This window comes from Haladaptatus sp. AB618, from assembly GCF_024136965.1.
Taxonomy (GTDB): Archaea; Halobacteriota; Halobacteria; order Halobacteriales; family Haladaptataceae; genus Haladaptatus.
This window is the reverse complement of sequence record NZ_JAMYJX010000002.1, coordinates 1-221632: the sequence shown is the minus strand read 5'-3', so window position 1 is coordinate 221632 and position 221632 is coordinate 1. Positions and strand designations below refer to the sequence as shown.

The 221632-nt window shown below is 61.6% G+C and carries 236 protein-coding genes, 9 tRNA genes, 1 other RNA gene and 1 pseudogene (1 of these 247 cut by a window edge); 127 read left to right on the top strand and 120 right to left on the bottom strand.

All coding sequences use genetic code 11. The features are described 5' to 3' along the window. The 5 genes from NKF26_RS07970 to pth2 all read right to left on the bottom strand — a co-directional run. A protein-coding gene (locus NKF26_RS07970) for a sodium:calcium antiporter (protein ID WP_369682133.1) crosses the window boundary here: on the bottom strand, positions 1-204 show its beginning. Its footprint begins 855 nt before the window's first position; the window shows 204 of its 1059 coding nt (coding positions 1-204); the start codon lies at positions 202-204; its stop codon lies off the left edge, out of view. Positions 205-354: 150 nt separating this feature from the next. Beyond that, positions 355-1680, bottom strand: coding sequence for a tRNA pseudouridine(13) synthase TruD (gene truD, locus NKF26_RS07965; protein WP_253226764.1), 1326 nt, complete (start codon positions 1678-1680; stop codon positions 355-357). 37 nt (positions 1681-1717) lie between these two features. After that, entirely contained in the window at positions 1718-2077 is a 360-nt protein-coding gene (locus NKF26_RS07960) for a hypothetical protein (RefSeq protein ID WP_253226765.1), read from the bottom strand. Positions 2078-2180: 103 nt separating this feature from the next. Beyond that, a complete protein-coding gene (locus tag NKF26_RS07955) occupies positions 2181-3776 on the bottom strand; it encodes a bacterio-opsin activator domain-containing protein (protein WP_253226766.1) in 1596 nt (531 codons plus the stop codon). Between the two features lie 141 nt (positions 3777-3917). Further along, positions 3918-4256 carry a peptidyl-tRNA hydrolase Pth2 gene (gene pth2, locus NKF26_RS07950; protein WP_066144589.1) on the bottom strand — a complete coding sequence of 113 codons (339 nt, stop codon included), beginning with the start codon at positions 4254-4256 and terminating at the stop codon, positions 3918-3920. An 82-nt stretch (positions 4257-4338) separates the two neighbouring features. Between pth2 and NKF26_RS07945 the strand changes: the two genes are divergently transcribed. The 3 genes from NKF26_RS07945 to NKF26_RS07935 all read left to right on the top strand — a co-directional run bounded on the left by NKF26_RS07945 (position 4339) and on the right by NKF26_RS07935 (position 6631). Next, a complete protein-coding gene (locus NKF26_RS07945) occupies positions 4339-5061 on the top strand; it encodes a Yip1 family protein (protein WP_253234158.1) in 723 nt (240 codons plus the stop codon). Positions 5062-5144: 83 nt separating this feature from the next. Continuing rightward, entirely contained in the window at positions 5145-5735 is a 591-nt protein-coding gene (gene dcd, locus NKF26_RS07940; protein ID WP_066144595.1) for a dCTP deaminase, read from the top strand. Continuing rightward, the gene (locus tag NKF26_RS07935; RefSeq protein WP_253226769.1) at positions 5732-6631 is read left to right on the top strand and encodes a thiamine-phosphate synthase family protein; all 900 of its coding nucleotides are present in this window, start codon (positions 5732-5734) and stop codon (positions 6629-6631) included. The genes dcd and NKF26_RS07935 overlap by 4 nt, the downstream gene beginning before the upstream one ends. Here the strand turns inward: NKF26_RS07935 and NKF26_RS07930 are convergent. After that, the gene (locus NKF26_RS07930) at positions 6628-6963 is read right to left on the bottom strand and encodes a hypothetical protein (RefSeq protein ID WP_253226770.1); all 336 of its coding nucleotides are present in this window, start codon (positions 6961-6963) and stop codon (positions 6628-6630) included. The genes NKF26_RS07935 and NKF26_RS07930 overlap by 4 nt on opposite strands. Before the next feature lie 609 nt (positions 6964-7572). Between NKF26_RS07930 and NKF26_RS07925 the strand changes: the two genes are divergently transcribed. Further along, positions 7573-8259: a class I SAM-dependent methyltransferase gene (locus NKF26_RS07925; RefSeq protein WP_253226771.1), complete on the top strand. Its 687-nt coding sequence runs from the start codon at positions 7573-7575 to the stop codon at positions 8257-8259. A 129-nt stretch (positions 8260-8388) separates the two neighbouring features. On the opposite strand, the gene NKF26_RS07920 is transcribed toward NKF26_RS07925, so the two are convergent. The 6 genes from NKF26_RS07920 to NKF26_RS07895 all read right to left on the bottom strand — a co-directional run bounded on the left by NKF26_RS07920 (position 8389) and on the right by NKF26_RS07895 (position 14636). After that, positions 8389-9315: a sulfide-dependent adenosine diphosphate thiazole synthase gene (locus tag NKF26_RS07920; protein WP_253226772.1), complete on the bottom strand. Its 927-nt coding sequence runs from the start codon at positions 9313-9315 to the stop codon at positions 8389-8391. Between the two features lie 198 nt (positions 9316-9513). Continuing rightward, positions 9514-10632 (bottom strand): aminomethyltransferase family protein, encoded by a 1119-nt coding sequence (locus NKF26_RS07915; protein WP_253226773.1) that lies wholly within the window; start codon positions 10630-10632, stop codon positions 9514-9516. A gap of 154 nt (positions 10633-10786) precedes the next feature. Beyond that, positions 10787-11083, bottom strand: coding sequence for a DUF6432 family protein (locus NKF26_RS07910; RefSeq protein WP_066144610.1), 297 nt, complete (start codon positions 11081-11083; stop codon positions 10787-10789). A gap of 131 nt (positions 11084-11214) precedes the next feature. Beyond that, entirely contained in the window at positions 11215-12621 is a 1407-nt protein-coding gene (locus NKF26_RS07905) for an NAD(P)/FAD-dependent oxidoreductase (protein WP_253226774.1), read from the bottom strand. 157 nt (positions 12622-12778) lie between these two features. Further along, positions 12779-13732 (bottom strand): bifunctional 2-dehydro-3-deoxygluconokinase/2-dehydro-3-deoxygalactonokinase, encoded by a 954-nt coding sequence (gene kdgK1, locus NKF26_RS07900; protein WP_253234157.1) that lies wholly within the window; start codon positions 13730-13732, stop codon positions 12779-12781. A gap of 88 nt (positions 13733-13820) precedes the next feature. Continuing rightward, positions 13821-14636, bottom strand: a complete 816-nt coding sequence (locus NKF26_RS07895; RefSeq protein ID WP_253226776.1) for an aldo/keto reductase — start codon at positions 14634-14636, stop codon at positions 13821-13823. Between the two features lie 202 nt (positions 14637-14838). Here NKF26_RS07895 and npdG point away from each other — a divergent pair, with 202 nt between their 5' ends. Then, positions 14839-15507: an NADPH-dependent F420 reductase gene (gene npdG, locus NKF26_RS07890; RefSeq protein WP_253226777.1), complete on the top strand. Its 669-nt coding sequence runs from the start codon at positions 14839-14841 to the stop codon at positions 15505-15507. Positions 15508-15555: 48 nt separating this feature from the next. Here npdG and trxA read toward each other — a convergent pair whose 3' ends face one another. Together trxA and NKF26_RS07880 are read right to left on the bottom strand one after the other, a co-directional pair. Continuing rightward, positions 15556-15825 (bottom strand): thioredoxin, encoded by a 270-nt coding sequence (trxA, locus tag NKF26_RS07885; protein ID WP_066144638.1) that lies wholly within the window; start codon positions 15823-15825, stop codon positions 15556-15558. Positions 15826-15952: 127 nt separating this feature from the next. Continuing rightward, a complete protein-coding gene (locus tag NKF26_RS07880) occupies positions 15953-16912 on the bottom strand; it encodes a phosphotransferase family protein (RefSeq protein ID WP_253226778.1) in 960 nt (319 codons plus the stop codon). A 154-nt stretch (positions 16913-17066) separates the two neighbouring features. Between NKF26_RS07880 and NKF26_RS07875 the strand changes: the two genes are divergently transcribed. From NKF26_RS07875 to hisE, 4 genes are read left to right on the top strand one after another with little or no spacing between them, the layout of a single operon-like run. Next, positions 17067-17231 carry a preprotein translocase subunit Sec61beta gene (locus NKF26_RS07875; protein WP_066144645.1) on the top strand — a complete coding sequence of 55 codons (165 nt, stop codon included), beginning with the start codon at positions 17067-17069 and terminating at the stop codon, positions 17229-17231. A gap of 37 nt (positions 17232-17268) precedes the next feature. Then, entirely contained in the window at positions 17269-17853 is a 585-nt protein-coding gene (pdxT, locus tag NKF26_RS07870; protein ID WP_253226779.1) for a pyridoxal 5'-phosphate synthase glutaminase subunit PdxT, read from the top strand. 53 nt (positions 17854-17906) lie between these two features. Beyond that, positions 17907-18359, top strand: coding sequence for a bifunctional nuclease family protein (locus NKF26_RS07865; RefSeq protein WP_253226780.1), 453 nt, complete (start codon positions 17907-17909; stop codon positions 18357-18359). Next, on the top strand, positions 18356-18640 hold the full coding sequence (gene hisE / locus NKF26_RS07860) for a phosphoribosyl-ATP diphosphatase (protein WP_066144653.1): 285 nt from the start codon (positions 18356-18358) through the stop codon (positions 18638-18640). The genes NKF26_RS07865 and hisE overlap by 4 nt, the downstream gene beginning before the upstream one ends. 67 nt (positions 18641-18707) lie before the next feature. On the opposite strand, the gene NKF26_RS07855 is transcribed toward hisE, so the two are convergent. After that, the gene (locus NKF26_RS07855; protein WP_253226781.1) at positions 18708-19238 is read right to left on the bottom strand and encodes a 50S ribosomal protein L16; all 531 of its coding nucleotides are present in this window, start codon (positions 19236-19238) and stop codon (positions 18708-18710) included. Positions 19239-19301: 63 nt separating this feature from the next. After that, positions 19302-19913, bottom strand: a complete 612-nt coding sequence (locus tag NKF26_RS07850; RefSeq protein WP_253226782.1) for a metal-dependent hydrolase — start codon at positions 19911-19913, stop codon at positions 19302-19304. 125 nt (positions 19914-20038) lie between these two features. Between NKF26_RS07850 and NKF26_RS07845 the strand changes: the two genes are divergently transcribed. Beyond that, positions 20039-20656, top strand: a complete 618-nt coding sequence (locus tag NKF26_RS07845; protein WP_253226783.1) for a hypothetical protein — start codon at positions 20039-20041, stop codon at positions 20654-20656. 147 nt (positions 20657-20803) lie between these two features. Here NKF26_RS07845 and NKF26_RS07840 read toward each other — a convergent pair whose 3' ends face one another. From NKF26_RS07840 to NKF26_RS07820, 6 genes are all read right to left on the bottom strand, one after another. Beyond that, positions 20804-21517, bottom strand: a complete 714-nt coding sequence (locus NKF26_RS07840) for a DUF2270 domain-containing protein (protein ID WP_253226784.1) — start codon at positions 21515-21517, stop codon at positions 20804-20806. A gap of 216 nt (positions 21518-21733) precedes the next feature. Next, positions 21734-21928 carry a cold-shock protein gene (locus tag NKF26_RS07835; RefSeq protein ID WP_007979825.1) on the bottom strand — a complete coding sequence of 65 codons (195 nt, stop codon included), beginning with the start codon at positions 21926-21928 and terminating at the stop codon, positions 21734-21736. Positions 21929-21995: 67 nt separating this feature from the next. Next, on the bottom strand, positions 21996-22121 hold the full coding sequence (locus NKF26_RS24085) for a hypothetical protein (protein ID WP_256486825.1): 126 nt from the start codon (positions 22119-22121) through the stop codon (positions 21996-21998). 61 nt (positions 22122-22182) lie between these two features. Beyond that, complete coding sequence (locus NKF26_RS07830; RefSeq protein ID WP_253234156.1) at positions 22183-22971, bottom strand: DUF2182 domain-containing protein; 789 nt, start codon at positions 22969-22971, stop codon at positions 22183-22185. A gap of 73 nt (positions 22972-23044) precedes the next feature. Further along, positions 23045-24496 (bottom strand): MATE family efflux transporter, encoded by a 1452-nt coding sequence (locus NKF26_RS07825; RefSeq protein ID WP_253234155.1) that lies wholly within the window; start codon positions 24494-24496, stop codon positions 23045-23047. A gap of 94 nt (positions 24497-24590) precedes the next feature. Then, complete coding sequence (locus NKF26_RS07820; protein ID WP_253234154.1) at positions 24591-24890, bottom strand: HalOD1 output domain-containing protein; 300 nt, start codon at positions 24888-24890, stop codon at positions 24591-24593. Between the two features lie 211 nt (positions 24891-25101). Between NKF26_RS07820 and NKF26_RS07815 the strand changes: the two genes are divergently transcribed. Then, positions 25102-25467: a helix-turn-helix domain-containing protein gene (locus tag NKF26_RS07815; RefSeq protein WP_253226788.1), complete on the top strand. Its 366-nt coding sequence runs from the start codon at positions 25102-25104 to the stop codon at positions 25465-25467. Positions 25468-25500: 33 nt separating this feature from the next. Then, the gene (locus NKF26_RS07810) at positions 25501-25806 is read left to right on the top strand and encodes a hypothetical protein (protein ID WP_253226789.1); all 306 of its coding nucleotides are present in this window, start codon (positions 25501-25503) and stop codon (positions 25804-25806) included. Positions 25807-25839: 33 nt separating this feature from the next. Here the strand turns inward: NKF26_RS07810 and NKF26_RS07805 are convergent, their stop codons facing one another. Further along, positions 25840-26364: a GNAT family N-acetyltransferase gene (locus NKF26_RS07805; protein ID WP_253226790.1), complete on the bottom strand. Its 525-nt coding sequence runs from the start codon at positions 26362-26364 to the stop codon at positions 25840-25842. A 568-nt stretch (positions 26365-26932) separates the two neighbouring features. Continuing rightward, positions 26933-27006: transfer RNA gene (locus NKF26_RS07800), tRNA-Phe, on the bottom strand. Between the two features lie 378 nt (positions 27007-27384). On the opposite strand from NKF26_RS07800, the gene NKF26_RS07795 reads away from it, so the two are divergent. Then, on the top strand, positions 27385-27522 hold the full coding sequence (locus NKF26_RS07795; RefSeq protein WP_253228810.1) for a hypothetical protein: 138 nt from the start codon (positions 27385-27387) through the stop codon (positions 27520-27522). A 291-nt stretch (positions 27523-27813) separates the two neighbouring features. Then, on the top strand, positions 27814-28932 hold the full coding sequence (locus tag NKF26_RS07790) for a hypothetical protein (protein WP_253228811.1): 1119 nt from the start codon (positions 27814-27816) through the stop codon (positions 28930-28932). 32 nt (positions 28933-28964) lie between these two features. Here the strand turns inward: NKF26_RS07790 and NKF26_RS07785 are convergent, their stop codons facing one another. The 5 genes from NKF26_RS07785 to NKF26_RS07765 all read right to left on the bottom strand — a co-directional run bounded on the left by NKF26_RS07785 (position 28965) and on the right by NKF26_RS07765 (position 32937). Next, positions 28965-29366: a cupin domain-containing protein gene (locus NKF26_RS07785; RefSeq protein ID WP_253228812.1), complete on the bottom strand. Its 402-nt coding sequence runs from the start codon at positions 29364-29366 to the stop codon at positions 28965-28967. A 98-nt stretch (positions 29367-29464) separates the two neighbouring features. Next, on the bottom strand, positions 29465-30667 hold the full coding sequence (locus NKF26_RS07780) for a nitrate/nitrite transporter (protein ID WP_253234153.1): 1203 nt from the start codon (positions 30665-30667) through the stop codon (positions 29465-29467). 256 nt (positions 30668-30923) lie between these two features. After that, complete coding sequence (locus NKF26_RS07775; RefSeq protein ID WP_253228814.1) at positions 30924-31688, bottom strand: SDR family oxidoreductase; 765 nt, start codon at positions 31686-31688, stop codon at positions 30924-30926. Between the two features lie 132 nt (positions 31689-31820). Further along, positions 31821-32498 (bottom strand): helix-turn-helix domain-containing protein, encoded by a 678-nt coding sequence (locus NKF26_RS07770; RefSeq protein ID WP_253228815.1) that lies wholly within the window; start codon positions 32496-32498, stop codon positions 31821-31823. Between the two features lie 365 nt (positions 32499-32863). Next, a tRNA-Val gene (locus NKF26_RS07765) sits at positions 32864-32937 on the bottom strand. Between the two features lie 85 nt (positions 32938-33022). On the opposite strand from NKF26_RS07765, the gene NKF26_RS07760 reads away from it, so the two are divergent. Both NKF26_RS07760 and NKF26_RS07755 read left to right on the top strand, forming a co-directional pair. Then, a complete protein-coding gene (locus tag NKF26_RS07760; RefSeq protein ID WP_066144713.1) occupies positions 33023-33292 on the top strand; it encodes a hypothetical protein in 270 nt (89 codons plus the stop codon). A 170-nt stretch (positions 33293-33462) separates the two neighbouring features. Then, entirely contained in the window at positions 33463-35415 is a 1953-nt protein-coding gene (locus NKF26_RS07755; protein ID WP_253228816.1) for an ABC transporter ATP-binding protein, read from the top strand. Between the two features lie 62 nt (positions 35416-35477). Here NKF26_RS07755 and NKF26_RS07750 read toward each other — a convergent pair whose 3' ends face one another. From NKF26_RS07750 to NKF26_RS07735, 4 genes are all read right to left on the bottom strand, one after another. Beyond that, positions 35478-36113 carry a hypothetical protein gene (locus tag NKF26_RS07750; protein WP_253228817.1) on the bottom strand — a complete coding sequence of 212 codons (636 nt, stop codon included), beginning with the start codon at positions 36111-36113 and terminating at the stop codon, positions 35478-35480. Positions 36114-36213: 100 nt separating this feature from the next. Continuing rightward, a complete protein-coding gene (gene otsB / locus NKF26_RS07745; protein WP_253228818.1) occupies positions 36214-37059 on the bottom strand; it encodes a trehalose-phosphatase in 846 nt (281 codons plus the stop codon). Then, a complete protein-coding gene (locus NKF26_RS07740) occupies positions 37056-38558 on the bottom strand; it encodes a trehalose-6-phosphate synthase (RefSeq protein ID WP_253228819.1) in 1503 nt (500 codons plus the stop codon). Before NKF26_RS07740 ends, otsB begins: the two co-directional genes overlap by 4 nt. 211 nt (positions 38559-38769) lie before the next feature. After that, complete coding sequence (locus NKF26_RS07735) at positions 38770-39084, bottom strand: hypothetical protein (protein ID WP_253228820.1); 315 nt, start codon at positions 39082-39084, stop codon at positions 38770-38772. 90 nt (positions 39085-39174) lie between these two features. Here NKF26_RS07735 and NKF26_RS07730 point away from each other — a divergent pair, with 90 nt between their 5' ends. Continuing rightward, positions 39175-39912 carry a creatininase family protein gene (locus NKF26_RS07730; protein WP_253228821.1) on the top strand — a complete coding sequence of 246 codons (738 nt, stop codon included), beginning with the start codon at positions 39175-39177 and terminating at the stop codon, positions 39910-39912. Positions 39913-39920: 8 nt separating this feature from the next. On the opposite strand, the gene NKF26_RS07725 is transcribed toward NKF26_RS07730, so the two are convergent. Together NKF26_RS07725 and NKF26_RS07720 are read right to left on the bottom strand one after the other, a co-directional pair. Continuing rightward, positions 39921-40415 carry a DUF5790 family protein gene (locus NKF26_RS07725; protein ID WP_253234152.1) on the bottom strand — a complete coding sequence of 165 codons (495 nt, stop codon included), beginning with the start codon at positions 40413-40415 and terminating at the stop codon, positions 39921-39923. Positions 40416-40645: 230 nt separating this feature from the next. Next, positions 40646-40987 carry a dihydroneopterin aldolase family protein gene (locus tag NKF26_RS07720; RefSeq protein WP_253228822.1) on the bottom strand — a complete coding sequence of 114 codons (342 nt, stop codon included), beginning with the start codon at positions 40985-40987 and terminating at the stop codon, positions 40646-40648. Between the two features lie 84 nt (positions 40988-41071). On the opposite strand from NKF26_RS07720, the gene NKF26_RS07715 reads away from it, so the two are divergent. From NKF26_RS07715 to NKF26_RS07695, 5 genes are all read left to right on the top strand, one after another. Further along, positions 41072-41680, top strand: a complete 609-nt coding sequence (locus NKF26_RS07715; protein WP_066144744.1) for a translation initiation factor IF-2 subunit beta — start codon at positions 41072-41074, stop codon at positions 41678-41680. Positions 41681-41765: 85 nt separating this feature from the next. Next, on the top strand, positions 41766-42509 hold the full coding sequence (gene azf, locus NKF26_RS07710) for an NAD-dependent glucose-6-phosphate dehydrogenase Azf (RefSeq protein WP_253228823.1): 744 nt from the start codon (positions 41766-41768) through the stop codon (positions 42507-42509). Positions 42510-42561: 52 nt separating this feature from the next. Next, a complete protein-coding gene (locus tag NKF26_RS07705; RefSeq protein WP_253228824.1) occupies positions 42562-43113 on the top strand; it encodes an NUDIX hydrolase in 552 nt (183 codons plus the stop codon). Then, positions 43110-43628: an NUDIX hydrolase gene (locus NKF26_RS07700; protein WP_253228825.1), complete on the top strand. Its 519-nt coding sequence runs from the start codon at positions 43110-43112 to the stop codon at positions 43626-43628. The genes NKF26_RS07705 and NKF26_RS07700 overlap by 4 nt, the downstream gene beginning before the upstream one ends. 48 nt (positions 43629-43676) lie before the next feature. Then, positions 43677-44030, top strand: coding sequence for a rhodanese-like domain-containing protein (locus NKF26_RS07695; protein WP_253228826.1), 354 nt, complete (start codon positions 43677-43679; stop codon positions 44028-44030). Between the two features lie 85 nt (positions 44031-44115). Here NKF26_RS07695 and yciH read toward each other — a convergent pair whose 3' ends face one another. From yciH to NKF26_RS07670, 5 genes are all read right to left on the bottom strand, one after another. Next, on the bottom strand, positions 44116-44409 hold the full coding sequence (gene yciH, locus NKF26_RS07690) for a stress response translation initiation inhibitor YciH (protein WP_066144754.1): 294 nt from the start codon (positions 44407-44409) through the stop codon (positions 44116-44118). Between the two features lie 65 nt (positions 44410-44474). Further along, a complete protein-coding gene (locus NKF26_RS24360) occupies positions 44475-46721 on the bottom strand; it encodes a transglutaminase domain-containing protein (RefSeq protein ID WP_253234151.1) in 2247 nt (748 codons plus the stop codon). Then, positions 46718-47743: a DUF58 domain-containing protein gene (locus NKF26_RS07680; protein WP_253234150.1), complete on the bottom strand. Its 1026-nt coding sequence runs from the start codon at positions 47741-47743 to the stop codon at positions 46718-46720. The genes NKF26_RS24360 and NKF26_RS07680 overlap by 4 nt, the downstream gene beginning before the upstream one ends. A gap of 1 nt (position 47744) precedes the next feature. Further along, positions 47745-48743 carry a MoxR family ATPase gene (locus NKF26_RS07675; RefSeq protein ID WP_253228829.1) on the bottom strand — a complete coding sequence of 333 codons (999 nt, stop codon included), beginning with the start codon at positions 48741-48743 and terminating at the stop codon, positions 47745-47747. 280 nt (positions 48744-49023) lie between these two features. After that, positions 49024-49356: a hypothetical protein gene (locus NKF26_RS07670; RefSeq protein ID WP_253228830.1), complete on the bottom strand. Its 333-nt coding sequence runs from the start codon at positions 49354-49356 to the stop codon at positions 49024-49026. Between the two features lie 72 nt (positions 49357-49428). Here NKF26_RS07670 and NKF26_RS07665 point away from each other — a divergent pair, with 72 nt between their 5' ends. Beyond that, a complete protein-coding gene (locus tag NKF26_RS07665) occupies positions 49429-49635 on the top strand; it encodes a hypothetical protein (protein ID WP_066144768.1) in 207 nt (68 codons plus the stop codon). Here NKF26_RS07665 and NKF26_RS07660 read toward each other — a convergent pair. The 3 genes from NKF26_RS07660 to NKF26_RS07650 are packed head-to-tail and all read right to left on the bottom strand — an operon-like array spanning position 49598 to position 51889. Continuing rightward, positions 49598-50578: a 5,10-methylenetetrahydromethanopterin reductase gene (locus NKF26_RS07660; protein ID WP_253228831.1), complete on the bottom strand. Its 981-nt coding sequence runs from the start codon at positions 50576-50578 to the stop codon at positions 49598-49600. The genes NKF26_RS07665 and NKF26_RS07660 overlap by 38 nt on opposite strands. Beyond that, a complete protein-coding gene (locus NKF26_RS07655; RefSeq protein ID WP_253228832.1) occupies positions 50565-51326 on the bottom strand; it encodes a coenzyme F420-0:L-glutamate ligase in 762 nt (253 codons plus the stop codon). Before NKF26_RS07655 ends, NKF26_RS07660 begins: the two co-directional genes overlap by 14 nt. Positions 51327-51379: 53 nt before the next feature. After that, on the bottom strand, positions 51380-51889 hold the full coding sequence (locus NKF26_RS07650) for a metallophosphoesterase family protein (RefSeq protein WP_253228833.1): 510 nt from the start codon (positions 51887-51889) through the stop codon (positions 51380-51382). 80 nt (positions 51890-51969) lie between these two features. Between NKF26_RS07650 and NKF26_RS07645 the strand changes: the two genes are divergently transcribed. Both NKF26_RS07645 and NKF26_RS07640 read left to right on the top strand, forming a co-directional pair. After that, positions 51970-53097 (top strand): PQQ-binding-like beta-propeller repeat protein, encoded by a 1128-nt coding sequence (locus NKF26_RS07645; protein WP_253228834.1) that lies wholly within the window; start codon positions 51970-51972, stop codon positions 53095-53097. Positions 53098-53225: 128 nt separating this feature from the next. Next, complete coding sequence (locus NKF26_RS07640) at positions 53226-54734, top strand: carboxypeptidase M32 (protein ID WP_253228835.1); 1509 nt, start codon at positions 53226-53228, stop codon at positions 54732-54734. 27 nt (positions 54735-54761) lie between these two features. On the opposite strand, the gene NKF26_RS07635 is transcribed toward NKF26_RS07640, so the two are convergent. Beyond that, on the bottom strand, positions 54762-55397 hold the full coding sequence (locus tag NKF26_RS07635; RefSeq protein ID WP_253234149.1) for a helix-turn-helix domain-containing protein: 636 nt from the start codon (positions 55395-55397) through the stop codon (positions 54762-54764). A 141-nt stretch (positions 55398-55538) separates the two neighbouring features. Between NKF26_RS07635 and NKF26_RS07630 the strand changes: the two genes are divergently transcribed. Both NKF26_RS07630 and NKF26_RS07625 read left to right on the top strand, forming a co-directional pair. After that, the gene (locus NKF26_RS07630) at positions 55539-56393 is read left to right on the top strand and encodes an ABC transporter ATP-binding protein (protein WP_253234148.1); all 855 of its coding nucleotides are present in this window, start codon (positions 55539-55541) and stop codon (positions 56391-56393) included. Then, positions 56390-57892 carry an ABC transporter gene (locus tag NKF26_RS07625; RefSeq protein ID WP_253234147.1) on the top strand — a complete coding sequence of 501 codons (1503 nt, stop codon included), beginning with the start codon at positions 56390-56392 and terminating at the stop codon, positions 57890-57892. The genes NKF26_RS07630 and NKF26_RS07625 overlap by 4 nt, the downstream gene beginning before the upstream one ends. Before the next feature lie 26 nt (positions 57893-57918). Here NKF26_RS07625 and NKF26_RS07620 read toward each other — a convergent pair whose 3' ends face one another. From NKF26_RS07620 to uvrA, 4 genes are all read right to left on the bottom strand, one after another. Further along, positions 57919-58515 carry an N-acetylmuramoyl-L-alanine amidase gene (locus tag NKF26_RS07620; RefSeq protein ID WP_253228839.1) on the bottom strand — a complete coding sequence of 199 codons (597 nt, stop codon included), beginning with the start codon at positions 58513-58515 and terminating at the stop codon, positions 57919-57921. Positions 58516-58779: 264 nt separating this feature from the next. Beyond that, positions 58780-59868: a geranylgeranyl reductase family protein gene (locus tag NKF26_RS07615; RefSeq protein WP_253228840.1), complete on the bottom strand. Its 1089-nt coding sequence runs from the start codon at positions 59866-59868 to the stop codon at positions 58780-58782. A 52-nt stretch (positions 59869-59920) separates the two neighbouring features. Continuing rightward, entirely contained in the window at positions 59921-60466 is a 546-nt protein-coding gene (locus NKF26_RS07610; RefSeq protein ID WP_066144798.1) for a hypothetical protein, read from the bottom strand. Positions 60467-60675: 209 nt separating this feature from the next. Beyond that, entirely contained in the window at positions 60676-63618 is a 2943-nt protein-coding gene (uvrA, locus tag NKF26_RS07605) for an excinuclease ABC subunit UvrA (protein WP_253228841.1), read from the bottom strand. A gap of 229 nt (positions 63619-63847) precedes the next feature. On the opposite strand from uvrA, the gene NKF26_RS07600 reads away from it, so the two are divergent. Further along, positions 63848-65746, top strand: coding sequence for an ABC transporter ATP-binding protein (locus tag NKF26_RS07600; RefSeq protein ID WP_253234270.1), 1899 nt, complete (start codon positions 63848-63850; stop codon positions 65744-65746). A 69-nt stretch (positions 65747-65815) separates the two neighbouring features. Continuing rightward, positions 65816-66397, top strand: coding sequence for an LURP-one-related/scramblase family protein (locus NKF26_RS07595; protein WP_253228842.1), 582 nt, complete (start codon positions 65816-65818; stop codon positions 66395-66397). 14 nt (positions 66398-66411) lie between these two features. On the opposite strand, the gene NKF26_RS07590 is transcribed toward NKF26_RS07595, so the two are convergent. After that, positions 66412-67149 carry an SDR family NAD(P)-dependent oxidoreductase gene (locus NKF26_RS07590; protein ID WP_253234146.1) on the bottom strand — a complete coding sequence of 246 codons (738 nt, stop codon included), beginning with the start codon at positions 67147-67149 and terminating at the stop codon, positions 66412-66414. A gap of 129 nt (positions 67150-67278) precedes the next feature. Between NKF26_RS07590 and NKF26_RS07585 the strand changes: the two genes are divergently transcribed. Then, positions 67279-67728, top strand: coding sequence for a universal stress protein (locus NKF26_RS07585; protein WP_253228844.1), 450 nt, complete (start codon positions 67279-67281; stop codon positions 67726-67728). A gap of 99 nt (positions 67729-67827) precedes the next feature. On the opposite strand, the gene NKF26_RS07580 is transcribed toward NKF26_RS07585, so the two are convergent. Then, on the bottom strand, positions 67828-68244 hold the full coding sequence (locus NKF26_RS07580) for a hypothetical protein (RefSeq protein ID WP_253228845.1): 417 nt from the start codon (positions 68242-68244) through the stop codon (positions 67828-67830). 140 nt (positions 68245-68384) lie between these two features. Between NKF26_RS07580 and NKF26_RS07575 the strand changes: the two genes are divergently transcribed. Next, positions 68385-69362: an ROK family protein gene (locus NKF26_RS07575; protein WP_253228846.1), complete on the top strand. Its 978-nt coding sequence runs from the start codon at positions 68385-68387 to the stop codon at positions 69360-69362. Between the two features lie 148 nt (positions 69363-69510). Here the strand turns inward: NKF26_RS07575 and NKF26_RS07570 are convergent, their stop codons facing one another. From NKF26_RS07570 to NKF26_RS07560, 3 genes are all read right to left on the bottom strand, one after another. Then, complete coding sequence (locus NKF26_RS07570) at positions 69511-70683, bottom strand: alanine--glyoxylate aminotransferase family protein (protein ID WP_253228847.1); 1173 nt, start codon at positions 70681-70683, stop codon at positions 69511-69513. Positions 70684-70759: 76 nt separating this feature from the next. Further along, complete coding sequence (locus NKF26_RS07565) at positions 70760-71428, bottom strand: TIGR00266 family protein (RefSeq protein ID WP_253234145.1); 669 nt, start codon at positions 71426-71428, stop codon at positions 70760-70762. Between the two features lie 332 nt (positions 71429-71760). After that, positions 71761-71835, bottom strand: a tRNA-Arg gene (locus tag NKF26_RS07560). Between the two features lie 93 nt (positions 71836-71928). Here NKF26_RS07560 and NKF26_RS07555 point away from each other — a divergent pair. Further along, a complete protein-coding gene (locus NKF26_RS07555; RefSeq protein ID WP_253228849.1) occupies positions 71929-72510 on the top strand; it encodes an AAA family ATPase in 582 nt (193 codons plus the stop codon). Beyond that, positions 72507-72920: an RNA-binding domain-containing protein gene (locus NKF26_RS07550; RefSeq protein ID WP_253228850.1), complete on the top strand. Its 414-nt coding sequence runs from the start codon at positions 72507-72509 to the stop codon at positions 72918-72920. Before NKF26_RS07555 ends, NKF26_RS07550 begins: the two co-directional genes overlap by 4 nt. 28 nt (positions 72921-72948) lie before the next feature. On the opposite strand, the gene NKF26_RS07545 is transcribed toward NKF26_RS07550, so the two are convergent. The 3 genes from NKF26_RS07545 to NKF26_RS07535 form a co-directional block, all read right to left on the bottom strand. Beyond that, a complete protein-coding gene (locus NKF26_RS07545) occupies positions 72949-73506 on the bottom strand; it encodes a magnesium transporter (protein ID WP_253228851.1) in 558 nt (185 codons plus the stop codon). Beyond that, a complete protein-coding gene (locus NKF26_RS07540) occupies positions 73507-74085 on the bottom strand; it encodes a magnesium transporter (RefSeq protein WP_253228852.1) in 579 nt (192 codons plus the stop codon). A 147-nt stretch (positions 74086-74232) separates the two neighbouring features. After that, on the bottom strand, positions 74233-75624 hold the full coding sequence (locus tag NKF26_RS07535) for a signal recognition particle protein Srp54 (RefSeq protein WP_253228853.1): 1392 nt from the start codon (positions 75622-75624) through the stop codon (positions 74233-74235). 122 nt (positions 75625-75746) lie between these two features. On the opposite strand from NKF26_RS07535, the gene thpR reads away from it, so the two are divergent. From thpR to NKF26_RS07490, 9 genes are all read left to right on the top strand, one after another. Next, a complete protein-coding gene (gene thpR / locus NKF26_RS07530; protein WP_253228854.1) occupies positions 75747-76304 on the top strand; it encodes an RNA 2',3'-cyclic phosphodiesterase in 558 nt (185 codons plus the stop codon). Between the two features lie 53 nt (positions 76305-76357). Further along, entirely contained in the window at positions 76358-76510 is a 153-nt protein-coding gene (locus NKF26_RS07525; protein ID WP_066145272.1) for a 50S ribosomal protein L39e, read from the top strand. Continuing rightward, the gene (locus NKF26_RS07520; protein ID WP_066144824.1) at positions 76510-76788 is read left to right on the top strand and encodes a 50S ribosomal protein L31e; all 279 of its coding nucleotides are present in this window, start codon (positions 76510-76512) and stop codon (positions 76786-76788) included. The genes NKF26_RS07525 and NKF26_RS07520 overlap by 1 nt, the downstream gene beginning before the upstream one ends. 4 nt (positions 76789-76792) lie before the next feature. Further along, positions 76793-77458, top strand: a complete 666-nt coding sequence (locus NKF26_RS07515; RefSeq protein WP_253228855.1) for a translation initiation factor IF-6 — start codon at positions 76793-76795, stop codon at positions 77456-77458. A 109-nt stretch (positions 77459-77567) separates the two neighbouring features. Then, on the top strand, positions 77568-78026 hold the full coding sequence (gene pfdA, locus NKF26_RS07510) for a prefoldin subunit alpha (protein ID WP_369682132.1): 459 nt from the start codon (positions 77568-77570) through the stop codon (positions 78024-78026). Between the two features lie 6 nt (positions 78027-78032). Next, on the top strand, positions 78033-79244 hold the full coding sequence (gene ftsY, locus NKF26_RS07505; RefSeq protein ID WP_253228857.1) for a signal recognition particle-docking protein FtsY: 1212 nt from the start codon (positions 78033-78035) through the stop codon (positions 79242-79244). Between the two features lie 290 nt (positions 79245-79534). Continuing rightward, a complete protein-coding gene (locus NKF26_RS07500) occupies positions 79535-80503 on the top strand; it encodes a methyltransferase domain-containing protein (protein WP_253228858.1) in 969 nt (322 codons plus the stop codon). A 65-nt stretch (positions 80504-80568) separates the two neighbouring features. Continuing rightward, positions 80569-81564, top strand: a complete 996-nt coding sequence (gene thyA / locus NKF26_RS07495) for a thymidylate synthase (RefSeq protein ID WP_253228859.1) — start codon at positions 80569-80571, stop codon at positions 81562-81564. Beyond that, positions 81561-82040 (top strand): dihydrofolate reductase, encoded by a 480-nt coding sequence (locus NKF26_RS07490; protein ID WP_253228860.1) that lies wholly within the window; start codon positions 81561-81563, stop codon positions 82038-82040. The genes thyA and NKF26_RS07490 overlap by 4 nt, the downstream gene beginning before the upstream one ends. Here the strand turns inward: NKF26_RS07490 and NKF26_RS07485 are convergent. The 3 genes from NKF26_RS07485 to NKF26_RS07475 form a co-directional block, all read right to left on the bottom strand. Beyond that, the gene (locus tag NKF26_RS07485) at positions 82028-82411 is read right to left on the bottom strand and encodes a hypothetical protein (RefSeq protein WP_253228861.1); all 384 of its coding nucleotides are present in this window, start codon (positions 82409-82411) and stop codon (positions 82028-82030) included. The genes NKF26_RS07490 and NKF26_RS07485 overlap by 13 nt on opposite strands. Then, entirely contained in the window at positions 82412-82786 is a 375-nt protein-coding gene (locus NKF26_RS07480; RefSeq protein WP_253228862.1) for a hypothetical protein, read from the bottom strand. Between the two features lie 95 nt (positions 82787-82881). After that, the gene (locus tag NKF26_RS07475; protein ID WP_007976369.1) at positions 82882-83442 is read right to left on the bottom strand and encodes a TATA-box-binding protein; all 561 of its coding nucleotides are present in this window, start codon (positions 83440-83442) and stop codon (positions 82882-82884) included. A gap of 332 nt (positions 83443-83774) precedes the next feature. On the opposite strand from NKF26_RS07475, the gene NKF26_RS07470 reads away from it, so the two are divergent. The 3 genes from NKF26_RS07470 to NKF26_RS07460 are packed head-to-tail and all read left to right on the top strand — an operon-like array spanning position 83775 to position 84591. Continuing rightward, positions 83775-83972, top strand: a complete 198-nt coding sequence (locus tag NKF26_RS07470; protein WP_066144835.1) for a ubiquitin-like small modifier protein 2 — start codon at positions 83775-83777, stop codon at positions 83970-83972. Then, complete coding sequence (locus NKF26_RS07465; RefSeq protein WP_253228863.1) at positions 83969-84373, top strand: GNAT family N-acetyltransferase; 405 nt, start codon at positions 83969-83971, stop codon at positions 84371-84373. Before NKF26_RS07470 ends, NKF26_RS07465 begins: the two co-directional genes overlap by 4 nt. Positions 84374-84399: 26 nt before the next feature. Next, the gene (locus NKF26_RS07460; protein ID WP_253228864.1) at positions 84400-84591 is read left to right on the top strand and encodes a hypothetical protein; all 192 of its coding nucleotides are present in this window, start codon (positions 84400-84402) and stop codon (positions 84589-84591) included. 18 nt (positions 84592-84609) lie between these two features. Here the strand turns inward: NKF26_RS07460 and NKF26_RS07455 are convergent, their stop codons facing one another. Next, positions 84610-85992 carry a phosphoglucomutase/phosphomannomutase family protein gene (locus NKF26_RS07455; protein WP_253228865.1) on the bottom strand — a complete coding sequence of 461 codons (1383 nt, stop codon included), beginning with the start codon at positions 85990-85992 and terminating at the stop codon, positions 84610-84612. A gap of 201 nt (positions 85993-86193) precedes the next feature. On the opposite strand from NKF26_RS07455, the gene NKF26_RS07450 reads away from it, so the two are divergent. Continuing rightward, on the top strand, positions 86194-86787 hold the full coding sequence (locus NKF26_RS07450; protein ID WP_253228866.1) for an NADPH-dependent FMN reductase: 594 nt from the start codon (positions 86194-86196) through the stop codon (positions 86785-86787). A 33-nt stretch (positions 86788-86820) separates the two neighbouring features. Here NKF26_RS07450 and NKF26_RS07445 read toward each other — a convergent pair whose 3' ends face one another. Beyond that, positions 86821-87063 carry a GIY-YIG nuclease family protein gene (locus NKF26_RS07445; protein ID WP_253228867.1) on the bottom strand — a complete coding sequence of 81 codons (243 nt, stop codon included), beginning with the start codon at positions 87061-87063 and terminating at the stop codon, positions 86821-86823. A 425-nt stretch (positions 87064-87488) separates the two neighbouring features. Then, a pseudogene (locus NKF26_RS07440) lies at positions 87489-88050 on the bottom strand (DUF1684 domain-containing protein). Positions 88051-88391: 341 nt separating this feature from the next. Here NKF26_RS07440 and NKF26_RS07435 point away from each other — a divergent pair. The 7 genes from NKF26_RS07435 to NKF26_RS07405 all read left to right on the top strand — a co-directional run bounded on the left by NKF26_RS07435 (position 88392) and on the right by NKF26_RS07405 (position 93684). Beyond that, complete coding sequence (locus NKF26_RS07435; protein WP_253228868.1) at positions 88392-88841, top strand: hypothetical protein; 450 nt, start codon at positions 88392-88394, stop codon at positions 88839-88841. A gap of 48 nt (positions 88842-88889) precedes the next feature. After that, on the top strand, positions 88890-89684 hold the full coding sequence (locus NKF26_RS07430; protein WP_253234144.1) for a hypothetical protein: 795 nt from the start codon (positions 88890-88892) through the stop codon (positions 89682-89684). 94 nt (positions 89685-89778) lie between these two features. Next, a complete protein-coding gene (locus NKF26_RS07425; RefSeq protein WP_253228870.1) occupies positions 89779-90408 on the top strand; it encodes a VOC family protein in 630 nt (209 codons plus the stop codon). Between the two features lie 74 nt (positions 90409-90482). Then, complete coding sequence (locus tag NKF26_RS07420) at positions 90483-91445, top strand: oxidoreductase (protein ID WP_253228871.1); 963 nt, start codon at positions 90483-90485, stop codon at positions 91443-91445. Between the two features lie 62 nt (positions 91446-91507). Continuing rightward, entirely contained in the window at positions 91508-91939 is a 432-nt protein-coding gene (locus tag NKF26_RS07415; RefSeq protein ID WP_253228872.1) for a Rieske 2Fe-2S domain-containing protein, read from the top strand. A 104-nt stretch (positions 91940-92043) separates the two neighbouring features. After that, entirely contained in the window at positions 92044-92583 is a 540-nt protein-coding gene (locus NKF26_RS07410; RefSeq protein ID WP_253234143.1) for a hypothetical protein, read from the top strand. Positions 92584-92592: 9 nt separating this feature from the next. Continuing rightward, positions 92593-93684 carry a hypothetical protein gene (locus tag NKF26_RS07405; protein WP_253234142.1) on the top strand — a complete coding sequence of 364 codons (1092 nt, stop codon included), beginning with the start codon at positions 92593-92595 and terminating at the stop codon, positions 93682-93684. Positions 93685-93702: 18 nt separating this feature from the next. On the opposite strand, the gene NKF26_RS07400 is transcribed toward NKF26_RS07405, so the two are convergent. After that, a complete protein-coding gene (locus NKF26_RS07400; RefSeq protein WP_253228875.1) occupies positions 93703-94977 on the bottom strand; it encodes an MBL fold metallo-hydrolase in 1275 nt (424 codons plus the stop codon). A 116-nt stretch (positions 94978-95093) separates the two neighbouring features. Between NKF26_RS07400 and NKF26_RS07395 the strand changes: the two genes are divergently transcribed. Continuing rightward, positions 95094-96566, top strand: coding sequence for an aldehyde dehydrogenase family protein (locus NKF26_RS07395; RefSeq protein ID WP_253228876.1), 1473 nt, complete (start codon positions 95094-95096; stop codon positions 96564-96566). A 274-nt stretch (positions 96567-96840) separates the two neighbouring features. On the opposite strand, the gene NKF26_RS07390 is transcribed toward NKF26_RS07395, so the two are convergent. Beyond that, positions 96841-98166 (bottom strand): metallophosphoesterase, encoded by a 1326-nt coding sequence (locus NKF26_RS07390; protein WP_253228877.1) that lies wholly within the window; start codon positions 98164-98166, stop codon positions 96841-96843. 101 nt (positions 98167-98267) lie between these two features. On the opposite strand from NKF26_RS07390, the gene NKF26_RS07385 reads away from it, so the two are divergent. The 6 genes from NKF26_RS07385 (at position 98268) to NKF26_RS07360 (ending at position 102411) form a co-directional block, all read left to right on the top strand. Then, positions 98268-98672, top strand: coding sequence for a 30S ribosomal protein S6e (locus NKF26_RS07385; RefSeq protein ID WP_253228878.1), 405 nt, complete (start codon positions 98268-98270; stop codon positions 98670-98672). Positions 98673-98714: 42 nt separating this feature from the next. Beyond that, the gene (locus NKF26_RS07380) at positions 98715-99152 is read left to right on the top strand and encodes a hypothetical protein (protein ID WP_253228879.1); all 438 of its coding nucleotides are present in this window, start codon (positions 98715-98717) and stop codon (positions 99150-99152) included. Beyond that, positions 99149-99580, top strand: coding sequence for a DUF5807 family protein (locus tag NKF26_RS07375; protein ID WP_253228880.1), 432 nt, complete (start codon positions 99149-99151; stop codon positions 99578-99580). Before NKF26_RS07380 ends, NKF26_RS07375 begins: the two co-directional genes overlap by 4 nt. Positions 99581-99675: 95 nt before the next feature. Continuing rightward, entirely contained in the window at positions 99676-101103 is a 1428-nt protein-coding gene (locus tag NKF26_RS07370; RefSeq protein ID WP_253234141.1) for an ATP-binding protein, read from the top strand. An 85-nt stretch (positions 101104-101188) separates the two neighbouring features. Further along, positions 101189-101452, top strand: a complete 264-nt coding sequence (locus NKF26_RS07365) for a hypothetical protein (RefSeq protein WP_253228882.1) — start codon at positions 101189-101191, stop codon at positions 101450-101452. 38 nt (positions 101453-101490) lie between these two features. After that, entirely contained in the window at positions 101491-102411 is a 921-nt protein-coding gene (locus NKF26_RS07360) for a carbohydrate kinase family protein (RefSeq protein ID WP_253234140.1), read from the top strand. 4 nt (positions 102412-102415) lie between these two features. Here the strand turns inward: NKF26_RS07360 and NKF26_RS07355 are convergent, their stop codons facing one another. Further along, positions 102416-102925: a GNAT family N-acetyltransferase gene (locus NKF26_RS07355; protein WP_253228884.1), complete on the bottom strand. Its 510-nt coding sequence runs from the start codon at positions 102923-102925 to the stop codon at positions 102416-102418. Between the two features lie 432 nt (positions 102926-103357). Next, complete coding sequence (locus tag NKF26_RS07350; RefSeq protein ID WP_253228885.1) at positions 103358-104146, bottom strand: BtpA/SgcQ family protein; 789 nt, start codon at positions 104144-104146, stop codon at positions 103358-103360. Positions 104147-104307: 161 nt separating this feature from the next. Between NKF26_RS07350 and NKF26_RS07345 the strand changes: the two genes are divergently transcribed. Next, complete coding sequence (locus NKF26_RS07345) at positions 104308-105333, top strand: phosphotransferase family protein (RefSeq protein ID WP_253228886.1); 1026 nt, start codon at positions 104308-104310, stop codon at positions 105331-105333. A gap of 202 nt (positions 105334-105535) precedes the next feature. Here NKF26_RS07345 and NKF26_RS07340 read toward each other — a convergent pair whose 3' ends face one another. Then, positions 105536-105922 (bottom strand): hypothetical protein, encoded by a 387-nt coding sequence (locus NKF26_RS07340; RefSeq protein ID WP_253228887.1) that lies wholly within the window; start codon positions 105920-105922, stop codon positions 105536-105538. Positions 105923-106454: 532 nt separating this feature from the next. Here NKF26_RS07340 and NKF26_RS07335 point away from each other — a divergent pair. After that, on the top strand, positions 106455-106745 hold the full coding sequence (locus NKF26_RS07335) for a HalOD1 output domain-containing protein (RefSeq protein ID WP_253228888.1): 291 nt from the start codon (positions 106455-106457) through the stop codon (positions 106743-106745). Positions 106746-106757: 12 nt separating this feature from the next. Here the strand turns inward: NKF26_RS07335 and NKF26_RS07330 are convergent, their stop codons facing one another. The 6 genes from NKF26_RS07330 to NKF26_RS07305 all read right to left on the bottom strand — a co-directional run bounded on the left by NKF26_RS07330 (position 106758) and on the right by NKF26_RS07305 (position 111333). Beyond that, positions 106758-106925 carry a helix-turn-helix domain-containing protein gene (locus NKF26_RS07330; protein WP_253228915.1) on the bottom strand — a complete coding sequence of 56 codons (168 nt, stop codon included), beginning with the start codon at positions 106923-106925 and terminating at the stop codon, positions 106758-106760. Positions 106926-107060: 135 nt separating this feature from the next. Beyond that, entirely contained in the window at positions 107061-108152 is a 1092-nt protein-coding gene (locus tag NKF26_RS07325) for a DHH family phosphoesterase (protein ID WP_253228889.1), read from the bottom strand. 58 nt (positions 108153-108210) lie between these two features. Beyond that, positions 108211-109044, bottom strand: a complete 834-nt coding sequence (locus tag NKF26_RS07320; protein ID WP_253228890.1) for a succinylglutamate desuccinylase/aspartoacylase family protein — start codon at positions 109042-109044, stop codon at positions 108211-108213. Between the two features lie 115 nt (positions 109045-109159). After that, entirely contained in the window at positions 109160-109954 is a 795-nt protein-coding gene (locus tag NKF26_RS07315; protein ID WP_253228891.1) for an ABC transporter permease subunit, read from the bottom strand. Further along, positions 109951-110862: an ABC transporter ATP-binding protein gene (locus NKF26_RS07310; protein ID WP_253234139.1), complete on the bottom strand. Its 912-nt coding sequence runs from the start codon at positions 110860-110862 to the stop codon at positions 109951-109953. Before NKF26_RS07310 ends, NKF26_RS07315 begins: the two co-directional genes overlap by 4 nt. A 36-nt stretch (positions 110863-110898) precedes the next feature. After that, a complete protein-coding gene (locus NKF26_RS07305) occupies positions 110899-111333 on the bottom strand; it encodes a universal stress protein (protein WP_253228893.1) in 435 nt (144 codons plus the stop codon). A gap of 196 nt (positions 111334-111529) precedes the next feature. Between NKF26_RS07305 and NKF26_RS07300 the strand changes: the two genes are divergently transcribed. After that, positions 111530-111985 (top strand): universal stress protein, encoded by a 456-nt coding sequence (locus NKF26_RS07300; protein ID WP_253228894.1) that lies wholly within the window; start codon positions 111530-111532, stop codon positions 111983-111985. A 25-nt stretch (positions 111986-112010) separates the two neighbouring features. On the opposite strand, the gene NKF26_RS07295 is transcribed toward NKF26_RS07300, so the two are convergent. Beyond that, on the bottom strand, positions 112011-112577 hold the full coding sequence (locus NKF26_RS07295; RefSeq protein ID WP_253228895.1) for a hypothetical protein: 567 nt from the start codon (positions 112575-112577) through the stop codon (positions 112011-112013). A 169-nt stretch (positions 112578-112746) separates the two neighbouring features. Between NKF26_RS07295 and NKF26_RS07290 the strand changes: the two genes are divergently transcribed. Both NKF26_RS07290 and NKF26_RS07285 read left to right on the top strand, forming a co-directional pair. Beyond that, the gene (locus NKF26_RS07290; protein WP_253228916.1) at positions 112747-113496 is read left to right on the top strand and encodes a DNA polymerase sliding clamp; all 750 of its coding nucleotides are present in this window, start codon (positions 112747-112749) and stop codon (positions 113494-113496) included. A gap of 60 nt (positions 113497-113556) precedes the next feature. Continuing rightward, positions 113557-114090: a hypothetical protein gene (locus NKF26_RS07285; RefSeq protein WP_253228896.1), complete on the top strand. Its 534-nt coding sequence runs from the start codon at positions 113557-113559 to the stop codon at positions 114088-114090. A 6-nt stretch (positions 114091-114096) separates the two neighbouring features. Here the strand turns inward: NKF26_RS07285 and NKF26_RS07280 are convergent, their stop codons facing one another. Further along, positions 114097-114840 carry a DUF5806 family protein gene (locus NKF26_RS07280; RefSeq protein ID WP_253228897.1) on the bottom strand — a complete coding sequence of 248 codons (744 nt, stop codon included), beginning with the start codon at positions 114838-114840 and terminating at the stop codon, positions 114097-114099. Between the two features lie 76 nt (positions 114841-114916). Between NKF26_RS07280 and NKF26_RS07275 the strand changes: the two genes are divergently transcribed. From NKF26_RS07275 to NKF26_RS07240, 8 genes are all read left to right on the top strand, one after another. Beyond that, positions 114917-115285, top strand: coding sequence for a universal stress protein (locus NKF26_RS07275; protein WP_066144901.1), 369 nt, complete (start codon positions 114917-114919; stop codon positions 115283-115285). After that, positions 115282-115809 (top strand): GNAT family N-acetyltransferase, encoded by a 528-nt coding sequence (locus NKF26_RS07270; protein ID WP_253228898.1) that lies wholly within the window; start codon positions 115282-115284, stop codon positions 115807-115809. The genes NKF26_RS07275 and NKF26_RS07270 overlap by 4 nt, the downstream gene beginning before the upstream one ends. A gap of 91 nt (positions 115810-115900) precedes the next feature. After that, positions 115901-118420 (top strand): dipeptide ABC transporter ATP-binding protein, encoded by a 2520-nt coding sequence (locus tag NKF26_RS24285; RefSeq protein WP_253234138.1) that lies wholly within the window; start codon positions 115901-115903, stop codon positions 118418-118420. A 293-nt stretch (positions 118421-118713) separates the two neighbouring features. Next, positions 118714-120426 carry an ABC transporter substrate-binding protein gene (locus NKF26_RS07260; RefSeq protein WP_253228900.1) on the top strand — a complete coding sequence of 571 codons (1713 nt, stop codon included), beginning with the start codon at positions 118714-118716 and terminating at the stop codon, positions 120424-120426. Positions 120427-120478: 52 nt separating this feature from the next. Further along, positions 120479-121492: an ABC transporter permease gene (locus NKF26_RS07255; RefSeq protein ID WP_253228901.1), complete on the top strand. Its 1014-nt coding sequence runs from the start codon at positions 120479-120481 to the stop codon at positions 121490-121492. Beyond that, positions 121489-122415: an ABC transporter permease gene (locus NKF26_RS07250; protein WP_066144909.1), complete on the top strand. Its 927-nt coding sequence runs from the start codon at positions 121489-121491 to the stop codon at positions 122413-122415. Before NKF26_RS07255 ends, NKF26_RS07250 begins: the two co-directional genes overlap by 4 nt. After that, the gene (locus NKF26_RS07245; RefSeq protein WP_253228902.1) at positions 122415-122771 is read left to right on the top strand and encodes a hypothetical protein; all 357 of its coding nucleotides are present in this window, start codon (positions 122415-122417) and stop codon (positions 122769-122771) included. The genes NKF26_RS07250 and NKF26_RS07245 overlap by 1 nt, the downstream gene beginning before the upstream one ends. Before the next feature lie 38 nt (positions 122772-122809). Next, positions 122810-123028, top strand: a complete 219-nt coding sequence (locus NKF26_RS07240) for a hypothetical protein (protein WP_253234137.1) — start codon at positions 122810-122812, stop codon at positions 123026-123028. Here NKF26_RS07240 and NKF26_RS07235 read toward each other — a convergent pair. The 4 genes from NKF26_RS07235 to NKF26_RS07220 all read right to left on the bottom strand — a co-directional run bounded on the left by NKF26_RS07235 (position 123025) and on the right by NKF26_RS07220 (position 126504). After that, the gene (locus NKF26_RS07235; RefSeq protein ID WP_253228904.1) at positions 123025-123663 is read right to left on the bottom strand and encodes a dienelactone hydrolase family protein; all 639 of its coding nucleotides are present in this window, start codon (positions 123661-123663) and stop codon (positions 123025-123027) included. The genes NKF26_RS07240 and NKF26_RS07235 overlap by 4 nt on opposite strands. A gap of 96 nt (positions 123664-123759) precedes the next feature. Continuing rightward, positions 123760-124476, bottom strand: coding sequence for a sugar phosphate nucleotidyltransferase (locus NKF26_RS07230; RefSeq protein ID WP_253228905.1), 717 nt, complete (start codon positions 124474-124476; stop codon positions 123760-123762). Positions 124477-124520: 44 nt separating this feature from the next. After that, on the bottom strand, positions 124521-125792 hold the full coding sequence (locus tag NKF26_RS07225; RefSeq protein ID WP_253228906.1) for a dihydroorotase: 1272 nt from the start codon (positions 125790-125792) through the stop codon (positions 124521-124523). A gap of 25 nt (positions 125793-125817) precedes the next feature. Further along, a complete protein-coding gene (locus NKF26_RS07220; protein WP_253228907.1) occupies positions 125818-126504 on the bottom strand; it encodes a lipoate--protein ligase family protein in 687 nt (228 codons plus the stop codon). Positions 126505-126557: 53 nt separating this feature from the next. On the opposite strand from NKF26_RS07220, the gene NKF26_RS07215 reads away from it, so the two are divergent. Next, positions 126558-127475 (top strand): hypothetical protein, encoded by a 918-nt coding sequence (locus NKF26_RS07215; protein WP_253228908.1) that lies wholly within the window; start codon positions 126558-126560, stop codon positions 127473-127475. Positions 127476-127589: 114 nt separating this feature from the next. On the opposite strand, the gene NKF26_RS07210 is transcribed toward NKF26_RS07215, so the two are convergent. Then, on the bottom strand, positions 127590-128162 hold the full coding sequence (locus NKF26_RS07210; RefSeq protein WP_253228909.1) for a cysteine hydrolase family protein: 573 nt from the start codon (positions 128160-128162) through the stop codon (positions 127590-127592). 105 nt (positions 128163-128267) lie between these two features. Here NKF26_RS07210 and NKF26_RS07205 point away from each other — a divergent pair, with 105 nt between their 5' ends. Both NKF26_RS07205 and NKF26_RS07200 read left to right on the top strand, forming a co-directional pair. Continuing rightward, the gene (locus NKF26_RS07205) at positions 128268-129773 is read left to right on the top strand and encodes an Hvo_1808 family surface protein (protein WP_253228910.1); all 1506 of its coding nucleotides are present in this window, start codon (positions 128268-128270) and stop codon (positions 129771-129773) included. 126 nt (positions 129774-129899) lie between these two features. Beyond that, on the top strand, positions 129900-131039 hold the full coding sequence (locus tag NKF26_RS07200; RefSeq protein ID WP_253228911.1) for a nicotinate phosphoribosyltransferase: 1140 nt from the start codon (positions 129900-129902) through the stop codon (positions 131037-131039). Here the strand turns inward: NKF26_RS07200 and NKF26_RS07195 are convergent. Beyond that, positions 131036-131638, bottom strand: coding sequence for a TIGR00296 family protein (locus NKF26_RS07195; protein ID WP_253228912.1), 603 nt, complete (start codon positions 131636-131638; stop codon positions 131036-131038). The two genes, NKF26_RS07200 and NKF26_RS07195, sit on opposite strands and share 4 nt — an antisense overlap. A gap of 116 nt (positions 131639-131754) precedes the next feature. On the opposite strand from NKF26_RS07195, the gene rnpB reads away from it, so the two are divergent. After that, positions 131755-132228: RNase P RNA component (rnpB, locus tag NKF26_RS07190), an RNA gene on the top strand. A gap of 466 nt (positions 132229-132694) precedes the next feature. Next, positions 132695-133729, top strand: coding sequence for a matrixin family metalloprotease (locus tag NKF26_RS07185; RefSeq protein ID WP_253228913.1), 1035 nt, complete (start codon positions 132695-132697; stop codon positions 133727-133729). Between the two features lie 271 nt (positions 133730-134000). Here the strand turns inward: NKF26_RS07185 and NKF26_RS07180 are convergent, their stop codons facing one another. From NKF26_RS07180 to NKF26_RS07165, 4 genes are all read right to left on the bottom strand, one after another. Continuing rightward, positions 134001-135098 (bottom strand): aminopeptidase, encoded by a 1098-nt coding sequence (locus tag NKF26_RS07180; RefSeq protein ID WP_253228917.1) that lies wholly within the window; start codon positions 135096-135098, stop codon positions 134001-134003. Between the two features lie 39 nt (positions 135099-135137). Beyond that, positions 135138-135554, bottom strand: coding sequence for a cyclic nucleotide-binding/CBS domain-containing protein (locus NKF26_RS07175; RefSeq protein ID WP_253228918.1), 417 nt, complete (start codon positions 135552-135554; stop codon positions 135138-135140). Positions 135555-135621: 67 nt separating this feature from the next. Beyond that, entirely contained in the window at positions 135622-138240 is a 2619-nt protein-coding gene (locus tag NKF26_RS07170) for a valine--tRNA ligase (protein ID WP_253228919.1), read from the bottom strand. Positions 138241-138393: 153 nt separating this feature from the next. After that, positions 138394-138588 carry a hypothetical protein gene (locus NKF26_RS07165; protein WP_253228920.1) on the bottom strand — a complete coding sequence of 65 codons (195 nt, stop codon included), beginning with the start codon at positions 138586-138588 and terminating at the stop codon, positions 138394-138396. 299 nt (positions 138589-138887) lie between these two features. Here NKF26_RS07165 and NKF26_RS07160 point away from each other — a divergent pair, with 299 nt between their 5' ends. Together NKF26_RS07160 and gnd are read left to right on the top strand one after the other, a co-directional pair. Next, positions 138888-139148 carry a hypothetical protein gene (locus tag NKF26_RS07160; RefSeq protein ID WP_253228921.1) on the top strand — a complete coding sequence of 87 codons (261 nt, stop codon included), beginning with the start codon at positions 138888-138890 and terminating at the stop codon, positions 139146-139148. Further along, positions 139103-140005, top strand: coding sequence for a phosphogluconate dehydrogenase (NAD(+)-dependent, decarboxylating) (gnd, locus tag NKF26_RS07155; RefSeq protein WP_253228922.1), 903 nt, complete (start codon positions 139103-139105; stop codon positions 140003-140005). The genes NKF26_RS07160 and gnd overlap by 46 nt, the downstream gene beginning before the upstream one ends. A 58-nt stretch (positions 140006-140063) precedes the next feature. On the opposite strand, the gene NKF26_RS07150 is transcribed toward gnd, so the two are convergent. Further along, positions 140064-140582, bottom strand: coding sequence for a CcdC protein domain-containing protein (locus NKF26_RS07150; protein WP_253228923.1), 519 nt, complete (start codon positions 140580-140582; stop codon positions 140064-140066). A gap of 150 nt (positions 140583-140732) precedes the next feature. On the opposite strand from NKF26_RS07150, the gene NKF26_RS07145 reads away from it, so the two are divergent. Beyond that, a tRNA-Arg gene (locus NKF26_RS07145) sits at positions 140733-140805 on the top strand. A 108-nt stretch (positions 140806-140913) separates the two neighbouring features. Here the strand turns inward: NKF26_RS07145 and melA are convergent. Beyond that, positions 140914-142221 (bottom strand): alpha-galactosidase, encoded by a 1308-nt coding sequence (gene melA / locus NKF26_RS07140; RefSeq protein WP_253228924.1) that lies wholly within the window; start codon positions 142219-142221, stop codon positions 140914-140916. Between the two features lie 404 nt (positions 142222-142625). Between melA and NKF26_RS07135 the strand changes: the two genes are divergently transcribed. From NKF26_RS07135 to trpB, 4 genes are all read left to right on the top strand, one after another. After that, a complete protein-coding gene (locus NKF26_RS07135; RefSeq protein WP_190303762.1) occupies positions 142626-142787 on the top strand; it encodes a hypothetical protein in 162 nt (53 codons plus the stop codon). A 492-nt stretch (positions 142788-143279) separates the two neighbouring features. Then, positions 143280-144704, top strand: coding sequence for an MATE family efflux transporter (locus tag NKF26_RS07130; protein ID WP_303647120.1), 1425 nt, complete (start codon positions 143280-143282; stop codon positions 144702-144704). 156 nt (positions 144705-144860) lie between these two features. Then, entirely contained in the window at positions 144861-146489 is a 1629-nt protein-coding gene (locus tag NKF26_RS07125; RefSeq protein ID WP_253228925.1) for an alkaline phosphatase family protein, read from the top strand. 106 nt (positions 146490-146595) lie between these two features. Then, complete coding sequence (gene trpB, locus NKF26_RS07120; protein ID WP_253228926.1) at positions 146596-147765, top strand: tryptophan synthase subunit beta; 1170 nt, start codon at positions 146596-146598, stop codon at positions 147763-147765. A 33-nt stretch (positions 147766-147798) separates the two neighbouring features. Here the strand turns inward: trpB and NKF26_RS07115 are convergent, their stop codons facing one another. The 5 genes from NKF26_RS07115 to NKF26_RS07095 form a co-directional block, all read right to left on the bottom strand. Further along, positions 147799-149778: a bifunctional UDP-sugar hydrolase/5'-nucleotidase gene (locus NKF26_RS07115; RefSeq protein WP_253234136.1), complete on the bottom strand. Its 1980-nt coding sequence runs from the start codon at positions 149776-149778 to the stop codon at positions 147799-147801. Positions 149779-149910: 132 nt separating this feature from the next. Beyond that, on the bottom strand, positions 149911-151158 hold the full coding sequence (locus NKF26_RS07110; RefSeq protein ID WP_253228928.1) for an MFS transporter: 1248 nt from the start codon (positions 151156-151158) through the stop codon (positions 149911-149913). A 258-nt stretch (positions 151159-151416) separates the two neighbouring features. Further along, the gene (locus NKF26_RS07105) at positions 151417-152754 is read right to left on the bottom strand and encodes a S8 family serine peptidase (RefSeq protein ID WP_253228929.1); all 1338 of its coding nucleotides are present in this window, start codon (positions 152752-152754) and stop codon (positions 151417-151419) included. A 214-nt stretch (positions 152755-152968) separates the two neighbouring features. After that, entirely contained in the window at positions 152969-153514 is a 546-nt protein-coding gene (locus tag NKF26_RS07100) for a deoxyuridine 5'-triphosphate nucleotidohydrolase (protein WP_369682128.1), read from the bottom strand. A gap of 72 nt (positions 153515-153586) precedes the next feature. Continuing rightward, entirely contained in the window at positions 153587-154264 is a 678-nt protein-coding gene (locus NKF26_RS07095; RefSeq protein WP_253234135.1) for a hypothetical protein, read from the bottom strand. Positions 154265-154389: 125 nt separating this feature from the next. Between NKF26_RS07095 and NKF26_RS07090 the strand changes: the two genes are divergently transcribed. From NKF26_RS07090 to NKF26_RS07065, 6 genes are all read left to right on the top strand, one after another. Further along, entirely contained in the window at positions 154390-155106 is a 717-nt protein-coding gene (locus NKF26_RS07090; RefSeq protein ID WP_253228932.1) for a hypothetical protein, read from the top strand. Positions 155107-155237: 131 nt separating this feature from the next. Beyond that, entirely contained in the window at positions 155238-157217 is a 1980-nt protein-coding gene (locus NKF26_RS07085; RefSeq protein WP_253228933.1) for an aconitate hydratase, read from the top strand. A gap of 529 nt (positions 157218-157746) precedes the next feature. Next, complete coding sequence (gene rimI / locus NKF26_RS07080; RefSeq protein ID WP_253228934.1) at positions 157747-158232, top strand: ribosomal protein S18-alanine N-acetyltransferase; 486 nt, start codon at positions 157747-157749, stop codon at positions 158230-158232. Positions 158233-158265: 33 nt separating this feature from the next. Beyond that, positions 158266-158715: a DUF5810 domain-containing protein gene (locus NKF26_RS07075; protein WP_253228935.1), complete on the top strand. Its 450-nt coding sequence runs from the start codon at positions 158266-158268 to the stop codon at positions 158713-158715. Positions 158716-158740: 25 nt separating this feature from the next. After that, positions 158741-159151, top strand: coding sequence for a DUF5809 family protein (locus NKF26_RS07070; RefSeq protein WP_253228936.1), 411 nt, complete (start codon positions 158741-158743; stop codon positions 159149-159151). A 53-nt stretch (positions 159152-159204) separates the two neighbouring features. After that, positions 159205-160938 (top strand): acyl-CoA dehydrogenase family protein, encoded by a 1734-nt coding sequence (locus NKF26_RS07065; RefSeq protein WP_253234134.1) that lies wholly within the window; start codon positions 159205-159207, stop codon positions 160936-160938. Between the two features lie 9 nt (positions 160939-160947). On the opposite strand, the gene NKF26_RS07060 is transcribed toward NKF26_RS07065, so the two are convergent. Together NKF26_RS07060 and NKF26_RS07055 are read right to left on the bottom strand one after the other, a co-directional pair. Then, a complete protein-coding gene (locus NKF26_RS07060) occupies positions 160948-161397 on the bottom strand; it encodes a metal-dependent transcriptional regulator (protein WP_253228938.1) in 450 nt (149 codons plus the stop codon). 78 nt (positions 161398-161475) lie between these two features. Continuing rightward, complete coding sequence (locus NKF26_RS07055; RefSeq protein WP_253234133.1) at positions 161476-162093, bottom strand: DUF309 domain-containing protein; 618 nt, start codon at positions 162091-162093, stop codon at positions 161476-161478. 361 nt (positions 162094-162454) lie between these two features. On the opposite strand from NKF26_RS07055, the gene NKF26_RS07050 reads away from it, so the two are divergent. Further along, positions 162455-163207 carry a class I SAM-dependent methyltransferase gene (locus NKF26_RS07050; protein WP_253228940.1) on the top strand — a complete coding sequence of 251 codons (753 nt, stop codon included), beginning with the start codon at positions 162455-162457 and terminating at the stop codon, positions 163205-163207. Positions 163208-163676: 469 nt separating this feature from the next. Here NKF26_RS07050 and NKF26_RS07045 read toward each other — a convergent pair. Further along, positions 163677-163749 (bottom strand) — tRNA-Arg (locus NKF26_RS07045). A 164-nt stretch (positions 163750-163913) separates the two neighbouring features. Here NKF26_RS07045 and NKF26_RS07040 point away from each other — a divergent pair. Together NKF26_RS07040 and NKF26_RS07035 are read left to right on the top strand one after the other, a co-directional pair. Beyond that, on the top strand, positions 163914-164507 hold the full coding sequence (locus tag NKF26_RS07040) for a hypothetical protein (RefSeq protein ID WP_253228941.1): 594 nt from the start codon (positions 163914-163916) through the stop codon (positions 164505-164507). 160 nt (positions 164508-164667) lie between these two features. After that, on the top strand, positions 164668-166107 hold the full coding sequence (locus NKF26_RS07035; protein ID WP_253228942.1) for a single-stranded DNA binding protein: 1440 nt from the start codon (positions 164668-164670) through the stop codon (positions 166105-166107). Positions 166108-166128: 21 nt separating this feature from the next. Here the strand turns inward: NKF26_RS07035 and NKF26_RS07030 are convergent, their stop codons facing one another. Next, positions 166129-166335, bottom strand: coding sequence for a hypothetical protein (locus NKF26_RS07030; protein WP_253228943.1), 207 nt, complete (start codon positions 166333-166335; stop codon positions 166129-166131). A 145-nt stretch (positions 166336-166480) separates the two neighbouring features. On the opposite strand from NKF26_RS07030, the gene NKF26_RS24280 reads away from it, so the two are divergent. From NKF26_RS24280 to NKF26_RS06980, 9 genes are all read left to right on the top strand, one after another. Further along, positions 166481-166912 carry a histone gene (locus NKF26_RS24280; RefSeq protein ID WP_066144987.1) on the top strand — a complete coding sequence of 144 codons (432 nt, stop codon included), beginning with the start codon at positions 166481-166483 and terminating at the stop codon, positions 166910-166912. Next, positions 166909-167919, top strand: a complete 1011-nt coding sequence (locus tag NKF26_RS07015) for a histone deacetylase (RefSeq protein ID WP_253234132.1) — start codon at positions 166909-166911, stop codon at positions 167917-167919. Before NKF26_RS24280 ends, NKF26_RS07015 begins: the two co-directional genes overlap by 4 nt. Before the next feature lie 108 nt (positions 167920-168027). After that, positions 168028-169203: a glycosyltransferase gene (locus NKF26_RS07010; protein WP_253234131.1), complete on the top strand. Its 1176-nt coding sequence runs from the start codon at positions 168028-168030 to the stop codon at positions 169201-169203. Continuing rightward, on the top strand, positions 169175-169846 hold the full coding sequence (locus tag NKF26_RS07005) for a glycosyltransferase family 2 protein (protein WP_253234130.1): 672 nt from the start codon (positions 169175-169177) through the stop codon (positions 169844-169846). The genes NKF26_RS07010 and NKF26_RS07005 overlap by 29 nt, the downstream gene beginning before the upstream one ends. Further along, the gene (locus tag NKF26_RS07000; protein ID WP_253234129.1) at positions 169843-170808 is read left to right on the top strand and encodes a hypothetical protein; all 966 of its coding nucleotides are present in this window, start codon (positions 169843-169845) and stop codon (positions 170806-170808) included. The genes NKF26_RS07005 and NKF26_RS07000 overlap by 4 nt, the downstream gene beginning before the upstream one ends. After that, a complete protein-coding gene (locus tag NKF26_RS06995; protein ID WP_253234128.1) occupies positions 170805-172142 on the top strand; it encodes a sulfatase-like hydrolase/transferase in 1338 nt (445 codons plus the stop codon). The genes NKF26_RS07000 and NKF26_RS06995 overlap by 4 nt, the downstream gene beginning before the upstream one ends. Beyond that, positions 172139-173602 (top strand): lipopolysaccharide biosynthesis protein, encoded by a 1464-nt coding sequence (locus NKF26_RS06990; protein ID WP_253234127.1) that lies wholly within the window; start codon positions 172139-172141, stop codon positions 173600-173602. The genes NKF26_RS06995 and NKF26_RS06990 overlap by 4 nt, the downstream gene beginning before the upstream one ends. Before the next feature lie 141 nt (positions 173603-173743). Next, on the top strand, positions 173744-174109 hold the full coding sequence (locus tag NKF26_RS06985; RefSeq protein ID WP_253234126.1) for a hypothetical protein: 366 nt from the start codon (positions 173744-173746) through the stop codon (positions 174107-174109). A gap of 90 nt (positions 174110-174199) precedes the next feature. Next, positions 174200-174667 carry a FlaD/FlaE family flagellar protein gene (locus NKF26_RS06980; RefSeq protein WP_253228951.1) on the top strand — a complete coding sequence of 156 codons (468 nt, stop codon included), beginning with the start codon at positions 174200-174202 and terminating at the stop codon, positions 174665-174667. 18 nt (positions 174668-174685) lie between these two features. Here the strand turns inward: NKF26_RS06980 and NKF26_RS06975 are convergent, their stop codons facing one another. The 8 genes from NKF26_RS06975 to NKF26_RS06940 all read right to left on the bottom strand — a co-directional run bounded on the left by NKF26_RS06975 (position 174686) and on the right by NKF26_RS06940 (position 183679). Beyond that, positions 174686-175645: a hypothetical protein gene (locus tag NKF26_RS06975; RefSeq protein WP_253228952.1), complete on the bottom strand. Its 960-nt coding sequence runs from the start codon at positions 175643-175645 to the stop codon at positions 174686-174688. A gap of 265 nt (positions 175646-175910) precedes the next feature. After that, positions 175911-177032 (bottom strand): XdhC family protein, encoded by a 1122-nt coding sequence (locus NKF26_RS06970; protein WP_253228953.1) that lies wholly within the window; start codon positions 177030-177032, stop codon positions 175911-175913. Then, on the bottom strand, positions 177029-178306 hold the full coding sequence (locus NKF26_RS06965; RefSeq protein WP_253228954.1) for a VWA domain-containing protein: 1278 nt from the start codon (positions 178304-178306) through the stop codon (positions 177029-177031). Before NKF26_RS06965 ends, NKF26_RS06970 begins: the two co-directional genes overlap by 4 nt. Next, positions 178303-179223, bottom strand: a complete 921-nt coding sequence (locus tag NKF26_RS06960) for a MoxR family ATPase (RefSeq protein WP_253228955.1) — start codon at positions 179221-179223, stop codon at positions 178303-178305. Before NKF26_RS06960 ends, NKF26_RS06965 begins: the two co-directional genes overlap by 4 nt. Positions 179224-179306: 83 nt before the next feature. Next, the gene (locus NKF26_RS06955; RefSeq protein ID WP_253228956.1) at positions 179307-180200 is read right to left on the bottom strand and encodes a xanthine dehydrogenase family protein subunit M; all 894 of its coding nucleotides are present in this window, start codon (positions 180198-180200) and stop codon (positions 179307-179309) included. Continuing rightward, positions 180200-182581: a xanthine dehydrogenase family protein molybdopterin-binding subunit gene (locus NKF26_RS06950; RefSeq protein ID WP_253228957.1), complete on the bottom strand. Its 2382-nt coding sequence runs from the start codon at positions 182579-182581 to the stop codon at positions 180200-180202. Before NKF26_RS06950 ends, NKF26_RS06955 begins: the two co-directional genes overlap by 1 nt. 1 nt (position 182582) lies before the next feature. Further along, positions 182583-183086, bottom strand: a complete 504-nt coding sequence (locus NKF26_RS06945; protein ID WP_253228958.1) for a (2Fe-2S)-binding protein — start codon at positions 183084-183086, stop codon at positions 182583-182585. Next, positions 183083-183679: an SRPBCC domain-containing protein gene (locus NKF26_RS06940; protein WP_253228959.1), complete on the bottom strand. Its 597-nt coding sequence runs from the start codon at positions 183677-183679 to the stop codon at positions 183083-183085. The genes NKF26_RS06945 and NKF26_RS06940 overlap by 4 nt, the downstream gene beginning before the upstream one ends. 153 nt (positions 183680-183832) lie before the next feature. Between NKF26_RS06940 and NKF26_RS24355 the strand changes: the two genes are divergently transcribed. Both NKF26_RS24355 and NKF26_RS06930 read left to right on the top strand, forming a co-directional pair. Continuing rightward, on the top strand, positions 183833-185044 hold the full coding sequence (locus NKF26_RS24355) for a molybdopterin-binding protein (RefSeq protein ID WP_253234125.1): 1212 nt from the start codon (positions 183833-183835) through the stop codon (positions 185042-185044). Beyond that, on the top strand, positions 185041-185694 hold the full coding sequence (locus tag NKF26_RS06930) for an NTP transferase domain-containing protein (RefSeq protein WP_253234124.1): 654 nt from the start codon (positions 185041-185043) through the stop codon (positions 185692-185694). The genes NKF26_RS24355 and NKF26_RS06930 overlap by 4 nt, the downstream gene beginning before the upstream one ends. A 121-nt stretch (positions 185695-185815) precedes the next feature. On the opposite strand, the gene NKF26_RS06925 is transcribed toward NKF26_RS06930, so the two are convergent. The 3 genes from NKF26_RS06925 to NKF26_RS06915 all read right to left on the bottom strand — a co-directional run bounded on the left by NKF26_RS06925 (position 185816) and on the right by NKF26_RS06915 (position 190039). Then, entirely contained in the window at positions 185816-186811 is a 996-nt protein-coding gene (locus NKF26_RS06925) for an oxidoreductase (RefSeq protein WP_253234123.1), read from the bottom strand. Between the two features lie 114 nt (positions 186812-186925). After that, positions 186926-187603, bottom strand: a complete 678-nt coding sequence (locus tag NKF26_RS06920) for a helix-turn-helix domain-containing protein (RefSeq protein ID WP_253234122.1) — start codon at positions 187601-187603, stop codon at positions 186926-186928. A 78-nt stretch (positions 187604-187681) separates the two neighbouring features. Continuing rightward, entirely contained in the window at positions 187682-190039 is a 2358-nt protein-coding gene (locus tag NKF26_RS06915) for a xanthine dehydrogenase family protein molybdopterin-binding subunit (protein WP_253234121.1), read from the bottom strand. A 191-nt stretch (positions 190040-190230) separates the two neighbouring features. Here NKF26_RS06915 and NKF26_RS06910 point away from each other — a divergent pair, with 191 nt between their 5' ends. From NKF26_RS06910 to NKF26_RS06900, 3 genes are all read left to right on the top strand, one after another. Next, complete coding sequence (locus NKF26_RS06910) at positions 190231-191376, top strand: acyl-CoA dehydrogenase family protein (protein WP_253228963.1); 1146 nt, start codon at positions 190231-190233, stop codon at positions 191374-191376. Between the two features lie 407 nt (positions 191377-191783). Further along, complete coding sequence (locus tag NKF26_RS06905; protein ID WP_253234120.1) at positions 191784-191975, top strand: hypothetical protein; 192 nt, start codon at positions 191784-191786, stop codon at positions 191973-191975. An 89-nt stretch (positions 191976-192064) separates the two neighbouring features. Then, a complete protein-coding gene (locus NKF26_RS06900; RefSeq protein WP_253228965.1) occupies positions 192065-192592 on the top strand; it encodes an Lrp/AsnC family transcriptional regulator in 528 nt (175 codons plus the stop codon). A 12-nt stretch (positions 192593-192604) separates the two neighbouring features. Here NKF26_RS06900 and NKF26_RS06895 read toward each other — a convergent pair whose 3' ends face one another. The 3 genes from NKF26_RS06895 to NKF26_RS06885 form a co-directional block, all read right to left on the bottom strand. Next, positions 192605-193042 carry a MaoC/PaaZ C-terminal domain-containing protein gene (locus tag NKF26_RS06895; RefSeq protein WP_253228966.1) on the bottom strand — a complete coding sequence of 146 codons (438 nt, stop codon included), beginning with the start codon at positions 193040-193042 and terminating at the stop codon, positions 192605-192607. A gap of 2 nt (positions 193043-193044) precedes the next feature. Continuing rightward, positions 193045-195006: a 3-hydroxyacyl-CoA dehydrogenase/enoyl-CoA hydratase family protein gene (locus tag NKF26_RS06890; protein WP_253228967.1), complete on the bottom strand. Its 1962-nt coding sequence runs from the start codon at positions 195004-195006 to the stop codon at positions 193045-193047. A 128-nt stretch (positions 195007-195134) separates the two neighbouring features. Next, positions 195135-196205, bottom strand: coding sequence for a phosphotransferase family protein (locus NKF26_RS06885; protein WP_253228968.1), 1071 nt, complete (start codon positions 196203-196205; stop codon positions 195135-195137). Between the two features lie 238 nt (positions 196206-196443). Here NKF26_RS06885 and NKF26_RS06880 point away from each other — a divergent pair, with 238 nt between their 5' ends. Then, positions 196444-197658, top strand: a complete 1215-nt coding sequence (locus NKF26_RS06880; RefSeq protein ID WP_253228969.1) for an acyl-CoA dehydrogenase family protein — start codon at positions 196444-196446, stop codon at positions 197656-197658. Between the two features lie 3 nt (positions 197659-197661). Here NKF26_RS06880 and NKF26_RS06875 read toward each other — a convergent pair whose 3' ends face one another. Beyond that, entirely contained in the window at positions 197662-198387 is a 726-nt protein-coding gene (locus tag NKF26_RS06875) for an HAD family hydrolase (RefSeq protein ID WP_253228970.1), read from the bottom strand. Positions 198388-198554: 167 nt separating this feature from the next. Here NKF26_RS06875 and NKF26_RS06870 point away from each other — a divergent pair, with 167 nt between their 5' ends. Then, positions 198555-199334: an SDR family NAD(P)-dependent oxidoreductase gene (locus NKF26_RS06870; RefSeq protein ID WP_253228971.1), complete on the top strand. Its 780-nt coding sequence runs from the start codon at positions 198555-198557 to the stop codon at positions 199332-199334. A gap of 85 nt (positions 199335-199419) precedes the next feature. Here the strand turns inward: NKF26_RS06870 and NKF26_RS06865 are convergent, their stop codons facing one another. Then, the gene (locus NKF26_RS06865; RefSeq protein ID WP_253228972.1) at positions 199420-199908 is read right to left on the bottom strand and encodes a histidine kinase; all 489 of its coding nucleotides are present in this window, start codon (positions 199906-199908) and stop codon (positions 199420-199422) included. Between the two features lie 374 nt (positions 199909-200282). Here NKF26_RS06865 and NKF26_RS06860 point away from each other — a divergent pair, with 374 nt between their 5' ends. The 4 genes from NKF26_RS06860 to NKF26_RS06845 are packed head-to-tail and all read left to right on the top strand — an operon-like array spanning position 200283 to position 201767. Continuing rightward, entirely contained in the window at positions 200283-200432 is a 150-nt protein-coding gene (locus NKF26_RS06860; protein ID WP_253228973.1) for a hypothetical protein, read from the top strand. 1 nt (position 200433) lies between these two features. Beyond that, positions 200434-201222 carry a hypothetical protein gene (locus NKF26_RS06855; RefSeq protein WP_253228974.1) on the top strand — a complete coding sequence of 263 codons (789 nt, stop codon included), beginning with the start codon at positions 200434-200436 and terminating at the stop codon, positions 201220-201222. Positions 201223-201225: 3 nt separating this feature from the next. After that, the gene (locus tag NKF26_RS06850) at positions 201226-201387 is read left to right on the top strand and encodes a hypothetical protein (protein WP_253228975.1); all 162 of its coding nucleotides are present in this window, start codon (positions 201226-201228) and stop codon (positions 201385-201387) included. Then, complete coding sequence (locus tag NKF26_RS06845; RefSeq protein WP_066145055.1) at positions 201384-201767, top strand: metal-dependent transcriptional regulator; 384 nt, start codon at positions 201384-201386, stop codon at positions 201765-201767. The genes NKF26_RS06850 and NKF26_RS06845 overlap by 4 nt, the downstream gene beginning before the upstream one ends. A 164-nt stretch (positions 201768-201931) precedes the next feature. Here NKF26_RS06845 and NKF26_RS06840 read toward each other — a convergent pair. Together NKF26_RS06840 and NKF26_RS06835 are read right to left on the bottom strand one after the other, a co-directional pair. After that, positions 201932-202006, bottom strand: a tRNA-Ile gene (locus NKF26_RS06840). A gap of 106 nt (positions 202007-202112) precedes the next feature. Continuing rightward, positions 202113-202185: transfer RNA gene (locus NKF26_RS06835), tRNA-Asn, on the bottom strand. Between the two features lie 102 nt (positions 202186-202287). Between NKF26_RS06835 and cca the strand changes: the two genes are divergently transcribed. The 4 genes from cca to NKF26_RS06815 all read left to right on the top strand — a co-directional run bounded on the left by cca (position 202288) and on the right by NKF26_RS06815 (position 207702). After that, positions 202288-203637, top strand: coding sequence for a CCA tRNA nucleotidyltransferase (gene cca, locus NKF26_RS06830; RefSeq protein ID WP_253228976.1), 1350 nt, complete (start codon positions 202288-202290; stop codon positions 203635-203637). A 90-nt stretch (positions 203638-203727) separates the two neighbouring features. Then, positions 203728-203907 (top strand): HVO_0416 family zinc finger protein, encoded by a 180-nt coding sequence (locus NKF26_RS06825; protein ID WP_253228977.1) that lies wholly within the window; start codon positions 203728-203730, stop codon positions 203905-203907. Between the two features lie 377 nt (positions 203908-204284). Next, positions 204285-206129: a UvrD-helicase domain-containing protein gene (locus NKF26_RS06820; protein WP_253228978.1), complete on the top strand. Its 1845-nt coding sequence runs from the start codon at positions 204285-204287 to the stop codon at positions 206127-206129. Positions 206130-206190: 61 nt separating this feature from the next. Next, the gene (locus tag NKF26_RS06815; protein ID WP_253228979.1) at positions 206191-207702 is read left to right on the top strand and encodes a carboxypeptidase M32; all 1512 of its coding nucleotides are present in this window, start codon (positions 206191-206193) and stop codon (positions 207700-207702) included. A gap of 278 nt (positions 207703-207980) precedes the next feature. Here NKF26_RS06815 and NKF26_RS06810 read toward each other — a convergent pair whose 3' ends face one another. Further along, positions 207981-208226, bottom strand: a complete 246-nt coding sequence (locus NKF26_RS06810) for a hypothetical protein (protein ID WP_253228980.1) — start codon at positions 208224-208226, stop codon at positions 207981-207983. A gap of 114 nt (positions 208227-208340) precedes the next feature. Between NKF26_RS06810 and NKF26_RS06805 the strand changes: the two genes are divergently transcribed. Next, positions 208341-208934, top strand: a complete 594-nt coding sequence (locus tag NKF26_RS06805) for a riboflavin synthase (protein WP_253228981.1) — start codon at positions 208341-208343, stop codon at positions 208932-208934. A 6-nt stretch (positions 208935-208940) separates the two neighbouring features. On the opposite strand, the gene NKF26_RS06800 is transcribed toward NKF26_RS06805, so the two are convergent. Then, positions 208941-210197, bottom strand: coding sequence for a PrsW family intramembrane metalloprotease (locus tag NKF26_RS06800; protein ID WP_253228982.1), 1257 nt, complete (start codon positions 210195-210197; stop codon positions 208941-208943). Between the two features lie 161 nt (positions 210198-210358). On the opposite strand from NKF26_RS06800, the gene NKF26_RS06795 reads away from it, so the two are divergent. Together NKF26_RS06795 and NKF26_RS06790 are read left to right on the top strand one after the other, a co-directional pair. Then, positions 210359-210520 carry a hypothetical protein gene (locus tag NKF26_RS06795; protein WP_253228983.1) on the top strand — a complete coding sequence of 54 codons (162 nt, stop codon included), beginning with the start codon at positions 210359-210361 and terminating at the stop codon, positions 210518-210520. Positions 210521-210633: 113 nt separating this feature from the next. Further along, the gene (locus NKF26_RS06790) at positions 210634-212055 is read left to right on the top strand and encodes a DUF402 domain-containing protein (protein ID WP_253228984.1); all 1422 of its coding nucleotides are present in this window, start codon (positions 210634-210636) and stop codon (positions 212053-212055) included. A gap of 273 nt (positions 212056-212328) precedes the next feature. On the opposite strand, the gene NKF26_RS06785 is transcribed toward NKF26_RS06790, so the two are convergent. After that, on the bottom strand, positions 212329-212715 hold the full coding sequence (locus NKF26_RS06785) for a NifU family protein (protein WP_253228985.1): 387 nt from the start codon (positions 212713-212715) through the stop codon (positions 212329-212331). Between the two features lie 124 nt (positions 212716-212839). After that, complete coding sequence (locus NKF26_RS06780) at positions 212840-214342, bottom strand: hypothetical protein (protein ID WP_253228986.1); 1503 nt, start codon at positions 214340-214342, stop codon at positions 212840-212842. Between the two features lie 79 nt (positions 214343-214421). Between NKF26_RS06780 and NKF26_RS06775 the strand changes: the two genes are divergently transcribed. From NKF26_RS06775 to NKF26_RS06765, 3 genes are all read left to right on the top strand, one after another. Then, entirely contained in the window at positions 214422-215339 is a 918-nt protein-coding gene (locus NKF26_RS06775; RefSeq protein WP_253228987.1) for an MBL fold metallo-hydrolase, read from the top strand. Between the two features lie 83 nt (positions 215340-215422). Next, a complete protein-coding gene (locus NKF26_RS06770; protein ID WP_253228988.1) occupies positions 215423-217357 on the top strand; it encodes a long-chain fatty acid--CoA ligase in 1935 nt (644 codons plus the stop codon). A gap of 86 nt (positions 217358-217443) precedes the next feature. Continuing rightward, on the top strand, positions 217444-218109 hold the full coding sequence (locus NKF26_RS06765) for a hypothetical protein (protein WP_253228989.1): 666 nt from the start codon (positions 217444-217446) through the stop codon (positions 218107-218109). 12 nt (positions 218110-218121) lie between these two features. On the opposite strand, the gene NKF26_RS06760 is transcribed toward NKF26_RS06765, so the two are convergent. Then, positions 218122-219402, bottom strand: coding sequence for a M20 family metallopeptidase (locus NKF26_RS06760; protein ID WP_253234119.1), 1281 nt, complete (start codon positions 219400-219402; stop codon positions 218122-218124). 110 nt (positions 219403-219512) lie between these two features. Between NKF26_RS06760 and NKF26_RS06755 the strand changes: the two genes are divergently transcribed. The 3 genes from NKF26_RS06755 to NKF26_RS06745 all read left to right on the top strand — a co-directional run bounded on the left by NKF26_RS06755 (position 219513) and on the right by NKF26_RS06745 (position 221242). Continuing rightward, positions 219513-219586 (top strand) — tRNA-Lys (locus NKF26_RS06755). Positions 219587-219995: 409 nt separating this feature from the next. After that, positions 219996-220196, top strand: coding sequence for a hypothetical protein (locus tag NKF26_RS06750; protein WP_253228991.1), 201 nt, complete (start codon positions 219996-219998; stop codon positions 220194-220196). A gap of 83 nt (positions 220197-220279) precedes the next feature. After that, positions 220280-221242, top strand: coding sequence for a Gfo/Idh/MocA family protein (locus tag NKF26_RS06745; protein ID WP_253228992.1), 963 nt, complete (start codon positions 220280-220282; stop codon positions 221240-221242). A 176-nt stretch (positions 221243-221418) separates the two neighbouring features. On the opposite strand, the gene NKF26_RS06740 is transcribed toward NKF26_RS06745, so the two are convergent. Next, a tRNA-Cys gene (locus NKF26_RS06740) sits at positions 221419-221494 on the bottom strand. Positions 221495-221632: the final 138 nt, after the last annotated feature.

The following is a 221632-nucleotide window of genomic DNA, read 5'->3' as shown; positions in this document are numbered from 1 at the left end:
GTCGTCGAACTCGATGCCGGTGAAGAGGATCGCGAGGACGAACAAGGAGAGGTCGAGACCGACGGCGGCCTTGGTGAGGAACCCGATGAGTTTCTCGACGCTGTACACCAACAGCGCCGCTCCGGCGATGAAGACGATTCCGGCGGGGAGTCCGGTCACCATCGGCGCGTCGTCGCCCTCCGCGAGGACGGGCGTGACCGTCATCGAGACGAAAACGACCGCGGCGAGCAGTATCGAAATCACCCTTCCCTTGCGACCGGCCATCGATGGAGTCACGCCGGGGTTCACCATATGCCCTCGGAGCCGTGGAGCGAAGTACGGTGAAGGATTATACACGCGGCCGGGGCCGCCCCGCTATCCCATCTCCAGCGGGTTCTCCTTCAGGAATTCGCGTAAGAAGACCGTCGCATACGAGCCCGAGGGAAGCGAGAATGCGAACGAAAGCGGGTCGTGGGAAAGCGAGAACTCGGATCCGAGCAGTATCGCGCGGCGGGTGCCGGTCGAGTGGAACTCGCCGGGCAGGTTGAAATCGTGCGGTTCGAGGTCGAGGTCGTCGAGGATTTCGCGTTCGATGTCGCCCTGCTCCCCCTCGGCGAGTTCCGTCTCGGTGCCGACCAGCGGCGCGGTGACGAACGCCCGCCCGCGCCGACAGTGGCGTTCGATGGTCCGAACGCGCTTTTCGCTCACGGTCTGCTGGCGGTCCATGTCGGGAACGGTGAAGCCGTCCACCTCCTCGGCGAAACAGACCACATCGCCCGCGACCGGTTTGTCGAACGGAAGCCCGCGCCGAAGCCGCTCGCTCAGGATGCGGTTGAACACGTACGACTGGGCGGCGTTGACGAGCAACCGCTGAAGGTTCGTCGGGAGCGATTCGAGCGCGTCCCGGAAATCCTCGGGGTCCGTTCCGCCGTTTTCCACGAGTCGGTGAGCCATCGAGCGCTCGAACCCAAGTCGGTTCGGCAGGGCGTCGAGGACGGCGTCCCAATCGGGTGCGCGGTCTTCGACGCGCTGACGGGCCTCGCGCGTGTCGTCGGGTTCCGTCTCGAACGGGTTGCCGACGTAGGCCATTACCGCGTCCTCCCACTCCTCGCGGACGACGTGGAGGCCGACCTCGTGCGTGATGGGTCGCAGGCTTCCGAATCGCTGCTGTCCGAAGAAGTTGGGAACGGCGAGGGAGTCCTCGCCTCCGGCGAACTCGCGCAGTTGGTCGGCGATGTCGTCCGCGTTTTCCGGGCGGTCTGGGTTCGAAACCGTTATCTCGAACTCGTTGCCCACGAGGTCGCCGAACAGGAGTTCACGGCCCGCTCGCCCGACGGGTTCCAGTTCGGCGGCTCGCATCTCCGGGAGGTCCCCCGGGTCGACTTTCCGGAGGCTGAACAGTTGGGTCGTCACCGCGCGCTTATCCTTTGTCCCGGCCCACGACACGCGCTCCCGGCTGATACCGAGCGCGCTGGACAGACTCCGGGCGAAATCGTTCGTGTCCCACCCGTGCAGGGTCGCACGGACGACGAGATACGGGTACGACCCCGTATCGGAGTCCATCGGCTCCGCGTCGAACCGCTCGATTTCCCGCACCCGGAAATCCTCGTTCGTCTCGCGTAGCGTTCCCCCCACGCCGTCCGCGTCGCTGACGTAATACTCCATGCCGACCACTCTCTCGATGGGATGTGCCTCGCGCATTCGTCCGGAGGTTGTGCCCGAACGGAATTAAAAAACTCTACTCGACGATGCTGATGCGTTCCGTCACCGAATCCATTGACTCACCGGGAAAAACGGTTCCCGATTCGGTGTCGTACGTGACGAGACCGGCGGCCGCGAGTTTCGGCAGATGGACGTGATACAGCAGAATCTCCGCCTCGTCGGCGTCGTCGTCCGGAATTTCGGTGATGCTGGAATCCGCATCCCACGCCGCGACGTGGTACGCGAGGTCACCGATCTCGGTCGGTGATGTCGCATCTGCGAGATACGAGAGGACGTATCGGCGGTAGGAACTGCTCAGCACGTCGAACAGCACCTCTGCCGATAGTTCGGTTCGTTCTCTCGGCGATGTCTCGGTTTTCGTGTGTCTCTCCATCATCAACCGTGTACTAGTACTTGGGGGACAAGTACGCGCTACCTACGTACGTTGGTTGGGTGTGAGTGGTTACCATACCGCAATATCGTGCATAGATGTCCGGAGTTCAGTCCGGAGATTCGTCGAAAAACGAAGATGCGAGTTTCCGTTCGGCCTTTCGGAGATGTTGGTGGAGCGTCGCGGGTGCGATGCCCATCGACTCTGCGATCTGTTCGGCCGTACTCTCGCGCGGCCAGTCGTAATAGCCAGCCAGATACGCGGCCCGAAACGCCGAGCGCTGTCTCGTCGTCAACTCGGTCGAGAGCGCGTCCCTGAAATCCTGCTCGGAGCGTTCGGTTCGTTCGAGATCGTGTTTCGCGAGGAGTTCGGTGTCGGGATGCGAGGAGCGAATCGACGACATCAACGCCCGAATATCGGTTCCCTTCGGGACTTCCACGACGATATCTTCCCTTCCGTCGTGTGCGCGTGCCGTCTGTACCTTCGCACTGGATTCGATGAAACTCTCGACCAACGACGAGGAAACGGTCAGCACGAGCAGTCCCTCGTGGTCGTGCACCCAGACGATGCGTGCCTCGTCGATTTTCGGGACCGTCGTGGCGGTGTCAGCCACCTGCTCCGGCGATGCGTCTTCGACGCGGACGTAGTAGAGGTAGCGACCGTCGGATGTCGGAACGGTACCATCGAGGACGAGCGTGCAGTCGATTCGGCGCGAGAGATCGACCAGCAGTGCTTCATCGTCCGTAACACGAAACGCCAGTTCCACGACCGGTCTGTCGGTCGCGAGGAGTTTCTTGCTCTCGGCGGCGTTGATGGCGAACCCGACGAGTTCGCCCAGTACATCGAACCCGGCGGCCTCGCGCTCGCTGAAAGCGTTCGCCCGCGTCGCGTAGACGACCAACACCCCGTAGGTCGTCCCTCCGTACGAAAGCGGAACGGCGATTCCGGACCGAAGTCCCTGTTCCCTCCCTTCCTTTCGAAGGCGTTCGGTGAGGGCAGGGGTCTCGGAAAAATCACGGACGACGACGTGTCGTTCCGTCCGAAACGCCGTCGTCGCGGGTCGTTCCCAAACTTTGTTCGTCGCTTCGACCTCGCCCACGAGTTCGTGGAACGCTCCATCGTCGCCAGCGTGTGCGCGGGAGATGATACTGTCCTCGACGATATCGTGTTCGCCGACCCACGCGAACCGATAGAGATCGGAATCGGCCAACCGGGAGCAGACCGCCTCCTCGATTTCCTCGCGCGTCGCCGCGTCGACGAGTTCGTGAATGACTTCGCGGACGAGTTCGTTGATGCGGTTCAGCGTCTCCAGTTCGTCACGCTGCTGTCGGAGTTCACGCTCGCGTTTCCGTCGCTTGGAGAGGTTTCTCCCCGTCCCTGCGAATCCGGCAACCGTTCCGTCCTCGGTCGTGATTCGCGTCGCGTTGAACTCGTACGGAACGTGGTCGCCGTCCTTGGTCACGAGTGCGGACTGGCGCGTCTCCGCGCTCGTCCCCGACAACACCATGTCGATCGCCTCGGCGATCATCTCCGCGTCCGCTTCCGGGATGAAATCCAGCGGAGCCATGCTCCGGAGTTCGTCGTCGTCGTAGCCAGTGACGGTCGTCAGCCGGTCGTTCCACTCGACGAGCCTGCCGTTTGCGTCGAAAACGTAGAAAACGTCGGGGAGCGTGTCGAGAACGGCACGGACGGTCGATTTATCCATCGGTCTCGAACGAAATGGCCGCGAAGTCTCTGCCAACGTTGCGTTTGACAATATGACACATGGCAACAGAGTACATGCCCTAGCAAAGAGAAGCGACCGGGTCGGCAAAAGATTTCGGATTTGATATATTTCGGAGGGTTCTCAGAACAGCGAAAGGTCGCCGGTGACCTTGTCCACGAGGTCGTCGTCGGCGGGACCGACGGCGAGGGCAGTGGCGGTACCGGGGTCAAGTTGCGTGTGTCCGGCGTCGCGGATGATGGCGTTCGGAAGTCCCTCCACCCGTGCTTTCTCCGCGAGACGGAACAGTTCCTCCTCGCTTCCCGCCTTCAGGACGACCTTCTTCTGACCCTCGCCCTTCCACCGTTTTCGTGCTCGGTCTCCGGTATCCTCGTACGCCGACAGCGACGCGTGAGCGACCTGCGCGGCGAGTTTTCCTTTCCCCATCCCGATGTCGGTGCGAGCGACGATGGCCTGTTTCATACCTCTGGATGGTGGTGTGGCGAACTAAAGCGCTCCTACTCGATTCGAGAAAGCTTATTATACGTGACAAATATGCGAATGTATGCTTTCGGATGCCCTCTTTCACCCCGACACGTTCTTTGAGGAACGAACGCCGCGACCGAGTCTGGGAAGCGCGTTGGCCGTCGTCCTCGTCGTCGCGCTTTTTTCGACGGCGATTTTCGGAGTTATTGGATGGTCGCTGAGCCAACGAATGACCGGGACGACGCAGATAGACAACCCGAATCGCCCCGCCGACGTGTTCTGCAACGATGAGTTCTACCAGGACAATCCGGTGTCCGATGGCTGTTCACAACCGAAGACGAAAACCGTCGTCGTCGGCGACCTCCTCTGGAAGGAGTTCCAGAAGAAGGTCCCGCTCGTCTTCGTCGGCATCCTCGTCGGATGGCCGTTGACCGCAGTCGGACTGCACGTCACCTCCGCCCTCTTCGACGGCGAGGGGTCGTTTTCCAGCACGCTGGCGGTCGCTGGTTGGGGAATGCTGCCGTCGCTGGTGCAGGCGCTCGTCGGTCTCGGACTGTTCTACATCGCGCTCCAGCACGTCGACCTTTCGGGAAGCAACGTCGAACTCCTGACGGACCAACTCCAGTCGCTCATCGCGAAAGCCCGTGGCGGGACGCTACTCGTCTCTGCCCTCGGAGCGCTCTGGCAGGGTGTCGTCTGGACGTACGGGTTGAAACACGCCCGACGGCTCAGGACCGGTGAAGCGGCGGCGGCCGCCGGAATCGTCGCGGTTTTGCTGTTCGTTATGGGAGCGCTCGGCTAGTTCCGATTCGTGTCCCGAGAATCCCCCCGACGAACGCCCACTGACCGGAGAGCCTTTAGGTACCCCTTCCCCTGTTTTCGACAATGATACTCTCGGACGCGGACATTCACGAACGGCTCGAATCGGGGGAACTGGTCGTCGAACCGATAGACGAACCCGATCTCCAAATTCAACCGGCGAGCATCGACCTCCGACTCGGCGAGGAGTTCCTCGAATTCCAGCGCACCAACATCCCCTGCATCCATCCCGACAGCGAGGACGAGGTGGACAGTTACGTCACCGAAACCATCGTGGACGAGGGCGACGAGTTCATCCTTCATCCGGGCGATTTCGTCCTCGGAACGACGAAGGAGCGCGTCGAAATCCCGTCGGACCTGCTGGCACACGTCGAGGGACGCTCGTCGCTCGGGCGACTCGCGGTCGTGGTCCACGCCACTGCTGGCGTCGTGGACCCCGGCTATCGCGGCCAGATCACGCTCGAACTGTCGAACCTCGGCACCGCGCCGGTCGCGCTCAAGCCGGGAACCCGAATCTCCCAGCTCATCTTCACGGAACTCAAGAACCCCTCTGATCGACCCTACGGGTCCGAACGCGGCTCGAAATATCAGGACCAAGCCGGACCGCAGGCGTCCCGAATCGGCAGCGACCACGAGTTCGGCGGTGACCAACTGTGAGGTTCGCGGAGGAAGTCGTCGTCGAGGAGTTCCTCCCGACGTTTCGGTCGATGCTCGCCGAGGACCTTCGGGAGCGCGGCCTGACCCAGAGCGAGGTCGCGGACGCCCTCGGCATCAGCCAGAGCGCGGTTTCGAAGTACGCGCACGGCGACGTGGCGGGAAACGAGCGGGTTCGGGAGGACGAGCGGGTCGCCCGCCTCGTGGACGAAATCGGCGAAGGGTTGGCAACCGAGAGCATGAGCCAGCTACAGGCGCTCGTGGAGGTCGAAGTGCTCATCCGTCGACTTGAGGACCGCGACCTCATCGCACAACTCCACGAGGAGGCGATGCCCGAACTGGCTGGATACGGCGGCGACTTCAACGTTCACGACCCGGACGACGAACTACGGGCGACCGAACGCGTCCTCTCGTCCATGCGCCGCGGCGTGCACATCGTGGAGGGAACGAGCGGCTTCACGTCGCTCATTCCGGCGGTCGGGTCGAACCTCTGTGAGTGTCTCCCCAACGCCGAGAGCATCGACGACGTGGCCGGGATTCCCGGTCGCATCTTCGACGTGAAGGGACGGGCGACGATTCCGGCCGACCCCGAGTTCGGCGTCAGCGGGCACGTCGCCTCCATCCTCCTCGCGGCCCGGAACGAGGGCGCGGACGTCCACGCCGCGCTCAACATCAGGTACGCGCCCGAAATCGTGGAGCGACTCGAATCGACCGGCCGTGCGACCGCCGAGTTCGACGCCGAGTACGACGACCTCGGCACGGCAATCGAGACGGCGCTCGACGGGACGCCCGACGCGACGGTGCTCTATCAGACCGGCGGCTACGGTATCGAGCCCATCGTCTACGTTCTGGGGAACTCCGCGGAAGAAGTGGCTGAAATCGCGCGGGAAATCGTTTAAACCGGAACCCGCTCGCTGCGCTGTACCTCGCGGACGATGTCGTCCGGTCGAACGTCCTCCCGCTCACGACGGATGTCGTTGACGGTCTCCGCGAGCGAGAGAAGTGCCGAGACGGCACGGTCGCGCGTTGCGACGCGGCCGACCGGTCGGATCGTGGTGTATCTGTTTCCGATGCTGTCCTCCAGTTCGAGTTCCCATTCGTCCGCAATCGACGCTCTGACTGCCTTCACGGCGATATCTCCGTCCCGATGCTGGAGTTGGATCTCGTCCCCTCTGATGGGTGATCGCTCCCATTCAGCGGGAATCTCTCCGGTGTCAGACGATGATTGCATGGTTTCGTTTTGTATTGTCCCGTTCATTCTGTGTTTGTCCTGGTTGCCTGTGCGGGTCGTTTATGTCCGCGCGCCGAAGTGGCACACACAAAGTATATACCAATCCGGCATCACTCTCTATTCACCTCGGGTAGGGGTACACGAGGTGACATTTTTCTTCGAACTACGCCTGTAGCTTCGGGTCTGGGCCGACGTATCACCCGTTCGTGTTTTCGAAGTTTCGTTTCATCGTGTCCGTCGTTCCGAGTGGACCCGTTATGTTTCGATGACGGATGGGGGCACCTCGTAGCGTGTTCAATACTGTCTCCGAAACCGTCCCATCCTCCGAACAGTTGGCTTTGATGACAGTCCTCAATCACCGGAGTCTGTCATCTCGACTGTCACGTAGTATAAGTACGAACCTCGAATTACTTCAGCCCTGTGGGCGTTTTCTGATCGGTCCGTATACGGACTTGTCCATCCGATTGAATAGATTTGATACTTCGAATTTCCCAAACGAGATTAGTACGAATCACGCCTCGTCGGCCCTCGTGTCGAGTCACGTTCACACTTCCGACGTTCGTGGTGACAGCCCGATTTCTTTTATCGGACTCCGTCGTACGACCATGCATGTCACGGCGTGGAACGACTGCCGCACAACAGTTCTACGGACGGTGGGCGCAGTTATACGACCTCCTTGCAGTGGCGACACCCGGCCTCTCCGAACTCCGAAGCCGAGTCGCCGACGAACTGCACCTCTCGCCCGGGGACACTGTGATCGAGATGGGTTGTGGGACCGGCGCGAACTTCCCTCACCTGCGGGAACGCGTCGGTCCGGCGGGTCGCGTCGTCGGCGTCGATTTTACGCGCGGAATGCTCGACCAAGCGCGGGACAGAATCGACCGCGAAGGCTGGGAGAACGTCCACGTCGTGCAGGCCGATGCAGCGACGTTCTCGCCCCGCGAGGACGTCGACGCCGTCCTCGCCACGTTCGTCATCGGGATGCTCGGCGACCCGCACGGCACCGTCACCCGCTGGCTGGACGAAATCCGTCCCGACGGCCATCTCGCGCTCCTCGACGCCGGGCGGAGTTCACGAACCTACTCGTGGCCCGTGAATCTGGCTTTCAAGGGACTCGTTCTCGCCTCCACACCCGGCGATATCAGCGCGTTCGAAAAACCGCCCTGGTACGTGCTGGACGAACGAATCGCGGAGTCGCGGCGGGCGCTGTCGGCGGGAGCAGTCGATGTTCAGGATAGCGAGCACGCGCTGGGCGTGGTGCGAATCACGGGTGGACGAGTGGCGGAAAGTCGATAGGGGTCGTCCACGACGGGGGTCGACCGTACGAATTCGCCCGCCTCGCAAAATAGTTGAATAGATGAACAATTGGTTGAGTATACTTTCGACCGAAGAACGGTTCGTCCGTGACGAACCTGCCTCGCCCGTTCAGTCGTCAGCGGGTGACGGACTGCCCGTCATCTCCACCGTGCCGCCGACTTCCAACTCGTCCAGCGCGACTTGCGCGGAGCGCTTACCCGACAACAACATCGCGCCGAAGGTCGGTCCCATGCGGGTGAGTCCGTGAGTCGTCGCGGTGGCGAGACCCGTGGAAATCAACCCGTCGTGGACCTTTCCGGCGTGTTCGACGACTTCGTCCTCGCTCTTTGCGACCCACATCGAGTCGTGACCCGGCGAGTCGTGGCCGGGCGCGCCGTACTCGCCCTCTCCGGATTTGTCCATGCCGGTGTTGTGCTCCTGTGCGTGCTCCAGACCGGGCGCGTCGAGGACGCCGCGCTCTTGGAGTTTCGAGACGACCACCGCCTCGTGGCCCGTCGCATCGATGACGAGGTCGGACTCCACCGCGATGGGGTCCACGCAGGTGAGTTCGCGCGGGAGCGCGTGGACCGGCGTCCAGTTCATGACGATGCCGCCGACGCGGTGGCCCTCGCGGACGACCACGTCGGTGAACTCGGTCATGTTCTGCATTTTGACTCCGGCGGCGCACGCCGACTCGATGAGCGCGGAACAGGCGTGCGGGCCGTTCGCGACGTAGAGACCCTCGGCCTCGTCCGACTCCTCGTATGGGACGCCGAGTTCGTCCAACACGTCCTGTGACGGGTCGCGAACCGTCACCTTGTTCATCAGGAACCCGCCGAGCCAAAAGCCGCCGCCGAGGTAGTTGTTCTTCTCCACGACCATCGTGTCCACGCCGCGCTCGGCGAGTTCCTTCGCCGCGACCAACCCGGACGGGCCGCCGCCGACGATGATGACCTCGGTGTCGGTGAACTCGGTGAACTCCTCGCTCCACGCGGTGCCGATTGCTCGTGTGACCTCCGCCTCGCTGACGTCCGCAAAGCCGTCGAATCCGTGCATACCACCTAGTGATATTACTAAGTGGTTGAAAACCGTTTCCCTCTGCCAGTGACAGAAGCAGAGCTGAGGAAGATGGCTGTGAACGATCACAACGGGTATGCGGTGATGTTACTGGGAATTCGAACACCCACGAGCAAGGGTTCAGTTGTCGCGTTCGATTCGAGAAAAATCGTCGGTCAATCGTCGTTTAAACGTCGCTCAGTCGTACTGCGGCGCACGGCCTGACGGGTCGCTCCCGTCCACGAGCGGTAGGGAGGCGATTTCCGCGGCCACTTCGTCGCCATCGACGCGGACGGTCAGTTCCGAATCCATCCCCACGTCGTACTCCACCAGCGCCATCGCGGCGGGTCGGTCGAGGGACGGACTGTCGACGGCGCGGGTGACTTCGCCGACGGATTCGTCGCCGTCGAAGACCGCCGCGCCGCTTTCGGGCACGGAATCGGGGAACAGGCCCGCCAGCCTGCGACTCGGCTGGCCGCGGTTCTCGACGCGCGAAACGACTTCCTGTCCGACGTAACAGCCCTTCTCGAAGTCGAGCGCGTTCCGCAGGCCGAGCACGTTCGGTATTTCACCCTCCAGTTCGTATTCGAACAGCGGCGTTCCCGCTTCGAGCGTCAGGGACTCCCACGTCGTCCGGCCGAAGGGAGCGGCGTTCATCCCGCGCGTGATCAGGGTGTCGAAGACGAGTTCGACGTTCGACCGTTCCCTGTCCATCTCGTCGGTCGTCGTTCCGGTCGTACAGACGACTTCGTAGCCCTCCTCGCCCGTCGGCGCGTCGGTGCGGATGACCGTCACGCCCACGTCGGCCATCTTTCCCCTGTTGAACGAGAGGCGCTCGTCCGGCGTACTCACGTCGTTCAGCACGCTGGCGACCTTTTCGGTCGCGTAGGGACCGTGGACGCCAAAGATGGCGAATCGGTCGGTGGCGACGGATATCTCCACATCCTCGATGAATATCTTCTCGCGCCACTGCTCGGCGAGCGGGGTCGCTTCGCCGGGCGGGAGAAAGAGCAGGAGTTGCTCGCCCGCACAGTAGACGTACATGTCGAGTTCGATTCGCCCCTGTGGGTCGAGCAGGAGGGCGTAGGTTCCCTGTCCGTCCTCGCGCGGAATCCGGTTCGAGACGACGTTGTCGACGTACTCTATCCGATCGTCGCCGGAGACCACGAGGACGCCGTAGGGCATCTCCGTGAGTCCGACGCCGTTCCTGACTGCACGGTGTGCCCGCTCGGGTCTGCCGTAGTCGCGCGGCACCCGGCGGTTGCCGACCGAACAGAACGTCGCCCCGTGGTCTTCGTGTACGGTTTCGAGGCTCATACTCGTAGTCGGGTGCGCGGGGGAGTAAAAACGTCGGATGCGGAACGCTGGGTAGTGACTACGACATGTGAAATCGAAAGCGGAGCACGGAACCGATTACGGAGCACGAAGTTGAATCACAGCACGAAGCCGAATCCGGAACGATGGTCCGAAACTACAGCGGCAGGCGTTCGATGATCTTGTCCACGAACGACGGTTCGTCGGGTTCCTCCTCGGGGTCTGGAACGACCTTCGTGTCCGGTTTGATGAGCGTCCGCCCGTTCCGCATCGTCGCTTCGATGAGACCGTCCCGTTTCAGGTTCGCGAGCGCGTCCTCCAACTCGTCGATGCCCGCCTCGACGTGTGACCGCAGTTCGAAGACCGTCATTCCGTCCTCGCTCCGGTCCACGAGGGCATCGAGTACTTGGACCTCGGTGTCCGGACGGCGCCGATACTCCCGCTTGGCCTTCATATCTATTTCTATGTCACCCCGGTTTTTAGCCTTACCTCCCAGTTAGGTTCAGCGGGCGGTCCAGTTCGGAGAAACGGGACCTCGACCTGATCCGCATACGAGGGGTTCGTCGAACCGATCGACGCCGTGAACTACCGATCCGTCCCGACCTTCTCGCTCGCGTCCCGAATCAATCCGTCCAGAATCTCGGGGGTCGTCGGGTGGTACGCCCGGTCCGGGATGTCGCGCACGTCCATCCCACGCTCCACGACGACCTGCATCGTCTTCGCCATCACGTCGGCGTGGTAGTGCAGGCCCTGATAGCCGATGACGGTCCCGTCCTCGGCGTCCACGACGAGCTTTGCCAACCCTCTCGACGCTTGCTTGGTCTTGAATACGCCGTCGTCCGACGCCTGCCGGGAGACGGCGACGTACTCCCTGCCCTCGGCCTCCGCCGCGTCCTCCGAGAGGCCCACTCTGGCGAAGGGATACACGCCGACGCCGGAGAAGATGACGTGATGATGGACGTTCTCGTACGGTTCGAGGTCGTCGCCGCGAACGTGCGCGAGGATGTTCTCGGCCGCTTTGAAGCCCTGTTCCTTGGCGACGTGGAGAATCGGCTCTTTGCCGTTCGCGTCCCCGACGACGAACGTCCGCGGGTCGTCGCGGGCCTGCATGGTCTCCTCGACCCATCCCTCGTCCGGTGACAGCGGGGTGTCCTCCAACCCGAGTCCATCGAGGTTCGGTCTTCGTCCCGTGAAGAGGATCAGTTCGTCCGCGTCGATGGATTTCGTTTCGCCGTTTTGCTCGACGTGTAATCGAACCCCGTCGCCCGTGGACTCGACGCGCCGTTCCTCCGTCTCGGTCAGGATGTCGACGTCGAACTCCTCGCGGTACATGTCCAGGATTTCGTCGCCGAACGGCGCGTCGCCCTCGTCCAGCGGCCGCGGGTCGTGTTCGATCACGGTGAGGTCCATTCCGGCCGCCTCGCTGAGGTACGGCACGAGTTCGAGGCCGGTGTAGCCGAATCCCATCACGATTCCCGAGTCGGGGAACGCCGTCGCGTCCAGCACGTCCGCGCTGGTCATGTACTCCACTTCGTCCATCCCCGGGAGGTCGGGAACGTTTACTTTCGACCCCGTGGCGATGACGACGTAGTCCGCCTCGATTGCTCGATCACCGACTTCGACCGTGTGGTCGTCGACGAACCGCGCGGTGTCGTGGATGAACTCCACGTTCTCCCCCTCCGCGAGGTCGTGCACCGCCGCGCGGCGATGCTCCGCGAAGCCCAAGACGTGGTCGTCCTTCAGGTCCACCACCGACTCCAAATCCACCTCGGGCGTCTCCGAAAGCCGCGGGTCGTGGCGCGCCTGATACCGATGGGCCGCCGCCGACAGCACCTCCTTCGACGGCATGCAGCCGCGCAAAATACACAGCCCACCGCCGGGGTCGCCGTCGTCGATGAGCGTCAACCGGACGCTCGGGTCCTCGGCCAGGCTCTGTGCGACGGCGACCCCCGCGCTTCCATACGCCCCGACGATGACGACGTGCGTTGCCATACGGGTCGATTGGTCGTCGGGGAGGTTAGTGGTTTAGGCGACGGTCAAGATGGCTGGTTTCACGGTACGATGTCATCGATCACGCTCGCACAACACGCGTGACAGTGTGCTGGACGATACTGATCAAAAAACCAAATGGGTCCGTTCGTCTCGCTCGTTATCTCGAAATATCTCGTCCTTCGGTGTCCATCACGTTCTCCACTTCCTCCCGCGTCACGACGGCCACGTCGCCCGGGATGGTCCGTTTGAGCGCGGCGGTCGCAGCGCCGTATTCGAGCGCGGTCGGGACCGATTCACCCGTCAGTCTGCGGGCGAGGAACGCGCCGACGAAGGAGTCGCCGGTGCCGATGGGGTCCACGGTGTCGGTCTCGAACGAGGGTTGTTCGTGGATTTCGCCGTCGTGGAGCGCCAGCGCGCCGTTCGCGCCGAGGGTGACGATGACGGTTTCGAAGTCCCACTCGTCGGCGAGGTCGCGGGCGATGTCCGCGGCGTCACCCGACTGATCGAGGACGGTTCGGGCGTCGCGCTCGGCGGTGACGAGCACGTCGATTCGGGGGAACAGTTCGGTGAGCGACGCGCGCGCCTCGGCGGGCGACCAGAGTTTCGAGCGGTAGTTCACGTCGAACGCGGTGGTCGTCCCGGCGTCCTGTGCTTCCGCGAGCACCTCGTCCACAGTGGATTCGAGCGTGTCGGACAGCGCGGGCGTGATGCCGCTGGTGTAGAACATGCTGGCGTCCCGAATCCGGTCGAGCGGCACGTCGTCGAGCGTCGCCGTCGTGACGGCGGCGTCGGCGCGGTCGTAGATGGCGCTGGTCCCCCGCGGGTCGGTTCCGAATTCCAGATAGTACGTTCCCTGTCGGCCCTCGTCGCTCCACTCGATTTCGGTCTCGATGCCGTACTGGCGGAGTCCGGCGGCGACGCGGCGTCCGAGCGGCGAATCGGGGAGTTTCGACGTCCACATCGTCTCCGCTCCAATGCGATGGGCGGCGATGGCGACGTTGCTCTCCGCGCCTGCGGCACGGAGTTCGAGGGTGGACGTGCTCTCGATTCGTTCGCGGTCGGGTGGCGAGAGACGCAACATGGTCTCGCCGAATGTCACGAGGTCGGTCATATTCCGGAGATGAACCTCGGAGCTCATAGTTTCCCCGATGCGGGGTCGAAAAACGAGTTCGTTTCAGCTACGTGCCGATTTCAGCGAGTCAGTTCCACGGCCCGAAGTCGGGGTCGACCTGCCGCTCCGTCTTGCCGATGTCGTCGATTTTCTCGATGTCCTCGTCGTCCAGTTCGAGGTCGAGGGCGGCGTAGTTGTCCTCGATGTGATCCTCGCCGGTCGCCTTCGGGATGGCGACGACGTTGTCCTTCGACGTGATCCACGCGAGGCTGACCTGTGCTTCGCTGACGCCGTGTTTCTCCGCAATTTCGGTCAGTTCCGGCACGTCGAACACCTTGCCACGGGCGAGCGGCGAGTACGCGACGAGCGTGATGTCGTTATCCTGTGCGTACTCGACGAGTTCGTCCTGCGGCAGGAGCGGGTGCATCTCGACCTGATTCGCGTAGATTGGCGCGTCGAGGATTTCGGCTGCCTCGTCCAACTGCTCCGGTTGGAAGTTGCTCACGCCGACGTGCTCGATCTTGCCCTCGTCGTACAGTTCGTCGAACGCCGCGAGCGTCTCCTCGGGGTCGTACTCGCGGGCGGGCCAGTGGATGTAGAGCAGGTCCACGTAGTCCGTCCCGAGCTTGTTAAGGCTCTCCTCGGTCGTTTCGAGCACGTCGTCGTGTTCGAGGTTGTCGGCCCAGACCTTCGTGGCGAGGAAGAAGTCCTCGCGGTCCACCGACGAGTCGGTGATTCCTTGCCCGACGTGTTCCTCGTTGCCGTAGGCCTGGGCGGTGTCGACGTGTTCGTAGCCCAAATCGAGGGCGTACTCGACGCTGTGTGCACACTCGTTGCCGTCCGTGTTCTCCCACGTCCCGATACCCAGTTTCGGAATTCCGTCGCTGTCGGCGTCGTATGTCATCGTGTATTTTCCAAGGGGCAGGAGGGAAAAAGCGGTTGTGGCGTCGGAAATTCTGTGGGGGATTCGTAACCCGGTGACGGAAAGGAGTTTCGGCCACTCTATCGTCCACAAATCGAGGGCAAAATCGTGCGGGAGTTCGTCGGTCGCCCCCGATAAGTGCGGGTTTCGGAGAACTTAACCGCCCGCCGGAAGACACCCCTGTATGCGAATCTCACTCTTGGGAGGAACCGGCGACATCGGACAGGCGCTCGCGCTTCGCTGGGCGTTCGACACCGACCACGAAATCGTGATCGGTTCGCGCGACCCCGCAAAAGCCCGCGCGAAGGCCGAGGAGTACGAAACCGAACTCGATAGCCTCGGCGTCTCCCGCTCCATCAACGGCTTCAAGAACGGCATGGCCGCCGAGCGCGGGGACATCGTCGTCCTCGCCGTCCCGCCGTTCCACATCCGCGACACGGTCGAATCCGTCGCCGACCGACTCGACGACGTGGACGTGCTCGTCACGCCCGCCGTCGGGATGAACCGAGACGACTCCGGCTTCCACTACAAGCCGCCGAAAGCAGGGAGCGTCACGGAACTCGTCGCGGACACCGCACCCGACGGGATTCCGGTCGTCGGCGCGTTCCACGGCCTCTCGGCCGACAGGCTCGCCGACCTCGAACTCGACATCGAACAGGACACGCTGATCGTCGGGGACGACGAGGACGCAAAGGAGATGATTCGGCGACTCGCCGAGGAAATCGAGGGACTACGAGCGCTCGATGCCGGGGGCATCGCGAACAGCGCGGAAGTCGAGAGCGTGACGCCGCTGCTCATCAACCTCGCGCTCGAAAACAAGGGGATGCACGACGTCGGCATCCGGTTCGAATAGCGTCCGCTGGTCGTGTTCGCACGCAACAAAAACTGATTTTCGATGGACTTACGCGCCCGCTTCTTCGAGAACGCGCTCCAAGTCGTCACGCTGGGTGACGCCGACGAAGCGTTCGACGACGCCCTCGTCGTCCTCGATGACGATGGTGGGAATCGAACGAACCTGATACTCGTTGGCGATATCCTGATGCTCGTCCACGTCAACTTTCTCGAATTCGACGCTTTCGTCCCAGTCCTCCTCCAAGTCCTCAAGAATCGGATCTTGCGTTTTGCACGGACCACACCAATCTGCGTAGAAGTCGAGTAATTTCACGGTCATGCGTTTCTGTTGTGAATTTCACTCGCCGCGTGCATAAGGGTTTCTTCCGCAACCACCTCTGCCGCCAGTTGTCATCACGCAACCGTCAGCGAACCGCCGCCAGCAAACCGCAGTCGGCGGACCACGGTCAGTGAATTTTCGCCAGCCGTCGCTCCATTTCGCCCTTCGTCCAGTCGGCGAGTTCCTCGGTGTCCTCGTCGAGGAACGCGGCCCACTTGTCGAACACGCCGGTGTGGTCGAGGAATCGAACGACGTCGTATATCGGCCGTCGGTCCTCGATCCCGTCCGGAAGACCACCGGCCCGCTCCCGATAGCCGTCGTAGAACGCGGCAACGACTTCCTCCGGACCGTCGGAGCGGAGCGACTCGATTTGCAGGTTTCGGGTCCGCTCCACGTCGCGAACCGGGTCGCCGACGTGTGCTATCTCCCAGTCGAGAAAGCCGATTCCGTCCTCGCACAAAAAGCAGTTCGGACGGGCGGGGTCGCCGTGGAGGAGCACGGCAGGTGTGTCGTCCAACAGTTCCCGATTCGATTCGACGGCTTCGACGACCTCGTCGAAATAGTGATCGAAGCGGCCGGAGGACGCGATTTCGCGCATCTCGGTCATCCGTCCGACCAGCACGTCCGTCCACGGTTCCGTTTCCAGGTCGAGTCCGTCCTCGTCGCCACCGACGACGTGGCCGTGGTTCTCGAATCGGCAGGAATGGACGGTTGCCAGGGAGATTCCGACCTGCCGAGCCAGTTCCGCTCGCTCGCTCACGCTCGCGTCCGACCACAGGCCGAGCAGGTTCTCCCCGTCCACCGGTGCCGTCACGAGGTACGGAACGTCTCCCGCCGTCTCGCTCGCCAGCACGTCCGGGACGGGGACGACGCGATTGGCACCGAGATGGGCGATGACGCCCCGCTCGCGTGCGATTCGAGTTCCGTCGCCGTCGTTAGCCATCTTCAGAAACACCCGTTCCCCGTCCGAAAATTCGATATCGACCGTCCGGTTCTGCTCGTTCCACGACGGGCCGGAGGGGTGTACCGCTTCCACGTCGCGGCAGGGAAACGCGTCGCCGAGCGCCGACGCGATCTGTTCGTCCATAAACGAACGTTTCCCGTATCCGATAAATGGATTGGGGGACGGTGTGAACGGATGGCAACCCGTTCCCCGCTTCGGTTTCACCCCGTTCTCGTCCACGGCCGGAAAACGTTCTCGTTGCGAAAGGTTTACCCCGTCCGCTCCCGGAACCCAACTTATGAGCAGTGGTCAAAACTCCGGTGGGTTGATGTCCAGCGCCGGACTCGTTCGATATTTCGATGCCGAAGACCGGAACGCGATTCGAATCGACCCCAGATCGGTCGTCGCGTTCGGCGTCTTCTTCGGCGTCGCAATCTTGGTCCTGAACTACCTCGCGATATAACGAGGCCCTTTTCCCGACCTGCTTCGAAGAATCGGCCATGAGTCTCAACGCTGGCGTCATCGCCGTTCAAGGCGACGTGAGCGAACACGCCGACGCGATTCGACGGGCCGGAACCGCCCACGGGAAGTCCGTTTCCGTCACCGAAATCCGACAGTCCGGTATCGTCCCCGACTGTGACCTTCTCTGCATGCCGGGCGGCGAATCGACTGCTATCTCCCGACTCCTCCAATCGGAAGGAATCGCCCCCGAGATACAAGCCCACGTCGAGGATGGGAAACCGATTCTCGCGACCTGTGCCGGTCTTATCGTCGCCGCCGAGGACGCCGGTGATGAGCGGGTCGAAAACCTCGGCTTGCTCGACGTGAACGTCGAGCGAAACGCGTTCGGCCGCCAGAAGGACAGTTTCGAAGCGCCGCTCGACGTGACCGGACTCGACGACCCGTTTCCCGCCGTGTTCATTCGTGCGCCGCTCATCAGCGAGGTCGGGTCGGCGACCGTCCTCGCGGAGTGGGACGGACGGCCGGTCGCGGTGCAGGACGGGCCGGTCGTCGGCACGTCGTTCCATCCGGAGTTGACACCCGACGACCGGATTCACGAACTCGCGTTTTTCCGCGACGAGTAGCGATTTTCGCCGACGGTAAGCAAGTTTTTGCCGCTGGGAACCTTCTGCTCCCCATGGACGTTTCAATCGATGCGGTACGTGTCGCCCCGACGGGAGAGGGACCACTCCCAGTCGTCGTCCTCTCACCCGACGACAGCGACGACGTGCTCCCGATTTTTATCCGATTCGAGGAGGGAATCAGCATCGCCCGTGGGATGGAAGCCGAAGACATCGGGCGGCCACTGACGCACGACCTGCTCCTCGACGTGATGGAGGAACTCGGCGGACGTGTCGAACGCGTCGTCGTCACCGAACTGGACGACAACACCTACATCGCCGACCTTCACATCCAGACGCCACGCGGCCACGAAGTCGTGGACGCCCGTCCCAGCGATTCGCTCGCGTTGGCCTCCCGCACCAACACGCCGATCGAAGTCGCCGACGAAGTGTTCGAACACGGACACCAAGCGCGAGCACAGTTCGACGACCTTCAAGACATTCGGGACGTAGCTCAAATCGGTCCATGAACGACACGTTGGACGACCTGTTCGAGGTCATCGAAGACAGAAAGGAAACGCTTCCGGAAGATTCCTACACCGCATCGCTGTTCACCCACGAGAAGGGCGAAAACGCCGTCCTCGAAAAGTTGGGCGAGGAGATGACGGAACTCATCCTCGCGGCCAAGGACGACGACCACGAGGAAATCGCCTACGAGGGGTCGGACGTCATCTATCACCTACTCGTCCTGCTCTCGATGAAAGATATGGAACCGGCGGATCTACGAGAGGAACTGGAAGCACGACGCTGAGCGTTTGTAACGCGAAAGACAGCGCGTTCGCTTTTTGCGTGTGACTGCCGAAAACAACGAATCGGATTTAGCTGACGAGTTTTTCTTCGCCACGTTCCACGATGACGCGGCACGGCGGCGAAATCTTGTTGTACGCACGGCGGAACGCGTCCTTCACGAGGGGCGCGTCGTCCACGGTACACCACGCGGTGAACACTCGATCGCCGTTGGCGATTCGTGCTGCCGTTCCGACCGGCTTACCGAACGCCTGTCGCATTCCGTCGGAAACACGGTCCGCACCCGCACCGGTCGCCTGCTTGTTCTCGCGCAGGACCTGGTGGGGGAACTTGCGGAGGATCATCTTGTAGCCGGTTTCGCCGATGTTCTTGAGCAGGAAGCGGTTCGCCGAAAGGCGGGAGGCTTCGAGTGCGCCGTGGCGAATCTGGCACTCCTCTTCGACGATAAGCGAGATCTGAACTGGGTAGTCGTCCTCGTTGCTGTCCACTTCGCCCATCTTGTGCTGTGCGATCTTCGAACCCGGAATTCCGGTGATGTATTCGCGTCGTGTGTACGAGGGCTTGTCGATGGCCCGGTACATCGAGGCAGGTTTGTCGGACATAGTTACTACTGAAGTCTGATGGTCAGGGCGTGAATAAACCCTTCGAAGCGTGTTCGCCGCTGGCTAGACGAAATCCCCGACGAAGCGGTCGGGAACGTACGCCAGCAGGTGGTCGGGGATCTGCCCGACCATCCATTCCGCGATTCGGACGAGGGGTTTGCGTAGAAGCGCGTAGACGCCCGAAATCAGGACTGCGCCGACCACGAGCGTTTGGATCGTTCCGTCGTAGAGCACGAGGCTGGGCAGTGCGACCGTGAACGCGAGTGCGAAGTCCTCCGGCGCGCCGTCGTAGCGAATCCAACGACGCGGGGAGATCCACTGACCGCGGAAGTGGTCGTACACCGCACGTTCGGACTGGCCGAGCCATGGCTTGAGTTCCAAGCCACCGCCGAACGCGTCCGAGACGGAGTGTGCCGCCGCCGCGAGGAGGAAGAACCCGACGGCGAACGTCAACGCTGTCGGCACGACCGCTGCGATCGCCAGCGTTGCAACCGCCGCGATCGAGAAGTACACCGGGAAATGCAGGGTCTTCCGGTGACCCGAGTACAGGTCCAAGTCCGGAAACACGCCGCCAGCGAATCCCGCGAGAACCGCAACCGGAGCCAACTCCGGCGCGACGAAGAGCGAGACGCTCCCGAGTAGCACGCCGAGGAGGGCGTGGGTCGTTGCCATCATGAGTAACATCGATAGGCAATGTTTGCATAAACACCTGTCGGCCTGTTGTATGGTATCATGAACCATATTTACGGGAGACGAACGGATAGCCAGCGTTTACTCCCCCCGTCACCTATCGAGCAACGATGGAGATCGATCTCTCCTCGTATCGCCTCGTCCGATTCCTGCAGTTCGCCATCGCCAGCGTCGCGTTCGTCGGCCTCGTGACGCGGAATGTCGGGGTACTGATAAACGGGAGCTTCGCGCTCGGGGTGACGTTCCTCCCCGGCGTGCTAAAGCGGGACTACCGCCTCTCGCTCAGTCCGACGCTGACGCTGTGGATCACCGTCGCCGTCTTCCTCCACGCCATCGGCATGCTCGGGTTATACGACGAGGTCTGGTGGTGGGACCACCTCACGCACCTACTCTCGGCGACCCTCGTCGCTGGCGTCGGCTACGCGACTGCACGGGCCTTCGACGAACACTCCGACGCCGTCTACTTCCCGCCGCGATTCATGTTCGTCTACGTCCTCCTGTTCACGCTCGCCGCCGGTGTGATCTGGGAGGTGCTGGAGTTCACGGCGCGGGCGAGCGCCGGATTAATCGGCGTGAAACCCGTCCTCATCCAGTACGGCCTGAGCGACACCATCGTCGACCTGATTTTCGACGCCGCGGGGGCGGTGCTGGTCGCGCTGTTCGGTACCACCCTGCTCGCCGAAACCGTCGAGACGCTTCTCGCGCGGCTATCGAGGGAAAAGGATTGAAATCACACAGTCCGGTTTCGTGGGGTGAGCGCGTTCAGTTCGTTGTCCGCGTTTTCCAGACGTCGCTCCCCCACCTGACGGTAGAACTCCTGTTCACATCGAAAAACCGCCACCGATGGGAGTTCACGGCGAAGAAGTCGACGGGCGTCAGTCCCGCGAGTAATCCCATCCGGTCACGTCGCTCGGCAGGATTTCGCCGTTGATGTGCCACGTCCGGGGACGGTAGGCGATGACGAAGAGTCCCGCGTAGAAGGCCACGACGAGACCCGTGACGACCGTACCGGGAATCATTTCGATCGCCGCCGATTGGGGCCACTTCGCCGACGGCGTGTAGGCCGTCAACTGGAACACCCACGCCAGGAGCAGAATGCAAAACAACGGGGCGTACACCCGACGCAGTCGGTGGGCCAGCGCCTCCTCCAGGGATACCTTCATTTTCGGGTTGCGGTAGTCCTCGCTCAGCTTTTGCCGCCAGTCCTCGTCCACCACGCCTTTCGAGTCGTCGAGCGCCAACGCGAAGACGTTCTGCTGGAGCATTCGGACCCGAGACCGCCAGATGTCGTAGGCGCGGTACCTGCGGGCCTCGATGAGCAGGAAGATGCTCACCGTGATGATCGCGAGGAGGACGATGTAATGGGGATTGTTCCGACTCGAAAACGCCCACGTCAGGATGGCCGCCATCAACGTTATCGCCCAATTGCTCGTCCGGTCGAGGCGCTCGCGCCAGAACTTCATGCGGTGGATTTCTCCACGATACATGTGCGCGAGCGCCGAACTCGGACCCATGTTCTCCTCGAACAATCCCGCTCCGATCTCTGTACCACTGTTGTTCGATGGTTCGTCTGATTCGTTGGTTGTCATGGGTCGATGACGTAGCTCGCCGTTTCTACGATAGGAGTGAATATTGTGCTGTATGGTGAAAACCGTGGTGGTTTGGAGCGCAAAACGGTCGGGCTTGATGCGCAAACGGCCGAGCTAGTTGACGGGTGAGTCACACACGAACCGGTCGCGTCGCTAGCCGTTTCGGGGTACAGAAAATATGGATGTTACAGTAGTGCTCGCAAAAGTGTCGCCCGATTACAGACGGGTGACGTTCTTCGCTCGGGGGCCTTTCGGGGCCTGTTCGATATCGAATTCGATTTCTTGTCCCTCTTCGAGGTCAGCGCCACCCACGTCCTCCATGTGGAAGAAAACGTCGTCGTCCGCGTCGTCCGTCGAGATGAAACCGTAGCCGCCAGTGTCGTTGAAGAAATCAACTTTGCCTTTCGCCATTGCTTTTGTATGGAGTGGTGCCCCATAGATAATACTTCCGAGAGTTGTGTTACCACGAACAACGGCGCTACTCGCCGAGCCATCGCGCGATTGCACCCGCGACGAGAACGAGCGCACCGGTGATGAACGTCCCGGGAATCGGGAGGAAGAACAGTACGACTCCGAGGGCGAGAACTGGTGTGGATAGTCTCATGATAGAGGAGTTCGAGCGGACGATGGTTACGGTTTGTGGGCGAATATGCAAGCCCGGGTCGTCACATCGCCCCCACGATCACCACACCGATTCCACCGAGACCGGACAACACGCCGATGCCCTTTGCCAGTCGTTCCCCGCCGGGTGCCAGTATTTCGGCCGAGATCAGCACGGTAAGGGCGGCCATCCAAAGCAGGTTCATCGACCCGACGACGATCATGAGCGCCATCAGTGCCCAGCAACAGCCGATGCTATCGAGCGCCAGTCGCCACCCCGACCGAACCGCGTTCGGAATCCCACTCGTTCCACCCGCGAAATCGCGCTCGGGTGAACGACAGTGATCCAAGTGATGGCGCTTGAGCGAGGTGAGTTGATAGGCCGACAGCAGCAGCAACGTTACTGCCAGGAGAATCGTCCAGTTTCCGGGTGTGAGAGTGGCGATGGGAATCACCAGGGCGACGCCGAGCGGCACCAAACCGGTGAGAACCCAGACGAGCGTGTACGTGGCCATCGTGGCGACGACGGCTGTCTTCCTCCGTCCGCTCGTCGTGTCCCGATTTGCCTCGTAGTACGCCCGAAACGCGTTTGCTGATGACGGGTACATCATCGCCGTTATCATCGCCCCCCACACGAGCAGGTAGAGACCGACGCCGAGGAATCCGCCCGACAGGGCCATGGCTTCCGGCATTCCCGGTGCCGATATCCACATGACCATGTCCGCCCCGGGCATGGGGACGCTACGGGTCGCGAGAAGGAGCCACGCGAGTACTGCGAGTCCGTACGTGAACAGGACGACCGGATGTCGCTGCCGGGCGAGAAACGCCCGCACTGGACGGAAGATGTGTATCATGAGTCCCCCCGGTTTTCGAGTTAACTACGGTTGCAACGGGTATAAGACTCTCCGACGACGGCATCACGACCGTTCAGTCGTCCGCATACGACGCTTCCGGTCGGAAGTTTCGACTGATGACCTTCCACCGTCCGGTCGAGAACCGGTAATAGTTGAGCACCGCGGGAACCGTCGTTTCGGCGATGTACGACAGATACAGTCCGACGAGTCCGATCGCCGGTATCGTCGCACCGAGATACGCCACCGGTATCGAACAGAGGAACATCCCCGCCGCTTGGGCGAAGAAGGGCCAGCGAGTGTCACCGCTGGCGTCGAGCGGACCGGCGACCGCACCGTTGACACCCTGCGCCAGAATAGCGAAACAGGAGACGTACACGAGCGAAACCGCCGTCGGTACCGACGGATCACCCGGGTCGGAGACGAACAGAAGCACGATGGGTTTGGCGAACGCGAACACGATGGCGGCCGCGACGAAGTACGTGGCTACCGAGAAGAGAACGACGTCGCGGGCGTACGTCTCGGCGGTTCGTTCGTTCCCAACCCCGAGTTCCTGCCCGACGAGACTGCTCGATGCCAGTCCGAATCCCCATCCGGGCGTGTTCATCAGTCCCCAAATCCGTCGGCTGATTACGTAGGCGGCGGCGACGCTCGGACCGAACAGGTTCACGATGGCCAGCATCGGGAATTTGGCGACCGTCCACACCATGTTCCGACCGACGACCGGAAGGCCGATGTGGATCAATTGTCGAAAGGTTTCCACGTCGAGATACGTTCCGAAGGGGTCCACCTTCACGGGGAGGTCACCCATTCCCGGCAGGCGACCGGCGACGACGCCGGCGACGAACGCGACGGTCACGACGATGTTCGAGAGGAGGGTTCCCCACGCCGCACCGGCGACACCCATTCCGAGTCCGAAGACGAAAACGGCGCTCAGAATGATGTTGCTCACGGCACCGCCCGCACGGATCACCATCGGCGTCCACGCGTCGTCGGCACCGATGTAGATCCGACTGCCGACGAGATTGAGCGACGCGAGTGGAACGCCCAGCGAGATGATGTGAAGATACGTCGTGCCCAATCGGACGATGGCCGGTTTGTCGGTGATCAGCGAGATGAGTTCCGAGGAGAACAGCCAGAAGACGGCCGCGACGGGGAGGGAGACCAACAGTACGAGCGCGGCGCTCGACCGAATCGCTTGACCCATCTCCTCGTACGCTCCCGCCCCGTACCGCTGTGAGACGAGTGCGATCGTTCCGCCGGCAAACCCCCCGCCGAGCGAGAACGCCATTCCCCAGAACGGCGAGGCGAATCCGACGCCAGCGATGGCTGCGGGACCGATGGCGATGCCGACGAACGCCACGTCGACGGCGTTTTTCGACATGCGAGCGATACCGGTAACGATACGGGGCCACGCCAGATCCGTCGTTCGCCGCACGTTTTTCGGTTCGACGAGGCCGAGACGGGAGAGCGAGAGACCGATACCGAGAATGATCAATCGAGCCGGGTTCGGGAAACGGGAGTCCACAGTGGGTGTTTCGAATCGAAAGTAAAAATTCCTTTCAAATGCGGTAAGAAAGAGGGAGTTCGACGGTCGTTCACAGCAGTAACCGATTGATAGTTCACTCCGCAGGGGAGATGACCACACGCGACCCGTCGTGTACTTCGACCCGATATCCGACGTAGTCGAACGAAACACACGATACCGAATTCGACGAGGTTACCCGTTCGAGTGCATCCCCATCGACGGCCGAATACAGCGGTTCGAGATCGGCTATATCGACGTTTTCCAACGCTGTGACTGCCGACACCACGGCTTCACAGACGGACTCGTTGGAGTCGAGGGTGCGTTCGTAGTCGTGTTGCTTCGATAGGATTGTCTCGGTCGAATCGGCAGATATCTCGGTCGGTGACTCTTTCATGGTTCTCACTTGTCGTTCATCAGCGAGTCGAGCATCGAGACGAATTCGCTCGATTCCCAACTCGTCTTGTAGGCACGTATGGTCCCCGACGGGATTAAAACAGACCCGCAGTTTCGGAACCCGAAATCGGGCGACAACGTGGCTCATAACGCCGAGAGGTTGACGAACAGTACAGCTGACATTTTTATCCCGCGGGACCGTACTTTCGTCCGTGAGCAAGGAGTGGGGGCCGGACGACATCTTCGACGTTCTCGCCAGCGAGACCGCGAGGGACATCCTCCTCTTGAGCAGTTCGACAGCCATGTCAGCAGGGCAACTCGCTCGGGGGTGTGATGCGTCGAAACCGACCGTCTATCGGCGGATAAACAAACTTCAGGAGTACAACCTCCTCGAACAGCGGATGGTCATCGACAATGGGGGAAACCACTACAACACCTACCGGACGAACATGGACCGTATCTGCTTCGAAATCCGCGGTGACGAGTTCGTCGTCACCATCCGGTTCGAGGAGGACCTCATCGACCGATTCGTTTCCGCATGGACCAAGCTCGGACGGTCGGAGACGGGGGACAACTGACATGCGTTCCGCCCGGTCCAGAGGGGGGTACTCATGGTGAACGGAACGATATTTTGGGCGTTCGTCCTGACGAACGTGTTCGTCTTCCTCATCGGCACCATACTCGCGTATCTGAGTTACAGAGCGTCCCAACGGGTGGGAGGAGGGTCGTTCCGATACGCGATACTCGGATTCGGTCTCATCGCGTTCGGCTCGTTGATCGACCTCGTTTACGAGCTGTTCGTAAAGCGGACACAGGAACTCGACGCGACCGAAATACTCGCCCTTCACACGAGTGAGTCGGCACTCGTCGGCCTCGGCCTCGTGTTCCTGTTCTACTCGCTGGTCGGCACCAGATGATCCGTACTCCGTCGTCGAACGAATCGAGCGCCGTCAGTCCACAATCGAGAGCGCCATGAAGTTCCAGTCGTCCCGGATTTCCGCCGGGGTCTGGGATTTCCCGTACGGTTCGGTGAACTCGAACCCGAGGTCGCGATACAACGACTGGGCGCGCTCGTGGAACGGGGCCACACCCAATCGGAGCGTCTCGAAGCCGTCCGAAACCGCTTCCGTCAGCACTTCGTCCACGAGTCTCCGACCGATTCCCTTGCCCCGGTCGGCCGGTTTCACGTAGAGTCGTTTCACCTCCGCGGTCGTCTCGTCCAGTCGCTTCAGTTGCACCGATCCGACGATTCGGCCGTCGTCCAGCGCCAGAAAGAGCGGTTCGGTCAGCGTCGTCGATTCGAGTCGCCCGATGTCGTCAGCCACGAGTCGTTCGGCGTCGGCACCGAAATCATCATCGTCGAACCACTCCCTCCCCTGTTCGTCCGCGCTGGCGAAGTAGTCCAGAAGCAGTTCGCGCAACTCGTCTTCGTATCCATCAATATCCGTGCGGACGATGGTGACCTCCTCGCACATGTGTCAGGATTGCTGTTCGTCAGTGTAAACAGTATTCGGTCGGGTTGGGCGAGCATCGGTTTCAAATCACGATCAGTGAGTACTCTCTACTCGGGTACTATTTCGTGGAGAAACATGCCGTCTTTTGGATTTGAACCAAAACCAGACGTGGCTCGCTTCGCTGCGCACGACAGGCAGGATTCAAATTCGCTCGGGTGCAGATTTTCCGCTCACGGTTCAGTCGCTTCGCTCCTTCACGTTGTTCGCAGAAACATGCCGCCTCCCGGATTTGAACCTCCGGAAGAGCAAGCTCTTCCGTGCCCCCACTCGCTCGGGAAGACAAACCGCGTCTTCCCTGCCCTCGTTCGCGTTGCTCACGAGGACTCCGCTCGCGGGGACGGGGACAGCTCGACCTTCAGTCGAGAGAAGTAACTCGAATGGAAATCGTGTGAAAGAAACATGCCGCCTCCCGGATTTGAACCGAAGCAAGACAGTCCTGCTCGTTCGCTCCGCTCACTGCGCGGGCTGTGACTTGCAGGGTTCAAACCGGTCGTGAACATTTTCACTGCTCACATTGTTCGCAGAAACATGCCGCCTCCCGGATTTGAACCGGGGACAGCTCGATCTTCAGTCGAGTGCTCTCCCAGTCTGAGCTAAGGCGGCTCATTCTGGAAAAGGTGGATGGTACAAAAAAGGATTTCGAAATCCGCCGGAGGGAAGACGAATCGACCAGAATCCCTTACACCTGTATCGGCAGGCGACACAAGCCATTTACGCACGGTCGTGGTAGATACTGGCATGGGAGATCGGGCCTGCTATCTGGAGTTTTGTCCGGCGTGCGACGCGCAGGTGACGATTATTGATGATAAATGTCCCGATTGTGGAAATTCACTTTCAAATTCTGAGCCGGATTCGACGAAGTGATGGCAGAAAACACCCAATTCTGTTCGAAGATGTAATACTTAGGAGGACAGAAAGCGGAGAAACGCGCAGTTGGGAGAAAACTTATACCAATACGGTACTGCAGTTCGACATACCCACATGGTGCAAGAGAACACCGAGAAATGGGACGACTGCCTGGAACGCGAAATCGACGGCGGGGTCGAACTGTACGACCCCGAGAACGATAACGCGTGGATATGGTCCGACTTCGGCGTCGACCTCTCATGGGAAGCCTAGCGCACGCCCGAGGAGACCGATTTACAGGCCGACTGCTGTCCAACTGACGTACAAGCGAGTGCCCTGCCCCCTCTTTTCCGTCTCTACTCTCGGTGCTCTCCTGCGATCCATTCCCACCCGATGCAACCGTTCCATCCACGGATACTCCATTCGTTATTTTTGCCCGACTTGTAGTAGCACAACAAGATAAAGTATATAATCCATTGCTTACTGTGAATATGCAAACAGGACTGCACGTCCGAGAATGTGTCTCCAACCTACTCTCGCGTCACCAGTCCCGCCCTCTTTCCCATGCACGTTTTATCATTCGAACGCGAAACGCTCGACTCCTCCACGCTCGGCGTTTCGGGATTCCTGCTCTTGGGCCTCCTCGAAACGTTCGGTCGGTATTTTAGAATCCTCTACGGCGAACAGCAACCCCACATCGACGTTCGGTGTTGCTGGCGGCCGCTTGCGAACGCCGTGCTCGCCGGGAAACCGATCTACGTCCGACCGGCCGTAGACAACAAACCGCCGCTGTTCGAACTGCTCAACGTCACCGTCGCATCGACGGGCCAGTACTTGCTGGTCTTTTTCATCCTGATCGGCATCGCCAACGGCGTTTCGGCGATCCTCCTCTGGCGAATCTGCGCCGACCGAGGCGCTCCTCGCGTCGGACTCATCGCCGGACTGTTGTTCCTGACGAGCGTTCCAGCCACCGGTGGCACGGTGATAAACGTGCGCTCGTTTGCGATAGCGGGCATCCTCCTCTCGCTGTGGGTCGAACACCCGCTCGCACGCGGTGCCACGATCGCAGCGGCGGGACTGTTCTCCCAACATGCGGTGTTCGCCATCCCGGCGCTAGCATACGACCGTCTCCGATATCTCGACCGGAATTCGAGTCTCCAATGGCTCGCCCGATTCATCGCCGGTGGGGTCGCCGTCCTCGTCGTCTCGTTCGGATTCGTGTACGTCGTCTGGGGAGCACAATCCTTCCACGGTGCACTCTACTGGTCGTTCGGTGCCGCGGAGAAGTACACGACAAATCCGGTCGTTCCGTCGATTATCGGCGATACACACCGATGGATGGTGGCACTGTATCACGGCGTCATCAAACACCTGTTTCTCATCGTCCCTGCGACGATCATCGTCCACTTGGCCGCGACCGAACGCGGTTCGAACCGGGTGATCCATTCGACCAATGCCCCACTCGTGACGACGACGTTCCTCGCACTCTCGATGTCGATTCCGTTGCTCGTTCGAGCGTACCGTGCCTACTGGCTGTACCCGCTCCCCTTCCTCGCGCTGTTGGCAAGCATCGGCTATCAGCAGTTCTTCACGGTTGGAAGGAGTGAACTCCCGCCAACAGAGAGAATCAATCCCGAAAAGCGTCGCCACGCCGAGACCGAGCGCCATCGTACCCGCGAATAACTCTCGGTTCCCGCGGCCCGTGTTCGCTCGAACTATTCGTTCCCTTCGTATTCGTCGTCGGTGACGTGTTCCATCCACGTGACTACCTCTCCGTCGAGTTCCTCCTGAATCGCGATGTGCGTCATCGCCTTGTCCGGTGACGCCCCGTGCCAGTGCTTCTCGCCCGGTGGGAACCAGACGACGTCACCCGCACGGACTTCCTCGATCGGACCATCCTCGCGCTGGACGAGGCCGCATCCGCTCGTGATGACGAGTCGCTGTCCCAGCGGGTGAGTGTGCCACGCGGTGCGCGCGCCGGGTTCGAAGGTAACGCTCGCCGCCGCTGCGCGGGCGTCGTCCTGCGGGTCGAACAAGGGATCGATTCGAGTGTCCCCCGTGAAGTATTCATCCGGGCCTTCGGCAGACGGTAGTGAACGGCTGTCTGTGATTTCCATGTATGATACCCAGTCTTGTTTTGGGTAGCATTTAACTTGGAGGTGGTGCTATCCGAAAAGCCCCTTTAAGTATTGATCGCCGTAACGTCCGATCTGGCTCACTCGCCTTCCGAAGTCGTGCCCCGATAGAAAAGCCCGGCACCGAGAACGGTAACGACGCTCACTGCGACGAGCGGAGCGACGTACCCGCCGGTCATGCTATCGAGTACACTGACGGCGAGTGGACCGAGGAAAGCCGATAGAGCTATCGAGATATTGAGCAAGCCGACAGTCGCGGTCGCATTCTCAGGTCCGAAGCGGGTGAGGATGATCGGCGACCACAACGAAGCGAGAGGTCCGAGACTGGCACCGAGACCAACGAGCACCACGTAGATCATCGTATTTGAGTGGACAAATGGGAGCGCGAAAACGAATACAGCCGCGAGAACGACACTCGCTATAAACGTCCGACGCCGACCAACACGGTCACCGACGAGCCCGCCGCCGATTCGGGTAACGACGCTGACGCCCCCGATGATGCTGAGGCCTGTCGCAGCGACCGTTCGATCGACGTTGTTCGTCGTGAGGATGGTGACGAGATGTGAAGCGAGAACGTAGTACCACGTCCAAATCAGGGCGTATCCGAGAGCCGTACGGAGGAAATAGGAATCCCCGATCCGTCCACGAAGCCACGCGATGTCGATTGTACGTCCGTTCCGCGAGCGATTCTGCGGTCGACGATATGCGAGACTCGAAACCAGCACGAGACCAGCGGCGACACCGACGACGACCGCAAAGGCAGCACGGAAGTTCATCCGGTCGAAGAGCCAGAGCCAGACGAACGGCAGCACTAAGGGACCGAGGCCGACCCCTGTCATCGTGATGCTCGTGGCGACTCCCCGGTAGTCGTCGAACCACTGCGGGGCGAGCGAGACGACGACTGTGAAGGCGGTGCCTCCGGACGTACCGAGTACGGCAAACGCGGCGAGAACACCGACGTACGAATGCACGACTTGGAGGAGCGCGGCAGCGACACCGAGTCCAACACCAACTGTTGCAACGACAGGCCGAAGGGGGAATCGAGCAGCGAATATACCGAAGAGCCCACCAACGATAAGGAAGAACGCAGTGGTAATCGAGAAAATAGAGGAAGCCTGCAAAGCGGTCAATCCGAACGCTGCGGAGAGCCGGTCAGCGTAGACGGTGAAGGTGAAGAGAGAGCCCCAGATCGAAGTGAGCATACAGACACCGAGCGCGACGACTAGCCACCCCTGCGCGGAGTCCAAGGTATCCTCGTGTACGTTGGATACAGTGGTCGCCATTATTGGATACCCCTCTGGGCAGCATAGTTGCCGACAGTGCGTTCGGAGGGTGAAATTCTAGAAGTGAGAGTAGGTCTTGCATCCATCATCCGTCTCCGAAAGAGAGGTAGGGTCCACATGGTTTGGAAGTGGTGCTATTCAGAAAGCGTCTATAAATCCGTCCAATGTCGAGAGACGAACAGAGAGGAGTTCGTACCCAAAATCGATAGGTCATCGAGATCGGTGTGAGTCCGTCGCTAGATTCGCAAAGATCGGATTACGGTTGAACCTGGTCGAGCGGTCGAATCAGAATCTCGTTGATATCGACGCGCTCCGGTTGCGTGACGACGAACGTGATCGTCCGAGCGATGTCCTCGGGGGCGAGTGCCTCCATCGACCCGACGTGCTCCTTGACCCCCGCCTGGACCTCGTCGTCCGGGATGTGTTCGAGCAGTTCGGTGTCGACCGCACCCGGTTCGATCGTGGCGACGTGGATTCCGGCCTCGGCGATGTCGAGGCGGAGCGAGTCACCGAACATCTTGACGCCCGCTTTCGTCGCGTTGTAGTGGGAACTGTTCGGCTGAAGGAATCGTCCGACGACGGAGGAGAGGTTGACGATGTGCCCGCTCTCCTGCTCCAGCATCGTCGGAACGACGGCGTGCGTGAGTTTGATGAGGCCGCTGAGGTTCACGTCGATCGTCGTCTGAAGCGTTTCACGGTCCGCCTCTGCGATGTGTGCGAGCGGCATGAGACCGGCGTTGTTCACGAGGATGTCGATCCGACCGTACTCGTTGAGTGTCGTCTCGACCAAGTTGTCGATGTCGTCGTCTTCCGTAATATCGGTCGCGACGACGAGCGCTTGGCCGCCATTGCTCTCGATTTGGTCTGCAAGATCCGTGAGTTCGTCTTCCCGCCGGGCCGCGAGCACGACGTTCGCCCCTCGTGATGCGAGTGACTCGGCCGTCGCTCCACCGATTCCAGACGATGCCCCGGTGACGATTGCGACCTGTCCATCCAACTCCGAACCGAATTCTGTTGACATCAAATGAAGAAAGGTACGTCGTGGGTTTCGGAGTTATGCTATTCAGAAAGGTCCTTTAAATACATCTCGCTGCTGAGCCCGATTCCGCGAATAGCAACGATACCAACGACGAGAAGGTGCGTGAATGTGATTCTATTTGGAGAGGGCGTCTATCTGCGGCTGTGAACCGAGCGCCGAAGTGAGGAGCTGCCGCTCACCCCGGCGAAGAAGGCTCGACATCGAGGGTTGTGAGATTCCCATCTCCTCGGCGAGTTCCTCGGTACTGACCTGACGCGGGGCTTCGTAATACCCTCGACCAATCGCCAACTGGAGTGCCTCTTCTTGCCGCTCGGTCAGCCCGTACTCGGACGACTCGTCATCCTCGGGGGGATTCTGGGAGATGGAGATCAGTTCGACCTCGATACCATACTCTTCACAACGGGTTCGCATCCCGTTGAACGCATTGTAGTTCTGAAAGAGCTTCTCTTCGTACCACCCGTCGGGCATGACGACCGTCGGTTCGACTTGGCTCGCAGTGAACCGTTCGGGGGCAAACGCATCCGAGACGACGTCCGCCAATTCGATGGTGAGTTGATAGACGTCCTTGCCGCTCGCACGTCCGAGTGGAGTCGTCTCTACGACCTCGTCGAAAGCCAAAAGCTCGTCTTCGGAGACGTCGTCGTTCGGATCAAGATAGACGACGAATACCCGAGCGGTTCGTTCCCGACAAAGCCCGTGAACGCACTCGACTTGGTTCGAGGGAAGCGATTCGGCGAGATCAACGAGCGGAAGCGAGGGCGAACGGATAACGAATTCCGTGGTGATTGTCATGAGGGATGGGTATGCTCTCTCCGAGGTTAACCCTCTGGATTTTTTGTTCGACGACGACCGACAACGTGAGAACGGACGATTTCTCGGTCCATTCCTGATTTGGTCTCGTAGTTGAAAGAAAGGTACGCGTCGATCACATACTCTTCGGCTTGCTCAGCGAAGCCCGGACGTCAACATACCATACGCAACTCAAGTAGGATTGGAACACGGCATCGCGCAGAATTATATGGGTTCGGGCGGATTCGAACCTCGCCAAGACGTTCCTGCTCGCTCACATTCGTTCGCTGCGCGGGCATGCGACTTGTCTGGTTCAATCGCCCTCACGAACGAATTTACTCGTCACGTCCGTTCCTCGCAAAATTCGATGGGTTCGGGCGGATTTGAACCACCGACCTCGGCCTTGTAAGGGCCGCGTCATAACCAACTAGACCACGAACCCGTATCCCGAAAAAATCGCTCCGGGGGAATAACTGTTACTTTCTCGGTTTCGTAACGACTACCACCGTCGCTAGCAATCCGCAACTATGGACGACTCGCTCTCGGCCCTCGACGAGCAGGACGGTTGGAAAGTGGACGGGTTCGCCGCACGAGTACACTATCGCGGCGCGGACGAGTTCTACAGCATCGAATACTACCAGCCCAGCGAATGCGTCATCTACTGGAAAGTGAAAGGGGACGGCGACGTGGCGGTGCCCGTCGGGCGCGGGACGGTCCCCGGGCCGCTCCGCGAACGAGTCCGAATGGATCTGGATGAGGCGGGCATCGACCCCGATATCGAAAGCCGAAAGCTCTGAGAGTTTCCTTTCTCCCGAGGTGAACGATAGCAAACGATCAGTCGAGGATGAACCGTCCCGAACCCTTATTTGACGATCGAACGCAATCTACCACGTCCTATTGACCGGACCAAATGGTGTTTCGGTTCGTAGGAAACTCTTATCAATCCAGTGTCCCTTCAGATAGAATAATGAGCACACACACGGACGAAGACGACCCGTTCGAAGAACAGCGGGAGAACGCCGACAATCCGATGCGGCGTCTGTTCTTCGAATATGGGGGCGAGAACCGGTTCGCCTTCGTCGTCGGAGTCCTCTCCAGTTTCTTCGCTCGGGTGTTGAACCTCCTACCCCCGATAATACTCGGCGTCGCTCTCGATTCTCTTATCAAGAACGAGAAACCGATTCCCTACTCGAAGGCCTTGGCGGGGCAGGTTCCATTTCTCTCCACCGGTGCGGCACGGCACATCGTTCCCGCGACGACACAGGGCCAGTTCTGGTTCTCGGTCGTCATCATCGCCATCGCGTTCGGGGTGGGGGCGATGTTCCACTGGGGGCGAAACTGGGGATGGAACTCGTTCGCTCAAAACATTCAGCATTCGGTTCGAACCGACACGTACGACAAGATGCAGCGGTTGGACATGGAATTCTTCTCGGATAAGCAGACGGGAGAGATGATGTCCATCCTCTCGAACGACGTGAATCGTCTGGAGCGCTTCCTGAACGACGGGATGAACTCCGCGTTCCGCCTGGGCGTGATGGTCGTCGCCATCGCGGCTATCCTCTTCACCATCAACTGGCAACTCGCGTTCGTCGCACTCGTTCCCGTACCGCTCATCGCGCTGTTCACCTACAAGTTCATCCAGATCATCCAGCCGAAGTACGCCGACGTGCGCTCCTCGGTCGGGCAGGTCAACTCCCGACTGGAGAACAACCTCGGCGGCATTCAAGTCATCAAGACGAGCAACACGGAGACCTTCGAATCCGACCGCGTCGAGGACGTGTCGAGCGACTACTTCGGCGCGAACTGGGACGCCATCATCACCCGGATCAAGTTCTTCCCGGCGCTCCAAATCCTCTCGGGACTCGGCTTCGCCTTGACGTTCATCGTCGGCGGTCTGTGGGTGTTCAACGGCGAAGCGCCGTGGTTCTTCTCGGGAGACCTAGACCCCGGTCAGTTCGTCACCTTCATGCTGCTCACCCAGCGGTTCATCTGGCCGATGGCGCAGTTCGGGTCCATCATCAACATGTACCAACGCGCCTACGCATCCAGTGCTCGCATTTTCGGGTTGATGGACGAGCCGAGTCGCATTCAGGAGGACCCCGACGCGGAGGACCTCGCCGTCGGAGACGGAGAAGTCGTCTACGACGACGTGACGTTCGGGTACGACGACGAGACCATCGTGGAGGACATCTCCTTCGAAGTCGAGGGTGGGGACACCCTCGCGCTGGTCGGTCCGACAGGTGCCGGGAAGTCCACCGTCCTCAAACTCCTCTTGCGGATGTACGACGTGGACGAGGGAGCCATTCGCATCGATGGAACCGACATCCGCGACGTGAGCCTACCGAGCATCCGTCGGAACATCGGCTACGTCAGTCAGAACACCTTCCTCTTCTACGGGACGGTCAAGGAGAACATCGAATACGGAACGTTCGACGCGAGCGACGAGGATATCGTAGAAGCCGCGAAGGCCGCCGAGGCACACGAGTTCATCAGCGGCCTCCCCGACGGCTACGACACCAAAGTCGGCGAGCGCGGCGTGAAACTCTCCGGCGGGCAACGCCAGCGTATCTCCATCGCCCGTGCCATCCTGAAAGACCCTGAAATCCTCATTCTGGACGAGGCGACCAGCGACGTGGACACCGAGACGGAGATGCTCATCCAGCGCAGCCTCGACAAACTCACCGAGGACCGCACCACCTTCGCCATCGCTCACCGTCTCTCGACCATCAAGGACGCGGACAAGATCGTCGTCCTCGAAGGCGGCAAAATCGTCGAGCGGGGACGACACGACGACCTCATCGGCAACGACGGTCTCTACGCTCACCTCTGGGGCGTGCAGGCCGGGGAGATCGACGAACTCCCACAGGAGTTCATCGACCGCGCCGCCCGCAGAACCGCGCGCACCGACGCCGACGACTGAGAGCGGAATACCGTCCTACTGCTGGCCATCCCTGCTGCCGTCCGTCCTACTGCTGACCGTCCCTACTGCCGTCCGTGCCGATACCGCTTTCCGCCTTTCTCGACCGCGAGGTCCCGCTGCCGGGAGAGCGCCACGTCCGCCCGTCGTTCGTATCGTCGAATCTCCTCGTCCCGTCGTCGGTGTCGTGCTTTCGCTAGTTCGCGCTGCCGTCTCCAATTCGGATCCCGGGGACCGCCGTACTTCGGCACGTCTCCCGTGTTCGATTCCCGCTCCGTTTCGTCGCGACTGGATTCGGGCACCTCATCGCCGTCGTCTTCGTCCCGTTCCCGTCGCTCCCGCACTTCGTGCATTTCCCGCCGTTCGCGTAGTTCCCGTTCGCGCCGTTCTCGTGCACCCATCTCCGCTTCCTCGGGTTCGCCTTCCGGAACCCTGTTTTCGTATCGGCCTCGATACGACGGCCGTTCCGCCGGTCGTTCGTACTCCCTGTTGGCGCGTCGGTCGGCGTCGGATCGGGATGGTCCGTCGGGTGGATGCGGTGGCGTCGGTTGTTCCGGCCGTAATTCGTGTTCGTTTGTGTCCGCCTCTACGTCCGGCGCGTCGTGTTCCTCACCTCGTTCGGATTCGGGTTCGTTCCCGGATTCGGATTCGCTCCCTGGAATTCGTTCCTCGGGGTCGTCCGTATTCTCGTGAGACACCATCCGGAGAATCTACTCGAAAATCGTGAATAAACCGGCGTGACCGTTCAGATGGTTTGGGTGGTTCGGGTGGTCGTTTCGAATCGGGTAACGCGGGGTTTCCTCATCCCCGTGGTGATGCCGTACTCGTCGTCGGAGGGGACTCCAAAAATTCGACGCCGTATTCGGCCAACCATGCGAGCGTCGTCCGCACTGCGGCCGGGTCGGCGACGCGATAGCTCGCGACCGTCGGTGGTTCGTGTCCGACTTTGACGCCGAGTCCCGACTCGGGCAGGACGTCGAACGCATCCTCGTCAGTTCGGTCGTCGCCTACGTACAGCGGCAACCACGTCTCCGCGTTCGGAACGCGGCGGCCGTACAGCCACCGAATGGCTCGGCCCTTGTGCCACTCGACGTCGGGGCGCAGTTCGATGACCTGTTTTCCGGTCGTGACACGGACGTCCTCGACACCGCGAACGGCATCGCGCACGAAGTCACGAACTTCGGGAACTCGATCGTCGTCGGCGAGTCGGTAGTGAATCGACGCGGTGACACCCTTGTCCTCGACGAACGCGCCGTCGACCGTGTCGAGTCTGGACTCGAGGGTGGAGCAGAGACGGGCGATATCGTCGGCTGCGTCCTCGGCAACCGAATGGGTGTGTCGGTCACCATCGGAGAAGAGTTCCAAGCCGTGATTCCCGGCGTAGGCGATGCCGTCGACATCGACCCGCTCTCGGAGGTCATCCAGCCCCCGACCGCTGACGATACCGACCTCGACGTCCGGAGTATCCCGAAGGGCTTCTATCACGACACGCGTCGCCGGTGGAAGCATCACCTCGTCGGGGTGGTCCTCGATCGGTGCGAGCGATCCGTCGAAGTCGAACATGGCGAGCATTCCGTCGGCATCACGTAGTCGCGTGACCAGCGCATAGAGGTGGTGCCGAAGCGGCTCAGGTACGTCGTCGTTCATCGTCCTCGTGGTGACTCCGCTGCGATTTCACGACCGCGACGAATCGCTTCGATAGTCCGGAACTGAGCGTTCATCCATGCGTATACATCGTTCGACCGCACTTGTTTTTTGAGGCCATACATCCTGCGTTCACGATCCGCTTGGGGAAGCGAAAGTGCCTCCTCGATCGCGTCGGCAAACCCTTTGGTGTCGTGTGGATGTACCGATACCGCCTCGTCGCCGAGTTCCCCGTTCGCGCCCGCCAACTCGCTCAGCAGGAGTACGCCCGGTTCGTCCACCTGTGAGGCGATGAACTCCTTCGCCACGAGGTTCATCCCGTCCCGGCGAGGGGTGACGATGCCGAGGTCGGCTTCACGGTAGAGCGCCGCGAGGCCTTCCTTCGGAAGGTGTTCTTTCAGATAGACGATGGGTGACCAATCGTCGGTACCGAAGCGGTCGTCGATACGCTCGATTTCCGATTCGACGCGACCCTGTAGCTCCCGGTACGCACCGATTTGACTCCGACTCTCGGACGCTTTCTGGACGTAGGTGAACTCGCCACGCCATTCGGGATGTCGCTCCCAGAAGCGTTCCAATGCCGAGAGCCGTTCGGGAATCCCCTTGGTGTAGTCGAGGCGTTCGACGCCGATTGCGAGCGTGTCGCCGACGGCGCATTCCTCGCGGAACTCGTTCCAAAACGCGGTCGCCTCCGTCGACTCGGCGAGTTCCTCTCTCTCGACCGCATCGATACCGAGCGGGAAGGGTCGGACGAACGTCCGTCTTCCATCGTAGACGACGCTCTGAGTCGCCCTGTCGACCCGGGTGTCGGAAAGCATTGCGGCGCAATCGAGGAAGTTCTGGCAGTAGCGCTCGGTGTGGAAGCCGAGGAGGTCGTTTGCGAGCAAGCCATCGAGCAGTTGCTCGTACTGTGGACACGTTTGGAAGACGTCCCACGATGGCCACGTGATGTGCCAGAACTGCATGCAGAACGTATCGGGACGTTCCTCGCGGACGTGTCGAGGAGCCAATCCGAGATGATAATCCTGAAACCAGACTACGGAATCGGTGTCCGTCTCGTCGATGATGGCGTCAGCGAAGGCGCGGTTCGCCTGCTGGTAGTGGTTCCAGAACTGCTCCTCGGCGTTCATCTTCTCCAGGTCGATGTGACAGATAGGCCAGAGCACTTGGTTGCTGTAGCCGTAGTAGTAGCCCTCGACCTGTTCATCGGAAAGCGGGACGCGCCGAATCTCGTAGGCCGGAGACTCCGGCGGAACGCTGACGCGTCCGTCCGTGTCGGCCACGTCGAAGTCCGCGTCGCCGCTCCCCCACGCAACCCACGTTCCGCCAGCGGATTGCATGACGGGGTCGAGTGCCGACGTGAGACCGCCCGCCGGACGGTTGACGACGATGTCACCGTTCTCACGTTCGTGGCTGTACGGTTGGCGATTCGATGCGACGACCAGCTTCTGGTCCCCCAAGTGTGAGGAAACGGTTTCGGCAGCGGACCGTTCCCCTGTCATGATTTCACCCGTTGTCGCGGGTGGAATTTCCGGTCGAGACCTGCACGTCTGTATTCATTCATCAGTTGTCGGTGGGTCGTGACTGCGACGAATAAGCCAGTCGTCCGTTCATCCGGATTCGACGTGAAAAACGGTAGTAACAGGCGATTACGACTCCCGTAACCGCGACCTGATCATTGGAAACCCCTTCTTGTTCGGCTTCCGTGTGACCTCAGAACGACTCTTGGTCGGGGTCTTGTTCCGTAGTTTCCGCCCCGCCCGCTCCACGGTCGGAGTAGCGTTGACGACCCACTGCGTCGCTATCGGCCATGTTCAATATCGATTGCCGGACGTCATCCGCGGACTCGTACGTCTCGTCGAGCGGGGCGATGACCTCTTCGAACGTTTCGGACCCCCTCGGATACTCTATTTCGTACTCGCCGTATTCCGAGACGAGTTCGTCCACGTCGGCGGGATAGTCGTGGTCGTCGAGTTTCTCGCTCAGTTCGCCCAGCTCGATACCTTGTTCGCGCTCTCGGTCAGACATGAAAAGAACGACATCGGAGAGTTAGTAAGTCCTTCTGGCCCCGATTCCTAATTCGGCGGCTACAAGACGATTCCCGTACACGAATTCGATATGCATCTCTCCGACGCGACGTGGACCGACGCAGACGGCGTGGACACCGACCTCGCGCTCCTCCCCGTCGGAAGCACCGAACAACACGGTCCGCACGCACCGCTCGGCACCGACTGGTTGAACGCCGAAGCGGTCGCGAACGCGGGCGCGGAGGCATACGACGGCGAAGTGGTCGTCGCCCCGCCGATTCCCGTCGGCGTGAGCGAGGAACACCGCCAATTCACGGGGACGCTCTGGGTTTCGGAGGACACCTTCCGCCAATACGTCCGCGAAACGGTCGCCAGCCTCGCCCATCACGGTTGGGACCGCGTGGTCATCGTCAACGGCCACGGCGGCAACGTGGCCGCGCTCCGTGAAGTCGCCGGAACGATCGCGCGTCACGACGAGGCCTACGCCGTCCCGTTCACGTGGTTCGAAGCCGTCGGCGACCACCGGAACGATATGGGCCACGCCGGGCCGCTCGAAACCGCGTTCCTCCGTCACACCCGCCCTGAACTCGTCCACGAGGACAGGATCGAGGAGGCACGCGAGGGTGCCAGCGACGGTTGGGGCGAATGGGTGTCCTACACCAATCTCGCCTTCGACAGCGCGGAGTTCACGGAAAACGGCGTCGTCGGCGACCCGGAGGCGGGTGACGAGGAGCGCGGCGAAGAACTGTTGGAACTGGCGACGCAGTCGCTCGTGAAGCTTCTCACGGCGGTCGAATCACGCGACGTGCACCGCCCCGAGCACGAGTAGTTTTCTCCTTACTCCTCGTCCTCTTCTTCTTCGACTTCCTCGTCGGCCGCTTCTTCCTCTTCTTCCTCTTCCTCCTCTTCCTCCTCTTCCTCCTCTTCTTCGACTTCCTCGTCTTCGGCGTGCAGTTCCTCCAGCGACCCCTTCAGGCTCGGAATCGTGCTCGCCAGTTCGCCGACCTGCTCGCGGGCGTCCTCGATGTCCGAGATGGCGCTCTCGATGGTCTCGATTTCGGCTTCGAGATCGTCGGCGTCCTCGAAGGCGTCCGCGCGCTGTCCCATCGCGTACCACTTCTTCGCGTCGTGCAGGTGCTCGGCGGCGTCGCCAACGTCGAGCGCCGACCGAAGCGCGTTGAGCGCCCCGAGCGTGTTCTCGGCGTCGGTCTCCCAGACGGCTTCCACGGGTGGCAGTTCCTCGCGGGCGGCCGCGAGGTTCTCCTCCACGTCTTCCCGCATTTCGTTCGCCGCTTCTCCGAACAGTTCGTCATCGAACGAGGATTGGCTCATGTCACTTGATTAGACGGGATCGCATTTAAAAGATAACCCGAAACCGGAAGTGAAACACGGCACCTCCACCTTTTGCTGCGCGGAAATCGCGGCGAAGCCGCGATTCCGCTGGCAAAATCTGGACCAAAACCTCGGTGCTCCTTTCGAGGTGCTTCACACCTCTCCAGTCCGCGCCGAGTCCGCTCGCTCCTTCGTCGCTCGCGGGCCAACGCGACGGAACTCGATTTTCCTCACTCCTGCCGAACCGACTCGATTTTCATCAACGGGTAGCCGTCCTCCATCTCCATTCGCGTGACGACCTCAGTCCCCTCGTGGTCGATGACTATTTCGACTTCGAGATATTTACCCGTTAATTCAGTATATCCGTGGTCGATCTCCTCGGCCAATTTGTCGGTCAGGATGTCCACTTCGACCGATTCGCAGAATGGCTGATTCTCGATGCTCTCCTCGATGGCGTGTTCGAGGCTGTCGGCGCTGTCGGGGCTGACCGGCGTTCCGGCGAACTGGTGATACAGCGCACCGAACTTGATTCCGGCTTCGAAACAGGCCGCGTCTCGGGTCGTCGGTTCCATACCTCGGGAGAGGCGTTGGAGGTTAAAGTTCGTGATGACATGGAACACGGAGCACATTTACGTGTTCACCTCTCACCAAAACACATGGATTACAGTTCTGCACTCGACAGAGGCATGGACGCCGTTCCGGAGTTGGAGACGAGCGACGAGCGATTCAGCTATCCGGACCCGGCCGTACAGAAGGACGGGTCGTTCACACGACTGACCAATTTGGACGACATCGCCGACGCGCTTTCGCGTGACGGCGAGCACGTCCACAGTTCGGTCCAGCGCGAACTCGGGACCAGCGGGAAGTACGAGGACGGACAGGCTCGCTACAGCGGGTCCTTCTCGGTATCCGACTTCGAAACCGCACTGGACGAGTACGTCGAGGAGTTCGTCATCTGTTCGGAGTGTGGCCTTCCGGACACCCGTCTCGTGCGCGAGAACCGCAACCTCATGCTCCGCTGTGACGCCTGTGGTGCGTTCCGTCCCGTCACGAAACGAAGCACGACGAACCGAACCCAACAGCGCGATGCCGTCGAGGAGGGTCGAACCTACGAGGTCAAGATCACCGGCACCGGACGCAAGGGCGACGGCGTCGCCGAACGCGGCAAGTACACGATTTTCGTCCCGGGCGCACAGAAGGGTGACGAGGTACAGGTGTACATCGAGAACGTCAACGGGAACCTCGCGTTCGCCCGTCTCGCGTAGGAAGATCTATCGCGGCACGAACGGTCCCAATCTCGCGCCGCAAAATCGCATGGTTCTTATCGAGGTTGTGCCTCTAGCCGACTGAATGGACGATCCCGTTCTGCTCACGGGTTCCGAGGGCCGCGTCGGGACGGCGATTCTCGGCGACCTCGAATCGAAATACGAGTGGCGATTGCTCGACAGGGAACCGCCAGCGGCGGAACCGTCTAACGAGTTTTTCGTCGCCGATATCACCGACTACGATGCCGTTTACGAGGCAGTGGACGGTGCGGGGGCGATCATCCATCTCGCTGGGGACCCCCGTCCGGAAGCGCCGTGGAACAGCGTGCTCGGCAACAACATCGACGGGACACACACCGTGCTCCAAGCGGCAGTGGACGCTGGCGTCGAGAAGTTCGTGTTCGCCTCGTCGAACCACGCCGTCGGTGCCTACGAGACGGAAGAGCGTACCCCCGACCTCTACCGGTCACACGACGAGTTCCGACTGGACGGCACCGAACTCCCCCGTCCGAGCAACCTCTACGGCGTCAGCAAGGCCGCCGGGGAAACGCTCGGTCGATACTACCACGACGAGTTCGACATCAGCGTGGCCTGTGTCCGAATCGGTAACCTGACCGAAGGCCACCCGCCGATAGATTACGAACGCGGGCAAGCGATGTGGCTTTCCTACCGCGACTGTGCCCACCTGTTCGACCGCTGTCTGTCGGCCGACTACGACTACGAAATCGTCTACGGCATCTCGGACAACGACCGGAAGTACTACTCCATCGACCGAGCGCGTGAGGTCCTCGGCTACGACCCGCAGGACAACTCCGCACACCACGACTGATTTCTATCTCCCATCAGTTCGATTTTAACGACTCACTCCCTCAGTCACGACCATGACCGACGACTGGCACGATCACGACTGGCCGGTACTCGAATCGAAAGCCGAGTACGAAACCGGGTGGTACACCGGCGGCTACGACCTCGTCGAACAACCCGACGGGACGACGAAGAAATACTACTGGGCCGACCTCCCGTCCGCGGTCGTCATCCTCGCGATCGAAGACGGGCAAGTAATCTTCGTCGAGCAGTACCGCCCCGTCATCGGGGAGACCTGCTTGGAGTGTCCCGCCGGTGTCGTGGAGGACGGCGAGTCGTACACGGCCGCCGCAGGGCGTGAACTCCGGGAGGAGACCGGGTTCGAAGCCGCCGGTCTCTCGCTGCTCGAAACGTTCTGGGTCGCCACAGGTGCCCTCCGCCACGAGCGCGCCATCGTCTTCGCGGAGGGGTTGACCCCGGCGGAACGTGATCTGGACGACAACGAATTCCTCTCGGTGCGGACGGTTCCGGTCGAGGACGCCCTCGCCGCGGCCCGTGAGGACCCGGCCAACGACGCGACCATCGAGGCGCTCCTGCTCGCCGAAACTGAAGGTCTGCTCGATCAATGAACTGGAAACTCCACGCGCGACGCGGGGTTTCGCTTCTCGGCCACGCGGTCGGGTACGACACCCTCGAACGACCGGACGGAAGGACGGTTCGTCGGTCTTGGTTCGACCCGCCGGACGCCGTGGCCGTCGTCGCCCGAACCGGCGACGAAGTCGTCCTTATCGAGGAGTACCGACCGCGACTCGGTGAGCGAGTACTCTCCTGTCCCGCCGGGCGGATGGAACCCGGCGAATCCTACGAGAGCGCCGCGAAACGGGAACTGTACGAGGAGACCGGCTATCGAGCGGGTAACGTCGAACTGCTCGAAACGTACTACCCGTCGGCGGGCATGCGAAAACAGCGGGCCGTCGTCTTCGCCTCGGATCTGATGGCGGGCGACCAGCACCTCGAATCCGACGAGTTCATCGACGTTCGGACGGTGCCCGTCTCGGACGCCATCGACGCGGTCCGAACCGGTCCGACCTGCGGGTGGGGATTACCGCCGCTCCTGCTCGCTCGCGAAGAAGGGTTGATTTAGATACCCCGACCGGGTCGCTTATTCGGCCCGCTCCCATATCCCCCGTCGATGGACGGCGAAATCTCCACCGAAGACGTTCACGACCTTATCGAGTCCGAGGAGGACGTTCGTATCGTCGATATCCGACCCGAACCGCAGTTCGACGGCGGGCACATCCCGGGCAGCGAAAACATCCCGTTCCACACGCTTCCCCGCCGAGTCAGCGAACTGAACGATGCCGACCGCGTCGTCACCGTCTGCCCGCTCGGAAAATCGAGCGTCCAGGCCGCGCGACTCATCGGCTCCTACGAGGGCGTCTCCGGAGACGTGCCGGTCGAGAGCATGGCCGGTGGATTGACCGATTGGGAGTACGAACTCGAATCGTCTGATGGCACCGAACGGGAGCAGGACGCCCCGTTCTGAGTTTCGTTGCGGACGGCTGTCGCTCACGTTCAAAGACTGCGAAAAATGGGGTGTAGTATGCTGATATCCGACCAACAGGCGCTCGTCAGGCGACGTTGAACCCGCGGTCGCGGAGGAAATCCTCGACGCGTCCGGTATGGTTTCCTTGAAGCTCTATCTGACCCTTCTCGACCGTGCCACCGCAGGCGAACTTCGACTTCAGGTCCGAGGAGAGACTGTCTACGTCCACGTCCTTTGGGTCAAATCCTTCGATTATCGTTACCTCTTTTCCATAACGGCGCTCGTCGATGCGGATGGTGATCTGCTGGGATTCTTTTGCGACGTCTTCACAGACGCAAAGCTCCTGAGGCAGCCCGCACGTCGAGCAGACTTCCGACATTACGCATGGGGCTACGAAACCAACCTATTAAACATTGTCGGGTATGTTGCCATATCGAACGGCCGTTACCCGCTCGTCCCGTCCGGCGTGGACCCGCGAACGATCTCGTTTACGAGAGATACCGCTTCATCTGCATTCTCGCGTGTCACCTCGCCCGCGTACTGTGCCCGTTCATACAGAGAACCGACACGTCGTGCCCGCTCGTCGATGCCGACGTGCGAGAGCGAGGCGAGGTACTCGCGCGGCGTCTCGCCCGGGCGACGTTTGCGATGCTTGCGTGACAGATAGTACTCCAACCTGTCGAACGCACGCTCGACGTCGGTTCCGGGGTCCTCGCGCGGTTGCCAGCGCATCCACACGGTTCGGTACGCCCACTCGATGAGACCCATCCGTCGTGCCGTGAGCAGCAGGCCGACGAGTAGCAAGCCGCCGTAGAGCGACTGTGATTTCGAAGGTAGTTCGATGGGGATACCACCGCCGCCGCCCCCGAGGGCGCTCGCGTTCGTCGTTGTCGTCGTTGTCGTCGTCGGTCCACTGGTGCCGAGTTTATCGCCGACGTTGCCACGGCCGTTCGGACCGGTGGAGACGTTCGACCCATTCTCCGGGCTACTCGTCGTGGTCGTGGTGGTCGTCGTGTCGGATGTCGTGGTGGTGGTCGTCGTCTCCGGCGTCCACGTTCCGTTCTGGCTTCCCGCCGTATCGACGCCCGATTTGCCGTTCTGCCGGGCCTCGTCCACGATTTGCTGTTCGGCGTTCGAGCGCTGTGTGGACGGGGTCGGGTCGAAACGAACCCACCCGGTGTCCGGGAAGTACACCTCGACCCACGCGTGCGAATCGAGGCCGCGGACGACCCACGTGTCCTCGTCCGTCCGCTGTCCCTTCGTGTAGCCCGTGACGAACCGTGCGGGAATGCCCTGTGTCCGGAGCATGGCGGTCATCGCCGTCGCGTAGTAGACACAGTAGCCTTTGTCCATATCGAAGACGAACGAGTCAGCGATGTTGCCGTCCGGCCGCTTCACGTGGAGCGAGTACTCCTTGTTCTCCTCCAACCACTGTTCGATGGCGGTGGCTTTCTGATACGGTGTTTTCGCGTCGGCGGTTATCTCGTTGGTCTTCGTCGTCAACCGCTGTGGCGTACTGCCGGGAAGGCGGGTGTACTGATTCTCGATATCGCTCGGATACGCCGTACCGGCCTCGTTCAGACCGGATGGGGACGCCGACGGAACTTCGCTGACGACGCTGTACGAACTGCCGTTCGTCAACGGCTGTGTCGGCGAGAGGCTCCCAGCGCTGCTGATTCGCGTGTTCGATTGCTGTTGTGAGCCGATGACTTTGATGGGCTTCCACGCGGCTGGCATCGCGTCCACCTGTTTCGCTTTGACGGTGAACGTCTGTCGCACCGTGTAGGACTGACCGAGCGACGACTGCGCGTGATAGGATTGGCTCTTCCCGGTCCGTATCCAGTCGTCTCCAGTGTATCGGTCGTAGGATGCGACCTTCCAGTAACTCCCGTGGTTCGCCGTCACCGTGTACTGTACCTTCGGCGAGAGTTCGATACTCCCCTGAATCGAAAGTTGTGCGCTGTTACTGATGAGACCGCCACTACCGCCCGAGCCACCACTGCTTTGACTGGGGAGAATCGGACTTGCTCGACCGCCGGGGACGACACTCATCGTGGCGGACAACAGTACCATCACGATGAGCGCGACGACCAGCACGTCGACCTGTCCGACGGTCCCGCCGTAGCGAGCCATCGTCCCGAAGGCGACGATGCCGAGTGCGCCGAGCATCCCGACGAGCGTCACGAACGACCCGGCGTCACCCGTGAGAACGAAGAAGCCGAGTGCCGCGCCACCTGCCGCAGCGGCGAGCATGTATCGCCGTCGGAAGACGAGATACCACGGGACGAACACGGTTGCCGGTGCGACGCCCAACGCCCACGTTCCGACCTTTCGCATCTCCAGAATCGACAGGCCGGTCAGCAGGGCGATGTTGTCGGCGATGATGTGACCCGTCTGAGAGAAGACGTCCACCCCTCCCGGAATCGTCGTGTAGTAGCCGAACATCCCGCCAGCGAGCAATAGCGCGCCGATGCCACAGGCGACCCATTCGGGGACGACCCGGGCCAGGAGCGTCGCACCGATGAAGGCACCAGCGACGAGCAGGAGCAGGGTATCCGTATCCCCCGCGATGTTCGTGATGTCGTAGAGGACCTTCAGCGACGACCCGATGAGAACTGCCGTCGAAGCGATGGCGAGGCCCTGATACGGAATCGTCACGTCGCCGATAGAGAAACCGCGTGCCGTGCTCACGACTTCTCACCTCCATCGGCCCGCACTCCGTCGAGGGCGCTCGTCCGTCCCCGTCGCGACGTGAATTCGTCGAACGACATGGTGTCACGGCCCCACCGAATCGTCACGTCCCGTTGGTCGGTCAGTCCGCGAACGAGCAGGTCCGCGTGCGCTCGCTCGCGTTCGTGCACCTGTCCGCTCTCCATGTGTGCGAGGACAGTGAGAATCCGCGTTCGCTGGTCGGTACTGCCATCGGGTCCGACGTGACCGTCGGGCGTGGTCACCCCGACAGAGACTCCGATGTCGAGCAGGGCCGCCGCGATACTCGCCGTCGCGTCCGCGACGGCATCGACACGACCCGCGTTCGCCTCCGCCACGATCCGTATCTGCTGACTCTCCTCCTGCGGTTCGAACTGCCGGACGAACATCTCCCCGACCGGCCGCTTCGCGCTCGATTTCCAGTGGATGTCCCGAAGCGGATCACCCGCCTGGTACTCCCGCAGTTGGTCGAACTCGCGTCGTGCCGCGTTCGTGTGACTGTCTTCGAGCGCGCGTGCGGTCGTCACCCCGTCGACCGGTTCTACCCGGGGGAAGACGAGAATGGACTCCCGGATCTGATGGGTGAACGTCCGCTCGAACAGGCCGAACACGTCTTCGGCCACGACCCGTACCGGGCCGATAGCCTGCTCGCCACGCTTCGTGAGGCGAACGTCGAATTCGACCGCGGTCTCGCCGATGCTGGTCTCGATGGGGCCGCCATCGTACTCCAGTCCGTCGGCGAGTTCCAGATCGACGGTTCCCGCGAACGGGTCCGGCGCGTCGAAGTCGAGTGTTATCGTCACCGCTTCCTCCCGGGACCCGACGTTCGGCGCGGACACGTCGAGTTGTGGGCGTTTCGTCCGCTTCAACTGGATGAAGCCGACGAGTATCGCCACGAGAAGCGGGGCAACCACGGCGTTCAGCGACCGAGCGCCGAACGAGGCGGCCAACGCGAATCCGGCGACACCGACGGCGATGAACATCCATGCACGTCGTGTCAGCATCTCACTCCACCGGGACGTTGTCGAGGGCCTTTCGGATCATCGTCCGCCCTTCTTCACCGCCCATGACACCCGTGTCACCCCGTACGCGGTGGGAGAGCACGACTTCGGCTTCCGTCTTCACGTCGTCCGGGATGACGTACTCCCGACTGTCGAGGACGGCCCGTGCTTGGGCCGCACGGAGCAGCGAAATCGATCCTCGGGGGCTGACACCGAGTTGGCAGTGGTCGCGGGTGTAGTTCGCGAGTCGGGTGACGTACTCCCTGACCGGCTTTTTCACGGTCACTTTCGTGATCGTCGCCCTCGCCCGTCGGATGTCGCTCGCGCTCGCGACGGGGTCGAGTCGGCGAATCGGATGCTCGCCGACGACGCGCCGGAGGACTTCCGATTCGTCCTGCGGATTGGGGTAGCCGAGCGAGAGCTTCTTCATGAAACGATCGATTTCGGCGACCGGGAGTTCGTACGTCCGGTCCTGTTCGATGGCGTTCTGCGTCGCGATGACCGTGAACGGGTTGGGAACGTCGTGGGTCTTCCCGTCGATGGTCACCTGCTCTTCCTCCATCGCTTCCAACAGGGCGGATTGGGTCTTCGGCGGTGCGCGATTGATCTCGTCGGCGAGGACGACGTTGCCGAAGATAGGACCGGGTTGGAACTCGAACTCGTTCGTTTTCTGGTTGAAGATGTTGACGCCGGTCACGTCCGAGGGGAGGAGGTCGGGCGTGAACTGCACGCGTTTGAACGAACAGTCGATGGAGCGCGCCAACGACCGGGCGAGCATCGTCTTGCCGACGCCGGGAACGTCTTCGAGAAGGAGGTGGCCGCGCGCGAGAATCGTCGTCAAAATATGCTCGGCGGCGTCGTGTTGCCCGACGATAACGTGTTCGATGTTGTCGATGATACGTCCTGACAGGTCCGCCGCGTCCTGTACCGAGAGGGGGTCCGCGAACTCGTTGGTCGGCCGCTCTACGGGGGTCTGCTCTGGATCTTTGTTAGCTTCCTTCATGCTATGAATGCGCGATTGGTCGAAACGGGTCCTTGTGGGAAGTGGGGACGCTAGGGGGGCGTCTCCCTCGTTACGCGTACTATCGAAGCGTACCTTTGTAACTTTTGTCGCTACGCCAAGAGGTGTCCCGGTTACCCTTGAATACTTTGTGCATTGATGTTTCGAGGAGCTCAGCAGAAGAGATCGGTTCCATTCGATCCATCATGTTTCCAAAATTGCTGTGTTCGGAGAGAAGAGAGGTCGCTAGCTGGTCGGACGGTATCCGAGAAATTTCACGCGCTCACCACACCTTGCAGTCGGCACAGACCATCCCGTCCTCGTCGCGCCAGCGTTTCTCGACGCTGGACCCACAGCACGCACAGTTCGCGCCGTCAGGCGTCCAATCGTACGTCGCTCTGGCGGGTTCGATATCGTCGGAGTCCAGTTCGGATACGTCCTCGCCGGTCTCGTCGGTCCCGTCGGTTTCGACCGGTTCTCCTTCTGCTCGCTCTTCAGTTACCGGTTCGTCGTCCACCTGCTCCCCCTCTCTCGATTCGTCCGCGATCCGCTCGTCCGGTTCATCCGGTTCGTCCGTTGTCCCCGCGAACTCCGAGAGCGACGTATCCTTCGGCACGGTCCCGCCTACGAAGCCCCAAGCCGTAAGCGTGACGGAGCAACCAAGTACCCCCGGTACGCAGTGGCACGTATGGCAGGACTCATCTCGAACATCAGCGAACTGATTCGCCTGTTCGGCGACGTCGCAACGGCATCGGCAAACCCCATCCCAGCGATTTTGCTCCTGTTCGGGGCGATCTTCGTCGGCTTTTCCGTCCTTCTGGGAATTTACCTCGTCATCGGCGCGATCGGCGGCGTGATCACTGCCGATTCGCCCGGTCAAGCGCCGCCGCAGTGAGGGATATCGCTTCTTTTCGATCCGGGCCGAGCGGCGACCCGGCGACGAAACTGTCGGTGTAGTCGAGCACGGCGGCAATCCTATCGGCCACCGTGTCGGGTTCCCCGGCGATACAGAAGGCGTCTATCATCGTCGGCGTCACGGCGTCGAACGCCGCCGAGAACTCGCCCGCACCGATCTTCTCACCGATTTCGGACGCCAACTCGCCGTCGATTCCGTGTCTGTCGAGCACCGGCCCTGCCGCACCACCCGCGATGAACGCCACCGGTGGGCGGGCCGCTTCGCGCGCCGCTTCACCGTCTTCGGCCACGCTCACGCAGGCGTACGCCGCGAAGTCGAACTCACCCCTCCCATCGGGGCGTTCGTCCAACCCTTCCGCGATGCGCTCGCTCGCCCACTCGAAATCCCGCGGATGCGAGGCGTTGACCAGCGCACCGTCGGCGTGTTTCGCGCTCATTCGGAGCATGTGCGGTCCCTGCGCGCCGACGTACGCCGGAATCTCGCCAACGTCGTAGTTCAGTCCGGCGTCCCGCGCGGTGAACGTTCCCTCGTGGGTCACGCGCTCGCCCGCCCAGAGTCGCTTCGAGACCTTCATCGTCTCCAGCACGCGACGAAGCGGTCGGTCGCGGTCGATGCCGAGGTTCCGGAGCGTGGAGCGGTCGCCCGCGCCGACGCCGAACACGGCCCGGCCGTCGCTCGCTTCGTCCAGCGTTGCGGTGCGTGAAGCGAGCGTGACGGGATGGCTCTCGTACGGGTTGACGACGCCCGGTCCGAGGCGGATGTCCTCGGTGACGTCGGCAATGCGCGAGAGGACCGTGAAGGGGTCGCGGTTGTTGTAGTGACTGCTGGCGAACAGCGTGTCGAACCCCGCATCCTCCGCCGTCTCGCCGAGTTCGACCAGTTCGGAAATCGGGTCCTCGGGTGTGATCTCAATCGCCCGCAAACTCCCACCTCCGGAGCGCCTGCCGGACGAAATCGCCATCGACCGACCGGAACAGGTTGTCGCTTCCGCCGTGGTCGCCGAACTCCCAATCGCGGACGACGACGACCGGCAGGCCGTCGTCGCCCTCGCCGCTCACGAGGTTGGCCGCCGAGGCGAGTTCGTCCACGACGGATTCCACCGTCACTTCGAGTTCGTGGCCGTCCCTGTCGTGTTCACCCCGCCAGTCACGACTCGCAGAAATACCGTCCCAACCGATAGCGACGCCGCGCTGGCCGTGTCGAAACGGCCGCCCGCAGGTGTCGGTGACGACGACGGGCACGTCGATGGGGAGACCGGAGCGAATCCGGGCGGCGCTCTCGTTCGGTCGCTTCGGGAGCAACAACAGGTCGGCATCGCCCGTGTTCGAACGGTCGATGCCCGCGTTCACGCCGATGTGGCCGAACCGCGTCGAGGTGAGCAGGAACGGCGCTTCCATGATGAGTTCGGTGCTCTCCTCGATGACGGCCTGTGCGAACCGTGGGTCCTTCTCCTCGCCGGAGAGTTCGGACAGGCGACCGGCGATTTCCTCCGCCCGCGGACTCGCCGGGAAGTCGTCCATGGTCGCCGTTCGTCCCTCGGCTTTCGAGACGATGGTGCTCGCGACCAACAACACGTCGCCGGGTTCGAGGTCGACTCGCTCCGCGACGAGCGCGGCGATGTCGTCGCCGGGTTCGACCTCGGGAATCCCCGGAACCGCGAAAACGTTCATGTCCGGTCGTTGGTGCGCGCCGATAAAAACCCGCCCGGAAGGCGCAAAACCAGTCAGCTTTCGTGTCGTTGTACCGAGCAGGCACCGTCTTCGACCGTCGCGACGAACATCGTCGCCGTGTCCGCCGGGACAGCACCCGTCGCACTCCCCGGATTCAGCAGGCGAACGCCATCGACCTCCTCGTCCATCGGTCGGTGCGTGTGCCCGGCGACACCGACGACGGACGAATCGAGGTCGCCGTCAACCGCCTCGCGAACGATTCGTGCGACCCGGGATTCGTACCCGCGTTTCGGGCCGGTCCCGTGTGTGACGACGAACGTGACGCCACCGATGTCGAGGGTCGTCACGTCGGGCAACCGAAGCGATTTCGGGTCGGTATTCCCTCCCACGGCAGTGTAGTTCCCGTCCGTCAGTTCGTGTATCGACGCCAGCGCGTCGGCTGAATCGAAGTCCCCCGCGTGAATCGTGTGGTCCGCCCGAAGGATTCGGGTTCGTACCCAGTCGGGGATTCGATTCGCACGCGACGGGATGTGCGTGTCGCTGATGATGGCGACCCGGAGCATGCCTCTCCGTTCGCGGTGCTGGTAGAAAAACGTTAGAGCGGCGTCGGAACGCTTTAGTTCTCGCTTTCGAACGTATTAGTATGGGCGGCCGTTCGTCCCGACGAAACTTTCTGGGTGCTATCGGCCTCGGTTTGTCGGTGGTGAGTGCTGGCTGTAACACGCTCGAAGCGCAACCGGATCGGCAACAGCCGAACTGGTCCGTCGAACTCGACGGGATGCCAGCCCGGGCTAGATCCGTCTCCGACCACGGCCTCGTTCTGGCGACGACGCTCACCCCGGACGGTGAACTCGGCCACCTTCGATTTTCGGGCGACTATAAACGACTCGCCGACCTGTCGAGAATCACCACTGCCCCCGTCGTTTACGACGACCGGGCGTTCGTCGAGTCCAATGGAACCATCCGCTCCATCCCGATCGACGGCGGCGACCCGGTGCGGATGCACAGCGGCTACTTGTCACTCGGGCGCTACGAACCGGTCGTCTCGGGGTCGCGGTTGTTCGGCATCGGCTACAACGACGAGTTCGAGAAATACACCGTCTTCGCCATCGATTTGGAGGCCGAACGGGTCCGGTGGATTCGTCCGTTCGGCAGCATGCAAGCGTCGATCGCCACCGACGGCGACCACGTTTTCGCGGCATCCCCCTCGGGCATCGTCAGGGCCTACTCGGCGAACGACGGTGCGACGATTTGGAAGACCCATGTCGGGGGCGATGCGCGACTGACGTACCACGACGGGACGGTGTTCGTCGCGACCGACAGGGGGTTGGTCGCGCTCGACTCGACGGACGGAACACATCTCTGGCTCGCCGAGAGCCACTGGATTGCCTCCGTGAACGCCGTCCCCGCGGTCGCCGACTCGACCGTCTACACCCTCCTCACCCTCTACTCGACCCACCACCGGAACATGTTCGCAACCGAGACGTATCTCATCGCCTATCACGCGTCCGGCGCGGAGCGCTGGCGCACCCGCGTCAACTACGGAACCCCCCTCACCGTCACCGAGGATGCCATCGGCGTCGAGACCATGGAGGAAGTCGAAACCGATCGCGGAAACAGGAGGCTCAAAAGATATCTCTCCGTCTTCGCGACCGGCGGTAAACGACTCGTCAAATACGATCTCCCCGACCGGTCCACCATGCGACCCCTCATCCGCGACAATTCGGTGATCGTCGGCTACGGCAACACCGTTGCATCCTACGAGCGCTAGGACGACGACGTGACTGTGATCGTGGCGAGCAAGAAATGAGTCCGGAAGTCCCCCTCACTATCGCTCATCTCCCCTAGTTTCGTACCGAAACCCATTCATTGATAATCGGTGACACCAAACATCCGACGATGGCAACTGAAGCCACCACAGAATCCACGTACGAGGAGTTTCTCGGGGAAGTAAAACGAATTTCGAACGTCCAGAACGCCGCCGGAATTCTCGGCTGGGACCAAGAAGTCGTGATGCCCGAAGGTGGCACGCCCGCCCGGTCACAACAGCGCTCGGCGCTGTCCGCGATTTCGCACGAACTGTTGACCGCCGACGAGATGGGGGAGATGCTGGACGAACTCGAATCGGAGGACTTGGACGACGAGCAGGCCGCCGTCGTCCGCGAGGTTCGGCGGGAGTACGAGCGGGCGACTCGCGTCCCCGGCGAGTTGGTCGAGGAGATTTCGCGCACCACGTCCGAAGCCCTGCCGAAGTGGAAGCAAGCGCGCGAGGAGGACGACTTCTCGATTTTCGCGCCGACGCTCGAAAAACTGGTCGAACTGGAGCGTGAGTACGCCGAGCACATCGACCCGGACAAGGACCCTTACGAAGTACTGTTCGAGGAGTACGAACCCTACCTCGGCATCGACACCGCGGAGGAGACCTTGGAGCAACTCCGCGACGAACTCGTCCCGCTCATCGACGCTGTGCGCGAGAGCCATGTGGAACTCGCCACGCCGTTCCAGGACACCTACGACGCCGAGATTCAGGAGGAACTCTCGCGCGACGTACTCGACACGCTCGGCTACGACTGGAACCGCGGCCGTCTCGACACCGCGCCGCACCCGTTTTCCAGCGGAACGCAGTTCGACGCCCGCGTGACGACGCGTTTCGACGAGAGCGACCCGCTCGGCGCGCTGATGAGCACGGTCCACGAGTTCGGCCACGCCACCTACACGCAGGGACTGCCTGACGAACAGTACGGCACGCCGCTCGGTCAGGCGCGCGACCTGACGGTCCACGAATCCCAGTCCCGCGTCTGGGAGAACAACGTCGGCCGGTCGCGTGCGTTCTGGGAGAACTTCCTCCCGCTCGTCAAGGAACGCTTCTCGGACGCGGAGGACGTCTCCGTCGAGGAGATTTACGAGGCCGCGAACCGCGTCCACGAGGACAACCTCATCCGCGTCGAGGCGGACGAGTTGACCTACCACATGCACATCGTGGTGCGCTTCGAAATCGAGAAGCAACTCATCCGCGGCGAAATCGAAGTGGACGAGGTGCCCGAACTCTGGAACGACAAGTACGAGGAATATCTGGGCATCCGCCCCGACACCGACGCCGAAGGCTGCCTGCAGGACATCCACTGGAGCCACGGCAGTTTCGGCTACTTCCCGACCTACTCGCTCGGCAGCGTCCTCGCCGCGCAATTGTACGCGAAAGCCGACGAGGACATCGACGACCTCGACGGCCAGATTCGAGCGGGCGAGTTCGACGACTTCCACGACTGGCTGACCACCAACATCCACCAGTACGGCTGTCTGTACACCACCGACGACCTCATCGAGCACGCGACCGGGGAGAGCTTCACCGCCGACTACTTCCTCGACTACGTGAACGAGAAGTACGGCGCGCTGTACGACCTGGAATAGACGCAAAATCGTTTTCGATTTTTCCGTTCACGACTCCGACGACGCGGCCGAATACTCGTGCACGAGTCTCGACTCCGCCCGATGGAGCACCCCGCTCACGGTCGATTTCGACACGTCGAGCAGTTCCGCCAGTCGCGTTATCGAACAGCGACGTGGCACCTCGTAGTACCCCTCTTCAACGGCGAGGTCCACGATTTCCGCCTGGCGGTCGGTGAGCAATCCGCTCGAATCGCCCGTCGTCCGAACGGCGACGATTTCGACGGCCGCACCCATCCTCTCCAGCGCCTGCTTCAATTCGACGACCCGCTCCCGCGTTTCCGTGACGCTCACGTCCACGGATCCGTTTCGAATCGTTACCGGATACTCCGGCATCGTCCCGGTCTCGCGGAAGATATCGTACGTCTCGTGCGACGTGGCTTCGTTCCGGAACACGGTCTTTCCGTCGCCGTGCATGACGACCCGAAACGAGTCGATGGAGGAGTCGCGCTCCGCGCTCTCCCGCAGGTCGTCCACCGGGACGCCGGTCGTTTCCACGAGCGCGCTCGCACGCTCGTCGCCGCCGATACCGGACAGAACGCGGAATTCCGCGGCCTCGTATTCGCGCGATATCTTTCCGATCCAAAGACGCTCGGGGAGCGTCACCCGAAATCGAACGGAAGCCATCGACTCACTCTCCGCACCCCATATAAATAAGGCTACATGTGGCGTACCATATATTCGGACCCGACGGCCCAACCACTATTCGACGAATGATACGCGACAATTACCGTTCCAGCGGTCGATTTTCCACCCTACTCACTACCGATGATTCACGTTGATAGCCTCGATTTCGCGTACCCGAACGCCGAGAACGACACGCTTCGTGATCTCTCCTTCGCGGTCGATTCGGGTGAGATATTCGGCTTCCTCGGTCCCAGCGGGGCCGGAAAGAGTACGACCCAGAAAATCCTCACCGGACTGCTGGACGACTACCGCGGGTCAGTCCGCGTCTTCGACCGGGAAGTCCGCGACTGGGACGGCATTTACTACGACAAAATCGGGGTTTCGGCCGAATCCCCGAACCAGTATCCCAAACTCACCGGTCGCGAGAACCTCGAACTGTTCGCGTCGCTCCACCGGACTGAAACGAGGGATATCGACGAACTGTTCTCGCTCGTCGGACTTGTGGACGCCATCGACCGGCGCGTGGGCACCTATTCGAAGGGGATGGCGATGCGTCTCAACTTCATCCGCGCACTCCTGCACGACCCCGAACTCGTCTTTCTGGACGAACCGACGAGCGGTATCGACCCCGGCAACGCGAAGCGGATCAAGACGGCCATCGCCGACCTCCGCGACGCTGGCACGACGGTGTTCCTGACGACCCACGACATGACCGTCGCCGACCAACTCTGTGACCGGGTGGCGTTCATCGTGAATGGCCGGATTCCGCTCGTCGGGGACCCCGAGGCATTGAAACGGGAGTACGGGTCGCGGACGGTTCGGGTGGAGTACCGCGATGGGAACCGCCCGCAAACCGCGCGGTTCGCGCTCGACGGGCTAAACGGGAACGCGGAGTTCCGGTCGCTGCTCGCGGGGAACGACATCGAAACGCTCCACACCGAGGAGGCCACGCTGGAGACCGTCTTCCTCGAAGTGACGGGGGAGAGATTAGAGTGAACCCGATCGCCGCGATGGTTCGGTGGGACGTACGACTTCAGCGTCGATACGGCTTCTACACCGTGTACGCCGTACTGACGGCGTTCTACGTCGTCGCGTTCGTCGGACTCGAACTCCCGGCATCGGTGGCCGAGCGTGGGTTGGTGTTCATCGTCCTCTCCGACCCGGCCGTCCTCGGTTTCTACTTCATCGCCGCGCTCGTCCTCATCGAGAAACGCGAGGGCGTTCTCGACGCCCTCGTCGTTTCGCCGCTCGGTGTCCGGGGCTATCTCGTCTCCAAAGTCACGTCCTTGACCCTTCTCGCGGTCGTCGTGGCGACGGTGCTCGCCCTCGTCGTCCATCCGAGCGGCGTGAACGTCCCCCTTCTGGTGCTCGGCGTGGCGCTCACGTCGATTCCGTTCGTCCTCGTCGGGTTCGTCAGCGTCGCCCGGTTCGACTCGATAAACGACTACTTCCTGAGCGCGCTTTTGTACGGCGCGGTACTGTACGCACCGCTGCTGTCGTTCTTCGGTCTCTTCGACACGCCGGTTTTCTACCTGCTTCCCGTCCGACCCGCCCTGATACTCATCGACGGCGCGTTTCACGGGATTGGGTCGGTGGAGTTCGTGTACGCGGTGGGCTACCTGTCGCTCGGAAGCCTCCTCGCGTTCGCCGTGGCGGAGCGGGAGTTCCATCGCCACATCGTACAACACCGTCCGTCCCGGAGCGAAACGAACGGAGGGAACGGGACGAAATCGTCCCGCCTCGGAACGGTTCGTGATCTGGGACCCGTCGGCGGCATGGCGCTCGCGGACGGGAAGAAGTGGTTCCGTGACCCGCTCCTCCTCGTCGCGGGAACCGGCCCGCTACTGCTCGCCCTGCTCGCTCACGTTGCACTCCCCTTCCTCAACCAGCACTATCTCCCGACCATCTCGCTCGTTCCGTACTATCCGCTGGTGCTCGGATTCGTCATCACGTTCCCGCCCTACATCTACGGGTTCGTGGTCGGCTTCTTCGTGCTCGAAGACCGCGAGCAAGGCGTGCTGGCCGCGCTCCGGACGACGCCCCTGACCGGCCGTGGCTACCTTCGCTACCGCGGCGCGACGGCGTATCTCGTCGGTGCCGTCGTGACGATTCCGACCGTGATGCTGTTCGGCCTCGTCCGGGTACCGCCACTCGTGCTCGTGGCCGTTACGGTCGTCGTCGCGCTCGCTGGACCAGCCATCGCGTTCCTGTTCGCGGGGCTAGCACGCGACTCCATCGAGGGCGTGGTCATCAACAAACTGCTCGGCCTGCTGTTGATCGTTCCGGTCGCGGGAATCGCGTTGCTCCCCGAACCGTGGCAGTACGGCGTGGGAATCGTGCCGCTCTACTGGCCGGTGAAGGCACTCGTCGCGGGGGTCACCGACGGAATCGGGCTTCGCTTCGTCGCCTTCCTCTTTCTTGGAGTCCTCTCGTTCGGCGTGTCGATTCGGTATCTCGTCCAGCGATTCGAACGGATGGCCCGGGACGAGCGGTGAAAAAACGGGTCGTTCGACCGCTCACCTCAGTAGGAGTTGACGAGGTCGATGTAGTGATCCCAATCCCAGTTCGAACCGGGGTCGGTGTGACTGCTGGAGGGGACCTGTGAGTGCCCGATGATACCGCCGTTGGCCGGGTTCGCGGCGTCGCTCGGGACGCTCGTCGGGTGCTGTTTCGGCACGCCGTACTGGTCACAGAGCCAACTGGCCAGTTTGGCCGACGCCTCGTACTGTGCTTCCTCGTAGGTCCCGCTGACGTAGCCGCCGTGTTCGATACCGACGGAGTACTTGTTGTAGTCCCAGTCACCGGCGTGCCACGCGATGTTGATGTCGCTGACGCTCTGATATTTGTAGCCGTCCTCGGCGACGATGTAGTGTGCGCTGACGTCCGCGTCGGGGTCTTGGAACCAGTTGGCCGCGCTGCTCGCCGACCCCTGTACGGTGTGGATGATGACCCAGTCGATCAGTCCCGCACCACGGTCCGCCGCCGTGTAGTTGCTCGAATCGGCCGGTTGCCAATGGACCGTCGGCTTGGCCGCAGCAGTTCCACTGAACGCAACCGCACCGAGTCCCGCCGTGCCTGCCGTACCGATCGTCTTGAGTAGGTTACGTCTGGATGGCATGTTCCATTCATCCAAAGGTAGAACTCATTTAAAATATTTTCTCTAGCAATTTTGTAAATTAAATTTAATAGACTGTGCATTTAGATACCGGAGGCCAAACTACCAGTTCCCCGTTCGGTCGTCACGACGAATCGAAAGCGGACGACGGTACGATCCGTCGCTCGCTGTCCCACAGGAAACCAGCGTGTCGTTACGGGGATTATGAAAACGGAAAATGGGGGCAGGATCGAGACGGCATCACACGCTATTTCGGGTAGTCCGAGCCTACGAGGTGCGTTTCAGCAACGTCCGGAGGTGGTCCGTCGAGAAGAGCGACGAGGGTTTGTCCATGTGGACGCCGATTTCGCCCTCCATCGCCGAGAGACCGACCGTTTGGATCGGTTTCGGGAGCGAGTACGCCCGCCGCAGCCAGTGGCCCAGTCGGATTTCGTTCTTCAGTTCCCGACGCCACGCGCGCTCGTAATCGGCGAGCGTTCCGGGGTCGTCGGGATCGACCGTTTCGGCGGCGTGATCGGCCGAAGTCATCCCGTAGAGGATTCCCCCGCCGGTGAACGGCTTCGTCTGCGCGGCGGCGTCGCCGATGAGGAACCCTCGATGTGCGGTGACGCGCGGTGCCGGACCGATGGGAATCATCCCGGCGCAGAAATTCCCGATTTCGACGCCGTAGTCCGCCGTAAATCGGTCGAACAACTCGCGGGCGCTCTCGCCCGGCGGCGCGGCCAGTCCGTACTCGACGCCCTCCGCTCCACGGGGGATTCGCCACGCGAAGAACCGAGGTGCAGTCAGGTGAACGTCGACGAAATCGCCGCCGTCGTCTTCGGTCGTGAAACCGAGCACGCCTTGGAGCTTCTCGTCCGGCTCCGGCAGGTGGAGTTCCCGTCGGACACGGGAGGCGGGGCCGTCACAGCCGACCACCATCTTCCCGCGAAACGTCTCGGTTCCGTCCGGCGTGTTCGCGGTAACATCGACGTATTCGCCGTGTTCCTCGACCGCCGAGACGCTGTGGTTTTCGCGCAAATCGGCTCCGGCATCCTCGGCGGCACGGGCGAGCGTCCGGTCGAGACCGACCCGGTCGATGACGTTGGAGATGACTTCCTTCTTGTAGAACTGATGGTCCGCCGAACCCGGCCCATCGACGTGGAACCGAGCACCGTAGACTTCGTTTTGCAGAAGCTCGTCGCGTGCTCCATCGGGAGTAAAGTTCCAAATGTCGGTACTGACGTGGCCGGAACACGCGAGTGGCGTCCCCACTCGTCCACGTTCGAGAACGAGAACGTCGTGTCCCGCGTTCGCAGCCCGTCGTGAAAACCGTGACCCGGCGGGCCCCGCACCGACTACCACGAAATCGTGCATTATCCTCGATTACGGCCCGTCCGTCAAATAGCTTGTTTCTCGTTTCGGGTCGCTACCGTGCCGACGGCGGCCGTTCACCCGTCCCGAGTTGCCGACGGCGAAGGTAATGAACCAACGCCGAAAACGCGAAGAGGGCGACGATGAGGACACCCCAGATCTTGTCGGGGATGGCCGAAAACGGTGGGATACCGAGGAAATCGGCCAATACGAGGACCGCGCTCACTATCGCGAGACCGAGGTAGTAGCGAATCCACGGGAACTCGTCCTGCGGACGCAAGTACCCCTCCAGTTGAGCGGCGTTATCGGAGAGTTCCACGATACCTCGACTCTGGTTGTACTCCACGATACCGGCATCCGAAAGCTTCGGAAGATGTGTCTGGTACAGCGACGTGTACACCGATTTGCGCTCGTTCGCGGACAGGCCCTCGACCGTGGTGTCGTTCTCCCACGCGGCCACCTGTTCGGCGAGTTCGCTGAGTTCCACTGGTCGCCCCTGTTGTTTCAGATAGTGGAGCGTGTATCGTCGTCGTCGATTTTTCAGAACGTCGAAGATGAGGTCTTCGGACAGTTCTTGTGGGGTTCCATCAGTCGAACTCATGCCACCGGTAAGTCGCAATCGGTTGTTTCGGCTATACCACCGCCACCCGGACGTAACACGACTGCGTTGTTACCGCGGACGACACTTTGTTATCCAGTGCTTAGCCGCCAGGAGTTTTCAAACTAATTACGATTGAGAGGTATAAGCGTGCGATTCTCTGCGGTAAGGACGCCATTATCGAGGGAGAAACAGCGGTTACGCGCCGATTTTCAGTCGTCCATCGCTGCCGGTGCAGGCCTGTCGGCACGTGGACCATCGAGATCGATCGCAGGGAGTTTATCCCGAAGATACCGGCCAGTGTAGGACTCCTCTGTCCGCGCGATTTCCTCCGGCGTACCGGTCGCGACGACTTGACCACCCTTCTCGCCACCTTCCGGACCGAGGTCGATGACGTGGTCCGCGTTCTTCACGAGGTCGAGTTCGTGCTCGATGACGGCGATGGTGTTCCCCTTGTCCGTCAGTCGCTGAAGCACCGAGACCAGTTTGCGCTCGTCCTCGTGGTGGAGTCCGGTCGTCGGTTCGTCCAGCAGATACAGCGTCTCGCCCGCGTCCTTCTTGCCGAGTTCCTCGGCGAGTTTCACGCGCTGGGCTTCCCCACCCGAGAGCGTCGTGGACGGTTGGCCGAGTTTCATGTAATCGAGACCGACGTCCTTCAGCAGTTTCAGACGACGGCGAATGCGCGAGTCGTGTTCGAAGAACTCGTGGGCCTCCTCGACGGACATGTCGAGCACCTCCGCGATGGTCGCACCGCGGTAGGTCACGTCCAGTGTCTCGTCGTTGTAGCGCGCGCCGCCACACTCCTCGCACGGGACGTACACGTCCGAGAGGAAGTTCATCTCGATCTTGACGGTTCCCTGCCCGCCACACTCCTCACAACGCCCGCCCTTCACGTTGAACGAGAAGCGACCCTTCTCGTAGCCGCGCTGTTTGGAGAGCTTCGTCTCGGCGAACGATTCTCGGATGTAGTCGAACACGCCCGTGTACGTCGCCGGGTTCGAGCGCGGCGTCCGACCGATGGGCGACTGGTCGATGAGTCGCACCTTCTCGATGTGCTCCATTCCCTCGATGGAATCGTGCTCGCCGGGGTCCACCGAGGTGTTGTCGTTCATCTCGCGGGCCAATCCCTTGTAGAGGATGTCGTGCATCAACGTGGATTTGCCCGACCCGGAAACGCCCGTGACGGCCGTAAACTTCCCGACCGGGATGTTCACGTCGAGGTCCTTGAGGTTGTGCTGGCGTGCACCGCGAATAGTGATACTGTCCTCGCTCTCGCGTCGTTCGTCGGGGACGGGAATCTCCTTTCGGCCAGCGAGGTAGTCGCCCGTGATGCTGTCCTCGTGGGCCATCACTTCGTCCACGTCTCCCTGCACGACGATTTCGCCGCCGCGCCGTCCTGGACCGGGTCCGATGTCGATGACGTTGTCCGCCCGTCGCATCGTCTCCTCGTCGTGTTCGACCACGATGAGGGTGTTCCCCAGGTCGCGGAGTTCACACAGCGTGTTCAACAGACGGTCGTTGTCGCGTTGGTGCAACCCGATGGAGGGTTCGTCCAGCACGTACAGCACGCCGACCAGTCCCGACCCGATCTGGGTCGCCAGCCGAATCCGTTGGCTCTCGCCGCCCGATAGCGTCGAAGCCTCCCGGTCGAGGGTGAGATACTGCAAGCCGACCTCCTCCATGAAGCCGAGTCGAGCGCGAATCTCCTTGAGAATCTCCTCGGCGATGCGGTTCTGTCGTTCCGTGAGGTTGGCTTCGAGGTTCTCGAAGTGTTCCAACGCGTCCCCGATGGACATCCCGTTGACTTCCGAGATCGACGTGCCATCGACGTACACCGACCTGCTCTCGGGGCGCAGTCGCGTGCCGTCACAGGCCGGACACTCCGTCACGGCCATGTACTCCTCGATGTGGTTCCGCGCCCGGTCGCTGTCGGTCTCGATGTACCGTCGTTCGAGGTTCGGGATGACGCCCTCGAACGGTTCCTCCTTGCGTCGGATTCCGTTCTTCGTGTTCCACTTGAACAGCACGTCCTCGTCGGTGCCGTAGAGGAATCCCTGCCGGACGTCCTCGGCGAGGTCCTCGAACGGGGTCGTCAGACTCACGTCGAAGTGTTTCGCCACGGAATCGAGCTGTCGGCGGTAGTAGGTCCGCTGGTAGCTCCACGGCTCGAAGACGTGTTTCAGCTGTTTGCTCGGATCCTCTACGACGAGGTCCTCGTCTATCTCCTTCGTCTCGCCGATACCCTCACACTCGGGACACGCCCCGTGCGGGCTGTTGAACGAGAAGCTCCGCGTCTCGATTTCGCGGAAGTCGATGCCACAGTGCGTGCAGGCGAGTTCCTCGGAGAACTCCACGACGAGTCGCTCGTCGCCGTCCCCGGCCAAGTCGCCCGTCGAACGGGATTCAGAGCCGAGGTTCACGTCCTGGGGCGGGTCCGGAACGATGAGTTTCATGACGCCCTCGGCCTCCTCCAGCGCGGTCTCCACGCTGTCGGTGATGCGGCTTCGCGCCTCCGGGCTGACCTTGACCCTATCGACGATCACGTCGATGGTGTGGTCGTAGTTCTTGTCGAGTTCCGGGCGGTCGAGGGTCAGGTCGAACTCCTCGCCGTCCACTTCCACACGGGAGTAGCCGTCCGAGACGAGTTCGTCGAACAGGTCGGCGAACGCACCCTTCTGGTCGCGGACGACCGGCGCGGCAATCTTCGCCTTGGTACCCTCGGGCAAATCGAGCACCCGGCGGACCATGTTCTGGGCGCTCTGCTCGCCGACTTCGCGGCCACACTGCGGACAGTGTGGCGTGCCGACGCGCGCATAGAGCAGTCGCAGGTAGTCGTGTAGTTCGGTCACGGTTCCGACCGTCGAACGCGGGTTGTTCGCCGCGTTTTTCTGGTCGATGGAGATAGCGGGTGACAGGCCTTCGACGTTCTCGACCTGCGGCTTGTCCATCTGCCCGAGGAAGTTCCGGGCGTAAGCCGACAGGCTCTCGATGTAGCGTCGCTGTCCCTCAGCGTACACCGTCTCGAAGGCGAGCGAGGACTTCCCCGACCCGGACAGGCCGGTGACGACGTTGAACTCCTCGCGCGGAATCTTCACGTCGAGGTCTTTGAGGTTGTGCTCCTCGGCCCCCCGCACTTCGATGTAGTCCTTGCTCATCTAGACTCAGACAGCGACCGAATGAGGGTATGCCTGTCGGTTGCAGATTAAAGCGGAGTGAAAGTGAAAGTGGAATCAAAAGCCATCACTCGCACACTCCACCACGACACTCACTTCCACCATCTAAACACACAAAGCCGCTGAGCGCCTACTCTGTTCGGAACAGGTGATTTCATTCAGCACGACTAACGACACCGAACGATTCGACGAGGACGAGGAGCGACACACGATGTGGCGACTCTTCGCGGAGTACGGCCGCGGCTACTTCCCGCAGTTCGTCGCGGGATTCGTCGGGACGGTGCTCGGACGACTCTCGGGCCTCCTACCGCCGGTCGTTCTCGGCATCGCCATCGACGCGATATTCCTGAACAAACAGGCGTTCCGTCTCGGGCCGATTCCCTCGGGGTGGCTCCCGACCACGCCGACCGAACAGCTTTGGCTCTCCATCGGTATCGTTCTCGCGTCGTTTCTGGTGGGGGCGGTATTCTCGTGGGTGGAAGGCTGGGGCTGGAACGCGTTCGCGCAGGGCGTCCAACACGAGCTTCGCGTGGACACCTACGATCGGATGCAGTTGCTGGACATGACGTTCTTCGACGGCAAGCAGACGGGCGAACTGATGTCCATCCTGAACAACGACGTGAACCAACTGGAGACGTTTCTGAACGACGGGCTGAGTTCGGCGCTCCGCATCGGCGTCATGATCGTCGGCATCGGCGGCATTCTGTTCACGCTGAACCCGTCGCTGGCGGTCGTGGCGCTCCTGCCGGTGCCGCTGCTTGCGGCCTTCACGTACCTGTTCGTGCGGACCATCCAGCCGAAGTACGCCGCGATGCGGGCCAGCGTCGGTGCGCTCAACTCCCGACTGGAAAACAACCTCGGCGGCATCCGCGTCATCAAATCCGAGACGGCCGAGGGGTACGAGTCCGGGCGCATCGAGGAGGCGTCACAGGAGTACTACGACACGAACTGGGACGCAATCACGACCCGCATCACGTTCTTTCCCGGCCTGAGCCTGCTGACCGGCATCGGCTACGCCGTCACGTTCGGCATCGGCGGGTTCTGGCTCCTCTCCGGCGCGCCGGGACCGCTCACCGGCGCGCTCGAACCGGGCGTGTTCGTCACCTTCGTCATCCTGAGCCAGCAGTTCATCTGGCCGATGGCGCAGTTCGGGCAAATCATCAACATCTACCAGCGGGCCGAAGCGTCGAGCGACCGCGTGTACAGTCTGATGAACGAACGCGGGACGTTGGACGAAACGTCCGACGCTCCCGATTTGACCGTGACCGACGGCACCGTCGAGTACGACGACGTGAGTTTCGGCTACGGCGACGAGGAAGTCGTGGAGGGAATCGACCTGCGCGCCGAGCGGGGGCACATGCTCGCCCTCGTCGGCCCCACGGGAGCCGGAAAGTCGACCGTCCTCAAACTCCTCTTGCGGATGTACGACGTGGACGATGGCGCGATCCGCATCGACGGAACCGACATCCGCGACGTGAACCTCCGCAGTCTGCGGCGGGCCATCGGCTACGTCAGTCAGGAGCCGTTCCTGTTCTACGGCACCGTCAGGGAGAACATCTCGTATGGTTCGTTCGAGGCGAGCGACGAGGAAATCGAGGAAGCCGCGAAGGCCGCCGAAGCACACGAGTTCATCAGCAACCTGCCCGACGGCTACGACACGATGGTCGGCGAGCGCGGCGTGAAACTCTCCGGCGGGCAACGCCAGCGGTTGTCCATCGCGCGGACGATCCTCAAGGACCCCGCCATCCTCGTGTTGGACGAGGCGACGAGTCACGTCGATACCGAGACGGAGGCGCTCATCCAGCGCAGTCTCGCCTCGCTGATGGCCGAGAAGACGACGTTCGCCATCGCCCACCGCCTCTCGACGGTGAAGGACGCCGAGGAAATCGTCGTCTTGGACGAAGGGACGGTCGTCGAGCGCGGCACCCACGACGACCTGCTGGCGCTCGGCGGACTCTACGCGAACCTCTGGCACGTGCAGGCCGGAGAGATCGAAGACCTCCCACGGGAGTTCATCGAACGAGCGATCCAGCGCCGGTCGGAAATCGAGGACATTGGTGACGGAGCGGAGGCCGAAGGGGCGGATGCACAGACCGACGGCGGCGAGTGATTCCGTTCGGCTCCCTTCCCGACCTTCCGGCCTCAAGTTTAAATATGAGGACGTGAGAAATGGCGGTCAATGGAACCCCCAACGCAGCGACACGACATCGGCGGCGTGACCCTCGACGATGACGAGTACACCGTCAAGCAGAGCTACTTTCGGAACAAGTACAAGGTCTACGACGAGGGCGGGAATCTCGTCCTGAAATCGAAACAGAAGCTGTTCAAGATGAAAGAGGAGTTCCCGTTCTTCGATGCGGACGGAAACACGGTGTTCCGCGTGAAGGCGAAGAACGTCCTCGACGTCGCCGGGGATTACGTCCTCGTGGACGAACGAACTGACGAACCGGTTATCGTCCTCTCGAAGGACTTCACTATTTTCCATCATCACTGGACGATAAAGACACCCGACGGGGCGGAAGTCGCGGAAGTCGAATCCAGAAGCGCGATAATCGAGGCGCTCCGGTCGTTCTCGACGCTGTTCTCGTTCCTACCGCACAGATATACCATCTCGGGACCGGACGGGAACTCCATCGGAGAAATCGAGGGACGGTTTTCGCTCCGCGACGTGTACGATATCAGCGTCGAGGAGTCGAACGCGGTATCCAAGACCGCACTCGTGGCGGCCGCAATCGCCATCGACGCGTTGGAAGGGAACTGAGTCCGAAATCGGAGTCAGACTTTCTCCGGCAACCAACCGCCGTCCACTTCGACGTTCACGCCACTCAGGTAGTCGCTGTCGTCGTCGACGAAGAACCGCAGTGCCTGTGCCATGTCCTCGAATTCGGCGGGGCGGTCACGGGGTAAATCGTCCGGGAACACGTCGGAGTTCTCGACCACGTAAGGAGAAATCGCGTTGACCGTCACGCCGTCATCCTGCGTGTCCGCCGCGAGCATTCGGGTGAACATCAGGACGCTCGCCTTTGCCATGAAGTACGGGGCGTTTTTGGGGCTGATGAGTCCCTTCTCGGCGCTCGCGTAGCCGATGTTGACGATGCGACCGAACCCCGACGCTCGCATCTCCGGAAGCGCCCGCTTCGAACAGAGGTAGGTGCCGTTGATGTTGCCGTTCAGCACGGCGTTCCAGCGGTCGAAAGAGATGTCCTCCCAATGGTCGGGCGCGAACGGGCCGACGTTGTTCACCAGCACGTCGACGCCCCCGAGTTCGGCTTCGACGGTCCCGAAGAGGTCGTCTACTTCGTTCGGGTCGGTGACGTCGCCGTTGACGGTTATTGCTTCGACGTCGTGCGTACGGGCGGTGTCGGCGACGTCCTCGGCGACGTCCTTGCTGGAGTGGTAGTGAACGGCCACGTCGGCCCCGCAGTCGGCGAGTGAAAGGAGGAGTTCCCGGCCGACGCCCTTCGAACTACCGGTCACCAGTGCGACCCGTCCATCGAGGTTGGGTGTGATCATGGGCGACCTTCGCGGTGCAATCCCAATTAGTTTGATGCCGACGAGGTCGGGATTCCGTCCGAGGCATGACCTTCTCCAATTATGAGTGAACCCCCCTATCTTTAATATTCTGCATGGAGACCTGATACCATGGGAATTGAGACGATTCTTCTCGCCGTAGGACCGGGCGACGCGGACCGTACGGGAAAACTCGCTGACGCCGTCATCGATGTGGCGGGACCGACAGGTGCGACAGTCGTGCTCGCGCACGTATTCACCGACGACGAGTTCGAGGACGTGGTCGAGCAACTCGACTACGACCCGGCCGGGAAACCGAACTCCGACGAAGTGGCGGCGCGACACGCGACGATTCGATCGCTCTCGGACGCGCTCGACGCTGAAGACATCGGTTACTCGGTTCGTGGGTCCATCGGCCACCACGGCGAAACCATCGTCGAACTCGCCGAGGACGTGAACGCCGACAGCATCTTCGTCGGCGGCCGCAAACGCTCGCCGACCGGGAAGGCCGTCTTCGGCAGCACCGCACAGGAAGTCATGCTCTCGGCTCCCTGTCCCGTGACGTTCGTGCGCGAGGACTGAGCGCCCCGAGAATTTTCGCCTCTTTTGAACGGATCACCTGACCGCACCCGATCCAAGTATCGGTGAGCGTTCGATTAGCATCTCCGCGACCGCCGTCAGCTATTCCTCCGCGCGTTCCTGCCACTCCCGTTGCATCCGTCGCTCGCGGACGTGGCGTTCTCCCCCCGCAATCTCCTCGCGGGTGACACGTTCGAACGATTCGATATCGTGGAGGAATCCCGTCTCGAAGGATTCGACCAGTTCGTAGGTCCAGCGGTCGCCTCCGAGAACGCCACACGGAAGGATTTCGTCGCGGATGTGATCGGCGATGTCGTCGTGGCCAGCGTCACGGAGGTCGTTCTCGGCTTCGCTGAAGTGCTCCATCGCGTGGCCGGTGACGTGGTGAAACTGGACGAGGTAACCGTGTGCTTTACGGAGTCCCTCGATACCGAGTTCGAGTTGGTGCAGCGCGGACTCGGTTTCGTCGTCGAGGTCGGCAAGGTCGTCCGAGAGGTCGTCGGGAAAGTCCTCGGTCATGCATCGATACACGACGCCGAACCAGTTAACTTCGACAACCCGACCCGTCAGAATTGACAACCGGACCTGTCGAGTCGGGAGAACTCGTCCACGAGTAAATGCCTGTAGTTAAGTGGGACGGACGACGTTAGTTCACCTGAATGGCCTACTACGCGGGTGTAGACCTCGGGGCGACCAACGTCAGGGCGGCGGTTGCCGACGGGGACGGTAACGTCATCGGCACGTACGACCGTGGCACGCCACGAGGACCGAACGGCATTGCGGTTACCGAGGCAGTGCTCGAAAGTATTCGAGGTGCGTGTACGAACGCAGACGTCGACCCGAGAGAGATCCAGGCGGCGGGGATCGGCAGTATCGGTCCGCTCGATCTCGCGGAGGGAGCGGTCGATGGCCCGGCAAACCTGCCGGACACCATCGGTCGGATTCCGCTGACCGGTCCGGTGAGCAAGCTCATCGGGAGCGACCGGATATACCTCCACAACGACACCAATGCGGGCGCTATCGGGCAACGATTCTACAGCGACCGCAACCCCGACGACATGGTCTACATCACGATTTCGAGCGGTATCGGTGCCGGAGTCAGCGTCGATGGAAACGTCCTCACCGGATGGGACGGCAACGCGGGCGAAGTAGGACACATGCTGGTCGATCCACACGGCGGACGAACCTGTGGCTGTGGCAAGGACGGCCACTGGGAAGCCTACTGCTCGGGTAACAACATCCCCGAGTACGCCCGCATGTTGGCGAAGGAAGACGAGAGCGTGGCGACGTCCCTCCCGCTCGACGACCCCGACTTCTCGGCAAAGGACGTGTTCGAGTACGCCGGCCTCGACGCCTTCGCCGACCACGTCATCGAGCAAGTCGCCCACTGGAACACCGTCGGCGTGACGAACGTCGTCCAAGCCTACGCGCCCATCGTGGTCTACCTCGGCGGCGCTGTCGTCCTCAACAACGAGGAACTCGTCGTGGACCCGATCCGGGAACGCGTCGGCAACCACCTGCTCAACAACGTCCCGGACGTGCAGGTGACGACCCTCGGGGACGAAGTCGTCCTGAAAGGTGCCGTCGCGAGCGCGCTGACCGAGGGCACCGGCGACGAATCGCGGCTTCGGTCGTGAACGACGGATAGCGGTTTTTGACGTTTCAACTCCTCTTCTCGTTCGCTACGGGAGTACCTCGATTTTGGCGTTGCAACATCCACGACTCGGGAGTTTCACTCTCAACGAAGACGAACGAGTCAACGGAAAACAGATCGAGTACGATTCGCTAGCGGAGTTGTTCGCGGGCGGCGGCCATCCCGGCTTCGACGTCCACGTCCGCGCCGACTTCGAGGAACGCCTCGCCGATGGTGCGGACGCCGCGGAGGATCTGCTCGTCGGAGAGGTTGCCCATGTTGCTCACGCGGAAGATTTCGCCGCCGAGGTGTGCCTGACCGCCGCTGATGCTCGCGCCGCGTTCGGTGACGGCGTCGAAGAAGTCGGTCGGGTTCTCCCGGACGGAAGCCGGGAGCGAGATGGCAGTGAGGGTGTTCGAGTACTCCGAGGCGTCGTTTCGCTCGGGGAACATCGAGAGACCCATCGTCGTGAACGCCGCACGGAACGCGCTGGACTGACGGCGGTGGCGGGCGATGCGCTCGGGCATTCCCTCGTCCTCGATGTGGCCGACGGCGAGCGCGAGGCCGCGGAACAGCGGAACCGCGCTCGTGAACGGCGTCTGATGGGAGTCGGCCTTTCGAAGGTGCCACTCCAAATCCTCGTAGAAGGGTGCGCTCTCGCCGTCGAACGCCTCCTGTGCGCGGGGCGTGGCGTACATCGCGCTCGTTCCCGGCGGGGCCGCGAGGGCCTTTTGGGCGTCCGTGACCGCGACGTCGACGTTCCACTCGTCGATGAGGAACTCGTCGCCGCCGAGGGAGGTCACCCCGTCCACGACGAAGTAGGCGTCGTGTTCGGCCGCGATCTCTCCGATTTCGGCGACGGGGTTCAGCAGACCGGTGCTCGTCTCGTTGTGGACCATCGTCACGACCTTCGTGTCGTCGGTGACGGCCTCCGCGACCGCCTCGGGGTCGATGGATTGGCCCCAGTCGAACGCCACCGGCGTCACGTTCGCGTAGCGGTCTGCGATTCGCTTGAAGCGACGGCCGAACTTGCCGTTCACGACCGAAACCACCTCGTCGTCTTCACCTGCGAGGTTGGCGACGGCGGCTTCCATCGCCATCGTCGCGGTTCCGTTGAAGATGAGGCTGGTGCCGTCGGACTCCGTCGTCGGCGTCCCGTCGAGCGACGAACGCTCGAAGACGTAGTCGAGGCCGTTCTGGGCGTCCTCGTAGACGGATTCGAACTCCGCAGAACGGTGTGAGACCATCGGTTCGCTCATCGCTTGTCGAACGTCGCGAGCGAGGGGTACCGGACCCGGGTTGAGTAAGAGGAAATCCTCTCGCATACTCACCCGTTCTACCTCCCCATAAATAAGCGTCGTGCGGGGCGCAAATTCCGCCTCTTGTCGTTGACAGTTACAACTATCGCTGTGAGTGCTCGCCCGGCATGTTCGGGAGCAGCCACGACAGCAGCGCCACCGGACTCCTCGACTGTAACCAAATCGTTCCCGGACCTTCGAATTCGGAGAGGAGACCACCCCTCCCGTCGCCGGGTGATCGAAGTCCATCGACGTTGTGGACGTCGAAATCGACGGGGCCTTCGAACGCGACGACGTGCCCCGTGTCCACGACGTATCGCTCGCCGGGGTCGAGACTCACCACCGAGACTGCCCCGTAGCTCGATAGGAACGCGAGACCCGCGCCCGACAGTTCGAGGAGGAAATCCCCGGCACATTTCACGAACGCCTCCTCACCGCTGAACGTCGCCTCGAAGTCGATACCCGATTCTGCGGCGAGAAACGAACAGGACTGGACGTACAGCGATTCGTCCCGTAGTTCGTATCGAAAGATGTCGCCCGGAAACGGCGGCGCGAGGCGGACGGTTCCGGGCTGGTCCGCGGCGAACGTCGTGGAAAACGGCGTCCCTTCGCCGAGGGAAGCGTGCTCCGGCGTCTCGTCCGTTCCCGGCGAGAGTTCCACCGTTCCCGAGTAGCTGACCAGCGCCCCCGACTCGGCCCGTATTTCCTCCCCTGCCTCCAGTGTCAGTACGAGTTCGGCGAACGCTGGCTGGTTCGTAATTTCGTACTCCATGCTCGACTAGGCCACGACGTCACGACCCATAGCCCTCCCGGCCTCCTCTCCACTCCGTGACCTGCTTTTTCGGTGATGTGCATTCCGGGTTGATGCTGGACAGGATTCGCGGTAGTTCGATGGTGGTCGCGGTGCGGAAGCGGTTGTGAGGGGTCGTTGCGATGCGGAAGCGGTTGTGTTGCTGTGTGCGGTGACGTTTGGTGGCGTGGCGGTATTCTCCAGAAAAAGAACCGCGAGCGAAGCGAGCGGGCCAAGGAGCCCCCGGAGGGGGTGACGCCGTGCTTTTCATCAACGTTTTGCCAGCGAACGAAGTGAGCGCAGGAAAAGGTTGACGAGCACGATGGGATTCGAACCCACGGCCGTCGGATTAGAAGTCCGACGCTCTATCCAGACTGAGCTACGTGCCCTCGATATCTCGTTATTCGTCAGCCTTCATAAGGGATTGGGATTCTGTCCCGCAAACACAGCCCTTAAGCACGGTTCACGACAAAACCAAGACGATGCGAGTAATCGGAACCGTCGGCCTTCCGGGGAGCGGCAAAGGCGAAGCCGCCACCGTTGCCGAGGAGATGGGGATTCCCGTCGTCACGATGGGCGACGTCATCCGCGCCGCCTGCCGTGACCGGGGTCTCGACCCGGCGAAACACCACGGCGAAATCGCCAAAGCGCTCCGCGAGGAGAACGGCCCGGACGCCATCGCGCAGGCGTCACTGCCGCAGATAGACGACGCGCTAACGGGCGCGGACACCGTCCTCGTGGACGGCATCCGCTCCGGCGTGGAGGTCGAACGGTTCGAGGAAGCGTTCGGCGACGACTTCGTACTGGTGAGCATCGAAGCGCCGTTCGAGGTTCGGGCCGACCGCTTGGGGGAGCGTGGACGTGACCACTCCGACGCCGACGAAGAACGGCTTCGGGAACGCGACGACCGGGAACTCGGGTTCGGTCTCGACCGTGCGATGGCGCGGTCCGACGCCGTTATCGACAACACGCGCTCGCTCGACGCGTTCCGCCGTCGGATCCGAGCGCTGTTCGAGGACGGAGTGGCGGGACTGGAAAACGTGGAGGCGACCGACAAACCATGATTTACAGCGTCGATATTCGAATCACGGCCCCCGTGCACGACACGGAAATCGGAGCACGAATCGAGGACGCGATCGAGAACGTCTTTCCCGGCGCGGAGGTGACGTCGGACGAGGGCGAACTCGTCGCGGAAGCCCACAGCGTCGAACACTTCTCCGAACTGCTCCACCGGCAGGAAATCCTCGACACGGCACGTGGGGAGTTCTTCTCCGGGCAGGACGGGGACACCCTTTCGTTCGATCTGAAAAAGCAAGCGGCGTTCCAGGGCGTCGTCAACTTCGCCGTCGGCAACCCCGACGAACTCGGCGAGATTCACGTTCGGATGGACGTCCACGACCCGGACGTGGAATCGTTCGTGGACTACATTGCCCCGCCGACGAAGGACGGAAAACCGATAGACAGCGACGAATAGCGACCGGGACCGATAGCGGAACGATTTTTCACACCAGCAGTTCCACCACGGCGAACAACACGATCACGCCGAGCACGTCACAGGCGTTCGTGACGACCGGAATCACCACGTCGTCCGGGTCGAGTTCGAACCGATAGGCGACGTACGTGGCGACGAGCGTGACGAGCACCGCGACGAACGCGAGGACGATACCGCTGGTTAGCGAGACGAGGACGACCGTTCCCAACCCGAGTTCCGTTCCGTCGATGAACCACGTCAACATCCACGCGCCGAAGCCGACGACAGGGAAAATCGTGATCGCGAGAGCGACCGTGGCGACGGCGTTCCCCGCGAGCACTTCGTCCTCCCGACCGAATGAGAGCGTCCCGAGGTGGAACGCCGTCGAGAGGCGAGCGGCGAGGATGCTACCGAGGTTGCCCGCGGTGCCGATCGTTACCGGCACCAGCGCGAGCAGCGTGGGATACTGGAGGAGCGTCTGCTGGAACGACCCGAGGACGAGTCCGCTCCCGAGTTCGACGACCGTGAGAACGAGCAACACCGGCAGCATCGCTCGCATAATGGATCGAACCGTCCAGCGCGTCGGCATCTACCCACCCCCGAGTGCGAGGACGATTTTGACCGCGAGCAGGAGAAACGAGATGCCGAACACGTCGCCGGTCGTCGTCACGAGCGGACCGACGAGCGTATCCGGGTTCTTCCCGCGACGATACCCCGCGAACACGACGATGACGACGGCGACCGTCAGTGCGATACCGGACAGCAATCCGGCGATGAGCGCGATCGCGACCAGGGTCGGTAATGATGCGACGTCCTGCGAGAGTGCTTTCAGGATGAAGAACGCGACCACGGACGCGAACAGGCTGGCGAGGATGCCATTCGCCAGCGAGGCGACGATCGCCGCCCAGACCCGTTCGTCGTCGGGAACGAACGACGGTTCGACCAGCCCTTGGTGTAGTCCGGACGCGAGACGCGCGCCGAGCGACCCGTAGACGTTCCCACGGGTAGCGAGGAGGGCGGGAACGAGAACCAACAACCCGGCCACCTGACGGAGTTCGGCGCGCATTCCCCCGAGGACGATACCGGCGAACAGCCCACCCACCATGCTCGCTGCGAGCGCGGGGAGAGCCTCGCGGTACGCCTCGACGGCGACTTCCCGGACGGTCATCTATTGTCCCGAAAGCGGGCACGGAACAAAAAAGCGGTGTGTCGCGGTTTCACTTGCGCTCGATGTTTGCTGTACACAGGAAGCTAAAAGCGGCCGTTCATCGCGATCGTGCTCGCGACAAAATCGTATCCGGATCGCGGAGACCATTCACCCGAACGGACCCATGCCGCCCATACCGCCACCACCGCCACCGCCGCCGCCCTGCATCTTCTTCATCATGCGCTCCATGTCGCCGCCCTGTCCCATGCCCTGGAACTGTTTCAGGGTCTGGGCCATCATCTTGTGCTGTTGGAGCAGTTCGCGGATGCGTTCCTCGTCCTGTCCGCTCCCGCGAGCGATGCGTCGAATCTGACTCGCGCCGATGGACCGCGGGTTTTCGAGTTCCTTGTCGGTCATCGAGTCCATGATGACCTCGAAACTCCGCATCCGGTCCTTCGTCACGTCCATCGCGTCGTCCGGCAGTTCGTCCATGATCCCACCGCCGAAGCCGGGGATCATGTCCATGACCTGTTCGAGCGGCCCCATCTTGTTCATCGCGTTCATCTGATGGCGCATGTCGTTGAGGGTGAACTGCCCCTTCATCATGTCTTCGGGGTCCCAGTCCTCCTCCTCTTCGGTCTCCGTCATCGCCCGCTGGACGCGCTCGGTGAGCTGTTTCAGGTCGCCCATGCCGAGCAGGCGGGAGATGAAGCCGTTCGGCTCGAACCGCTCGACGTCCTGGACCGTCTCACCGGACCCAAGGAAGGCGATGGACGAATCAGTCTCGTTGACTGCCGTCAACGCGCCACCACCTTTCGCAGTACCGTCGAGTTTCGTGATGACGACGCCGTCGATGCCGATGGATTCGTCGAACTGTTGGGCTTGGTCCTTCGCGCCCTGCCCGATTGCGGCGTCGAGCACGAGCAGGTTTCGGTCGGGGTCGGCGACCGACTCGATCTCCTCGATTTCGGCGATGAGGTCGTCTTCGAGCGCGTGGCGACCGGCCGTGTCCACGATGTGGATGTCGGCGTCCGCCGTCTCCTCCAGTCCCTTCCGCGCGATATCTACGGGGTCCTCGTTGTCCGGGTCGCCGTAGAAATCGACCTCGGCGCGGGAACACATCTCCTTCGCCTGGTCGTACGCACCGGGCCGGAAGGTGTCGGTTTGGATGACCGCGGGGCGAAGTCCCTTCTTCGAGAACCACCACGCCATCTTGGCGGAGGTGGTCGTCTTCCCCGACCCCTGCAAACCGGCGAGGAGAATGGTCTGGTTTTCGAGCGGGATTTCCGTACTCTCGCCGACGAGGCCGACGAGTTCCTCGTAGACGATACTGAGGACATGGTCACGGGCCGTCGTCCCGCCCGGCGGTTCTTCGTTCACAGCGCGGTCCTTGATGGACGACGAGAGGTCCATCACGAGGCTGACGTCGACGTCAGCCTGCAGGAGGGAACGCTGAATTTCCTTGACGATTTCCTCGACGTCGTCCTCGCTGACGCGTGACTTCCCACTCAGTTTGTCGAGTGAGCCGCGAAGAGAACTGCCGAGATTATCGAGCACCATCGTTAGGGAGTGTTTGGCTTTCCGGCGGTTTAAACCCTTTTTCTATTTGGTTTGGAGTCGATGTCGTCGGAACGTATCGGGGGGCGTCAATCTTCAAGCCGACGGGGAACGAAGGGTTTCGTATGCGACTGTTCGTGAGCATCGACCTGCCGGACGACCTCTGGGAGGGTGTCGAGGGCGTGCAAGAGCAGTTCCGAGACGCCGGGGGTCTCACCTTCACCGACCCCACGCAAGCACACCTGACGCTCTCGTTTCTCGGCGACGTGGACGAGGACCGCGTCCCTGCCATCGAGGACGCGCTCGAAACCGCCGTCGAGGATGACATCGACTTCGGCCCCTTCGACGCGGAGATTAGCGGCTTGGGAGTCTTTCCCAGTCTCGACTACATCTCCGTCGTCTGGCTCGGCCTCGACGACGGGGGAGAGGAGACGAGTCTCGTCCACGACGCCGTCGAATCCCGTCTCTACGACCTCGGGTTTTCGCCCGACGACAACGAGTTCGTTCCGCACGTCACCATCGCAAGAATGCAACACGCGGGCGGCAAGGAACTCGTCCAGCGGAACGTGCGGGAACTCGACCCGACTGTGGGGAGAATGGAAGTCAGGGAGATTCGACTGACCGAGAGCGAGTTGACGTCGGACGGGCCGGAGTATTCGACCGTCGCGGCGTTCACCCTGTGAAGCCGTTTGAAAGGAACAAGATTTTATGCGACGGCGGAAAAGTGGCAACCACTATGGGCAAGAAATCGAAGGCCAAGAAGAAACGCCTGTCCAAGCTGGAACGGCAGAACAGCCGCATCCCGGCGTGGGTCATCATGAAGACGGACCGAGACGTAATGCGAAACCCGAAGCGCCGCAGCTGGCGGCGTAGCGACACTGACGAATAATGAGCGCAAGTGATTTCGAGGAGCGAGTCGTGACGGTTCCGCTCCGAGACGTGACGGCAGAGGCAAAGCACAAACGAGCGAACAAAGCGATGAAACTGGTGCGCGGGCATCTCGCCCAGCACTTCAAGGTGGACGAGGACGAGGTTCGCCTCGACCCCTCCATCAACGAGGCGATCTGGGCGCGCGGTCAGAAGAACCCGCCACGAAAGCTTCGAGTTCACGCTGCCCGCTTCGAGGAAGAGGGCGAATCCGTCGTTGAGGCGGAATACGAAGAGTAGAGCGGTGCTTCGTACCGCGTTCAACGGCTCGGCGTACGTTGGCGTCTTCGCTCGTGTGACTGACGAGTATCTCCTCGTCCGACCGGATTTGGACGATGACCTCGTCGACTCCCTCGAAACGGAGTTGGAAGTCGATGCCATCGGCACGACGCTCGGTGGGTCGTCCACCGTCGGCGCGCTGGTCGCAGGCAACGAGAACGGGCTGCTCGTCAGCAACCGTCTCACTGACCACGAGCGCGAACGAATCGAAGCAGTGGTCGACGTTCCACTCACGAAGTTCCCGGGGCGTATCAACGCCGCCGGAAACGTCGTGCTCGTGAACGACACGGGCGCATACGTCCACCCGGACCTCTCGCGGGAAGCAGTTCAAGCCGTCTCCGACGGGTTGGACGTTCCCGTCGAACGAGGGACGATTGCGGGCGTTCAAACGGTCGGAACGGCAGGCGTCGCCACGAATCGAGGCGTCCTCTGTCACCCGAAAGCGACCGACGACGAACTCGATACCATCGAGGACGTGCTCGGCGTCCCGGCGGACATCGGCACCATCAACTACGGTGGGCCGCTCGTCGGGTCCGGGCTTCTCGCCAATGCCCACGGCTACGTCGTCGGAGAGGAGACGACCGGACCGGAACTCGGCCGTATCGAGGACGCGCTGGGCTATATCGACTGATTTTCGGCCCATCGTGTTTTGCAACCTAGTTAGCAACATTCTTCCCGCTCGCTCCCGCACGTGGTGACATGAGCACGATTACTCGCGGAACGGAGAGTGGAGCACAATGATGGGCGGCGGCAATCAAGAGATGCAGCAGATGCAACAGCAGCTCCAACAGCTGGAAGCCGAGAAGGAGGAGCTGAACGGAGAAGTCGAGGACCTGCGCGACGAGAAGGGCGAGGTCGACGAGGCTATCGAAGCCGTCGAAACGCTCGACACCGACTCGGTCGTCCAAGTCCCGCTCGGCGGCGGCGCGTACCTCCGCGCGAGCGTCGAGGACATCGACGAGGTCATCGTCGAACTCGGTGGCGGCTACGCCGCGGAGCGAGACCAGGAGGGCGCAGTGGCGTCCCTGAAGAGCCGGAAAGACCTCCTCGACGAGCAGATCGCGGACCTGCAGGAGGAGATCGGTGAAGTCGAAGCCGAGAGCGACCAGCTAGAGCAGAAAGCACAGCAGATGCAACAACAGCAGATGCAACAGCAGATGCAGCAGATGCAGCAACAGCAGGACGACGAGGACGAGTAACCGCCGATGTTCGACAGTCTGAAGGATAAGTTGAGCGGGTTCCGTAAGGACGTCGAAGAGACGACAGAGGAGAAGGCCGAAGAAGCTGAGGCGGCGGACGCAGAGACTGCAGATGCCGCGGCAGCCGAAGAAACGGCCGAATCGGAACCCGTCGAAACGGAAGCGGAAACCGAAACCGCGGAAACAGCCGAGCCGGAAATCGAACCGGAAATCGAATCCGAGCCGGAACCCGAATCCGAGCCTGAACCGGAGCCAGCGACGTCCGACGAGGACGGCGCGGAATCGGAGACGGACTCCGAATCGAGTTCGGACAACGGCCGCGGCGGGTTCGCCCAGAAGGCGAAGTCGTTCGCGCGCGGTGAGATCATCATCGAGGAGCAGGACGTCGAGGACCCGCTCTGGGAGCTGGAAATGGCGCTCCTCGAAAGCGACGTGGAGATGAGCGTCGCCAGCGAGATGCTCGAAGACATCCGGAACGACCTCGTCGGCGCGACGCGCAAGTTCAGCGCCGAGACGGGGGACGTCGTCGAACAAGCCCTGCGCGATTCCTTGCTGTCGGTCATCAGCGTCGGGCAGTTCGACTTCGATCAGCGGGTTGCGGAAGCCGACAAACCGCTCGTCATCATCTTCACCGGGGTCAACGGCGTCGGGAAGACGACGAGCATCGCCAAACTCGCCCGCTACTTCGAGGAGCGCGGCTACTCCTCGGTGATGGCGAACGGTGACACCTACCGTGCCGGTGCGAACCAGCAGATCCAGGAGCACGCGGACGCACTCGACAAGAAACTCATCGCGCACGAGCAGGGTGGCGACCCCGCCGCCGTCATCTACGACGCGGTGGAGTACGCCGACGCTCACGACATCGACATCGTGCTGGGCGACACCGCGGGTCGCCTGCACACCAGCGAAGGGTTGATGGACCAGTTGGCGAAGATCGGACGCGTCGTGGACCCCGACATGACCCTCTTCGTGGACGAGGCCGTGGCCGGGCAGGACGCGGTCCAGCGCGCGAAGGAGTTCGACGACGCCGCCGAGGTCGACGGCTCGATCCTGACGAAAGCCGACGCCGACTCGAAGGGCGGCGCGGCGATCTCGATCTCCCACGTCACGGGCAAGCCCATCCTGTTCCTCGGAACCGGACAGGGCTACGACGACATCGAGCAGTTCGACCCCGAAACGATGGTCGAGCGACTCCTCGGTGAGGAAGAAGAGGAGTAATCCGCACCGCAAGTCGGTTTTCGCGTTCGCGGTTCGGTTTTCGCGGTTATTTTTTCGAAGGGTGCAATCGGGAGTGGCGACGCGATGTGGAGTTTGAACGATTGTGAGAGAGACTTCGAAAGTGCGGATTGTGGTCTCGGTAATCGAATCAGACGTGGTCGTCACTGTACCCGAACTGGCTCGGGATCACGAGTGCGAACCTTCTCGTCCCCGTCGTGATTCGGAATTCCCAAGAGCACAGCACTGTTCCCCTCGAACGAAACCGGACGACTCCGGAGGAAATCGCAATCGTGTACGTACTGGAACTCGGCGGACAAGACGACGAATTCGCGGCGTGTGAAGCGGCGAGCGCGGCGACCGGAGTGGAACTCGTCGCGCCCGGACTCGCGCGGGCGGCGACGATCACCGAGCGCGTTCGAAACCTCGCGTACACCCATCGGGCGAACGAACTGGTGGGGACGACGGACGCCGACGTGGAGAGCGCGCAGGCGTTGCTTTCGGCCGCACCCATCGACCGCGAGGGGACTGTCGCGGTGCGTGCGCGGACGGTCCGTGACACGGAGGATATCAGCACACAGGAGGTCGAGCGCGAATTGGGGCAGATACTCGTGGACCGCGGATTCGCGGTGGACTTGGACGACCCCGACCACGAACTGCGGGCGACGTTCTCCGACGACAGTTGTGTGCTCGGGTGGACCGCAGTCGAGAGCGTGCGCGACTACGGTACCCGGAAACCGACCGACCGACCGTTCTTCCAACCGGGGAGCATGCACCCCCTCCTTGCGCGCGCGCTGGTGAACATCGTCGGAGCGAAGGAGGGAACGACGGTTCTCGATCCGATGTGCGGGACGGGTGGCACCCTCATCGAGGCCGCGCTCGTCGGCGCGCGACCGTTGGGTGCCGATGCACAGTGGAAGATGGCCCGTGGGGCGGCGGAGAACCTCGACCACTACGCACCGGACGCGGACGCCGCGACGGTTCGCGGCGACGCGACACACCTGCCGTTCGCCGACGATTCCATCGACGGCGTGGTGTTCGACGCACCCTACGGCAGGCAGTCGAAGATAGCGAATCTCGACCTCGACGACCTCGTGGCTGGCGCGCTCGCCGAAGCGAAGCGGGTTTCCTCTCGAACCGTCATCGTCGGCGACCGCTCGTGGGCGGACGAAGCGCGGGCGGCGGGATGGACCGTCGAAGGAGAGTTCGAACGGCGCGTGCATCGGTCGCTGACGCGGTACATCGTCGTGTTGTCGGAATAATATCGTTCGAAGAGAAGAACATCGAGAGGGTCGTTTTATATATTATTGAGCAGGAACACCCACCCATGAAGCAGTACCTCGACCTCATCGAGGACGTACTCCGGGACGGGACGTACAAGCCCAATCGAACCGGCGTGGACACGATTTCCACGTTCAGCCAGCACTACGAGGTGGACCTGCGCGACGGCTTTCCGCTGTTGACCACCAAAGAGATGGACGGCTTTCGGTGGGACTCGATGCTCCACGAACTGCTCTGGTACCTCTCCGGCGAGGAGCACGTCCGGAACCTCCGCGAGAAGACGGGAATTTGGAACGAATGGTCGAACGAGGAGGGGCATCTCGACACGGCCTACGGTCGGTTTTGGCGACGGTTCCCGGTCCCCGAGGAGGGGCTACCAGGCGAATCGTGGCCCGAGGACGGCAACCGCTGGATGAACGAGGACGGAACCTTCGACCAGATCCAGTATGTCATCGACGGTCTCAACGAGAATCCGAACTCGCGCCGGTTCGTCGTTTCGGCTTGGCATCCGGCGAACGCGGCCGTTTCAACGCTCCCACCGTGTCACTACACCTTCGTCATCAACGTTCAGGGCGACGGTACCCTGAACCTGCACCTCACCCAGCGCTCGGGTGACGTTGCACTCGGAATCCCGTTCAACGTCGCCGCGTACGCCATTTTGGCGACCGTGCTCGCCCAGCAGACGGGATTCGAGGTGGGGAAATTCTCGCACACCATCGTGGACGCACACATCTACTGCGGCGAAGGCGAACGCGGCGAGTGGTACCGTGACAACCTCCCTGCCCTGCAATCGCGCCTCGCCGACGTGAGCGAGAAGTCCGAATACGAGGAAATTCGGGAATGGCTCGAATCCGAGGCACCGGAGGAAGAGACCGACCGTCTCGACCACGTTCCGGGCCTGCTGACTCAACTCTCGCGAGAGCCCAAATCACGCCCGAAGATCGACATCGCGGCGGATTCCATCGACGAGTTGAGCTACGAGGACATCACGCTCCGAGAGTACGACGCCCACCCCGGCCTCAAATTCGGCGTGGCCGAATGACCCGTCTCGTCCTCATCGCCGCGATTGCCGAAAACGGCGTCATCGGCAGCGACGGCGGCATGCCGTGGCATTATTCGGAAGATATGCGGCACTTCAAGGAGACGACGATGGGCCACCCCGTCGTCATGGGTCGGACGACCTACGAGAGCATCGCGGCACAGATGGATGGCCCGCTCCCGGGCCGAACGAACGTCGTGTTGAGCCGGTCGAACCCGGACCTCCCGGAGGAAGTCGTCCTCGTCCACGGCGTGGAGGAAGCGATGGTGGAAATCGAGGAACTGGACGACGTCGCCTACATCACCGGCGGCGCGGCGGTGTACGAACAGTTCCTCCCGCACGCGGACGAGATGATCCTCACGGAGATTCACGAATCCTACGAGGGGGACACGTACTTCCCCGAGTGGGACCCGGAGGAGTGGCGAGAAGTCGAGCGCGAGGAGCGCGAGGCGTTCGATTTCGTTCGCTACGAGCGGTGAGGAATCGCCGCGCGGAGTTTTCTGTCGAGCTCAAATCGCACGACGACGAACGCAAACAGCATGCCGACGAGCCATTTGGCGAGCGTGGGGGCGAGTGGTTGAATGCTCTCGGTCCCGGTAAGCGAGCCGACAATCCCCCCTCCGATGAGTGTCAACCAACCGAACAGCGCGGCGCGTTTCGGGTTTTCCGGACGGTAGTACAGACAAAGACACGTCATCAAAATCGTCGCTGCGAACGGCAAGTCGGACAGCGAACTATCGTATCCACCTCCGGATTCGATGAAGAGAAGTGGGGTAAACACCGCACCAGCACCGACGTAATACCAGAAGAGATCGGCGAATTTCCCCATCTCTTCGGTGAATTCACCCATCTACGCCCCGTTCCGTCGGAATTGCAAGTGTGGCTTCGCCCACGCGACGAACGCGCCGATGGCTAAAGCGATAACCCACGTCGCCAACGCGGTCGGTCTGTTGGCGGGCGTGAGACTGATTTCGAGGCCAGCCCACAGAACACCGATCGCTACGGAGCTAGCGAGCGAGAACAGCCAGACCTGTCCGTAGGAGACCGGGAGCAGATCGAGCGCGACGAGTACGCCAACGACAAGACCGGGGATGCAGACGAGGAAAGTCCCGACCCAGTGGGGACTAACGATGAACAAATCGAGAAGCGCGATGAATGGAAGTGGAAGCATGATAACGCTCCCGACGACGATGCCGACCTGTTCCAGACGGTGGGGGAGGGACATACTGTCAAGTTAATCAAGTGAGGATAAATGTTTTCTCGTCGGAGAGTCCGACGATGTCACTCCGTGAAAGGCGGGAAAGGGAAAACCGAAAGAGATTATTCCAGCAGACCGAGTTCTTCGAGCCGCGAGACGATTTTATCGACTGCCTGTTCCGCATCTTCGGGCTTCTTGCCGCCGGTGATGACGAGTTTGCCGGAGCCGAACAGCAGGGCGACGACTTCGGGTTCGTCGAGACGGTAGACGAGGCCGGGGAACTGCTCGGGTTCGTACTCGATGTTCTCCAGACCGAGACCGATGGCGATGGCGTTGAGGTTGAGGTTGCGTCCGAGGTCCGCGCTCGTAACGATGTTCTGGACGACGATTTCGGGGTCGTCGTTCACCTGAATGTTCAGCTCTCGGAGCTTGTCGAAGACGATTTCGAGACTCTCGTGGACGTCGGCAGTGCTCTTTGCACCGGTGCAGACGATTTTACCGGAGCGGAAGATGAGTGCGGCAGACTTCGGGTTCTGCGTACGGTAAACGAGACCGGGGAACTGCTCTGGGTCGTAATCCGCGCCCTCCAAGTCCATGGCGACACTTTGAAGGTCGAGTTCCTGCCCGATGCCCGTCGAGGCGACCACGTTTTCAATGTTGATGGTTTCCTTTGGGTCGGTCATAGCGCGACTTAAATGACGTATTTAAGGTTTATAAAGGTTGGTAGTCCAGACTGACACGTCTCACCCACCCTTTATCAGCGGACTGCGTACGAAATATTGATGTCGGAGGCCCTATCGACGGCAATATTGGTGTTTGCGTGTCCTCGAAACGAACGGGGATCGTTGTAAATAGCTCACATTTTATCGGACCGGTTTCCGTCAGCAGGTCCGCGACGAACCACCTCCGATGGAGGACGACGAGATGGGCACCAATCGAGCGGTGGGGGCGTTCTCGGAACGTCGTATCGTCGGCTTCGACACGCTGAAGGCGTGAGAAGCGCAAGGAGGACCCAATGAACGTGACGGTCGAAGTGGTCGGCGAGGAAAGCCACGAGTTCGACGTGGAAGACGAGGTGTACGCCGATTTGGTATCGGCCGTGGGGTTGAGTCCGCATGAGGTGTCGGTGATGGTGGACGGACGGCCGGTACCGGAGGACCAACCCGTGGAGGCGGAACACGTGAAGATACTGCGACTGATAAAGGGTGGATGACGGTTCGACTCGCGACCGCTGCGGACCGCCTGTCAGTGATGCGAATCGTGAACGGTGCGATGCTGGAAGTCGATGCTGAGGAGGTCGAACGGGGAATCGATTCGGGGGACGTGCTGGTAGCAGTTGAGGAGGACAGGGTGCTCGGAGCGGCGGTGCTAGAACCGGGAGCGGACGGCACGCACATCGATGCAATCGCGGTGCGACGGGCGCGGCGGGGACAGGGTATCGGCGGCGAACTGGTGGCGTTCGCGGCCGAGCGGTGCGGAACGCTGACCGCGGACTGTGACCCGAACGTGCGACCGTTTTACGAGTCGTTGGGGTTCGACATCGAGGAACGGATGATGGATGGAGAGGGAAGCGAGGAAAAGCGGTTGTGGGGAACGCTCGAAAGCGAAGACTGATATGGCGAGTTCGCCAACGCCCGGACATGGACGAGACGAAACGACGCCGTCTCACGCTCATCTGGGTCGCGTTCGCGGCGGTGATGGTGTACTACGTCTTCGCAAGCGGATTCACCGGATCGATCGGAGACCTGCTCGGCCTCCTCACCGCAGCGTTGGGCGTGGTGCTCGCCGCCGTCTACTATTTCAATCCACGCGGCATGCTTACGTTCGGCTAAAAAATCGAAACGACCGATTCAGATCAACGGTGCGACCAGTTCCTTCCCCGCGTCGAGCAGGTCGGCCACGGCGTCCTCGCTTTCTCCCTCGGCGTAGATTCGCATCTTCGGTTCGGTGCCGCTCGGCCGGACGAGCAACCACGAACCGTCGGCGAGCAGGATTTTGAAGCCGTCCTTCGTCACCATGTCGGCCACGTCCTTGCCCGCGACTTCGTCGGGGAGTTCGGTTTCGAGGTCGTCGAGGACGCGTTCCTTTTCGTCGTCGGGGCAATCGAGGCTGACCTTGCCCTGGTGAATCTCGCCGAACTCGGCGAGCAGGTCGTCCACGCGGTCGTCGAACGGACGTTCGTGCGCGACTGCGGCCGTCAAGAGCGCCATGAGGACGCCGTCCTTCTCGCGGACGTGGCCGCGGATGGTGAATCCGCCGCTCTCCTCGCCGCCGATGAGCGCGTCGTGTTCACCCATCGACTCCGCGAGCCACTTGAATCCGACCGGCGTCTCGTGGACTTCCTCGCCGTGTTCCTCGGCGATACGGTCGATGAGGAAGGTGGTCGAGACGGAGCGCACCGCGGGACCCGATTCGTCTTCGAGCAGATACTCGTACAGCGCGGCGAAGACGAGATTTTCGTCCAGATAGCCGCGTTCAGGCGTCACGATGGCGATTCTGTCGGCGTCTCCGTCGTTGGCGATACCGAGGTCCGCGTCGCCGTCCTCGACCGCTTCGATGAGGTCCTGGAGGTTTTCCTCGCTCGGTTCGGGGGGTGTGCCGCCGAATTCCGGGTCCTGATCGCAGTTGAGTCGTTCGACACTCGCACCGGCGTCTTCGAGGAGTCGGTCGGTGATTCCCCGACCGCTGCCGTGCATGGCGTCGTAGACGACCGAGAGGCCGTCGAAGTCGGCGTCCACGAGGTCGAAAGCGTGTTTTTCGTAGGGTTCGACGAGGTCCTCCTCGCTGACGGACCCGTACTCCGATTCGGGGAGGGGATCGGGTTCAGCGAGTCGGGCCATGATCTCGTCGGTGACTTCGGGGAGGGCGGGTGCGCCGTCCGATGGGATGAACTTCACGCCGTTGTACTCCGGCGGGTTGTGGCTCGCGGTTATCATCAGGCCGCCCGCGAGGTCGCGGTCCACCAAAGTCCACGCGAGGATCGGCGTCGGTGTGTCGCGTTCGGCGACGAGTACATCGAACCCGTTCGCGGCGAGGACGCGACAGAGGTCTTCCGCGAACCCGCGTGAGGTATCGCGGGCGTCGTAGCTGATCGCGACCGTTTCTCCCGCTCGGTCTTCGACCTCGCGGAGGTAGTCGGCGACTGCTTGGCCGACGATCTGCACGCGCGGGGAGGTGAACTCGTCGAGCGTCGCGCGCCAACCGTCGGTTCCGAACGAAATCGGCGTGTCCATACATCGTTCGTCATCGGGGATGTCGAAAAAACCACCGTGTCGAAGTTTGCCACAGAAGTGGCAAGCATGCAACCAAAGTGCGCTTTCGGAAATCACCTCGTACGCTCCGCCCGAGTTCGTTCCCACGAGACGAATGCGAACTGAAACCCGATCGGAGTGGAACACGCCGGTTAAACGTTCTCGGTTCCAAGATGTCCGATAATGCAACGGACACCGAACGTCATCGCGGTATGCGGCAGCATGCGCGATGGCAGCCACACACGAACCGCCTTGAAACACGTCCTCGATGCCGCGGAAGCGGAAGGCGCGGAGACAGAACTCATCGACCCGCGCGAGTACGACCTCCCCATCTTCGATCCGGACGAGGAAGAACCGGAAGACGCCGTCGAGATCAAGCGGAAGATCCGGGAAGCCGACTCGGTCATCATCGGCAGTCCGGTCTACCACGGCTCGTACACCTCCGCGTTCCGGAACGTCCACGACTACTGTAGCTTCGACGAGTTCGAGGACACCACGGTCGGCCTGCTCGCGGTCGCCGGTGGCGGTTCCTACGGAAGCACGCTCGATCACATGCGGATCACGGTCCGCGGCGTCCACGGCTGGGTACTCCCCCATCAGGTCGGTATTCGGAACGCATACGAGCAGTTCGACGACGGAGAGTTCGTCGACGGCGATTTGGAAGAGCGCGTCCGAAAGCTGGGCGAGCAGGCGGCCAAATACGCCTTCCTCGACCCCAACGTGACCTCCTCGGAGGCCGACGAAGAGGTGGCGGACGAAGCCGCCGCTGACGACTGAAAAACGATCACGAACGGCGAACCACTCTACGAACTACTCTATCAACCGCTCTTTCTGCCTACGGCTGAACTGCTTGATCCGATATTCGCGGGACATCGCAGCGGATTTCGAGTCGAATCGCTCGGTGTAGCGGAGCGTGACGGGAGTTCTTCCGCGGGTGTATTTCGCCCCGTTTCCGGCGTCGTGTTCGGCGACTCGGCGAGTCACGTCGGTCGTGTACCCCGTGTAAAAAGTGCCGTCACTGCATTCGACGACGTACACCCAATGGTCGGTCACACCTGACAGGCTTCGCGTGGTTCTTCTTCGTCCTGTCGATTCCGCCCGGGCCGCCACAGTGGGCTATACTTTTTGCGCACGCTCTCGTGCCACCTCGGCGATACCTGCGTTCGCCGAGCAAGCAGGGCAAGCGCGGATGTAACCGGATTCGTCAGCGAAGACGCGCGCAAATCGTTCCGAGACATGCGCGCCACAGTGGTCACAGTTTGGCATGCTGTCAGCCGACGATTGGTCGTCGGCATCCAGTGCTTCGATTCGAGCGCGTAAATATGCTTTCCAAATTCCGACCCAAATTCGTGAATTGCGAATATTTGTTTTCCCAACAGAGAAAAAGAAATCGAAAAACCAAACACAACCATCAATATATGAGATAAGGTTTTGGAATCGAAAAATGCGGTTCGAGACCCCCCAATTTCCGGTGGAGTTCAGTGGCCGTCCAACGTTTGCTCACCGGCTGGAATCAGCACGTCGAGCCAGTTCTCCTCGGGGGGGGAGCGGACAGGAGAACGTCTCGCTGTAGGCGCAGAACGGGGAGTACGCCACGTTGAAGTCGAGAACTATCTCGTCGCCGTCCGACAGTCGTCGGTCGGGATGGAGTTCGAGATAGCGTCCGTTTTCGTAGCTCTGCTGGCCCGTCGTCTTGTCCCGGAACGGCACGAACAGCGAATCCTGCCCCTCCTGTTGGTACACTGCGAGTGACGCATCCTCGTCGTCCACCTCGAAGTGGAGCGTCATGGTCCGAAGGTAGCGCTGTGACGGCCCCGCGGTCGTCTCCAGTTCGACGGGTTCCGGGTCGTCGTGTGCCTCGACCGTCGCCGTCACGCGGTAGTCCGCGTCCGGGTCGAAGTACGACAAGCCGTCGAAGTCGTCGCGCTCTCCCGGCGGAATCGGCGATTGCGGATGCGTGTCGAAAAAGTCGTCTTTCTCCTCGCGCATAGCGAGCAGTTCCTCGCGCCACTCCTCCTCCGTGGTGTCGAAATCAGCCATACACGGGGGTACTGGCTCACGCCGGGTAAACACACCGCCACGACATTTGGTTTGTTTTTGATTTTTCTGCGATTACGGTTGCCGAGAGGAAACCCGCGAATGTCCTCACCCGTTCGCCACGTGCGAAGCATGTAGTTTCCGAGATTGCAACTACCGAACCCCACCATACCGCACCGCTCCCGCCTGCTCGGGGTTTCGCCGGGCAAAGTCCGACTGACTGCCGAGCGTTGCTCGGCAATTTCACCGCTCACAATCGAGGTTGCTCCGCAACCTCGCATCCCGCACATCGTTCCACGTTCCACCGTAGCCTTTTGTACGAAGCCGCCGAAAATTTCGGCGTGATGAGCCGCGGTACGGACCACGCGACGGAGGAACGCCGCCTTCGAACCCGCGAGGAAAAGGAGGGCATCGAGGAGTGGACGGAGAGCTTCTTCTTCGCGGTCGGGGAGGTGACGTTTCTCTGCGTGCCTGCCTTCTACGTCCTGATGGACGCGGAACCGAACGGGCCGCTGAAGTTTTCGGCCCTCTTCGGATGGCTCGCGCTCTGTCTCTCGGTCGGGACGTTCCGCGGCCATTGGATCGATATCGACTGGCCGCAGGTGACACCCGCGTTGGTGCTCCTGCGGTTCGTCTTCTACGACGCCGTCATCCTCGGGGTCGCCTACGCCGCGACGGGGGTCGATCTCGCGTTTCACTCGCCGGTTGCGACGGCGACCGCCGCGGTCGTCCTCGCCGTCGGGTGCGCGCTGTTGTTCTCCCGCCTCGGGGGAGCGGTCGAAAACCGACTGTAGCGGAACGCTCAAGAAAACGACGAACGCGATACTACACAGAGAGGACACATGCAAGACGAGTACGACCCGACGACCTGTCCGGTCGAGGGGTGTGAGTACGAGGACGCCATCCGCTCGGTCGCGGCACACGTCAGTCGTTCGTCGGACGACGGCCACTCGTGGGACGCGCTGGACTACGACGGTGCCCGCGAGTTCGTGATGAGCGAAAAGCGACGACAGCACGCGGAGTCAGGGGGGGCAACGGCAACTGGTAACGGAGCAGGAGATACGAGCGGAGAATCTGCCGCATCGACGCCCGCCCCCACTCTTCCGGCGGAGGACCCGCCCGAGTTCGGTCTCGACCTCGATTTCGTCAGGGACGTGTTGGTGCTGTTCGACGCCGTCGAGGAGTACGACGTCGATTCGTTGGACGAACTCGACACCTTCCGACTGGTGAACCTTTACACGCTCCTTTCGGACGTGAGCAGTTCCGCCGACGACGCGCGGAAGGAAGTCCGGGACAAACTGCTGGAGGTCGTGCAGGACGACCGCCGAGTCGAGTCGGATTTCGGCGCGGTGAAACGGACCACCCACAAGCGACGGAATCTCAAGGACGAGCAAGTCGTCGCGGACCACTTGGAAGCGGCGGGTATCGACCCGGAGGAAGCCCGGTCGTTCGACACGAAGAAGGTCAAAAAGCTCGTTGCCGAACGGGGACTGGACGAGTCCTCGGTCTTCGACATCGAGAAGCGGACCTACGTCCGGAAGTCCGGCGCGGACGACGAGGGGCGGCGCAAGGCGTACAACCGACTCGACCCGGAACTGAGGGCGCGCGTGGACGACGAGCGGTTCGGCGGGAAATGATCGGGTTTTCTGGCCACTGACATCGATGCCATGTGGTGACACCACCGTCAGCGAGGGTATTTCTCCGCTCGGAACCTATTCCGAGACGAGAACGATGTCCAACGAACCTTCCACGGACGATATTCCGATCACGGCGGAGCGCCCGGACGGCGCGGTTCCGCTCACCGGCACCGACCACATCACACTCATCGGGAGCAACGAGGAGGATACGGTCGAATTTTATCGGGACGTGCTCGGCATGCCGCTCGTCCTCCGCCAACCGAACCTCGACGCGCCGAACGTCACGCACCTGTTCTTCGACAGCGGCGACGGCCGCATCATCACGTTTTTCGTCGAGGAAGGTCGCCAGTCGAATCCCGCACCACAGCGGACCGGCATCGGTGCCGTCCACCACCTCGCGTTCCGGTTCGATCCGGAGCGAATCGAGGAGGTCCGCGAACGACTCGAAGCGCACGGCCGCCGGTACAACGAGTTCGACCGGAGCATCTTCTACTCGCTATACACCTCCGACCACAACGGCCTCACCATCGAACTGACGACGGACAAGTTCGACATTCCGGACGACCGCCGCGCCGAAGTCCTCGCCGTCGCCCAGCGGAAGCGCGAGGAGGACGGTTCGGAGTACGCGAAGGGCGAACACCTCGAAGCCGCGCTGGAAGAACTCGGTATTCCGGTGGAACCGGCGGACCTCCCCGACGCGCCGACCGGCGCGGGCGGGTTGTAGGTCTGGGCGGATTGTAACGGAATTCGAAACCGTTGGGCGGTGCTTTTCTGTATCGTGCGCCCGTAACCGGATTCATGACCGATTCCGGGTGGACCCAAGACAGCATGCCGGACATGGCCGGAAAGACCGTCATCGTCACGGGCGCGAACAGCGGCCTCGGCTACGAGGTGACGCGGGCGCTCGCCCGCCACGGAGCGACCGTCGTCATGGCCTGCCGACGGACGGATCACGCGATGACGGTCAAGGGGCAGATTTTGACCGAACTGCCGGACGCAAACCTCGACGTGCGGGAACTTGACCTCGCCGACCTCGCGCTGATTCGGGAGTTCGTGGACGACTTCAGCGAGGAGTACGACGACCTGCACATCCTCTGTAACAACGCAGGCGTGATGGCGGTGCCGCGGGAGGAAACCGCGGACGGCTTCGAGTTACAGTTCGGTGTCAACCACCTCGGCCACTTCGCGCTGACCGGTCTCCTGCTCGATTCACTGCTGGAAACGGAGGGAGAGACGCGGGTCGTGACACAGAGTAGTGGCGTGCACGAGCGGGGGACCATCGACTTCGACGACTTGCAGGGCGAACGCGAGTACGACAAGTGGGACGCCTACGGTCAGAGCAAACTGGCGAACGTGCTGTTCGCCTACGAACTCGACCGCAAACTCCACGACACGGGGGTCGACGACGTGGCGAGCGTCGCCTGTCATCCCGGCTATGCGAGCACGAACCTCCAGCGACGCGGCCCGGAGCGGGAAGGCTCCCTGCTTCGACTGTGGATGATGCGGGTCGCGAACGCCGTCTTCGCACAGAGCGCTGAACGCGGCGCGCTCCCGATGCTGTACGGTGCGACCGCCGGGGAAATCGAGGGCGGAGAGTACATCGGTCCGGACGGCCTGATGAACATGCGCGGTCACCCGAGCGTCCAACCGTCCAGCGACGAGTCCTACGACGAACGCACCGCCGAGCGACTCTGGGACACCTCCGAGGAACTGACGGGGGTCGCATACGACTTCCCGCAGTCGAAATCCGTCAGTCGATGATCGTGGATCGGTAATCGTCAGTCGATAGAATTCTTTAATTTCCATCCGTCGGATACGCCCGTATGGACGCGACGGACGACGCCCACCGCTTGACGACGGTCGAGGACCTCCCCGAAAACGATTCCTTTCTGTTCACGGTTCGCGAACGCGACGGCTCACAGGAGGAAGTGATTCTCGTGAACGGTGGCGACTGCATCGCCGCGTGGAAGAACTTCTGCCAGCACGAAACCGACCAGCGTCTCGACCGAGGGTTCGGGGCGGCGATGCGCGACGGCGACATCATCTGTCCGAAACACGGGTCGATGTTCGACGGCTGTTCCGGCCACTGTGACAATGGCAAAGCGTCGGGTTCGACGCTCCTCTCGGTCGACGTCACCGAGGACGGCGGCGAGATCTACCTGACCGACCGAACCTGCGACTTCGATCACGAGGGGGGAATCGAGGAGGACGATGACGACGACATGCCGAGTTCGTCGTCACATCTCACGTTTTAGACGTCAGTTGGGTACAGTTATCCGACGTCACCGATAGCGATTATTCCGGAATTCTCAGAAGGGTTCTGTAGAGTTTTATCGAGTTGTCGGTCGAACGGATAGTCATGGTCGTTGTTGATAACCGTCTGGTCGATGATCTCTCGCTGCGCGACCGCGAATACGAAATCGACGACTTCGTCAGATATCTCGAACGGCATCATCACGGGGAAAAACCCGGGCTTTCGCGGGAACGGATCGACGCCTACGCCGACGCGCTCGATTACGACAAGGATCGGACGAACGCCTTGCTCGAAGAGCGACTAATGGACTCGGAGACGTGGATGCCCGGCAACAACCTGTATCGAGTCGAGGGGAACGTCAGTATCTACCCACCGTCGTGGCACGAGCAGTTGGACGACACGATAGACCTCGTCGAGTACGTTCGCGTCATGCTTGCCGAAAAGGAAGCCAAGACCGGCCGACTGAATCCCGCTCAGCGAGGGGTCCCACAACCCGACATGCTCACCGCGATAGAGATTTTCGCCGACCTCGATCGCGAGATGGGCGAACAACTGCTACAGAAACAACGACAGGAGGGCTCTATCGTGATATTCGCCTCGCAAAACCCCGAGGACCTCGTGCGACTGCCGGAGATGACGGAGTAACTACGAACGATGAAAGTAGCGACAACACTCAACGAACGGGACCACCTCGAACTGTTCGTCCTCATCGACGAAACGGTGTACACCAGCAGACAGACCGGGTCGGAGACGGAGTGGACCGACTGGGAACGACTCGTCGGTGCCGAAGGAAAGGCGATAGCGGCCGGGCGCAACGAGGACGGACGCCCCGAGGTGTTCCTCACCGATCCGGCGGATGGAACGTATCACAATCGACGGGAAGCGCTGGGCACCGATGAAGCCGCGACCGAATGGGACGACTGGCGACTGCTCTCCAACGATCCGATCACGGGCGAGTCGATAGCCGTCGCACCCAACGGCGACCGACGGCTCGAAGTCTTCGTCACCGGACCAGCGAGCGGGACGTTCCACGCGAAACAGACGTCGCCGAACGATACGACGTGGACCGACTGGGAACAGTTGGGCGACCAAGCCGGGAACGAAATCGTCGTCCAGCAGGCTGCGAACGAACGGTTGCACGCCTTCCTGCTCAGCTACGACGACAAGGCGACCGATCTGACGGCGGCCGAAAAGGAGTTCCTGTTCGGAATTCACCACTGCTGGCAACTCGAATTGGACGGCGACGAGTGGGCCGACTGGCATCGACGCGGGCGGGCGAACGGTCACTCGCTCGCCGTCGCGGAGAACAACGACGGGAAGTTCGAAATCTTCCTCGTCCGGGACGACGAGACGCCGCTCTACCTTCGACAGCTCGGATTCGAGGAGACCGAGTGGGAGGAGGAATGGAGCGAACTGAGCTATCCCGAGCGGTTCCAGGTGTTCCACCGCCCGAAGGCGAAATCGCTGGCCGTCGGCCGACACGCCGACGGCCGCCTCGAAGCGTTCATTACCGGAAAACGCCTCCACCACCTCTCGCAGATGGCACCGAACGGCGACTGGTCGCTGTGGGAGCGGTTCGGGAGAGTCAAATGCGCCGGTCTCTCCGTCACACGGACGACGGACGAACGCCTCGTCGTGTTCGGTCTCGAAGACATGCCGGAAGTGTCGCGGCAGCCGAAAATCCACCAGCGATGGGAGACCGAACCGAACGGCAAGTGGTCGAAATGGCACTCGCGCACGATTTAGGGATTTAGCGGTGAATCGTCACGTGAATTTGTTGCGAGGCGTCGCGGAGGTCGAATCATCGGCGATTTCGAACCGGCTACCGAGTTCGGGCGCGTTCGCATCGAAGCCGTCGTCCCGCAGTTCCTCGGCGAACGCCTCGCATCTGTCGCCGTGATTGACGAGAACCGTCGAATCCCGATACGAATCGAGGAAGTCGAGCAACCCGTTCCGGTCGGCGTGAGCCGAGAAGTCGTAGGATTCGACCTGCGCACTGACGGGCATGACGCGGCCGTCGATTTCGCCGCGGCCGTGGTCCAGCAGTTCCCTGCCGGGCGTTCCTTCGACCTGATAGCCGGTCATCGTGATCTTGTTGACCGGATTGGCGCGGATTTCGGGGATGTACGTCATCGCCGGACCACCGGTAAGCATCCCCGAGGTCGTCACGATGACAGTGTTCTTCCGCGCGATTCGCTTTCGCTGGCCGTTTCTCCCCGTCACGAATCGAGCGTGCGAGACGGCGCGCTGGAAGGCGTCCGGGTCGCGGAGGAACACGGACTGCTGTTGGAGCATTCTGGTGACTTGCTTTCCCATCCCGTCCACGTAGCAGTCGATGTCGTGGGCCTCACAGACCATCAGTATCTCCTGTGTCCGGCCGATGGCGAACGCCGGGACGACCACGGTTCCGCCCTCCCACACCGTCGTCTTCACGCTTTCGGCGAACTCCCGTTCCGTCGTCTTCCGCTCACCGCGCTCCACGTCGGAGTACGTGCTCTCGCAGATTACCACGTCCGCGTCGGGGCGGGCGGTCGTGCCCGACAGCAATCGCTGGTCGCCGGTGTGGAAGTCGGCGGTGTAGAGCAGTTCGGTGTCCCCGTCGTCGATGAGAACGTGCGCGCTTCCCGGAATGTGGCCCGCGTTGAAAAACGTGATTTCGTGGCCCGCGGCTTCGAACGACTCCTCGTAGCCGTGCAGTTCGGACACCTGGGCCAGTCGCTTCAGTTCCGCCTCGGTGAACGGACAGTCGTAGCTTCCGCCGTGGAGTTTCAGGGTGTCCCGCGCGAGGATGCGCGTCAGTTCGTACGTCGGCGGCGTCCAGTGAATCGGCGGCCGGTCGTCGCCCGCGAGCAGGGAAGGGAGGATGCCGACGTGGTCGAGATGGCCGTGCGAGACGACGACGGCATCGGGGTCCACGTCCTCGACGGGGTACTGTGGCGGATTGCCGGTCAGCATCCCGTAATCGAGCAGGAGGGAGTCGTTGACGAGAATCGCGCTCCGCCCCACCTCGCGCGCCCCGCCGAGAAACTCGATATTCATTGTCGGTGGTAACGGCCGGAGCCGTTTTTCTTCGTCGGTTCGGAAGCGTGTCTGAAAATGCCACACCGCGGCCGGTTCCTGACCATTTATCACCATGAACACCCGAGTTCTCAGTGATGTCGGACAGAGCCTACACCTTGGACGGCGACTGGAACGCCCTCTACATCGACGGCGAATGGATCGACGGCGGCGACCGGGACGAAATCGAAGTGACGAACCCGGCGACCCAGGAGAAAGTCACGTCGGTCCCCGCCGCGACCGAGGACGACGTGAATCGCGCCTACGAGGCCGCCGCCGAGGCGCAGGCCGACTGGGCCGACCTGCCGCCGAGCAAACGAGTCGGCGTCGTCCAGTCCGCACTCGACCTGCTGGACGAACACCGAAACGACATTCTCCACGCGCTCGCCGTCGAGTCCGGAAGCGCGAACATGAAAGCGTTCGCCGAGTGGCAGACCGCCCGCGGTATCACCCAGCAGGCGGCCGAGTTCCCGTTCCGCGTCGGCGGCGAGATCAAGGACTCGATGATTCCGGGCAAGGAGAACCACGTCAAGCGCGTGCCGATGGGCGTCGTCGGCGTCATCTCGCCGTGGAACTTCCCGTTCAACCTCTCGATGCGCGCCGTCGCACCCGCGCTGGCGCTCGGCAACGCCGTCGTCCTGAAACCCGCCTCGCCGACCCCCGTCACCGGCGGTCTCCTGCTCGCCAAGATTTTCGAGGAAGCCGAACTGCCCGAGGGACTGCTCAACGTCGTCCCCGGCAAGGGTTCGGAAATCGGCGACCGGATGGCGTCCCACCCCGAACTCGACGTGATGGCGTTCACGGGTTCGACCGAAGTCGGCAAACACGTCGCGGGTCTCGCCGCGGAGAACCTCGCGCTCCCCGCGATGGAACTCGGCGGGAACAACCCGCACGTCGTCACCGAGGATGCCGACCTCGACGCCGCCATCGATTCGGCCGTGTTCGGGTCGTTCCTCCACCAGGGACAGGTGTGCATCTCCATCAACCGCCACCTCGTCCACGAGGACGTGTACGACGAGTACGTCGAAAAGTTGACCGAGCGCGCCGAAGGACTCCCCATCGGCGACCCGACGGACCGCGACAACGTCATCGGCCCCATCATCGACGAGGGTCAGCGCGACCAGATGCTCGACTACATCGACTCGACGGTCGAGGAGGGTGCGACCCTCGAAACCGGCGGCCACCACGACGGCCTGTTCGTCAAGCCGACGGTCCTCTCCGGCGCGACCAACGACATGGCCGCGTCGTGCAACGAGACGTTCGGTCCCATCGCGCCGGTCATCCCGTTCTCCTCCGACGAGGAGGCCATCGAACTCGCGAACGACACCGAATACGGCCTCGCCGCGTCGGTACACGCGGGCGACCTCGGCCGCGCACAGGACTTCGCCGACGCCATCGACGCCGGGATGGTCCACATCAACGACCAACCCATCAACGAGGAACCCCACGTCCCGTTCGGCGGCGTGAAAGGCTCCGGAATCGGCCGCTACGACGGTGACGCCATCGTCGAGGAACTCACGCAGGAGAAGTGGATCTCAGTGCAGCGGAACCAGCGACGATATCCGTTCTAGAACCCACCTTTTTATAGCGAGGGTCGCAAACCACGCGACCCTCGATAAAGATCTGGACCAAAAGCACCAGAAGACGTTCCGGCTCACTTCGTTCGCGGGCATGCGACTTCCGAGCCTTCGTTCGCTACGCTCACGAAGACACTCCTCCTTCACTGCGTTCAGTCGTCGGCCCGCTCGCTCGCACCGCGCGTCGCTCGCGGGGAGTTGGAAACATCTCACCTCGTCGTCCGTGGCCCTTCTGGTTTCATCGGATACTCGTTTGTAGCCTGTCTTTCTACTCCTTCGATGCCGACTCGACCACTTCCTTCTCCGACCCCTCGATGACGGTCCGTTTCGGAATATCGTTCTTCACCTTCGGACGGCGCGAGAGCAACCGTTGGACGAGCGTGAGTTCGTTCGGGGCCTCCTTCTCGATGGTGTGGTACTCGATCACGACGTTTCCTTCCTCCTCGTCGATTTTGAAGTAGTTCAGTCGGTACGAAGGGTAATACACCGGCGGCAGGATACCGATCCACGTCGAGGTCCGGTGCAGTCGCTTGAGCCACGTTCCGGTGTTGATGATGACGCGCTCGCCCACGTTCGTGAGCGAGACGCGGTGGGTGTGGCCGTAGATGTACGCAACGACGTCGGGGAACTCCTCGAACACGTCCTCGGCGGCGGCGACGTAGGGCGCGTCGGCCGGTTCTTCGGGCTTCTCCTGTCTGACGAGGCCGAACCGTTCGAGCGTCTTTCGCACGTCGCGGGCGAAGAAGTACAGCGGTATCGAGACGAGAAGGAGGAGACCGACGACGACGAGATTGACGTAGATGACGAACTCCACGAGGTCTCCGACCAGTCCGAACTGGTGGAGAAAGTCCGCCGTGAGGTTCGAGATGAGATGCGTTCCGAGGACCCCGGTCGCTTCCAGCACGAGGACGAGGAGATACAGCAGGCTGATCTGGAAGAGCAACAGGAACGGCAACGCGCCGTAGCGCAGAAACGGGTTCATCTCGCGGTAGAAGTAGTTCGATGCGATCCAGTCCGGAATCTCTTCGAGCGGCGTGAGCGACTGGATGTCCTTGAGCCAGTTGTACTTCCCCCGCCCCGAAAGCTGTCCGGCCTTTCCCGTGATGTGACGGTTGACGAAGTAGCCGAGCGGGTTCGCACGCGGGTTGCCGAACTCCGGCATGCGGTTGTGTGCATCCTCCTGCATGCCGTGTTCGATCCAGATTTTCTTTCCGGCGACGGACCGAGTCAGCGACAGCGTCGAGTCGAGGTTCACGTTGTACTCGGCCAGTCGCCTCTCGTACTCCGGATACCCTGCGAGTTCGGCGTCGTGATTGCCGGGGATGAGCGTGATGGTGACGTTCTCGCCCGTCTTTCGAAACTGGTCGAACAGTTTCGGGTGGTGTTCGACCAGCAGGTCGAACTTCTTCATCCCGGCCGATTGGGTGAACTCCCACAGGCCGAAGGCGTCGCCGAGGATCACCAGTTCGGCGTTTTCATCTGTGGTTTCGAGCATCCGCAAGAACTCGACGAACTCGTCCTCGAACTCACACTTCTGTAGCTCCTCGTCGCCGCCGACGTGCAGGTCACTGACGAAGTAATAGGTTTCCGACATTCGTCCCCCCTGCCATCAACGAACGACTGGCCCATGCATAGCGGTTTCGTCCGAAAGCACTTTTCGATGTCCTTTTAGGGTGCGACCGATATTCGTTCCGTATGGCAAACTTTCAGGTCGTCGTTGCTGACCCCGACTCCGGGGCGGCCTATCAGCGCGAAGTAGACGGACAGGACGCAAACCGATTCCTCGGCAAGTCTATCGGTGAGGACGTCGACGGCAGTGCCGTCGGTCTCGACGGGTATTCCGTCGAAATCACCGGTGGCTCGGACAACGCCGGTCGCCCGATGCGTGGCGACGTCGCAGGCCCGAACCTCAAGGACGTGCTCCTCGAAGGCGGCACGGGTTACAACCCCGAGCGAGACGGCGAGCGACGACGCATCTCGGTCCGCGGAAAGGAAGTCAGCGAGGCAGTCGCGCAACTCAACGTCACGATCTCGGAATACGGCGACGAGTCCGTCGAATCCCTCTACGGCGAGGGCGACGACGAGGAAGACGACGAGTAACGCGGCGGAACACTCAAACATATACACCATCTTTTCACGATTATGACCCAGCGGGTTTCTAGTGATACGACCGAAACCGTCAGGGCGACACTGGCGCAGGCGGGTGCGACGCATCGTGCGAACATCGAGATTTCCGGGGACAACGAGGACGCGTTTCCGGCCGACGAAATCGTCCGTATCGTCATGGACGATACGGAGTATCGCGCTCGAATCGAACGACCGCTGACCGGCGACGGACGGCTCATTCGCGGGGTGTACGATACGCCGCGACTCGCGCGGAATCCCGGCGAAGGCGAAAACAGACTCTCCGAGTGGTTCGACGAGAGCAACCGCTCGTTTGGCCAGTCGGTGCTGATCGACGTGGTCGAGGAGGGGTTCAAATACGGGATTCGACAGCCGGGTTCGCGGGCGGTGTACGAGGCGACGGAAGCACCGGACGGTGACCTCGCGGATATCGCACGCCAAGTCGAGGACCAATGAACAAGCGGGACGAGTTTTTGGCCGGTGACCGCCCGGACGACGTCGCGCTCTTTCTCGCCGATTCGTTCGTCTCCGGGGACACGCTGGCGGAGTACGGCGAGTCGGTACCCGGTGGGACACTGCTCATCGTCCCCGGCGAAACCGGTCGAAGCGTGTTCAAGAAGGCGACCGGAATGGACGCGATGAACTTCGCGAAACAGGCGATGGGAACCGAAGGGACCGTCGCGCCGACGCTCGACGGCGGCGACTGTCCGGAGGGTGACCACGACGTGAAGTTCGTGTTCGCGTTCGCCGAGGAGCAGAACGAGGACGTCGGTGGCCTATACGCGGAGGGGGACGTGATTCACGCCTACGCCTACTGTGACTGTGGCACCGCGTTCTCGCAGAAGTGGGTCGCCGGCGAACGCGAAGACGCACGAGCGGCGTGAGAATTCGATCCGAGTTCGTTATTCAATCCAGGGTTCGTTACCATCCGTAATGAGTTAGATATATGTCTTTTGGCCGTGTTGGTGCAGAAAGCTAGATGGCGAATGTAGACCCGGTTTCGATCGGTCACGATTTCCCTGCCGAAATCCGTGTGCTCCACGTCGACAACGATGAGAAATTTCTCCAGTTGTCCAGAACGACCTTGGAAGCGGAGGATGGTATCGGAGAGGTCGTCAGCGTTACGAACAACGCGGAAGCGACGGAGTACCTCTTCGACCGTGACATCGATATCGACTGCGTCGTCAGTGATTACGAACTCGAAGATGGATCCGGATTGAAGTTGCTCGAACAGGTCCGTGATCGCTGTCCGTATATCCCGTTTCTCATGTTTACAGGGACTGGAAGCGAGGACGTTGCAAGCGGTGCTATTTCGGCCGGTGCGACGAACTACCTCCAGAAGGGGACGTCCAGTGTCCGGTTCGTCACGCTGGCGTCCCAAATCCGGCAAGCAGTGTCACGCCGTTACGTGGAAAAACAAGTCCACCGAGGGTTTCGAGCCATCGACACGACCAGCGAAGGTATCGCGTTGCTCACGAACGATTTCCGTTTCAATTACGTCAACCAAGCGTACGCCGACCTGTTCGGCTACGACTCGTCCACCCTCATCGGAGGGGAATGGAAGGAGACGCTCACGGACGAGGCAGACGACCGCATTCAGTCCGAGATAATCCCAGAAGTCGATTCTGCCGGGGAGTGGAACGGCGACATCACGGGAAAACGTCACGACGGCAGTACCCTCACGCTGACGCTCACCGTCACAGTCGTCGCGGAAGACGAGTACGTCTGTGCCGTCCGAGACGTCACCGAGCGCAAGGAGCGTGAACGCGCGCTCGTCCGGGAGAACGAGCGACTCGACGAGTTCGCGAGCCAGGTCTCCCACGACCTCCGTGGGCCGTTGAGCATCATCTACGGCTATCTCAACTTGGCCCGTAAAACGGGGAAAGAGGAACATTTCGACGAGGTAGAGACGGCCGCGGATCGCATCGAGGCCATCATCTCCGACCTCCTCGAAATCGCACGAGAAGGGCAAAAGACGCTGAAACTGGAGGAGGTCGAACTCGTCGAGTTCGCCATCGACGTGTGGAACGGTGTCGAAAGCGAACCGGCAACCCTCGACGTCGAGTCGACGAACGACCGAATTCTCGCCGACCGCGACCGTTTGACCGAGTTGTTTGCGAACCTGTTTCGAAACGCGATAGAACACGGTGGCGACGACGTGACCGTTTCCCTCGGCAAGACGCCGGGAGGATTTTACGTCGCTGACGACGGCCCCGGGATTCCGGAGGAACAACGCGAACGGGTGTTGGAATCGGGGTACTCGACGGAACAGTCCGGAACCGGACTCGGCTTGAGTATCGTCCAGCAGATCGCCGACTCCCACGGCTGGACGATTGCGATCGGTGACAGCACCGGCGGCGGCGTTCGGTTCGCGTTCTCCGACGTCGAATATCCGGGCACGCAGTGACACCTGTCCCTCGGATATCCCCCGATTTTTCCGATTTCCTCGATTTCCCCGACATCGCTTTCCCCTTCCCTGCCGACGGTTACCTATGGCAGAGCGGGTGCCCATCGACAACTGGGGCGCAATCGAAACCAACCTCCGGCAGTTCGCTCCGGACGTTGACGAACACGGGTCGAAACTCGTCGCACGGATGGGTGTCGCCCGGTTTACCGTCACGCGTGACGGACACGTTACGGCCGGAATGCCGTTTCACGAGTTCGACGGACGCGCGGATTGGGTCGTCTTCGACCACGACGCGGGCGTGATTCGGATCGAGCGGGCAGGGGTAACCTACGTGTTCCGCAAACCGTAGCGCAAGCGACTTCCCGCCGCGACGTGACCGTGCCGACGATGACATTCGACGCGGTGACGGTCGGGAGCGCGCTCGTTGACCACGTCTACTCGCTCTCGAACCTGCCGGAGCCGGACGGCGGCGCGTTCGTCCGCGACGAATCCCGTGCCGCCGGTGGCGTCGCGGCGAACGTCGCAACCGCACTCTCACGACTCGGTCGCGACACCGGCGTCGTGGCACGCGTCGGCGACGACGAGGAGGGCGAATTCGTGAAAAGCGACCTCGAAGCCCGCGGCATCGACACGACCCGCGTTCGTCGCGGCAACGAAGACTCTTCGTACTGTCTCATCCTCTGCGACCCCGACGGCGAGCGCATGATCATCGCGGGGGGAGACGCCGTGCCCGCACTCCGACTCGACGACGCCGACCTCGACTACCTCCGCCGCGCCCGCGTCGTGTTCACCAGCGCGTACGCCCCCGACGAAGTCGTCTCGCGCCTCGTTTCCGCCCGAAGAGCGGGCGACTTACCGCCGCTCGTCTTCGATCTCTCCGGCCCGCTCTCAGAACTCGACGGCCGGGGCGTCACCCGTGAAACGTTGGACGACGCGCTCCCCGTCTTCGACCTGCTGGTCACGAGCGAGGTGCCAGTCCGATCGTACCTCGGCGTCGGTCCATACGAGGCCGTCGAGATGTTCCGCGAGAGGGGTGTGAAACGCGGCGCGGTGACGCGCGGCGCGGACGGTGCGCTGCTGTTCGACGCGTCGGAGACGGTCGAGATACCCGCCTTCGACGTTCCCGTGACCGACACGACCGGAGCGGGGGACGGTCACACTGCTGGCCTGATCCACGAGTGGATTTTGGGAGCGGGAAATATGGCGAAAGCGGGGGAGTTCGCGGCCGCCGTGGCCGCGTTGAACTGCGGCGCGGAGGGCGCGAGGGGTGGCTTGCCGACGGAAAACGAGGTCGAGGAGTTTCTGTGAACGGTCACAGCTCCTTTTTCATCTCGATGACCGTCCCCGTCACGCCCGTCGATTTGCTGCTGCAGAACTCGTGTGTGTACTCCCTCACGCGTTCGTATCCGTGTTCCTCGTAGAACGAAACCGCGTTCAACGACGCCGAGAGTCCGAGAGCGTGCGTATTCCGGTCACGCATCCGGCGTTCTATCTCCGAGAGTACCGCGGAGCCAACTCCCGTCCGGGCGACTGACGGGTGAACGTACACACCTGTGACTTCCGCCTCCACTGTGGCCTCGTACTCCTCGGGCGATTCGAGTGTGGCCGACCCGAACGCCACGACGGTTCCTTCGTCCTCCGCGACGACGAACTCGGTCACCTCGTTTTCGATAACTGATGAGTAGTCGGCGGACTCACAACCTCTCGCCCACGCTGCGACCTGCGGTTCCGCGTATCCTTCCGGGCCGAGTTCCGTGATTGATTCCGAATGAACGCTCCGGACTGCCTCGGCGTCGTCGGTCGTCGCGTCACGAACGTGCACGGCGTCATATTAGTCCCAACGGTCATCTTCGGTTCGGTTCTGCAGATTGGTCTGTGTAACCTCAGTAGGAATAGTGGAAAGACATGGATGTATTCGTGAGACACCCCTTTCTGCTCACCTCACCGTACTGGATTTGATTTTGATGCGATTGCAGCTACCGAGCCGCATGAATACCGTCCTGCAACCGATTCCGCACCACACCACTCCCTCCCCAACCGATTCCTCCGGGAGAGCAAAGCTCTCCCGTGCTCTCGTTCACTCCTTCGTCCTCGCCAGCGTGAAACGTCGGCTTCCAGCGGGACCTTCGGTCCCTCGCGCGCCGCTCGTATTCACTCGCTTCCGCGCGCCACTCGGTTAGGACGGGTTAGGCGATACGAGTGGGCTACACGAGAACCGAAGGAGTATCCGTTCGTAGCGAGCGTAGTGGGTGCCTCAGATCCTCTCGACTAGTTCCCGAACTCGCTCCTCGTCCACTCGGTTCGTCGTCTCGCCGCCTTCTTTCAACGCCGTGCCGACGATAGCGCCGTCCGCGATATCCAGCAGGTCACGAACGTTTTCGGCCGTCGTTCCGCTCCCGAGAAGCACCGGCGCATCCGATCCGACCCCGTCCCGGCACGCGACGACGGCTTCCAGCATCTCGGTATCCACTTCGTGACCGGTTCCGACGCCGCTCACGACGATACCGTCCGCCCGTCCGCGGCCGAGGGTCTCGTCCACCAGTTCGGTGACGGGCCGTTCCGCGAGTGCGGCGGAGTGTTTCACGTCCACGTCGGCGAGGACCTTCACGTCGGAATCGAGTTCGTCCCGCAGGCGGATCGTCTCGTGTGCGCTCCCCTCGATGATGCCTTGGTCGGTCAGGCGCGCGCCGGTGTGGACGTTCACGCGGATGAACTGGGCGTCGGCCGCGGTCGCTATCGAGAGGGCCGCTTCGGCGTCGTTGCGGAGGACGTTCACGCCGAGCGGGCACTCTGTAGCCTGTCGGAGTTCGGTGACGACGCGGGTCATGGAGGCGACGACGTGCTTCGGCACGTCGTTCGGGTGGAACGGCGAGTCGCCGAAGTTCTCCACCATGATCGCGTCCACGCCGCCCGATTCGAGCGCGTGGGCGTCGGTGAGCGCGCGAGTTCGGAGCGCGTCGAAGTTGCCGTCGAAACCGGGAGCACCCGGCAGGGCGGGCAGGTGTACCATGCCGACGATGGCGTCAGTGTCGAAAATGACCATACGCGGCCCTCGTTGCGACCCGGATTAAAGGGTCCGAGTCGTTCGTTCGGGATCGTTCCGGTTCGCTCCGGTTCGTTCCGGCCCGGAGAGTTCCGTTGCTGTTGGCAGTTCGACACCACAAGGCTTCTACGAGCGGGGCGGCGAAACCCACCCATAACTCGATGACGGACACGAACTTGGAGACCGAACGCGTTCCACGACTGATCCGGGAGATACTCGGCGACCGCACGGTGACGAACGTGGTTCCGGCGGACGAGGGCACTGACGACGTCTTTTTCGTCACCGTCGAGATGCCGGACGGGGCCCGACACTGCGTACTGAAAGCCCGTTCGTTCGTGGACCCGCCTTCGTTTCGGATGGAACCGCGCATTCTCGACTTCGTGAACCGGCGAACCGAGATTCCGGTCCCGGCCGTTCTCGGATACGTGGACGAGCACGATAGCCTGCCCGTGCCGTTCTTCCTGATGGAGCGTGCGCCCGGCGAGCAGGTTTCCGGCCCGGAGTCGCTGACCGACCGCGCCCTCGAACGCACCGCACACGACGCCGGACGGCACCTCGGCGAACTTCACTCCGCGGCCACGTTCGACGGATACGGTTGGCTTCGTGCGGGCGTGGACGCCGACAGCGAACCGACCGTCGGTGGCCTCTCGATCACCGATCCCGAACCCGATTGGCCCTCACGGCTCCGGTCCTACGCAGAAGGAAACCTCGCCCGCATCGAGGAATCCGGGCGATTTTCGGATCTGACCGACGAACTCCGTGCCGGACTCGACCACTACCTCGAAGTCGTTCCGTCCGATCCCGCTCCGGTGCTCCTCCACGACGACTATCGGTTCGGTAACCTCCTCGTCGACCCGGACACCGGTACCGTGCGAACGGTGCTCGACTGGGGTAACCAGTTCACCGGCCACCGCGAGTTCGACCTCGCGACCACCGAACACTACCTCTGCGGTCGTCGCCCGCTGGACGACGAACGGCGAAGTATCGTCAACGAGGCATTGCTTTCGGGGTATGCACAGACGGACGAACTGACGCGCGACGACGGGTTTCGGTGCCGACAACGGGCATACCGCTTCATCGGACAACTCTCCCCGCTCGCGTGGTTCGATCTCTGGTACGGTGGGCGCGACGATTCGGATGATATCGAGACCCGGCAGAAGGAACTCGCGCTGTCGTTGCTTCCGTAGCCCCGAATCAGTTGCTCGTGTTCACCGGTCACTGAACCGTCGGTTGCTTATAAACGAAACGTAGTGAGCGGTGTGAACGTGCCCACGGAAATCTGGTCCAGCATGTACTTGCCGGGCGAAAAGGGATGTCCGACTCGGTGGACTCACCATCAGAATCCAAACCGGATACGAGCGGGGACTAACGATGATCTATCGTTACTGATCAGTTACTGTGCTCTCGCAGGCGATGTGCGAGTTGACCGATATTGGTCCACCCGCGCAGTTTTCCGCTCTCTCGATCGTACTTGATGGCATCGTGCTCGGCGAGTAGTGGTAGATGATCGTTCCAGACGGCCTCCGCGATCTCTTCGAAGAGTTGGGTCGGTGTATCACCGGAACACTCCTCCAACTCTTGGTACGTGAGGTGCTCGATTAGCGATTCGATTTCGACCGGGCCGTCGCATACTTGTAAGTAAGAGAGGATCACTCGTCGCCGTTGGCTCGTAAGCAATTCGCTGACTTCCGTCTCCGAAAGTCTCCCGTCAGTTGTATCGTTGGTAATACTTTCGAGGTCTTCGGTCGCGTTTTGGAGTTGCATATGTTTGCTCATTACTCCCGACGTCCTTTCATCCATTTTGTAGTAACTCGCGTGGCGATGAATATCTCGCTGTTGCGTATGTCACCGTATAAAATGGGGTCCAGTAGACGGATGCATTCGTCAAACCGAATCAGGTCAGTGAACGCAAATCCCATACTGCTTCGAGAAAGGAGTGATCGGTACCCAGGGAAGAACACTCCCTACGCTGTCCCAATCTTCCTAATTTCGGTACTAATCCGCTATCAATCGACTGCTTGGCCGTTCTTAACGGCAGTGCCATCCATGCAGCTTAAACAGCCATGGACGCTATTTTGATTATCACCAAAAATACGTGCAAAATCAGGCGTAACGAAGTTGCCGCAGTTTTGACACCGGATTGCTTCAAGAAGCGCTGCCGGAGTACAGCGTTGAAAACATAGAGATGAGGTATCCGCATTATCTTTCGCCAGAGGATGTTTATAACTACAGGCCGGAGGTTTGGATGGAGTGCTCGTTGCGGAAATCGTCCGAATAATCACGAGCGCTCTAGGGAGAGACTACAACCATGGGAGAGACAACAACCAACACACCAAGCGACGAGCAAACGATCACGGCAGAGCCCTCGATCACGGTGTTGATTCATGCCGAGATTGCTACCCGTGACGGTCCCGATACGAGTGAATGCCCGCCGTTATACGAGGCCATCGACCCGGATGCTCTTGACACGCTGTTCGCTCCACTCCACCGAAAGACCGAACGAAACGGGAAAGTGGTTTTCGACTACTGTGGCTATCAGGTCACGGTCAACGCTGATCGGACGGTTGAACTCGAGCCGCTCGATGCCGAGGGGGAATGAGATACTGTGATTTTACTCGACTACCGCGTCTTCGTCGATCATTAGTCGGACCGGGTAGTCTGGGGTACCGGCGTTTTCAACGAACGCGTGGTCACGGAGCTCTCCTTGGCCACGTCGAAGTCGCTCAGAGAGCGCTTGATGTGTGACCCCAAACTCTTCGGCTAGATCATCGGTAGTGATCTTACGAGGAACTGAACACGAGGAATTGAATCGTCGTACTCGCGACGAACCGCGTTTTTATCGACCATCCTGCCGAGTAGCAACGCAGAACAGTTAATTTTTTGTACTGTTCGAGACGGTCCGTTCGAAGCGACCCTATTCGTCGGTGTCCAGTTCGTCGTCCTCGTGTTTCAGGGCCCAGAACGCTTCCAGAATCACCTGCTTGGTCACCGCGCCCTGTGTGGTCCAGTGGTGGGCGTAGTCCAGCATGTCGTCGTAGATGCTCGGTTTGCAACCCGCCGCTTTCGGGTGGCCGCCGCCGTTGACCTGCCGTGCGACCTCGTGGCACCGCTCGAACTCGTCGGTACCGCGAATACTCGCGCTTCCGGCGGGTTTGACGACGACCGAAGCGTCCGCACCCTGTTCGCGCATCGCTTCCGCGACCTCGTTCTGCGAACAGCGGCCGTAGGTGACGCCGACCATCCAGTCGCCGATCCGCTTCATCTCGGCGCGGGACACTGCCCGCTCGATGAGCGCCTCCTTCTCGACGCGCTGTTCCGCGAGGAACTCCTCGACTTCCGCGGGGAGTTCCGCACCGTGTTCCTGAATGACCTCCATGTACTCCTCGGGTTCCGCCCAGTAGGAGTAGTCCGCCAAGTCGTCGCTCCGTGGGTCGTCCCGAAGCCACAAGTCGTGGTCGCGCGTGACTTCCGCGAGTTCGACGAGGTAATCCGGGAAGTCGTAGTCGAGCGAGCGGGCGACCACGTCGGCGGTACACTCCTCGTCGGATTCACCGACGACGAGTTCGATACCGAGCGCGCGAACGGCGTCGGCCACGGCCTCGTCCCACTGGTGGTGGTCGAACCAGAAGACCTCGTTCGCCTCCTCCACGAGGACTTCGAGTTCCGCCGCTATCGGCTCGTAGGCGTCGGGACAGAGGTCACAGATGAAGACGGTCGCACCGGGTTCGCTGTACGCGACGACCCGTTCGAGGGCGTCCGCGAGGTCGTGCGGTCCGGCGTCGATGAGCGCCGTCTCGCCGTAGGCTTCGCGAACGAGCGCGGTTGCCGCCAGTCCGTCGGCGTCCGGATCGGCGACGACGGCCCGTTCCGCACCCTCCAACTCCTCTTTCGCTTCCTGTTCTTCCTGCCGTGCTTCGAGCGAGTCGGGAAAGAAAAAGCCCTCACCCGGGAGGAGCGATTTCCGTTCGAGCGAGAGGTTCTCGTCGTCGATAACCCAATCTTTCATACCTTCCCTCATACCCCAGACGCAAAGAGTTCCCGGGTATGGCTCCGGGAAGACGAAGTTATTCGAACGTTCGGGAGATACCGTTCCGTTCGAGGAGGTGACGGACCATGTTCAGCGTCCAGTTGATCCGCGTGTCGAGGTCCGTACCGTATCGCGTCGTATCGAGGAGATAGGCGGGTATCTCCATGTCGCGGCCGACTTTTCCGGCCAGGAGGGGTTCGCTCCCGTCGAGCAACCGCCCCATCTTGAACTCGTAGTACTCGGGGAGCGAGTCGGCGAGGTGGTGGTTGTTCATGTACGACGCCGTTTTCGTCGCGTCCCGGTCGGCACCTTCCGAAGTCGTCGGGAAGATGGCTTGTCCGGTTCCGTCCGGCGCATCCGCATCCCAAAGGATGCCCTTCGAGCTATGGAGGGTCAACACCGTCTTCGGGTCGTGACGGTCGATTTCGTACCACAGCGCGCGGGCGAGCGCCGTCCTCGGTTCGCGCCCCGGGTGGAACTTCGCGTTCAAGTTCCCATCGTCGTTCAGATACGCTCCCCGTTCGATAGCGACCGGGTTCGCTCGCGGAATCACGACGAGTTTCCCCTTGTCGATGGACCATTCGGCGATACCACCGGCGGCCCGGTATCCGGCCGGTTCGTTGCCGTGGATGCCACCGACGACGACGGCCGTTGGACCCGGTTCCCCGGATTTGACGACGTGTACGTCCGTTTCGTCGTTCGTTCCGCGCCGAATCGCGTGCGACGTCCGCTCCTCGCCCGCCGCCGCACCGACTCCCGTCGCAACCGTCGCCGCCGCGAGAACACTTCCTGATTTCAGTAGAAATCCGCGCCGTGAGCTGCTAGTGGCAGATACTGCTCGTTCCGATCGTGAACTCTGGCTGTCAACCATCTGGAAGTGAAACTCCTCACGTCCGAATATTATGTATTTCTAACGAAAAAATATATATTTATCCGAACAGACAAAAGGATTCTATCGGGTGTGGAATCCCGCGTCGGGAAACCGGTCAGAGGTCCGCCGAACGAAACCGCCGGTAGCCGAGTGCCACCGGGATCACGGCCCATCCGAGGAGGACGAGGAGGGCGAACCACCCGGACTGATAGAACGTGGATGCGGTGTTACCATGCACCAGCGTACTCATCCCGTTCGAGTAGGCCTGGATGGGACTGAGGCCGTCGATGACTTTCGCCCAGACGGGTTCCGCGCCACCCGGCATCGAAAAACCGTTGAGCACGTACCGGATCACCAGCGGAATCGCCGACCAACCCGCGAGCGTCAGGAGGAAGAACCCGACGCTCGTCGCCATCGCGCGGTTGCTCGTGGGCGAAGCGGCCGAGAGACAGACCGCCGAACTCGTGTACGCCGCCGCGAGGAGCAGGACGAGGACGAGGAACAGCACGTACCCGACGATGGAGAGCGTCCCGCCGAGGACGACGAAGACGAGCGTCGAGATGAGGATGCCGATAATCGCCGCCGCGCCGACGACTGCGGCCCGTCCGATGGCCTTCCCGGAAATCACGTCCAACCGGGTGTACGGGAGCGCGAGCAGGAGTTTCAGGCTGCCGAGTTCGCGTTCGCCCGCGATAGCCCCGTAACTCATCATCAATCCCGCCAACGGGACGAAAAAGAGGGCCGTCTGCACGAACCCGAAGAAGTCCTGTCCGCCGGGATTTTGCGCGTGGCTCATCCCCAGATACGTCGGAACGGCGAAGAACAGGACGAACCCGGCGGCCGCAGTCGCGAGCGACCACTTCCGGTAGGCGTCGAGGAAGTCCTTTTTCGCCATGACGCGCCAGTTCATGCCGGAACCTCCGCCGTGTAGGTGGCGAACAGTTCTTCGAGCGACGCCTCCTCGGTTTCGAAATCCTCGATAACTGCACCCGTCGATTCGATGACGTCGAGAACGCGCTTTTTCGACGGGTTCGTACAGGCCACCACGAGCGTCGTCCCGTCGGCGACGACGTTCCCGACGCCCTCGACGCCACGCACTCTGTCGAGCGTACCCGACGGGATTCGGTTCACTTGAACGGTCAGCGACGCGCCGGAACCGACCGTCTCGCGGAGTCCGTCGATGGAGTTCACCGTGACCAGTTCGCCGTCGTTGAGGATAGCGACGCGGTCACAGACGGCTTCGACCTGCTCCAGGATGTGACTGGAGAAGAACACGGTCGTCCCGCGGTCGCTCTCCTCCTGGATGATTTCCCGCATCGCCAGCGCCCCGTTGGGATCGAGGCCGGTCGTCGGTTCGTCGAGGATGAGCAAGTCGGGGTCGCCGACGAGCGCCATGCCGAGGATGAGTCGCTGGGTCATCCCCTTCGAGAATCCTTCCGCCCGCCGGTCCGCTGCCTCGGGAATGCCGACCCGTTCCAGTATCCTGTCCGGGTCGTCGTTCGCGCCGCGTGTTTCGATGACGAAGTCGAGGTGTTGACGGGCGGTGAGATGGCCGTAGGAGTGGTAGGCGTCAGGGAGGACACCGATACGTTCGTGAACGGCCCGGGTTTCTCGCTGGGCGTCGTGGCCGAAAACGCTGACCGTTCCGCTGTTCGGTCTAACGTAGTCGAGAACGATGTCGATGGTGGTCGATTTTCCCGCGCCGTTGGGGCCGAGAAAACCGAACACCTCACCTTCCTGTATGGAGAGATCGAGGTTGCGGAGGGCAACGACGTTCCCAAATCGCTTGGAAACGTCCACCAATTCGATGGCGGTCATGGCGGGAACATCGTAGCCGTCTGATAAATGTCTTCCTCACGCCTCGCTCGGGTCGAGTTGCCGGACCGTCAACACGGGTGTCGGGCAGGTTCGAACGACGCGTTCGGCGACGCTCCCGATGAGGAATCGGTTTTCGCCGTGTCGTCCTCGCGTCCCCGTCGCGACCACATCCACATCGTTGTCGCGGGCGTACTCCCCGATTTCGGCGGCCGGATCGCCCTCCCGGACGGCGGTGACGACGCTCCCGTTCGTGTTCTCGCGGATCGATTCGAGCGCCGTTTCGGCTTGTGCTTCGAGCGCGTCGTGAAACTCCTCGCGCAGCGTTTCGGGGGAGGAGTTCACTTCTCCCTCGTCCACGACGTAGAGTGCGTGTACCTCGGCATCGAAGCGGCGCGCGAGGTCGAGTGCGACCGTCACTGCCCGTTCGACGCTCTCGGAACCATCGGTGGCGATAACGACGGTGTCTATCATCGTTTCTCATTCCTCCGGCATCCCGCTTAAAGCCTAAGACTATATTGCACCAATCCAAACGGCTAAGGTCTATGGTGCATGTTATCAGTACGCCCGACGGGGCAAGGTTGCACTCAAGCCGCAATCCCATCCGATTGCGGTTTCTCGACGGGCAAGCGGGAGAAGGCTTTTTGCTTACCTACGCGCACCCACACGTATGTCCGAGTCGTCAGTCGAAGTAAACACGGTACTCGTTCCGGTGGACGGAAGCGACGAATCGGTGCGTGCCGTCGAGTACGCGGTTGCTATCGCCGACCGCTACGGTGCCGATGTTCACACGCTCTACGTGTTCGGTGAGGAAGTGTCCCGAGCGATCGAAACCGGAACGGTCGAGGAGGACGACGTCATCGACGAGACGGAATCGTTCATCGACGGTGCACACGCCATCGCCGAGAACGCCGACGTCGAACTCGGCAGTTCGATAGCCTACGGCTTTTCGACGCACAGCAAACTCCGCCATCCCGGCAGCACCGTGCTCGACTGTGCGGACGAGATCGATGCCGACTTCATCGTCGTCCCGCGGGAAACGCTCGCCGACGAACCCGGAGACGTGCTCGAAAAGGCGGCGGAGTACGTACTCCTGTACGCCAGCCAACCCGTTCTCTCGGTCTGATTTCATTCTCTCGGTTAGATGGAGCTCAGAAGTTGGTCATCTTCGATTGAATCCGCCCGTCGTCGATCGCCAACTCCTCGTCCGCGTCCCTGAAATACTCCGCCAGTTCGTCCATCCGTATCTCGTCGCTGTCGTGTAGGTAGGCGATTTCGGTGAGCGACAACGCTTCACCCTCTTCCAACTTGTGTCGTAGTTGCTCGACGGAGAGCGAGTGGAAGGTCAGATCGAGATCGACGCTCGCCACCCTGCCCTCTCTCACCTCCGCCATGTTGATTCCTTCGTGCAATACCGTCTCGAAATCGAGGCTGGTGTCCTCGGTCGCCCGATAGAGGAACGAAACGGCGGACACGAGCGCATCGAACGCCGCCGCGCCGTCCATGTTTTCGAACCGCTTTTCGAAGATGAGCCGTCGGTCGCGTTCCGGAAGCCGCTCAACGAGGAGTTCGAAATCGCACATCGCGTTGTACGTTCGGTCCCGAATGCGCGCACGCGTGTTGCGTTCCGATTGCGTACTCGCGAGGTCGGACTCGCCACGAAGATACGCTCGGTCGGCCTGGCTCAGGATTCCACGGGGTCGCTTATTCCCGTCCATAACTTGTATCAGGTTATGTATTGAGATGCACTCATATAATCATAATCCATATCGAGTTATCTATCTGAATTGTTAGCAAAATCATTATGCGGTTGTTTGCTGATATCTTAGCCGATAAACGATGAGCGAAACCAGTTCGAAACCACGGCAAAGCAGCGACGGAGACAGCTTGTTCGAAGGGGTGGTGGACGCCGACGTGATGCAGACGACCGTCTCGCTGGTCGAGGCGTTGGTGGACGAGTGTCACCTCTACCTCGACGACGACGGTATCCGTATCCCGGCGATTGACCCCGCCACCGTGGCCGCCATCGACCTCGTCCTGAAACCCGACGCGTTCGAATCCTACGAGACCGACGGTGCCCACGTCGGCGTCGACGTCCCACGGCTCAGCGACATCGTCGGAATGGCCGACCGCGACCAATTGATATCGCTTACGCTCGACGCCGAAACGCGAAAGCTCGTGATTCGCATCGGCGAACTCACCTACACGCTCGCCCTCCTCGACCCCGAGACGGTTCGCTCTCCGCCGGACCGGTCGAACGTCGAGTTCGAATTCACCGGGGAAGTCGTCACGGACGCCGAAACCATCAGTCGGGCGGTGACGGCGGCCGATATGGTTTCGAGTCACGTGACGCTCGGAATCGACGCGGAGGAGGAACTGTTCTACGCCGAGGAGGACGGCGACACCGACGACGTCTCGCTCGCGCTTCCGGCGGATGACCTCGCGGGGTTCACCCCCGGCGACGCACACGCGCTGTTCTCCATCGACTATCTGACAGCCATCGACCGAGCGATGCCGCGTGATTTGGACGTCGAACTCGAACTCGGCGTCGACATCCCGCTCGCGATGCACCACTCGTTCGCCGAAGGTGCTGGGGTAGTCGATTATCTGGTGTCCCCCCGAATCGCCAGAAGTTGAGACGCGCGTTCGAACCGCGATGACACAACGTTTTTACCCGCAAAAGCCACCCATCGGTGTATGGACCGGACGACGCCGAACGTCACGGCGCACTCACGCGCGATGCCGTACTGGGAGAACGTCATCGACGACATGGACGCGACAGCGGCGGAGTACGACGACGAGGGATGGAAGACGGTACAGCTTCATCCCGGCGACGTAACGCCGCTTTGGCTGGACGAGGACGACGAGTTCGGACTCGACGTGCTCGTTCCGGACAACGAGTTCGAGGAGGTAAAGGAACTGATGGACGGCGTTTCGTTCGATGCGTTCGAATTCTATCGCGCGCTCGCCGATGGCCTCGTGTTCGGTGTCGTCGTCATGGAAGACCACGACGCCGAAACCGCCGTTCTCTACCCGGTGTACTACGACATGCAGGGAGCGGAGGGGATGTTGGACGACGCGACGGAAGCGGGGGAGATGTACACGTTCGTCCGAACGCTGAGCGAGGACCGCGTCCAGTTCGTTCACGACGACCCGTCGCTGTTCCGCCCGACGGAGGAAGAGATCGAAGCGGCGACCGCCGACGTGGAAGAAGCGGACGTCGAAGAGTAACGAACCCTACTCCTCGCCGTTGATTTCGTGCCCGCAGTGGGGACACTCCATCTCGTCGTGGCGCAACTCCTCGCTCGATTCGCGCACCTCGCGCATGACGCTCGAAATCCTGTCCTCGGCGGCGAGTTCGTCCTCGACCGCGAGGTCCACGCCCTCGACTTCGAGCAGGAACTTGGCGACCTCGGTCACCTCGTACATCACGTCGTCGAGCTCCTCGGCGGTGAAAAATCCGGACATCGCGCCGTAGAGGAACGTCGCGCCCGCTTTTCGAACCTTGTCCTCGAACGCCGACCGCGCCTGATTCACCGCCTGCGGGGTGTACGTGTCGGTCATGAACGGAACGAGATACGGGAGGTTGTTCCCGATTTTCGTCATCTCCACGCCGGTTTCGGTTCGGAAGTCCGCACAGAGACGGGCGATTGCCCACTCGCGCGCGGTGATGTAGGTCCGGTCGCGCAGGAACTCGTTGACGCGGTCGTACTGTGCCCCGTCCATCTTCTTGAATCGCGCGTATTTCTGCACCTCCGGCGGTATTTCGGGGGTATCAGGTTCGTCGGGTGTGGTATCGTTTCCGGCGTCGGGTGTGGTATCGTTTCCGACATCGGGTGCGATATCGTTTCCGGCGTCGGGAGTCGTTTCGGTCGCCGATTCGGCGGCCATCTCCTGGGAAACGCCTTCCGCCGTCTCGCGTGTCGTTTCGGCGTGCTCGTCCTCCGTTTCGGGCTCGGGCGGGGAGGGGTCGTTCGACATATCCCGTCGTTACCGAGCGGGGTGCAAAAGCGTATCGCACCCAACTGTTTTGATACCCGGCGGAAATGGAGGTAGTATGAAGGTCTTATTGGGAATCGGCGGGAGCGATGACTCCCTTACCGCGCTCTCCCGAACCGTCGAGCGCGCGGTCGCGGCGGACGACGAACTGACGGTCGCCATCCTCGACAACCCGGAAAGCGATCTGGCGAAGGACGACATCACGGAGAAGGTACAGGCGGTACTGGACGACGTCGGGTTCGACGCGACCGTTCGGGACGTGTCCGGCGACCCCGGGAGCCGACTGCTCGACATCGCCGAAAGCGAAGGGTTCGAACAGATAGTCCTCGGCGGCGGCCAGCGTAGTCCGATGGGGAAGATCCGCTTGGGCCAGATCGCGGAATTCGTCCTATTGAACTCGCACGTCTCGGTGAAACTAGTACGATGAGTCCCGACCGCCGGTTCCCGGACGAGCCCGCTGGGCCGTTCCCGGAACCACCGCAGACGTTCACCGACCGCGAAGGGCGAGACATCGAAGTCCGTCCCTTCGAGGAGGGTGATGCGGAAGCACTCGTCTCGATGTACGTCGATTTCGACCCGGCTGACCGAGCACAGGGGATTCCCCCGGCCACGGAACCACGGGTGCGCAACTGGGTGGAGACGCTGACCGACGGCGACGGGTTGAACGTCATCGCGTGGGACGGTGACGAGGTCGCGGGTCATGCGACCCTCGTTCCCGACGGGAACTCCTCCTACGAGCTCGCCATCTTCGTACATCAGGAGTACCAACGCGCCGGAATCGGATCACATCTCATCCGAACACTCCTCGGCTACGGGCGACAGGAAAGCATCGACAAGGTGTGGCTCACGGTCGAACGATGGAACCGCGCCGCCGTCAACCTCTATCGCAACGTCGGGTTCGAGACCGCCGATGCCGAGAGTTTCGAGCTAGAGATGGTTTTGCGGTTGTGAGATTTTTTCACGAGCTTCCTTTCGTTACTGTGTCGTATGCTATACTCAACCGAACGATTTTTGCTCGCGCGACCACCATAGCCGCGTAATCGTGAGCGATCTACTGTCCATCTCGAATCTCAAGACGCAGTTCCATACCGAGCGGGGGACTGTCAAAGCGGTGGACGACTTCGAACTGAATATCCGCGAGGGCGAAACGATCGGACTCGTCGGCGAATCAGGGTCTGGAAAGAGTGTTACCGCGCTCTCGGCGATGCAACTCATCGACGACCCGGGTGAAGTCGTCTCGGGTGATATCGAATTCCAACATGCCGAAGTCGCCGAAGAGTTCGCCGAAAAATATCCGAGCGGCGTCGGGGAGTTCGTGTTCCCCGACGAGGGCTACATCGACATCATGGCCGCGCCCGAATCCGTCATGCGGGACATCCGCGGCAGCGAGATGGGGATGATCTTCCAGGACCCCATGACCTCGCTCAACCCGGCACTGACCGTCGGCGAGCAGGTGGCCGAAAGCCTTCGACTCCACCAGTACGGCGGCCAGCGAAAGGATAGCTGGTGGAACGCGGTGCGGGAAATCGCCCCGAAACTCGGCAACGACGAAATCGACGGCGAACTCCTCGAAGACACCATCGACATCCTCGAAGAGGTGGGGATTCCGGAACCGGAATCCCGCGTGGAGGAGTACCCACACGAGTTCTCGGGCGGGATGCGCCAGCGCGTCCTCATCGCCATCGCGCTCGCGTGCAAGCCGAAACTGCTCATCGCGGACGAACCGACGACCGCACTGGACGTGACGATTCAGGCCCAGATTCTCGACCTCATCAACGACCTGCAGGACGAGTTGGGCATGTCCGTCTTCATGATTACCCACGACCTCGGCGTCGTCGCCGAGACCTGTGACCGAGTCGCGGTGATGTACGCGGGAGACCTCGTGGAAGTCGGTCCCGTAGACGAGATTTTCCACAACCCGAGCCACCCGTACACCTACGCGCTCCTCGAATCCGTCCCGCGCGAGGACAAGGAACGGCTGACTCCCATCGAGGGGAACGTTCCCGACCTCATCGACATGCCGCAGGGATGTCACTTCGCCGACCGCTGTCCGTGGGCGCAACCCGAATGTACGCAGGGTGAAATCCCGAACCTCCAACACGGTCCGGAGGACCTGGACCACCGCGCCAAGTGCGTCCTCGAATCGTTCGACAAAACGGAGTACATCCAGGAACAGGAGAGTCTCACGACCAGTGACCACGAAATCGGCGACACGCTGGTCGAAGTCGATCAACTGAAGAAGCACTACTCGCGCGCGGACGACTTCCTCGACAAGTGGCTCTCGGACGGCGACAACAGCGTGAAAGCGGTCGACGGCATCTCGTTCGACATCTACGAGGGCGAGACGGTGGGATTGGTCGGCGAGTCCGGCTGTGGCAAATCGACCGCCGGGCGGTCGCTGCTCCGGCTCGAAGACCTGACCGACGGGCGAGTCGTCTTCGCCGGAACGGACCTCGGCGGCTTGGACGGCGACGAGATGCGCGAGCGACGCAAGGACGTCCAGATGATCTTCCAGGACCCGCTGTCCAGTCTGGACCCCCGGATGTCCATCGGGAGTATCATCGCGGAACCGCTCAAGATTCACGGACTGGCGAAGGAGAACCGACGGGAACGCGTGGAGGAACTGATGGAGAACGTCGGCCTCGACCCCAGTCAGCGCGACCGGTACCCACACGAGATTTCCGGCGGCCAACGCCAGCGTGTCGGCATCGCCCGCGCGCTCGCGGTGGACCCGGACTTCATCGTCGCCGACGAACCGGTCTCGGCGCTGGACGTCTCCGTGCAGGCCCAGATCATCAACCTGCTCGAAGACCTGCAGGACGAGTTCGGCCTGACGTTCCTGTTCATCGCGCACGACCTCTCCGTGGTTCGGCACATCTCCGACCGTATCGCCGTGATGTACCTCGGCGAAATCGTGGAGATAGCGGACACGGACGAACTGTTCGCAGACCCGAAACACCCCTACACGCAGGCGTTACTCTCGGCGATTCCGGAACCCGACCCCAGAGCGGACACCGACGACCGCGTCATCCTCAAGGGTGACGTGCCGTCGCCCATCGACCCGCCGAGTGGCTGTCACTTCCGAACGCGCTGTCCGCAGATCATCCCGCCGGAGGGGATGGACATCGACCAGCGGGCGTACCGCGAAGTGATGAACTACCGCGAGCGAGTCGAAGACCGCTCTATCAACCTCGAATCGGTTCACGAACAGGCAGCGGAAGGCGGGTCCCCGGCGCGGGCCGCGACGGACGGGGGCGAGAGGAAGACTGACGCCCAGCCCTCGTCGGACGTGGAATCTCCCGCTTCGACGGACGAACCGATGAGCCGACAGCCTGTGGACGATTCCTTCCACGCCGTGCTCTGGGACCGGTTGTTCGAGAAGGAACCGACGGGCGTACCGCGGGATATCGTTTCCCAGTCATTCGACCATCTCGCGGACGGCGACTGGGAATCGGCTGAGTCGCTTCTGCGCGAGCACTTCACGAGCATCTGTGAGCAGAAGGACCCAGTGCTTCAGGACACGACCCACCCGTCGGCCTGTCACCTCTACGATCAACCGTAGTAGTCGATTCGACATTTCTGGTCATTGGGTTCCTTTATTGACCATCTCGAAACACGCGTGTGCAATACCACGCGTCGAAGGCGCATAGACGACGGTGTCGCCGGATTCGTCGCCGAACCATCCCGGAACGTCGTTTTCTCTAATGAAAAACGGTGTTCTATTTAAGAATCCAAACTTTATGTGCGGAAGTGTGACTAATTGTTGGCGCTGTTCGACTGTTTCTTTCATTTATTTCCGGTTCTGAATACTATTGGTCCGGTATGTTTATATAGAACATGTGACCACACTGGCGTATGGCGTCACGCGACAGATTGACTGACAGACGTAATTTCCTCAAAGCTGCTGGTGGTGCTGCGGCAGCAGCGACGCTCGCTGGTTGTATCGGCGGTAACACGGGCGACGACGACAGTTCGACGAGCGATGGTAACGGTGGCGGAGACAACACCGATAACGGAAACGGCGGCGACAAGAGCGGCACGCTGACCTACACCCGCGGTAGCGGTTCGGGGTCGCTCGACTTCCAGAACACGACGAGCGGTGAAGCCGCGAAGGTGACGAACCAGATTTACGACACGCTCATCGCGTTCAAACCCGGAAAGACCTCCCTCACCGAAGGGCTCGCGACGAACTGGAAGGTCGACGGCAAGACGGTCACGCTCGACCTCCGGAAGAACGTCAAGTTCCACAACGGAGAGACGTTCACCGCGGACGACTTCGTCGCCTCCTACCGACGGTTCGTGGATACGGATTACAAGTACTACCCCGGCAAGAAGTACGCCTCCTCGTACGGTCCGTACACGCTCGGCGTCATCGAGGACGTGAAAGCGAAGAGCGACAACGAGTTGGAGATCACCTTGGAGAAGAAGTACGCGCCGATCCTGCCGAACCTCGCCATGTTCGTCTCGGCGGTTCACTCCAAGAAAGCGATCAAAGAGAAAGGCAAGGACCTCAAATCGAAACCGGTCGGCACCGGGCCGTTCAAGTTCAAGAACTGGGACACGAACAACAACCGAATTCGCCTCGAAAAGAACGACGATTACTGGGGAGACGGTCCCTACGTGGACGAAGTCGTCTTCACGGTCGTCGGGAGCAACACCTCGCGCGCCCAGACGCTCGACACTGGCAACGCCGACATCATCGACGGACTCGGCGCACAGTCGTCCAAGCAGGTCAAGCAGTCCGGCAACGCGGAGCTCGTCTCGGCCGCCGGTATCAACGTCGGCTACATGGCGTTCAACATGGCGAAGGTGAAGCCGTTCCGGAAGAAGAAGGTCCGGCAGGCCATCAGCTACGCCATCAACACGAAAGCCATCGTCAACACCATCTTCGATGGTATCGCAAAGGAGGCGAACCAGCCGATTCCGGAAAGCGTCATGGGCTACAACGACAGCATCAGCCCGTACGAGCACAACCCGGAGAAGGCGAAGAAGTTGCTGAAGGAAGCGGGCTACGGCGACGGTTTCTCGTTCGAGTTGGCGACGTTCAAGAACCCGCGGACGTACAACCCGAGTCCGATTCAGGCCGCCCAGACGGTCAAATCGAACCTCCACCAAGTCGGTATCGAGGTGACCATCCACCAGCAGGCGTTCGATCCGTTCCTCGATTACACCAGTAGCGGAAAGCACGACGCGTGTTTCCTCGGCTGGATGACGGACAACGCCGACCCGGACAACTTCTACTACGCGCTGCTCCACCCCGGCGTCTCCATCGACAAGGTTCCGAAGGGACAGGACTGGGTCAGCTTCGACGCGGAGAACTTCAACACGCTCAACGTGGCCGGATGGGCGAACACGGACTTCATGAAGCTCGTCGAGGACGCGCAAGTGACCTACGACAACGCGACGCGGAAGAAGAAGTACAAGAAGGCGGGCAAACTCGCACACGACGAAGCGCCGTGGGTGTTCATGGACCACGCGAAGGACCTCCGTGGCGTTCACAACAGGGTCAGCGGGTTCGAACTCGCACCCATCAGCGGTCCGTTCCTCCGTCTCGTGAAACTCAACTGACTGATTGTAGTAACGAGCATTTTTTGACCCCGCAAAATTGACCTTGGTGTAGATGATATCCAAGCGGTTTGTTGTCAAGCGACTGTTGCTACTCGTTCCCGTGCTACTCGGGGTGGCGACGTTCGTCTTCGCCATTCTGCAACTGTCACCGGGAGATCCCGCGAAGGTGGTTGCCGGTCAACGGGCGTCGAAGGCGTTCGTCGAGCAAGTTCGCCACCAAATGGGACTGGACCAACCGATTTGGGTCCAGTACCTCGATTTCCTGTGGAAGGCGCTTCACCTCAATCTCGGAAAGTCCTACCAGATTCAAAAGGGTGTTCCGGTCACGAACATCCTCCTACACAAGCTTCCCGTTACCGTCGAGCTAGCGATTTACGGGCAGATATTCGGCATTCTGTTCGGAATCCCGCTCGGCGTGATTTCGGCCATCAAGCAGGACTCCGCGACCGACCACCTCACCCGCCTCGGTGCGCTGACCGGCATCAGCGTCCCGATTTACTGGAGCGGACCGCTCATCATTCTGTTGTTCGCCCAGATTCTCCATCTGTTCCCGCCGAGCCAGCGCATCGCATCACAGTTCAGCATTCCGCTTGTCACCGGCCTCATCACCGTCGATACGTTGTTGAGCGGTAACCTCGCGGCGTTCCAATCGGCCGTGATGCACCTGTTCTTGCCCGCGCTCGTCATCGGTATCTACTCGATGGCGCTCATCTCGCGCATGATGCGGTCGTCCATGCTGGAGGTCGTCCGGCAGGACTACATCCGAACCGCCCGCGCGAAGGGGCAGGGAACCAAGATCACGATGCTGAAACACGGCTTCCGAAACGCGTTGATTCCGGTCATCACCGTCATCGGTATCCAGTTCGGTACCCTGCTCGGCGGCGCAGTGCTGACCGAAACCGTCTTCGGGATTACGGGTATCGGAACGCTGCTCGTGGACGCAATCGAAGTCGGTGACTTCCCGGTTGTACAGGGAACCGTGCTGACCTTCGCGCTCCTGTTCACCCTCGTCAACCTGTTCGTCGACATCACCTACTCCTATCTCGACCCGAGGATCCAACAATGAGCACGCAAACAGAAAACAGCGAAACGGTTTCCCGTGGGTTCTTCGAACGCCTACGGGCGTCGCCGTTCCTCTCCGAACTCCTGTCGAATCGCCTCGCCGTCACCGGACTCGCCATCATCGTCTTCATGCTCGTAGTGGCGATTTACGCGAGATTTACCATCGATCTCGATACCATCAAACAGACACAGATCGGGGTGATACCGAGCATGCACCCACCGAGCGCGAAGTATCCCTTCGGAACGACCCAACTGGGACGGGACATCTTCCCGCGCGTCCTCTACGGGGCGTGGTACGCCATGCTGTTCGGAACGGTAACGGTCGTCGCCTCCACGACGCTCGGTGTCGGTCTCGGCATCGTCGCGGCCTACTACAGCGACCTCACCGACAACATCATCATGCGGACGATGGACGTGCTGTTGGCGTTCCCATCGCTCCTGCTGTCGCTCGCGTTGGTCGCGATTTTCCCCAATGAATGGGGCTTGTGGCGCGCAGTCGCCGCACTGACCCTCGTCTACACGCCGCGGTTCGCCCGCGTCGTCCGCGGAGCGGCCCTGAAAGTGCTCGAAGACGAGTACATCGATGCGACGGTGGCGTTGGGGGCACAGAACGCCCGCGTGCTGGTCCGCCACGTTCTGCCGAACTGCCTCGCGCCGATCACGGTGCAGAGCACGCTCAACTTCGGCCTCGCAATCCTCGACCTCGCGGCGCTATCGTTCCTCGGATTCGGTGGCGCTCCGGGTACCCCGTCGTGGGGACTGATGCTCTCGAACGGCGTCAAGCACGGCCTGTTCAGCATTCCGAGCGCGTGGTGGTGGTCGTTCTTCCCCGGCCTCTTCCTCGCGGTCACGGTGCTGGGCTTCAACCTCCTCGGTGACGGGATGCGCGACGCGCTCGACCCCCGGATGCGCGAAGCGGTCGACTGATGGATTTCGCCGGTTATCTGCGCCCGCGAATCCGTCTCATCGTTCGATTCGGACTTTTTGGCATCGTCCTCAGCAGTGCTGCCATGCTCCTCGTCGTCGTTACTGGAGAGACGGTCTCGTTCGCCAGTCGGAAGACGTTCGCGGTCGCCACACTCGCGTTCGGGTTCGCCATCCTCGGCTGGTCGGGGTCGGTGTTCGCTGGGTCTGCAATCGAAAATGTGCAGGAACACCTCGATACGAATTCGAACTGGACGGAGGCGGGGTCTCGCCGAGCCATGACGGCCATCGGAAGTTTCGGCGCTGGCGGCATGCTCGGCGTCGTCGTTATGACGACCGTCTTGCGTGCGGCACACTGAGCCGCAACATTTTTCATTATATCATTGTTATGGATGATATGGTCGTCTTCGAAACACTGTTTGTGGGCGTCGTATTCGCCCTATTCGGCGTCGTCGTCACGACAAAGCCGCGAGAAGTGTTTGGAATCAAACAGTCAGTTGCGGTCGCATCGACCGGCGAACTCGGCGAGTTCGGTGTCGCGCGGTATCAGACCTACGGGTTGCTCTGTGTCCTCGCCGGACTGCTTCTCGCATTGGTTCCCTTCTTCCTTCCTTAAGGCTCGACGAGTTTCGACGCGAACCACTCACCGGCGAGGGTCGCAACTGTCTCCAGCGTTCCCGATTCCTCGAACAGGTGCCCCGCCCCATCGACGACCTCCAATCGCTTTTCACACCCCAACTCGTCGTACGCCTCCCGATTCAGTTCGAGTACGTCGGTGTCCCGTCCGCCGACGACGAACAGCGACGGGGCGGTCACATCGGCGAGAGTGTCCATCGCGAGGTCCACACGCCCACCGCGCGAGACCGTCGCGCCGATGTCCGGACGACGAGCGGCGGCACGCAGTGCAGCGGCCGCACCCGTACTCGACCCGAAGTACCCGACACGACGCTCCACGACTCCCCGCTCGTCTTCGAGCCACTCCGTCCCCGCGACGAGGCGGTCAGTCAGTAATCCGATATCGAACCGATTCGCGTACGTCTCGTCCTCCGCTTCGGTGAGCAAGTCGAACAGGAGCGTCCCGAGACCGAACTCGTGGAGTCGCTCCGCGACGAAGTTGTTTCGTGGGCTGTGCCGACTACTCCCGCTCCCGTGTGCGAACACCACGACTCCTGTCGAACCCTCCGGAACGTCGAGAAACCCATCGAGGCGAACGGAATCGATGGGTATCTCGACCGTGTTCTCCCCCGGCATATCGCGCTGACTATCGTCGCGAGAGTGCCTAACCTTGGCGGCCCCACGGTCCAACGCTCGCTGATCATCGGTCGCCGATCACCGATCACCAACCAATCACCGATTACCGACAAGCCGTTGCTCCGCGTCGTCCCGCTCCGCAGGCGTGTTGACGTTTACCGTCCATCCGTCGGTTTGCCCCACCAGCATCGTATTCTCGGCGACGAACCGCTCGATGGACTCCGCGAGTTCGTATTCGCCGCGCACCGACAACTCGGTCTCGGCACACGCCTCGAAGATCGAGGGACTGTAAACCGCGAATCCCGCCGCGATGAGGCTCGGTTCGGGCGGGTCGTCGGGTTGCTTTTCGATTCCGAGTAACTCACCACCGTCCGTCACGTCACAAATAGCCTTCACGCGCGCCGCCTCGGTCGGGACTTCTTCGACCTGTTGTACTGCATCCACCCCCGCTTCGCGCTGTCGTGTGACCAGCGGGTGGAGGTCCGCGCGGATCACACAGTCGCCGTCGAAACACATGAAATCCCCTTCGACGTACGGTTTGGCCTGCAACAGCGCGTGTGCCATCCCCAACTGCTCGTCCTGTCGGACGTACGTTATCGGAACGCCGGAGAACGACGCCCCGTATCGTTCTCGAATCCGTTTCCCTTCGTATCCGACGACGACGACCAACTCCTCCGCGTCGAGTTCGAGGGCGTTCTCGAAACAGCGAGTCAGGATCGGTTTTTCGGCTACCTCGACCAGCGCTTTCGGTTTCTCATCGGTGAGCGGCCGAAGACGGGTTCCCTTTCCGGCGGCGAGGACGACTGCTTGCATAGGGTCGCTACACGCTACACCCCCACGACGGATAATTTCGGGGTCTATGCTCGAACGTTTTCCCCGATTTGCTCGCCGAACTCGCCATCCTCGAAGACGACGTGACCGCGAACCATCGTCATCTCGGGGAACACACCCATCCACCCTTCGAACGGCGTCCAGTCGCAGTTGGTATGAAGGTCGTCCGCTCGAATCTCGCGGGATTCGTCGGGGTCGACGAGGACGAGGTCGGCCATCCGACCCTCCTCGATTCGACCCTTTCGCGGCAGACCGAACACCTTCGACGGGTTTCGAGCGGTGAGGTCGGCGACGCGTTCGTAGCTGAGGTTCCCGTTACGTGCTTGCTCCAACAGGAGCGGGAGCATCGTCTCGACGCCCGGCACGCCGCTCGGTGCGTCCCAGATTCCGGCGTCCTTCTCCTCGCGCGTGTGTGGCGCGTGGTCGGTTGCGATCATATCCACCGTCCCGTTCGCCACGCGTGCGAAGACTTCCTCGCGGCGCTCTTCGCTCCGGAGCGGGGGATTCATCCGCCCGAACGTCCCGAGTTCGTCGAGGTGGTCGCGCGAGAGGAACATGTGATGCGGCGTCACCTCGCAGGTCGCACCCGCGTCCTTCGCCACGTCGATTCCCTCCGGCGTGCTGGTGTGGGCGATGTGCAGTCGCGCGTCGAGGTCGTTCCCGATTTTACACGCCCGTTCGACGGCGTCGGCCTCGGCTTCCGCGGTTCGGTAGGCGCTCCACGCGTCCGCATCGTCACGGGATTTCGCGTCCGAATCGAACAGATCAGCGTTCTCGGCGTGCACCGTCACGACGACGTAGTTGTCCGTCGCTCGCTCCACCGCCACCCGAAACAGGTCCTCTTCGATACCCATTTTCCCGGTCGAATCCGCCAGGAACACCTCACCGAGCGCAAGAATCGGCTTCTCGAACAGTTCGTCCGGATTCCAGTCGGGTGTGACACCGCCGTTGATGCCGTAATCGACGTAGGATTTGGCCGCGAGTTCGGCTTTCTCGTCGAACGACGCCGCATCGACCGTCGGTGGGTTGGTGTTCGGTTGGTCCACGACCGTCGTCACGCCACCCGCGGCAGCGCTCTTGCTGCCGGTCTCCCACGTCTCCTTGTGTGAAAAGCCGGGCTGTCGGAAGTGGACGTGAGCGTCGATAGCGCCGGGCAACAACAGTTTTCCAGTCGCATCGACCACCTCGCCGGACTCCGTGAGCGAAGAGCCAACGGCCGATATCCTCCCGGCGTCTGTGTCGATACGAACGTCTCGTCTACTCCCAGAAGGTAGCGTCGCGTTCCGGATTGTGAGCATACTCGCCACTGTTCCGGGAATCGTCCTAAATCCCTCGGTCAACGTGTTCGACCGTCACGTCCGCGCCACCGACCAACATCTCCTCGATTATCTCGACGACGCGCTCCGGGTCGCTATCACCGTCCACCTTGGCGATACTCCCGACCGAATCGGGATTGAACGGGACGTCGAGGGCGGAATAAATCGGGTCCAAGACGCCCGCGATTTCACCGTGGTCGTCTACGATGACGACGCCGGAAACGAGCGCCGCGCCGGTTCGAACCCGTTGTGCCACGCCGGCAACCTTCCCCTTCCACTGGAGCGAGTAATCGCCCGGACAGAACGACCGTTCCGGCTCGCCGCGCTGGGCCGGAACCCCCAGTCGCCAGAGCGCGCGCTGGAGGTCCTCCGTGATTTCGGCGTACCGCTTTTCCATGCCCGTTCGCATGTCCGCCAGCGGGACCGTTTTGGCGAACGCGACCGTCGTTCCGGTGTATGCGACGGCACGTCCACCGACGCTTCGTTCGAGAGGTTCGAACCCACACGCCCGCGCGACGGATTTCGCGACTTCGTACTTCTCGGCACGGGTATCCCGCCGCCCGAACGCGATCTGTCGATGTGGTGTCCAGACGCGAACCGCGGATTCCTCCGTGTCCGCCGTCTCCGTGAGCATCGCGGCAGTGACCTGCCGGTCCTCATCCCGCGTCTCCGCCTGCCCACGCAGCACACGCATGGCCCACTATTGTGACCCGATGTATGTAAACGCTCCCGCTCGTAACAGGGTTCATGGTCGGGCTTCCCCCTGACGTGTTGTCGCGTTACCCTCGATTTTCGATCTACAACTCGCCGTACGCCGCACACGATGACGGCTGTGCTATCGACCTCTATCCCGACAACGAGGAGCCACGGACGCCCCTCGCGCCGAGTCCCGTCGCTGGGGAGGTGGTCGAAACCCGGACGGTAACGGCCCCGTCGAAACCCTACGCCGTGGAGCACGACCACCTCATCGTGGTCGATACCGGCGACTACCTCGCGCGCACCCTGCACGTCGACCCGTCGGTCGAACCGGGAGACACGGTCGAAGTCGGCGACTCGCTCGGTGAGTTGGTTCGCTCGGGCTTCTTTGCGCCGTGGGTCGCAAACCACATCCATCTCGGATTCCGCGAGCCAGATTCGAACCCTGTGCGCGCATCCGGATCGCTCCCGCTCGACCTCCCGGTGGACGTGGAACCGATTCCGTGGGACGGCACCGGGGAAGTGGTCGAGACCGGGGAGACGTTCGTCGTCCTCGATTCGCCGGTGCATCCCGCTCCCGGCGAGTGCTTCGCGGGTATCGAAGCAGTGGTCGGCGGCGACGCTGTGGTGCTGGATGGTGGACTGCCACACTACGAGGGCGGCGGCGTACTCCGTACGCCGGAATATCGAGCGGCAACGCCGCGAGATGGCGGCGTGCTCCGCGCATCGGAAGGTCGAGTGGAAACGGAATCGGAACCAGTGGCCCCGGAGCCAGTTTCACTGTTCGACGCTCGTGTCGGGAGGGCCGTCGGTCGCACCGTGACGTGGGACGACGTGGAGATTTGTGCGAACGGCGAACCGATCACCGGACTCTCCCTGTTCGTCTCGCTGGAGCAGTTCGGCGCGAAACTCGTCCGTCCTGGCCACGACTTTTCGGTCGGCGACTCGATTTCGGTGGAGATTCGCTGAGCTGTCGAGTTCCTGTTTTGGCTTACTCCGCGCTGTTTTCGTATTCGTCTCTCAGTCTCTGGTATCGATCATCCTGACGAATCTGGCCGCATCTTCATTTAAAAACCTTCGTCGCTATTCGAACTCGATATCGTCCAGTTCCACACCTTCGCCGAACAACCATGCGGCGTGTTCGAGGGCGTAGTCCCGATGACTTTCCTCGATATAGCCGACCGCATCCTCCACGATGACGGGTTTGAAATCGCGCAGTCCGGCGCTTCCGGCGGTGTGGAGCACACAGACGTTCGCCAGCGTCCCACAGATGAGCAGGTCGTGGATGTCGTGGGCGTTCAGGTAGCCTTCGAGGTCGGTCTGGTAGAAGGCGTCGTAGGTGTACTTCGTGACGACGTGGTCGTCCTCGCGAACGTCGAAGTCGTCCACGACCTCGGCCTCCCACGAGCCTTCGAGGACGTGCTCGCCCCAGCGGTCGAACTCGTCGTAGTAGTGGGTGTCCTCGAACTGCTCGGGCGTGTGCACGTCGCGGGTGAACACGACGGACGCACCTGCGTCCCGAGCGCGCGCGAGGAGGTTTCGAATCGGGTCTATAACGTCCTCGCTTGCGGGGGAGTACAAACTCCCATCCGGATGACAGAAGCCGTTTTGCATATCGACGACGACGACGGCGGTCGAATCGGAATCGACGTTCATACTCGGGACTACGGGCGGTTTTCACGAAACGGTTTCGCGTCCGGTTTATTTTGCCTCGCTTTCACGAGCTTTTTTACATAGCAGTCCTACTTTGCAGGCACGAGAATGCGAACATTTACCGTAGTTGCGCTTGCCCTCATGCTCGTTCTCGCGGGGTGTGCCCAAGCCCCTGGGACGAATACGAGTACGAGCACATCGCAGAGCGGTCCTGACGTGACGAGCACATCGCAGAGCGACGGGACGGCGGTGTCCGGACCGAACACGAACAAAACGACTCACCCGCCGGACCCGAAATCCGACGTTCTCGGCTGGGAGAACGGATATTGGTACAACGAGACGCTCTCCGTTGACGCGAGCGACGGCTTCAATCAGTCGGAAGTCGAAGCGATCGTCAATCGGGCGATGGCCCGTGACGAGAAGATACGCCATCTGGAGTTCACGCAGAAGGTCCCCGTCAAGATCATTTCTCGAAAGGAATTCCGCAAGCAACAGAGCAACCAGTCCGTCCCCGCAAACCGGCAGTTGTTCGACAACGCGAAGTACGAATCGCTGTTCATGATCAACGAATCGACGGACTCCATCGCGGTGCAGAACACGAACTCCGGTTCGTCCGTCGGTGGCTACTACAGTCCGTCGAAGGACTCCATCGTCCTCGTCTCGAACGACAACGAACACCTGAAAGTGAGCGAGAGTACGCTCTCACACGAACTGATGCACGCCCTTCAGGACCAGCATTTCGACATCACGTCGTTCAACAAGTCCACCCGGGAACGAACCAACGCCATCAATGGCCTGCTCGAAGGGGAAGCCAACAACATCGAGTTCCTCTATCAGAACCGCTGTCAGAACCAGTGGAAGGGGACGTGCTTATCGGACACCGAACAGAGTAGTGGCGGCGATCTCGCCAACATCGGACCGTACCTCATCAAATACCAACCGTACAGCGACGGTCCCGCGTTCATCCGATACATTCGCAAGCAGCAGGGTTGGAAGGGTGTCAACCAGTTGTACTCGAACCCACCCACCAGCACCGAACAGATAATCCACCCGGAGAAGTATCCGAGCGACGAACCGTCGAACATCTCGGTGCAGGATACGACGAGCGATGGCTGGAAACGTCTGAAACCGCAGGGGCGACCGAGCTACGGTCAAGTCGGTGAAACGGGCATCTTCGCGATGTTCATGTATCCGTACTACGAAAGCCAGGGAACCACACAGATCATCCCCGCACAAAACTTCTTCAACAAGAACGGCGACAACCTGCAAACGGTCGATCCGCTCAACTACGAGAGCAAACCGACCGACGGATGGGACGGCGACAAGATCGTCGTCTACACGAACCCCAACGAGCCGAAAAACGAGACCGGCTACGTCTTCAAAACCAAGTGGGATTCGAAGCAGGACGCGACACAGTTCGTGAACGCCTACAAGAAACTGCTCAACTACCACGACGCGAAGAAGGTCGACGGGAAGCAAAACACGTGGACAGTGCCAGACAGCACGGGCTTCGGTGATGCCTTCCAAGTCCGGCAGAACGGAAACACCGTCACCATCGTGAACGCGCCCACGGTGTCGGACCTCTCGCACGTTCACGGCAACACCGCATCGTAGAGCGCAACGACGTATCACAGCGCTTCGAATCGACCGTCTTTCAGATTCCGCTTTTCACACCGACGAATCCGGCCCTTTTTCTCTCTCGCGGGGAATACCCCCGGATATGCAAGACAGGTGGTTCGCGTGAGCGACCGATTCGACGTGGTTTCCGAGGAGTCAATCCGCGACGGAACCGCGACGGATGCCTACTTCCTTCGTACAGAGACGACGCTCGAAGCGGTCGGGAAGAACCCGCACGTCGTCGCCGAAGTGACCGCAGACCAGTTCCCGACCGGCGAGTTCGAACTCCTCTCCGGCGTGAAAGACGCGGCCCACCTTCTCTCCGGGCTTCCCATCGACGTGGACGCGATGGCGGAAGGTCGACTGTTCGACGGCGGACCGGTCATGTCCATCGAGGGCGACTATCTCGACTTCGCACGATACGAAACGTCGCTGTTGGGATTTCTCTCGCATGCGTCGGGAATGGCGACGAACGCGCTCGAAGCACGGCTCGCGGCTCCGGAGTCCACAGTCCTGAGTTTCGGTGCGCGGCACGTCCATCCGTCCATCGCGGCCGTGGTCGAGCGCTCCGCGCTCGTCGCGGGATTGGACGGGTTTTCGCACGTCGCGGCCGGTGAGGTACTGAGACGAGAACCCGGCGGCACCATGCCCCACGCGTTGATGATCTGTTTCGGGAACGGCAACCAGGAGGACGCGTGGCGCGCGTTCGACGCCGCGGTCGGCGAGGACGTTCCCCGTGTCGCGCTCTGTGATACCTTCTCCGACGAAAAGGACGAGGTGCTTCGCGCGGCGCACACGCTCGGCGACGATCTCGACAGCGTTCGCATCGACACCACGGGGTCGCGTCGTGGAAACTTCGAGCACATCCTACGGGAACTCCGCTGGGAACTGGATTCACACGGCTTCGAGGACGTCGATATCTTCGCGAGCGGCGGTCTCGGCCCGGCAGAACTCCGGAATCTCGGCGATATCGTGGACGGCTTCGGCGTCGGAAGTTACGTCAGCGACGCGAATCCGGTCGACTTCGCGCTCGACATCGTGGAAGTCGATGGCGAACCGGTATCCAAGCGCGGTAAGCTCTCCGGACGAAAACAGGTGTATCGCACGGCCGATGGCGGCCATGACGTCGGTCTCGCACGCCACGACGCGGACGGTGAGAAGCTGCTACAGCCGCTGATCCGTGATGGGGAACTGGTACGGGAGTTCGATATCGATGCCGCTGCTCGCCGTGCTGAAGAAGACGCGGCAGCCGTCAACTTTTAAATCCGCTCGATACTCCCCTCTGGTTCGCGCTCGCGGAACACCGGTCCGTCGACGATCGTTACGGTCACGTCGTCGTCTTCCCATGCCCCGTGCGGGAGACCAGCCTTGCGACACGTTCGGTCGAGATACTCGAACGTACTCCAGTTGTGTTCGACCGGCAGGGTCGGATACATCCACGCTGCACCGCCACGACCTTCGATGGCGACCCCGTGTCGCCCTAGCCGAATGTCGTTTGCCGGATCGTTCGATAACTTGGTATCCTCGACGATGAACACGGAGATGTTGAGATTCGACAACTCTGCGGGTTCGATTTCCGACCCGCACGAATCCTCGCTCGCCGCCGCGATGGCGGAATCGACGATCGCGTGCCCCAACTGTTCGCTCGTGTCGTAGGCACCTGCGCACCCGCGTAGGCTTCCACGACCACGGGTGGATTCGAGCCGGACGAATACGCCAGTGCGTGCATAGAACGCTTCTCGCATGCTTCCTGGCTGTTCTCGTTGTCCGTTGATCACGTAAGAATTGACTGCCTCCCGAGCGAGTTCGACCGCGCGCGTGCCATCCTCGTAGGAGAGGGTTACTGCCTGTGCCTCAGACATACAGATGGTTTATGCATACAAACACCTTCAACGCTTCCCTTCAACCTGGCCGGCTTTAAGGGCCCATGACTATTCGTATCGAACGGCTTAAACGCGTGCAAAGACTAGCTTTCCTCGGCAGAGGGAGCCCGGTTTCCGCGGTGCACGTGGTAATCGCCGCGTGCGGACGGTACCGATTTCCGGTACCTACGTGAGGAAAGTCCCCCCACCCGCCGGGTAGGCAACCGGACGCAAGTCCGGAGTGGGAGACCACTGGCTCTGAAACAGAAACGAGACCACTTCGCGTGACCGATGAGGTGTGCGAACCGACCCGAGAGGGAAGGGAGTTAACCCACCGAGGGATCCGGTGGCACTGCCACCGGAACGGCGCGACGGTAAAACCGCCGCGTCGATGCGTGCCGACGCTGTCGACACGCGGACCGCGAAGAATGGATGGAACGGTGAATCCTTGCCGGTGCAAGTCCGTGCCATATTGGTAGCCCGGACACGCCGTCGGAGTCCTCCGACGTGCCTCCGGAGATCATCCGGGGATGGTTCGGACGCTGAGCCGAATACTGGGCCGAACAGAAGGGGGCTTACTCCCCTCAGCCGCTATTCATTTAGATACCAAATGCGACGGCCAGTAATGCGACCCCAGCGAGTATTTCTATCGCAACTATCGCCACGGCGGCGCTTGCTTTAATGTGCGTCATGCTGCCCAGTTTGGCTATCGGTATCACCCCCAATAAGTGAGAACGATGGTTATGCCCAGTTTCCTATTACAACAGAATCATAACGGATTGAACGGTTTTGAACGGTCAATCAGCGATGACAATCGCGTTGTAGAACGATCTGGAACGTCCGAATTCGTCCTCCAATGAGTGATTAACCCGTTATCAGCACCCTAAAATCGGTACCAATTATTCACTGAACGAAATACGTTGTCCGATTCAATACACTAGTACAACATTGATAATAATAGCCCGCCTCGATCAAGAGTCGTATTTCCAAGCTATCTCCGAACTGGATTTTCCGAGGCCGGAAGGTTTGATAGGGCTAGCGTCGGATAACGTAACGATGAAGCAGCGTGTACTGTTGCTCGTTGCCTGTCTCGTCCTCGCAGGGTGTGCTGGCGCGCAGTTCGACTACACGACACACACCGTGACCAACCCGACGCGGACGGTGAACCAACAGACAGGAACGGAAACGGGAACCGGAATGGTCGCCGACCGCACGAACCCGTGGGGGGACGGGCCAGTGCAAGTTGCGATCAACGCGAGTGCCGACGGTTCGCGTAACTACGCTCCCGAGATACGACAGGCGCTCGATTACTGGGAGAACCACAGCGAGCAGTACGCTGGCTACTCGATTCAGTACGAGTTGACGCCGAACGCGAAACATCCAGATCTCGTGATCAACTTCGTCGATACCGTGAAAAGTTGTCCCCGCGTCGAAAACGCCGCTGGCTGTGCGCCGTATATCACCGACTCGGCACAGATTTCCCGTCCCATGCGAATCGACGTGGACGACTCGTTTTCGAACGGTTCGACCGTTCTCATCCTGAAACACGAAGTCGGTCACACGCTCGGGTTGAACCACAGTTCCGCCCCACAGTCGATAATGGCCGCCTCGGCGGCACTCTCGACGCGGCCCCAACCGGACGCGACCGAGCGCGACCTCCCGTGGGCGGACCCGGATTTCACGGTGTATCTCGGCGCGACGAAGGACCGTACCGCAGTCAAAAAGCAGGTCCGGCACGCACTCGACTACTACGCCGATGGCGCGGACGGGACGGTTCCGTCGAACGCTACGTTCTCGTTCACGAGGAATCGATCCGCGGCCGATATCGTGATTGAGTTCCCCGAGACGCTTCCGTGCAACCCCGGAACGAGCGGCTCCTGTGGCGGTGTCCGTGGCACCGATCCCGACGGCGACTCCGCACTGGAGGAGTACGATAAGCTCACCATCTCGATTTCGGGCGTCGATACCGACACTATCGGGTGGTACACCGGCTACTGGTTGGGTTACGGATTCGGCCTCGACGAGTCGGAACTCGCACCGCCGTTCCAACACGCTTCGGAACGGGAGCGCAGAAGTGACTGGTGGAAATAACCGCGCACTTTTTTACCTCGTCGGATGGGCTTCGCCCACCCCTCCTCGTAAAAAACCTGCACTAAAAACTCCCCGCTCGTTCGACTCACGGCTCACTTCACTTGCCGTTCGTCTTGCGAGGCGCGAAGCGCCTCGTCTCCCTCGCGGTTATTCCTCGAACCCGTCTTCCCATCGGAACGTGCACGTACCACCTTTTTACGTCGTCGGGTCAGCAAGCTGACCCCTCCTCGCAAAAATCTGGACCAAAAACGCCCGCTCGTCTCCCTCGCGGTTATTCCTCGAACCCGTCTTCCCATCGGAACGTGCCGTTTCGTTGGACGACCTCACCGTCGATTTCCATGCGCGAGTCCTCGCTCATATCGGTGATCATATCGACGTGGACGGCGCTGTCGTTGCCCGTTTCGCCGTCTGGAAGGCACGAGTCATAGGCCCGTCCGACCGCCAAGTGGATCGTATCGCCCATCTTCTCGTCGAAGAGGATGCTGTCGGTGAAGCGGTCGATACCGCGGTTCATCCCGATGCCGAGTTCGCCGAGTTTGCGTGCACCCTCGTCGGTGTCGAGGATGTCCGCCAGCACGTCCTCGCCGGTATCGGCGCTGAACGCCACGACCTCGCCGTCCTCGAACGTGAGCTGAACGTCCCGGATGTGTTGCCCTTGATGGGTCATCGGCACGTCGAAGAACACCTCGCCTTCGGTCGCGTGCGGTGCCGTGAACACCTCGCCGCTGGGGAGATTGTGTGAGTCGTACGCCACCGACGCGGAGCTATTGACCGCCGTTCTCCCCTCGATGGACATCGTGACGTCGGTGTTCTCCTTGATGATCCGAACCTCGCTTCCCTCGTCGATGAGCGTCTTCATCTTCTCCATCTCATCGGCCAGCGCCTCCCAGTCGCGGAGTACGGCGCTGTACACGAAGTCCCGATACTCCTCGTAAGCCATCCCCGCCTGCTGTGCGTATGCACGCGTGGGATGCTGTGTCGAAACCCAGTCCGTTCCGAGGCGCGTCTCGCGGATGAGCATCCGGGATTTGTCGTATGCCTGCTTCCTCTCCCCCGGAACGTCGGCCTTCCCCATCGTGTTGCGCGTTCCGGAGAGGACGAGAACGACGTCCGCGTTCTCGTACATCGCCAGTTCGGGTGCAGGGTTCTCGTCGAAGTCGCCGTCGTGTGCCCGAAGGAACGCCCGTTCGATCTCATCGGATCGGTACACGGTCAACATGTTCGCGTTTCGCTCGCCCAACGTCTCGCCGACAGCGACGGCGAGGTCGTGTGCACCCTCATCGACCACGACGACGACGTCATCGCCTTCTTCGACCCGCGCACTCCAATCGACCAAAATCTCCGCGTGTTCGTGAACTCGGTCGTCCATACCACGACAGTCGCGGGGCAAAAGAAAAGTCTCGGTGATTCAAAAGCGCGGTGTTTGCTCTTCGATGACCTCGGCGGCGTCGTCCATCTCGTCGGCGAGCGTGACGAGCACGTCATCAAGCGTAACGATGCCCGTCAAGTTTCCGTTTTCGACGACAGGTATTCGACGGATATTCGCATCGTCCATTCGTTCGATAGCGTCGTGAACGCTGGCGTCGGCGTCTATCGTGATCGGGTCCCTCGTCATTACGTCGCCGACCGTTCGGCCCGATGCGTCGGCCTCATCGGCGAGTGAGAGCGCGATTTTGCGGTCCGTTACGATACCGACCGGACGTTCCCCGTCGACGATAGGAACACACCCGACGTTCTCCTCGCTCATCATCGAAGCGATGTCCACGAGTTCGGTTTCGTCGTTGGCGGTGATGACCTCCATCGAAGCGATGTCTTTGACTGGCATTGGTTCCCCCCAAATCGGAGGTACTACCGATCGGTACGTAAAAACGACGGCCTGTCGGATGGTCCGTCTACGGGAAGACGAGAACCGTCGCGTGCTCCGTCTCCAGCACTTCGACTTCCTCGCCGCTTTCGGCGCGGTACTCCTCCTCGATTTCGACCCAATCACCGTCGAGCGTGACCTCCTCGCCTGCCGCGTCGAGCGTGATTTCTCCGTGGGTATCCAATTGGGCCTTGAGTTCTGCGGGGTCGGCGGATTCGAGTGCACCGACGACGGCACCCGCCTTGTCGCGGAACTTCGGACCGATGGACGAATGGTCGGGATCGACGCCGACCGGTGCGAGTTCGACGTTCGGTCGTCCCTCTTCGAGGTAGACGGGGCCGTTCACGGCTTCGCTCAGGTCGTAGGTGTCGGGGTGGCGCTCCGAGTCGTCGTACAGCTCGATACGGTTGATTTCACCGTTGAGAGCCAATCCTTCCTCGGATTTCCATGCTCGAACCTCGCTCGCGACTTCGGCGATGATGTCGCCCGCGAGTTCGGCCTCCTCGTCGTGCATCTCGACGTCGGGCCACGAGGCCTGATTGATGCTCGCTTCCGTGCCGGGAAGGTGGCTGTACACTTCCTCGGCGAAGAACGGCGAGAACGGCGCGAGCATGCGGACGACGGCCGAAACGCACGTGTAGAGGGCGTGACGGGCCGCGTTCCGCTCGCCGGGACGTCCTTCGTAGAGGCGACCTTTCACGAGTTCGAGGTAGTCGTCAGCGAGGTCGTCCCAAACGAACTCGCGGAGCGTTCTGAGCGCCCGGTCGTAGCGGTAGGCTTCCATGTCCTCGGCGATGCTGTCGGCCGCGTTCGAGAGTCGGGAGAGGATCCACCGATCCGCGTCGCGGTAGGCCGGGTCCGCGATTTCCGGCGTGTTCTCGTCGAAGTGGTTCCGGGAGAACTGGAAGATGTTCCAGACCTTCGTGAGGAATCGGGAGGCCGAGGTGGCTTCCTTCGGCTGGAACTGCACGTCGCTTCCGGGTTGTCCGCCGAGCACCAACGCCTGCCGAACCGAGTCGGCACCGTACTCCGCGACGGCGTCCTTCGGCGTCACGACGTTGCCGCGCGACTTGCTCATCTTGTTGCCGTCCGGGCCGAACACCATGCCGTTGATGAGGATTTCGTCCCACGGCCGTTTGTCGGTGAGTTCGCCGACGCGGAGGAGCGTGTAGAACGCCCACGTCCGGATGATGTCGTGACCCTGGGGGCGCAGCGAAACGGGTTCGAACTCGTCCAAGTCGAGGTCCTCGGGCCATCCCGTGATGTGTAGCGGTGTGATGGACGAATCCATCCACGTGTCCATCACGTCGGTTTCGCCCGTCCACGCGTCCGCGCCACAGTCGGGACAATCGCCGATGGCGGGACCGGTTTCGGTCGGGTCGACCGGCAGTTCGTCGATGTCCGCGATATGCCAGTGGCCACACTCCTCGCACTCCCACGCCGGAATCGGCGTGGCGAAGACGCGCTGGCGGGAGATAACCCAGTCCCAACTCATCCCGTCCGCCCACTCTTCGAGACGGGCGTACATGTGCTCGGGAATCCACTCGACTTCCTGGGCTTTCTCGACGATTTTGTCCGGTTCGACTTCGACGAACCACTGTTCTTTCGAGAGGATTTCGATGGGTGTATCACACCGCCAGCAGGTTCCGATGGACTGCTCGGTCGGTTCCGAATCGTTCAGGTAGCCCTCCTCGGCCAACGCGTCGGCGATTTCCGTTTTCGCCTCGTCGATGGCCAATCCCTCGAACTCACCCGCGAGTTCGTTCAGGTGGCCGTCCTCGGTGAACACTGGACGGAGGTCGAGGTCGTGTCTCGCCCACCAGTCCACGTCCTGTTTGTCCCCGAAGGTACAGATCATGACCGCGCCGGTCCCGAACTCGCCGTCCACGTCGTCGTCGCCGACGAGTTCGACTTCCTGCCCGAACAGCGGCACTTCGAACGTCTCGCCGATTCGGTCGGCGTAGCGTTCGTCTTCGGGATCGACAGCCATGCCGACACACGCCGCGAGCAGTTCGGGGCGCGTGGTTGCGATCTCTATATCATCGTTGTCCACGCCGTCGAACGTGACGTAGTAGAGCGTCCCCGTTCGGTCCTCGTTCTCGACTTCCGCGTCCGCGATGGCGGTTTCACAGCGCGGACACCAGTTGACGGGGTGTTCGTCGCGGTAGACGTGGTCTTCCATCTCGACGAACGAGCGCTGGGTTTTCCCCCAGTATTCGGGGTCCATCGTGCGGAACTCCGCGTTCCAGTCGATGGAGAACCCGAGTTCGTTCATCGTCTCCTTCATCGAGTCGATCTGCTCCTCGGTGTGCTCGATGCAGAGCTGACGGAACTTCTCGCGGGAGACTTCGGTGCGGTGAATGTCGTGGTTCTCCTCGACCTTCACCTCGGTCGGCAGACCGTGACAGTCCCATCCCTGTGGGAAGAGGACTTGTTCTCCTTTGAGTCGGTGGTAGCGCGCCGCGAAGTCGATGTAACTCCACTGGAGTCCGTGGCCGATGTGAAGGTTACCCGTCGGATACGGTGGCGGCGTGTCGATGACATACTCCAGATCGCCGTCCGGCGTGTACACGTCGGAGTCTTGCCATTCGTCCTTCCACTTTCGCTCGATACGCTCTGGTTCGTAGTCGTTTGGAACGTCAGTCATGGCTGCAAATCCCTGTCGCTAAATGGTGAATCGGCGAGAAACACTATCGGCTCGTCGTCTACGCTACAGACGTACTACCGACACCATCGCGCTCATACCTGTGACTCTGCGCGGCGTCGCTGATAAAGGTTCCCGTCCATTGATCCCGTGAAATCAACTCCGAACCGTCCGATACGTCCTGACGAGGAGGAATCCGCCCATCGTTCCGAGAGCCGTGACGACGGCGAAGAGGAAATTCGGGAAGTTCCGGACCAGGAACATGAGATACGGTATCGTAACGAAAAAGGCGATGAGACAGAGGAGAACGATAACGAGATTCAATCGCCAAACGATTCTATCCTCATTCATACCCTCAACACACCCCCTGTATTGTTATTTGTTTGGACCGGGTGAAAGATACAAACGATTCTCGTCGTTCGAGTCCATGGCACGTGACTCGACCGAACGACGTAGGATTCAGGTGTGCAATCCCCCTAAAATCCTGAAAGACTGGAAAGAAAAGTGGTTTTGCCGAAGAAGTTCCGATGGCTGCCATCCAGTTTTGCACCGATTGCTATCGATGTGTCTCTTCACACGCAAAATACTCATAGTACAATATATTGATTTTAATTGCATAAATGAATGCAACAACCCGGAAGCGAGTTCTCATGATTGCTCTCGTTCTCCTGATCCTCGGTATCATCGGCGGGTTAGCCAGCAGGCCGACCGCGGCGTCGGTAACTGACAGCGAACAGGTAACGGTCACGGACGTCGTGGACGGCGACACGCTGGATATCCAGTATTCGAACGGTTCGACCGATACGGTTCGTACTGACTCCGCGAAATCGCAACCCCTACCACCCCCGCCACGCAGGGTTCACCCATGCAACTGGGCGTCATCGGACTCGGACGGATGGGTCGCATCGTAGTGGACAGAACCCTCGACGCTGGACACGATATCGTGGCGTACGACGTCGCGGAGGAGGCCGTCGAATCCGCCGCGGAAGCGGGCGCGGAACCGGCCGAATCGGTCGCGGACCTCGCGGAGAAACTCGGCGACGAGAAACGGATCTGGTTGATGGTTCCCGCCGGTGACCCCGTGGACGCCGCCCTCGAAGATTTGGAACCGTACCTCGACGCGGACGACGTCGTCGTCGACGGTGGAAACTCCTACTTCGAGGACTCCGTGCGCCGAAGCGAAACGACTTCCGCGACCTATCTCGACTGTGGGACGAGCGGCGGTCCGGCAGGGGCCGAACTCGGTTTCTCGCTGATGATCGGTGGGGAGCAGTGGGCCTACGACGAACTGACGCCCGTCTTCGACGCCGTTGCGACCGGCCCGGCGGGACACGACCGGATGGGCGAGTCGGGATCCGGCCACTACGTCAAGATGGTCCACAACGGCGTCGAATACGCACTGATGCAGACCTACGGCGAAGGGTTCGAACTGCTCCACGAGGGGCGCTACGACCTCGATTTGGAAGCCGTCGCGCGGACGTGGAACAACGGCGCTGTCATCCGCTCGTGGCTCCTCGAACTCTGCGAGGAGGCGTTCCGCGAGGAGGGCACCGACCTGGGCGACGTCGCCGACCACATCGCGGGCGGTTCGACCGGAACGTGGACGGTTCAAGAGGCACTCGAACAGGAAGTTCCCGTCCCGCTCATCTACGAGGCGCTCTCCGAGCGGTTCGGCAGTCGTTCCGGGGACGACGGCCGCTTCTCGCGCCGGTTGGCGAACCGACTCCGATACGGGTTCGGGCGGCACGAAGTCGCACGACAGGAGTAAGGCGTCGATTGGTGGGGGAGAAGACGGACAGAAGGAGACGAACGAAGGGAGACGGAACTCACTCCGACGCCGTCGAGGTGGTTCGTCGAGAGACGACGAGAACGCCGGTCGAATAACAGGCGTAGTAGCCGAGGAACACGAGGAGGACTACGACCGTCAGCGGATCGGTCGGCATTCCGGATGCGGAAGTACTGGTCGTCGTGGAGTTCGCCGCGTTACCCATCACCAGCGGATACAGGTGGCTCGCCAACCGGAGGAGAAACAGCGCGAAGACGGCGACCCCGACGTACGGGTGCGGTTCGTAAAACGCACCGTCGTCCGTGTGTTCGAACTCCGTGAAGGTGAGACCAATGGCGGCAGTGACGCCGCCGATACCCACGCCGACCAGGTCTTCGAGGAGGTTCACCGGACTCGTCACCGACGACGCCACGATAAACGCGACGACGACCATGATGAGGACCGCTCGGAGTCCGAGACGTTTCTTCGACACCGGTTGTCGCCCGAACGACCGCTTGAATCGACGGTAGACGACCAAGCCGAAGATTCCGACGGTGAGGAGGACCGGGAGGACGTTCATAGTCGGAATACCGGATCGTTTTCTATCAACCTGCCGTTCGATTCGTCCCGCTCGGTTTCACGAACGACTGATCGACGGAGAGTCACAACAAAGGGAGACGCGCCCGATTTTCACAATGGTTAAACGGACACCGCATGTACGGCGTGGTGAGGGCGCGTAGCTCAGTGGACAGAGTCCTTGGTTCCGGACCAAGATGTCGCGGGTTCAAATCCCGTCGCGCCCGCTCCTTTCGTGACGAACGGACCTGAGGAACGAATGAGCGAAAGCGACGGGATTTTGAATCCGACCGGTCGCATGCCCGCAGATTCTCCGACGAAATCCCGTTTCCGAACTATTCGAGCCTTGGAATGTATTCCGTGTTGGCTTCGATGAGTTCCTCGGTCATTTCGTGGAGTTCGTCCAGCGAACAGGCCGCGGCGGAAAGCGGGTCGAGTTTGACCGCCTGGTGGATTTTCTCCCGGTTTCCTTCGAGCGCACCTTCGACGGTGAGTTCGTACACGGCCGAATGCTGGCGGTCGAGCGCGGCGAGTTGGGTCGGGAGTTCGCCGACTGACGCGGGGTGAAGACCGGTTCCGTCGACGAAAACGGGGACTTCGACGCAGGCGTCGTTCGGGAGGTTTTCGATGGCGTTCGTCGCGTTCGGGACGTTCAGATTGAACCGCCGCTGGGTACCGGTTTCGAGCGAGTGGATGATTCTGGACGCGTACTCCTCCGAGCGTTCGACGCCGACCGAGTCGAGGTCAACGTCGAGTTCGGGGTCGTCCCGTTCCGCCGAGCGCTCCTTCCAGCCTTCCAGATACGTCGCGGTAGGCATCCGTTCCGCGAAGTTCGTCCCGCCCATCTCCTCGATGGCCGCGTCGTCGGTGCGGACGTACGGGACGTACTCGCTCATGTGATGGCTCGATTCGGTGGGAAACGCGCCGAAGTGTTTCAGCATCTCGAACCGGACGGTGTCCTTTCGATAGGTTTCGTCGTTCTCGGCGGCGTCACGGAGCGCCGGGTAGACGGAATGGCCGTCGTGTTCACACTCCAGGAACCACGCCATATGGTTGATACCTGCGACCCAGTACTCCAGTTCCGACGCTGGGACGCCGACGTACTCCGCGATGGCCTCGGCCGTGTGCGGAACGGAGTGACAGAGACCGACGACGTCGATGTCAGTCGCGTCGGATAGAGCCTTACAGAGGATCGCCATCGGGTTCGTGTAGTTGAGAAGGAGGGCATCGGGGCACAATTCTTCCATGTCGGCGGCGAGGTCGAGTATCGTCGGAATCGTACGGAGTCCGCGGAAAATCCCGCCCGGACCGGTCGTGTCGCCGATGGATTGTTTCACGCCGTACTTCTCGGGGATTCGAATCTCGTTTTCGAACGGTTCGGTTCCGCCGACGTTGATCATGTTCAGGACGTAGTCCGCGTCCGCGACCGCTTCTCGGCGGTCGAGTGTCGCTTGGACATTCGCATCGAGCCCTTCGTTCGCGATCATCGCCTCGGCGATTCGATGGGTTTGGGCGAGGCGGTGCTCGTCGATGTCCATCAACGAGAGTTCGCTGCTCGAAAGCTCCTCGAACGAGAGTATGTCCCCGATCAATTTCCTCGCAAAGACCATACTCCCCGCACCGATCAGGGCAATTTTCGGCATGGTAGGGATATCTCCTTGGCGAGGTCATTACCATTTCGCCGGATAGTATCAGAATTTTCTCGAGCGTGCGGCGTGAAGAACCAGATCTCGTTCTGCTGGCGCGTCACCCCGTAGACGCTCTCTCGAGAGCAACGGGCTTTTTCCGACGCACTCTCAGAGCATGAAATCATCCCACTCCGTTTTCGGTATGAACTGTTTAAACCACTGTTCGCAAACATCACGAACAGTGGGCGGCAAACACATTCATAAACAGACATTATTGAGCGTATAGAACCGTGAAAAACGCGTGACGTAGCCGCACGAGCCATTTTGGAGCACTGAGCCGAGGGCGTTATTTCGTTTCCATTCCGAACTATTCAATTATATATTACATAATAAAGATAGATGCATGCCAACATACTACCATGGCGATCAGCCTGAATGACCCGGAATACACGGTTGAGAGTCCCGCCGACCGACCCTCCCTTCGAGAGACGGACGACGGCGAATGGATCGCATCCGACACGAGCGGACGTTCGTGTCGTGGGGCGACGCCAGCCAGTGCCATCGCGTCGCTCCGGCAGTAATTATCCGCACAAGTATTTTCACCCAAACTTCGATTCAGGTTAGTGCTACGCTGTTGTAGCTGGTAATTACTTAATCTAACAGTCGTCCAAGCCGAAGTATGCCCATTGGTTTGCCCGAATACGCAGTTCGAAATCCCGCACAGTGTCCCCAGGTCCGTCAAATTTCCAACAACAAATGGAGAGCCAAGGACGAGCACGGTCGATGTGCTTCAGGGTCGACGCCCGCCCAAGCGATAGCGAGACTGAAGCCATAACCGTGAATTCCCTCGAATAACGCCGATTTAGGGGGTGTTTAATCGATGACCGCTTGAGCGACGGGTCAGTCCGAACTCGAAAGTCGTAGGACCGGACGACTGATTTGGAAACCGTCTGACCGGAGCGGGGTAGAGCTGTGGGTCTTAAAGCGACGATTCGGAAGGAGTTACGGCATAGTTCGTCGATCCGAGTACGATTCGGAATCTTGATGTCAAGGTGTTTCGTTTCGAAGGTACGATGACCAGCACACAGTCCAGCAGTTCGATCACTGACGGTGGACTGGTGCGACCGATGTTCGAACTCGCGTGGCCGATCGTCGTCATTCAGCTTCTACAGGTGATGTACAACGTTGCGGACACCTTTTGGCTGGGACGGTTGTCGTCCGCCGCGGTCGGCGCGATGAGTATCGCATTTCCGCTCATCTTCTTCCTCATCTCCGTCGCGGGCGGGTTTACGACGGCCGGGAGCATCTTGGTCGCCCAGTTCACCGGGGCGGACAGCGAAGGGTCCGCGGGGAAAGTCGCGGGCCAGATTCTCTCGTTCGTCCTGTTACTCTCCGTCCTCCTCGCTATCGCCGGATACTTCCTCACCGAACCGATGCTCTCGGTGATGCCGTCACAGGGCGCGACGGCCACTCAGGTCGTTCCGCTCGCTCGGGAATACATGGAGACGTACTTCCTCGGATTGCCCTTCCTGTTCGGGTTCTTCGTCTTCACGTCGTTGATGCGCGGGTACGGCAACACCCGTACCCCGATGCGTATCATGCTAGTGAGCGTCGCCGTCAACGTCGTTCTCGACCCGGTTCTCATCTTCGGGGCGGGACCGATTCACGGGATGGACGTTCAGGGCGCGGCGCTCGCGACCATCTCCGCACGGGCCGTTGCGAGCGTTCTCGGACTGTACGTCCTCTTCTACACCGACGCAGGACCGAACGTCAGCGTCGATGATCTCATCCCGGACCTCGGTCTTATCTGGAAGATAATCCGAATCGGCACGCCGAGCGCCCTCGAACAGTCCACGAGTTCGCTCGCGATGATTTCTCTGACCGCGATGATCGTCCAGTTCCAACCGGCGGTGGTCAGCGCCTACGGACTCGGAAACCGCCTCGTGTCGCTCGTGTTCCTCCCGGCGATGGGGCTGGGACGAGCGACGAACACGATGGTCGGTCAGAACCTCGGCGCGAAGAAACCCGACCGAGCGGAGCGGGCGGTGTGGCTCGCGGCGAAGGTCGGTGCGGGTGTGATGTTCATCGTTGCAATCGTTGCAGCGTTGTTTCCCCACCCTATCGTCGGCGTCTTCATGGCGACTGGAACCGACCAAGCCCACGAAACGGTCAAGTTCGGGAGTCAGTACCTCCGGATACGATCGGTCGAGTTCGCGTTTATGGCCGTCCTACAGGTGCTCCTCGGCGCGTATCGCGGTGCAGGCAACACGAAATTGGCGATGGCGTTCTCGATGATCACGCTGTGGCTCGGACGCGTTCCGACGGTGTACTTCCTCGCGTTCGTCCAGCATATGGGGCCGACTGGTATCTGGGTAGGAATGGCCTTCGGGAATATAATCGGAGCCATCGTAGCGGCTCTGTGGTTCACACGCGGGACGTGGAAACGGACGGTCATCGACGAGCCGAGTGTAACCCTCACTGACGGTGAAGGGGAATGACTATTCGGTTCCAGAATTAAGAGTAGCATAATAAAATGACTAGGGAGTGTAGGAGGTTCCAATGAGTCCGACGAGCGTCGTAATGCAAGGAGACACCTCTTGCTCGACGAACGGAACGACACGCGCTGGTCGCAGGTACGATCTAGGTGATGGTAAATGAGTAACGTAGATGTTCTTCTTATCGGTATCGACGCCGGATGTCTGCCCGTCTTCGAGCGGTTGTATGAGGACGACGTCATTCCCAACATCCGCTCCATCTGTGACGGTGGCGCATCCGCACCGCTGGAATCACAGATGCCGCCGTGGACCCCGAGTGCGTGGCCGTCGATGTACACCGGCGTCAACCCCGGGAAACACGGCGTCTGCGGATTCGTCGCCTACGACGGATACGATTTCCACGTCGTGAGCGGGCAGGACGTCGAGGAACACTCGATCTGGTCGCTGCTCGACCAACACGACCTCACGAGCGTCGTCGTCAACGTCCCGGTGACACACCCGCCGGACGACATCAACGGCGCGCTCATTCCGGGGTTCATCGGTCCCGAAAACCCACGTTGTTCCCCCGATGGACTACTGGACGACATCCGCGAAGAGATCGGCGAATACCGCGTGTATCCGACCTACTCCCGCGAGGAGTCGGATTACACCGACGCACAGAAGATGGACGAATATACGAGCCTCGTCCGCATGCGCGGGGAAGCGTTCCGCTACCTCGCGGACGAGTACGAACCCGACTTCGGGTTCGTCCAGTTCCAGAAACCCGACACCGTCTTCCACGAGTTCGACGGCGACTGGGACAAAGTGAAGACCGTCTACGAGGAGACCGACAGGCAGGTCGGGAAACTGCTTGAGGAATGTGACCCGAACACCGTCTTCATCGCGAGCGACCACGGGATGGGACCGTACGAGAAGTACGAGTTCCGCGTCAACGAGTTCCTTCGCGACGAAGGCTACGTGAAGGCCCGAAACGGCGGTCGCGGAATGCCGTCGTGGAACCCGATTCAGGACGAACTCCGGGAAGGGAAGGACACGAAGACGTGGGAGCCGAACACGTTCGAACGGCTGGCCGCGAAAGTGGCCCAGTTCGGCTTCACCGCGCATCGAATCCGAACCGGATTGGAGAAGGTCGGTCTCGCCGAGATCGCAAAACAGTACGCGCCGAAGAACGTGGCTCGGATGGCAAACGAACAGGTTGACTTCGCCAAATCGACCGCCTACGTCCGTGCACGAACCGAACTCGGCGTACGTATCAACTTGCAGGGCCGCGAACCGAACGGCATCGTCCCGCCGGAGAAGTACGACGAGGTGCGTGACGAACTCATCGAGAAACTCAGCGGCGTCGAAACGCCGGACGGCGAACTCGTCTTCGGCGAGGTCGTGCCCCGCGAGAACTACTTCCACGGGAAGAACGCGGACAACGCGCCGGACATCGTGACGATTCCGAACCAGATGGGCCAGTTCATCTCTGCACAGTTGCTCGGCGATTACTTCGCGCCGCCGACAGAGCCGTGGAACCACAAACTCGAAGGCATCGTCGCCGCGAAAGGGGAGGGCATCGACGTGGACGCGATGCCGACCAAAGCACACCTCTTCGACATCGCGCCGACGGTCATGTCCGCGCTCGGCGTGCCCTACAGCGACCGCATGGACGGGACGGTGATTCCGGTCGTCGAGGACGCCGGTTCACAGTCCTACCCCGAATACGACGAGGAGAACGACGGTACGATGGGCGACGACGAGGCCAACGTGGAAGAGCGACTGGCCGACCTCGGGTATATGCAGTAACACTTCTGCCGACTCGTTTCCACTTCCTTCCCGACGAAATTGTACACCGACGGACGGAGTAGTACCGTGGAGTAGATTTATGATCTTTACTAACCATTCGGGATTTATGTCACGAGAGCAATCCATCGAGTTCGGGACGTTCGGGGGCCGACACGTTCCCGAACCGCTGGAGGAACCGCTCGAACAGTTAGCAGGAGCGTACGACGAGATTTCGGAGACCGAGGAGTTCCAGTCGGAGTTCCGGTCCCTGCTCGAATCGTTCGCCGGTCGGCCGACACCGATCTATCACGCGAAACGGCTTTCCGAGGAGTACGGTGCACGGATCTACCTGAAGCGGGAGGACCTGCTCCACGGCGGGGCACACAAGATCAACAACTGTCTCGGGCAAGCCCTGCTGGCGAAACAGGCGGGCAAGGAACGACTCATCGCGGAAACCGGCGCGGGGCAACACGGCACCGCGACGGCGATGGTCGGCGCGCTGTTCGACATTCCCACCGAGATTTACATGGGCAAAAAGGACGTCGAGCGCCAGAAGATGAACGTCTTCCGCATGCGCCTGATGGGTGCCGAGGTGAACGAGGTCACGCGCGGCGATTCGGGACTCGCGGACGCGGTCGATGCCGCATTGGAGGACTTCGCCCACAACGTGGACGACACGCACTATCTCGTCGGAAGCGTCGTCGGCCCGGACCCGTTCCCCCGCATGGTTCGGGACTTCCAGTCAGTCATCGGCGAGGAGGCACGGGAGCAGATTCGGGAGCAGGCCGGAAAACTCCCCGACGCCGCCGTCGCATGCGTCGGCGGGGGATCGAACGCCATCGGGTTGTTCCACGCGTTTCGCGACGACCCCGTCGAACTGTACGGTGCGGAAGGCGGCGGCGAAGGCACCGACTCGAAGCGCCACGCCGCACCGCTGGCGAACGGCACGACCGACATCCTGCACGGAATGAGAACGCGAATTCTGAACGACGACGTGGAAGTCCACTCGGTTTCCGCGGGACTCGACTACCCCGGCGTCGGTCCGGAACACGCCCAGTTCCGCGAGACGGGACGATGTGAGTACACCGGCGTCACCGACGAGGAGGCGCTCGCCGCGTTCCGCGAACTCAGCGAACTGGAGGGCATCATCCCCGCGCTCGAATCGAGTCACGCCGTCGCACTGGCGAAACAGCTAGCCGCCGAAAAGGACGAGGACGACGTCATTCTCGTGAATTTGAGCGGCCGCGGCGACAAGGACATGGAACAGGCCGCCGAGTTGTTCGACCTCGGAAAATAGGGAAACGTTCGACCGGCAGACGAATTCGACCGATCAGGCGGCCGCCACCGGCGGCACCGTCGCTCGGTTGGCGTCCTCGTTTTCGTTCGTCTCGTTCGTTGCGTCGCGCTCGCTCGCGCCGTGTCCGTTCCGGTCCGCGAGCGTCGCAGTCACGTCCGCGTTCAGCCGGGAGTAGTTGAAGTAGACGCGGTCGTACTGCGAGGACTGATACCCGCCGTAGAGTTCGAGTTGTGCCGTTTCATCACAGCCGACGAGCGACGTGAGTTCGCCGTCGTCGAAGCGAACCGTGAGCGTGTCCTCGTCGGCGTCGTAGGTGACTTTCTCCGCGGCAACGGTGCGGTTGTCCGGGGTCGAAACGACGAACGTGTTCGGGACGGTTGCGTCGTAGTCGTCCGGTGCGTCGAACTGCATGACGGCGTTTCCGTGTCCGTCGAGGGTGACGGATTTATCGGCGAGTGACGTATCGACGCGCTGAATTCGGCCGTCCGTCGTCGGCGCGATTTTCCCGTTCGATTTCAGATAATCCACGACGGTGGTCGAGAGCAGTTCGTCCGTGCGCTGAACGACCGGCTTGTCGGCGAGCGGATAGCCGCTTCCGCCGCCAGCCATGAAGTCGTTGACGGCGACTTCGTACGTCGCGGTCGGGTCGAGCGGTTTTCCATCGACCCGGACGTCGCGTATTTTTTGTTTTCCGTCGTGGCCGACCCACTCGAAGCGGACGCCGCTGACCTGCATCGACATCTCCGCGCCGTATTGCTGTCCGGCGTCGCTTTCCATCGTCGTGATTTGGCTCGCGAGCGTCTCCTTGAGTTGTGCGCCCGTCAGTCGAACGGTCACCACCTTGTTTCCGAACGGAAGCGTGTTGAACACGTCCCCGCCCGTGATGTTGCCGGGGCCGTAGACCCCGTTCGAACGGATTCCACCGGCGTTGGTGATGGCGACGTCGGCACCCGTTTGTGATCGCATCGCGTCGGTCACGAGGTCACCGTAGTTGCTCTCGCGGTGGTAGTTCGTGGAGAATCGCGCGTCGAGCGGTGTCTCGGTGTACGCGATGGTCGAATCGAGGTCAACTTCCGAACGGTAGTCGTTGATGATCCGCGAGGCGGTTTCGTTCTTCGGCGTCGACTCCGTGATGTTGATGAGTCGGCCGTTCGCGCCGACGACGTCGCCGTCCTCGACCGTGAGGTTGATTTCACTCAGGTACTCGGCGCGGGCTTCCGTCTCGCTGATGATGGTCCCGTCCACGACGCGCGGTCGGTAGACGACTTCGTCGTGACCGGTCAGAACCACGTCGGCGTCGGTCTGCTTTGCGACCGTTTCGGCTTCCTTGGTGCCTTCGTGGAGCAGGACGACGACCACGTCGACGTTCTTCTGTTGCCGAAGTAGCTTCTCGTACTTCTGCAGCGTCGGGACGACGGGTTTCGCGGTAATGTTGTGCGCCGAGAGGTTCTCCGAAACGGAGCCATCGACGCCGGGATAGATGGCACCGACGACGCCGACTTTGACGCCACCACGGTGGACTACCTCGTAGGGCTGTGTTCCCTCGATGGTGTTACCGGTCGTCTCGTTCACGAGGTTCGCTGCAAGCCACGGGAAGTTCGAGGCGCGGGACGCGTTCGCGAACGCGTCAGTTCCGTAGTCGAGGTCGTGATTTCCGACCGCTTCCGCGTCGGGATGAATGAGATCGTACACGTCCACGGGTGCGTGCCACCCCGAGACGGGCGAGAGCGCGTTCGGTGACAGTTCGTCACCGCCGCCCATGACGAACGTCGGGTTGTCGTGGGCCTGCCGACGCTCGTCGATTCGGTGAACGAGCCGCGGCACGTTGCCGTCCTTCGCCGCGGCGGTCTGAATGTCGTTGTAAGAGAGGATGGTCACGTTCGTCGAACTGTTCGTGGTTGCCGTGGTCGATCCGATGTCGGAGTGTCGCCCGCCGACGTTCACACCGAGTGCGGGAATCGCTCCCGCGCTCACGATGCAAACGAGCAGAACGACTGCAGTAGCACGTCGCATTCATCGTAGTAAAACTACCGTTCGACGTTAATTGTATCTATGAGATGTTGATAGTATAATGTATTCTATGGATGAGAAATATTCGACTGAAATACATGTCATAAAAGATGTAGTTGAGAGTCCTTCTGATCGCTACCACTGTGTCAGCGCCTTCGTCCCGTGGGAGTACGACAGTACGCCGAGGAACGTCAGGACGCCGGAGATAGCGGCAGCGCCGCCGAAATAGAACACCCACTGGATACCCGGTCCGGTCGTCAGTATTCCGGCGAGAATCGGCGCGAGGATACTCCCCGGCCGCCACACCAAATCCCGAACGCCGAAACTGCTCGCCACGCCGCCGCCCTCGACCCCTTCGTCGGCGAACAGCGCCATGCTGGCCGGTTCGCGGAAGCTATCGGCGATGCCGAGAAGCGCGTTCAACCCCACCAGGGGGAGGAACGCGGGCGAGAGTTGCCCGAGGATCGGAAACATCGACGGAAGTCCGAGCGTCCGACCGATGGTCGGTGAGAACGGAATACAGAGCGCGACGAGCCCGTACAGGCCGCCGCCGCAGAAGACGAACAGAGCGCGGCCATATCGGTCTGAAAGGCGTCCCGTGTGGGGTTGAAACAGCATGTTCGTGAACTTCTCCGAGATGAGCACGGCGCTGACGGCGAGCGCCGCGTAGGCCAACCCACCCTGAGACGCCTTCAGTCCCGCGTATACGACGACCCAGTTTCGAACCATCGTTACCGCGACGGCGTACTGGGAGCGGAAACTCGTCAGCGTCAGGAGTTTGCGATTGAGCGCCAAATCCGAGAACGGAAAGCCTTCGATTCGCGTGTCGTCGGGTTCCACGAACAACAACACGCCGAACAGCGCCGGAACCAACAGGGCGACGATGACCCCGAACACCACGTCGAACCCGTACTGTTGATACAACGTCGCGGCCGAAATCGACCCGAGGATGGACGCCGCGAACCGCGCCGAATTGGCTTTCCCGATATGGTTCGCGCGTGTGTCGGCCGTCGAGAGTTCACCGACGAGCGCGAGCGTGATGAGGCCAGTTCCGGTCAGGGCAACCCCTTGGAGCGCACGTGCGGCGATGAAACCCCAACTGCTCTCCACGAACGGAAACGCGACGTAGGCCGCGATGGAAACTACGATGCTGCCGAGCAACACGGTTCGTTTGTCGTATCGATCGCCACCCCACGCGAGCGGGACGACGGCGATCGACTGTGCGGCGGTCAGTCCGGAGACGAACAGTCCGACGACGACACCCGACTGGGGATTTAGAACGTTGAGATACGTCGGGAGAAGCGTCGCCAGCGTGATGAATCCGAACCCGGCGGCGAATCGGGTGAGATAGAGTGCGTAGAACTGAACGCGGTTTTCATTCACGGTTCTAACTGTGAACAACCCCGCAAAACACCTTTCGTTTCGAAACCCATCCGTCGCTGCCGTCGACGCGAATGCTCGCTATCGGAACTCGACACTGATGAGTTACGATTCACGACAGTCCGGGCAGAGACCGCCTTCGAGATAGATTTCGAGCAACTTTTCGCCGCATTCGGAACATCGTTTCAGTACGTCTTTCTCCGCCACGTTCGGGAGGAACTCGAAACCCGATAAAAATAGACGTATCGATTTCTCCCACCCTCAGTTACTCACGAGACTCACGTCGCCGTACGTACCGAGGGAACCGTTCTCGGCACGGGTTACCGAATCGACGGCGTCCACGAACCCGGTTCCGATGTTCCACGGGGTGTAGTTGCCGTGTGTGTCCTCCGCCTCGGCCGTGAGGGTATTGAGTAGTTCCAGCGGGCTGATGTCGCCGTTGTTGTTCTGCCGATAGGCGTCGACGACGAGCGTGGCGATTCCCGCGACCATCGGCGTCGCCATGCTCGTCCCGCTGATGGTTGCATACCAGAGCCGACCGTCCTCCGGGCTTTCCGCCTGTAGCGCGTCATCGGGCGACATCGTACTGACGATCTCGTTGCCCGGTGCACCGATGCCGGGACGGTAGATTCCGTACGGTCCGGAACTCCCACCGCCGTCGTGATACGCCGTGAGATTGTCGAGTGCGGTTTTCCGGTCCCAGTTGTCCGGGGTGTTGGTGCTATCCTGTTTCCGACCACGGGACGAAAAGTCGGTCACGGTCTTGTCGTCCTTCGTCGCCGCGACGCCGAGGACGTGCGGCGCTTTCGCGTACTGATTGAGCGTGTTCGTGTCCGGTCCGCTGTTGCCCGCCGCGAACACCGGCAGTAGCCCCGCTTGGTAGGCGTGCCACGTCGCAACGTTGAGCGCTTGGTCCGGATGGAACTTCTCGCCGTTCGAGGAACCGTAGGAGTTCGAGACGATTTTCACGTCCGTCGCGCCGCTCTGGACGCGCGACAGCAGGTGGTCGTACGCCGCGGCCGCCTTCACGACTAACAGACTCACACCCGCGGCGTACACCGTCAGGTTCGCATCCGGAGCCATCCCTCGCTGTTTCCCGTCGCTCTTCGTCCCGTCGCCCGCAATGGACCCCGAACAGTGGGTTCCGTGCCCGATCGTGTCGGTATCGAGAACGCTCGCGCGGGTCCACAACGTCGGTGAGTCGAGCGGGTTACCGACCCACTGCCAGTTGGCGACGAGACTGGATTCGAGGTCCGGATGGTCGCCGTCCACACCCGAGTCGATGACTGCGGTGTGCACGTCGGTCCCGGTATATCCGAGGTCCGACTGCACGTCGTTGGCACCCGTAACTCGCCGACTGTCGTCGTTGTAGTAGTCCAACTCGACGTTCTTTCGGACGTATCGAACCGACTCCCAGTCAGCTATCGTCTCCAACTGGCTCACCGAAAGTTCGGTATAACCGATGGGAAGTACGTCGAACTTGTGATAGCCATTGGCAAGGTTCAACGTACCGAGTTGATCCACGTCGTCGTTGCTCTCGAAGACGACGAGGGATTCCTGGAGGAGATCCGTCGAATCGTCGAACGCACTGTCCAGCACACCACCGTCCGCCGCCGCTGCCCCACTGAAGGGGATCGTGGACGCAACCGCTGCTACCCCAGTTCTTTTGAGGAACCGTCGCCGACCTTGTGATTTGATATCAACCATCCCATTTTTTGGTTGCAATTAAATAAACTAAAGGATTGTTGCCGATAGTTGAGAGTTGAATTCAGATGAGATATTTCGTGGGATGAAACGACGTTCCCGCTGTCGCTTAGTCCAAATTCTCGCGCTGATAGTCGCCGTCGTAGGTTTCGTCGTGGTCCGCCTCGGCGAGAACGAGTTGTGCGATACGTGCACCGCGTTCGAGTTCGATGTCGTGGTGGACCTGCAGCAACCCTTCTCCCTTCCCCTTGTAGCCCGCGTCCCACACCGCCGTGTTGAGCATGCACGAGTTACGCATGAGCGACGACCGTGGGTAGATGAAGCCGACGTGCCCCTCCGGGATTTCGACCGTTTCGGCGTACTGGACGATGTAGCCACCTTCCGGGAGGTAGTAGTTCTCCGGAGACTTTTCCGTCATCTGTTCGGATTCGATCCGGTGACGGTCGCCGATTTCCTTGTTGTTTCGCCCGATACGCCCGGAATCCCGCTGTTCGTACACCTTTTCCAGCGTCAGATCGACGCCGTTCGGTTGTATCTGCTGTCTCCGAATCTCCTCGATGTGTTCTGCGACGAACGTTCCGCTCTGGAACATAGGCGGACGGCGTGTCCGAGAAAGTAAAGCCGTTACCGTTCTCGCGTAGTGTGCGTGTCTCACACACGCACCATTCACGCATCATTCACACGTCGCTCAGTGGTGGTCCCGTGTCGTTCGGGAGCGGTACCCGTATCATTCGGCCGAGTCGACGACCGCCCCGTCCGCCATATCGAGTTCCTCCGCCTCAACGACGCCGACGCGGGCGTTCGCTCCGAGTTTGACGTGGTCGCCGACGACTCGTTCCACGTCCACGTAGTCAAGCGTGATATCGCTTCCCTCGATGGACTTCGCTCGAAGGAAACCGTCGGGCCGACGCCGACCGACGACGATGGAATCCCCGACGAGGGACGAAACGACCGACTCGCCGACGAGGTTGAACCGGACGTCGTCCGCTTCGACGTGGCCCGCCTGGATCGCACCGTGGACCCGAACCGATTCGGCGTCCAACGTCGCCACTTTGGCCATACCCGAGGTTTCGAACTGATCAGCCGTGACCGTCTCCAGTTTCACCGACCCCGAACAATCGAGCGTGTCCGCCTGCGTGGTTCCCCGTACCGATAGCGACCCGGACACGGAGACGCTGTCCGCTGTCACGTCTTCAGCGACTTTTGTCGATCCGGAGACCGTGATGGAATCCACGTCGAGATTACCCCGTATCGTCGCCGCACCCGCGACCTTCGCCCGTTCCGCGTGCGTATCGCCCTTTACCGTAAGGGAGCCCAGAACGCGAACGTGTTCGGCGTCGATGTCGTCGTAGGTGGCGGAACCGAGTACTTTGACCCGGTCGTCCTTCGTGATGGATGGGTTCATCACCGGGGGTTTGTCGACGGGAGTCATAAATCTATGCACTGATTGTGCGTCGAATGTGTGTTCAATGTGATTTCGATGTGCGTTTCGAGGAAACAATTATGATGCCGGGGACGGTAGCGACTGGTATGAGTCGGAACATCCGGATCACCATCGACGACGACGAAGTGTTCGAACGGCTGAAACACCGAAAGCGCGAGTTGGACCTGTCGTGGGAGGAGGCGCTCCGACGAGGGTTGGAACGGGGACCCCACGACGACGAGAGGCGAGGGGCCGGTCGGGGAGGAGGGCATGAAAGAGGACGAACGCATGCACGGCAGATGCACGACCAGCGGCATCACCGGCATCGCGGGCGCGAACGACACGGGAGGGGTCATCCCAGCCCGTTCGACCCCGACTTCGGCGAACAGCTTCGCCGCGGCATCGAGGAATCGGTACAGGAATCCATGCATTCCGTCGAGGAATCGGTGAACGCCGTCCGTGAAGGGTTGGGAACCGAGATCGACCGGTTGGAGGACGCGGAAGACGCCGTCCTCGCGTTTCCGTTCCTCTCCGACGAGCGTGCACAGGTCCCCCTCCGTGTAAACCTCCGGACGAGCGCCGACGGGCTTTCCGTCGAGGTCGTCGCGGTTCGCCGCGGGAAGAATACGGCGGAGACGAACCGGTTCGCCGACGACCATCGAGCGGAGATAAATCGGTGGCTCGCCGACGGACGGACGGTTCGACTCGAACTACAGAACGGAACCGAAGCCTACGACGTCGTTCCGTCTCTCTCGTGGGGACGGGCCGACGACGATACGCCGATCGTTACCGAAGTCGAAATCGTGGAGGTTCGTTTCGACTAATTTTCGTCGTCTCACCCTTTTGACCGCCCTCATTTTCGCAATGATTGCCTGACGAGAGCCTGATTTACCACGAACGATGAAAACGTAAACACGCGGGATTTATACCTTCGGAGGGTCGATATTCGTCTGATATGGGACAAACACTGACGGAAAAGATTCTCGGCGAGCACCTCGTCGAGGGCGAACTCGAAACCGGTGAGGAAATCGGGATCGAGATTGACCAGGTTCTCACACAGGACACCACGGGGACGCTCGTCTGGCTCCAGTTCGAGGCTCTCGACATGGACGAGGTCCAGACCGAGATCGCGGCCCAGTACTGTGACCACCAGACCTACCAGTTCGACTTCAAGAACACGGACGACCACCGATTCCTCCGCTCCGCGGCAGGCACGTTCGGTGCACACTACTCCCGTCCGGGTAACGGTATCTGTCACAACGTCCACAAGGAGAACTTCGCCGCACCCGGCAAGACGATGCTCGGGTCGGACTCCCACACCCCGACACCCGGCGGACTGGGTGAACTCGCGATCGGTTCGGGCGGTCTCGACGTCGCAGTCGCCATGGGTGGCGGCCCGTACTACATCGAGATGCCGGAGATCGTCAGCGTTCGCCTCGAAGGCGAACTCCCCGAATGGTCCACCGCGAAGGACGTCATCCTCGAGATGCTCCGTCGCCTCTCCGTGAAAGGTGGCGTCGGCAAAATCTTCGAGTACACCGGCCCCGGTGTCGAGACGCTTTCCGTTCCGGAACGGACGACCATCACCAACATGGGCACGGAACTCGGCGCGACGACCTCCATCTTCCCGACGGACGAGAAGACCGAGGAATGGCTCAGCGCCCTCGGCCGCGAGGACGAGCACGTCGAACTCCAGGCCGACGACGACGCGGAGTACGACGACGAGATCGTCATCGACCTCTCCGAGATCGAACCGCTCATCGCACAGCCGTCGATGCCCGACAACGTCGTCCCTGTCCGCGAAGTCGCCGGACAGTCGGTCGACCAGGTCATGATCGGCTCCTGTACGAACGGTGGCTACGAGGACATCCTCCCCGCCGCGAAGATGGTCGAAGGCCGCACGGTCAACCGGAAGACGGACCTCATCGTCGCTCCGGCGTCCAAACAGGCCTCCGAGATGCTGGCCCGCGAAGGCTGGGTTGCCGAACTGATGGCGGCAGGCGTCAACTTCTCCGAGGCGACCTGTGGTGCGTGTATCGGTATCGGTCACGTTCCGGCCTCGGACTCCGTTTCCCTGCGTACGTTCAACCGCAACTTCGAGGGTCGCTCCGGTATCGAGGACGACTCCGTCTACCTCTGTTCGCCCGAAGTCGCCACGGCGGCGGCCATCAAAGGCGAAATTGTCGACCCGCGCGACCTCGCCGACGAACTCGGCGACCTCGACGCGCCCGGATTCGAGATGGGTGACGACTACGGCACCACCGCCGACGACCCCGACCTCATCGCCCCCGACCAGGCCGTCGACGACGAACTCATCAAAGGCCCGAACATCGGCGACGTCCCGCTGAAGGACGAACTCGAATCCACGCTCGAAGGCCCGGCCCTGCTCAAGATGCAGGACAACATCACGACCGACCACATCATCCCTGCGACGCAGGACATCCTGATGTACCGGTCGAACATCCCGAAACTCTCCGAGTTCACGCTCTCGCGTGTTGACGACGACTTCGCACAGCGCGCACTCGACTCCGACGGTGGTTTCCTCGTCGCTGGCGAGAACTACGGACAGGGTAGCTCGCGCGAACACGCGGCACTGTGCCCGATGTACCTCGGCGTGGACGGCGTCCTCGCACAGAGCTTCGCCCGCATCCACAAGGCGAACCTGTTCAACTTCGGTCTCATCCCGCTCGAAATCAACGATGACGACTACCAGAAGATCGAACAGGGCGACGACATCGAAATCGTCGATGACGTTTCGGAAGCGGTCCGCTCCGGCCAGGAAGAGTTCACGGTTCGCGTGAACGACGACTGGGAACTCACCGCGACGCTCGACGCGTCCGAACGTGAGCGCCAGATCCTCGCCGACGGTGGTAAACTGCCGCACACGAAGAAGCAAGTCGAAGGCGGCGACGCAGCGGCCTCCGCGGACGACTAAGTAACCAGCATTCTCCCATTTTTCGGCCGATTACGTGAGTAGCGAGAGCTCTGTTTTGGAAGCAAGAAGTAACTAGCAGAGCCGGTCTTTCGCGAACGATAGGAATCTACACAACCGCTAGTCACTAGCAACCTCACCGAAAGACCTGCGGTCTTTCGAGCATCAAAATCGCGCCGCGATTTTGAGACGCCGGAAAATCTCCGATTTTCCGGGCCGAGGAACCTCCGACGGAGCGATGAAGACGAGCGAATGCGAGTCTTCGGACGCGACGGAAGTGAGGTGACGCGGGCTTTTGATCGACCTTTTCCCAGGGAGACAGGCAGAGACCAGCGCCGTTTGGCGCTGGTCTCTGCTCCCGACCGTGGTTCGAGAGAGCGTCGCTCTCTCGTCATCACCAGAAGCCTTCGGCTTCTGGTTAGCAGTCAGATTCCGTCGGAATCTGACGACATCACGAAAGAACTCCGTTCTTTCGAACGACAGGAAAAGGTCGGGCACGAACGCTTTAGTTCTCCGCGTCGAATACGCAGTTGTGACAGCCACTGCGAGCGAGACGGGGTCACTCTCCATTCGCCCCGCCGAAGACGCGGACTTGCTCGCCATCTTCCGCATCGAGAAGGCGTCGTTCGAACAGCCGTGGCCGTTTGCCGCGTTCGAACGGTACGTCGGCGAGCCGACGTTTCTCGTCGCCACGGACGGGGTGAAGATCATCGGCTACGTCGTCGCCGACGTGATCCCGAACCACGGGCGTCCACTCGGGCACATCAAGGACCTCGCGGTGCATCCGTCCCGCCGTGGCGAAGGAATCGGGCGGGAATTGCTCAAGCGAGCGCTGTCCGGGTTGCAGTTCCAGTCCGCACGCAGCGTCAAGTTGGAGGTCCGAGCGAGCAACGAACCGGCGATTTCGCTGTATCAGGAGTTCGGTTTCCGGTATCTCCGGACGATACCGCAATACTACGGCGACGGTGAGGACGCGCTCGTGATGTTAGTCGAACTCGACCCGGTCGGCACCGAGTGAATCGTTTTTCAATGCGGAAACCGTATCGCACGTATGGGATATGCGTGTCCAGTGTGTGAAACGCCACAGTCTGACGGGGAACATCTCGCCAATCATCTCGCGTTTGCGGCCATTCTCGGGGACGACGAACACGAATCGTGGCTCGACGAGTACGCGCCGGGGTGGAACGAGGACGGTCCCGACGAACTCGCGCCGCGAATCACGGAGTACGCGGACGAAGAGGAGTATCCGCAGGTGTTCGAGGATACGGTCCACGACCACGGTCACGGGCACGACCACGGCCATGGACACGGTGGACACGGACTCGAAGACGAACTCCAGCAAGCCGGTGGTTACGGTCGGGATGCGGCGATGGGTGCCGACGCACAGCGAATCATGGCGGAAGCACGGCAGATGACCGAGCAGATGATGAACGACGAAAGTGAGGGTGGGGAGGACGACGACGCCGACGGAACGGACACGGCACAGGACGAAAACGAATAGTTCCTCGCCCCAAAACGTATCGGACATGGAGACGCACGGCGTTTTTTCCCCGGCAACGGAAGCGGCCGCCCGCGAACAGTACGAGGACATCGGTCCGGCAGCACAGACCGTCGTCAAGGAAACGGCGAAAGCGATGCGCTTCGACAGCGAAGAGTACGGCGAGCGGGTGACGAGCGACGTCGTTTCCACCGCGCGGGACGCGCTTTTCGCCACCCTCCTCGAAACGCACACCGGAACCACGGAGGAGTTCGACGCCGACGTTCCGGACGATTTCGAGAGACACGTGGAGGGCAGTGAAAACGTGGACAACGTCGCGTGGCACGTCGCACCCGCAGCAGAAACGGTCGTCGCGGTGACGTACCACGAAAAGGAGGAAGCCGCGATCGGAACCCTTCAGCGAATCGCCTTCGGTCGCGTGTACCGGGACATCGTGTAATCGTTCCTCTCGGGACATCGTTTAATTAGCTCGCGCGCGATTCCTTCGTCAGCATGACTGTCGACTACGGGCAGTTCGACCGCGGGCGAGGGCTGAACTACTGGCAGTACGACCCGGTACTACAGCACGAAGTCGAACGCACTTACGGCGGTGACCGAGGATGGGCCGAGGAGCGATTCGACGAGTTCGGCGACATCGTCGGAAGTATCGTCGCGGAGCACTCGGACAGCATCGACGAGCACGGCCCGGAACTCCGGCGCTACGACCGGTTCGGCGATGCCGTGAACGAGGTCGAATATCATCCTCATCAACTCGAAAGCGAGCGACTGGTGTACGGTTCGGGTGCTGTCGCCGACTCGTTTCGGGCACCTCCCGAGCAGGACGCCCCGGCGCCCATGCTCCATCACTTGACGATGGATTACCTGCTCGCCTACGCCGACGTGGGGTTGACCTGCCCGGTTGCGATGACGGCCGGTGTCGCGCTCGTGTTGGAACGGTTCGCTGACGGTTCCGATGCCGACAGTTCCGGTGCCGACGGTCCGCTCTCGGAAACCTTCGATCGACTCACGACCCGCGAGTACGACGACCTGCTCCAAGGCGCGATGTTCCTCACGGAGCGGCAGGGCGGAAGCGACGTCGGCGCGACCGAGACCATCGCGGAGCGCGTCGAGGACGGAAGCGGGTGGGAACTCTCCGGCGAGAAGTGGTTCTGCTCGAACGTCGATTCCGGAGCGATTCTCACGCTCGCCCGGCGACCCGACGCACCCGCCGGGACCGATGGACTGTCCTTGTTCTTGGTACCGGAGACGACCCACGATAATGAGGAAAACGAATACACGATTCGCCGCCTGAAGGACAAACTCGGGACGGTCAGCGTTCCGACCGGGGAGGTCGAATTCGGCGGCACCGAGGCGAACCTCGTGGGGGAAATCGACTCGGGGTTCCGCTACATGTCCGAGATGCTCAACCTCGAACGGATCGCGAACGCGTTCGCGTCGTGCGGTCTCATGGGACGGGCGCTGTTGGAGAGCAAGGTTCGGGCGGCCAACCGCGAAGCGTTCGGGAAATCCATCGACCAGTATCCGCTGATGCGCCGCGACTTGGTCGAGATGGCAGTGGCACACGAAGCGGCGACCGCCTTCACGTTCGACGCCGGGAGGGCGTTCGACAGATATCAGCAAGGTGACGAGGACGCGTTCGGATTGATGCGACTGCTCGTCCCCATCGCAAAGTCTCGAACGGGACGGATGGCCGTCGATGTCGCCTCGTACGCGATGGAAATTCACGGCGGCAACGGCTACGTGAACGATTTCGTCACCCATCGTCTTCTGCGCGATGCACAGGTACTCCCCATCTGGGAGGGAACGTCGAACATCCTCTCGCTCGACGTGCTTCGTTCGATGGCTCGCGAAAACGCACACGAACCGGCACTGGCCCTGATCCGTGATCGACTCGATGGCGTGGAACACGACGAACTGACCGACCTCGTGGTGACGACGCGCGATGAACTCGGGGGGCTACAGGAGGCACTCGGGGCGGTAGCGACGGAAGGAGACGACTACGCACAGCATCATGCGAAGGAACTGGCCGAGTACGTCTTCGACGTGTACACCGCCGCGTTGTTGCTGTCGGAAGCGGACGGAGAACTCGCGGCAGGGAACGACCGGAAGGCACTCGTCGCCCGTCAGTTCGTCACCGATTCGCTGGGAGAAACCTCCGCACGGGGAATCACGTCGGGCGAAACGCTTCCGTCCGATGCCTTCGAGAAGATCGTCCGATTCGCCTGAATTCGCCAGTCACTCGTGATCCGTCGGTTCCGTGTCGCGCACGTCGTCACAGCACTCGTTGTACTCGGTATGTGGTGCGCTACACTCTCCAGTACACGGATGGTTGATACGCTCGCGGATACGCGCGGCCACCTCGTCCGAGAGGGCGTTCCCCATCTCGCGTGCTTCCTCCGGGCTATCGATTTCGAGGTCTGACAGTAGGAAGTTCTCCGCGAGACAGTGTTTCCACATCACTTCGCGTGCGGTTTCCTCGCCTTCGTCGGTGAGCCTCGCCCCCTTGTACTTCTCGTACGTTGCAAGGTCGCGCGCTTCGAGCGTGGTGAGCATTTCGGTGACGCTGGCGGAGCTCACGTCCAACGCCGTCGCCAGTTCGCCGGTTTTGGCCGGACGGCCGGTACTCTCGCTCACGAGGTGAATCGTGCTGAGATAACGCCCGACGCTCGCGGAAACCTCGCTCATTGTCTGTGCCTAGCGGGTGTCACGACCATAAATCATTCCCAATATCCTGATCGTGTCTCAGTTTCTGAGTGACATCACCTACTCGAACAGGCCGTCAACGTCCGTCTCCCGGAACTCCCGTCGTTCGACGTGTTGGGACAGACGCTGGAAGATCAACGCCCTGTTCTCAGGTTGGCGAACGAAATCCATGACGAACGTGATGAACCGACTTCCTTCGTCGCCCGCCTCCAAATCCATCCGCGCGAACTCGATAGCCCGTTCGAGCACCGACTCCTCGTAGCCGAACTCCTCGGCGAGGACGAGTGCGGCGACGGCCGATTCCTCGAAATCGAGGTCGTCGGGACGGAGGACGGCCCCGTCGTCGGTCAAGCGCGGCGGTGCTACCCGCTCGACGTACTCGGGGTCGTCACGAACGGCACGGAGGTAGCTCCGAACCGTCTCGACGTCGACGCCTCGATACTCCCCGGGAAGGTCGCCCAGGTAAGCGGCCGCGCTCTCGGCGAGGCCACGAATTCCGGTCCAGTTCGAATCCGTCGTGTGGTGAACCACGGCGGTGAACTGGATGAGTCCGTGGAGAAAGCGTTCGTCCGCCGTACCGCTGTCGAGGCCCAACCAATAATCCTCCCACGCGTCGTGGGCGGCGTGAAACTCACCCGCGTTGTAGATGGCGAGTCCGGCCCGAAGGTAGGTATCCATACGACTACTCGTTTGTCGAGACGAAAATTCCTTTCCGACGATGAACAGTCACACACCGAACCGAGGAAAACGAACCCCCATGGGACCTGACTGGGTTATCGTCGGGGGTTCGAACCGAGAATGGTTATTTAGCGGCTTTCTTCGCGGCCCATTTCTTCAGATCACGAACGAACAAACGGTAGGTTTCAGCTTTACTCATACACGAGTAAATATTCAGCCGAGATTCAAAAGTGTCCCGGTTCATACCAGATTTGGCCAGAGACAACATAGCACGGTCTCCGACCCATACATCCATCCACATCTATCCGCGAATATTGGTCAAACGGCAACGGTATTCGCACCGCTCGACGTACCGTCTCGCATGGACGAACTCGAACGGAAGCGGGCGACGACGGATTCGTTCGGCGCGGTGGCCACTTCTTATCTCGACAGCGACGTTCACCGGGAAGGTGCTGACCTCGAACTCCTCGCGTCGTGGTGCGACGGCGCATCGACCGCCCTCGACGTGGCCTGCGGTGCCGGACACACCGCTGGCGCGCTCGGGGAAGTCGCCGACGCCGACATCGTCGTCGCCGCCGACGCAACCCCTGAGATGGTCGAAACGGCGACGGACGCGTTTCCGGTGGTCGGCACCGTCGCCGACGCGGAGCGGCTACCGTTCTCGGACGGGACGTTCGACGCCGTCACCTGCCGCATCGCGGCCCACCACTTCCCGAACCCGGACGCCTTCGTGTCGGAAGTCGCGCGCGTGCTCGCTCCCGGCGGCGTGGTCGCATTCGAGGACAACATCGTTCCCGACGACGACGAACTGGCGGCGTTCTACAACCGGTTCGAACGCCTCCGTGATTCGACTCACGGCGAGGCCTACTCCGCCGCGCAGTGGCGCGACCGGTTCGACGAGGTCGGATTGTCGGTCGACGAACTCACGACCATGCGAAAATCCCTCGATTACGAGTCGTGGGCCGAACGAACCAATCCCGGAGAGGACGCGCGCGAGAAACTGGACGAACTCGTCCGCGGGCCGGAAGCCGAGGAGGTGTACGACGTGACGGTTGAAGATGGGAAAGTAACCGAGTTCAGCAACGAGAAGGTTCTACTGCGCGCGACGAAGTGAGTCGGATTCGACAAACGTCCTGACGGAGGTTTACGTGAGTGAAACGAGCGTAAACCACGTCAGAGCGTGAACGAAGTGAGCGGTCTAACGGAGTCCTACGCGAACGGAGTGAGCGTAGGGCCAGTCAGAGCTTCGCTCTGACGACTGTCCCACGCGATCGTAGGGCAAGTCAGGTCGTGAATGAAATGAACGTTCTGACGGAGGTTTACGTGAGTGAAACGAGCGTAAACCACGTCAGAGCGTGAACGAAGTGAGCGGTCTAACGGAGATTTGAAATCGTGAAATCGTTCCTGCTCAGTCGCATACGCTCCTTCACGGGCGTGCGATTTCCCTGCTCAAATCTCCGCAGTCATCATCTTCCTCCACGACTCACGAGAGCCTCGGCTCTCGTGAGTTGGTTCCGTAAGAATGACGTCCTGACGTGAGCCTCACGCGAGCGTGAGGCAAGTCAGGTCGTGAATGAAATGAACGTCCTGACGGAGATTTGAACTCCGGTCCCTGGCTCCGCAAGCCAAGAGGATAGTCCACTACCCTACCAGGACTCATTCATTCATTTCGCGCTCGGCTTAATAGCGCTTGCGATGTGGTGGCGGTGTGTGGATGCGAGGCAACCACACGATTCGCACCCGGCGGCAGTATGAGAATAACTCAAATCGCTATTTTCGTCTACGGGACAGTTTTTAGAATGGGTATAGTATCCGATAGTATGCAACGACGAGACATCCTGAAACGAGCGGGTGCGGCGACGACGGTCGGCATACTGGCCGGTTGTCTCAGTCGAGACGGCGGCAGTCCTGGCGGTTCGGGGTCCGAGAGTACGAATACGACTACGACGACGACCACGACGACCACGGCGGACGGGACGACGACCGAAGAGATGACGACGAAGACCGGAACGGAGACCACGACCTCGGCGGACGGCGGCGAGTCGAATCTCAAGGACGGTACGGTGAAGGTCCTCAGTTCGAACTGCGGAACCCCGAAAAACGAGGCGTCCGTCGAGGTCACGGACTCGCGGATGGTCATCACCGGCACGATCGGAGGAAGCGACTCCTGTGCGATACCCTACCTCAAGAGTACGAAAACCGACCCGAAAACGGGGACGTACATGGTGACGGTCGGAACGAAGAAGAAGAGCGGGACCGTCGGCTGTTCGGAGTGTCTCACCAAAATCGAGTACCGTGCGACGCTCACGTTCGCCGGTTCGGTACCGAAGTCGGTGAAAGTCACCCACGAGAGCATGGGGAAATCGAAAGTGGTCGCGAGCACCGACGGCAGTTCGTCCACCACCGAGAACTGACGATCCACGAAAGCGTCATCGAGGCACGGGGCGTAACTTTATCAACGAAAATGCGGCCACTGATAGCTATGATTCGAACCGGATCGGGATCGGCGGACTTCCGTTCCCCGACACAAAGACAACGCTTAAGCGACGGCCAACCCTGCAACCGAGTACGATTATGGGCGTTATAGACGAGGTACATGGGGACCTCGACGCCGACATCTCTCTGGACGAGTTCCGGGACGCCGTCGAGGAAAAAGTCGAACAGATGGGTGGGCTTGCGGACGAGGAAACCGCCGCAATGCTCATCGCGCACGAACTGGACGAAAGCGAGGTGAACGGCGTCGCCGACATCGAACCCGGCATCGAGGAAGTGAAATTCGTTGCCAAGGTGACGAGCGTCGGCGATATCCGAACGTTCGAACGCGACGGCGACGACGCGGAGGACGGTCACGTCCTGAACGTCGACGTCGCGGACGAAACCGGGTCGATTCGAATCTCGCTCTGGGACGAACAGGCACGGGGTGCCGAGGAAGAACTCGAACCCGGCCAAGTCCTGCGAATCAAGGGCCGCCCGACGGACGGCTACAGCGGGACCGAGGTCAACGTGGACCAAGCCGAACCGGACGACGACACGGAAATCGACGTGCAGGTTCAGGACTCCTACTCCGTCTCCGACCTCTCGCTCGGCCTCTCGGACGTGAACCTTCCGGGTAAACTACTCGACACCGGAACCGTCCGTACGTTCGACCGTGACGACGGCTCCGAGGGCAAAGTCGCCAACCTCACCGTCGGCGACGAAACCGGTCGAATCCGAATCACGCTCTGGGACGAGCGTGCGGACATCGTCGAGGAACTGGAACCCGGCATCACCGTCGAAATCGTGGACGGGTACGTCCGCGAGCGCGATGGGAACCTCGAACTCCACGTCGGCAACCGTGGCGCAGTCGAGGAAATCGACGCCGACATCGAATACGTCCCCGAGAGCACGCCGATCGCGAACCTCGAAATCGGCGACACGGCGGACATCACCGGTGTGATTCGCTCATCGGACCCGAAACGCACGTTCGACCGCGACGACGGGTCGGAAGGTCAGGTGAAGAACGTCCGCGTGCAGGACGAAACCGGCGACATCCGCGTCGCGCTCTGGGGTGAAAAGGCCGACCGCGAACTCGCGCCGGGCGACAAAGTCGCGTTCGCGGACGTCGCCATCAAAGACGGCTGGGCGGACGACATCGAAGCCTCCGCCGGATGGCAGTCGACCATCTCCGTCCTCGACAACAGCTCCCCGACGGACGCGGCGAACGGAGAAAGCGACACGAACGAGGCGGAAACCGGACTCGACGCGTTCGGAAGCGACGTCGAAGGCGACGTCGAAGAAACGACGACGACCGAGACGGAATCCGACTCGACGGCGGACGCGAATACGACATCGACCGACGACGGCGAGCAAGTCGAGTTCACGGGAACGGTCGTTCAAGCGGGCAACCCTGTCGTGTTGGACGACGGTGAAGAAACGATAAGCGTCGAGACCGATGCCGACGTTCACCTCGGGCAGGAAGTGACCGTTCGTGGCGAACGTCGTGGTGGCAAGCTCGACGCAGAGGACGTGTTCTAACGCGTTTTCGGACGTTCCGAGTTAGCTCTGGAACGGCTCTTCGTCGCGGTGATTGTCCTTGTTCTGTTCGTCGGTCGCGGCGTCTTCCCGGGCCTGCTTTTGCTCGACTTCCGTCTCGTCTTCGAGTTCCTCCTCACGGGCCTGTTCGGCCTCGGTTTCCCCTTCCTGTTCCGCTTCGTCTTCCTTTTCCTTCGCCATCGTTCGGTCGCGTTCGTGTGGGTCGCTCATCGTGTTCGAGGGTTTGGCGTCGTCGTTTTAATTCGTGATGGCTGCACTGTCGTCCTTTTTATTGTGATAGCAGTTTCCGCGTGTCCGATTTGCCGCGAACGACGGTAGGGAAAGATTAAGGGCGACAGACTTCTGCTGTTGGATCATGAGCGTTGAGCTTCCGTTCGCGCCGGTCGATACGATAATCCGACGGAACGCGGGTACCCTTCGTGTCAGTGCGGATGCCGCCGAGGAACTCGCCCGCCGGATCCAGAGTCACGGCGCGGAGCTGGCCGTAGATGCTGCAAAACAGGCGACGAAAGATAGACGGAAGACACTGATGGCGGCTGATTTCGGCGTCCAGCAGGTCATCGACAAGGACGAACTCACCCTTCCGGTCGCTCCCGTCGATCGAATTGCCCGCCTCGATATCGGTGACGATTATCGGGTCTCGATGGACGCGCGGGTAGCGCTTGCGGACATCCTCGAAGATTACGCCGACAACGTCGCATCGGCGGCAACGATCCTCGCCCATCACGCGGACCGGCGAACCGTTAAGGCAGAGGACATCGAGACTTACTTCAGGCTGTTCGAATGAACTTCGGCTACAGCGAGGTCTGTTTAGCTCACGATACCGGAAAACGGCATCCGGAAAACCCCGACCGACTACGTGCGATTCGGCAGGCCCTCACGCGCAAACACGGCGTCGAATACGTAGAGTCACCACCCGCCACGGAAGCGGAAGTCACGGCGGTTCACGACGAGGGGTACGTCGAGGAGTTACGCGAGTTCTGTGAGAGCGGTGGCGGTAACTGGGACCCGGACACCGTCGCCGTCGAAGCGACGTGGGATGCCGCACTCGAAAGCGCGGGGCTCGCAAAATGGGCCGCGAACGCCGCACTGGACGGCGAAGACGGACGTGCAACGCCGTTCGCATTGGGTCGTCCACCGGGACACCACGCGGTAGAGGACGATGCGATGGGGTTCTGTTTTTTCAACAACGCCGCCGTCGCAGCCCAAGCGGTCATCGACGACGGCCGGGCCGAACGCGTCGCGATCATCGACTGGGACGTCCATCACGGAAACGGCACGCAGGACATCTTCTACAACGACGGAAACGTGTTCTACATCTCGATTCACGAGGATGGGCTGTATCCCGGCACGGGCGAAATCGAGGAAGCGGGCGAGGGGGACGGAAACGGAACGACGCTCAACGCACCGCTCCCGGCGGGAGCGGGCGACCCCGAATATCGCTCGGTCTTCGACGAACTCATCGTGCCCGCAATGCTCGAATTCGATCCCGACCTCGTGTTGGTGAGCGCAGGGTTCGACGCTCATCGGCACGACCCGATTTCCCGGATGCGCGTCTCGACGGAGGGATACGGCGTGCTCACCGCCCAAGTTCGTGAACTGGCGGACGAGTCGAACGCGGCACTCGGGTTCGTTCTCGAAGGCGGCTACGGGTTGGACACGCTTTCGGACGGCGTTGCGATGGTCCACGAAGTGTTCGACGGGATGGACCCGGTCGTTCCCGAAGAGGAGGCGAACGAGGAGGTCCGCGAGGTCATCACGGAACTACTCGATACCCATCCGATGTTCGAGTAGGTCTGGAACGTCCCTTGCTCGACGGATCGAACGCTGCTATTTTTCAAAACACCCACCACAATTTATACTATAGCGTGCTGTACCATCGTCACGCTCAGGGGTGGGCCAATGAGACAGGATTCATACGACGTAGCGGTGTTGCACGACAGATTCCCGGGTATGGGCGGTGGTGAGCGATTCGCCATCGAAGCGGCGCGCGTGCTCGATGCGCCGATTTACACGATGTACGTGGCGAACGACGTTCGAATTCCGGACGACGTGACCGTCGTTCCGATACGGCAGGGAAAGTACACACGGGGTCTCTCGGGTCGACTACTCGAATGGAAAAACGAGGGGATGAACCCGCTGGAAACCCTCTCGGTATCGTTCGATATGACCGACGCGGCCGACGAACTGACCGAGTACGACGTACTCATCGAGAGCGCGCCGCTTTCGAAATCCTACGTTCCGCCGGTCGAGCAGACGGTGATTCACTACCCGCACAGTCCGCCGAGATGGCTGTACGACCTCTATCGTGACCGACTCGGGGAGTTCGACTATCCGGGCATCAAGTTCGCGCTGAAAGGCTATGCGAAGTGCTGGCGGGCACTCGACAAGGAGAGCAACGACTACATCGACCGGTTCGTCGCCAACAGCGAACTCGTCCGCGACCGAATTCAGCGATACTACGACCGGGATGCGGCGGTCATCTACCCGCCGGTAACCGGCGATTGGCGGAACGACGGCGACGACGGGTACTTCGTGACGTGGTCCCGGCTTGCACCGGAGAAACGCATCGGTCTCGTGATAGATGCGTTCGCGGAACTGGACGAACGCCTCCTCGTCGTCGGTGACGGCGAAGAACGCGAAACGCTCGAACGGAGCGCACGCGGACACGACAACATCGAACTCCTGGGCTACGTCGAAGACGTAGCGGATATCGTTTCCCGTGCCACCGCCGTCGTCTACGCACCCAAGGACGAGGATTTCGGTCTGGTCGGTGCGGAGGCGTTGACGGCCGGGAAACCGCTCATTGGCGTGAACGAGGGGTACACCCGTCATCAAATCGTGGAGGGAACGACCGGATTGGGGTTCGAACCGACCGTCGAATCGCTCCGCGAAACCGTCGAACGATTCGACCCCTCGGATTTCGACGCCGACGAGATTCAACGGTTCGCCCGTCGCTACGACAGGACGACGTTCGCCGAATCGCTCCTCGAACTGGTCAACCGAACGCACGCGGAGGCGGCGAAAAAGCGCGCCGCGGTGGATACCGATGATTCGAAACCCATACGAATCCAGTGAGCCGCGGGTTTCGGTCGTGATTCCGACGGTCCCGGAAAACGACCACGAGGCCGTGGTCGCCGCCCTGCGAAATCAGACCGTCACCGAATTCGAAGTGCTGGTCGTCGACGACGCGACGCTCGACATCTGTGAAGCACGAAACGCTGGCATCGAGGCGGCGAACGCGGATATCGTGGCGCTCACCGACGACGACTGCCGACCGCCACCCGACTGGGTTGCGAGCGTGGAGAGCGCCGTCTCCGATGGCGCGGTGTGCGTCGAGGGAAGCGTGTCGGGTGGACGAACGTACCGTGGAACGGGGCTGTACGTCGGTTGTAATCTGGCGTTCGACCGCGAAACCGCGCTCGACGCGGGTGGGTTCAGAAGCGAGTACGCCGGGTGGCGCGACGACACGGAATTCGGCTGGCGAATGGAATCCTATGGTCCCTGTCGGTACGACCCGACGCTGACGATGGAACACCCCGACCGAACGCGGGCAAGCATCGATGCCGAAAACGAGGCCCGGTTGCAGCGCGAGTATCCGACCCGATATGAGGAACGGATCGTTCCGAAGACGGCGCTCGACAGGGTCAACGACTGGCTTTGGCGACAAGGGTTCTGGGACGCGGTCGATAGGGTTCGGTACGCAGGAGGGGGTCGATGACGCTGAAGGAGTGGCTAGGCGAAAGCAGTGACCGCGTCCACGAGGATGGGTGGATCGGCATGGACACGTCCGCCTACGAGCTATACAAAGGCTTTCTCCGGCGACTGGCCGGACGGGGGTCGTTCGGCGAGTCGATATACGACCACTCGTGGGACGCCCTCGTCGTCCTCGACGGCTGTCGGTTCGACTGTATGTGTGAGGTCGCACCCGAGATACCCTTCGTGAAGCGCGTCTGGCGCTTCGCGTCTGCTGGGACTCGCTCGGACGAGTGGATGCACGCGAACTTCGACCGCCGGGATTGCTCCGATACGGTCCACGTCACCGCGAACCCGAACTCCGCGGCGCATCTCGATTCGCGGAACTTCGCCGAGTTGGACGAAGTGTGGCGTGACGGGTGGGACGACGAGTTGGGGACGGTTCCCGCCCGCGCCGTCACCGACCGGGCTATCGTCGCCGGACGGTCTATCGGGGACGGCGAAATAGACGCGGACAAACTGGTCGTCCACTACATGCAACCACACTTCCCGTCGATTCCCGACCCGCTTCCGGGCGACGAGATGAGTCGCGGCGAGTTCGGCGAGCGCGTGGGCGTCTGGGAACGCTTGCGACGGGGAGACCTCACCCGCGAGCAAGTGTGGAGCTCCTACCGTGACAACCTCCGCTACGCCCTCTCCGAGGTGGCGGTGTTGCTCGACAATCTGGACGCCGACCGGGTGGTCATCACGGCGGACCACGGCAACGGTTTCGGCGAGTGGTACATCTACGGCCACCCCGACAACACACCGATTCGCGCCCTCCGCGACGTGCCGTGGGTGGTCACGAGCGGAACCGATTCGGGAACGTACGATCCGAAAAGCTGGATGGTAGGGTCGGACGAGACGGAAGGAGCGGACGGGACGAAAGGAGCGGACGGACAAACGACATCGACCGCCGACCGCCTCTCGGCGTTGGGGTACCGATGAACGTCGCGCTCGTCGTCCTCGACACCCTTCGCAAGGACGCCTTCGACGAGCATTTCGACTGGCTGCCGGGAACTCGATTCGAGAACGCCTACTCGACTTCACACTGGACGGTTCCGGCGCACGCCTCGCTGTTCGCGGGCAAGTACGCGAGCGAACTGGGCATCTACGCCGGTGCACAGCGCCTCGACTGTCCGGAAGCCGTGCTTCCGGAGTCCTTCCACGAAGGCGGGTACACCACCCGTGCATTCAGCGCGAACGTCAACATCTCCCGCCCGTTCGATTTCCATCGCGGGTTCGACCAGTTCGAGGGCAGTTGGCGACTCGATGCCCTCTCGTCGAACGTCTTCGATTGGGACGGCTTCATCACCGAGACGCGCGACATGGGACCGGAACGCTACGCCTTCGCCCTGCGCGATATCCTACTGGGCGACTGCGATACCGTTCCGTCGCTCAAACGCGGCGCGTTCCTCAAGCTTCGTGATTTGGGGATGGGTCGGGCGACCCGCGACGACGGCGCGACTGAGGCGCTCGAATTCGTCCGCGACACCGAGTTCGGCGACGACGAATTCCTCTTCGTCAACCTGATGGAAGCCCACACCCCGTATTCCCCGCCCGAGGAGTTCCGGACGGTCGAACCGCCGGAACTCGACGGCCTTCGTGCCACGCTCGGTTCGCCGGATGCGGACCCCGAGCGAATCCGACAAGCGTACGACGACGGCGTTCGCTACCTCGCGGACCGCTATCGTGCCATCTTCACGGAACTCCGCAAGTCGTTCGACTGTGTCATCACGCTCGGCGACCACGGCGAAGCCCTCGGCGAATACGGCGCGTGGGAACACCTCTGCGGGCTGTATCCGGATGTAACGCGGATTCCGTTGTGTCTCTGGCTGGCCGATGCGACCGATGGAGACGACGCGGATCAAACCGCCGAAGTTCGAGACGATCCGGTCTCCCTGCTCGACGTCCATCGGACGGTTCTCGACATCGCGAACCTCGATGGCGATTCGAGGGGGAGAAACCTGCTTGCGGGGTCGGAGACGGAGGAAGAACCCGAACGGCTGGTCGAGTATCACGGCCTGACCGACCGCCACCGGACCGCGCTCGCCCGTGACGGCTTCGATATCGAGCCGCTGGACACGGAGCTGTACGGCATGGCCGCTGCCGACTACTACGGGTGGGAGACGCCGGACGGCCTCCACGAGGTGGGCGAAATAGCAAAGCCACGGGAGCGAATGGAGAAGCTTGTGAACGAGCTGAACCGACGGGTCGTAACGGACGATGTGGCCCTATCGCCAGCCATCGAGGCGCAACTCCGTGACCTCGGTTACGTATGAGCGAGGCTGCGAAAACAAGCCTCAGCCGGGAAACCCTCGGTGGAACCATCGCGCAGTTCGTGATGGCCGGAATCGGGTTTGCCGGGACCATCGTCTTCGCGCGATGGCTCGGGCCGAGCGCGTTCGGCGGCGTCTATCTCCTCTTCGCGCTGGTGAAGTTCGCCGACCGGCCGATGAACGGCTGGTCGCAGGCGGCCAAAAAGCGCCTCTCGGAATCCGACGCGCTTCGCCCGCCCGCGTTCGGCGCACAGTTGTTATTCGACGCCGGGTGGGTCGTTCTCGCCGCCGTGGTCGCCCTCCTCGCCGGTGACTTCCTTCGGAACTACACCGGACTCGCGCTCGCGCCGTTCCTGATTATCTGCTTGCTCGCCACCGAATCGGTGTACGAATCCCTCGAAAACCTCGTTCAAGGGCGGGGAAAGATCAGCGCCGCGACGTGGGTGGATACCCTTCGCTCAACGCTCACCCTTCCACTGCAGATCGGCTTCGTCGCGCTCCTCAGCACCGCCACCGTGGTCGGGTCCGCGGGAATGGTGTACGGTCTCGCGCTCGCTTCCGCGCTGACCGTTCCCCCCATCGTCGCGTACGTCGCGGCGCGCCCGACCATCCCGTCCCGCTCGTTCGTCCGGAGTCTCGCCGACTACGCCCGGTACAGCATCCCTGGGTCCCTGTTGAGCACGACGTACGACCGCCTCGACGTGTTGTTGCTCGGCTTTCTACTGGTGAACGGAACGTCGGCGGTCGGGCTGTACGAAGTCGCGTGGAAACTCACACTCCCCGCCGTCTTCGTCGCCGACATGGCGGGTCGGGGACTCATGGCGACGGTGAGCGCCAGACGCGGCCGAACGGACGGCGCGGCGCGTGACATCTCGAACACGCTCGCCTACGCCGGAATCCTCGCGTTTCCCGTCCTCTTCGGATCGCTTGCGCTCTCCGAACCGCTGGTCGTGACGGTGTACGGACCGGAGTACCGTGATGCCGCCCTCCTGTTGATCGGGCTTGCGCTCTACCGCGTCGTTCGGACGCAGAGCGGACCGCTCCTCCAAGCGACCAACGGTCTCGACCGGCCGGACGTGGCGATGCGACTGTCGGCGGTTGCCGTCACCGTCAACCTCGCTCTCGGCGTCCTGTTGACGCTCAGGTTCGGCGTGATCGGTGTCGTCCTCGCGACGGTCGTCGCGGAGTCGATCGTGTATCTCGGCGCGCTCCGTTTCCTCCGGGGTGAACTGGTCGGTATCCAGCCGGTTTCATGGCCGATGGTCGCACAAGTAGGTGCGAGTCTTTTCATGTTCGCCGTCGTCTCGATCGTCCACCGGTCGCTCCCCGTCGGGTCCTGGAGCGACCTTCTGACGCTCGTTTCGCTCGGTGGCATCGTCTACGTCGGCGTTCTCCTGGTCGTCAGTCCCGGCGTGCGACGGACGCTGGGTGAAGCCGTTCGGGGGTCGCTCTCTTCACCCTAGCCTTCCGGACGGATGATCGCACCGGGAACGGTTTCTCCCCCTACGGTCTCTCCGAAATCCGTTCCAGTGCGCTGTCGCTTGTCGATGACGACACCGAAGAGGCAGAAGCTATAACGTTCTTCCGCGACGAATGAACTCGTGATGTCACTCCTCAAAATCAACATCGAAAAACCGGCACTCGTCGAGGAACGAGTGTACCCGGACGAGGATTCCGCACCCGCGACTGCCAGCACGAAACCGAAATCGTCCGATTCGCCGTCGTTGGGACTGTTGAAGCCGCTTCTCGGTCTGCTCTTCGTCGTCGGTGCCGCCCTGTTCGCCTACAAACGCCGCTCCGGTTCGAGCGAGGACGAAGCGTCCGAGTTCGAACCCGATGACTTCGAAACCGACGACTTCGAGGCCGAATCCGGCGGAAGCGGAAAGGGCCGTGTGTTCGGCCTTCTGGCGGGCGTCCTCTGCCTCGCACTCGTCGCACGAAAGCGGCGAAGCGGCGCGTCTGACGAGTAATCAAACAGATAAGATTTCTGAGTAGCGATTTTCTAATCCGCCCGTACCAAGAGTTAAATAGGTTGAAATGCTTGTCTTCTAAATATCAGAATGAGCATCAGACCTGCCAATTACGACCTGCGCGAACTTCGTAGGATGGCTGCCGAGGACGAACCACCCCTGGAACTGGCCGCGGGCGAGGACGAACAGTCGGCGGAGGACTTGCTCCGACTCGGACAGCGCGAGGAACTGATGAAATTACAGACGAAGCTGTTGGCGTCCGGTGGGCTTCCGGAGAAGCCCTATCTGACCGGCCTTCCGACGAGATACGGCGCGGAAGTCATCGTCTTCGAATGGCTCGACTTCCTCATCGAAAAATCCGGGTTCGAACACACCGGAAAGGCGCTCTCGCACTACGCCGACATCGACTGGATGAGCGACGGCGCCTACGAGTCGCTCAAGTCGTACATGTACGGGTTCTCGGAAACCGACCGCTTTGGCTCCGAAGGGCCGGAGCCGCTCGACACGAGCGATCACGTCTTGAGTCTCATCTACATCGCCCGTCTGGCGTCGCTGTAACTATCTCCGTAAGCCGCGCTATTCCGCGTAGCCCAGATGTCGCAACCGATCCTCGATGACGTCGTCGGCCATCTCGTCTCCTTCCTCCGGCGACTCCGCTTTTACATCCCGGCGTTCGTCCGAGTCGATCTCTACCCACGGCACTTCGAGTAGTTCGCGTTTGTGCAATCCGCGGGGATGACCGTACGTTCGAATCGGTATCGGATAGGTTCGCTCGCCGATGAGGTTGCCGTGGTCAGACGTGATGGTGGTTTTGCCCGGCAGTTCGTTCACCAGTCGCTCCACGTGCGGCAGCACGATATCGAGGTTCTCCGCGTACGCGTCGACGATACCGGACACGTTCGTCGTTTCGCGGTACTGAAGCGCGTTCCACGGATGGGGATCTTTCTTGATTTCGTCCTCGTCGAGTTGCATCTCGATTCCGGCGTAGTCGAGTTCTTTCCCCTTCTCACCCAAGAACGGATAGTGTGGTTGCATGAAGTGGGTGATGATTCGCTTGTCCGGATATCGCTCGTAGGCTTCGAGCGTTCGCTCGACGATCGTTTCGGGCAGGACGGTTCGGGTCTCCTCGTCCCAATCGTCGTCCAAGAGGTTGACGACGGCGTGGAACGTCCCGTCCGGAATCTTGTAGGCGTGCGGGTTCGAGGTGACGTACACCGTATCGTGGAGTTCGCGCCCGACGTAACTGGCCTGCATGAATTCCCAACTCTCGCTTCCGGGCGACAGTTTGCTCGTCGTCCGTCCGCCGAAGTCGGCCCGTGCGGTGAACAGGTCGTAGCGACAGGCATCCAGGATGACGAGGTTGTCCCAGTCCTCCGCCATCACGTCCATGCGCGTGTCGTCGTTCACGAGTCGGGACACGTACGCGTTCGTGTTCACCGCGTCCTTTCGAAGGCGTCGCGTTTCCCCGCGAATGAGTTCCGGATTCCGTAGGAGACGAATCAGATTTTGGGGAGTATATCGCTGCCAGATAGCCATGTGCGAAACACAGTTCCGTTCCACCTTATTTATGCACAGTTTAAGAATCGACACGGGAGATGATCGGGCCGATTTTCGCGCTTACAAATCCATTTTCGCGGTCCGTTCGGATCGTTCACTCGGGTCAAATCGTTCAATAGGGAAGTTACACGGGGATCACTGCTGAAACGATGCGTGGCGATAGTCGTCGGATGGGAAACGACTGCTCTCCAAGATTTCGAGCGGTCGAGCGAGAACAAGGACTGACGTCGGGAGACCCCCCGAATCAGTGAGTTTCGGACGGCGTCTCCGCTCGATCGTGAACGGTGCCATCGACCGCCCTGAGGTGTGATCCTTCGCGACCGTTTTTGACGGCCAACGCCTCGGCCACGATGCTGTGGGCGACCTGATACGGCGCGCCGCCGCCGAGGTCGAGGCCGACCGGCGTGTAGACGGGATCGAGGTCGCCCAACTCCTCTCCCTCCTCCTCGAACTCGTCGAGCATCTGCTCGAATCGCTCCTGCGGACCCATCAAACCGACGTACGGCACGTCGGTCGCGAGCAAATCGGCGAGCGCGAGGCGGTCGTCGATGAAGTTGTGCGACATCACGACGACGTAGGTGTCCCCGTCGAACGCCACGTCGTCGGTCAACGACCGCGGCGAGGTCGAGAGCACCCGGTCGGCGTCCGGGAATCGTTCCCTCGCCCGGTCGGCACCGCGGAAGGTGGCGACCGTCACGCGGAAATCCACGTTCAGCGCCAGATCCACGACGGGCGCGACGTCGTGACCGCCGCCGAGGATCACCAACTCCGTCGGTGGAACGATACGGTCAACGAACACGGTTGTCACGGTCCCTTCGTCCGTTTCCACGTCGATGGTCCGCGAGCGCTCGATGTCGGCGGCCCGAATCGCGTCGCCGACTTCCTCGGGGAGACCGTCGAAATCGTCCGAGTAGTCCCGTTCGCCCACGTCGACGGCCTCGTCGTCGCTCGCCACGACGGTCGCGACAGTGATCGCATCTCCCGCCTCGTAGGCTTCGACGGCGGGCCGCATCCCCTCGTCGAGCGGTTCGAGGAACAGATCGATGATGCCGTTGCAACCGACGCCGAGGCCCCATTCGTCGTCGTCGCCGGTCAGGTCGAACGTCTCCAGCGTCGGCTTCCCGTCGGCGATCACCCGGTCGGCCAGATTTCGAACTTCGTCTTCGAGACATCCGGCGGTAATCGCGCCGACGCCGCCCTCGGTCGGCGAGACGACCATCTTCGCGCCGGGTCGGCGGTACGCGCTCCCGCGAACGTCGACGACCGTCGCCAACATGGCCGGTCCATCGGCGTCCAGTCGCTCGCGGATGCTCGCCATCAGTTCCCGTTCCGGTACACTCCACTCGCTCCGTTCGGTTTCGCTCATTGTACTTCCTCCATCTGATCCGCACGCGGTCTCGTGAGCGTTCGCTCCGGACCGTGACGGGAGAGTTCGGTTGCGATTCGATACAAGTCACCAGAGTCAGCAAAGCCGTACAGGCCATCGAGATACGGCAACGCCGCCTGCATCCCACGGCAGGCGGGTTCGTAGGCCGGCGACACGGCCAACGGATTCAGCCAGATGACCCGTCCGGCACGCCGCGACAGCCACGCCATCCCCGTCGAGAGGTCGTCGACGTCGCCGCGTTCCAACCCGTCGCTGAGGATAACGACGGTACTCCGCCAGTCGATGGTTTCGGCGTGTTCGTCCCGAAGCGTGCCGAGTGCGCCGCCGATTCGCGTCCCGCCGCCCCACTCGGCTTGGGCGGCCTCCAACGCAACCAGCGCGTCGTGTAGCGTCGATTCGTCGAACGCCGGGGTCACCTCGCGGAGTTCCGTGTCGAAGAAGAATATCGGCGTCCGTCGCCACGCCGTCCGCACTTCGCGCAGGAACTGAAGGAGGAACCCGCGGTCCACGGTATCGAGGACGGACTGGCTCACGTCCACCAGCACCGCACCGCGGGTCTCGGTTCGCTTTCGAACGCGACCGGGGATGGGAAGCGGCGTGCCGCCGCTCTCGACGCTCCGTCGGAGCGCCCGGCGGGCGTCGACGCCGCGGGGGACGGAAGCGGGGTCCCACCGTCGTCCGGGGAGCGACGACACCGCCCGCGTGAATTCCGCCGTCGCGTCCGCGACTCGTTCCTCGTCCCGGACGGCGACGGTCGCCGTCGAAAACCGGTCCGAATCGCCGCTGGGACTGTATTTCGCGGCGGTCTTCGTTTCCGCATCTCCGAGCGGGGAACGCTCCGGCGAGACGGTCGCTCCTGCTCCCGTCTCCGAACCGTTCTCTTCGTCCTCGCCCCGCTCGGACTCGGCGTCCTCCTCGGCGGTCGCGCCGTCGTTCCCGACGTTCGGCCTGCCGGGTGAGGGCGCATCCGCTGGGTCCGCCGGATACGGACGGTCCTCGCCACGAAGGCGCGCCCAGAAGACGGGAAACAGTCGGTCGAACGATTCTCGGGCGCTCACGTCGGAGAGCAGCGTCGCGCGAAGTGCGGTCCGTACGCTACCGCGATCACGGCGTTCGACGGCGGTGAGCGCCCGTGCGGCCGAGAGCGCGCCATCCCCGGGGATGTTCGCGCCCGTTCGATCGAGTTGTACCGTGAACTCCACGAGTTCGGCCCGGAGCCTGTCGGCGGGACGGTCGGACGGCGGAGAGTTCACGGCTCGGCGTGCACCTCCGCGAGCAGGGATTCGAGCACCTCGTCGTCGATTCGTTCGACGTCCTCGGCATCCTTCAGTAGACAACCGAGGGTCTGTCGAGCCGTTTCGACCGAGAGGTGTTCATCCTCGGCGTCTTCGCCACCGTCGCCGAGGACGGTCAGGGCTTCCGCCCAATCGAGCGTTTCGGCGAGACCGGGCCGCTTTCTGAGCGGGCGGTCCCGGAGTTGCTGGGCAACGCCACAGACGTCCGCCGCGAGTCCGTCGGCGAGTTCCGGCACCTTCCGCTCGATGATAGCCCGCTCCTTCTCGACGGACGGCGGGTTCACGTACAGGTACAGACAGCGCCGTTTCAGCGCGTCGCTCAGTCCTCGCGTTCGGTTCGAGGTGAGTATCACGACCGGCGGCGTCGCGGCTTCGACGGTGCCGAGTTCGGGGATGGACACCTGAAAGTCCGAGAGAATTTCGAGCAACAGCGCTTCGAACTCCTCGTCCGCGCGGTCGACCTCGTCAACGAGGAGCACCGGCGGTCGGTCACCGTCGCCCGAGAGCGCTTCGAGAAGCGGCCGGGAGAGCAGGTACTCCTCGTCGAAGACGGAGTCGTCGTCCGCGACGCCGCCCTCGCCGGACTGAATCGCGAGCAGTTGCTTCGTGTAGTTCCACTCGTACAGCGCGTTCTCGGCGGCCAGCCCCTCGTAGCACTGGAGACGGACGAGATCGGTGTCGAACCCCTCGGCGAGCACTTTGGCGAGTTCGGTCTTCCCGGCACCTGGCTCACCCTCCACGAGAAGGGGTTTGCCCATCCGCAGCGCCAGCAGGACCGTCGTCACTATCTCGTCCTCGGCGACGTACTCCTCGTCGTCGAAGACCGCCCGAAGCTCCGCTTCCGTCACGGAGTCGAACCCGTCAGGACCCGTCATCGATACCCTCCGGTCGCGCCGCGCGGACTCGTCGGTTCCGTCGTGTCAATCACAGTCACCCATTGGGTGCGGTCGTTCAAGACTTAGTCGGCGGCGGCACCCCCGCCGTTGGCTCGTTCGACCGCGGCTCCGAGCGCACGCTTCGTATACACAGTCAGGAGGTGGGCGCGGAACTCCGCGGACGCCTGTACGTCGTCCATCATCAGCATCTCGTCCAGGTCGTCGCCCGCGTGGTCGGCGGCGTCGGCGAGGGAATCCTCGTCCGTCGATCCGCCGACGAGCGCGTCCTCGACGGGTTCGAGGCGGATACCGTGGTCCATCACGCCGTTCGCGGCGACACGGGCCGAGGTCACCTCGTCCCCGTCGACTTCGAGTGCGGCGGCGACGCCGACCATGGCGTAACCCGAGGACGGACTCGGTTTCTTCGCGTATGCACCGCCGATTTCGGGCGCGTTCGGGAGCCGGATTCCCGTGAGCAGTTCGTCCTCCCCGACGTCCGTCGCGTACATGCCGAGGAAGAAGTCGTCAACCGGAACCTCGCGTTCGCCGTCACGACCTTCCACGACTATCGTCGCGTCCGCCGCGAGGGCCGCCGCCGGGAGGTCGGAGGCAGGGTCGGCGTGCGCGAGGTTGCCGCCGATGGTGCCGCGGTTCCGTACCTGTACGTCGCCGACCTGTTCGACCGTTGCCGGGAAGACGGCCACGTTCTCCGCGAGGTCCGAGGAGTTCACGACGTCGACGTAGTTCGTCATCGCGCCGATCGTCGTTTCGTCGCCGTCCGCCTCGATACCCGAAATGGAGTCGATACCGCTGACGTCGACGAGTGCACCGGGGCTGGCGAGACCGGACTTCATCGTCGGGAGCAGGCTGTGACCGCCCGCGATTATTTCGGGGTCCTCGTCCGCGTGTTCCTCCATCAGATCGAGCGCCTCGGAGACGCTCGACGCTTTGTAGTAGTCGAATTCTGCCGGGAACATCAGTTCTCACCTCCGCTTTCCTCGACCGCACGCCACACGCGTTCGGGCGTCAGCGGCATGTCGATGTCGTCGACGTCGAACGGTTCCAACGCGTCCGTGACGGCGTTGACCAGTGCCTGTGGCGCGGCGATGGTGCCCGCCTCGCCGACGCCCTTCACGCCGAGCGGGTTGTGCGGGCACGGCGTCACCGTGCTTCGCGTCTCGATTTCCGGGATGTGTTCGGCCTTCGGAACCGCGTAGTCCTGCATCGATCCCGTGAGGAGCGTGCCGTTGTCGTCGTACACCGCGCCCTCGTACAGCGCCTGTCCGAGGCCCTGTGCGACGCCGCCGTGGACCTGCCCTTCCACGATTTTCGGGTTGATCTGATTGCCGACGTCGTCCACCGCGACGTAGCGTTCGATGTCGATTTCACCCGATTCGGGGTCGACTTCCACGACGCAGGCGTGGAGTCCGAACGGGAACGTGAAGTTCTCCGGGTCGTAGAACGAGGTGGCTTCCAAACCGGGTTCCATGTCGTCCGGGATGTCGTGAGCGAGGTACGCCTGCCCGGCGATTTCCTGAATGCTGACGCTCTTGTCCGGTGCGCCGACGAGTTGGAATTCTCCATTTTCGAACTCCACGTCGTCCACGTCGGCCTCGAACTGGTGGGCCGCGATCTTCCGCGCCTTCTCCACGATCTTTCCGGCGCTCGTCGCCAGCGAACTGCCGCCGACCGCCGCGCTTCGGCTTCCGTAGGTACCCATTCCCTGCGGTACCTCGTCGGTGTCACCCTCGACGATTTCCACGTCGTCGTAAGGGACGCCGAGTTCGTCCGCGATGATCTGGGCGTAGGTCGTCCCGTGGCCCTGTCCGTGGCCCGACGTCCCGCAGTAGGCGGTGACGGTTCCGGACGACTGCATGCGGACGAGCGAACTCTCCCAAAGCCCGGCCTGTGCGCCGAGTTGTCCGGCGAGTTCGGAGGGTGCGAGCCCGCAGGCTTCGATGTACGCCGAGAGGCCGACGCCGATGTAGCGACCCTCGTCGCGCAGTTTCTCCTGTCGCTCGCGGAGTTCGTCGTAGTCGAGCGCGTCCAGCGCCTCGTCCAGCGTCTTCTCGTAGTCGCCGCTGTCGTACTCGACGGCGACTTGCGTCTGATACGGGAAGTCGTCCGAGTCGACGAAGTTCTTCCTCCTGAATTCGGCCGGGTCCTCGCCGATTTCGCGGGCCGCGAGCGTCATCATGCGCTCCACGACGTAGGACGCCTCCGGGCGGCCAGCGCCACGATAGGCGTCCACGGGTGGAACGTTGGTGAACGCGCCGTCCACGGAGACGTGAATGGCCGGAATGTCGTACTGTCCGGAGAGGAGCGTTCCGTACAGATAGGTCGGCACGGCCGGTGCGAACGTCGAGAGGTAGGCACCCAGAGCGGCCTTCGTATCCACGTCGAAGCCGGTGATGTGGCCGTCCTCGTCCAGCGCCATCTTGGCGTGGGTGACGTGGCCACGCCCGAGCGCGTCCGTCTCGTAGGTCTCGGTACGGGTGGCGACCCACTTCACGGGTCGTTCGAGTTCGCGGGCACAGAGCGCCGTCAGCGCCTCGTCCGCGTAGTGGTGAATCTTCGACCCGAAGCCGCCGCCCACGTCCGGCGCGCGGATGTGGAGTTTGTGCTCGGGGTGGTCGATGACCCCGGACATCAGCAGGCGGTGAAGGTGTGGGTTCTGTGAGGTCATGGCGACCGTCAGGTCGCCCGACCCGGCGTTGTACTCGGCCACCGTCGCCCGCGGTTCCATCGCGTTCGGGATGAGATACTGGTTGTGCAGGTCGGCTTCCACGACCGTCGCGGCGTCCTCGAACGCCGCGTCGGTCGTCTCGGCGTCGCCGAGTTCCCAGTCGAGGGCGACGTTGTCGCCTTGGTCCTCGTGGAGGACCGGCGCGTCCTCTTCGAGCGCCTCCGCGGGGTCCGTCACCGCGTCGAGACGGTCGTAGTCCACGTCCACCGCGTCGGCCGCTTCCCCTGCGATGTAGCGGTCGTCGGCCACGACGACCGCTACCGCGTCACCCTGATAGCGTACCCGGTCGCTCGCCAGAATCGGGTGGGCCGGGGTTCGGAGACTGTCGAGCAGCCATCCGACCGGCAGTTCGCCGGGTACGTCGAAGTCCTCGGCCGTATAGACCGCGACGACGCCGTCCATCGCCTCGGCGTCGCTGGTGTCGATGGAGTTTATTTTCGCGTGGCCGTACTGGCTCCGCGTGACGGCCATGTGCAGCATGTCCGGGCGCTGGATGTCGTCCGTGTACTCCGCGCGACCGGTGATGAGCGACGGGTCCTCGCGGCGCTTGATGGCCGAACCGAGGACTTCCTCGATATCAACGTCGTCCGCGTCCACGGTTTCGATGGACATCTCAGTCCCCCTCCGCAGCGGTGGTGGCACCCTCGGCCCGCATCTTCTCGGCGGCGGATTCGACGGCGTTGACGATGTTCTGATAACCGGTACACCGACAGAGGTTACCTTCCAGCGCCTCACGGATTTCCTCCCGCGAGGGGTCGGGGTTCTCTTCGAGGAACTGCTGGGCCGTCATTATCATGCCCGGCGTACAGTAGCCACACTGCAGGCCGTGTTCCTCCTGAAAACTCTCCTGAACGGGGTTGAGTGCCGGACCGTCGGCCAACCCCTCGACCGTCGTTACGTCGCATCCGTCGGCCTGCACCGCGAGGACGGTACAGGATTTGACGGCGTCGCCGTCGAGGTGCACCGTACACGCCCCGCAGGTGCTGCTCTCACACCCGACGTTCGGTCCCGTGTATCCCAACTCGTCCCGGAGTGCGTGGACGAGCAATGTTCGTGATTCGACCGTGAGGTCCTTTTCCTCGCCGTTTACCGTGATTGTGATGTCGTGTTCCGTCATAGCAGATCCCTGATTTTGTCCGTGATTCCGCCGCTGTCGTCGGTTTCGACGTCCCGTAGCTGGTCCTCGATGTTGCCGAAGAACCGGTTGACGACGCGGTTCGCCACCGGATTGATGACGCGCTGGCCCATCTGCGCGACACGCCCGAACACGTCGGTTTGGGCCTGCCAATCGACGGCGACGCCGTTCTCGGTTTCCTCCAACTGCATCCCCGCTTCGAGTTCGAACGAGGAGTTACTGGCCTCACCCTCACCCTCGGCCGACATGTGGCCGAACTCCCGATCGGTGATGGTGACGACCGTCTCGAAGGAGGGTTTGACGCTGCCGACGCCAATCTCCATCAGCGCCGCGTAGTGTGCTCCCTCCTCGAACGCCCGTTCGGCGATTTCCTCGGTGTCCGCCTCGGGGAGTGTCGGTGGGTCGTCGTCCGACACCTGCTCGCGGAGCTCGTCGAAGTCAACGTCCTCGTCATCGACGCGCACGAGGAATTGACAGCCCGGCAGTGCCTCTTTTATCATTACCGGGTCGGAGAGCGCCAGCCACGCCTCCTCGCGGGTGGTGTCCGCGATCTCGAACGTGTCACTGAACTCCACGCGAACTCACCGTCCTCCCGCCGTCGTGATTCTTGGAATCATCTATCACATGTAATCATTATGGAATAGACAATAAGGCTTTTCCCGAATTCGGCGACCAATCCCGGTTACGGATGGGGAATAACTTTCATTTCTCCGCCCGTACAGTTCTCCGTGACGAACCGGGTTTCACGACGAACAGCGCTCGACCGGACGATAGGGACGCGTGCAACGCTTCTCGAAGAGGGGGTGACGAATCAGGTCCCCCCGGCAGAAGTTACCGACCGTGTCCTCACGGAAGCCATCGTCGCGTCCGCCGACGTTCCACCACACGACCGGGCGACGATGGACGGGTACGCGTTCGCCGCCGCTGATGGCTATCCCCTCCGCGTCGTCGGCGACATCGGTGCGGAGGGCGAACCACCAAAAATCGAGACGGGCGAAGCGATCCGAATCGCCACCGGCGCGTCGCTTCCCGACCGTGCCGATGCGGTTCTGGAACGCGAACGAGCCGAACTGGAAGAGGAGAACGGCGAGACCACACTCTCCGGTCCATCCGTCGAACCCGGACGGAACGTCTTCCGCCGCGGGACGACCGCGAAGAGAGACGAGACCCTGTTCTCCGCTGGCGATCGACTGACCCCGCCCGACTCCGGTCTACTCGCGGACATCGGCGTCGCGGACGTTCCCGTCCGCGAACCGTTCTCCGTCCGCATCCTGGGCACCGGCACCGAACTTGTGGAGGGTCGCCAACCCGACCGAGATTCGCCGATGCTCGCCAACCTCGTGGCGTCGTGGGGCCACGAACGTCAGGTCGTCGCTCCAGTACCCGACGAACCGGACGCGGTTCGGGACACCATCGCGGAACACGCCGCCGCGTCCGACGTGCTTCTGACGAGCGGCGGCACCGGCGGCGGCGCACGGGACCACGTTCGCAGTGCGCTCGCCGACCTCGGGGAAATCGTCGTAGACGGCATCGACGCTCGCCCCGGGAGCCACGTCCGCGTGGTCACCCTTCCCGACCACGACGCCGTCGCGGTGGCTCTCCCCGGCAAACCGGTCGCCGCGTTCCTCAGCGCGATTTCCGTCTGCCGAGCGCTTCTCACCGCGGAAACCGCCGAACCGACCGAACGCGCACGACTCGGGTGTGACCTCGCGGTTCCGGACCGTGAAGCCGAGTTCGTCGTACCCGTCGAACACCGAGGCGACGAACTCGTCCCGCTCGGGCACGCCGACTCGTCGGTTCCGATCTACGGCGAGCGATTCTCGCCGCGCATTCTCGCCGACTGTGCCCGCGTGCTGGAAATGGACGGCTACCTCCGGGTGCGAGAGTCGCTCGACGTCGGGGAGACGGTTCGATTCGTCCCGACGGAGGTCGTGACGTGACGCTCCCGATAATTCGGCCGCCGTTCAACGGGCCGGACGAGGACGAGGATTCGGGATCCAGCCGTCCGGACGCGTCCGTCGCGGGCGTCTTGCTGGCCGCCGGTAGCAGTTCGCGCTTCGGCGAGTCGGACAAACTCCTGGCCTCGCTCGACGACGACCCGCTGGTTCGACACGCCGCGCGAAGCCTCCGCTACGCGAGCGAACTCGACGCCGTCGCCGCCGTCATCGGCGGAAACGCCGACGGGGTTCGGGACGCGCTCGACGGGTTCGACCTTCCGATCATCGAAAATCCCGACGCGGAACGCGGCCAGGCCACGTCCGTCCGGGCGGGCGTCGAATGGGGGCGAGAGTACGACGCCATCGTCTTCGCGCTCGGCGACATGCCACACGTCCAATCCCGGAGCATCAACCGCCTCGTTTCAGCGTATCGTGCAGGTTCCGGGGACGCCCTCGCCGCCGCATTCGACGGCCGACGCGGCAACCCCGTCCTCTTCGATTCCATCCACTTCGATGCCCTCGAAGACGTTTCAGGGGATATCGGCGGGCGTGAGATCCTGCTCGACGGCGAGCACTCCGCACTGATCGAAACCGGCGATCCGGGGGTTCTGCTGGATGTAGATACGAAGGGCGACCTGCGAAACGTTCGATGACAACCGCAGAAGTCACGGCTGGTCGAGATGCTGATCTCGACGTACGACCTCAACGGGTCCGTCCGGCGACGGTTCAGCGGGTCCGAGTGAAGGGTCCGGACGGTGAATAGTAGCCGCTCCTTCACGAGTACCGACCGAGCATTTCCTCGCTCAGTGACCAGAGACGGTCCGCCGAATCGGCGTCTATCGCGTAAGGCAGTACACCGGTCAACTGGGACGAGTCGGACATCGTCGAGTCGTCCGGTTCCCGTCGCATGACGCTGGCGACGTCGGCGTTCTCACAATACAGGCCACCTTTCCCTTCGAGGTCGGGACTGGTGGCGCACCAGACGCTCGTCGCGGCACCCTGTTCAACCGTCTTGAGCTGCTGTTCCGGGTCGAGGATCGGCGTTCCGTCGGCATCGAGGATGCCCCCCTCGATCAACTCATCACGCGAGACGTGTCTGTCGAGGCCGGTGTCGACGATGCTGCCCGGATGAAGCGAGAACGCCCGTATCGAATCCCCTTTGAACCGGTCGTCGAAGCCGACTGCAAAGAGGATGTTAGCGGTCTTCGATTGTCCGTACGCCGCCCACTTGTCGTAGGGTCGATGTTCGAAGTTCACGTCCTCGAACACGACCGGTGAGTAGCGGTGACCGAGCGACGAGACGGAAACAACTCTCGCGCCCTCCGCTCGGCGCAAGGCCGGGGACAGTCCGGTCGCGAGTTGGAAGTGGCCGAGGTGATTCGTTGCGAAATGAAGTTCGTATCCGCGTGCATCGCGTTCGAGTTCCGGGAGCGCCATAATCCCGGCATTGTTGACTAAGATATGTAGCGGCTCTCCGGTGGACAGAAAGCGCTGGACGAACCCGTCGATTGACTCCGGGGAGAGAAGATCCATCCGCTCGATGGTTACGTCGATATCCGCGAGTGCGTCGGTGGCCTTCTCCTGATTCCGCGCGGGTACGATGACTTTCGCGCCGGCGGAACGAAGCACCCGTACCGTTTCCAAACCGATGCCCGAATACCCACCGGTCACGACCGCAACCTTTCCGGTGAGATCGATACCATCGATGACTTCCTCGGCGGTTGACGTCGCATCGAAGCCGGAACCGATGGGTTCCTGTTCGTTAGACACGGTACCACCTCCTCACTGCGCCATCGAACCGCGTCGTACTCCGTTCATTGGCCGTCGTCTCTGTCTCTGTAGTCATCGAGTAGACGGACGGTTCCGGCGGCAAAAGACGGGACGCTAGTCGGTACGGGTGTTTAAATGCGATCGAACATCGACCGTCTGGCTGACGAGTTGTCGTTCGGCTCGACGGAGGAGTTCGGACACCGACGCCGCGGAGATTCCCAAATCCTCGCCGATGGTTGCCGTCGAGACCCGACGCGGTGATTCGTAATACCCGCGTGAGAACGCACACACGAGTGCTTCGTACTGTCTCTCGGTAAGTCCCGGTTGAGTGCCTTCGTCCGTGCGACCCGGCTCAGCGGAGATCGTAACGAGCTTCGTGGAAATGTTCTCGGAATTACAACTTTTGCGGAACGCGTTGAACTCATCGTAGTTCAAAAACACCTTACGTTCTCGCCACCCGTCGGTGGTAATCGTCGAACGCATGAGTGCAGTTTCGAACTTCCCGTGTTCGAACATCCTCGATGGGGAGGCGTCAGCGTCGAGAGTTACTTTGAACAGCCATCCGTCGGCCGTCGCTCCGAGTTCGGTCACCTCCGTTACCCCCCTTTGTCGAGGAAGTTCGGATTCGAACGTCTCGTATGACTCGTCGTCGACCGTGAGCGTCAGCATATCTCCTCCATCTTCGAACGGAAATATCTGAACGAGGCCGATTTCACGGCTCGGAAGGCTCCCGGCGAGCTCCACGAGAGGGAGTTCGGGGGACGTCAATAGAATCTCGACAAGGACGGTCATGTGTCCTGTTGTCACTCGACGACGATAATCCTCACTCGTCACCGGGCAGTGAAGACGCTCGACTCGTCCACGGGACAACTAGTTAGTCGATTCCCGAATCGCGCGCCAGACGGTTTCCTCGGTCAGCGGCATGTCGATGCTCTCCACGCCGAACGGCGCAAGTGCATCCAGAACCGCGTTGACGAGCGCCGGGGGTGCGGCGATGGTCCCGGCCTCGCCGATTCCCTTCACGCCGAGGGGGTTGGTCGGACTCGGCGTGACGGTGCTCCGGGTCTCCATCGTCGGAATCTGCTGGATTTTCGGAATCGCGTAATCCTGCATCGACCCGGTGACGAGCGTTCCGGCATCGTCGTACACGGCTTGCTCGTAGAGCGCTTGTCCGATGCCCTGTGCCACCCCGCCGTGGACTTGCCCTTCCACGATTCGGGGGTTGATTTGCTCGCCGCAGTCGTCCACGGCGACGTAGCGTTCGACCTCGATTTCACCCGACTCGGGGTCCACCGCGACCACGGCGGCGTGACAGCCGAAGGCGTAGGCCGTCCCGTCCTGGTCGTAGAACGTCGTGGACTCCAACCCGGCCGATTCGTCCGGCGGAAGCTGACGGCTGTAGGCCGCGCTCGCGACCTGTTCGAACGCGACGGCGCGGTCGGGCGCACCGACGACGCGGAACTCGCCGTCCTCCTGTGCGATATCCTCGGGAGCCGCCTCCAACCGGTCGGCGGCGATGCGTCGGGCCTTGTCAGCGACTTCACCCGCGCTCTCGGCGACGGCGTTTCCACCGGCAATCGTGCTCCGACTGCCGAAAGTCCCCGTTCCGGTCGGGATGCGGTCCGTGTCGCCCTCCACCACGTCGATATCGTCGTAGGGAACGCCGAGTTCGTCGGTGACTATCTGGGCGTAGGTCGTCCCGTGGCCCTGGCCGTGGGAATGCGTTCCCGCGTAGACCGTCACGCCGCCGTCGGGGTGGACGCGGACGACACCGCTCTCGAACCCGCCGCCGGTCGATTCGACGAAGCAGGCGAGGCCGATACCGAGGTAGCGGCCGTCGTCTCGCTTCCTCCCGTCCACCCGTCCGTTTCCGTCCACCCGTCCGTTTCCGTCCTCCTGCCGTGTGCGGAGTTCGTCGTACCCCACGGCGTCGAGCGCTTCGTTTAGTGCGGTTGCGTAGTCGCCGCTGTCGTAGTTCGCGCCGACGGCGGTTTCGTGGGGGAACGCGTCGGGCGGAATCTGGTTGTGGCGTCTGAACTCGGCGGGGTCGATGTCCAGTTCCCGCGCGGCGCGGTCCACGAGTCGCTCGGTGACGTAGATGGCTTCCGGACGGCCAGCACCGCGGTAGGAGTGGACGGGGGCCGTGTTCGTCAGGACGCTGTGAGTCCGGCAGTGGATGGCGGGGATGTCGTACTGGCTGGCCAGCAGGCGGCCGTACCAGCCCGGAAGCGCGGGGCTGACGCCGAGTCCGTAGCCTCCGAGTCCGGCGTGGGTTTCGGCCTTGAGACCCCGAATCGTGCCGTCGTCGTCGAACGCCAGTTCGGCCGTCGTTCGGTGGTCTCGGCCGTGGGCACCGGCGAGATAGTTCTCAGAGCGCGTGGCGGTCCACTTCACCGGAATTTCGAGTTCGCGGGAACACCACGCCGCGACGGCTTCGCCGGGATGGTGGTGTCCCTTGTGTCCGAAGCCGCCGCCGACGCTCGGTGCGACGACGCGGATTCGATTCTCGGGGATGCCGAGCGTGTCCGAGAGCTTGCCTCGATGGCCGTGCGGTGACTGACTCGTCATCGTCACGGTCAGCGACTCCTCGACGTCGTCGTACTCCGCGAGCGCCGCTCGCGGCTCCATCGCGTTGGCGATGAGGCGGTTGTTCTCCAGTTCGATTTCGACGGTGTGGTCGGCGTCCTCGAACGCTCCCGCGGTGGCGTCCGCATCGCCCATGTCCGTGACGGTCACGACGTTGTTCGGGACGCCCTCGAAAATCTCGGGCGCACCCTCCGCAGTCGCCTCGATCGGATCCGTCACGGCGTCGAGACGGTCGTAATCAACATTCACGGCGTCCGCGGCGTCCGTGGCGACGTAGCGGTCCTCGGCGACCACGGCGGCGACCGGCTGGCCGTGATACCGCACTCTCCCGTCGGCGAGTATCGGGTGACCCGGAATCTCGTTGTCGAGAAACCCGGTCTCGACGGGAATGGTTCCCGGGGTGTCCGAGTGTTCGATGTCCTCCCACGTGTAGACCCCCAGAACGCCATCCGTGGCCTCGGCATCACTGGTGTCGATGTCCTCGACGGTCGCGTGGCCGTAGCGACTCCGCACGAAGGCGAGATACGCCATTCCGGGTGCGTGCAGGTCGTCGGTGTACGTCGCTCGCCCGGTCACGAGCGCCGGATCTTCCCGCCGTTCGAGTTCCCGCCCGACCATCGCCCCCTCGGGATTCTCACTCATTTCCCCCCATACTACCGTTTCGCACGGAATCAAACTGTCGAGTCCAGAAAAACGGCCGGGGTAGGAGCAGTCGGTAACGGAATGGAGGGTATGGACGGAGTTGGAGATGACTGTACGCGAATTTCGACCAGTTGTTACCAACGGTTGGTTAGATGCCGAAGATTCTTTTCATTGGAATCCTAAATCCGGGTATGTCATTTCGACTGTCAGACGAGCAGCGTGCGATACGCGAGGCGGTGCGCGAGTTCGGCGAGGAGGAGATAGCGCCCGTCGCGCGGGAGCACGACGAGGAGAAGAAGTATCCCGAGGAGCTCATCGAGAAGGCGGCGGAGCTCGACTTGCTCGCCCCGGGTATTCCCGTGGAGTACGGCGGCGCGGGGATGGACACCCTCTCGTCAATCATCGTCACCGAGGAACTGTGGCGGGCCGACGCGGGTATCGGGAGCGCCATCGGCAGTCGCGGATTCGGGTCCAACATGATCCGGAAGTTCGGCGACGAGTGGATGAAAGAGGAGTGGCTCCCCCGAATCGCCAACGGCCAATCGGCGTGCTGTAGCTGCATCTCGGAGCCGGGCCACGGGTCGAACGTCGCCGGGATCGAGACGGTCGCGGAGACGGACGGCGACGAGTACGTCATCAACGGCAACAAGATGTGGATCACGAACGGCACCGTCGCGGACGTGGCCGTCGTCATGGCCAAGACGGACCCCGACGCCGAACCGCCGCACCGCGGCATCAGCGCCATCCTCGTCCCGACGGATACAGACGGGTTCAAGCCGACGAAAATCGACAACAAACTCGGCATCCGCGCCTCGGACCTCGCGGAAATCGTCCTCGACGACGTGCGCGTCCCCACCGAGAACGTCATCGGCGAGGAGGACAAGGGCTTCTACCAACTGATGAACTTCTTCGCGTCCGGTCGCGTGAGCGTCGCCTCGCAGGCCGTGGGCGTCGCGCAGGCCGCCGTGGATCAGTCCATCGACTACGCCAGCGAGCGCGAGCAGGGCGGGAACCTCATCAAGGATTATCAGGCCATCGGGCACAAGGTCGCCGACATGGCGACGGACGTGGAAGCCGCACGGTCGCTGACCTACCGCGCCGCCTCGCACGTCGAGGAGGGCGACGACCGCCGCGCAACCCGCTTTGCGAGCATGGCCAAACTGTTCGCCAGCGAGCACGCCGTCGACGTCGCCGACGACGCCATCCAGGTCCACGGCGGCGCTGGCTACGTCACCGACCATCCCGTCGAGCGCTACTACCGCGACGCCCGCATCACGAAAATCTACGAGGGCACCAGCGAAATTCAGAAGAACATCATCTCCGACGACCTGTTCTAGGACTGCGGGGCCGAGATTTTTCGAAAAGTGGGGGTTCGCGGGGAATCAACTGCCGAATTGGGCTATGTCGTTGAGCCGCCGTGGCGCGCGCTGGCACAGTTCTGCGGACACTTCGTCCGCAGGGCTGTGCTGACAGCGTGCGAGGGATGAGCGGAACGAGTGCAACGAGTGGAGGGAATCGGCTGGGGAGGTGTGTGGACGGTTGCGGTACTGTCGTTTGGGTGTCCTCGTGAACCGGGCGGGACCTCCGGTCCCGCTGGAAGCCGGCGCAAAGCGCCGGTGACGCAGTGAACGAGGGCTCGTCAGAGCTTGCTCTGACGGTGGATTGAAAGGGGCCGCCCGTTCGCGCACCGCCTGGTCGTCTCAGTGACCCCTCTCGCCGAGGCAGGCGGTTATGCCGAGGCGAGATGTCGCTGAGCGACCGCGAGCGGGCGGGGGCTTTCGAGGTCGTCACGCCAGTAGTTGCAATGATGATGCGAGCAGTTACAGACGTCAATGAGACCGCAACCGTACCCGCCTCCGCACCACACCCTCCCCAACCGACTCCTCGCGGGCCGCTCGTACCCTCGCTCCCGCGCGCCGACCGCCTCGGTCTGTGAGTATTCGAAACGAACATAACCCACGATGATTCTCGTTTTCGCGCCTCTCGAAGGAGAACCCTGATAACCCGTTCTCCGGAAGGAACAGTATGACCGACGAGACGGAATCACCGAACTGGGAGTTCAAGGAGCGGGACATCGCCATTCTGCGGGAACTGACACGCGACCCACAGCTGTCATCGCGGGAGTTGACGACCATTCTCGCGGACGAGTACGACATCGAAGTGTCACACGTCACCGTGAGCGAGTCCATCCGCGAGATGCGGAACGAGGGCGTGTTCCGGGAGGCCATCATCCCCAACGAGGAGTACTACATCTTCGGCCTGTTCGAGTTCAAGTTCAACCCGGAACACTTCGCGGATAGCTGGCGCGCCGCGATGGAGTACATCCGCGACGACCCCAACACGCTGTTTTACTTCCTCTCGGACGGCGAGTACCAGTGGAAGACGGTGATGATGTTCCCCAACCGGCAAGCGGAGTCACAGTGGATTCACGAGTTCTACAAGAAACACGGGGACGTGATCGACAACATCCGCAACTCGGTAGTGCACAACGTGCTCAAGTTCCGCACCGACCCCGAGATATTCGAGGGACTGGACGACGAGTACAAAAAATAACGGGAGAACCGGCTACCGCACCAGCGAGAGGAGTTCGCACGACAGCACGACCTCTTCGCGCTGGTTCAGCACCTCGGCCTCGTATCGGACGACGCCGTTCCCGGTCGGATGGTCGCGCGCTTCCTTCTCGATCAGTTCCAACGTGACGTGAACCGTATCGCCGAAGAAGACGGGCGCTCGAAAGCGGAGTCGGTCCACGCCGTAGAACGCCACCGTCTCCGCGCGTTCGTGGACGATGCGCCGCGTGAGGCCGGTCATGACCGAAAACACGAGCGCGCCGTGGGCGATTCGCTCCCCGAAGTCCGATTCCTCCATCTCCGTTTTGCTGGTGTGAAGCGGGTTGAAGTCGCCGCTCACGCCCGCGAAGTTGACGACGTCGGCCTCGGTGATGGTGCGCGTGGGTGTCGTCAGCCGTTTTCCGACCTCCAGTTCCTCGAACGGAATCGTCACGGCTACTCCCCCGTGAACTCGGGGTCGCGGTCCTCGCCGAACGCGGCGGTTCCCTCGCGCACGTCGTCGGTGCTCATGAGCAGGCCGAAGCCCTGACTCTCCATGGCCAGCGCGGCGTCGAGGCTCGCGTCGGCACCTTCGTTCATCACCTTCTTCGCCACCTTCAGGCCGATTGGCGGCCCTTCGAGCAGGTCGTCCACGAACTCGGCAACGACCGAATCGAACTCCCCGTCGGGCACGGAACGGTTGATGAGCCCCCAGTCCTCGGCGCGGTCGGCGTCGATGCGGTTGCCCCGGAACACGAGTTCCTTGGCACGCGTCTCGCCGAGCAGTCTGATGAGTCTCTGGGTGCCGCCGCCGCCGGGAATGAGTCCGAGACGAATCTCGGGGGAACCGAACTCCGATTTCTCCGTGGCGATCCGCATGTCGCAGGCGAGTGCGAGTTCCAACCCGGCACCGAGGCAGTAGCCGTCCACCTTCGCAATGGTGGGACGCTCGAACTCGTTGACCGTCTCGAACGTCGGCGTCACGTCCATGAAGTCCGTGGGCGTGGCGTCCGCGAACCCGCCGATGTCGGCTCCGGCGCTGAACGCTCGGTCGCCAGCGCCTTCGAACGTGACACACCGCACGTCGTCGGTATCGACCGATTTGAGCAGGTCGTCGATCTCCCCGAGCAAATCGGCCGAAAGGGCGTTCAGGCGCTCCGGCCGGTTCAGTTCGATTTCGAGCAGACCATCGTCGGAGAGGACGTAGTTCAGTAACTGGTAGGTACCCGGCCCGTCGCCGCTGGTCGAATACTCGTGGAATCCTTCGCCTGCTTTCTCGCCGGTTTTTCCGGCTTCGACCAGTTCGACGAGATAGTCGTCCGGTTCGAACCTCGCCTCGCCGGTCTCCTGATACAGGGATTCGAGTTTGTCCAGAACGGTGTCGAGACCGATTTTGTCCGCGCGTCGGCAGATTCCTTCGGGGAACCCGAGTCCGAGACGGACGCCGGTGTCGATTTCGTCGGGTCGGGCGACGCCCTCCCCGACGAGTCGCGCCGCCTCGTTGACCATCCGGGCCTCGATCCGCAGGGTGTCGAACCCGTCGCCGTCGCCGGGTTCGTAGTTGACTCCCTCTCCGTCTTCGTAGTCGTAATACCCCTTCCCCGTCTTCTGTCCCAGTTCCTCGTTCTCGACCTTCTCGGCCATGATGGGCGGAATCTCCCGCCCCGACTCGTTGCGGACGTGATAGCCCACGTCGATGCCGGTCAGGTCCATGAGTTCGAACGGTCCCATCGGGTAACCCCGCTGGTGGACCATCGCGGCGTCCACCTCGCGTATCGTCGCCTCGCCGTTCGACACCATCCATGCGGGTTCGTCCCCGAACGGACCGAGGACGGTGTTGACGACGAACCCGCGAACGTCCTTCCGGACGTAGATCGGCGTCTTGCCGATGGATTCGGCGAACTCGTACGCCGCCTCCGCCGTCCCGTCGCTCGTTCGCTCGCCGTAGATGATTTCGACCAAGTCCATCTTCACCGGCGGGTTGAAAAAGTGCATGCCGACCACGTCCTCCGGTCTGGAGGTGACACCGGCCATCTCCGTAACGCTCAGGCTGGACGTGTTCGACGCCAGCAAGGCGTCCTCGGGAGCGAACTCGTCGAGGTCGATGAACACCTCCCGCTTGAGGTCCATCCGCTCGGGCACCGCCTCGATGACGAGGTCGGCGTCGGCCACCGCCGATTCCAGATCGACCGCCGTATCGACGCGTGCGAGAACGTCCTCGGCCGACTCGTCGATGAAGCCCTTCTCGGCCAACTTCTCCAGACTCCACTCGATGTTCTCGTACCCGTTCGTGACGAACTCCTCCTCGACGTCGCGCATGGTGACGTCGTACCCGGCGATGGCGGCGACTTCCGTGATTCCGTGACCCATGTTCCCGGCACCGAGCACAGTCACCCGTCGAATATCCGTGTCTGGCATACGAGATGGGTTTCATCCCTGCCATCTTAACTCCACCGCGACGGTTTATCTCTGTAAGGTAAAACGTCGGTCTGAGCAACTATCGGTGTTGTGAAACTGGTTCTATGGAATTTTGGAAAGTTTCGGGGTTACAGCGGCTCGTCGCCGTCGATGATACCCGCCGCGCGTCGCGCGAGGTCAGGGACCCGCTCCTCCATCTGCGGGTACATCGGGTCGTCGCTGTTGCCTTCGAGGAATCGCCGGTAGAACATCTCGCCCAGTGCGGCGAGTTTGTACACCGCGAGCGCCCGATAGAATCGGTCGTTCTCGTACTCGATACCCGCCGCGTCCTCGTAGCGCTCCACGAGTTCCTTTCGAGTGGGGTACTCGTCGGCCTCCATGAACGTCGAAACCAGTTCCGGCGTCGCCGGTTCGGGGTCGCCGGGGTCGCGCCAGTACGACAGCATCCACCCGAGGTCGGCCAGCGGGTCGCCGAGCGTCGCCATCTCCCAGTCGAAGACGCCGACGATTTCCGGCGGCGTCTCCGGCCCGTACATCACGTTGTCGAGTTTGTAATCGCCGTGCACCAGTGTGTGCTCGTGTTCGTCGGGACAGTTGTCGGCCAGCCAATCGCCGACCGTCTCCAGTTCCGGGACGGCCCGCTCCTCGGTCGTTCGTTCGAACGCCCAGTCGAGTTGCTTGGTCCACCGTTCGACCTGCCGTTCCGTGTAGCCGGACGGATAGCCGAACTCGCCCAAACCGACCGCCTCGTAGTCGAGCCTGTGAATCGCCGCGAGCGTGTCCGCGAGTTCCTCGCCGATTGTCCGTCGCGCGTTCGGGGTTCGGAAGCGCGGTGGCTCCTCGTCCCGGAGCACGTCGCCCTCGACTCGGTCCATCACGTAGAAGTCGCTGCCGATGACCGAGTGGTCCTCGCAGGCCAGCACGGTCGTCGGAACCGGAACGGCCGTGTCCTGAAGCGCGTCCATCACCCGGTACTCCCGAAGCACGTCGTGGGCCGTCTCGGCAGTCTCACCGGGTGGCGGTCGCCGAATCACCAGTTCTCGGTCACCCCACGCCACGAACAGCGTCTCGTTGGAGTGGCCCTCCGCGTGGTGGGAGACGTCGTACCCCTCGGCGTTGCCCAACTGTTCTTCCAGATACGTCCGGAGCGCGTTCGTATCGACGAGTCGTTCGAAGTAATCCCCATTTTCGTTGGTCATCGGTAGTCCTCCAGTCCGCAATTGGCTCATGTTGTGGTCGTCCGCACGTCCGCACGTCCGTCCGACCGTCCGCCCGCTCGACCGTATGACGGCGTTCGGTGCACCGCGTGACGGACACGCGGCGGACGGCCACATCGGCCTCGTGGTCACTCGATTGTACGTGGATGCCCGGTATAGAACTTACGAGGGTAACGAAACGAGGGAAATACTTTTACACTGTTGAATCGCCGTTGTGGATATGGAGTACGACGACCCGAAACGAGGGCGAGACGTCGCCGAACGCGTCCGGACGTTCGTCCGAGACGAGGTGATTCCCGTCGAGCGCGAACATCTCGGCGGGGAACCCGTTTCCGACGACACCATGCGCCAACTCCGCGAACAAGCGAAGGAGTACGACGTGTACGCACCCCAGATTCCGGAAGAACACGGCGGATTGGGAATGGAGTTCCACGAGATGCTCCCCGTCTTCGAGGCGGCCGGGCGGAGCCTCCTCGGCCCCGGTGCCATCCGCGTGGACGCCCCGGACGAGGGCAACATGCACACCCTCGAACTGGTGGGAACGGACGAGCAGAAGGAGAACTGGCTCGACCCGCTGGTCGCGGGCGACGCCAAATCCGGCTTCTCGATGACCGAACCGAACCCGGGTGCCGGTTCGGACCCGAAGATGCTCAGGACGACCGCGGAGCAGGACGGCGACGAGTGGGTCATAAACGGCCACAAGTGGTGGACGACACAGGGGAGCGAGGCCGACGTCCTCCTCGTGATGGCGTTGACCGACACGGACGCCCACCCCTACGAGGGGTGTTCCATCTTCCTCGTTCCGTCCGACACCCCCGGCGTCGAAGTCGTGCGCGACATCCCGCACGTCGGCGGCGGCGTCACCGGCATGAGCCACGCGGAGATCAAATACGAGAACGTTCGAATCCCGGAGGAGAACCTGCTGGGCGAGGAGAACGCCGGGTTCGCCATCGCCCAACAGCGACTCGGTCCGGCGCGGTTGACCCACTGTATGCGCTATTCAGGCATGGCCGAGCGTGCCCTCGACATCGCCAAAGCCTACGCCGACGAGCGGCAGGCCTTCGACGGCCCGCTCTCGGACAAGCAGGCGATCCGGTTCGAAATCGCCGAAATCGAGACCCGACTCCACGCGGTTCGGACGATGGTCCGTCACGCCGCCGGGCAGATCGCGGCGGGCGAGGAGGCCCGTATCGCGGTGTCGATGAGCAAGGTGTACGCCGCGAACGTCGTTCAGGATGCCATCGACACGGCCGTCCAAATCTGTGGTGGCAACGGCATCGGAAAGGACCTCCCGCTCGCGGATTTCTACGAGAGCGTCCGCCAGTTCCGCATCGTGGACGGCGCGGACGAAGTCCACAAGCGGGTCATCGCGCGGGACGCGTTTTCGGACCTCGACCCGAGCGAAGTCGAGCATCTGGTTCGGTACGACGGGTAATTGTCAATCGACTCCGTTCGACTCTTCGCTTTTCGACTCGACACCGACGATCGAGAGGATTTCCCGTAAGTCGTCGATGGCGTAGTCGGTTTCCGGCCCGTCGTCCGCCCCGTACGCGACGGTCGTCATGCCGACCGCCGACGACCCGGCGATGTCGTGGTCGTACCGGTCGCCGATCATGAGCGCGTCGCTCGCCGGAACGTTCGCGGCGTCCAGTGCCGTCTCGAACATCCGTCGATCGGGTTTCGTTCGGCCGACCATCTCGGAAGTCGTTATGGAATCGAACTGGTTCAGCACGCCGAACGTCTCCAAAATTCGGACGCCTTCCTCGGTGTCCACGTCGCTGATGACGCCGACGTGGAGGTCCGTCGCCGCCAGTCGCTCGACCGTCTCGACGGCACCGGGATTGGGTCGCAGCGTTTCGGCCATCACGCGCTCGAAGACGGGACGCCACTCGTCCTCGGGAATCTCCTCTCCCGTGATTTCGTCCACGGCACGGTCGTAGGCGGTTCGCGCGCTCTGGAACGCCGTTCCGTCGCGCTCCCGAAAGTGCTCACCGACGGCGGTTCGCCAGCGTTCGATGGCATCCTCGACAGATTCGTCACTCGAACGCCGCGCGACGATGGTTCCGACGAACTCCTCGTGTGCACGTCGGACGGACGCCGTATCGAGGATGACGCCGCCGATGTCCCAGAACACCGCCCGCCAGTCCCGTCGTTCGTCTTGCATGGTCAGGGGTTCATCTCCTACGATCAGCTATGTACTGGCGTTCCCGGGAGATCAAGATAACGATCGAAGAATGAAATCCACATTTATTACCATGCGGCGAAATATTGTCGACTGTAGTTACCAATGGAAATTTCAGTCGCGGGACGACCGGCAACGGAGGATCGGATATGACCGTCGAACAGTTCAGCGTCGCCGGAAAGACCGCAATCGTGACGGGTGCATCGAGCGGTATCGGACGAACGATCGCCGAGCGGTTCGCCGACGACGGCGCGAACGTCGTCATCTGCTCGCGCGAACAGGGGAATGTGGACCCGGTGGCCGAGGGGATAGAGGCAGGTGACGCGTCGGGTCGCGCGCTGGCGGTCGAGTGCGACGTGACCGACCGAGATGCCGTGGAGGCGCTCGTGGACGCCACCGTCGATGAGTTCGGGGGCATCGACGTACTGGTCAACAACGCCGGTGCGAGCTTCATGGCCCCGTTCGAGGACATCAGCGAGAACGGCTGGGAGACCATCGTGGACATCAACCTTCACGGGACGTTCCACTGCACGCAGGTTGCCGGGGAGCGCATGCGCGAGAACGGCGGCGGTGCCATCATCAACCTCGCCAGCGTCGCCGGGCAGGGTGGCGCGCCGCAGATGAGCCACTACGGCGCGGCGAAGGCCGCCGTCATCAACCTGACGTCAACGCTCTCGTTCGAGTGGGCGGACGAAAACGTTCGCGTCAACTGCATCGCACCCGGTTTCGTCGCCACACCGGGCGTCGAGAGTCAGATGGGGGTCAGCGCCGACAACATCGACCGAGGGGACGTGAAACGCCGCATCGGAACGAGCGAGGAAATCGCCGACATCGCACAGTTCCTCGCCAGTCCCGCCTCGTCGTATCTCGTCGGCGAGACGATCACCGCACAGGGCGTGCCGCGGATTCTGGAAACCCCCGACGTGTGAATTCGGCCAGTACTGTTCCGAACTCCTTCTCCCGACGCTCGTTCGACCCGGAAGACGTAAAAAAGGACAGTGTCGCGTTTCGCCGTTAGAGGGTGATGACGTACCGGTACACCGCGCCCAAGACGACGCCGTAGGCGAGATGCCAGACGAGGCTGGGCAGCGCGAACGTTGGCACGGCCGGTGCGCCAGCAACGCCGACGGCCTGGAGCCACAGCGGCAGGACGATCGAACCGGTAATCACCCACAGAACCACGCCGTAGGCGGCCCCGAGTCCGATTGTCGCGGATTCGCTGTCGGTGTATCTACGCAACGACGTCAGGGAGACGATCGCGGCGAAGACGAGGCCGAGAACCGCGCTGTTGAACAGGTGGACCATCCATCCGGCGACAGCACCCTGCTGTCCGTACAGCGCCGGAATTACGGTCGTGAGTGCATCTGGACTCAAAACCAACAGGAAAATCCCCATCGCGATACCTCCCGCGAGACCGGCGATAATCGCGCCTAACCAAGGCTCGTACCGGTGGGTCGTTCGTTCAGCAGCGGCACTCTCCGCTGCGGGCGTTTTTGATGCCATACGGTAACATACACCATGAGAGGATATCCAGTTGTCGTCCTCGTCCGAACCGGCCGGTTTCTTCGAAATCTAGGACACCGGTATTGGACGGACATCACGGACGTCTACGGATGTTTGGCTTCGGGAATGTCGATTCGACGAACTGGAGGAACCACTTCGTCGGTCACCTGCTCGTCGAAATCGTCGTAATCGACTGTCCGTACGAACTCGGCGATGGTCTCCGTCACTGCCGCATGTTTTTACGCCACTTAAAGCACGCAGAGATTATGGTTTAGGCTGTCCTAAAAATCGAAGTAGTTATGATGTTTTAGGCGCACCTAAAATACGTGTTGAGAGAGAGCATCGCACACGAGTCTCCGTCCCGACGAGGCAACGTGAAGTACGGCAGCACGGTCGTCTTGGAGGCGCTCTCGGGTACTGGCCACGACGGTGCCGAATCGGCGGTCATGGACGCGTACTTCGGCCTCGCTCGGGACCTTTCTCCGGGCGGACTCGTTAGTGTACCAATTCAGACGGAGGTGTAGAATGTCGGTGAATACACATATAGACGACGCGAAAACACGAATTCAGTGTGAACGAGACGCAACCGAAGCGAAGCTCGACGCGATCAAACGCTTCACCGACCGAGTGAAAGAACTGTCACCCGAGCCGACACCGCGGTCAGTGCAGGGCGTCACGGCTGCAGCGGGCGCACTTTCCCACGGAAGTCACTCGACGGAGGATCGATGTCAGATCGTTCGGCGGACGTTCGCCGAGACGATCCGACACCAGATCACCGACGACGCCGAAAAATCGGAGTCCCTCCACGCGACTATCGAGGCCGAATTTTCGGAATCGCTGGCAGTTGCGCTCGCACCGACGACGGAGACGTCATTCTCGCCCGAACTCAAGGAAGCGGTCGTCTCGGAGGCGAATATCCGACGGGTTGAGGTGGACGTGTTACGACGCGCACTCGGACGCGAAGCCTCACGACTCGACGATGCTGGCGCAATCGTCACCGACATCACGGAGTGGATCACCGCGAAAAACGAGACACCTCTAACCGCCCTCGGTTTCGATGAACTCCACCGGCGTCACGAGACGCTCACGGACCATCGCGACCGATGCGAGGCGCTCGCTCGGCAGCGCCAGGAGTTTCTCCGGAGTACCACGAATCACGGCGGTGAAATCGGGATCAGCCATCGGGATCTGATCCCGTACATCTATCAGAATTTCCCGGTCGATTATCCGGTGTTGACGACGGTCGCTCGGCTCGATAGTACGTGTGAAGAGTGCCAACGAGCGGTGCGCCAGCACTTGGTTCGGAGGGCCTGAACCGTGATCCCTCGTTCCCGTCGTGCCCGCACCCAAGCGTGGGCGTGGGTGTACGCGACGCTCTTCGAACCCCCCGAAAAGCTCGATGACGATGCGGGCGACGACCCCGACGAACTGGCGAACGACAGAGACGTCGTCTCGGAGGGGTCCGCCGAATCGCGATGAGTGGAGTTACACAGTATCTGTTGGCCTTGTACATCCTCGAACACCGACGAGAGCCGCCGATCCAGACGAACGTCGTCGCTGAAACGCTGGACAAGTCACCGGCGTCGGTCACCGCGATGTTCCAGCGACTCGAAAACGACGAGCTCGTGACCTACGAGCCGTACAAGGGCGCGACGCTGACGGACGCTGGACGTGAGCGGGCTGCAACGCTTCACGAAACGTATGTAACCGTCTCGTGGTTTTTTCGGAGCGTGCTGGACCTCGATTCGTACGAAGCGGAAGCGATGGAACTGGCCGGTTTTTTGAGCCCGACAGTCGCAAAACGACTGGCAGCAACGCTTCCCTACGAAATCGAGGCAGCGACCCGATCCGAGGACTAGTTACCGACAGTCATAGAAAATACGTTCACGTGATATTCTCGCCCGGAGGGATGCACTGGCACGGAAACGAACCCGACGGCGAGTCGCGTGTCGCCACATCTCCTTCATCGCTCAATCGGAAGACGTTGGAAACCGCCTCCATTAACCGGATTGTTCGGCAGAAGTGGGCCCTATCGGATTCGAACCAATGACCACCCGGTTATGAGCCGAGCGCTCTAACCAGACTGAGCTAAGGGCCCGTATCAATCAATCGTAATCTGGCATACCTCTTTAGCGTACCGGGTTGGGCACGAATCGAAGTGCCTGAAACAGAACCTTCTCACGAAAACAATGAATTCGAAGAAACGCCGCCGCCAGGGCTCGAACCTGGGACAACCTGGGTAACAACCAGGTGCTCTACCAACTGAGCTACGGCGGCTTTCGACTGCATTCATCCATAGACCGAGTTGTTTGATAGGGCTTTCGTTTTCGTCCGACAGCATCGATACGTTTTCACGCGTTCGTGGAAAACGTTCGCTCGATGGAACGGTTCGAGGAGGTCGCTTCGGCGGTTCGAGCGGGAATACAGCCGGACGCCGAGGAGCGGCGTCGGCTGCGAGCGGCGGTTCGGGAGTTGACAGAACGCGCCGAAGCGGCGATTGCCGACCTGTCGGTGGACGCCGACGTGATTCAGGTGGGAAGCACCGCCCGCGGGACGTGGACGAGCGGCGACCGGGATATCGACCTGTTCGTTCGCTTCCCGCCGGACCTCGACCGTGAGGAGTTGGAGTCGTTCGGGCTGAAAATCGGCCACGCCGTCCTGCCGGACGGACACGAGGAGTACGCCGAGCACCCCTACGTGAAAGGGGAGTTCGACGGGTTCGACGTGGATTTCGTCCCCTGCTATCGCGTCGAGTCGGCGACGGATATCCAGTCGGCGGTGGACCGGACGCCGTTTCACACGCAGTATCTCGAAGCGCGGTTGGACGACGAGTTGGCCGGAGAGGTATTGTTGTTCAAGCAGTTCCTGAAGGGCATCGGCGCGTACGGAAGCGACCTCAGGACGAAGGGATTTTCGGGGTTTCTGGCGGAGCTACTCGTCCTCGAATACGGCAGCTTTCGTGGTGTGTTGGAGGCGGCCGCGGAGTGGACGCCACAGGTCCACTTCGATCCGGAAGACCACGGGACGGCGACGTTCGACGACCCGCTGGTCGTCATCGATCCGACCGACCCGGAGCGCAACGTGGCGGCCGTCCTTTCGGCCGAGAACGTCGCACGGCTCCAGCATTACGCCCGTGACTTGCTGACGAAGCCGCGCGAATCGGTGTTTTTCCCGGAGTCGCCGAAGCCGTTGACGGCCGACGACGTGCGCGAGTTCGTCGCCGAGCGGGGGACGACGCCCGTGGCGATTCGGTTCGACGCGCCGGACATCGTGGAGGACCAGTTGTATCCACAGCTTCAGAAATCGCTGTCGGGCGTCTCTGACGCGCTCTCGCGGCGCGGGTTCGACGTTCTCAGGTCGGAACTGTTCGCCGACGACACCGCCGTACTGTTCTTCGAACTCTCGGTGGCCGAGCGACCGGCAATCGAGCGCCACGACGGACCGCCGGTTCACGTCCGTGCTCACGCGACCGGGTTCTACGAGAAGTACGCCGACTCGGACGCGTACGGCCCGTTCATCGATGGAGATCGATACGTGGTCGAACGGGAGCGGGAGTTCACGAACGCGGTGTCGTTCCTTCGGAGCGATGCCGTCCTCGACGCCGCGCTCGGTGTCCACGTCGAATCGGCGATGAAACGGGAGTACGACGTGCTTTCGGGTGACGAGGTCGGCGCGTTGGCCGCGGAGTTCGGGACGGAACTCGCCCGATATTTCGATCCGGTTCCCTGACTCAATTCCCCCGAATTTTGCAATCAAAGCTATGTATGGGTCTGTTTAACCATCAGGATTATATGGATGGTGTGCATTAGCATAGCATGTATGGCCTCCGCACCAACCGGAGACGACGAATCCGTGTTCGACCAGTTCCTCGAAGACCGTGGTCACGAGACCGAACAAGTAGACTGGGAACAGGAGTATAACAAAAAGCAGTGTCCGGAATGTGGTGGACTTCATAACCTTACGGCGACCGAATGTACGGTCTGTGGTTGGCATCCGTAGTCCCCGTTGATTCACCAACAGACTCGTCATACGAATATCGAATACCGGCTACGACCGTTCTTTCTTTGACGTCGCTCGATCGGCAACCCGCGTAACCCGTTCTACCGATAGAACCATCACATGTTATTTCCACCATGGGACATGAGATAAATTCCGAATTGTCAGAATTGCGTTTGATTCGTGACGACGTCGTACGCACGTGTGTTCACACCGTCTGGAACGACCGATCCACGCGTCTGTCCGAACTGTGAGGACGAGGTTCGGGACGGTGCGACGGTACGCGATGCGCGCTCGTCCCGCGGCACGTAACGGCCACGACTCCGATTCACGTCGTTTTATACGTTCCCGGAACCTGTGCTGGTGTAATGACTACGCCAATGGCAGAGACGGACGCAAGAGTAACCCGGTTGTTCGGTGGGCCGGGAAGCGGTAAAACCACCGAACTACTCGATAGAGTAGAGGACATTCTCGCACAGGACGGGGTCACGGTAAAGGACCTCCTCGTCGTGTCGTACACCCGTGCTGCCGCGAACGAGGTTCGAGAACGGCTCGCAGAGCGTCTCGACGTCGACCCACGTTCGCTTCAGGGGAACGTCTGCACGATGCACGCGAAAGCCTACGAACTGCTCAATCTCTCCCGCGGTGACGTCGTCGGTGAGAAGGACAAACAGGAGTTCTGTGAGGATTTCGGCCTCGAATACGAGGACGAGTACAGCGGTTCCGGTCGTCGAACGGCCCGTTCGACGACGCTGGGCAACAAGATCATCGCGACCTCCCAGTGGCTCCAGCGAACCCGACGGCAGGTAGCAGACTGGCACGACGTTCCGTTCCAGTGGGACGTCGAAGAGGTTCGACTCCCGCCGGACATCGACCCGAACGCGCAGGAGGGCAACAAGTACACCCCGACGTGGCCGAGCAGTGACGACCGATTCGACGTTCCGGAAGCCATCCGCGGTTGGCGAAAGTACAAGGGTGACGAGGGACTCGTCGGGTTCGCCGACATGCTCGAACGCGTGAAACAGCGTTCGCTTCTCCCCAGCGTCGATTACCTCATCATCGACGAGTTTCAGGACATCACGCAACTGCAGTTCGACATCTACGAGGAGTGGAAAGAACACATGGAAAACGTCCTCATCGCCGGTGACGACGACCAGGTCGTCTACGCGTGGCAGGGTGCGGACCCCAAACTCCTGCTCGGCGAGGGCGGCGAAGACGTGATTCTCGACACCTCCCACCGACTCCCCTCCCGCGTTCTCAAAGTCGTCCAGAAGGAAGTCAGCCACATCGAAGAGCGACAGGAGAAGAACCTCAAACCGCGCAAGGAAGGCGGCACCGTCGAAGCGGTCGAGAACCCGTCGATGCTTGACCTCGTGCGGAACGTCCGCTACACCATCGAGGAGTTCGATGGTACCGTGATGGTACTGTTCCGCGCCCGCTACCAGATGTTCCGCTTCGTGGACGAGTTCATCGACGAGGGCATCCCGTTCCGCACGCTGACCGACCAGCGAATGTGGACCGACCGCCTGAACCAGTACGTCGAAGCCGTCGAGCAAATCGAGGACGGCGACCCCATCGACGGCCTACAGGCGCGACGACTCGCGGACATGCTGACCGAGTCCACCTTCGGTACGAACGACCGCGACGAGATGTTCGATGCCATCGACGAGCGAAAGGAAGCGGAGGGCGCGGACGACCTCACCGAACTGGAGTTCGACGCCGACTTCGTGAAGAACTTCGCGCCGTTCATGCCCGGCCGAAAGTCCGCCTCCGACATGGTTCGGAAGGTGACGAGCTATCAGAAGCGCTCCATGAAGGCGTACTTCAGCGGACGGTATCAGGACACGGCGCGGGACCGCGTCCGTATCGGTACCATCCACAGCGCGAAAGGTCGTGAGGCCGACCACGTGTTCATCGGCACCGACCTGACCGAGAAGGTCGTCGAACAGATGGCAGCATCGGTCGAAAACGAGGGAATCGAGGTCCCCGGTGACGAGGAGTTCACCGCCGGAACCGACCCCGTCCCGATCCTCACCGACAACGAACGCCGTGTCTTCTACGTCGGAATGAGCCGTGCTCGCGAGCGCCTCGTCATCATGGAGAACCTCGTCAGCGGCGCGCCGACGCTCAAACTCGACGTACTGCTGTACAACGAACCGAACGGCAAGTCGGTCGAGGACATCCTCGACGAGCGTGCGAGCGAAATCGAAGCCGAAGCCGAATAACCGGATTCTCCCTTTTCCGATACCCGCGCATTGATAGCGTTTGCCAGTGGAACTGCCTTCCATGGCAACCGCCGAATCGGAACTCGACTCGCCGTATGCGGAACTCCTCGACCGACGAAAACGAATCTCGAACGTTCAGAACGCGGGAATGGTTCTCTACTGGGACCAGCAGACGAAGATGCCCGAAGGGGGAACCCCGGCCCGTGCGAAGCAACTGGGGGCGCTCCAGTCCATCGGCCACGAACTGCTGACCGACGAGCGAACGGGCGAATTGCTGGAAGCACTCGAAGCCGAGGAGTTGGACGACGAACAGGCCGCCGTCGTCCGCGAGGTACGCCGTGAGCACGACCGCGCGGTCGCCATCCCGAACGACCTCGTGGAGCGGATTTCCGAAACGTCGAGCGAATCCCAACCGGCGTGGCGCGAGGCGAAGTCGGAAGACGAGTTCGAGACGTTCGCGCCGTATCTCGACCGACTCCGCGACCTTCACATCGAACTGGCCGAGCACGTGGATCCGGAGGAGGACCCCTACGTGGTCATGTTCGAGGAGAGCGAACCGTACCTCCCGCTGTCCCGCGTCGAGGAGATCTTCGACGAACTGCGGGAGGGACTGATTCCCCTCATCGAGGACGTCCACGAGAACGGCGCTGACATCGCCGACGACGCCTTCGCCGGAACCTTCGACCCCGAGGATCAGGAGGCGCTCTGTCGGGACGCGCTCGATCTCCTGAACTACGACTGGGACCGTGGGCGCTTCGACACCGCGCCGCACCCGTTCATGTCCGGGACGCAGTTCGATGCCCGCGTGACGACCCGGTATCACGACCACGACTTCGTGGACCCGCTGACCGCGACGATTCACGAGTTCGGGCACGCGACCTACCAACTCGGCCTGCGGGACGACGCCTACGGCACGCCGCTCGGCGAACCTCGCAGTTCGGGGATTCACGAATCTCAATCGCGCTTCTGGGAGAATCATGTTGGTAGGACGAAGGAGTTCTGGGAACTGTTCCTCCCGACCGTCACGGAACGCTTCCCGGAGTTCGAGGACGTGACCGCCGAGGAGGCCTACGAGGCGGCCAATCAGGTGTTTACGGACAACATGATCCGCGTCGAGGCCGACGAACTGACCTACCACATGCACATCATCCTCCGCTCCGAGATCGAGCAAGAGTTCGTGGCCGGGGACCTCGACGTGGACGACATCCCCGCCCGCTGGAACGAACTGATGGACGAGTATCTCGGCATCGTCCCGGAAACGGATTCGGAGGGCTGTCTACAGGACATCCACTGGACCAGTGGGTTCGCCAGTTTCCAGAACTACACCGTCGGGAGCGTCCTCGCCGCCCAACTCTGGGCCACCATCGAGGAGGAAATCGAGGACCCGGAAAAACTCATTCGGGAAGGCGAGTTCGGTCCCATCCGCGAATGGTTGACCGAGAACATCCACGAGCAGGGCCAGAAGTACACCACCGACGAACTCATCGAGGAGGCAACCGGCGAACCGCTGACCGCGGAGTACTTCCTCGACTACGTGACCGAGAAGTACGGCGATATTTACGAGTTGGACTGAATCGAAGGCGAGGTGGTTTCGGTTTGTGTCAAAAACTATTAATTATTCAAACTCGTTCTATAGATAAGAATGGCACTCATAAAATCGGTATCTAAGAACGTATCGTCCAGTCTCATCGTAACCATCGCAATTATTGCTGTCCTGTACTGGTTTATGACTCCTACCAGAGGTATTTCCAGAGTAGCCACAATTGCTCTCACGGTTGTTGCTGGACTAATAACATGGGCGCTCGTTACCTGGGTCAAACAGTCATAGCCACCGACCTGCATCGTCTGTAACTATTCTTCCTCATCCTCGTCCGTTTTCGCCACCGTTCCGACGACTTTCTGGGCGGCGCTGGAGGGGATATCGGTGGGCGTCGTGAGTTTCTCACGGACCAGCACCATACCGACGCCGATGGCGACGAACGCACCGCCGAGAATCAACTCCCCGGCGACGATGCGGTCGATGCCGAAGAGCGCGATGGGGATGGCTAGCACCAACGTCGCGGCCAGACTCACGGTATCGAGGATTCCCATCGTCATGTTCTCCCGTCCCCAATCGTCATACCCATCCGTTCCGCGCCACCGACCAAAAACCCGCCGCCATCGCGCCCGGTTCCGGAACCGTTTTCAACCGCGCGGCGTCACAGTTCCGTTATGTTTACCGGAATCGTTGCGGAAGTCGGCGAGGTTCGTCGCGTCGAGGATTCGGACGGCGGTCGGCGGCTCACCATCGCGGCCGACGACGTGCTCTCGGACGTGGAGGACGGCGCGAGCATCGCCGTCAACGGGGCCTGCCTGACCGTCGAGGAGTTTGACGACGACAGCTTCGAGGTGTTTCTGGCCGCCGAGACGGTCGAAAAGACCTACCTCGGCGAGGTGGAGGAAGGCGACGTCGTCAACCTCGAACGGGCGCTTCGCGCCGACGCCCGCCTCGACGGCCACTTCGTACAGGGGCACGTCGATACGACGACCGAGGTGGCGGACATTGAGGAGGTGGGAGAAGACTGGCAATACGAATTTGCGATTCCAGAAGGCTACGGGCAGTACATCGTGGACAAAGGTTCGGTTGCGCTCGACGGCATCAGTCTCACCGTGGCCGAGAAGGGAGAAGAGACGTTCACCGTCGCCATCATCCCGACGACGCGGCGTGTGACGAACCTCTCGGAGAAGGAACCCGGCGACCCGGTGCACCTCGAAGTGGACGTGCTGGCGAAGTACGCGGACGAACTGCTCGCCGGGCAGCGGTAGAAGTTCTCAGAACTCGAAACCGGACTTTCCAGACTCCTCGTCCGTTTCGTCGTCCCGATTCTCGTTCCCGTCGTTTTCGTTCCCGTCGTTTTTGCTCTCGTCCTCCCGGTTCGCGTAGACTGCGTCGTTGCCGGGGCGATCACGTTCGTCGTTTCCGAGGAGGCTACTTCCGGTTCCACCGTTCGTGCTCGTTCGGGTTTCCGCTTCACGCTGGGAATCTACCCGTCCGTCCACGTCGCGTAGTTCGCTTTGGGAGTCGAATCCGACGGGTCGAGTTCCGTCGTCGTTCTCCATTTCTCCCCGATTCTCGACTTGGGAGTACATGGCGCGGTAGCGTGAGATTTTTCGGTAGAGCAGGTAGCCGAAGAATCCGTCGTAGATGAAAACGAAGGCGATGTAGCCGATACCGGGGGTGATGCCGGGGTAGAACGCGGCGATGAGGTCAGGGACGAATCCGACGAGCGTGTTGTACGTCGCGTGGATGAACGCGGCGATGAGCAGGCCTTTAATCACGATGGGACCCGCGTTCTCGCGGTTGAACTTCGCCAATCCGAGGTAGTAGCCCGCGAACGCGGAGTAGATGACGTGCCCCGGTCCGGCGAACAGTCGGAAGACGGCTATGTTCCCGGCACTCAAAACCAGATTAGTGTCCGACGACGAGAGGACGCCTTGGCTGATGTAGATGGCGTTCTCGATGGTCGCAAAGCCCAGTCCGGCCATCGCCCCGTAGACGGCACCGTCGATGACGGCGTCGAACTTGTCGCTCCGGTAGGCGAACAGACGCACGGCGAGCCACTTGACCGTCTCCTCGACCGGTCCGACGATGAGATAGAAGTAGATGACCGCCCCGAAGAGTGGAATTCCGGTGAACAGCGGTTTCAACCTGGAGTTGAACACCGCCGCGAACATGGCGAACAGGACGCCGAGGCAGAACGTCCCGACGAGGAGCGGGAGGGGTTCGGACATCGTCACGTCCGCATACCAGATGTACGCCGCGAGGGCGAACGCAGGGACGACGGAGAGGAAGATGAAGACGCCGACCCACGGATTGTTGCCCACCACCGCCAAGCCGCCGAAGACTACCTGGAGCAGTAAAATCGCCGCCGCGAGAAGGATCACGGATGCACGCGCCACGATGGAGAGTCCCCCGTACACCTTCGTCGCAAACCAGTCGAGCCGTGTCCGCTCCTCCCATGTAGAGATACCATACAGATCGACCGAGTCGTCCATTCCGCGAGCGACCGGGTCTCGTTTCTCGTCCATGTTTCAATATCACATGGATGAGGAGTAAATCGTTCGGCATGATTTTCCTAGTAGAATTAATATGAGTATATATGGCGTATTATTCCTGTAGGGGCACGCTTAATAAGAAGAATAGCCCAACGTGGTACACTATGACACCCATCAGCCACAGTCGAGGAATTATGTACTCGGCACCGCCAAAAGAAACGACACGACGGGAGAAAGACGAATCCACCGAAGACGAAGCCACGGAGTCGAATACCGTCGAAGCACCGTCCGTAACCGATCCCAATTCCAGCGTCACCGACGCGAATTGGACGGGCACCGTCCCCGCCGACGACTAAGTTTCCGCAGTCGAACCTCGTTATCCTGAAATCCCCTCCCCACAAACCGGGAGGTATATGCACGCTTTCTCGACTCACGCGCAGAATATCCGGTGTCGGTTCCACTACCAGCTATGAGCACGGTTCGCATCAGGGGCATCTACACCACCGCACTCACCCGCTTGCTCGGGGAGAGCTTCGACGTGGTACAGGCCTCGCCGCCCATCCGACGGCGGTTCGATACCGAGTTCGAAACCGGGGAGTACGACGCCACGGTCGAGACCACCGACGACAGACAGGGCGTCGGGGTCTTCGGCAACGCCGAAACCGTCACCCGAATCGCCGACGAGTTGGCGAGCCTCGACGTCGACACCTTCCGCTGGGAGGACCCGGCACCGCGGGGAGCGCTGTTCGACGGCGTCGTGGACGAAACCCTCGGAAGCGGTGCAGTCGTGAACCTCGGGGACGGCGAAGGCTTCCTCCCGTTCCGCTCCATCGACCGGCGAATCGACGAGGGTGACAGCGTCCGCGTACAGGTCCACGACCCGGAACCGCCGTGGTCGCGCGACCGCTCCCTTCTCGGGACCGACGTTCGGGTGTACGGCGGCGTGGCCAGCCTCTCGAAGGGCGTGGACAGCGTGGTCGCCAGCGCGCCGGACGATGCCAGTCGGCGCGAACTCGCCCGGACGACGGAGATGCTTCCGACGGACGTGCCCGACGAGTGGGGCGTCCGATGGGAGTACGCCGCCGCGGACGCCACGCTGGACGAGATGAACGACGCGCTCTCGCGGGCCGTGGAGGGTGCCGAAACCATCGAGGACGCGCTTGCAGACTCTTCCGAGTCGGTCGAAACACCCCGGACAGTCGCCGAACCGGAAGCCACGGCGTGGTGCTGGTTCGGCCGGGAATCGCGCTTCGCGTTGGACGACGCTCGGCGCAAAGTCACGACGACCCTGCCCGGCCACCACCGAATCAAGGCCGCAGACTCCGCCGCGAGTACGGCGGTCGATTTCGCCGAGGACCTGTACGACCCGGACGAACACCCCGAGGACGCTCCGACCGGCGCGACCCTCCGACAGTTCGGTCCGGAACCGGACGGCGAGGTGTTCATCGACCACGGCAAGCCCGACGGGCGCTGTTTCTCGCTCGGCAAGGGCACCGTCGCGGAGTGTGACCCCGACGCCGGAAAATACACCGTTCGTCGGACGATGGGGAGTTCGGGAACCTACGACGCCATCGGCACCGACCGCGAACGCGGCGACGTGGCCATCACGAAGTTCCGCGAGGGGCGATGGTGGTATCCGACGGCCTACCGGAGCGAGGACGGCGAACCGAAGGGAACCTACGTCAACGTCTGTACGCCCGTCGAACTGTTTCCCAACTCGGTTCGCTACGTGGACCTACACGTCGATGTCGTGAAGCGGCCGGACGGTACCGTCGAACGGGTGGACGACGACGAACTCGATACGGCCGTCGAGAAGGGAAACATCTCCGAGGAACTGGCCGAGAAGGCCAGAAGCGTCGCAGCGAGCGTGGAGAAGGTACTATCGAAGTAGCGTAACCACGAGTTTCGGCCGGTGACGCAACCGCCGGAAGCGTGCATTTTCACAACCGCCGGAAACGCGCATTTTTACAGCCGTCAGAAATCTGCCAGTAACACAGCCGCGGAGACCAGCATCCTTACCGGAAAATCGGAGATTTTCCGGGCCGACGACTGAATGGAGACGCCCGACTCGCGGTGCGAGTCGAGCGTCGAAATGAAGGAGGAGCGCTTTTGGTCCAGATTTTTATCGAGGGTCGCGGAGCGATCCTCGCAATAAAAAGGTGGTTTAGAAGTGCTCGTCGTCGCCGGGCACGTTCAGCTTACCGCCGCGGCCGCCTTCGGAGCGGTCGATGCCCATGACGCTCTCGGCTTGATCCGTCTTCCACTGGCTGGTTCCATCGTCGGCGATGCGGACGGTTACGTCGTCCACTTCCTCGAACTTCTTCAGGAGTTCGACCTCGATGTTCTGGGACGTGATGGGGGTGATGGAGCACCCGCCGCAGGCCCCGCCGAGTTCGATGACGACCTCGCCGGATTCCGGGTCGGCCTTTCTGACCGCGCTCGTCCCGCCGTGCATCTGGATGATGGGCATCTGGGCTGTCAACCAGCGTTCGACCCGCGATTCGAGGTCGTCCTCGGACCCCGCCGATTCGGTCGCGCCCTGTTTACTCATACACAACCATAGGAACTCGAAGTATGGTAAGCTTGGGGTTCGAGTCGGCGATTATGGGACGAATCGTTCCCGAAAGATCACACGGATTGTCGACCTTCGCTCGTCCGGATTTACTCGTTTGGACTCAGTCCTCGTTCCGCCGTCTACGCGCCCAGAGCGAGAATCCGAGAACGGAAAGGCCAGCGACGCCAACTCCGAAACCGGGTTGTCCTGTCGTCGCGGCGACGTCGTCTTTCTGTTCGTTGGATGCCGTCGTTGTCGCGGTGTTCCCGTTCGTGAGCGGCGGCGAGGATTTCTGTTCTCCCGTGTAATTTGGGAAGATGTAGACGCCGCCTCTGCCGTCGCCGTCCCCTCCCATACTCCCGCCGACGAATACGGTATCGGAGACGTACTCGGCGCTCCAGAAGGCGGTCTCGTTCGGCTTGCGCCACCAAACGAGTTCCGTCGGGTTCGACGGGTCGCTCACGTCGAACACCTTCACGCCGCCGTTGTACCACGAGGTGTAGAGTTGGTCACCGACGAAGTCGAAGTTGTGCGAGGTCGTCCACTGGCCGGACGAACTGACTTCCCCGCATTCGTGGCAACCGTGTGCCGAGGCGACGCCGACCGGCGAGAGCGCGGCGACGATGGACGACAGGGGGGAAACGTCGTAACTCGGGTCGGACGTTTTCGGCGGCTCGATGGTAGTGAGCTTTCGCGGACGTTCGATTGTCGAAATGTCCCAGAGACCGATGCCGCCGGGTCCGGTTCGCTTCGGGCCATCGGTATCCCACGCCTCCTTGTTACAGGCGAGCAGGCTCGCATCCTCGTTCGTCATCACGAAGTGGGCGTTCCCCGGCAGACCGACGACGGCATCCCGCTCGTCGGACGATGGGATTTCCGCGAGTTTCTCCAGCGGTCGCCCGCCGAAGTGCGCGACGTGTGTCGGACGCCTCGGATTCGAGACGTCCACGACCCAGATTCCGGCGTCCCACTGTGCGAGGTACGCCCGGCCGTCGTGCACCCACACGTCGTGGAGCGTGCGCACCCACGAATCGACCCCCGACCACTTCGAGTCGTACTCGACCATCGACCACCGGCCCACTTCCTTCGGGTCGTCGTTCGACACGTCCACCAACACGAGGGGGTTACCGTCTCCGTTGTTACCCGTAAGATACACGATGTCGTCCGTGAGGTAGGCGTTGTGGATCGGAAACGCCGTCTCGTGGAACGCGACGCGCTTCGGCTTCGATGGATCGCTCACGTCGTACAGCAGGATTCCGTGCACATCGTCGCTCGCAACCGGGTTCGCCGGGCCGACGACCAGCAGTCGGTCGCCGTCCACCGTCACGTCCCAAATCTCGGTCAGCGGTCCGCCGTCTTGTTTCTCCAGCAGACCGCGCCGTTCGGCCAGTACGTGCGGATTTTCCGGATTCCGGATATCGACCGTCACGAACCCGTCAGTCGCCGCGACGAACGCGGTGTTGCCGTCGTCCCCGACGACCGTCTCCTTGGCATCCTCGATGGACACGTGTCCCAGTGGTTGGTACGAGTCGGTCGCCGAATTGGCCCCGATACCCCCCGTCGAGAATAGACACGCAGCGCTTCCCCCCACGGCGGCCGTGCGAAGAAAGTCTCGCCGATGCATGCCCATTAATCGGTCGGCAGAAGGATAAAAGCGCGGACGACGCGAATCGTTTTTCCCGTTTCCCGACGCGAGGTATGGTATGGGAATCGGCGACCTACGGGAAGTCACGGTGGGTGACTGTTCCGACTTGTACTATCTGGACACGGGAATGTACGACACGGAGGCCTACGGTGCGGTGTACATCCTCGACACCGAGCGCCCGGCAATCGTGGAGACGGGTATCGGGACGGGTTACGAACGAATCCTCGACGCGCTCGACGAGTTGGATATCGCGCGGGAGGACGTGGCGGTCATCGCGCCGACACACGTGCATCTGGACCACGCGGGCGGTGCGGGCTTCCTCGCGGAAGCGTGTCCGAACGCGGACGTGTACGTCCACGAAATCGGTGCACGCCACCTCGTGAATCCCGAGTATCTGGTAAAGGGAACGAAAGCGGCCGTCGGCGACCAGTGGCAGTTCTACGCCGAACCGAAACCGGTACCGGAAGACCGCGTCGTGGAAGTGACGGAGGGCGACAGTATCGACTGTGGCAGTCACGACCTGGAAGTGTTCTACGCGCCGGGCCACGCGCCACACCAGGTCATCTTCTACGACGAGGCGAACGATGCGGTGTTCACCGCCGATTCGGCCGGGATTTGGGTGCCGAGCATCGGTGAGGTTCGGGAAACCTCGCCACCGACGGATTTCGATCTGGACCAGTGTTTGGACGACGTGGAGACGATCCGTGATATTTCCCCGAGCACGCTCCTCTACACCCATTTCGGGCCGCGGGAGTACTCCGACGAGGCGATGGACGAGTACGGCGAAGTCCTCTCACAGTGGGTCGCAGCGGTCGAAGCCCAACGTGCCGCCACGGACGACGACGAGGAAATCATCGAGACCCTCATCGACCGACAGGAGATGGACGAAGTTTGGGGAGAGACGAAGGCTCACGAGGAAACGAAATTGAACACCCGCGGCGTTCTCCATTATCTCGACACGCACGAAGGGCTGTGAAACAGGAGAAACCGCACAAACTTCCATAAACTTTCGTATCGTTTTATACTACCTTAATGGGGGTGAACACACAAGTGGTTGGTATGGAGTGGCGTGACGCCGAGAAAGAGTTTACCGACCCCGTCATCGAGCGGACGACGCTGTCCCGAATGTTCGAGGACAGCGCCGAACGACACGAAAATCGTCCCGCACAGCAGTACAAGGGCGGTATCTACCGTCGCTCACTGACCGAAACCGTGCTCCCGGCGGCACCGGACGGCGAGTTTCGGTCGATTTCGTACCCGAAGATGCGCGATATCGTCCGGAACCTCGCCGCCGGGTTCCGCGACCTCGGCGTCGAAGCGGACGACAGAGTCGGGATTTTTTCGGACACGCGAATGGAGTGGGCACAGACTGACTTCGCGTTGCTCGCCGCAGGCGCTGTCGTGACGACGGTGTACAGGAGTTCTTCCGTTTCACAGGTCGAATACCTCCTCGGAGACCCCGAAGCCACGGGCGTCGTCGTCGAAAACGAAAGTTTGCTGGAGCGGGTGTTCGAGGCTGAGGACGCGTTGGACCTCGAATTCATCGTCGTGATGGACTCGCTCTCGCGGGAGTACGACCGCGACGACATCTACACCCTCGACGAGGTACACGATCGGGGAGAGGCGGCCTTCGACCTCGACGAGTACGAATCGTGGCTCGCCGCCCGCGACCCCGACGACCTCGCCACGCTCATCTACACCAGCGGGACGACGGGCCGACCCAAAGGCGTGAAACTCACCCACTGGAACTTCCGGTCGAACGTCAACCAATGTTATCGTCGGTTCGGACCGCGCCCCGACAAGGAGTGTCCCGTCATCGACGAGTATTCGAAAGCCGTCTCGTTCCTCCCGCTCGCACACGTCTTCGAGCGGACCGCCGGTCACTTCATGCTGTTCGCCGCCGGTGCGTGCATCGCCTACGCGGAAAGCCCGGACACGCTACAGGACGACTTCCAAACGGTGAAACCGACCACCGGAACCAGCGTCCCGCGCGTCTACGAGCGGATCTACGATGCGATTCGCGCACAGGCCGACGGGAGCGACTTCAGCCGCCGCGTGTTCGACTGGGCGACGGACGTCGGCGTTGCGTACCACGAGACGGACTCCCCGAGTCTGGGTCTCCGCGCACAGAAAGTTCTCGCGGACAAACTCGTCTTCGACAAGGTAAAGGAGGGCCTCGGCGGCAACATCGACTTCTTCATCAGCGGCGGTGGCAGTCTGTCGGCCGATTTATGTGCGCTCTATCACGGCATGGGACTGCCGATTCTCGAAGGCTACGGACTCACGGAGACCTCGCCCGTCATCTGCGTCAACCCACCCGAAGCGCCGAAAATCGGCACCATCGGCTATCCCGTCGTGGACGTCGAGGTCCGGGTCGACGAATCGATCGTCGGGGAGAACTTCTCGGAAGCGGCAGGAGACGTCGGTGAACTGCTCGTCAAGGGTCCGAACGTCACCGACGGTTACTGGAACAAACCCGAGGAGACCGAACGCGCCTTCACGGAGGATGGCTGGTTCCGAACCGGCGACATCGTCGAAATCCGGCCGGACGGCTACATCGCGTTCCGCGAACGCGCCAAGGAGTTGCTCGTTCTCTCGACCGGCAAGAACGTCCCACCAGGCCCCATCGAGGATGCCTTCGCCGCCAGCGAAATCGTCGAACAGTGCATGGTCATGGGCGACGGCCGGAAGTTCGTCAGCGCGCTCATCGTCCCAAACGTCGAGAAGGTCCGTGAGCGGGCCGCCCGCGAAGGGATTTCCCTCCCGGACGACGACCGTGAGCTCTGTCGAAACGATACGGTCTCCAACTGGATCGAAGACGAAATCGAGCGGATCAACCCCCAGTTCGAATCGTACGAGCAGATCAAGCAGTTCCGCCTCGTCCCCATCGAATTCACCGAGGACAACGACCTGCTCACCCCCACGATGAAGAAAAAGCGTCGCAACATCCGTTCACGCTTCTCCGACGACATCGATTCGATTTACGTGGAGTGAGCGGATCACTTCGCATCGAATGTAATAGTATAAACACGTTCCGTTGAACGGTTCCTTTTTACCTCGTCCCTTCCACAGCATGAACAATGACCAACGGCCCCGAGAAGGAGCCACCTGCGGATCGCAAATCCCCGGTCGGAAAACCAGTCGTCCGTGGAGACGTGTCGGTTACCGGCGCGCACGCACGGGAAGCCAAAGCGTTCGACCCCGATGACCCCGAGAGCGTCGAAGAAGCCGCGCTAACGGTCCGTGCGTTCGCGGAGGGGAGCCCGGGACGAGAGGACAACGTCTACATGTTGCGTGGGGCAGCGGCCTGTGCAGCGCTTGTCCGAGGTGTTGGCTCCTACAAGGGTGCCGCAAAGCGGGCGGGAGGGGAGACGACAGTCGCGTTCATCAGAAAGTGGGCGCGGGTGCACGACCTCCCGCGTTCGATCCGACGCCACGTCGCGATGGGGCACATCGCACCGACGGCGGCGAAACACATCGCCCGCGTGGACGGCGACGCTCGCTATCTGCTGGCGTGGGCGATTCTCGACAACTCGCTGACCGTGCGCGAAGTGCGCGCCATCGTCAGCGACATCAACGACGGGACCGCACCCGAGCGCGCGCTACGAGCCCACGACGTGACCCTGGGTGAAGTCACCCTCTCGCTCCCGGCCGACCTGTACCGCGAGCTCCGGCGGGAAGCCGCACTCGCGGACGAAGAACCGGAACAGGTAGTCGCGCGGGCACTCGAAAAGGAACTGGAGTAACCGAGTCCCGGGCTAGCCGAGGAACGTTCGAGCCGTCCCCGTCAACACGGTTCCTGCAGTAACCACGTCCGGCCAATGAACCATCTCGTTCGGGAAGTGGGCCTGTTCGATCGTCCCCGGTCCGAAGAGAACGGTCGGAATCCCCGCGGCGACATAATGGCGCGAGTCCGCACCGTAGGTCTCGCCGCGAAGCGTCGTGTCGAGACCCGAATCGTCCATCGCCGATTGGAGCGCGCCGACGATGGGTTCGTCCGCGTCCGTCTCCGCGGACTCGAACTGGATCGAAAACCGCTCGAACGTGGGGGGATGCTCGCGAAGCCAGTCGTTCTCCTCGACGACATCCGCGAGGCGCTCTTCGTACATCGCTTCTACTTCGTCCACCGTTTCACCCGGTGCGACGCCGAACCGCATCTCCGCGGTGAGCGTCGCGGGAACCGACGACGACCACGTACCGGCCTCGACGGTACCGATGACGATGGGCCACGAGATGGGGAATTCGTCGTACAGCGGATGCGTGACGGACTCGTTCCGCTCCGCTTCGAGCTCGGAGAACGCGTGTGAAATCGCCTCGAAGTGCGGGAGGACGTTTTCGCCGCGCCACCGCGTCGCCGCGTGGGCGGATCGTCCCTCGATGTGGAGTTGTTTCATCACCGTTCCCTCGACGGCAGTGACAGGCGTGAGATCCGTCGGTTCCGCGACGATGGCCGCATCGCGTTCGAATGGATACGGGTTCGACAGCGCGGCGGCCGCCGCGCCCAAGCCGCCCTCCTCCTCTCCGACGACGCTCTCGACGACGAGACGGCCGTTCAAGCCCTCGGCATGGTCCGCGAGGTGTTTCGCGGCGAAGACGCAGGCCGCGACTCCGGACTTCATGTCCACCGCGCCGCGCGCGGTGAGGTCGTCGCCGTCCCACGTCGGCTCGAACGGGTCAGTCTCCCACGATTCGCGGGCGACCGGAACCACGTCCATGTGGCCGTTCAGGACGAGCGTCGACCCGTCGTCCGGATTACCGAACTCCAACACGCCCGCGACGCTCGGGCGCTCCGCTAGGCTCGGTCCGCCGGCACTCGCCTCGGTGTGTTCGATTTCGACGGGGTCGTCGGGAAACGACGGGTGTTCCGCCAGTTCCTCGGCATGCGCCGTCCATTCGTACGTCTCGAAGCCTATCTCGGAAAGACGGTCGAGGAGCCATTCCTGTGCGGGGCCTTCCTTTCCACCGGTCGTGTCGAACGAACAGAGCTGGTGGACGAAATCACGCAACTCGTCCCCCTGTTCAGTCTCGAACGAGGTCATGATTTGACAGTCGGTACCGGGGGAGAAAACTGTACGCACCCCGGAGATGGATGCGGAATCCGGATCAGAATGGCAAACGTTTAAACGTCGCAACTCGCAAGAGGAGATGAGGGCTGGTAGCTCAGTTAGGCAGAGCGTCTGGCTTTTAACCAGACGGCCAGGGGTTCAAATCCCTTCCAGCCCGCTTCTGCGAGGAACAACGTGACGAGCAAAGCGGCCCGAAGGATTTGAACTAGAACAGACGCAATTCGTGAGCGAAGCGAACGAAACCGTCTGGGCGTGGTTCAAATCCCTTCCAGCCTGTGACGAACGAAGGTGAGGAGTGGATCGACCGGAGGAATTGGGATCGGAAGACGCAGTTCGTGAGCGCTACCGAGGTGCGAAGCGCCTCGATGCGAACGGTGAAGACGTGAGCACGGAAGCGCGGAGCGCTTCCGAAGCGAACGAACACAAGCGTCGTTCTGGCCAAAATTCGCCGAAACGATTCGGCGAACGCGCACTACGCGGTGTTCGCCGAGCGTGACCGGTTCTCAAAACGGCCGGCCGACATCGTTCAGTAGATATTATAAGTCGTCCGAACACAGAACACGGATATGAACCGCTATATCGAAGATCCACTCGAACCACTCGGCGTCGCGTTCGGGGTTCTACTCGTACTCATCGGAATCGGAACGCTCGTCGGGATGCCGTGGGCGCACAAATCGGGCAGTGCCCTGCTAATGCTCGGGCAGATAGTTGGCGCGATCGCCGCGATCGGTATCGGTGCAGCCCTCGCATGGGTTACCCGCACGTAGAACGACTGCGCTAGTTTCTATCGTTCATTCTCGCTGACAGAGTGGACACTTCCATTCATAACGGAGAAGGATAGACAGTAGATATGAAATTCGGCATCATCAGTACCGCGAACATCGGTACGGAAACCGTCATCCCCTCGATTCAGGAGACCGAACACGAAGTCGTTGCCATCGCGTCGAGGAACCGCGCACGCGCACAGGAGGTCGCAGAGCAACTCGAAATACCACGAGCCTACGAGACATACGAGGAACTGCTCGACGATGACGAGATAGAAGCCGTGTACAACCCGCTCCCCAATGCGCTCCACGCCGAATGGACGAAACGGGCCGCCGATCACGGCCTACACGTCCTCTGTGAAAAGCCGCTTGCAGTGGACGCCGCTGAAGCCCGAGAATTGGGTCAGTACTGCGACGAACGGGGAGTGACACTGATGGAAGCGTTCATGTATCGCTACCATCCCCGAACACGACGTGCAGCCGAGTTGTGTCGTGAGTTGGATATCCGATCGGTAAAGGCCCGCTTCCAATTCGTACTGGACGACCCAAACGACGTCCGTTTCGACCCCGACCTCGCAGGAGGGAGTCTCATGGACGTCGGCAGTTACGCAGTCAACATCGCCCGACTGTTCCTCGGGGAACCGGAGCAGGTGTACGCGACAACAACCACGATGGACAACGGTGTCGAAACGGAACTGACCGCGATCCTCGAATACGAAGACGGTGTAACAGCGGAGATATCCTCCTCGTTCACGACGCAACCCACACAACACTGCCGTATCGAAGCGACGAACGGATGGCTCGAAGCAGCCGAACCATTCCTCCCACAAAGCGACGACGGAACGACACTGGAGTATCAAATCGACGATCGTCGTGCCACGGAATACTTCGACCACGTAAACCAGTACGTACTCGAAATCGAGCAGTTCGTCGACTGCATCGAAACCGGATCATCCCCGGAGACCGACGCGGACGATGCAACCCGAACGATGGAGATCATCGACGCTCTATATCAAAGCGCGGACGAAAACCGACCTGTTTCACTCTGAGCAGTAGACCTACCCGATTTTGAGTACGTTAGATGACAGATAGATGTCACTCGGCCACGGGGGAACAGACAGTAGACTGGCAAATCGGAGTAAAGCGATATTACCGAGAGTAGTATCAAAAGCACGGGAGCGATCACAGATGGGAGAGCAATCGCTCGGAGGTCAGTAATTCGAAAAGCCAAGGGCCGGATTTGAACCGGCGATGGGCGGCTCTGCAGGCCGCTGCGTTCGGCCGGACTCTGCCACCTTGGCGCAGTCTCTTCTTTGAAGTCGCTCACTTTAAACGTAGCGGTCTTACACCGGGGGTATAGAAATAGAAAAACCCCCACAGAGCGGTGGCTCTGTGAGGGTTAATGAATGAAGTATGAATGGAGGCGGCGAATCGAATTT

Excerpts from the sequence above, each read along its gene's own strand:
- NKF26_RS06970 (WP_253228953.1), bottom strand. The coding sequence starts at position 177,032 with ATGAGCGAAACCGAACGGAGCGAGTGGAGTGTACCGGAACGGGAACTG.
- NKF26_RS07650 (WP_253228833.1), bottom strand. The coding sequence starts at position 51,889 with ATGCTCCGGGTCGCCATCATCAGCGACACGCACATCCCGTCGCGTGCG.
- NKF26_RS07720 (WP_253228822.1), bottom strand. The coding sequence starts at position 40,987 with ATGGAACCGACGACCCGAGACGCGGCCTGTTTCGAAGCCGGAATCAAG.
- NKF26_RS07430 (WP_253234144.1), top strand. The coding sequence starts at position 88,890 with ATGCAAGACGAGTACGACCCGACGACCTGTCCGGTCGAGGGGTGTGAG.
- NKF26_RS07065 (WP_253234134.1), top strand. The coding sequence starts at position 159,205 with ATGACTGTCGACTACGGGCAGTTCGACCGCGGGCGAGGGCTGAACTAC.
- trxA (WP_066144638.1), bottom strand. The coding sequence starts at position 15,825 with ATGACCGTGAAATTACTCGACTTCTACGCAGATTGGTGTGGTCCGTGC.
- NKF26_RS06765 (WP_253228989.1), top strand. The coding sequence starts at position 217,444 with ATGACCAACGGCCCCGAGAAGGAGCCACCTGCGGATCGCAAATCCCCG.
- NKF26_RS07380 (WP_253228879.1), top strand. The coding sequence starts at position 98,715 with ATGACCCAGCGGGTTTCTAGTGATACGACCGAAACCGTCAGGGCGACA.
- NKF26_RS07610 (WP_066144798.1), bottom strand. The coding sequence starts at position 60,466 with ATGAGTTCGACTGATGGAACCCCACAAGAACTGTCCGAAGACCTCATC.
- NKF26_RS07225 (WP_253228906.1), bottom strand. The coding sequence starts at position 125,792 with ATGCTCACAATCCGGAACGCGACGCTACCTTCTGGGAGTAGACGAGAC.
- NKF26_RS07480 (WP_253228862.1), bottom strand. The coding sequence starts at position 82,786 with ATGTCCCTCCCCCACCGTCTGGAACAGGTCGGCATCGTCGTCGGGAGC.
- NKF26_RS07700 (WP_253228825.1), top strand. The coding sequence starts at position 43,110 with ATGAACTGGAAACTCCACGCGCGACGCGGGGTTTCGCTTCTCGGCCAC.
- NKF26_RS07835 (WP_007979825.1), bottom strand. The coding sequence starts at position 21,928 with ATGGCGAAAGGCAAAGTTGATTTCTTCAACGACACTGGCGGCTACGGT.
- NKF26_RS07925 (WP_253226771.1), top strand. The coding sequence starts at position 7,573 with ATGTCACGGCGTGGAACGACTGCCGCACAACAGTTCTACGGACGGTGG.
- NKF26_RS07180 (WP_253228917.1), bottom strand. The coding sequence starts at position 135,098 with ATGGACGACCGAGTTCACGAACACGCGGAGATTTTGGTCGATTGGAGT.
- NKF26_RS07260 (WP_253228900.1), top strand. The coding sequence starts at position 118,714 with ATGGCGTCACGCGACAGATTGACTGACAGACGTAATTTCCTCAAAGCT.
- NKF26_RS07795 (WP_253228810.1), top strand. The coding sequence starts at position 27,385 with ATGGTGCAAGAGAACACCGAGAAATGGGACGACTGCCTGGAACGCGAA.
- NKF26_RS07215 (WP_253228908.1), top strand. The coding sequence starts at position 126,558 with ATGGTCGGGCTTCCCCCTGACGTGTTGTCGCGTTACCCTCGATTTTCG.
- NKF26_RS07385 (WP_253228878.1), top strand. The coding sequence starts at position 98,268 with ATGGCAAACTTTCAGGTCGTCGTTGCTGACCCCGACTCCGGGGCGGCC.
- NKF26_RS07435 (WP_253228868.1), top strand. The coding sequence starts at position 88,392 with ATGAGCCGCGGTACGGACCACGCGACGGAGGAACGCCGCCTTCGAACC.
- NKF26_RS06865 (WP_253228972.1), bottom strand. The coding sequence starts at position 199,908 with ATGGCATCAAAAACGCCCGCAGCGGAGAGTGCCGCTGCTGAACGAACG.
- pth2 (WP_066144589.1), bottom strand. The coding sequence starts at position 4,256 with ATGAAACAGGCCATCGTCGCTCGCACCGACATCGGGATGGGGAAAGGA.
- NKF26_RS06785 (WP_253228985.1), bottom strand. The coding sequence starts at position 212,715 with ATGAGTAAACAGGGCGCGACCGAATCGGCGGGGTCCGAGGACGACCTC.
- truD (WP_253226764.1), bottom strand. The coding sequence starts at position 1,680 with ATGCGCGAGGCACATCCCATCGAGAGAGTGGTCGGCATGGAGTATTAC.
- NKF26_RS07590 (WP_253234146.1), bottom strand. The coding sequence starts at position 67,149 with ATGATCACACCCAACCTCGATGGACGGGTCGCACTGGTGACCGGTAGT.
- NKF26_RS07015 (WP_253234132.1), top strand. The coding sequence starts at position 166,909 with ATGAACTTCGGCTACAGCGAGGTCTGTTTAGCTCACGATACCGGAAAA.
- NKF26_RS07035 (WP_253228942.1), top strand. The coding sequence starts at position 164,668 with ATGGGCGTTATAGACGAGGTACATGGGGACCTCGACGCCGACATCTCT.
- NKF26_RS06900 (WP_253228965.1), top strand. The coding sequence starts at position 192,065 with ATGACCGACGAGACGGAATCACCGAACTGGGAGTTCAAGGAGCGGGAC.
- NKF26_RS07475 (WP_007976369.1), bottom strand. The coding sequence starts at position 83,442 with ATGACCGACCCAAAGGAAACCATCAACATTGAAAACGTGGTCGCCTCG.
- NKF26_RS07490 (WP_253228860.1), top strand. The coding sequence starts at position 81,561 with ATGACCCGTCTCGTCCTCATCGCCGCGATTGCCGAAAACGGCGTCATC.
- NKF26_RS07915 (WP_253226773.1), bottom strand. The coding sequence starts at position 10,632 with ATGAGCCTCGAAACCGTACACGAAGACCACGGGGCGACGTTCTGTTCG.
- NKF26_RS07255 (WP_253228901.1), top strand. The coding sequence starts at position 120,479 with ATGATATCCAAGCGGTTTGTTGTCAAGCGACTGTTGCTACTCGTTCCC.
- NKF26_RS07655 (WP_253228832.1), bottom strand. The coding sequence starts at position 51,326 with ATGAACGTTTTCGCGGTTCCGGGGATTCCCGAGGTCGAACCCGGCGAC.
- NKF26_RS07930 (WP_253226770.1), bottom strand. The coding sequence starts at position 6,963 with ATGCAATCATCGTCTGACACCGGAGAGATTCCCGCTGAATGGGAGCGA.
- NKF26_RS07525 (WP_066145272.1), top strand. The coding sequence starts at position 76,358 with ATGGGCAAGAAATCGAAGGCCAAGAAGAAACGCCTGTCCAAGCTGGAA.
- NKF26_RS07805 (WP_253226790.1), bottom strand. The coding sequence starts at position 26,364 with ATGTGCGAGGAGGTCACCATCGTCCGCACGGATATTGATGGATACGAA.
- NKF26_RS07410 (WP_253234143.1), top strand. The coding sequence starts at position 92,044 with ATGGTCGTTGTTGATAACCGTCTGGTCGATGATCTCTCGCTGCGCGAC.
- NKF26_RS07565 (WP_253234145.1), bottom strand. The coding sequence starts at position 71,428 with ATGGAGTACGAAATTACGAACCAGCCAGCGTTCGCCGAACTCGTACTG.
- NKF26_RS07060 (WP_253228938.1), bottom strand. The coding sequence starts at position 161,397 with ATGAGCGAGGTTTCCGCGAGCGTCGGGCGTTATCTCAGCACGATTCAC.
- NKF26_RS07315 (WP_253228891.1), bottom strand. The coding sequence starts at position 109,954 with ATGAACTGGCGCGTCATGGCGAAAAAGGACTTCCTCGACGCCTACCGG.
- NKF26_RS07635 (WP_253234149.1), bottom strand. The coding sequence starts at position 55,397 with ATGGCTTCCGTTCGATTTCGGGTGACGCTCCCCGAGCGTCTTTGGATC.
- NKF26_RS07570 (WP_253228847.1), bottom strand. The coding sequence starts at position 70,683 with ATGCGAGAGGATTTCCTCTTACTCAACCCGGGTCCGGTACCCCTCGCT.
- NKF26_RS07115 (WP_253234136.1), bottom strand. The coding sequence starts at position 149,778 with ATGCGACGTGCTACTGCAGTCGTTCTGCTCGTTTGCATCGTGAGCGCG.
- NKF26_RS07370 (WP_253234141.1), top strand. The coding sequence starts at position 99,676 with ATGGCGAATGTAGACCCGGTTTCGATCGGTCACGATTTCCCTGCCGAA.
- NKF26_RS07130 (WP_303647120.1), top strand. The coding sequence starts at position 143,280 with ATGACCAGCACACAGTCCAGCAGTTCGATCACTGACGGTGGACTGGTG.
- NKF26_RS07760 (WP_066144713.1), top strand. The coding sequence starts at position 33,023 with ATGGACGACTCGCTCTCGGCCCTCGACGAGCAGGACGGTTGGAAAGTG.
- uvrA (WP_253228841.1), bottom strand. The coding sequence starts at position 63,618 with ATGAGCAAGGACTACATCGAAGTGCGGGGGGCCGAGGAGCACAACCTC.
- NKF26_RS06905 (WP_253234120.1), top strand. The coding sequence starts at position 191,784 with ATGTCGCTGAGCGACCGCGAGCGGGCGGGGGCTTTCGAGGTCGTCACG.
- NKF26_RS07095 (WP_253234135.1), bottom strand. The coding sequence starts at position 154,264 with ATGAACCCATCCATCACGAAGGACGACCGGGTCAAAGTACTCGGTTCC.
- NKF26_RS07350 (WP_253228885.1), bottom strand. The coding sequence starts at position 104,146 with ATGGTCATTTTCGACACTGACGCCATCGTCGGCATGGTACACCTGCCC.
- NKF26_RS07375 (WP_253228880.1), top strand. The coding sequence starts at position 99,149 with ATGAACAAGCGGGACGAGTTTTTGGCCGGTGACCGCCCGGACGACGTC.
- NKF26_RS06875 (WP_253228970.1), bottom strand. The coding sequence starts at position 198,387 with ATGCAAGACGAACGACGGGACTGGCGGGCGGTGTTCTGGGACATCGGC.
- NKF26_RS06845 (WP_066145055.1), top strand. The coding sequence starts at position 201,384 with ATGAGTGGAGTTACACAGTATCTGTTGGCCTTGTACATCCTCGAACAC.
- thyA (WP_253228859.1), top strand. The coding sequence starts at position 80,569 with ATGAAGCAGTACCTCGACCTCATCGAGGACGTACTCCGGGACGGGACG.
- NKF26_RS07335 (WP_253228888.1), top strand. The coding sequence starts at position 106,455 with ATGGGAGAGACAACAACCAACACACCAAGCGACGAGCAAACGATCACG.
- NKF26_RS07280 (WP_253228897.1), bottom strand. The coding sequence starts at position 114,840 with ATGTCGAACGACCCCTCCCCGCCCGAGCCCGAAACGGAGGACGAGCAC.
- yciH (WP_066144754.1), bottom strand. The coding sequence starts at position 44,409 with ATGTCGGAAGTCTGCTCGACGTGCGGGCTGCCTCAGGAGCTTTGCGTC.
- NKF26_RS07875 (WP_066144645.1), top strand. The coding sequence starts at position 17,067 with ATGAGCAGTGGTCAAAACTCCGGTGGGTTGATGTCCAGCGCCGGACTC.
- NKF26_RS06980 (WP_253228951.1), top strand. The coding sequence starts at position 174,200 with ATGAGCATCAGACCTGCCAATTACGACCTGCGCGAACTTCGTAGGATG.
- NKF26_RS06800 (WP_253228982.1), bottom strand. The coding sequence starts at position 210,197 with ATGGACGAGAAACGAGACCCGGTCGCTCGCGGAATGGACGACTCGGTC.
- NKF26_RS07715 (WP_066144744.1), top strand. The coding sequence starts at position 41,072 with ATGGATTACAGTTCTGCACTCGACAGAGGCATGGACGCCGTTCCGGAG.
- NKF26_RS07910 (WP_066144610.1), bottom strand. The coding sequence starts at position 11,083 with ATGAAGGCCAAGCGGGAGTATCGGCGCCGTCCGGACACCGAGGTCCAA.
- NKF26_RS07485 (WP_253228861.1), bottom strand. The coding sequence starts at position 82,411 with ATGGGTGAATTCACCGAAGAGATGGGGAAATTCGCCGATCTCTTCTGG.
- NKF26_RS07090 (WP_253228932.1), top strand. The coding sequence starts at position 154,390 with ATGAGTCGGAACATCCGGATCACCATCGACGACGACGAAGTGTTCGAA.
- NKF26_RS07615 (WP_253228840.1), bottom strand. The coding sequence starts at position 59,868 with ATGCACGATTTCGTGGTAGTCGGTGCGGGGCCCGCCGGGTCACGGTTT.
- NKF26_RS07735 (WP_253228820.1), bottom strand. The coding sequence starts at position 39,084 with ATGTCTGACCGAGAGCGCGAACAAGGTATCGAGCTGGGCGAACTGAGC.
- NKF26_RS07000 (WP_253234129.1), top strand. The coding sequence starts at position 169,843 with ATGACGCTGAAGGAGTGGCTAGGCGAAAGCAGTGACCGCGTCCACGAG.
- NKF26_RS07585 (WP_253228844.1), top strand. The coding sequence starts at position 67,279 with ATGGGAATTGAGACGATTCTTCTCGCCGTAGGACCGGGCGACGCGGAC.
- NKF26_RS07270 (WP_253228898.1), top strand. The coding sequence starts at position 115,282 with ATGAGTCCCGACCGCCGGTTCCCGGACGAGCCCGCTGGGCCGTTCCCG.
- NKF26_RS07955 (WP_253226766.1), bottom strand. The coding sequence starts at position 3,776 with ATGGATAAATCGACCGTCCGTGCCGTTCTCGACACGCTCCCCGACGTT.
- NKF26_RS07855 (WP_253226781.1), bottom strand. The coding sequence starts at position 19,238 with ATGTCCGACAAACCTGCCTCGATGTACCGGGCCATCGACAAGCCCTCG.
- NKF26_RS06950 (WP_253228957.1), bottom strand. The coding sequence starts at position 182,581 with ATGTCCATCGAAACCGTGGACGCGGACGACGTTGATATCGAGGAAGTC.
- NKF26_RS06825 (WP_253228977.1), top strand. The coding sequence starts at position 203,728 with ATGGCCTCCGCACCAACCGGAGACGACGAATCCGTGTTCGACCAGTTC.
- npdG (WP_253226777.1), top strand. The coding sequence starts at position 14,839 with ATGCGAATCTCACTCTTGGGAGGAACCGGCGACATCGGACAGGCGCTC.
- NKF26_RS07600 (WP_253234270.1), top strand. The coding sequence starts at position 63,848 with ATGTGGCGACTCTTCGCGGAGTACGGCCGCGGCTACTTCCCGCAGTTC.
- NKF26_RS06990 (WP_253234127.1), top strand. The coding sequence starts at position 172,139 with ATGAGCGAGGCTGCGAAAACAAGCCTCAGCCGGGAAACCCTCGGTGGA.
- NKF26_RS07790 (WP_253228811.1), top strand. The coding sequence starts at position 27,814 with ATGCACGTTTTATCATTCGAACGCGAAACGCTCGACTCCTCCACGCTC.
- NKF26_RS07005 (WP_253234130.1), top strand. The coding sequence starts at position 169,175 with ATGATTCGAAACCCATACGAATCCAGTGAGCCGCGGGTTTCGGTCGTG.
- NKF26_RS07390 (WP_253228877.1), bottom strand. The coding sequence starts at position 98,166 with ATGTCGGAAACCTATTACTTCGTCAGTGACCTGCACGTCGGCGGCGAC.
- NKF26_RS07460 (WP_253228864.1), top strand. The coding sequence starts at position 84,400 with ATGGACGAGACGAAACGACGCCGTCTCACGCTCATCTGGGTCGCGTTC.
- NKF26_RS07455 (WP_253228865.1), bottom strand. The coding sequence starts at position 85,992 with ATGGACACGCCGATTTCGTTCGGAACCGACGGTTGGCGCGCGACGCTC.
- NKF26_RS06915 (WP_253234121.1), bottom strand. The coding sequence starts at position 190,039 with ATGAGTGAGAATCCCGAGGGGGCGATGGTCGGGCGGGAACTCGAACGG.
- NKF26_RS07770 (WP_253228815.1), bottom strand. The coding sequence starts at position 32,498 with ATGACAATCACCACGGAATTCGTTATCCGTTCGCCCTCGCTTCCGCTC.
- NKF26_RS07810 (WP_253226789.1), top strand. The coding sequence starts at position 25,501 with ATGGTGAACGGAACGATATTTTGGGCGTTCGTCCTGACGAACGTGTTC.
- NKF26_RS07920 (WP_253226772.1), bottom strand. The coding sequence starts at position 9,315 with ATGCACGGATTCGACGGCTTTGCGGACGTCAGCGAGGCGGAGGTCACA.
- NKF26_RS06885 (WP_253228968.1), bottom strand. The coding sequence starts at position 196,205 with ATGACCAACGAAAATGGGGATTACTTCGAACGACTCGTCGATACGAAC.
- NKF26_RS07345 (WP_253228886.1), top strand. The coding sequence starts at position 104,308 with ATGACGGACACGAACTTGGAGACCGAACGCGTTCCACGACTGATCCGG.
- NKF26_RS06920 (WP_253234122.1), bottom strand. The coding sequence starts at position 187,603 with ATGACCGTCCTTGTCGAGATTCTATTGACGTCCCCCGAACTCCCTCTC.
- NKF26_RS07680 (WP_253234150.1), bottom strand. The coding sequence starts at position 47,743 with ATGCTGACACGACGTGCATGGATGTTCATCGCCGTCGGTGTCGCCGGA.
- NKF26_RS06870 (WP_253228971.1), top strand. The coding sequence starts at position 198,555 with ATGACCGTCGAACAGTTCAGCGTCGCCGGAAAGACCGCAATCGTGACG.
- NKF26_RS07850 (WP_253226782.1), bottom strand. The coding sequence starts at position 19,913 with ATGATGGCAACGACCCACGCCCTCCTCGGCGTGCTACTCGGGAGCGTC.
- NKF26_RS07960 (WP_253226765.1), bottom strand. The coding sequence starts at position 2,077 with ATGATGGAGAGACACACGAAAACCGAGACATCGCCGAGAGAACGAACC.
- NKF26_RS06745 (WP_253228992.1), top strand. The coding sequence starts at position 220,280 with ATGAAATTCGGCATCATCAGTACCGCGAACATCGGTACGGAAACCGTC.
- cca (WP_253228976.1), top strand. The coding sequence starts at position 202,288 with ATGGAACGGTTCGAGGAGGTCGCTTCGGCGGTTCGAGCGGGAATACAG.
- NKF26_RS07365 (WP_253228882.1), top strand. The coding sequence starts at position 101,189 with ATGGCAGAGCGGGTGCCCATCGACAACTGGGGCGCAATCGAAACCAAC.
- NKF26_RS07705 (WP_253228824.1), top strand. The coding sequence starts at position 42,562 with ATGACCGACGACTGGCACGATCACGACTGGCCGGTACTCGAATCGAAA.
- NKF26_RS07050 (WP_253228940.1), top strand. The coding sequence starts at position 162,455 with ATGGACGAACTCGAACGGAAGCGGGCGACGACGGATTCGTTCGGCGCG.
- NKF26_RS07070 (WP_253228936.1), top strand. The coding sequence starts at position 158,741 with ATGGAGACGCACGGCGTTTTTTCCCCGGCAACGGAAGCGGCCGCCCGC.
- NKF26_RS06805 (WP_253228981.1), top strand. The coding sequence starts at position 208,341 with ATGTTTACCGGAATCGTTGCGGAAGTCGGCGAGGTTCGTCGCGTCGAG.
- NKF26_RS07575 (WP_253228846.1), top strand. The coding sequence starts at position 68,385 with ATGGCCTACTACGCGGGTGTAGACCTCGGGGCGACCAACGTCAGGGCG.
- NKF26_RS07945 (WP_253234158.1), top strand. The coding sequence starts at position 4,339 with ATGCTTTCGGATGCCCTCTTTCACCCCGACACGTTCTTTGAGGAACGA.
- NKF26_RS07755 (WP_253228816.1), top strand. The coding sequence starts at position 33,463 with ATGAGCACACACACGGACGAAGACGACCCGTTCGAAGAACAGCGGGAG.
- thpR (WP_253228854.1), top strand. The coding sequence starts at position 75,747 with ATGCGACTGTTCGTGAGCATCGACCTGCCGGACGACCTCTGGGAGGGT.
- NKF26_RS06790 (WP_253228984.1), top strand. The coding sequence starts at position 210,634 with ATGAGCACGGTTCGCATCAGGGGCATCTACACCACCGCACTCACCCGC.
- NKF26_RS07695 (WP_253228826.1), top strand. The coding sequence starts at position 43,677 with ATGGACGGCGAAATCTCCACCGAAGACGTTCACGACCTTATCGAGTCC.
- NKF26_RS07325 (WP_253228889.1), bottom strand. The coding sequence starts at position 108,152 with ATGAAAGATTGGGTTATCGACGACGAGAACCTCTCGCTCGAACGGAAA.
- NKF26_RS06995 (WP_253234128.1), top strand. The coding sequence starts at position 170,805 with ATGAACGTCGCGCTCGTCGTCCTCGACACCCTTCGCAAGGACGCCTTC.
- NKF26_RS07785 (WP_253228812.1), bottom strand. The coding sequence starts at position 29,366 with ATGGAAATCACAGACAGCCGTTCACTACCGTCTGCCGAAGGCCCGGAT.
- NKF26_RS07235 (WP_253228904.1), bottom strand. The coding sequence starts at position 123,663 with ATGCCGGGGGAGAACACGGTCGAGATACCCATCGATTCCGTTCGCCTC.
- NKF26_RS06760 (WP_253234119.1), bottom strand. The coding sequence starts at position 219,402 with ATGACCTCGTTCGAGACTGAACAGGGGGACGAGTTGCGTGATTTCGTC.
- NKF26_RS07520 (WP_066144824.1), top strand. The coding sequence starts at position 76,510 with ATGAGCGCAAGTGATTTCGAGGAGCGAGTCGTGACGGTTCCGCTCCGA.
- NKF26_RS06945 (WP_253228958.1), bottom strand. The coding sequence starts at position 183,086 with ATGACGGAACACGACATCACAATCACGGTAAACGGCGAGGAAAAGGAC.
- NKF26_RS07775 (WP_253228814.1), bottom strand. The coding sequence starts at position 31,688 with ATGTCAACAGAATTCGGTTCGGAGTTGGATGGACAGGTCGCAATCGTC.
- NKF26_RS07730 (WP_253228821.1), top strand. The coding sequence starts at position 39,175 with ATGCATCTCTCCGACGCGACGTGGACCGACGCAGACGGCGTGGACACC.
- NKF26_RS06890 (WP_253228967.1), bottom strand. The coding sequence starts at position 195,006 with ATGCCAGACACGGATATTCGACGGGTGACTGTGCTCGGTGCCGGGAAC.
- NKF26_RS07555 (WP_253228849.1), top strand. The coding sequence starts at position 71,929 with ATGCGAGTAATCGGAACCGTCGGCCTTCCGGGGAGCGGCAAAGGCGAA.
- NKF26_RS07085 (WP_253228933.1), top strand. The coding sequence starts at position 155,238 with ATGGGACAAACACTGACGGAAAAGATTCTCGGCGAGCACCTCGTCGAG.
- NKF26_RS07295 (WP_253228895.1), bottom strand. The coding sequence starts at position 112,577 with ATGGACGGGAATAAGCGACCCCGTGGAATCCTGAGCCAGGCCGACCGA.
- otsB (WP_253228818.1), bottom strand. The coding sequence starts at position 37,059 with ATGAACGACGACGTACCTGAGCCGCTTCGGCACCACCTCTATGCGCTG.
- NKF26_RS07465 (WP_253228863.1), top strand. The coding sequence starts at position 83,969 with ATGACGGTTCGACTCGCGACCGCTGCGGACCGCCTGTCAGTGATGCGA.
- NKF26_RS07300 (WP_253228894.1), top strand. The coding sequence starts at position 111,530 with ATGTCCGAGTCGTCAGTCGAAGTAAACACGGTACTCGTTCCGGTGGAC.
- NKF26_RS06810 (WP_253228980.1), bottom strand. The coding sequence starts at position 208,226 with ATGACGATGGGAATCCTCGATACCGTGAGTCTGGCCGCGACGTTGGTG.
- kdgK1 (WP_253234157.1), bottom strand. The coding sequence starts at position 13,732 with ATGACCGACCTCGTGACATTCGGCGAGACCATGTTGCGTCTCTCGCCA.
- NKF26_RS07040 (WP_253228941.1), top strand. The coding sequence starts at position 163,914 with ATGCAACGACGAGACATCCTGAAACGAGCGGGTGCGGCGACGACGGTC.
- NKF26_RS07450 (WP_253228866.1), top strand. The coding sequence starts at position 86,194 with ATGCAACGGACACCGAACGTCATCGCGGTATGCGGCAGCATGCGCGAT.
- NKF26_RS07170 (WP_253228919.1), bottom strand. The coding sequence starts at position 138,240 with ATGACTGACGTTCCAAACGACTACGAACCAGAGCGTATCGAGCGAAAG.
- NKF26_RS07395 (WP_253228876.1), top strand. The coding sequence starts at position 95,094 with ATGTCGGACAGAGCCTACACCTTGGACGGCGACTGGAACGCCCTCTAC.
- NKF26_RS06960 (WP_253228955.1), bottom strand. The coding sequence starts at position 179,223 with ATGACGGGTCCTGACGGGTTCGACTCCGTGACGGAAGCGGAGCTTCGG.
- NKF26_RS07285 (WP_253228896.1), top strand. The coding sequence starts at position 113,557 with ATGGACCGGACGACGCCGAACGTCACGGCGCACTCACGCGCGATGCCG.
- NKF26_RS06780 (WP_253228986.1), bottom strand. The coding sequence starts at position 214,342 with ATGCATCGGCGAGACTTTCTTCGCACGGCCGCCGTGGGGGGAAGCGCT.
- NKF26_RS07210 (WP_253228909.1), bottom strand. The coding sequence starts at position 128,162 with ATGAACGTCGATTCCGATTCGACCGCCGTCGTCGTCGTCGATATGCAA.
- NKF26_RS06955 (WP_253228956.1), bottom strand. The coding sequence starts at position 180,200 with ATGTTCCCGGCAGAATTCGACTACTACAAAGCGTCGAGCGTCTCCGAG.
- NKF26_RS07205 (WP_253228910.1), top strand. The coding sequence starts at position 128,268 with ATGCGAACATTTACCGTAGTTGCGCTTGCCCTCATGCTCGTTCTCGCG.
- NKF26_RS07360 (WP_253234140.1), top strand. The coding sequence starts at position 101,491 with ATGACATTCGACGCGGTGACGGTCGGGAGCGCGCTCGTTGACCACGTC.
- NKF26_RS07640 (WP_253228835.1), top strand. The coding sequence starts at position 53,226 with ATGGCAACTGAAGCCACCACAGAATCCACGTACGAGGAGTTTCTCGGG.
- NKF26_RS07415 (WP_253228872.1), top strand. The coding sequence starts at position 91,508 with ATGGACGCGACGGACGACGCCCACCGCTTGACGACGGTCGAGGACCTC.
- NKF26_RS07550 (WP_253228850.1), top strand. The coding sequence starts at position 72,507 with ATGATTTACAGCGTCGATATTCGAATCACGGCCCCCGTGCACGACACG.
- NKF26_RS07420 (WP_253228871.1), top strand. The coding sequence starts at position 90,483 with ATGACCGATTCCGGGTGGACCCAAGACAGCATGCCGGACATGGCCGGA.
- NKF26_RS07135 (WP_190303762.1), top strand. The coding sequence starts at position 142,626 with ATGGCGATCAGCCTGAATGACCCGGAATACACGGTTGAGAGTCCCGCC.
- NKF26_RS07160 (WP_253228921.1), top strand. The coding sequence starts at position 138,888 with ATGATTGCTCTCGTTCTCCTGATCCTCGGTATCATCGGCGGGTTAGCC.
- NKF26_RS07185 (WP_253228913.1), top strand. The coding sequence starts at position 132,695 with ATGAAGCAGCGTGTACTGTTGCTCGTTGCCTGTCTCGTCCTCGCAGGG.
- NKF26_RS07405 (WP_253234142.1), top strand. The coding sequence starts at position 92,593 with ATGAAAGTAGCGACAACACTCAACGAACGGGACCACCTCGAACTGTTC.
- NKF26_RS07740 (WP_253228819.1), bottom strand. The coding sequence starts at position 38,558 with ATGACAGGGGAACGGTCCGCTGCCGAAACCGTTTCCTCACACTTGGGG.
- NKF26_RS06770 (WP_253228988.1), top strand. The coding sequence starts at position 215,423 with ATGGAGTGGCGTGACGCCGAGAAAGAGTTTACCGACCCCGTCATCGAG.
- NKF26_RS06775 (WP_253228987.1), top strand. The coding sequence starts at position 214,422 with ATGGGAATCGGCGACCTACGGGAAGTCACGGTGGGTGACTGTTCCGAC.
- NKF26_RS06795 (WP_253228983.1), top strand. The coding sequence starts at position 210,359 with ATGTACTCGGCACCGCCAAAAGAAACGACACGACGGGAGAAAGACGAA.
- pfdA (WP_369682132.1), top strand. The coding sequence starts at position 77,568 with ATGGGCGGCGGCAATCAAGAGATGCAGCAGATGCAACAGCAGCTCCAA.
- NKF26_RS07865 (WP_253226780.1), top strand. The coding sequence starts at position 17,907 with ATGGACGTTTCAATCGATGCGGTACGTGTCGCCCCGACGGGAGAGGGA.
- NKF26_RS07075 (WP_253228935.1), top strand. The coding sequence starts at position 158,266 with ATGGGATATGCGTGTCCAGTGTGTGAAACGCCACAGTCTGACGGGGAA.
- gnd (WP_253228922.1), top strand. The coding sequence starts at position 139,103 with ATGCAACTGGGCGTCATCGGACTCGGACGGATGGGTCGCATCGTAGTG.
- NKF26_RS07595 (WP_253228842.1), top strand. The coding sequence starts at position 65,816 with ATGGAACCCCCAACGCAGCGACACGACATCGGCGGCGTGACCCTCGAC.
- NKF26_RS07750 (WP_253228817.1), bottom strand. The coding sequence starts at position 36,113 with ATGGTGTCTCACGAGAATACGGACGACCCCGAGGAACGAATTCCAGGG.
- NKF26_RS07780 (WP_253234153.1), bottom strand. The coding sequence starts at position 30,667 with ATGGCGACCACTGTATCCAACGTACACGAGGATACCTTGGACTCCGCG.
- NKF26_RS07245 (WP_253228902.1), top strand. The coding sequence starts at position 122,415 with ATGGATTTCGCCGGTTATCTGCGCCCGCGAATCCGTCTCATCGTTCGA.
- NKF26_RS07830 (WP_253234156.1), bottom strand. The coding sequence starts at position 22,971 with ATGATACACATCTTCCGTCCAGTGCGGGCGTTTCTCGCCCGGCAGCGA.
- NKF26_RS07195 (WP_253228912.1), bottom strand. The coding sequence starts at position 131,638 with ATGTCTGAGGCACAGGCAGTAACCCTCTCCTACGAGGATGGCACGCGC.
- NKF26_RS07665 (WP_066144768.1), top strand. The coding sequence starts at position 49,429 with ATGGCAGGACTCATCTCGAACATCAGCGAACTGATTCGCCTGTTCGGC.
- NKF26_RS07580 (WP_253228845.1), bottom strand. The coding sequence starts at position 68,244 with ATGACCGAGGACTTTCCCGACGACCTCTCGGACGACCTTGCCGACCTC.
- NKF26_RS07320 (WP_253228890.1), bottom strand. The coding sequence starts at position 109,044 with ATGGTTGACAGCCAGAGTTCACGATCGGAACGAGCAGTATCTGCCACT.
- NKF26_RS07535 (WP_253228853.1), bottom strand. The coding sequence starts at position 75,624 with ATGGTGCTCGATAATCTCGGCAGTTCTCTTCGCGGCTCACTCGACAAA.
- NKF26_RS07905 (WP_253226774.1), bottom strand. The coding sequence starts at position 12,621 with ATGGCAACGCACGTCGTCATCGTCGGGGCGTATGGAAGCGCGGGGGTC.
- NKF26_RS07275 (WP_066144901.1), top strand. The coding sequence starts at position 114,917 with ATGAAGGTCTTATTGGGAATCGGCGGGAGCGATGACTCCCTTACCGCG.
- NKF26_RS06985 (WP_253234126.1), top strand. The coding sequence starts at position 173,744 with ATGTCACTCCTCAAAATCAACATCGAAAAACCGGCACTCGTCGAGGAA.
- NKF26_RS07620 (WP_253228839.1), bottom strand. The coding sequence starts at position 58,515 with ATGCCATCCAGACGTAACCTACTCAAGACGATCGGTACGGCAGGCACG.
- NKF26_RS06750 (WP_253228991.1), top strand. The coding sequence starts at position 219,996 with ATGAACCGCTATATCGAAGATCCACTCGAACCACTCGGCGTCGCGTTC.
- NKF26_RS07425 (WP_253228870.1), top strand. The coding sequence starts at position 89,779 with ATGTCCAACGAACCTTCCACGGACGATATTCCGATCACGGCGGAGCGC.
- NKF26_RS24280 (WP_066144987.1), top strand. The coding sequence starts at position 166,481 with ATGAGCGTTGAGCTTCCGTTCGCGCCGGTCGATACGATAATCCGACGG.
- NKF26_RS07310 (WP_253234139.1), bottom strand. The coding sequence starts at position 110,862 with ATGACCGCCATCGAATTGGTGGACGTTTCCAAGCGATTTGGGAACGTC.
- NKF26_RS07230 (WP_253228905.1), bottom strand. The coding sequence starts at position 124,476 with ATGCAAGCAGTCGTCCTCGCCGCCGGAAAGGGAACCCGTCTTCGGCCG.
- NKF26_RS07545 (WP_253228851.1), bottom strand. The coding sequence starts at position 73,506 with ATGCCGACGCGCTGGACGGTTCGATCCATTATGCGAGCGATGCTGCCG.
- NKF26_RS07540 (WP_253228852.1), bottom strand. The coding sequence starts at position 74,085 with ATGACCGTCCGGGAAGTCGCCGTCGAGGCGTACCGCGAGGCTCTCCCC.
- NKF26_RS06820 (WP_253228978.1), top strand. The coding sequence starts at position 204,285 with ATGGCAGAGACGGACGCAAGAGTAACCCGGTTGTTCGGTGGGCCGGGA.
- NKF26_RS07820 (WP_253234154.1), bottom strand. The coding sequence starts at position 24,890 with ATGAAAGAGTCACCGACCGAGATATCTGCCGATTCGACCGAGACAATC.
- NKF26_RS07895 (WP_253226776.1), bottom strand. The coding sequence starts at position 14,636 with ATGACATACGACGCCGACAGCGACGGAATTCCGAAACTGGGTATCGGG.
- NKF26_RS07840 (WP_253226784.1), bottom strand. The coding sequence starts at position 21,517 with ATGACAACCAACGAATCAGACGAACCATCGAACAACAGTGGTACAGAG.
- NKF26_RS07725 (WP_253234152.1), bottom strand. The coding sequence starts at position 40,415 with ATGAGCCAATCCTCGTTCGATGACGAACTGTTCGGAGAAGCGGCGAAC.
- NKF26_RS07880 (WP_253226778.1), bottom strand. The coding sequence starts at position 16,912 with ATGGACGAACAGATCGCGTCGGCGCTCGGCGACGCGTTTCCCTGCCGC.
- hisE (WP_066144653.1), top strand. The coding sequence starts at position 18,356 with ATGAACGACACGTTGGACGACCTGTTCGAGGTCATCGAAGACAGAAAG.
- NKF26_RS24085 (WP_256486825.1), bottom strand. The coding sequence starts at position 22,121 with ATGAGACTATCCACACCAGTTCTCGCCCTCGGAGTCGTACTGTTCTTC.
- NKF26_RS07175 (WP_253228918.1), bottom strand. The coding sequence starts at position 135,554 with ATGCCAGTCAAAGACATCGCTTCGATGGAGGTCATCACCGCCAACGAC.
- NKF26_RS07340 (WP_253228887.1), bottom strand. The coding sequence starts at position 105,922 with ATGAGCAAACATATGCAACTCCAAAACGCGACCGAAGACCTCGAAAGT.
- NKF26_RS07305 (WP_253228893.1), bottom strand. The coding sequence starts at position 111,333 with ATGATAGACACCGTCGTTATCGCCACCGATGGTTCCGAGAGCGTCGAA.
- NKF26_RS06855 (WP_253228974.1), top strand. The coding sequence starts at position 200,434 with ATGTCGGTGAATACACATATAGACGACGCGAAAACACGAATTCAGTGT.
- NKF26_RS07010 (WP_253234131.1), top strand. The coding sequence starts at position 168,028 with ATGAGACAGGATTCATACGACGTAGCGGTGTTGCACGACAGATTCCCG.
- dcd (WP_066144595.1), top strand. The coding sequence starts at position 5,145 with ATGATACTCTCGGACGCGGACATTCACGAACGGCTCGAATCGGGGGAA.
- NKF26_RS07470 (WP_066144835.1), top strand. The coding sequence starts at position 83,775 with ATGAACGTGACGGTCGAAGTGGTCGGCGAGGAAAGCCACGAGTTCGAC.
- azf (WP_253228823.1), top strand. The coding sequence starts at position 41,766 with ATGGACGATCCCGTTCTGCTCACGGGTTCCGAGGGCCGCGTCGGGACG.
- ftsY (WP_253228857.1), top strand. The coding sequence starts at position 78,033 with ATGTTCGACAGTCTGAAGGATAAGTTGAGCGGGTTCCGTAAGGACGTC.
- NKF26_RS07165 (WP_253228920.1), bottom strand. The coding sequence starts at position 138,588 with ATGAATGAGGATAGAATCGTTTGGCGATTGAATCTCGTTATCGTTCTC.
- NKF26_RS06815 (WP_253228979.1), top strand. The coding sequence starts at position 206,191 with ATGGCAACCGCCGAATCGGAACTCGACTCGCCGTATGCGGAACTCCTC.
- NKF26_RS07055 (WP_253234133.1), bottom strand. The coding sequence starts at position 162,093 with ATGGATACCTACCTTCGGGCCGGACTCGCCATCTACAACGCGGGTGAG.
- NKF26_RS07630 (WP_253234148.1), top strand. The coding sequence starts at position 55,539 with ATGATTCACGTTGATAGCCTCGATTTCGCGTACCCGAACGCCGAGAAC.
- NKF26_RS07845 (WP_253226783.1), top strand. The coding sequence starts at position 20,039 with ATGGAGATCGATCTCTCCTCGTATCGCCTCGTCCGATTCCTGCAGTTC.
- NKF26_RS06975 (WP_253228952.1), bottom strand. The coding sequence starts at position 175,645 with ATGGCTATCTGGCAGCGATATACTCCCCAAAATCTGATTCGTCTCCTA.
- NKF26_RS07240 (WP_253234137.1), top strand. The coding sequence starts at position 122,810 with ATGGTCGTCTTCGAAACACTGTTTGTGGGCGTCGTATTCGCCCTATTC.
- NKF26_RS07030 (WP_253228943.1), bottom strand. The coding sequence starts at position 166,335 with ATGAGCGACCCACACGAACGCGACCGAACGATGGCGAAGGAAAAGGAA.
- NKF26_RS07250 (WP_066144909.1), top strand. The coding sequence starts at position 121,489 with ATGAGCACGCAAACAGAAAACAGCGAAACGGTTTCCCGTGGGTTCTTC.
- NKF26_RS06910 (WP_253228963.1), top strand. The coding sequence starts at position 190,231 with ATGTCATTTCGACTGTCAGACGAGCAGCGTGCGATACGCGAGGCGGTG.
- pdxT (WP_253226779.1), top strand. The coding sequence starts at position 17,269 with ATGAGTCTCAACGCTGGCGTCATCGCCGTTCAAGGCGACGTGAGCGAA.
- NKF26_RS07220 (WP_253228907.1), bottom strand. The coding sequence starts at position 126,504 with ATGCGTGTGCTGCGTGGGCAGGCGGAGACGCGGGATGAGGACCGGCAG.
- NKF26_RS07675 (WP_253228829.1), bottom strand. The coding sequence starts at position 48,743 with ATGAAGGAAGCTAACAAAGATCCAGAGCAGACCCCCGTAGAGCGGCCG.
- melA (WP_253228924.1), bottom strand. The coding sequence starts at position 142,221 with ATGCCGAAAATTGCCCTGATCGGTGCGGGGAGTATGGTCTTTGCGAGG.
- NKF26_RS07150 (WP_253228923.1), bottom strand. The coding sequence starts at position 140,582 with ATGAACGTCCTCCCGGTCCTCCTCACCGTCGGAATCTTCGGCTTGGTC.
- NKF26_RS07645 (WP_253228834.1), top strand. The coding sequence starts at position 51,970 with ATGGGCGGCCGTTCGTCCCGACGAAACTTTCTGGGTGCTATCGGCCTC.
- NKF26_RS07400 (WP_253228875.1), bottom strand. The coding sequence starts at position 94,977 with ATGAATATCGAGTTTCTCGGCGGGGCGCGCGAGGTGGGGCGGAGCGCG.
- trpB (WP_253228926.1), top strand. The coding sequence starts at position 146,596 with ATGTCACGAGAGCAATCCATCGAGTTCGGGACGTTCGGGGGCCGACAC.
- NKF26_RS07125 (WP_253228925.1), top strand. The coding sequence starts at position 144,861 with ATGAGTAACGTAGATGTTCTTCTTATCGGTATCGACGCCGGATGTCTG.
- NKF26_RS06880 (WP_253228969.1), top strand. The coding sequence starts at position 196,444 with ATGGAGTACGACGACCCGAAACGAGGGCGAGACGTCGCCGAACGCGTC.